The sequence below is a fragment of the Streptococcus sp. 11273D007BT genome (assembly GCF_053547195.1).
Genome location: NZ_JBPWPE010000001.1, coordinates 1 through 230,686 on the forward strand (window position 1 = coordinate 1; position 230,686 = coordinate 230,686).

Consider the following 230,686-nt stretch of genomic DNA (forward strand, 5'->3'; position numbering starts at 1 on the left):
CAATCGGACCAAGAACCAAGAGGGTCACAAGCGCAGTGATTAAGGTTGTTACCATCGGTACCAAGAAAAACTTGACTGCCTTAGGCGATACCTTATCCGCAAAACGCTCCACATAGCTCATAAACCAGACGGCTAAAATTACTGGAATGACCGTAGAAGAGTAAGAAGCTAGAGTCAAAGGTAGTGAGAAGAAACTCAAGCTCTTTCCAGCTTCCTTAGCTGTCGTCACCATCAGGGTAAAGGTCGGATGGAGTAAGATAGCCCCCATCAACATCCCTAACTGAGGGTTAGTTTTAAATTGGCGAGCAGCCGAAGCCCCTAGAAAGATGGGCAGAAAATAAAAACCAGCATCACCGATAAAATTTAAAATCTGATAGTTGACATCATCTGCCGTCACCACACCAAAGACCGTTAACAGGGATAGGACCGCCTTAATCATCCCAGCTGCTGTAATGACAGGTAAGATTGGGGTGAAAATGCCTGAAATCACAGCCAGAAGCGTTTGTAGAGGTCCCTGTTTCACCTCTGTCGAACGCACAGACTGGTCAGAAAGATTGTCAACTAAGGCTGCATAAACATGGGGAACATCATTGCCAATCACCACTTGATACTGCCCACCGCTTTTTGTTAAGCCAAGTACCCCCTCTAATGCTTCTACTGCCGTGTCATTAGCCTTTTTTTCGTCAACTAGACGAAAACGTAACCGTGTCGCACAGTGGGTAAGATCAGAAACATTTTCCTCTCCTCCTACTTGCTTTAAAATCTCCTGTGCTAACCCTTTATAATCCATATCCTACTTTTTTCCTTCCTAGTCAAAAAGCAGAGCAGGTTCAACCTTAACAAGCCGAGCCTGTCCTGCCCCTTTCTTATGATGTCCAGACTTTATCTGTAATAGTCTTGATTAAACGTAATTTTTTCCACTCATCTTCTTCTGTCAAGATATTGCCTTCCTCAGTTGAGGCAAAGCCACACTGTGTTGAGATACCAAGATTTTTTAGAGGAACAAGCTGTGCTGCTTCTTGAATACGTGCCACAATCGCATCAACATCCTCTAGTTGAGGATCTTTTGAGGTGATAACGCCAAGAACCAGCTCAACATTCTCACGACCATTCCAGATATCTACTAGCGGAGCAAAGTCTCCTGAACGCTCATCGTCATACTCAAGGAAGAAAATGTCATAGTTGAGTTGACCAAGATATTTTGAAATGGTATGATAGCCACCTTCAAAAAGATAAGTTGACTTAAAGTTCCCACGACAAACGTGTGTTGCGACTGTAAGATCTTCTGGCAGCCCATCTAACACCTTATTGATCACATAAACGTCATCTTCTGCAATCTTTTCAAAGACACGACGCTCCTCTGGCTGATCTTTGTGGTCTTCTAGTTGTTGAATCAAATAAGCCCAAGTTGTATCATCTAGTTGCACATAACGCGCTCCTAAGTCATAAAAATGCTTGATGGTGTCTTGATAAGCCTGTGCTAGACCATCAAGAAAATCTGTCCAGCTATCATAATAATCAGCATACAAATCACTACGATGATCGCGGTTAATGACCAAGGATGGACTTGGAATGGTTACCTTAGGAGTTACCCCTTCAGGTGTGATTGACTTGAGATACTCAAAGTCACGGTAAAATGGGTGGTTTGGGTTCTCTGCAACCTTACCATTAAGGCGGACATTGGTCGTACGCGTCTTAGCGCCATGGAACTTATAAGAGTCTTCTTGAAGGTAGGCTTCAAAACCAGTCAACTCCCAAAGGAAGTCTAGGTGCCACCATGAACGTCCAAACTCGCCATCAGAAACAACCTCAAGGCCATTTTCAACCTCGTGATGCACCAACTCTTTTACCAATTTATCTTGAACGGCTAGAAGTTCCTCTTTTGAGATATCTCCTTTAGCAAACTGCTCACGTGCCTCTTTTAAAGCTTGTGGGCGAAGATAGCTACCAACATGGTCAAAATGAAATTGCGTTTTTGTCATCTGTCTTACTCCTTATATTGCGAAATCAATTGCCCCTATTGTAACGCGAAAAGATATGGCTGTAAAATATATATTTGCTATGGTTTGTTATAGTTTTAGACTATGAAAACGCTTTGTTTTGATAAAACAAATAGTGTGCTCTGCCTTTTCCTAAAAAAAAGAAAAAATTTGTCAAGTAACTTTACTTTACAAAAAAGATTTGTTATACTGTTAAAGTTGGCAAAAGCCGAAACATACATTTGAAAGGAAATAAAGAAAATGGCAGTACCTGCACGTCACACTTCAAAAGCGAAGAAAAACAAACGTCGTACACACTACAAATTGACTGCTCCATCAGTACAATTTGACGAAACTACTGGAGATTACTCACGTTCACACCGTGTATCACTTAAAGGATACTACAAAGGACGTAAAATTGCTAAAGCTGAAGCTAAATAATTAGAAGGGAGATACCATGCGCGTAAATATTACACTTGAACACAAAGAATCTGGTGAACGCTTGTACCTTACTTCAAAAAACAAACGTAACACTCCAGACCGTCTTCAATTGAAAAAATACTCACCAAAATTGCGTAAGCACGTTGTGTTTACTGAGGTGAAATAGGGATTCACTACACGTCAATAGACGGTAGAAACCTTGATTTTATGCGATTTTTGAAATTGTGAATTTCATTACATTGCAGTACAATTCAATTGAATCTCTACATTTTTCTCTACATTTTTAGATAATAAAATAAAGTAGAACATGCAGATATTAAAAAGAGCACTTCGAATGAGGTGCTCTTTTGTTGTATTTAATTTCTTCGAAGTTGCTGTCATTTGATTGTTCAATACAAGATTACAGCTTCCATCAACTAACAGTTTTCAACTTTGCTCCGAAAATAGAATAAGCTAACATTCCCAATCCAACCAGATAAACTAGATAACCAACTCCAGGTGTTCCGAATTTATAAACATAAAATGGATTCCAAATTAGTATTGAAGCAATTTCAATAATTGCATAGCGTTTTATATTGTTTATATTATCATGTAATAAATTTGATAATAGTAAAAATGCAACAATACATATTATTGATGAAAAAATTGGATGGTCTGCAAAAGCTGGTGTTGGAAGTAAAGATTTGTTCATTATATTGAATGGTAACAATTGTGAAATTACCAACAACACAGTCGCAATCACTAATAGTTTATTTTTAGAATATAGTTCTAGTAGTTTATGGAAATCAAAGTTGTTTGTCTGGACTAACTCTTCTTTTTTAATAAAACGAATGTACAAATAAAGAATAAAGATTATTGAACATAACAAAAGTGCCAATCGAATAAAATGATACCCAAACAGCAGTTTACTTGATTGTGCTAAATCTGTCGGCATTTCAAATAGACCAAACGTAAAAAATGACATTACTGAAGAAGCAAAGTTTCCTATGCCATTTGCAAAAGCAGCACTTTGCTCAGATTCGATAACATCAGTCGAAATGTATGAAAGAATATTAAAAATTAAAATGGTATTTAAAAATCGTAAGGGAATAAAAATCTTTTCATTTCGACTAATCAACGCACAAATTTCTATGAGTGTACAAATTAATAAGAATGGAGCTACTTCTGCTTTTCCGTAGATGTTCAGATTTCCAATTTGGAAAGTAGCATCATACATTACATCAAAAAACGTAGCTATAATGAGAAGTATTTGACTAAGCACGAGCGCTTGTAATATCTTATCTAATTTCGTTCCACTTTCTTTTAAATTACTAAATAGTATTTTCATTTAATCCTCCAAAATTTTCTATTAATGATGCTCCCATTTCAAGAAAATATTATTTATACTTTTTTCTTTTAACAACTAATCCAAGACTTGCTAGCCCTATTCCTACTATTTGAAAAATTGAACTATTTATCTGGCCTGTACTTGGTAACGTTTTTGCACGTTCCACACGTGAATAAACAGGTTTTTCAGCTGAATTTTGCAGAACAGTATTGGTATTTTGTACTTCTCTTACTGCTGTTTTATCAGCCTTTGAAAGTATATTTGTTTGAACTTTTGGCGACTGTGCTTCATATTTATCAGAAACTTTTTCTGTATCAAGTTCCCTCATCAATGCATCAATATCATACGCAGGCAATTCATGATAAGCAGGTTCGCCTTTGTATGTAATCAACTCTTCTTCAGGTGTTTCAGAGGGAGTAGTCGGTTCGAGCGGTGTAACTGGAGCAACTGGTATTTCAGGTTCAACTGGCTTGCTTGGCTCAGCCGGAACACTTGGAACTGTTCCACCATTATTCATATTGTTATTCGCATTGTTTTTAGCTTCCTCCTCAGCACGCTTACGTTCTGCCTCCAAACGAGCCTCTTCCTCAGCTTTAGCTTTGGCATCAGCCTCTTCTTGTGCTTTTTTCTCAGCTTCTAAACGAGCTTTTTCTGCAGCTTCTTTGACTAGGCGCTCTGCCTCTGCTTTTGCCTTAGCCTCGTTAGCTAGGCGTTCCGCTTCTAGGCGGGCTGCCTCTTCTTCTAAACGAGCTTTCTCCGCTTGTTCTTTAGCAAGGCGCTCTGCTTCTGCTTTGGCTTGTGCCTCTTGCTCCGCTTTAATGCGAGCTTCCTCTTCAGCCTTTGCCTTAGCCTCAGCCTCTTCTTGTGCTTTTTTCTCAGCTTCTAAACGAGCTTTTTCAGCAGCTTCCTTCGCAAGACGTTCTGCCTCTGCTTTAGCCTTGGCTTCATTCGCCAATTTTTCTGCTTCAGCTTTGGCTTTAGCATCCTGTTCAGCTTTGATACGAGCTTCTTCTGCCTTACGCTCTGCCTCAATGCGTTCCGCTTCCAAACGATCAGCTTCAGCTTTTGCTGCCAGATAAGCCTGGTAAGCATCGTGCTGAGCTTGAACTGTTTTCAATTCAGCGACAGCTTTTTCGTAGTTAGCTTGTGCAACGGATTTTTCGAGAGTCACAGTTGCCAATTTAGCTTTTGCATTGTCCAAGACATCTTTAGCAGCTGCTTGTTCTGTAAGCAATGGTTCTAACTCAGCTTTCAATTGATTCAGCTTGTTGGCATAACCTTGCACAGTTGCAAGCGTAGTCTTAGCAGCTTTCAATTGGTTTTGAGCAGTAGTTAATGCAGACTGCAAGCCTGTCAAAGTTGCTTTCTCATCTGCCAATGCTTTTTGTGAAGCTGACAATGTGTTTTGTGCATTCGTGAGATTTGTTTCTACATTTGCTCGACTTGTTGCTACATCGTTTTGTGCTAATCGAAGGGTATTTTGAGCTGATGTCAAAACTTCTTCTTTTTTAGCAAGGTCTGATTTAGCGTTCGCAAGCTCTGTTTTAGCAGTAGCAAGTTTTGCTTGGGCAGTTGCCAAATTAGCTTTAGCAGTATCCAATGCTTTTTGCGCGGCTGGTGTTTGGACAGGCACTGCTTTTGCTTTAGCCAGTTTATCCTGTGCTAACTTCAAGGTACCTTGTGCTGCTTGTAGTTTGTTTGTAGCGCTTGTTACAGCTTGCTGGGCAGGAGCTAATTTTGCTTGAGCAGTTGCTAGTTTGTTCTCAGCACTTGTAACAGCTGCTTGAAGAGTCTCTTTAGAGATTGGGTTAGCAATTGGCGTTCCGCCATATTCTGCTTTTGTCCCACGGTCTGTGAATTCAAGCAAATAGCCTGAGTTCTTGGTTCCTGTGTAACCCGACAAACCAAAATATTGATTAGCCTTGTCCGCATCGTAGTATTTAGAATCCAAGTTCAACAGAGAAATAGCATGTCCAAAGTGCTGTGAAGATGTATAATCATATAGCATCATGTCTCGGATAGAAGCTGCAATCTCAATCTTCAAGTCAGTCATTGTATAAGCGGATGAATCGTAGGTGTGAGTAATTGGAGAAAAATCTTCATCCAAAGCTTGCCCTGTTTGATCCTTCACGCGAGTAATGGCAGGAATGTCGTGCCCTCTGGAAGAATCCCAGTCATCCGCCAGATACGCTTTAGCAATCATATCTGCAATATCCATTGACCCAGTTGAGATGAGTGCTTGAGAAGTAATACCCATTTGAGAACGCAAATCATTGATAGTGGTTTGGGCGAATTGAGCTAATTCCAAACGATCCGCGTCTGTCAAAACATTCAAACCACTTCCATCTGTTGATGTGATGACACGCGTGTTTGATTCGATAGCGTTCAATGAGCTTGTCAATTTTCTTAGCGTTTTTGCTGAAGACATCTCCATTAGCAATCTTCTTGATTCTGTTTCAAGAATAGCCCAGATACGATTCATCTCAGTTGTATCTTTAGTGATGTAGCGGGCTTCGTAGAACTTAACTAAGTTTTCTTTATAAGTATCTGACAGTTGCACTGTGAAGATAGAACCGAGTGCCAAGTTCGCCTTATCCAACTCAGTTTGAGCTGTTGAGATGTTGCTTTCAACAGTTGTTAAGTTGGCGTTAGCATTGTCCAATTGAGTTTGAGCATTGTTCACGTTCACTTGTGTAGCATTAACTTCTGATTGAGCAGTGTTGATGTCTGCCTGGCGTTTGGCATCAGCAGCTTGTGCTTCTGCAAATTTGGTTTCAGCGGTGGATACTTCGCCTTCTTTTGTAGTTACTTCTTGAGTGGCTGTCGTCACAGCTGTTTCTTTCTCTGCTACGACCGCTTTAGCAGTGTTGACATCAGCTTGTGCACTTGCTACTGCATCTTGGGCAGTTTTTTCATCCGCTACATCTTGCGCTAGTTGCTTGTCGGCTTGTGCTTTTGCAGTTTCAGCATTAGATACTTGGGTTTCGGCGTTAGCTACAGCTGTTTCGTTGGCAGACACTTGATTTTCAAGATTTGACACATCTGCCTGTGTTTCTTTGATTTCGTTTTGTGTAGTAGTAACAGTTTGAGATGCAGTATCCACTTGTTCCTGTGCTTGTGCGACAGTTGGGTTGCTGACCACTTGCTCCTGGGCAGTGGAAATCTCTGCTTGCTTGTCGTTGACTGCACCTGTTGCAGTAGTGTAAGTTGCTTCAGCTGCTGAAACAGCCTGCTCTGCAGTTGCAACATTTGCTGTTGCTTGATTAAGAGCTTCCTTGCTCGTGTCCACTTGAGCTTGTGCTTGATCAACCTGCCCTTGTGCTACCTCGGTCGAAGTTGTGGTAGTTGCGACAATAGCTGCCCCTGCAACCTCTTCTGCTTTCGCACTCACTGCGCCTACAGTAGTCATCATTCCAATAGACAGGACCCCGACCGCACCATAAGCTTTAAGCTTGCGAATTGAACCGTGTGATTGAAACTTATTTTCTTTTTTCATATTACACTTATTATCTCCCAATTTTTTATTACTATTTTATCATTTATATCAGTCATAAACAACACTTTATAAGCTATTTCAGTTATATATATCAGTTTTTTTATTCTAATAATAGGTAAGATAGTGTTATGACAAACAATCTACAAAAATTCATTGCTAAAAGAATCAAAACACTGCGACTCCAGGCTGGACTCACTCAAACAGAACTTGAAGCCCGAGCTGAATTGGGTTTTAATTACATTAATAAACTTGAAACAAAAGAGAGCAACATCACTATAAACACGCTCCACAAGATCATCGATGCATTGGAAGTTGACGTTCCAACATTTTTTGATATGCAGATAAGCAAAGATGAAAATATGGACGAATTGATTATGATGTTAACCGAACTTCCAAAAGGCAAGCGAGATGATGTTATCTTGGCAGTAAGCCAGCTAATCAAAACGTTGAAATAGACTCATTGATAAATTTTCATAGGCCTAATTCTTGATTTAAGAGATGGGTCTTTTTGTATGCTTCAAAATCTCTCTACTTATTTGATAGGTATTCTTCTATCTTTTTTTCAGCATGTTCCCGTAGTTTGATAAGGTCATGTATAACATCTGAAACATTAACGTCATGTTGAGATGAACGAAGTTTTAATAGCAAAGCAAAAACTGCGCTACAATATCCTCTTATCCTCCCTCGTACAAACGCCACTTTTTCTTTATCTGTACATCCCTCTTCCAGACCAAAATGATAGATCAGTCTTAAATCTTCCTCTGTCTTGTCTAACAAAAATTTTGTTAATTCTTCACTATTCAACAAAACACCGTCCTTTCCTAAGAATTCACAATAATTATTGGACGAAAAAAAACGACCAATTTTCCTGATAGCTACCATCTCCAGTCTTTGCAGTCTATTCTGCAAAGTTAGAGGATTGATGTTTTCAGTCATTGATCGTTTCTGAAATATTCTTCTTTTACGAATAACGAAAGTAAAACAAGTAGCTAATTACAACATAAAAAATATAGTTCGATCAACAACCCGAAAATGGTTGATAATCTTCCATATTGAAATACCAATTATTTTACTACTTCTTTTACCAAGTTTTTTACTAATTTATTGCATTATACCAAAAAATTGCGAAAATGTCTGAAATCAAACAGACCCTGTTAAAATATTTACTTTTAATTTTGGTATATATCTTGTATAATGTATTTACAAATACAGGAGGTATATCCGATGAATGTTTTATTACGCAAAACAGGTAACAGCACTGTTATCACTATCCCAAACGCTATTAAAGAAGCACTTGGTGCTGAAATTGGTGAAGAAATCGAATTCGTCACTTCAGGAAATAATGTCATTATTCGTAAAGCTGAGCCAACATTTGACTTTGACAAAGAGTTAGAAAAAGCTATGAGCCAATACGATGAATTATTGAAAGAGCTGGTAGATAAATGAAATACCTATCCGCTGAAGACATTATCAAAATCAATGTTATGGTTATTGGAAAATATTCCCCAAAGGAGCCCGTTGGGATAGCTGATCCAAACAGCCTGCAGATGATTGTTGAGCAGCCAAAACAAGAGATTTTTGGAAAAGTACTTTATCCCGACATTTATAGTAAGGCTGCCATTATCTGGATAAACCTAATTAAGAAACATCCTTTCAAGAATGCTAACAAGCGAACTGCCGTGCTAGCTTTACATATGTTTCTAGCAACGAATGGATATCAATCCAATCTTTCCTTAAACGATGGACTGGAAAAGACGATTGAAATTGCTACGTTTCAAGGTGACTTCGAGGAATTAAAAGATAGGATTATCCAGTTTTTGAAAGAAGAAAATCGAGTGTATAAAAAATAAAAAAGTGGTTATCACCTATTTGGTCGATAACCACTTTTCTATTTTAATTGATCGCTTAGATATTTAGAAGTCTATAACAGTATCGGGTCCAGTAGAATAATCATCGAATCTATGATTTTGAATAGCTTCCAATAATGAACTATTCTTTACATCATTCATAAACATTTTCCATTTTCCAAGAATAGCCTGCTTAATCAAAATTTTAATCTGAATTTCAATATCTTCTTCAATTATTTCTGAAGTCACTGTAAATATTGCATTTTCTAGCGTAACAAAACATTGTTGATTCTCAAGTCGAATAGTCAACTTATCATTATTTCGTGAGAAAGAAATAAGTGCAAAATCTTCTTCAGGATAATAATAATCACTGACTATATCGATAAAATGGCCCCTTGATAGTAGGATTTTCTTACACTTCATCTCAATACCAACAATAATTGATACTATCTTTTCCATTAGAACATCATCAATCATAGTCCCCCACTCCTTTCCTTTTATTTTGTTCTGTGTTTAGAAAGTATTTTATTCCATAGACACACCTCCAATCTGATTCATAATTATTATGCCACTTTTTATAAATTCAAAAAATCGTGTTGAGTATTCTTGTAAGCGAAAAATGTTTTTCGTTTTTTTATTTTTTTGAAAAAGCGACATAATAATATTGAAAAAATTGATGTAATAGAGATTGGAGGTGGAATGCTGTATCATTTGAAGACGAACACTGGGCTCGGTGAAAAATAGATTTCGAATGAGATGGTCTTCTCTTTCTTTGGGTGTCATTGACCAGGAAAAGAGAGCGAAAAAGGAATGAAGTAAATGGTTATTCTGCGGAATGAAATGACGTACAGAATAACCATTTATTAGAAAATATAGTACAGAAAAAGATGTTTAGTAAAAGTTAATAGTAGTTTTTAGTTTTTAGAAATAACCAGATCAATGACATTTGAAAATACTAAGAAAAGAGACGGTGATTACTGAATCTTACATAAAACGTTAGTCCTAATCGGCAGCCTCAGCGTGTATTTTCAGGAGCATACCCAGCTCAGGCAAAAAGGGTGGGAGGCAGTTTAACAATAATATGCATTTTAGGAAAGAAAGGAGAAAGAAATGCCACGAAATAAAAATTCATTAAAACACGACATTTTCGTCGCAGCAACAAAAAATGTTACAAACAATACATCTCGCACATCATATAAACGTTCTGCTACTCGTTTTTCTAAATGGGCTAAGGTTAATGGAATAAAGAAAATTTCTGATATTACAGAAGAAGTTCTTCAAAAATATCATGATGATCTTCAACAAGATCCAAAGCAATATACCGCAGCAACTATTCATACCTACCTTGCACCAATTGCAAAGGCAGCAGGAATCAATCTAAACCGTATCAAAAAACAAAAGAGAACAAGCGATAAAATTGTACGGGGACGACAACTCGAGTCTAATAAACAAGGGAAAAGACAGGAATTGAACTCTCTCTTCTCTCGGCTTATTGATTTTCAAAAAGTAGTTGGTATTCGTCGTAACGAACTCAAAAACCTAACTGGTTCAGATTTGAAACAAGATGAGTTTGGAAATTGCTATGTCCTTGTAAAGCGAGGTAAGGGCGGCAAGAAGCAGATGCAATATATATTGCCAAAAGACATCGAGCTCGTTCGTCGAACATTCGCAGGAATTGAAGATAACAAGCCTGTATTTACGAAAGAAGAGATGAATAATCAGATTAATTTACATGCATTACGCGCACAACATGCACGCGATAGCTACTTCTTTTACCTTGAGAAAATTCAGGAAAATCCTCAACTGAGACAGGCGCTTTCAAATTTATTGATAAAAAAATGGGAAGAAGGGCATCAAAAATTTAAAAATGAATCAACACGACAGTACGAAAGACAGCGTAGAAATTTCATTTATGACTTACGTGATGAAGCTTATGTTCTTCGTGGGTCAAACAAATCTAAAGCCCTAGCTTCAGGAATGCCAATTGTGTATAATCGTCTAGCCCTCATGGCTGTATCTGTTTTAAACCTCTCACATTGGCGTTTATCTGTTACGGTAACTAATTACATTTTGTAACAATTTTTTTGATTTATCGTTTCTGACATAATGTATTTGTAGAATATTGAAGTAATGGAGGACATAATATGAGGAATCAAAATAATCTACAAAACATAAACCGAAACACTATTTTCGCAAGAGGAAAAATTATTGAAATTAACGATAAAGATAGCACACCATCATTTATCTTATTCATTCGAAATGGTGCAGGTCGTAAACATACATATTTAACACTCAGATATGATCCAAATATTTTATATCCAATTAAAGGTACGAATGTTTACATCGAAGGACATTTGAACAATGTTATTAATTCGAATAAATTTAAGAATCAACATTATTTTGCTGATAATCTAACTGTAGTGCAAACGGAAATATCAAATTATTTCAACCTATCAAAGTCGAATGGATTTGCATTCCCAAAGCATTTTGCAAAGTTTTTTGTTTATGGAACTGTTCTTAACAGATCAGTAAATTACAATTCCATCTGGATTGAAGTTACAGTTAAAGATGAAAATGAGAATGTAGTAAAAATTCAGTATAGCAAGAAGATGCGTGTAAATGATATAAATTTAAGTGTTGGTGACAAAGTATGTATTTATGCTTTACCAATTTCAACTGAAAAAGATATTGAGGGGGAAATAGTTAATTTTGAAACATTGATTGCAGAAGATATTGTAATTGAGAACGAATAAATAAAGAAAGAAAAAAAGAGGATGAGTCAAAAATTTTGAAGCATTCTCTTTTTTGTATTAGTTAAGGAGCTTAATGTTAACTCATTTATTAAATATACATAAGAACCATCAACTACTATCAAATGTAACATTAATAAATTGTATGCGCTAGTACGTATTTTAAATATTCTATTTAAACAAAAAAATAGATAAACCTTATGACAACAGCCTTCTTAGAAATTATTCTCTTCATCAAAAGAGGAGAATAATAGATCTCTAAAGTAATTATCATAGTTTGTAGGATATTGGAATATTATCAAAAATTATTTGGCCAGAACTGTAAATATATAACATAAATAACTGAGAAAATACTAGGATAAACTCCTGTATTTTCTTTTTCGTCAGCATTTATATTTATGGAATATCATACACCAACAATCCATTATATAGTCCTCTTTTGCTTTAATGCAATTATTGAAAACTTCGACACATACGACCATTCGAGAATAACTTTTGAGGAGAAAAAAATAAAATCTTGATTTTTTGAAAAAATTATACGGTTTTGAACTCTCAATGTGGCATAATTTTTGTAACAAAAAAAGGAGTAAAAATGACAAATAATTTATCCAAAAATAATAAAGAAAAAAATATAGAAACGTATGAGATTATAGCAGCAAATTTTAAAGATAACGCAATGACAGTAGGAATCGATAAAATAACATTAATTTTTGAAGCTGAAGTATTCGTTGATAAAAAAATATTAAATGTATATAGAAAAAAATATCCAAAAAACATAATGATTAATAGTACTTATTTTATTCAAGGTAAAGTAAATAATATTACAATCAAAGAATTTGAAATCGGAAAAATCATAATAGCTGGTAATAATATAAATACTAGTGGAACGTGTCAATGTAATTTTGAACTAATCAATGGTTCAATAAATATTAAGACTTCAAATATCGAGGAAATAAAGGAACGATTATTTAATTCTCTAAAAATAATTGAATTAAAAACTGGTATCAGCATAAAACTCTATTCGAATAATGAGGTAATAATAAATTCTATTGAATTAGCTTTTACTTTTTCTTCAAAAAATAGAATAAATTTATTCACACGACTATTATTTCACAGATGCCTATCTTCACATCAACAGCCAGACAAACAAACATATCCAATACTTGATTCGACATTAGATCATCATATTCTAAGTAGCAAAGAAGGATACAATTTGACTTTTGTCACATATGATAAAACTGCTAAGTGCGAAAAAGATGGATATTTGGAAGAAAATGTAGATCATGGTTTCAGATTATATAGATTTGAAATAACATTAAAAAAATCAAATGTCAAAAAATTCCTCGGCACAAACGAACTATTTGAATTAAGTGCTGAGCATATACAATCATACTTAAAAAGTATAATCAAGAACGGGTATGAAAATTTAATCAAATCAATAAAAAAATCCGTTAGAGATACAGATAAATTGATTGAGAAAGTATATTTTGAATCCAATCCAAATGACTACATTGAACAATTTTTTTTAGAACTACTGAGAAAACCATTGGAAAATGTGACAAGTGTACTTCTAGATGAAGAAATAATACTTTATTTAGAACTAAATTACTTGAAAGGAAGAGGTAATCGAAGTCGTACAATAGATAATATACTGACAAAAATTATGCAAAGGTCAAAATACGATGAATATCCTCTTTCAATTATGGCAACGTGGCAAACACTTATACTTCTAAAATTTATGGAACAAATTCTAGATGAGAACAACTCTCAAAAATATATTCCACAAAAAAGTAGTAATGATAATAGTTTTCAAGCAATTTATCTACGACAATATCCAATAGAAAAAAGAAAGGTTTTTTATGATAACTTTCGTAGAAAGAGAACGAAAAAGTCATCAATTGATCAAATTTATAAACAACGTTGGCTCGCTTTGAATACTAAACGAATAGAAAATACGATAGAACCAAAATATAAAGATTGAATAATTCAGATAGTAAAAAATGAAATGTAGTTTATCGTTATGTCTATTAAATGCAAACATCTGAGAGAAGTACAGATTAATAAAAAATCAAGAAAGGATTAAAGTCGATGGAAAATATACAATTAAATAGAATTGAAGAGAACTTACAAATTTTGACGACACTTTTACAGAAACAAACCAGCCGTCAACTTCCATTATTAACACAAAAAGAGCTTTTACATGAATTGCAAATTTCACCAAATACATTAAAGAAATGGGAAAGTAAAGGTTTGAAACGTCTTGAGCCTCCATTTGAAGGTACTAGGACAATTTATTATAAATTTTCAGATATCGTTGATTTTTTGGAAAATTAGTTGAAAAATGCTAGAATAGAAGTATCTAAATTTAGAAGAGGAGAGTCTATTTTAGCCTTTTTCAATACCTGCATGAAAGAGGTGTTATGAAATCTGAAACAATTATTCACAATAACAAAAAAGTATTGAAGCAAACTAAAAAAAACGGAGAAGTCAAGTATGTACTGCGAGGTGTCTACTTAGGTATTGATGAAAAAACAGGAAAGCAAGTCACTACCTCCATTACCGCTAAAACTCTTCGCCAATTGGATAGAAAGTATATTCAAGCTAAACTGGATTTCGAGGAGCGGGGAAGCACCCGAAAAGAAGTTATAAGAATTAATACTTTAGAAGAGCTTGCTGAAGAGTGGTTTAAAAACTATCAAAATTGGGTTACATCTGCTAATACACTAAATCGAGTAAGAGGTTATCTTGACACCTACATCATTCCAAGATTTGGAGAATACACACCGGATAAAATTGAATCCTCTGAAATCCAATCATGGGTTAATGAGCTTGCTGAAAAGGCAAAAAAATCTGTTGAATCTGGGGTAAAAAGAGCAGAGAAAGGAAGTGCAAAAGATTTCGGAGCTGTGACTCATAAGTTGAGCGATATTTTCGACTTCGGAATAACGAGCTATGGACTGTCAAAAAATCCAGTATCCACTGTTAAAATACCTCCAAAGCCAAAAGCCAATAAAAAACGAATTATGGTACTTCATGATGACGATTTATCACATTGGTTAAAATTTTTGTCAGATTTACCAGATACACGAGCTAATCGTAGATTTAAAGTCATTTGTAACACTCTGCTCGCTTCAGCTTGCCGTATCAATGAATTACTAGCATTAGAAATTCATGATTTGGATTTAGAAACAAGCGAAATTATTGTAAATAAGACTCTGATGTGGAAAAGAGCGAATAAGAAGTTAGGAATAAAGGGGGAAATGGTTTGTAAACCAACTCCCAAAACCGATGCAGGAAATAGGAGAATTCCTGTGCCTTCAGATACAATTGCTTCACTCGTCGAATTTCATAACGAGATGAATACTTATTTTGAAAAGCATGGATTGCCTAAGTCCGACCTAATATTCCCAACAATTTATGGTAATTATATGTGTGATAGAAATGAGCGTGCCACACTTAAGAAACGTCTATCCTCACTTGGACTACCTGATTATGGTTTTCATTTATTCCGTCACACTCATGCTTCTTTGATGTTGAATGCAGGAGCAAACTGGAAAGAATTACAAACTAGAATGGGGCATCAGTCTATATCCACTACTATGGATACCTATGCAGAAATCGCTCCAAAACGAAAATTTGAAGCAGTTAATATTTATCTTGATAAAGTTGCTAAATTAACAGCTTAAGTTATCTCTACATTTTTCTCTACACTTTTGAGTACAATTCATAAAAGTCTTGCTATATCAAGGCTTTCGATAGCTAAAATAGATATTATTAGACCCTTACTGAGGTTAAGTAAGGGATTCACTACACGTCAATAGACATCAAAACATTGATTTTAAGCGATTTTTGAATTTTTGAAGTTCATTACATTGCAATATAAATCAATAAGAACTCTACCTTTTTTAGATGAATATATCATTTGGATATTGAAGTTAAGCCCTGTTATCATTTGGATGGCAGGGCTTTTTTATATTTGGTACACTAACTTCTTATCTATATTTTGGTGGAGCTGAAGTTGACATCTATAAAGTTTAATGTTAGAATACATTCAAAAATATATTTGAATGAGGTGTTTTATGATTCAAAATATTGTTACTTCAATAATCCTGTATTCTGGGACAGCCGTAGACTTACTTATTATCCTAATGTTATTTTTTGCCAAAAGAAAAAGCAGAAAAGACATCATTAACATCTATTTAGGACAATTTCTAGGCTCTGTTAGTCTAATATTGCTAAGTTTGCTTTTTGCATTTGTCTTAGATTATATTCCTAGTAAAGAGATTTTAGGTTTGCTCGGTTTGATTCCAATTTTCCTAGGCCTCAAAGTTTTGCTTTTAGGAGATTCTGATGGAGAAGCTATTGCCAAAGAAGGTTTGAGCAAAGATAATAAAAACCTGATTTTTCTAGTCGCTATGATTACTTTTGCAAGTTGTGGTGCTGACAATATTGGTGTCTTTGTCCCATATTTTACTACCTTAAATTTAGCGAATTTGATAGTGGCTTTACTTACCTTTCTAGTCATGATTTATCTCTTGGTTTTTTCTGCCCAAAAATTGGCACAAGTCCCTTCTGTCGGAGAAACTTTGGAAAAATATAGTAGATGGTTTATTGCCGTTGTCTATTTAGGATTGGGGATGTATATCCTGATTGAAAACAACAGCTTTGACATGCTATGGGCTGTGTTAGGCTAGGAGAAAAAATTATGAAAAAAGATAGTATCTGTCAAGTGGATGTTATAAATCAACAAAATGTTACAACCGCAACGAACTACCTTGAAAAGGAAAAAGTCCAAAAATCACTTCGTATTTTATCAAAATTTACCGATAATAAACAGATAAATATCATCTTTTATCTCCTTGCCGTCGAAGAACTCTGTGTCTGCGATATAGCCTGTTTATTAAATCTCAGTATGGCATCTGCCTCCCACCATCTTCGTAAACTAGCCAATCAAAACATCTTGGACACTAGAAGAGAGGGGAAAATTATATATTATTTTATAAAAGATGAGGAAATCAGAGATTTTTTTAATCAACTAGGATAACAACTATTTTTACTACTTTCTACTTTTCCATGATTATAGGGGGATTATATAAGTAATAAACCCCACTGGCTAATTAAAGTCAGTGGGGTTTTTGAGTGTTTTCCGTAGAATATTTAAATTACTTTACTATGGTATTTACTCAATAATAATATCAAAATGTTTTTTATCAACTTCTTTTGGAGCAACGTAACTAATATTTCGTTTGGCGTTGAATATGTCAGATTCTTCCAATGATGTAGAGAGTCCACTCCATGGCTCTAAAGCGATAAAGGGACTCTGATTTGTAGTTGACCAAATCACTAAATATGGAAAATCATCAAATGCAATCGAAAGAGTCTTCTGATGATTTTTAGATTTCAAGGTTACCTTTCGTGATGCTAATTGATCCAATGTGATGGCATCATGCTCAAACAGTTTATAGGACAAGTCCAAGGTCTTTTGATTTTCCAAGAATGGCCGGCGGTCTCGCAGATCAAGTAAGCCAGTTTCTGGAAAACTTCGAGGTACTGTACAAGATTCTACTTTTTCAAATTCTAAATAATAGTCTTCATAACTCTCACCATCCAACAAGGGACAATTAAAACCTGGGTGACCTCCAATAAAGTAAGGTAGCTTTCTATGTCCCTCAAGGTTTTTCACCCGATATTCAGTTCGAATTGTATTGCCAAGTAGTGAGTAGTTAATGGAAAGTTCAAATTCAAAAGGGTAATTTTTTACGGTTTCTTCGTTTGATGAAATAGAAAATTCCAAAGAGTTCTCTGTACTATTTACGTTTTTGAACATCATTTTTCTCACAAGTCCATGCCTTGGAATTGTGCCTGTAAATGTCGGTCTTTCTGCAGGTTCATAGATAGCCCAATCATTTCGTAAACTTCCACAAATCGGAAATAGAACTGGTGCTTGACCGCTCCAATAGGTCGGATCGCCTTGCCAAAGATATTCGATACCATCCTTGTCTTTAATAGAAATAAGTTGCCCACCAAATTCAGAAAATTGTACTGTTAAGTTCTCATTTTTTAATTCGAGCATAAAAACTGCCTCCCTTATATGAAAACAAGGATGCTAACTTGAGCTAAGCATCCTTGTTTTACTTTTTTTATTCAATAATCTGTGTTTCTGCTACTTTCTTATACCAATAAGCACTTTTCTTTGGATAGCGTTCTTGGGTCTCAAAGTCAACATAGAACAATCCATATCGTTTCTCGTATCCATTTGACCAAGAAAATACATCCATCAAGGACCAGATGAAATAACCTTTAACGTTGGCACCATCTGAGATAGCATCTGAAATCACTTCTAAATGCTTTTTCACGTAGTCGATTCGACCATCGTCATAGACTGTACCATCTACAAACTCATCTTTATAGCCTAGGCCGTTTTCAGTGATGTAGATTTTCTTATAGTTTGGATAGTCATTTTTTACACGCATGATTTGATCATAAAGGCCTTGCGGATAGATAATCCAATCCCAGTCCGTTTTTGGAATATCAACTGGAGACTCTCTACGACCGACTCCTTTGATTTGATACTTAGAACTTCCCTTTTCCCCTTTACCATTATGGATAATCTCAGTTTCTCCATCATGAGCTCTCATCCAATCACTCATATAGTAATTGATGCCCAAGAAGTCGTTCAAATCTTTTGCGGCATCTAAGGCAGCGAAGTCTTCATCACGAAGGTCTAATTCTCCACCATTTACTTTCAGAATATGTCGAACGCCTTCAAGCGTTTTTTCAGAATAGTAACCCAAGTATGTAGCATCGAGGATAAATTTATTATGAATAATATCTTCAAGTTCCGCTGCACGAACATCGTCAGGATTGGTTGGATCATAAGGATATTTCGTTGGCAATGCGTGTACAACACCAATTTCTCCACTATAACCAGCATCCTTGTAGAGCTTAACTGCCTTGGCATGTGAAACCATCATATTGTGGTGAGATTGGAATACCTTAGCTAAGTCATACTGAATCCCTGGTGGGAACTTCCCAACTAGATATTGCCCATCACCAATTGGACCGATTTCATTAAAGGTTGTCCAGTAATTAACTTCAGGGAATTCTTTGAAGCAAAATGCTGCGTAATTGATGAAGTGTTCAATGTTATCTCGATTCAGAAAGTCACCATTAGAATGTAGCGTTTCTGGTGTATCAAAATGGTGAAGCGTTACAAATGGTTCTACGTGACGTTTATGGCATTCCGCAAATAATTTATGGTAATACTCTACTCCCTTTGGATTCACTTCTCCAAAGCCTGTTGGGAAAATACGAGACCACGCAATTGAAATACGAATGCCGTTTACCCCAAATTGTTCACTTAGTTCTAAATCAACTGGATAACGATTATAAAAATCAGAAGCTGGTTCCGCAGTGTACCAGTAATTATCTTCTAGATACTTGTCCCACGCAACACGACCTTTTCCATCCGTCTGTGTAGCACCCTCTGCTTGATATGCAGCAGTTGCTCCACCAAATATAAAATCTTTCGGTAATGTTTTAACCATATGCCTACCTTCTTCTATCAAAAATAAATAAAGGGGGAGGAGTTGGAGATTTATTACTCCCTCCCCTTTTGATTAAGAACCTGTATTCACAAGTGAAGTGCTTGCATATAAGAGATAGTTTTTCGCTAATCAAGGCAGTTTTTTGAGGGAATACTGACTGTATTTTGAAAAAAACTAACGATGAGTAGCTGAAAAACTAGCCTTAGATGGAAGTGCTGAACTGTGAATACAGGTTCTAGAACTGTTGTTTGACAAAGTCAAGAGCACCTTGACCATCTCGTGTGAGTTTAATGTATTGAGCCCCTTCAGTTTTGGCAAGTTTAATACCCAATGCATCGGTTTCTTGTTTAATGTCATCGTAGTTTGATGCTACTTGAGGTGCAAGGATGACTAATTGATACTCTGGTAAAATCTCACGGTGCGCCCCATAGCTTCCTGCTGTAGCTGTAACTGGAACACCATATTCTTTTGCAGCTTTAGTTAGAGCGTTGGCAAGCAATCCACTTGTACCGCCCCCTGCACAAAGTACCAAAACATTTGTTTGTTCAGAAATTTCGGTATCGACTGCAGCTTTTTCAAGAATAGCATCCGCTTTGGCAGTATTAAAGTTAGCCGCCACTTTCTCTTTCAAGCTACTTTCAACTTTCCCTGATTGTTCTTCAGCGAGAATCTGCTCATCATAAACTTTCAAGAATGGATAATAGATAAGTACATCGACAACTACCAACAAGATAGCTAGTGCAAAGGCTAGTGGAGCAAAGTTTGTTCCCATTACAATCCCCAATGGTCCTGGAGTTGTCCATGGCAAGTTAACGCTGAAACTGTTCATTTTTAGCGTATCAACAAAGAATTTGAAAATCCATACGTTAGCAATTGGAGCTAAGATGAATGGAACAAAGAATACTGGGTTGAGTACAAGTGGTGCACCGAACAAGATCGGTTCGTTTACACCAAAGAAAGTTGGAACAACTGAAGCACGTCCAATTGCTTTATTTCGTTTAGACTTAGTCAACCACATAAACATGAATGGCACAACCAAGGTAGCACCTGTACCACCCATAGTCGCGATAAACATTTGAGTACCTGAAGTCAGGATTTTGTCCGCATGTTGACCCGCCTGTAGAAGCTGGAAGTTGGTTTCAATATTGGCATAAGTAATGGCTGCAATTGCTGGTTCCACAATAGATGGGCCATGAATCCCTACAAACCAGAACAAAGCATAGGCACCAAAGATAATTGTAATACCAACATAACCATCTGCGGCTGTAAACAGAGGCTCAAATAATTTCAGAATCGCCTCAGCAACGTTTGTTCCAAGGAATTGACGTGTCACAAGATCAATTCCATACAAGACAAAGATAGACAATGCATATGGAATCACATCTTTAAATGCCTGGGATACGTTCGGTGGAACTTCGTCTGGCATACGAATGGTGACATTGTTTTTCACACAGACTTTATAGATATTAACCGTAATGAAGGCTGCCAGAAAGGCTGTCAAAAGTCCCTTAGTTCCCATGTAACCATTGGCAAATCCACCTTCAATACCATCAGAAGCCAGTAATAGGAAACCTGAAATTGAAGCAATCATGGTTGAAATGAAGTTGATTTGATTGGTTTTTGGCAATTGACGGTTAAACGCATCTGTCAAAGATTTTGCGGTCGTTCCTGCAACTAAGACAGCTACAATACCCATTGTATAACCGTAAGGTTTCATGATAGCCGCAACTGCTTCATCAGACCAAGTAAAACCAAAGATATTAGGAACAAAAGCCACCAATAGGAAGATACTTGAGAACAAGATAACCGGCATGGCAGCGATAAAACCATCACGGATAGCCCTTAAATAAGGGTTTCTCGAAATCTTTTCAAAGAAAGGCTTCCCTTTCTCAATGAATTCAATCAATTTATTCATTACTTATCACCTCGTTTGTACAGTTCAATCATATGACTCATCATATCTTTCAATAACAATGTCGTCATGAGATGGTCTTGACCATGCATGAGCGTCACACTAAAGGCTAAATCCTCACCAGCCGCTTCTTTCTGCAACAAACTTGTCTGAGCATGGTGGGCTTCAACAATACAAGCATTGGCAGCTTCAACTAATTCTTCTGCTTTTGCGTAATCACCTTTTTGAGCAGCAGCCAGTGCCTCCATCAAACGAGAACGAGCATCACCAGCGAATGCAACAATCTCAAAACCTAATAAAGTAATTTCTTCTCTGTTCATAATATGAACCTCCTTTTAAAATTGAATTGATTTACAATAACCGTTGAATATGTAATACAATATAGAACCTTTCACTGTCATTTACAGGTTCATCAACCAATGTTGTGATCATCTCAAAAATCTGACTTCCAATCTGGTAAGCTCTTGGATTCTGGAGCTTGATATACTGTTCCAAACTAGCAATCGATTCATTTGACTGATGGGATCTATCTAAGTAATTCAGAAAATAGGACAAATGGATCATAAAACGATCATAAAAATTGCTATTTTCTTTTGTGCGTTTAATCCCATTCTCCGTTAGAATTTGTTCAACATCTGCTATAATTTTTTTGCTGATGTCCTGTTCTTCACTTGTGGGATGAATGGTTTCACCCTTTGCATTAATTAAGTGAAGTGCAATTCTACCAATCTCATCATTCGGAAAATCTTTTAGCAACTTTTCACGAAACATAGCTAAGGCTTCACGCGCCATTTTATATTCCAAGGGATATTCGGCTGAAATATTGGGTAGCTTACTTTCTTGATAAGTATTCTTCAAAACCGCCTGATAGGCACAATAGATATGATCTGTCAGTGTTACATAGAGATATTCTTGTACAGGGTAATGATACGTTGCTACGAGATGATTGATAACCGTGTAGGTTGCTGAAATAAAATCTAAGGGAATGTCCTTTAATAAGGTTAGAAAATTTTCTTTGGCTTCATCATTTTTTAGCGAAAAGATGTTTTCTATCTTATCCTTAACAATTAAATCTCCCTTTTTCTTTTGAAAGGTTATACCCAATCCCATCACGACTGCCTGTTCCCCATGTTCATTTTTCACTAGAGCAGCGTTATTATTTAGTGACTGTATAATCCTAAACATATATTCCTCCTATATTTTTAAGCAAAAAAAGACTACAAACAAACCGAGAATATCCTACTCTCAAATCCATTTGTAGTCTTGCCTAATCGAATTAGTTACAATCCACTCTATTAATTTCTACGGTTATAATATAACACACAATTTTAATTTTGTAAACCCTTTCTTTGTATTTTTTTGATTTTTTTTGTTTATTTTAAACAAATTCAAAAAATCGTAATATCAAAGGATTTTTTACTCACTTCCCCACTCGCTACAAAAGTTACTTGACGTTTATCTTCTAAAATATCACTTTCATCAAGCGACGTTGACAAGCCACTCCACGGCTCAAGAGCAATAAAAGGGCTCTTATTGACGGTTGACCATAAAATCAAATTTGGAAAATCTTCAAAATCCAAACGCAATCCTTTATCGTGTTTATGAGATTTCAACGAAACGCTGCGTGAAGCTAATTTATCCAAAGTAATGGCATCTTTGGCAAACAAAGCATAATCCAAATTTAGAATGTTTTGCTTTTCTAAAAATGGCGTACGCTTATTCACATCAAGAAGCCCTGTTTCTGGAAAAGATTCTGGAACAGTACAAGTTTCCTCTTTTTCAAATTCGAGATAATAATCTTCATAACACTCATCAGCAAGCAATGGGCAATTAAACCCAGGGTGCCCACCAATAAAGTAAGGCATGACCTTTTCTGTCTCGCGATTGGTCACTTGGTAACTTGTTTTAATCGTCTTTCCAATCAAAGTGTAAATGATTTTCAACTCAAAATCATAAGGATAATTTGCTAACATTTCCGCATCAGGGGTGATTGAAAAAGCAAGGCTATTTTCAGATAATGATTCATAAGTAAAAGTCTTCTTACGCACCAAACCATGTCGCGGTATCACACCTGTAAAATGGGGACGGCTACTAGGACGATAAATAGCTTCATCATCACGTAAGCTCCCACAAATCGGAAATAATACTGGTGCTTGTGAACTCCAATACTCTGGATTTCCTTGCCACAAATATTCGACGCCGTCTTTATCTTTTATGGATGACAAAGCGCCACCAAATTCCTTAAACTGAACTGTTAAGAAATCATTTTTTAATTCAATAACCATTATTTTCTCCTAAATAAAATGAGAATGAACAGCCTCATAACTGCCATTCTCATCACGCGTAAAAACAAAATAATAAAAGAAGTTTTAGTGAGTTAGATTAGATGTATTACTATTTGGCTTCTTGATAAGCTTGATTACGTTTTTTCATTTCTCCTTTATACCAGAAGAAGAGCAACGTGTAAACAACTAAAGCAATCGCTGCATAAAGAACGTAAGTCAAATCACCAGTTGAAGCTTTACCAACAAAGAATGCCAAGAATTTTTCAATTGGTCCTTCCATTGTTGTATGAGAAATCATGGTTGAAGTATCTAAACCACTTGGGAAGGCACCCACATTTTTAGCAGTTTCTGTGATAAATGGTGCAATCAATGTTCCTGACCACAAGAATAGCGGTAACTCAATAGCACCAATGACAATCATGCGGATTAATTTACCACGTGTAACAACTAGCAAAGCTGGAGTAACCCCCATCGCAATAATACCTGCGAGTGGCAATAATTTATTTCCTGGTAAAACAATTGCTTCTAACAACATAATTGGAGCTAAAATATTAGCGGCAGCCCATACTTCTGCACGACCTGCAATGAATGGCCAGTCCAAACCAATATTTAATGTGCGTCCTTGTAATTTTGAAGAAGCAAAGTCAGTAATACCTTGAGAAAGTGGTTCAACAGAAGCGATAAACCATGACCCAATCAATGAGAACAATTCCAAGCAGACAGCTGCTGTAAAAGCTAAAGAAGCAATTTCTGTTGGTGTTTGACCTGCTAATAAGCCAACAAAGATTCCTAAATAAATACCAATTGCAAATTTTGAACCCCAGAAACCAATTTTAGCATTTAATTTAGCAGCATCGAAGTCATATTTATCAAGCCAAGGGAAAAGCTTGTCAAAAATTTTATCGAATACCATAATAATTGGATTCATCATGTAGTTCATGTGAGTTGTTGTCATCGGATTTTCATCACCAGCACCCAATAAATCATTAAAAGTAGGTTTCATAAGGTCTGAATTGATAATTTTTAAAATACCGATAAAAATAACCAAAATTGTTGCAATCATGAGGTTTGCTCCACTATAAATAGCAAGCAAGCCAACAATTGATAAATGCCAAATATCGAAAATATCAACATCAAGCGTATTGGTTTTATTCAATACCAACATAATGATATTTACAATGACCATTACCATCAAAAAATATAGGGTATAAGGTGAGCCCCAAGTGATAGTTGCCAACGGTGCCCAACCAACGTCAGTGATATTTAATTCCAAACCAGTTCTGGCAACAAAGTCAGCCATAGCACCCGAAAATGCCGTTGACAAGATATTGATAATTGCGCTAATACCTGTTAAGGCAATTCCTAGTTTAATACCACCTTCTAATGCTTTAGTGAATTTCACTTTAAAGAAGAGGGCAATGACAGTCAAGATGATTGTCATTAACGGAGCGGCGCCAAGGTCAATAATTGGTTGGAAAATCGTATTTGCAAAGTCGATAATTACATTCATTTCATTTCTTCCCTTTCTTTCGAAAGCGCTTTAATTTATTTGTTTAAGCTATTAATAACGTCTTCCATTTTCTTATAAACAGGTTCTGCCATTGCTGGGATACGATAAAGAATAGCACCAGCATCGACAACTGGAATCTTAACATCAAAGCCTAAATCAGTCTTAGAAATTTGTGCAAAGATGTCATAATGCGATAACAATTCTTCATTGATATCTTTAATCATAACAGCATCACACGATACTTGATAACCACGTTTAGTCAATTCTGTTTCTAGAGCATTTTTAATTTGGTGACTTGAGTTAACCCCAGCTCCACACGCTGCTAAAATTTTAATCATGAGAAATTCCTCCTTAAAAATTATTTTCCAAAAATTGATAAATTCTTTCTGGATTTTCAGAATTAAAGAATTTAATTAATGCTTCCTTATCTTGTCTATTAATAAAATCCATTATTGCTGCCAATAAACCAGCTTGCTCTTTTTCTTCATTGTTTAAAATCATGAACAAAAATGAAACCTCTAGTTTTTCATCTGGCAAAATCATATTATGAAATGTTATCGCATGTTCCAGTTTAACTGGAACAATACGAGTAACATTTACAAACTGACTTTCTGTATGCGGAATAGCAATATTGGGAAGACTCGAATCAATTGGACTTAACGGTAAGGCAGTCGGATAATGTTCCTCTCTGTCAATTAAATTATCCAAGTATTCTTCTGTTACAAGACCTTTTTCAAATAATTTATGAGCGATTTCTTTAAAAACACTTTTTTGATCTTGTTGTTCAGATATATATACCGTATCTTCTGCAAATAATTGAGTCATTTTATCACCTTCTTACACTTTCTCACTCCATGAGCCGGCTGTTTTGGTAAGGACTGCGTTGAGTTCTTCGATATTCTTGCGTCCTTGTGTTCTTAGCCATTCACGCGCAGCTTCTTCACCTTGTTCAATATAGACTGGCACAACACCCGCCCAAGTTGCACGACCGCAAAGAACACCGTTAAATTTTGCACCAGCTTCATGCGCAAACACCAGAGTATCTTGGAAGAGTTTAGCTGAAACACCTGCACTAAGATAAATGTATGGCAAGTCCGTTGATGCTTCTTGTTGACGGAAATATTCGGCTGCTTCTTCTTTCGTATAGATGACTTCCCCTGTTCCAAAGCCTTCTACAAAATTCATGTTCACAGGTACTTCTACCTTGAGAACATCTACTCCAAAACGTTCATCCGAAAATACTTTCATGGCTTCATTTACTTTTCTAGGTTTAACTTTAGCAAACTCAACACTAGCATTGTCTTCAATCGTCTCATCATAGCTCAAAATCTCCAAGAAGAATGGCAAACCTTCTGCCTGACATTCTGAACCTAAACGTTCAATATAGGCATGTTTTTGAAGATTAACGTATGGATCACCATCAACGTCATAGTAGAGTAGAAACTTAATGGCATCTGCCCCCTCTTCTTTTAGTCGTTTGACAGACCATTCTACCAGGCAATCTGGCAAACGACTGGTAGAGCTAGTATCATAGCCTGTTTTTTCATAAGCCAAAAGCAAACCACATTGTTCATCACGGGCGCGTGATGCTGGCAAACCAAATTCAGGATCTAACAGAATTGAGGAAGAAAACTGTGTTAGTTCTTCAGAAACTAGCGTTTTTAGCTCTTCCATCTGCTCCACAGTAGGTTCTTCTACCTGATGTTTTGCCATCATTTTTTTCAGGGCTCCACGTTGGTCAAAAGCTAAAGATGAAATAATACCTGCTTCATTGCTTACTTTTTCCATGTATTTTCTTTTATCTGCTGTTACTACCATATTATACCTCTTCGACTTCGATTTGAGAATACAACGATTCTGCATTTTCTAAATTGACGTAACCCGTCTGTTCTTCCTGGGCATTTAGCATGCCTAAAACATTAGCCTTTTTTAGTAATTCTGTATCAGGTAAGGCATGTACCAAACTAGCTGCAATACCTGCAACTGTTGAATCTCCTGATCCTACTGGATTGACGACTTTGATTTTTGGAATTCTGACACGATAGAACTTGTCATTGTGCTTGGCAAAAACCCCCTGTGCCCCTAATGAGACGACTATCCAATCAATTCCTTGGAAAAGTTGACCAGACAAAACTGATTTCAACTCTTGAATATCATCAGTAACTTCTTTACCAATCAGTTGTGATAACTCTTCTGTATTCGGCTTAATAACTGTCGGCTTCTGCTGGCTTTCTAAAACGTTTTTCAGCGCCTCACCAGAACAATCCAAAACAACAGCTACACCGCATTTTTTACAAAGTTCTACAATTTCTACATAATAATTGCTTGCAAGTCCCTTTGGCAAACTTCCTGAAATAGCAACAACCTCTACATTGTTCAAAATAATTTCAAGGTGTTCGATAAAATTCAAGGCTTCATGTTCTTGAATAGTTGGTCCTTGTTCTAAAATCTCTGTCTGTTGGCCATCGTGAAGGATCGCAATGCAATTACGTGTTTCGTTCCCAATTTCCACAAAAGAATTTTTAATATCATTTCGAGTGAGTTGTTTCTTTACATAACTTCCAATCTCACCACCAATGAAACCAGTAGCCACAACATCTTCACCGATTTGTTTCAAAACCCGTGTCACATTGAGCCCCTTACCACCAGCTGTTTTTTGAACTTTTTCTACTCGATTGACAGTATCCAATTGATAGGTATCCAATTGATAGGCAATATCAACCGACGGATTTAAAGTGATCGTCAAAATCATGTGAGCCTCCTAGTCGTGGTATTCTCCACGATCCCACTTTTCAAGAAATTCAGTAAAGAACTCTGGATTAGCCTGCTCTTGATTGAGCGTCTCAACTGCAGCAATCTTTTCAATTAAACGCTTGTTTTCTTCAGTTGGTTTGTATTCTGCTTTAATGAAGGCTTCAATGATGTCGCACATGAGCAACTCACCCGTAATTTTCCCACCAAAACCAATGACGTTGGCATTTAACTCTTCCTTAGCGTAAAGTGCGGAAGTCATATCACGAACCAAAGCTGATCGAATTCCAGGAACCTTGTTTACAGCATTGTTGATTCCAACACCTGTTCCACAGATACAGATGCCCAAATCTGCTTGTCCGCTTGCAACAGCTTCACCAACTTTTTTACCAAAGATTGGGTAATGAGTACGAACATTGTCATAAGTCCCAAAGTCCAATACTTCATATCCTTGATTTTTCAAATAATCTACCACAGCGATTTTTTCATAGGTTACAATGTGGTCACAACCGATTGCAATTTTCATCTCTTATTCTCCTTTGTCTACAACAATTAGCACATTTTATTTAGCATATCGACACGGATTTGGTGACGGCCACCATCATACTCACCTTCAACAAATCCTTTAACGATATTTTTAGCAATTCCTTCTCCTACAATCTCACTACCGATTGTAATAATACGCGAATTGTTGTGTCCTCTTGTCATATAGGCAGAACGTTCGTCTGAAACTTCTGCAGCGATCATGCCTTTGACTTTAGTTGCGGTCATAAATGGACCAACACCATAAGCATCAATCACAATACCAAGATTTCCTTCCTCTTGATTGACTGCTGCAACTACCGCCAAAGTTGTATCAACAAAATCACTTCCATCACTGACATCTTTAAAGTCATATGATTTTTCTTGTAAATAATCTTTAATAACGTCTTTTAGTTTTGAGCCCGCTGGATCAGCACCGATAATGATTGTCATAACCTATCTCCTAACAAAAATAGAAAGTTGTAGCCATATGTGGCAGAAAATCTTTGTTTTGCAAAACTTAGAAAAGCGTTTTCGCTTTTTATGTTTAAATTATACAACCAAACGAACATAAAGTCAACATGTTTTGTTTTATTTTTGTTTATTTTTTTCGTATATAAACAAAAAACCAACATTTTGCTGTTGGTTTTGATAACTTTATGATTTTGTAGAAATAATTTCAATGTGGTTATGTAATAATTGGTAGTTTTCATCATTCGCATTCATATCTGTCACTAGAGCAGTTACATCATTCAAATCACAAAAGGAAGTAAAATCATCTTTTCCAATTTTCGAGGCATCCAGCAGTAGATATTTTTCTAAAGAATGTTTAATGGCAATATTTTGCGTATAGGCTTCGGCTAAGGTAGAGGTCATGACATCAGTTCCCTTAAGTCCGTTACCTGAAAAGAAAATCTTGCTGAATCGCATTTTTTCTAAACTTGTATTGGTAATTTCTCCTACAAAAGATTCTGTCACTTGACGATATTCTCCCCCCAAGAGAAAGACTTGAAAATCCTCAGTCTTCTTTTGTGATAAGATGGTAAAAACAGGCATACAGTTGGTGATGACCGTTAGGCGAGGATTTTTAATGGCCTCAGCCAGAAAGGCCACTGTTGTTCCTGGACCTAAAAATACCGTGTCTCCATCTTCTATCAGTTGGGCAGCCCTTTCTGCTATCTCTTGCTTGGCTTCCTTATTCTGAATGTGTTTCTCAGAATGGGAATATTCCCGATATTGAAAAGCCTTATTACTTCTAGCACCGCCGTGAATTTTTGTTAAGACACCTTGCTCTTCCAATTCAATAAAATCACGTCGAACAGTCATATCAGTAACATTTAGCAATTCAACAATCTCAGAAATTCGAACTGTGCCTTTTTTGTTTACCAAACGTGTAATTTCTTCTAGTCGTTCTCGTTTATTCATGTTTAATCCTTTGTTGTTTTTTTACATTATATCAAAAATCAACAAGAAGATGTTGGAATTTTGAACATTTGTTCAATATTATCAGTACATCTGGCTTAAAAATTGAATTAATGATTTAATAGGCAGGGCTTTTTGATTTTTTATGTTTTTGCAGAGCTTTTATATTCCAAGTTAGGAATAGATATTTCAGAAATTTTATCACTTGATATTGCAATCCTCTCTATAACTTTTCCAATTTATCTATCTTTAAATAAATAAAACCCCTTTGTAATGCTGTAGAAGATAACTAACAAACAAAGAATAATAAGGCTAGGTTGCCAAAAACCTGCTATTTCTGCTAAACTCTGCCCTAAACGTTGCCCTATAAAGCGAACTAACATTAACACAATAGCATTAAAAATGACAGAGACCAATGAAATTATTATTGAGTGCATTATTGCTTCTGCAATACGTATTTTAAAAAGTTGTAATTTTGTTATGCCCAATATTTGTAACTGTCTAATATCTTCAATGTCTTTATTAGAAGATAATATTGTGATAGAAATAAAACTAGTAATAATAAGCACAATTGGTGCAGATAGATAGGCAATGAAGGAGGCTCTTGCTTCGTGGACACTATTTATAGTATCCATAAATGAGTACATATTTCTGGTATAGAGGATGAATCCAGAAATGAGAGTTATCCCTATAGTCATCGAAGTCTGTATACTCTTCAAATAACTAGGATTGTATAGTAGGTTCCAAAAACTTGTATTGATTGCATAATTTTCAGATGGGAGAATCTTCATTAATAATTTTATTAAACAAATCTGGGTGGACGGAGATAGAACTTGAATAATTAATATATGAGTAATCAATAAAAATAAAATCATACCAGATTGTGTCACAATCACTTCTCTATTATTGGTAAAACCTGCTGAAATAATAATACCTATACACAATAACCATAAGAATAGACGAACAGAAACATTAATAAACTTAGTCGCCTTAACTCTCCAATTTCTACCATTTGATTTTGAATTTGATTCTTTTTTTAATAATCGAATAGAATAAAAATAAGCTCCTAATCCAACAATTGTTGGTACTATTAAAATACTCAATAATACAGTCTGAATATTGGATGTAATAACCAAATCAGGTAATTCATCTCTTCCTAATAAATTTTGTAAAAATTTATAGTAACTATCTGTCACAACGAAGGAAAGGATTGTCCCAAAACTGCTAACAATGACTGCCATTATGGAAAACTGACCAGCGATAAGTATAGATAATTGAGATTTACTTGCTCCTAAAATCGTCCATAATTGATAATCCTTTTTAAAGATATCTATTAGCAATCTTATATTATTTGAAATGAGAAAAAATAGAGTAGTCCCTCCAAATATAATCAACATCTGAAAAAGTTGCGAAGCATTAATATTTGAAGTTCTTGATGAGCTAGCAATGCCAAATAAAGATGTCCCAACAATTAGGCTAGATACAAGTAATAATGGAATTGTCCCAAACCATTGTCTCTTTGAATACTGAAACTGATACACAATGAGTTTTAACATATAATCTCACCTCACTCGCCAATAGTTTCAAGTGCCTGATAAAGTTCTTCTGCTGATGGTTTAGTAATTTCTTGCGAAATGTAACCATCTTTTAAAATAAATGCTTTATCTGTTTTAGATGCAAGCTCAATGTCATGTGTAACCATTAAAACACACTTCCCCTCATCAGCCATCTTTCTAAGTGATTCAAAAATCAATTTCCGAGAAATACTGTCTAAAGCACCAGTCGGCTCATCAGCAAAAATAACCTTACTATCTGATAAAATAGCACGAGAAATAGCAATCTTCTGCCGTTCTCCTCCTGATAGTGTTGATACTAATGACGATAGGTCGGCTTTAAAATTCAGGTTATCCAACAATGTTTTTACTTGATTCCTATCGGCAGTCTTCCCTGAAAGTCTTAGAGGTAGTGTAACATTTTCCAATGCTGGTAGAGCAGGAACTAGATTATAATTTTGAAAAATAATAGCAATGTCTTCACGTCTAAATTTAGCAAGTTTGCCATCTTTTAGCCGATATGGATTCACACCATTTATAACAACCTCGCCACCAGATGGCTCTGATAGACTCGCCAAGCAATTGAGTAACGTTGATTTTCCTGAACCACTGATACCTAAAATAGAGATAAATTCACCATAATCAACAGATAAAGAAACTCCTTTTAAAACAGAGACAGTCTTACTTTTATCAAGTAAATAATCTTTTGTTAGGTTTGTTGCACTAACAGCTACATGATTAACCATAATCATCCTCCTAACTTTATAAATATTTTTAAATGTTAATCTACAGTTAATGATATATTATGAGTAGAAAGTCCAAAATAGCTACTAGAACGATATGTCGTATATGGTTCCTAGCCTCATTCTTTTTATACACTTCCATTATATACTAATTAATAAAATTAAACTAAGAAAAATAAACTATCATCTGAGGTTACCTAGAGAATATATTACGCAGCAATCAACACTACATATAATAGTGATAGATAAACAATCTAGAGGTATTCGCTATGAAAAAACTTGTAAAGCATCACTTAGTTTTATTATTAGATATCTGGCACTAGTTTTAGCAAAGCTAATCAGCGTTGGAGGAACCTTATTGACACCCTTAAGACCCTTAAGCAAGTTCTTTACCGTGATGTCCATCCTATATCTTCTTAGTTTCCTACTATTGTTACGAGTCATTATTGAGCAACTATGAGGGGGAAACTTCGCGATATTAAGTTTGGCTTTGAATTACCTAGTCCTTACTAGTTGGCGGGCACAATCCTTTTTCCTCTGTTGCTTTACACTTGTCTTTACTTGGTTGACAGTCGTATTTACATTGCAGACAAGGTAGTTGAACGGATTATTACGGCTGGATTAGTCGCTCCTATCATCGAAGAGTTGCTATTTCGAGGCTTTTATGTCGAGGTATTAACAGAAAATTACTCTAAAAGAGTAGCTATCTGAGGAACCTCTCTCCTATTTGCCTTAGGGCATCTCTCCTATGACTAACTTACAAATCCTCTTAGGAGGAATCCTATTTAGCCTACTACTATTTTTAGCTAATGAGCGCTCTAAAATACTCACTATCTTGTTGCATATGGTTTTGAATATGGTTACGATCTGCATCAAATTTGATAATAAATCTGATTTATTCGGAGGTAGTTTTAGTATTGATGTTTCCTATATCACCATTTAATGTTTGGATTAGCTAGTTTACTGACAGTTATCATCCGTAAGACAAACAGGACAGATGCCATACGCTAAAGTTCGATGATGATCCTATCTATAATATCACCAAATGGGCAAATATCTAGCATCACTTCTCAGAGCTCACTTTATTTTTTATTGGTGTACACCAATAAAAAATCATGCACCACAACGGCTAAAAAAAGGAGAGAAGCTTGTGGCCTAACTTTAAGCTTTCTTTAGGGTTTATTTAACCTTAGTTTTAGGTTTTATCGCTAAACTGGGTTTAAGAAATCAGTGAATGAGGTTAAAAACGCAATGAAATCTAAAAAATTCTTATATTCAGGGCTGACGCTACTCAGCATGGCAACTCTGACAGCATGTTCTCTTGGGACGAGCTCAACGACTACTAGTGGGCAAAATGTTACTGCAACTAGCTCAAGCTCAACGGCAACAACTGTAACATCTGATATTGACTGGGATAGCCTACCAACCAAAAATGTTACGCTATCAAGTGATACACTTAATATCACAGAAACAGGAACTTATGTTCTTTCTGGTGAGACGACAGCAGGTGTAACTGTCAATACTAGTGGTAATGTTCGTATTATCTTGGCTGGAGCGACCATTTCAAGTTCTGACAGCGCTGCAATCAATGTCGAAGCAGCTGAAAATGTTGAAATTGAACTCAAAGATGGAACAGAGAATACTGTTAAAGACGCCAATTCACACAGCAATACCGATATTGAAGGAGCCATTCATTCTGAGGCAAACCTTATCGTATCTGGATCTGGTAGCCTAAAAGTTGAAGCTAACTATCAAGACGGGATTGTTTCAACAGACAATCTTACTATCAATGGTGGGAACATCACCGTAACAGCAGCTGATGATGCGATTCGTGGTAAAGACTCTGTTACCATCAACGGTGGTACCTTGAACTTAACTGCTACAGGAGATGGCATCAAGTCTAACAATGATGAGGATACCTCAAAAGGTAATGTCACCATCACAAATGGTAATATTACGGTCAAAGCTGGTGATGATGGGATAAAAGCAGAATCTAGCTTAGTGATTGACGGTGGAGATATCAAGGTCAGCGAAAGTGCTGAGGCTCTTGAGGGAACTAATATTACCATCAATGGCGGTACGATTGATGTTTATGCAACCGACGATGGCATCAATGCTGCGAGTGACGTGACAGGTGCTGATATCTTCATCAAGGTGACAGGTGGAGATATTAAAGTTGAAGTGGGTGAGGGAGATACTGATGGCTTTGATGCTAATGGTGATATCTACATCTCAGGCGGTACCATAGCAGTCACAGCTCAGTCAGCCTTTGACTTTGATGGTACTGCAGAATTAACAGGTGGTACTGTTATCGTAAATGGTGAACAAATCACAGAAATTACTGCTACAGGACCTGGTGCTGGTGGTCACGGCGGCGCTGCCCCTGGCGGTAACGCACCTGGTGGCTGGTAACAACTAAGAAAAACCAAGGAAGCTTAAAAGCTTCCTCGGTTTTTTGTTTTCAAAAATAAGACTTCATTGACTACTTAGACCCTTTTTCAAGCTTTTCCATAAGCCTACATCATCGGTCTGTAAAATCAATCCAGCATAGGATTTTCCGATTAAAATGATCAACCCAAGAGTTGTTAGGGTTAATACAATCAAGGAAATGATACTCTCTACTGCTGTCGCAAAGCCATTCATCAAACGAATCGGCATAAAGAAAGTAGAAGTAAAAGGAAGATAAGATCCTACCTGTAAGAAAACACTATCCGATGAACCTTGACCTAAAGTCATCGCTCCAAAGAAACAAGCAATGACGATATACATGATGGGTTGGATAGCTTTATTCACATCTTCTTGTCGTACAACTAAAGAACCTGAAAGTGCTGCTAACACCACATAAAGTAAGAGACCAAAGCCGACAAAGAACATCATAGACCAATCTAAATTCTCAAACACTGCCTTAATCAAAGGCTCGATGCTTTGCACCATCTCCTTAGTGCCCTCTGTATGGTCCAATACTTTATAAGTTGCCGCTCCTCCGAAAAGATAAATTCCTAGATGTGTCGTGATAACTAGAAAAATCCCTAAAATCCGACCATAAAAGTAAAGTGGAGCAGGCACACTTGAGAAGATGACCTCCATGATTTTTGTGCCTTTTTCACTGGCAATCTCCTGTGCGGTCAGACCAGCATAAGTCAAAATCATCATGTAAAGCATAAAAACAAGACCAAAGAAGGCAATATACTTTCCTGCTTCTGCTAATTCCTGTCCTTTGACCAACTGTTCCTTATAAACAGGCTGTTGAGTTAGAGTCGTGAGCTGTTCTTGACTAAGCCCTACTTGTTGGACATTAGAAGCTTGTTGTAAACCTTGAAGAATCTGGTCCACTCGGACTTTCATCTCACCTGACAGGGACGTTTTACCATGATAAATCGCTTCTATGATACCATTGTTTATTTCTACTTCTAGATAAGCTGCAATTTTTTCCTGATCAAAAGCAGAGCGCGCCTTTTCTATACTAGAGTACGACAGAGTGATATCTTCTACACTTTTAAAAGCCTTGGTCACTTCGTTGCTAGAGCTGATGAGAGCAACCTTATCTTGATTATCAGTTGACTGGTCTGTGAGATAGCCAACACCTGCTGAAATAAAAATAAAGATAAAGGGTGACACCACCATAAAAAAGAAGGTCCATGATTTTACTTGTCTAAGATAGGTTTCTTTTGCAACTAACAGCAATTGTTTCATTTGACTTCCTCCGATTTCAATTTAAAGATTTCATCAATGGTTGGTGCTTGCTGGTCAAAGGTTGCGAGATATTTTCCTTGACTAATCGTATCAAAAAGTTCCTCACCAGCTCTTTCATCATCTAGTAACAAGCGCCATTTTCCTTGATTGGTTGCTTCAACTGCTAAAACATGAGGCAGATTTTCTAGACGCTCCTTAGGAATATCTGAGGAGACAAACAAACGTGTCCGCCCAAATTGTAGGCGAATATCCTGAATCGCACCATCTAAGACAATCTGTCCGTTGTGAATCATCAAAAGTTGATCACAAAGCTCCTCAACATTAGTCATGACGTGGTCTGAAAAGATGATAGTTGCTCCCTTTTCTTTTTCCTCTAAAATCACGCGCTTAAGCAGGGCTGTATTAACAGGATCAAGGCCAGAAAAGGGTTCATCAAGAATGATTAAACTTGGTTCATGAATCAGTGTCACAATTAACTGGATTTTTTGCTGGTTTCCTTTGGATAAGCTTTTAATTTTATCGGTCACTTTTCCCTTAACCTCAAGTTTTTCCATCCAAATCGGCAACTTTTCTGCAACCTCTTTACTCGTCATGCCTTTTAGGTTAGCCAGATAGCGGACTTGTTCAAAAACCGTCAACTTGGGCATCAGACTACGCTCCTCAGGAAGATAGCCCACTTTCGGATAGTCCTGTGTCCCAAAAGCTTGACCATCTAGCTCAATTGTTCCCTCATATGACACAAAACGCAACAGAGAGTGGAAAAATGTCGTCTTACCAGCACCATTTTTTCCCACCAAACCACAAATGCTTCCTGATGGAATGGCAAAAGAAATGGTTTTTAAAACATCTTTTGAACCATAACTTTTAGATAATTGCGATACTTTAAGCATATTATAACCTCCTTTTTAAATATTATATACTTAAATAACAACGCTTTCAATAGCCTATTCATAAAAACATTTATGACAGGTGCTATACTCTGGTAACAAGACACAAGAAAACACCCCTTTTCAACAGGAGCGTTTTTCTTGTACCTCATTAAAAGAGGCTAGCGCTAAGATTCCCAAAAATTTTTGATGAGATAAGACTTATCATTAGCTATAGATGTAAACCGTGTTTTTCATGCTCTGTTTGATCTTGATCTATCTCAAGTGCCAGTAACTGAATGTGATGAGAAGATAGACAAGTATAAATTTGCTCTTTAACAGCTTGATCAGTAAGGTGACTGGTTTTACAAATGTGCACTACCGCTTGATGATTTAAACCGTCTGAGGTCCAGACATTTAATTGATTAAGGTTTTCAACCCCTTCTAAATCTAAAAGCTCTGCTTCTAAGCTGACGAAGTCTAACTCTTTTGGTGTCGCATTTAAAAATAATTTGCCATTGTCCCAAAATTTGGGCACTGCTTTTGACAAGATAAAAGCTGAGATCACTAAAGATAAGAGAGGATCAAGGAAATACCAGTCTGTAAAACGTAACACAATAGAGACCAGAATAACAGCTAACCAGCCTAAGATGTCTTCTAAAAAGTGCAGGCTTAAAATGGCTTCATTTACTGTTTTTCCCTTATGCACCACCAAACTCGCCAACACATTAATTATGATAGCAATGACACCTAAAATCAACATGCCTTCTTTATTAACCACTTCAGGGTGAAATAACTTGGGAAAATTTTCGACAATTAAGAAAACAGAGCCTAAGATCAAAATACTTGAAGTTATCATTGCTCCTAACAGACTAAAACGCTTGTAGCCTAAACTAAAATTCTGATCAGCCCTTTTATCCGACATTCTCTCTGTTACAAAAGATAAGCCAATCGCTAAAGCATCTCCAAAATCATGGACTGCATCTGCTAAAATGGCACTGGATTTAAATAAAAGACCAAAAATCAACTCAATGATTGAAAATACTAAATTTAAGAGAAAAGCTATAAATACATTTCGTCTAGCCATCTTCCGACTCCTTTTGTATAATAGTAACAACTTTACTCCCTTATTATCCTAAAAAAAGTGAAAGGAAAATAGAGGCAAAACAAATACTCTGTTCATTTCTGAACATATTGCCTCATTTGTACAGCTATGGATCGTCGTGTTAAAAAAACAAAAGAGGCTATCTACACCTCCTTTACTAGCCTACTCAATCAAAAAAGCTATGATGAGCTGACTGTTCAAGAAATTATCAATCTTGCGGATGTCGGACGAAGTACCTTTTATGCCCATTTTGACAGCAAAGAAATGTTGCTTGAGCACCTGTGTCGTGATCTCTTTCACCATACCTTTGAGCAAAAAGAAAATGACCTAGAAGGGCTAATTAGCCATATTCTAAGCCATTTCTATCGCAATCAGGACAAGGTTGCCAGTCTCTTGCTCTCAAGAAATCTCTACTTTATGAATCGCCTCAAACATGAACTGGATAAACACCTCTTTCCCCTCTTTTTAGAAAAAATACAAGGTGAACGAGCGAACTTACCTAAGGAGCTTTTAAAACATCAGATTAGCTCTGCTTTTATTGAAAGTACGATTTGGTGGCTCAAGCAAAGACAGACCATCAGCCCAGAGGAACTTAGTCAATATCTTTTAGCTTGGATTTGCCCTCAGAATTAAAGTAAATTTTTTAACCCTAGTAAAAATGACACATTGACCTCGTGAGTTGACATAGCTAGACGAATATAGCGGGAATCTAAGCCCACAAAATCAGAACCAGCTCTAACTTGAATACTCTCAGCTGCCAATTGCTCTTTTGCATTTTCTAGCCCTGTATTGATCAATAAATAATTGGTCTGACTAGGGAAGACTTGTACGCCTAGGGCTTTTAAAGATTGGATAAGAAAATCACGCTCATGCTCCAACAAAGCATAAGTCTCCTCCATATAAGTTTCATCTTCTAAAGCTAATATGGAGGCTCTTTGTGCCACACTAGAAGTTGCAAACAACTGACCGGATTGACTCAAAGCAGTCAATAGCTCCCGATGACCAGAAATCGCAAAACCTAACCGAAAACCTGCCATCGCATAGGTTTTACTAAAGCCATCAAAAACAATACAATGCTGACTCTGACTAGCTATCGTTTTAAAGGAAATAGCGTTCCAAGATGGTAAAAATTCTATGAAACTTTCGTCAATCACAAGAAGAACATCTTTTTGTTGGCACTTTTCATGGATTTTTTTTAATAATCCCATCTCGATAACCTGACCAGTTGGATTATTGGGATGACCTAACACCATGACATCCAGATCTGATTTAATCGCATCTAAGACTGATTCATCCAAGATAAACTGATCTTCTGCCTTTAGGAAATAGCGTTCTAATTGACATCCTGCTTCTTGTAAAACATTAGCATACTCTTCATAAGTTGGTTCAATGATAAGAGCTGACTTGGGAGCACGCGCCAAGACCAAACGCCAAATCAAATCATCCACTCCACTACCACAAAAAATGAACTGGGGCGAGATGGTGTACTTTTCAGATAGCTTATGACGCAAAAAGAGCGCTTCTGTATCTGGATAATGTTCTCCTTGCTCCAAAATATAGCTACTATGATTTTTAACACGCTTTGGTAATCCTAAAGGATTGGTATTGACTGAAACATTAAGCATCTCTTCCTCCTATTTCCTCATTAAAACCCTATTTTGACTCCTAGCAATGACAAATGATAATAAAAAGAAACTAACAATTGTTCCTTCTCGAACAAAAAGCGGAAGATGAAAACAAACACTTATCGCCACTGAGCCTAAAATACTCAAAAAATCCACTCCATAGCGGTAAAATGAAAAACTAAACCGCGTTTGCCCTTCTAGCAATTGACAAACCTTTTCAATAGGAAATTGCAACACGCCATAAGCAATAACGTGACCAATTCCATAACCTACTAAACTTGTTCCGAGAATAAACATTAAAAAATCAAAGATATAGGAATGGATAGCTAGCTGACTAAGCACAGTGTAGGTGAAAAAATTGATCACATACCCAAAACCAAACAAACTCAGCACCATCAGAAAATAATTTCGCCAGCTCCTTTTTTGATCTAGTAAAAGACAGACTAATAAAAATAATAAATTAATTCCTGTTGTAATGACACCAATCGTTATCCTCGAACTCTCAGATAGAGCAACATTAAAAGAGTTAAAACTACTCACCCCGATACCTGCTTTAATGGTCAGACTGACCCCTAAAGCTGACAGAGTATAATACCACAGAGAAAGCCAGACCAGTTTTAAGGACACCGCTATCAACTCCTTTTTTAGTATGATTATTATTATAAAGATTTTATGATAAAATAAATATGCTAAATCTCACACTTGGGAGAGAAAAAATGAAAAAAATTTCCTATAAAGGACAATACCATTTGCCAAAAGAGCTACCTAAAGTAGTCCTTGACCAATCCTTTTTAACAAGCTACTCACATGGGGAGCAAATCCATCAAGCAAATACACCCTTAGATTATCTCTTTTTTATGATCAAAGGAAAAGGCAAAATCCTTCTGACGCAAGAAAATGGAAAAACCACAATCATCCAATTTATTCACCAAAATGATTGGATTGGAGAGTTAACCATTTTAGGCGCAGAGACCGAAACACGAGAAATTCGCTCCATCGGACACACAATCTGTCTGGCTATTCCTATGTCAGTAGTAACAGCCTATCTTCTTAATGATATTACTTTTATTAGACTGATGGGAGCTTATGCTGGGCATAAACTGGTGAGTCGAACCATGCATTTTTCTAAGAACCAAAACTATATCTTAAAACATCGCTTAGCTAGTTTTATTTTAGAAGTCAGCTCTGACAACCTCTATCAAGAAAATCATATGCAAGTGGCAGAATATCTAGGCGTGAGCTACCGCCACCTTTTACATACCTTTAAAGATTTTCGACAAGAAGGACTCGTCACCAAAGTGGGACACCAGTGCTTTAAGATCAACCTAACAGAGATTGAAAAACTGGCTATCCAAGATCCTAATTAATTTGTGAAAAGGCTTACATTTTTGCGGTTTATTTGTTATACTCTTATGGTAGAGGGAATTGATTCCCAATCAACTAAAAAGAGGATTTTGATGTGGCAAAAGAACAAGACACACTGATTTACAACATTGACAAAAGCATCAAGAAAAAGGCTGATTTGATTAACTGCCATTACTGGGCTTATGCTGTACGTTCGATTATGGCAAGTGTCTATTTAGCTTTGGGACTAGCAATCTCAGCCTATAGCGCTGACAAACTTAATCATATCGTTGAAGGACTCGGCAAGTTTAGCTATGGCTTGATGTTTGGTTGGTGTTTAGTGATGATTTTATACATGAATGCTGAACTTGGGACATCTAATATGATGTATATGACCTCAGCCATTCATAGAAAAGTCATCCCAACCCGAACAGCCCTTAAAATTTTAGCAACCTGTATCTTCTTTAACTTTATTGGTGCAGTTATTGTCTGCTTCTTACTCTCTTACACAACTCCCTATCAAATTGGCCATGTTGCACCTGATAGTTATCTGATTGAAGCCAGTATTGCTAAATTAGCTAAATCACCTCTCACACAATTTGTGGAAGGAATCTTTGCCAATATCGTTGTTAATATCGCTGTTTTTGTGACCATGCGGATGAAAGATGATGCTGGACGTGTCATTTCTCTTATCTTTATTATCTTTATCTTTGCTTTTTTAGGTTTTGAGCACGTTATTGCAAACTTTTCAACCTTCTCGCTAGCCTTTTTCTCAAATGGAGGACCTGTTGAGGGCATGACATTGGGCTCTATCCTATCTAACTTCTTTTTCTCAGGACTTGGTAACTATGTTGGAGGCGGTCTCTTAATCGGCTTACTTTATAGTTGGTTAAGTAATAAATCAGATCTTTACATTGACTAAATCAAAAAAGTCTGTAGAAAGTACTTCTATTTGAAGAATTTTCTACAGGCTTTTTCCTATTCTAAAATATATAAAAATTTTATATATAAAGTCTTGACTTTTTCTCTTAATAGGTATATATTTTATATATAAAATAATTATATATAAAATTTTTACACAAGGAGGTGGGATTATGTATTTTCCAGTCCCCTCACTCTTAACAGAGTTTCTTATCCTCGCCATCGTTGAAAAAAAGGCATCTTATGGCTATGAGATTAGCCAGACCGTTAAGCTCGTAGCTGATATCAAGGAATCAACCCTCTACCCTATCTTAAAAAAATTAGAAAAAAGCGGTTACTTGAGCACCTACTCCGAAGAACATCAAGGACGAAAACGCAAGTACTACACTATCACCAGCTCTGGGCACGCGCAACTGGATTTTTTAAAAACAGAGTGGAGCAACTACAGCCATACTATTACAGATATTATCGAAGGGAGATTAAGACATGAAAAAGACTGAGTATCTAGCTCAACTAGAAAAATACCTAAAAAAATTACCTCACGAAGACTATTTAGAAGCCATGGAATATTTTAATGAATATTTTGATGAAGCTGGACCTGAAGCAGAAGAGGCTGTCATCGCAGAGTTAGGCACTCCAAAAGAAGCCGCTCATGAGCTTATCACCAATCTCCTTGATAAACAATTTGACCAGCAGGTAGAAACACCAAAGCGCAGTCCTAAAGAAATTGTTAGTCTCATTATCTTGGCCATTCTAGCTGCACCAGTTGCTTTTCCTCTTGCCATCTCTATCTTAGCTATTAGTTTTGCTTTTATTGTTGCCATCTTAGCCGTCCTTTTTGCGCTTCTAATAACTGGATTAAGCTTTATCATTACAAGTGGGGTGACTTTTTACGAAACGCTCACTAATCTTTCTGGAGCTAGTTCAAGCCTAGCCTTTGGTATTGGCATTAGCCTTGGTTTACTTGGTGGAGGTATCTTACTCACTCTCATCACCATCACCTTAGGGAAATGGACTGGGCGACTTACTGTCAAAGGACTAAGAGCAGCTTTTAAAGGAGGCAAATAACATGAAATTTAAAAAACTTTGGATTACCGCACTCCTTCTCTGCCTAGCAGGAGCAGTCTTAACCACTATTGGGCTGTCAGGAGGAGCTTTAAAAGAACTTGAGAAAACTTATATCACAACAAAACGACAAGACATCACCTTAGAGAAGTTCAAACAATTAGACATTCAACTAAAAAATCAAGGTCTTTGGATTGTTCCTTCTGACGATGATCAGGTACATCTTGAGTACTATCAAGATACCAAACAAAGCCAGAAACCTATCCAGTACCAGTTAACAAATGGTAAGCTGACCTTAACAGATACCCTCACTGAGTTTTCAGGCATACATGTGGCTAATCTAAAAGATTGGGTTCGTTCACTCTCAAATCCCTATCAAAATCAACCTTACACCATCATGCTCTCCATTCCCAAATCCATGACTCTTGATACTATTAAAGCCCAGTCACAAACTGGTGAGATCTCAATTGATCAAGTCAATGTGAAAAATCTTACTATTACTAGCCAAGATGGTAGTGTCATATTGGGGGCAATCCAGCCAGAAACCACACAAATCAAAACTCAAACAGGTGCCATCTCCCTTTCTAAAACCAAACTAACTCAACCCATTCTAGAAAGTATCGATGGAGAAATATCAGATTATGGTAGCCATTTCACACAGGCTCAATTCAAAACACAAACTGCTGAGATTTACCTAGACCAGTCCCTATTTAAAGGTCAGACGGCTATCGCTAGCACTGATGGTAATATCACCCTTCAATTGCCAGAAAGCCAAGAATCTCAAACACACATTTCAGCTACTAGCACTGATTTCGGGCAAGTTTCTATTCCTAAAAGTTACGCGAATAACACAAATTCAAGTACCACATTAGATTTAAAAACCGACACAGGAGATATTTCCGTTAACCCTAGCTACAGTGAGAACGACGAGTAAAAAGAAACAGGCATGAGCCTGACCTTTAAGTAACTGAGCTTTCCTTTATCCATTCTCTTTTTAACCTTTAACAGTCTCCTATGTGCTGAAATTTTATACAAACTATGAAAAAATGCTAGCGTCAGCTAGCATTTTTTTAAAACAGTAAAAGACTAATAAGCGCCAAAATAGCAGGTCCACCTTGTGTCAGAATAATTTTCTTATTAGCAGTCAAAGCCCCATAGGTTGCGGCTAAAATCACAAAAAGTAAGAAAATCATCACAATTTCTTTAGGTTGAGTAGAGAAATAAATCCCATAAAGTAAAAATAATGCCACTAAGCCATTATAAATCCCTTGATTTTTAAAGAGATTGTTAACAGAGGCACGTGATAACTCCTCTTTGGACATATTAAAAACACGACTTGTGCTATCAGATTGCGTCGCAATCGTTTCTAAATACATGATATAAAAATGCTCAACAGCAACGACAGTTGCTAAAATAATAGTAATCATTGACATTAGTTTTTTTCTCCTTTTAAATACTCTATGTCCTCTAATCCATTGACTAACTTATTAAGTAGTCTAGATAGCTCTACTTTTTCATCATCCGACAGGATGTGCTCCATCTCTTCTTTTATTTGTAGATGGTGTTCAGGCGGGGAAAGACTTAAATCACGCTTAGCTTTATCAGTAGCATAGACAATCATTTCCCTTTGGTTTTTAGGATTCCGTACTTTTTGAACATAGCCTCGCTCCTCTAAAATTTTCATGTGTCGCGTAATGGCTGCACGATCGATCTGTAATAAATCCTCTAACGTTTTTTGGCTACAAGGCTCATGAGCTAATAATTCCTCTAAAAGCTGATAACGCGTTAAACTAATAGCCAGTCTCTCTTCGAATAACTGACTGATCTGTTGTTCACTGACTTTTATTTGATATAAAAGTTTGGGAATAGCCGTCATTTTTTCTCCCTTCTTTTGTTGATTTATCAATTGTTGATAAATCAATTATACTATTTAAAAAGAAAAAAGCAAGACTTTCGTCTTACTTTTATGAATTTTTTTTGCTTTGACGGTTGTAAAGCCCTGCTCCTAATACGATGAACAGTAGCATAAATAAGCCCAATACTAAAAACTCTTGTCCAGCCTGACCTGTCATTGAAATCGTTTGACGTAATCCAGCTACCGAATAACTCATGGGTAAGAAAGGATTAATCATTTGGAAGAATTTATCGGTCAGAGGCAAAGGGTATGTCCCTGCACAAGAAGCTAACTGTAACAACAACAATATAATTGACGCAAAAGCACCAAAACGTTCATGCCAAGTATAAAGAGCTGTGACCATTGCCATAAAAGTACAACTAGCCAAAACAGTTAACAGATAGGTTTGCCACTCATGATTAGCTGTTAGACCAATCAAATGGATAGCAAAGTATAAAATGGTCCCAGCCAAAACAGCTATTACGCCATTGACTGCAAGTTTACGAGAAATCCAATCAAGGCGTCCTTTAGGCTCTTTTCCAGATACTGTTTTTGTAAAAATCATGTTACTTGATAAGGCCGCAACCATTAAAGCTACTGACATCATATATGGCGCCATTCCAACACCATTTGTTTTGACCTGATCTGTATCGGTGTGGTTTAACGTAACAGGACTAGAGAGGCTAGAGGCATTGTCATCATTAGTTGACACCGTTGACAACTTATCACTAGCACTTGTCAATCCACTCGCTAAAGAAGCAGTTCCCGTGTTTAAACTAGATAAACCATTCATCAAGCTTAAACCACCTTGGGCTAACTGAGAAGATCCTGATGAAATTTGACTAGCACCCGGACTTAATTGACCAGCACCATCAACCAATTGTGAAGATTTGCTATTTAATGTCGTTGCCCCTTCCTCAAGTTGACTAGCACCTGTAACTAGCTGACTACTATTACTTGATAATTGACTAGCACCTTGTGAAAGTGTCGAAACAGCAGAAGTATAACGCTCTACACCTACTTGAAGTTGATTGGCACCTTCACTAAGCTGATTTTGGAGAGTCTCTACCCCTCCTGCGACTTGTTGGCTTCCTGGAACCAATTGTCCAGATAAAGCTGACGAAATTTGTGTCAATCCACTTGACAAACTTGTCAAACTACTTGAAGCAGCGGGTAGTACTTGGTTTGCTACTCCTTGCAACTGATTAAGTCCTGCTTGCTGATTAGAGGTGTCAATAGACGACAAGGTAGATTGTAAACTAGAGACTTGACTCAAAATAGACTGTGCTTCACTTGCTAAAGAACTCCCACCTCCTAGAGCAGAGGTTAATTCAGCTTGCTTATCTGGTGAAAGTGATTGATAGGCTGAAGTAGCCTGAACCTTAGCTAGTGCAGAAGACTCCTCTGAGGCAGAACTTGCAATAGCTTGAGCACTTGTGGCAATGGCTGATAAATAACCTGATACATCAGGCAAGTTTGTTGTCTGAGAACCCAATCCCTGAATACTCGTGTTGAGTTGTTCCAATCCTTGGCTAAGTTGACTAATTTGAGCACTTTGACTTTCTGACAAACCAACTTGACTTGACAGACTGGTTAAGCCAGCTGTCAATTGATTAGCACCATCTACCAAGGTTTGAATCTGGCTCGATGCAGCACTTAGCTGATTAACACCGTTAAGCAAATTAGCTGACTGAGCATCTAGCTGACTAGCACCACTAGCTAATTGATCGACACCATTTGTATAACTGGCAATACCTGAGCTAAGACTGGCAGAGCCTGAAGCTAATTGCGAAACACCTGCTGTGTATTGTCCTAAGCCCACTGATAAGCTTTCTGCCCCATCCGAGAAAGTCAAACTCGAACTTGCTAACTGATTTAAATTATCAGATAATGTTTGACTACCATCTGATAGCTGTTTAGAACCATCTTCTAATTGCTGGCTTCCTTTGCTAGCTTTTTCCAACCCATCTGATAATTGAGAAACATTTTTAAAAAGACTACTAGTATAGGTGTAGCTGATATTTTTAGCAACACTGTCTTTTAATTTGCTCATCGCTGTTTCAGCCATCTTACTTGCCACAAAACTGTGTCCTTTTGATGTTTGATAAGAAATGGTCATTTTTTCAGGATGATCAGTTAATAAACTAGCTGCATTTTGAGAGAGATCTTTGGGAAGAGTAACCACCATAAAGTAGGTTCCTTCTTGCAAACCTTTTTCTGCCTTTGATGCGCTGACAAAATGATAGTCCAAAGCCTTATTTTTAGACATATTATCTACCATATCATCACCGATACTCAATTTTTTCCCTTGATAAGTGGCTACCTTATCTTGGTTTACAACTGCAACAGGTAACTGACTCACTTTTCCATAAGGATCCCACATCGAACTTAGAAAAATAATATTATATAAAGCTGGTATCAATGCTAAACCGAGCATCGTCACCCATAACATCGGTTTTTTTAGAATTGCTCTCCATTCTTCTAGCATAATTTCTCCTTTTTGGACATATTGTCTAATTTTTTGATATAATCATATTATACGATTTCATTATGATATTACAATATAAAAACTTCATTTTTAGACATAGTGTATAAAATTGTCTACAAGGAGAAAAGATGACCGAAGACAACAGAAAACAACGCACAAAAAAAGCCTTAGAAAAGGCTATGGCCAATTTACTCAAACAGCAAAGCTTTGATAACATTACCACCACTAAATTAGTGCAAACAGCAAAAATTAGTCGCTCAAGCTTCTACACTCATTATAGAGACAAGTATGAGATGATTGAGCAATACCAACAGACTGTATTTGCTAACATTGAATATATCTTTGATAAGCACGATTTAGATAAAGAAGCTATTATGTTAGAGGTTTTTGATTACTTAAACAGAGAAGAATTATTAGCGGCCCTTCTCTCTCACAATGGAACACGTGAAATCAAAACATTTATACGACACAAATTGCAAATCCTCCTCACCAGAGACCTACGTTATCGTTTCTCAACAGAAGAGCGCTCTGAATTAGAAGAACTATATAGCGGTATCTACTTTAGTCACGCTATATTTGGGGTCTGCCAAAAATGGATTGCTCGAGGAAAAAAAGAATCCCCTCAAGAAATCACCAAACTCTTACTTCAACTCCTTGGTAAATAACAAACTCACTATTTTTAGTATGCCTAAATAAAGGAAATCTAGGCCATTCTAATCGCACACACTCCAGTAAAAAAGCATCCGAAAGATGCTTTTTTTTTTATTATATTATCTGTTCTACTAATCTTGAAATGTTATATTTTCCCACTCTAAGTTTTCATTAACATAATAATTGGAATAATAGGATGACTGATTTTCAGAAACAACATAATATCCTGCTTTTAGTTGAGAATGTTCAATTTTTTTAGCATGATCTTCAAAATAAGAAATATCAGAATCAGTTGAAATCTGCAGGGTGGTAGAACCCATACTAAAATATTTAAAGGGGTCTAAGGTATTAATCCCCAAAACAGGTGCTGTACCATTTTTATTCGCCTCTTGTAGATCTTTTTTTAATTCTTGGTTGAGATCAGAAACATTGGCTGAGAAGGCCTCACCAGACCATTCGTCAATCTCTACTTTAACATTTTCTAAGCCTGAGGCTTCTAACGACTGTTCAAGAGAGCGTCGGTACAAATCCATTTTCTCATTTTTAAATAAGGCAACATCAAAAAACTCACTAAAAAGTTGGCTATCTCGCTCATACGAGTCTGAGTAATGCCCTGTATATAAATCAACAATTTCATTATAAGTATAGGTTGGCTCTTTCTTATTCTTGTCAATTCCAATAACGAAATGGTAGGTCATTTTACTCTGTCCAACCTTTTCTGTATAAGTATAACTCATTCTTTGATTATGTAGATTGGATTGATTCTCCAAGTGACTAATTTCCCCTTTAAAACCTGCCTTTTTATAAATAACAGGAACTCTTTTAGAACTGATTTCATAGGGAACACTTAAGGTACTATCATAAGCATAAAACAAACTAGCAATCGTACCAAGAAAAATCACTGAATATACAACACACACTGTAATAAACAGATACTTCGCTATCTTTTGAATCCTATCTTTTAACAACATAGCATCTTCCTTCACATTTCTTTCATCCTCATATAATTCGTAGGTTTTCACAATCTCAACTTTTACTAGCTTTAACCCAATAGACTTATAAGTTCTTGTAAGACAAAGCAAAAAGCCCACTGTTGTAGGCTTTTTGTAAGATATATCTTAAAATTAAAGCATTTTGTTGTAGAATTCAACGACAAGTGCTTCGTTGATTTCTGGGTGGATTTCATCACGTTCTGGAAGACGAGTAAGAGATCCTTCAAGTTTTTCAGCATCAAATGATACAAATGCTGGACGTCCAAGTGTTGCTTCAACTGCTTCAAGAATTGCTGGTACTTTAGCTGATTTTTCACGAACTGAAATCACTTGACCAACTTCAACACGGTATGATGGAATATCAACACGTTTACCATCTACAAGGATGTGACCGTGGTTAACAAATTGACGAGCTTGACGACGAGTAGTTGCAAGACCAAGACGGTAAACAACGTTGTCCAAACGACGCTCTAAAAGAGTCATAAAGTTGAAACCAAGAGTTCCACCTTTAACTTTTGAAGCTTGTACGAACAAGTTACGGAATTGTTTTTCACCCATACCGTAAGTGAAACGTAATTTTTGCTTCTCAGCTAATTGCAAACCGTATTCTGAAAGTTTTGAACGGTTATTTGGTCCATGTTGACCTGGAACGTAGTTACGACGAGCAAGTTCTTTGCCTGTACCTGTAAGAGACAAACCTAAACGACGGGCTTGTTTCCATGATGGTCCTGTATAACGTGACATAAAAATGTCCTCCTAAAAATAATATAATTTGTAGGAAATAACGTCTTAGAAGATCCTGATTCGTGCAGGAAATCTTCGCCTAAACAGCAAAGGTTACTTTTCTAGCTGACTTCCTGTTGACGAGCTTCATATCTTCCTGCTGTTATTTCACACAAATTACATTCTATCATATACCGAGATATTTGTAAAGTTCTATTGTCTTTAATTTAGAGTAGTTTTTTAAAATTAGACTTATTTTCCTTTATGTTAAGCCCCATCAGTATAACTTTTCCATACTTTAGCTCATGAAAAAACAGCCCACTGGACTGTGACTCGCTTCTTCATCTTTTAGCTCATGAAAAAACAGTCCACTGGACTGTTTTTTTAATCAAAATATCTAATTAGTGTTTTTTCTGTTAAAATATCTGAATATGTATATGACTCTACATAAGTATTATCAATAGCGCCAGGAATAGCAGCTTCATCTCGATACTCTACAATAAATAAAGAAGGATAGACTTCAATTAAGCGACCAACCTTGGTCTTTTCACGCTTACGACCATTTTCTAAGGTCAACTCAACCTCTTGTCCCTCATGTTTTTTTATATCTTCCTTTATTTTCTTCATCTTAGCAACATCTGAAAATGCATCACTCATCTTTTTCTCCTATCTTTCTTCAAATTGTGCAATGCTAGAAAACTTGTTATATTCTTTTTGGAACATTAATTTGACGGTTCCTCTAGCACCAGCACGGTTTTTTTCCAAAATAACTTCAATTGTATTATCTACCACATGATCTGGATCATCTTTATCACTACGATCATAATAATCATCACGATATAAAAAAGCTACGATATCGGCATCTTGTTCAATTGACCCTGATTCTCGAATATCTGATAAAACTGGTCGCTTATCTTGGCGTTGCTCCACTCCACGTGACAATTGGCTCAGCGCAATCACAGGAACACGTAATTCTTTGGCCAAAATTTTAAGTTGTCGGGAGATATCAGAAACTTCTTGTTGACGATTTTCTGGCTTTGTCCCAGTAATCAGCTGTAAATAATCAATGACAATTAAACCTAGACCACCCACTTCTTTTTCTAATTTACGTGCTCTAGCACGAATCTCGGTAATCTTAATCCCTGGAGTATCATCGATATAGATCGGAGCTTCCGCCAAGTTCCCCTGGGCAATGGTCAAACTTTGCCATTCCTCCTCTGTTAACTGCCCTGTTCGTAAGTGATGAGCGTCAACAAGACCTTCAGATGCCAACATACGATCAACCAGACTTTCTTTCCCCATTTCCAAAGAAAATATAGCCACAGGTTGTTTCATTTTAGTCCCAACATTTTGAGCAATATTCAACACAAAAGCAGTCTTACCGACAGCTGGACGTGCCGCTAGAATAATCAACTGATCAGGGTGTAAACCTGTTGTAATCTTATCTAAATCTCTGAATCCTGTCGGTAATCCAGTGACATCAGATGTTTGTTGCGCTCGAATTTCTAAATTTTCATAGTTGATGGCTAACACTTCTGAGATTTTACTAAAGCCACTCTTATTGCTTTTCTCATTGATATCAATCAGAGATTTCTCTGCCCCTGATATAATATCCTCTGAGGGGGTTGTCGCATCGTAAGCTTGGTTGACAGATTCTGTCAACCTGCTAATGATATTGCGCAACATTGCTTTTTCTGCAACAATCTTAGCATAATATTCTGCATTAGCACTTGTAGGCACGCTATTGACAATCTCTAAAAGATAAGTCATGCCTCCAATATTCTGTAAATCATCTTGATCACTTAAAATTGTTCGAATTGTCAAAGCATCAATCGCATCATCACGTTCGCTTAGAGTAATCATAGCTTCAAAGATGATCCTATGTGCATACTTATAAAAATCCTTAGGCTCAATATATTCTCGTACCGTAATTAACTTATCAGGTGATATAAATATAGACCCCAAAACAGACTGCTCTGCCAGTAAATCTTGAGGCGGAATACGGACATCAAGTGTCTGTTCAGACAAGCTTGTCACCTCCTAATCATTTCATAAGTTTACGCTTGGTTGACACGGATATTGATAACCCCTTCAACCTCTTTATGAATTTTCACCGGAACATCAATTAATCCAATAGCACGAATAGGTTGTTCAACCTTAATATGACGCTTATCAAGCTTAATCCCAAATTGCTTAGCTAATTCTTCAGCAATTTTCTTAGCGGTAATAGACCCAAATGTTCTACCATCAGGACCGACTTTTTCTGTAAACTGAACTAAGGTTTCCTCTTTTTCCAACAAGGCTTTGATTTCTTTAGCTTCTGCTAGCAACTCTGCTTCTGCTTTTTCTTGGGACTTTTGTTTACCACGCAATTCTCCAATTGCTTGACTGGTTGCCTCTTTGGCAAGATTTTTCTTAATAAGGAAATTTTGAGCATATCCTGTTGGAACTTCTTTTACTTCTCCTTTTTTTCCTTTACCTTTAACATCTTGTAAAAAAATAACTTTCATTTTTTATGACTCCTTATATTGATAATCTGATTTTATCTTTGTTACTAATATCTCTCGAACTTGCTCAATCGTCTCGCCGTCAATCTGACAGGCAGCTAAATTAAAGTGACCGCCACCACCAAGATCTTCCATAATCCGTTGGACATTGATTTTACTTCGACTTCGAGCTGAAATAGCGACTTGCCCTTTATTATTACGAGTCAGGACAAAGCTAGCCTCTATTCCTGACATCTCTAGCATCGTGTCTGCTGCTTTACTAGCAATGACATTAGTGTAAACTTTATCATCAGGACCACTCGCAACAATAATATTGGGTACGATACGCTCCCCTTGTAAAATTAATTCATTAATTGAACGGTATTCTTCAAAGTCAACAGCCGAGATATTTTGAATTTCCACACTATCACTGCCATTAGCCCTCAGATAACTGGCGACATCAAAGGTGCGACTAGTGACACGTGTCGTAAAGTTCTTCGTGTCAAGCATAATTCCTGCCATCAAAACACTAGCCTGTACCTTACTAAGCTTGTTGGTAGGTGCATTTTGAAATTGGATTAACTCCGTCACTAACTCACTGGCACTACTAGCACCACTTTCTATAAACGTCAATACGGCCTGACTTGGAAAGTCTTTATCGCGTCTATGGTGATCCACCACAATAACTTGCGTGAATTTCCTGTAAAATTCCTCTGAGAGTGTTAATTGAATTTTAGAATGATCAACCATAATGAGTAAAGATTCTTTGGTTACCTTACTCATGGCATCTTCCACTGTTATAAGATGACTTTTGGCATCGGCCATCAAACGTCCTAAGGCTTTCCTAATATCTGAAGTTAATTCGTTTGGATTATAAACAGTGTAAACTTTGTCAATGATATTAGAAGCAAAAAAATCCATCCCCACAGCAGATCCTAAAGCATCCATATCTAAATTTCTATGACCAACAATAAAAACAGAATCCACAGATCTGATACGATCAGAAATTGCAGTCATCATCGCTCGAGTTCGAGTTCGAGAGCGTTTAACCGTTGACACAGTACCACCACCAAAGTAAAGTAACTCTTTGTGCTCTCCAACTTCTTTGACAACAGCTTGATCCCCGCCTCTAACTAGGGCCATATTGAGATTTTCCAAAGCTACTCTGCCAATCGTATCGTGTTGATGATCGCCATAAGAAACCCCTATACTCAGGGTTAAAGGAAGATTTTGCTCTTGAGAAGCATTTCTAAATTGCTCTATTAAGGCAAATTTTCCATTAATTAAATCATCTAAGACACCATAAGACGTGAAAAAATAGAATCGGTCCATATTAACCCGTCTATAAAAAATATCCTTTGATTTAGAAAAGCTTGAAATAAAATTGGCAATGAAACTATTGATTTGAGAGACTTCCGCATCTGATAATTCTTCAGTCAAGTCATCGTAATTATCTATAGAAATAATCCCAATAACTGGTCTTGCAAACCTTAACTGAGTGCTAACCTTAGCATCAACAGTGCTATCAAAAAAATAAAATAAACCAGATGACTCATCTAAATTCGTCAGATAGTAATTTTTTCCAACTCTAATGCGCTGATTACTGGCATGGGCACGTTTACTTTTAATCAAGCGACTAATGCTTTGACTATTAAATTTACCGTCGTCATTAGAAAATATGAGCTGAGCATAGGGATTAAACCACTCCACTGCATAAGTCTCTGGATGGAATTTAATGACGCCCACAGGCATGGTATCTAATAAGTTTTTTAAACTAACCTCTGTCTCATCATTAAGGCGTTCTATTTGCTCTATTTCATTCCACTCATATGTTGTTTTTTGATAGTAAAGCAAATAAATTAATGTTGCTAGGGCTAAAAAAACAACAAAAAGAAGACCTATCTTTGAAGATATTATCAAGCTAAAAATTGCTACGATACCAAACAAAATCATACCAATCATGATCAATTGAATGGTGTCAAAACGAATCTTTTTCATTTATCCTACCTCTTAACTAGCAATTATAACATAAAATTGCCTTAAAATAGATTACAATTGCATGTTAAGTGAGATCCATCAATTCTTCCGACGCGCTTTATTATTCCCTTCTAAATAAACCATCAAGATAGAAATATCTGCTGGATTGACCCCAGAAATTCGACTGGCTTGACCAATGGTCTCAGGATTGATTTTCTTAAACTTCTGACGTGCTTCTGTTGCAATCGAGTCAATTGCATCCCAATCAATATTGCTTGGAATACGCTTTTCTTCCATACGCTTCATCTTTTCAACCTGATCTAAGGCCTTATTGATATAGCCCTCATATTTAATTTCTGTTTCAATCAGTTCAATGAGCTTTGCATCTAGATCCTCAGCTGCAGGGCCAACAAAAGAAACCACATCTTGGTATTTCACTTCTGGACGTCGCATAAATTCTTTAGCTGTCACAGCATCAGCTAAGGGTTTAAAGCCCATTTCTTCCACTTTTTTATTAGTTGCTGCGATAGGTTTTAATTTTATAGATTCTAGGCGATTAAGCTCATTATCAAATTGGTTCTTCTTAATTTCAAAGTGTGTCCAACGCTGATCATCAACCAGACCAACCTGACGACCAATAGGGGTAAGGCGCATATCTGCATTATCATGGCGAAGAATCAAGCGATACTCTGCTCGACTAGTTAAGAGGCGGTAAGGCTCCAGTGTCCCTTTTGTCACCAAATCATCAATCATCACACCAATATAAGCATCACTACGTTTTAAAATTAACTCTGGTTTGCCTTGAACTTTCAGGGCTGCATTAATCCCAGCAATCAAGCCTTGACCTGCTGCTTCTTCATAACCTGATGTGCCATTTGTTTGTCCTGCTGTAAAAAGACCAGACACTAGCTTAGTCTCTAAAGTTGCACGCAACTGATGAGGTAGAATGATATCATATTCTATTGCATATCCGGTACGCATCATTTCAGCTTTTTCCAATCCTTTAATAGAGTGGAGCAACTCCTTTTGTACGTCTTCTGGTAAACTCGTGGAGAGTCCTTGGACATAAATTTCTTCAGTATCCCGTCCTTCTGGCTCTAAAAAGAGTTGGTGTCGTTCCTTATCTGCAAATCGAACAATCTTGTCCTCAATAGATGGACAGTAACGTGGGCCAACCCCTTTTACGATTCCTGAAAACATGGGAGCACGGTGCAAATTATTATTGATAATATCATGACTATTTTGATTAGTGTAAGTCAACCAGCAAGGCACTTGGTCTGTGACATAATCTTCATCTTTTGATAAAAATGAAAAATGATTCGGTGTTTCATCTCCTGGTTGAATTTCTGTAACACTGTAATCAATCGAGCTAGCTTTAATCCTCGGAGGTGTCCCTGTTTTGAAACGCCCAATTTCAAAGCCTAAGTCACGAAGATTATCAGCTAATGTCACAGACGCTAAACTGTTATTAGGACCTGAAGCATATTTCAAGTCTCCTAAAATAATTTCTCCTCGAAGAGCGGTTCCTGTCGTTACAACAACTGCTTTAGCTGAAAAATATTGGTTCGTTGCTGTTCTAATCCCAATAGCTTTACCATCTTCCACTAAAATTTCATCTACCATCGTTTGACGAAGAGTTAGGTTCTCTTGATTTTCAACTGTACGTTTCATACTAAGAGCATAAAGTGCCTTATCAGCTTGGGCACGAAGCGCACGAACTGCTGGACCTTTGCCAGTATTTAACATTTTCATTTGAATGTAAGTTTTATCGATATTTTTGCCCATCTCTCCACCCAAGGCATCGATTTCACGAACAACAATCCCTTTAGCTGATCCTCCAATCGAAGGATTACAAGGCATAAACGCCAACATATCAATATTAATCGTTGCTAATAGAGTCTTACACCCCATTCGACTAGCAGCCAAGCTAGCTTCAACGCCTGCATGTCCTGCACCGATTACAATAACATCATAATCTTCAGTAAATGTATATGTCATATTTTCCTCTTTTCTAATATTTCAGCAAGATATGGAACTAAGTTTTTCTTATTTTTATCGCTAGGGGCTAACCATAGAAAATCTGTATGCTCTTCTGGGTCAAGAAAAATGGTTTTGGGCTGTTCAAGAAGCTTCACTTCATAGACCAGCCTCGTAAATACCGTCTGTTTTTCTTCATCAAACTGACTATCCTCATGGATAATGGTCAGATTTTCTCTGACTATCGAAATACCAGTTTCTTCATAGCATTCTCGAACAGCAGCATCACGAGGCAATTCATTCTCCTCGACACGACCACCCGGAATATCCCAATACTGAGGAAAAACGTTGGGCTTACCACGCTTGATTTGTGAACGCTGAATAATTAGGTGACTATCTGCAACAGTCAGTAAAACATGGGCAATCAGTTTGACAGGCATGGTTCCTCACTTTTTTCTAGTTATCCTTATTGACAAAATGCTGCAACTGTCCCTTCCAGCCAGCTAGCTCCGTCTTGAGAAAAGCAGGATTGAGGTCAAGATTTTTCAAGTCTGTAAAGGCAATCCACTCACACTGACGAATAGAATCTCCTTCTTCCAGATAGGTAACTGGCTCAGACAGTGGGGTAACAAGGTAGAGAAATTCAATCTGATGATAGGATTTCTCCTGCAAACTAAACTGATTTTCAACGATGAAAGCCAGCGGTCCAACCTCCACATCAACTCCAAGTTCTTCTCGCATTTCCCGTTGCACAGCCTCTTTGGTTGTTTCGCCAAGTTGAATAGCACCACCCAAGGTATAGTAGTTCCCCTCAGGTGCCCTTACAAGAAATAGTTTTTCATCTTTTACTAACAATCCCGTCGCACGAACACCAAATAACTGATTGCCTATCACTGTCCGAAAGTCCATCTTCTCTCCTCAATAGCAAAAAATAGCCAAAACTCTCGAAAACTGCAGGACAAAAAAGCCTACAATTCCCATGAGCTTTGACCATCATGATAATTGTTACTCTTATTCTATCAAAAGATTTGTAGAATTTCAAATCTGGTGTTACGTTAACGTTTCAATATATTCTAAGCCCCAAGCCTCAACAGCATCCAGTACCGACCGAAATTTTTCGCCCATTTCAGTCAAGCTATACTCTACACGAGGGGGGACTTCTGCATAGACCGTGCGACTAATAATGCGGTCCTCCTCCAATTGTCTAAGGTGCCTTGTTAACATGGTTTGAGTAATACCTGGAATCAGTCGCTGTAATTCATTGAAGCGTTTCGTTCCTGTACTGAGTTGGTAGATAATCACCAATCCCCACTTACCAGTCAAGACTTTTTGTGTTGTTGCAAAAGGGCAAATGCCATATTCACTAACTTTTTTCAAAAAAATTCTCCTTTATTTATCACAATAGTATCACTTTTGATACCAACAAATGCAAAAGTACCTACTTGCATAATTGACTACTTCCACTATAATTGTACTATATCAAAAAAATTGGAGGACATCAAATGTCAACAAACTTGGAAATTTTTAATGCCTATAACAATGCTCTCATCGCTGGTGATTTTGCAGCTCTTTTTGAAACTATGGCAGATGACATTATCTGGCATCAACCAGGAAATCATTCAACATCTGGTGCTAAAATTGGTAAAGAAGTACTCGGAGCACATCTAGCAACTTTCGCCGAAAAAACAAATGGAACTTTCAAAGTAGTGACAAACTGGGTGTCAGATAATGATACTCTTGTTGCCGCTAACGTAACATTCCTCGGTACTCGAACAGATGGTGAAGAACTAAACATGAATGGCATCGATCTTTTCCGTATGGAAGATGGCAAAATCAAGGAAGTTTGGCTCTTCTCAGCCGACCAAAAAGCTGAAGATGCTTTCTGGGGATAAGATAAAAAGCTTAGCATGAGGGTGCTAAGCTTTTATTTTTGATTAAATATACTGACAAGCCTCTCCATCCTTATAGGCCATGTCGATCATACCTCCGCCCAAGCATTCTTGTCCATCATAGAAAACAACAGCTTGTCCTGGTGTGATCGCCCGTTGCGGCTCTGCAAAGATGACCTCTGCCTTGTCCCCTTTCACCTTGACAGTCACTTGACTATCTGGTTGACGATAACGAAACTTAGCTGTACATTCCAAAGTGAACTCTTCTGGCATCTGACGTGTAAAGTGAACTTGACTTGCTTGTAAAGACGTTGACATAAGAGATTCATGATAGAAACCTTGGCCGACATAGAGAATATTTTGGGATAGGTCTTTTCCGACAACAAACCACGGAGTATTGTCCCCACCGATTTGTCCACCGATACCAAGCCCGCCACGTTGTCCAATGGTGTAATACATCAAGCCTGCATGTTCTCCCATGTCACGACCATCAACCGTCATCATACGACCTTTTTGAGCAGGTAGATACTGACTGAGGAACTCTTTAAAGTTTTTTTCACCAATAAAACAGATTCCTGTTGAATCTTTCTTTTTAGCTGTTGCTAAACCAGCCTTCTCAGCAATCTCACGAACTTCAGATTTTTGCAAATGTCCCAAAGGGAACATAGTTTTCTGCAATTGTTCTTGTGATAATTGGCTAAGGAAATAGGTCTGATCCTTACCATTATCTGCTCCACGTAGCATATGAACGATACCATCTTCATCACGTGACACCTGAGCGTAATGACCAGTCGCAACATAGTCTGCTCCTAAATTCATAGCATAATCCAAGAAAGCCTTGAATTTGATTTCCTTATTACACATGACATCAGGATTTGGCGTGCGCCCCGCCCGATACTCTGCCAGAAAATACTCAAATACACGATCCCAATACTCTTTTTCAAAGTTGACAGAGTAGTAAGGAATACCAATTTGGTCTGCCACAGCTGCCACATCTTTATAATCTTCTGTGGCTGTACAGACCCCAAATTCATCTGTGTCATCCCAGTTTTTCATGAAAACACCAACAACATCATAACCTTGCTCTTTTAAAAGAAGAGCCGTAACAGATGAGTCAACACCTCCACTCATACCAACAACAACACGTGTTTTAGAGTGATCACTCATTATTCTTCTCCCATCAATATAAGATACCTCAGCTTAAAATCAATACCAAAAACATTTAGGATTTTCCGTCTCTAAAATGTTAAGCTTGACCTTTTCGCTCAGGTTCAATGTTAACTTAGCAGTATGATCTAAGTCATCAAAATTCGATTTGAAGGTCGATTTTGAAACGCAAAACTTGCGCCTAAACATTATATCACGATGTATCTGGAATGCAAGCGTTAAACGATGCCATTTTTTATTCTCTTCAATAATTTGTTATAATAAAACTGCGTTAAAAAAGGAGATAAAATGATGAAAGCACTAAAATTTCAATCCGTTTTTGATATTATTGGCCCTATCATGATTGGACCATCATCAAGTCATACAGCAGGAGCAGTGCGCATAGGAAGAGTCGTCGCCTCAATTTTTCACGATATTCCAGAGGAAGTTGAGTTTGAACTCTATCATTCCTTTGCCAAAACTTATAGAGGACACGGGACTGACTTGGCTTTAGTTGCAGGGATTCTAGGAATGGAAACAGATGACCCTAGGATTCCTAAAAGCCTTGAGATTGCTCATCAAAAAGGCATTAAAGTCTATTGGAAACTCAACAAAGAAAGTAATACTCCCCACCCCAATACAGCTAAAATTACGGTCAAAAAGGAAAATAAGAGCATGAGTATTACTGGAGTTTCTATCGGTGGAGGGAATATTCAAGTCACTGAACTTAATGGTTTTTCTGTTTCTTTAAAGATGAATACACCAACCTTGATTATTGTCCATCAAGATATTCCTGGAATGATTGCTAAAGTCACCGACATCCTATCCTCACAACACATCAATATTGCCCAAATGAACGTGACACGTGAAAAAGCTGGCGAGAAAGCCATTATGATTATTGAAGTGGATTCTAGAGATTGTGAAAAAGCGATGTTAGATATCCAAAATATCCCTCATTTACATAATGTCACTTACTTTGATTAGAAAGGATTGCTATGTTTTATTCCATAAAAGAATTGGTCCAACAAGCAGATGATTACCATAATGGTAGTGTTGCTGACTTAATGATTGCCACTGAAATGGAACTCTCTGGTCGCCACAAAGAAGAAATTATTTCTTTAATGTCTAAAAACCTTGATGTCATGCTTGACTCTGTTCAAAAAGGGCTAGATAATCGTCAGTCTATCAGTGGGCTCACTGGAGGAGATGCTCTAAAGATGGATCGTTACATCCAACAAGGACCTACCTTATCCGATACCACAATATTGATGACTGTTCGAAATGCCATGGCCGTTAATGAATTAAATGCCAAAATGGGACTGGTATGCGCAACACCTACAGCAGGTAGTGCTGGTTGCCTACCAGCAGTCCTATCAACGGCTACCCAAAAACTCCAACTTAACCAAAAAGAACAGCTTGATTTTCTATTCTCAGCAGGTGCTTTTGGTCTTGTCATTGCCAACAACGCCTCTATCTCTGGTGCAGAAGGTGGCTGTCAAGCTGAGGTTGGGTCTGCCGCTGCCATGAGTGCTGCTGCCCTTGTCTTAACAGCTGGTGGGTCTGCTTACCAAGCAAGTCAAGCTGTAGCTTTTGTGATAAAAAACCTTTTAGGATTGATTTGTGATCCTGTTGCTGGGCTTGTCGAAGTCCCTTGTGTCAAGCGTAATGCTTTAGGTAGTTCCTTTGCATTTGTCGCTGCTGACATGGCTTTAGCTGGAATTGAATCAAAAATACCAGTTGACGAGGTAATTGATGCGATGTATCATGTTGGCTCTAGCCTCCCTACTGCTTTTCGTGAAACAGCTGAAGGAGGTCTCGCCGCTACACCTACTGGAAAACGTTATGCCAAAGAAATTTTTGGAAAATAATTCCGTTGACTTGATGAAATAGACTAAATCAAACTGCGTTTAACATCCCTATTTTTTATAAACCATCTAATAGAAATACTTTTTATTAAGGTTTAATCTCATGCACAAAAGTTTACACCTTGACAATCACCTTTACACTGTCTTTACAGGAGGAAACAATGAAAACAATACTATTTGACCTTGATGGCACTCTGTTAGACAGTAGTCCAGGCATTCGACACTGTTTTATCAAAACCTTTAAGGAGCTTGGACTGCCTGTACCAAATGATCAAACCATTCAGAGTTTCATAGGACCTCCTCTTGAAACCACTTTTAAAACAATTAATCCAAACCCTGAGTTTATTAAACTTGCCATTCAAACCTATAGACGCTATTATCAAGAAACAGGTGTTTATGAGGCTACTGTCTATGAGGGAATCGTGCAGGCTTTGGAAGAGTTAGTGACGTCTGGCTATCAACTTTTTATCACAACAAGTAAAAATCAAGAAATGGCCACTCTTATGATGAAACATTTTAAACTTGACAAATACTTTACAGCTATCTATGGCTCTACACCAACCGCTTTTATCAAAGCTGATGTTATCAAACGGGTTATAAATGATTATCATCTGACATTGCATGAAACTTGTATTATTGGCGATACCAAATTTGACATTATTGGTGGAAAAACAATAGGCATCAAGACCATTGCCGTAACTTGGGGATTTGGACAATCTAAAGATTTAGCACAAGCAAATGCTGTCATTAAACAACCTTCTGATATCAAAAAAGCCCTTGAAACTATATAAGTTTCAAAGGCTTTTTTACATACCCCAGGCAGATAAACCTTGAGCATTATAAGCATTTAGAGCTGCGTTAACTTGATCTTGCACAGTAGCTGTCGAGCCCCATCCTGGCATAGTCTGAAAGAGACCAGAAGCACCCGACGCATTTGATGCAGTTGCATTACCATTTGATTCACGCGCAATAATATATTCCCAAGTTGATTGTGGAACGCCTGTTGCTGCTGCCATCTGTGCTGCTGCCTGACTGCCAACTGTACCCGCTGTATTTCCATTACTAAGCACATAACCTGTTTGCTGGACTGGAGCTGAGGCTTGACTATAAGCAACTGTCGTTTGTGGAGTAACGGACTGTTCTGCACTATTGGAATAAGCCACCTGCTCTACATAGACTGGAGCAGTATCTGTAGCCTGAGTAACTGATGCGCTCTGCGTTGCTTCTGTAGAGGTCACCAAAGTATTAGTATCATCTGACATTGTGACATCAGCCATATCTACCTCTGATTCCGATACAGATACAGGTACAGATACAGGTACAGAAGTACTCTCTTTCTGAGAACTTGCACTTTCAACCAATAATTTTTTATTTAAACTACTAGTGGAAGTTACTGATAAATTTTTTTCTGACTTAGAAGAAACTTTTTCTTGTCCAAGAACTGTTAAAACTGCCACTAAACAAGTAAGTAATAGACTAGCTATAATAGCTAGTAGTTTCATTCTTTTTACTTTAGCCAAATGTAATTCTTTACGACGCATATTTTTTATCCTACCTTTTTCTTTTCCGTTATCCATCATAGCTTTTAAATGTTACCTGCATTTTGATCTTGTGTTAAAAATGTTACAAAAAAATTTAGTTTTTACAAAAAAACGTTTTCATAATAGATAAAAAAATTCATCAGAAAAAACTGATGAATTTATACTATTAATACCAACCATTAGCTAGCCAGAATGACTTAGCTGCTGACCATGAACCATAACGAGAAGTAACATAATTATCTGCTACTTTTTCTTGATTTTCAGGTGACAAATCACCATTCAAATATGAGATGGTTAATTGGTAACGACCATAATACTGACCATTTTGCGCTGTATAACTGCCACTAGATTCTTTTTGTGCAATCCACTCTTTTGCTTCCGCATCAGCTGCACTCAAACTGCTTGTTGTTACAACTTCCGTTGTACTAGAAGTGGAGCTACTATTAGTTGTTGCTGTGCTAGCAGTAGATGATAACTCCAAAACTTGCCCAACAGATAAGATATTAGCATCAGTCAACTGGTTTAAAGAAACCAAACTATCCACACTCGTTTGATGAGTGGCTGCAATAGAAGATAGTGTATCACCTGATTGCACTGTATAGCTATCTGCATTAACCAAGGCTGGTGCAAAAATTCCAGCTGCTGTTGCCAAAGTAGCTACTCCTAGTTTGATAGAATTTTTCTTTTGATTTAGTACTGATTTGATAGTCATAATAGACTCCTTTATTTTTTCTTGATGTTCTATATGATATCCTTTCTTTATTACTTTAGTTTTGTGCTTTAGTTAAAAATGTTACAACTGTATTGAAGACAGATAAAAAACCGTCTTTAAACAAGACGGTTTTAAGGTGATTTAAGAAAGAACAAAAGAATTCCCAAACCAATCAAAATCATTAAGCTTATACTGTCTTTCCCTTGCCACTTCAGTTGACGAAACTTACTACGACCATCTCCACCTTGATAACCTCGTGCTTCCATTGCTGTTGCTAAAGCATCAGCTCTTTTAAAAGACGAAGCAAATAAAGGGATTAAAATAGGAATAACAGACTTTACCCTCTCTATCAAGTTACCTTCACCAAAATCAACCCCTCTTGCCCGCTGAGCATTCATAATTCTTGTCGTATCATCCATAAGAGTCGGCACAAAGCGTAAACTCAATGACAACATCAAGCCTATTTCATGTACTGGCACTTTAAACCGCTCTAATGGCTTTAAAAGAGATTCTACTGCATCAGCTAAGCTCAATGGCATGGTTGTTAAGGTTAATAAGGTTGAAAAGAAAATAATCAAAACAAACCGCATAAAAATCAAGCCAGCCTGACTTAGACTATAATCTGTAATTCTAAGAAAAGCAAAGGACCAAATAACAGCTCCACCTTGAGTAAATAACATCTGAAAGATAGTCGTAAACAAAATCAAGCCTATCATGGGCTTTAAACCGCCAATAAAGAAGCGAAAAGGAATTTGAGAAAGTAAAACAACAAATAAAGTAAAAACAAGCATAATAACATTTGTGATGATATTATTAGCCCAAAATATTATACCAATAAAAATAAACATGGCTAGAAGTTTAGTCCTAGGGTCTAGACGATGAATAAAAGACTGGCCTGGAATATAACGTCCTAAGATCAATTTATCCATGTCCCACCTCCTTAATAAACTCTTCTAACGTAATTGGTAAACGCTCAAATTGACACCCCTTAAGCGCCAATTTTTGAGCAAATTTAGTGATTTTAGGGACACCAAGTTGTTTTTCTTCTAATAACGTCACATCTTGAAAAACTTGCTGAGGAGAACCTGATAAAATGACACGTCCCTTCTCTAAAACATATACTTCATCAGCATAGTCTGCAACATCATCCATTAAATGTGTTACCAAGACCAAGGTCATCCCTGATTGATGTAACTCTTTAAATAAAGACATCAACTCCAAACGTCCACTTGGATCTAAACCTGCAGTTGGCTCATCCAAAACCAAGACACTAGGTTCCATGGCTAGAATACCTGCAATCGCAACACGTCTCATTTGTCCACCTGATAAATCAAATGGATTTTTATCAAACAAGGATTCTGGAATACCTACCAAGTTCAATTTTTCACGCGCTATCTGCTCTGCTTGTTCTTTTGATACCCCAAAATTTTGTGGACCAAACGCCACATCTTTTAAAACTGTTTCTTCAAAAACTTGACTCTCAGGAAATTGAAAAACAAGACCAACTTCCTTTCTCAATGATTTGATGGCCTTATTTTTAGAAGTCGGTGTAATAGTACGTTCATTGACTATCACAGATCCCTTTGTTGGGATAAGTAGGCCGTTTAGAAGTTGCATAATGGTTGATTTTCCACTTCCAGTATGGCCGATAAAAGCAGTAAAACTCCCATCCTTAATTGCAAGGTTAATATCAAAAAGAGCAGGACCTTCAAATGGGGTACCCTGCTGGTAAGTATAACTCACATTTTGGAGATAAATTCCCATAAACTCTGTTCCAATTCTTCTTCTGTTTGATAAGCCTCTGGTTTAAACCCAGAAAACTGTTGTTCAAGCGCTAAACTCAATTTTACCGTAAAGGGAAGGTCTAACCCTAAATCTAACAACTCTTCGCCTTTTGAAAAAAGCTCCCTAGGCGTGCTAGAAAAAGCTACTTGACCTTTTTTCATCACCAAAACTCGATCGCTAAGAGCCACCTCATCTAAATCATGCGTAATAGAAATAACGGTTACACCTGACGATTGATGAATAGACTTAATAGTCTCAATCAATTCTAAGCGGCCCTTAGGATCTAACATACTGGTTGCTTCGTCTAAGATAATAATATCTGGTTGCATAGCAACAACTCCTGCTATAGCAACACGTTGTTTTTGTCCACCAGATAGGCGTGCTGGTTCTCGTGTTCTAAACTCTGTCATTCCAACCAATTCCAAAGCTTGATTGACACGCTGGCGCATCTCCTCATAAGCCACACCTTGATTTTCCAATCCAAATGCAATGTCATCCTCAACAGTAGCCCCTACAAATTGATTGTCTGGATTTTGAAAAACCATACCAATTCTACGACGTAAATCCCAAACATTATTTTCCGTCAATTCTTGTCCCATGATCTTGATGACCCCTGATTCAGCAGGGAGCAGACCATCAATTAATCGAACCGTTGTGGACTTGCCACTCCCGTTGTGGCCAATAATTGACAACCATTCTCCTTTTTCAACTGAAAATGTTACACCATCTAGTGTATAGTGGTCTTGATGGCTATCATATTTAAATTTTAGGTTTTCAACTTCTATACTTTTCATAAGCGTTATTTAAAGGTGTCTTTGAAAAGGAAACTTGCTCCTTTAAAGTAATCATAACCTGAATAAAGAGTAAAAAATAAAGAAATATAGAGCATAATTTGTCCAAGCAAGTTAAAATGACAAAACAGTAAAATCACCGCCAGCATTTGTGTCGCAGTTTTTATCTTACCTGGCATAGCAGCCGCTAGTACCTCACCACCAGTTTCAACCAACAACAGTCGCAAACCTGTAACAGCCAATTCTCGACAAATGATCAAAGCTGCAACCCATGCTGGAGCCATACCAAGACCAACCAACATGATAAATGCGCTCATCACCAACATCTTATCCGCCAATGGATCTGCAAATTTTCCAAAATTGGTCACGACCTTCCATTTCCGTGCCAAATAACCATCTAAATAGTCTGTTAAAGAGGCCACAGCAAATAAAACAGCTGCTACGACATGCCAAAATAAACTATTAGGTAAAGAACTCACTATCAAAAAAATAGGAATCATAATAATCCTAATAAGAGTCAATAAGTTAGGAATGTTTTCTTTTTTTATCATCTTAATAACTTTCTTTTATTCAATATTTAAGGTAATGTAACTAGCATCAGTTGCTGACAAACTGGATAAATCTACAGCTTGGCCACCAATTTTTACAGAGACACCATCGGCAGATCCTAAACTAATGACAGCATTTGAAACACCGTCTTGAAGCGTTACGGTGTGAGAAGGATACCCCTCCCCTAAAATAATACCAGCTTCATCAATATCTGCATTAGTGACGCTAAACCATGCTTCTGAAGCACCGTCAAGACTGACCTCGATTGTTATAGGTTGGGACATATTTTTCGCTGTCACTGTTAGAGTCTCTCCCCCTCCTTCAACACTCAAAGTAGGAGTCGGGGACTCTGTACTCGAGCTAGTCTGCTGCGAAGAAGTCCCTGAAGTCACAACTTGAGAACTGCTAAACGATGAACTAGATTCAGATGAGTCAATCGACGTCACTTGTTGCAAAATCATATAGAGAACAAATACCAAAATCAACGATGCAATAGTCCCTAAGATAATAAGAGGATAGTACGACAGATTCTGGTCCTTACTTCCTGTCCGACTGCTTCTTTCCTTAAAACGTCGCTCTGTCTGTTTTGTAGCTTCAGCCAAGGTGAGAGCTGTCTCATCGCCTAACATTAAGGATGAACGCTCTGCTTGATATTCTCGCTCAATCTGCATCAAGTAATCAAAATCTAGATTTAATATCTCAGCATAACGACTTAAAGCTTGCTCTTCCTCATCTTTTGGGAGAGCTTCAAAATTATTTAGCTCCATCGCTAATAAATAAGCTTGAGGCACTCTTGTCTTTTTATAAATATCCTCAAGTGTTAAACCTTGTTTAACTCGTGTTTCACGTAAAACATCACCTATACGCTTCACTACCTTTTTCCTCTTTATCTATACGTTTATGTAGAGAATATTATAACAAATTTTTACAAGTTTTTCTGACTTATTATTTAGGAAAAATAACAAAATCTGATGTATCTATATTATCAATAAAGGCTCGACAATAACTCATAAACGTCCGATAATCTAATTCTTCTAGAATATTTGGAACGTCAAAATAATTTTGCTGATGAGATAAATACGTCATAAATTGATTGACTGTATTTTCAGTATAATTTAAGTCTCTTAAAAATTCGCCATATATCTCTTTTCTTACAATATCAAAATGTTCTGGATTAACATCTGGATCCGATGCAAACTGACGTACTGCTTGTCGAATGCGATTAGACATCACAATAGGTTCCTGCGTATCCATCGTCACCACAACAAACTGATAATCTTTTCCAATTTCTACCTCAAAGTCAAAGGAATGATCCACTTTCCCTCCCTCATAAAGAGATTGATAGCGTGTAGAAGTCATACCAAACAACAAGGCAAACAAAATCCTTATTGACAAACGGTAAGTGATCATATAATTAGAATCAATAACTGTACGACATCTAAACCCTACAGCTAATTTTGCTTGAACAATATCCATGTCAAATGACGAAGATGAGACAACAGGATAGTACTCGATTTCTGGGCGTGATGGCGCCTTCTTCTTTCTAATTTTCAGACTCTCCTGTTTTTCGTTGACAGATTTGTAAACTTCCTTGACATCGAAATTTCCTACCACGACTAAACTTAAATTAGAGGGATGATAATACTTGGTATAAAAAGATTCCAAGACCTCCTTATTGATAGCCTTAATGCTATCCACACTTCCTGCAATATCCTCGGATAAAGCTGTGCGGGGATAAAGATTTTTTAAAATCCCTAAATAAAGACGATAATCAACATCATCTTGATACATTTCAATCTCTTGCGTGATAATACCTTGCTCTCTAACAATAGACTCCTCATCAAAATAGGGGATCTGAACAAAATCTTGGAGCAAATCTAAACAAGCTAATAAGTTTTGACTGGTCGAAAAATAATAGCTTGTCCGATCAAAAGTTGTAAAAGCATTAACATCGGCACCAAGATTTGTAAAATCCTGTAAGACATCACGCCCTCCTGGCATTTCAAATAATTTATGCTCTAGAAAGTGAGCAACACCTTCTGGAAAGGGGACTTTTGTTCCTGTCAACTTTGTGTCAAGAGAACCACTAAAACTTGTCAACATCGCATAGGATTCATGGTAGTCTTTTCGTGGTATCAAATATAAAGATAACCCATTTTTTAACTGTTTGTGATAGACAGTTTCCTCTAACTCTGGATAAGTATAAGTTTCTAACCCCCTTGTCATTACTGTCCCTCCAAAATATAAAGAGCTTGTAATTTTAATTGCTGTGCAACTCTCATCATATCTTTCTTACCAACTGTATTTATTTTTTGAAGCCACTCTTCTAACTCTAGAGCCTGCTCACCATAAATTTCCTTATTATATCTAAGTTCCATCAAACTATCTTGATAATCTTCTGTGATACGCGCTTGGTTAACCAACATCTTTTTAGTTTGCTCAATCTCACGCTTTGAAAATTTTCCTAAACGAATAGAGCTTAATTGTTGATTAATCAAGCGTAATGTCCGTTGACGGTTTTCTCTGTCTATTCCTGCATAAATTTTTAAATATTGCGTTGACACATCATATTGACTAGCGATTGTATAAGCTAAGCCTGCTTTTTCTCTAACATTAGTAAATAACTTAGAGTGAGCATATCCTCCTAAAAGACCGTTTACTAATAATAAAGCAAAATAATCATCGGATCCATATGTTACCGGTAGATGATAGGCTAGATTGAGAATGGTTTGATGTGTGTCTCGACGCTCTATTTTTTCTCGTGTGATATTAGTAAACTGATGTTCGACTGAAAATTGAGGCCTACTTTTTCTATCTTCTAGAGGAAAATGATTCACTTTTTGAATTACACGATAATCCTCCACCTCACCCAATACAAAAATATCAATTCTGTCTTGTTGTAACATGCGTTGAAATTCTTGAAAAACAGTATAACTGTCTTCTTTTTTTATCAATTCTGGGTTTCCATATTTAGAATACTTAAAAACAGTATCACCAAAATAAAGTGCCCTTACGGCAAGATCTGAAGCATAATAAGGATCTTCTAAATCAGCCTCTAAACTATTTATCAAGTTTTGTTTTTCAATATCAAATTGCTTAGGTTTGTATTGAGCAACCGATACCAAAGGATGAAATAAGGCTGCTTCAAGAAACGAGAGAACGTTGTCTAATATACTATCTCCTGACATCAAAAAAGATTCCCTGACAAAGCTAATATTAATATCTACCATATGGCTGAGACCTCTAGTAGAGATGGAAGTCGAAAAACTAGCCCCATAAAGTCGAGCTAATTCTTGTCTAAAAGCCTGCTGTGTACTATAAATAGAATTGACAGACTCCAACATTTGAGCAACCAGAGCTCGACGTGCCAAAGTCGCTTCATCTCTTTGCCCTGTAAATCTGACTTTTATATGATTTGTCTTAAATTTATGACTCTTTATAAAGTGTAAATAAACACCTTCTGCTATTTTCATTTTTCTTCCTTTTATCCAGAGTTATTGTCTTTCATTATACCATTTTTATGCTATAATGACTTAGATTTAGAAAGAGGTATCGTTATGCAATATAAATTATTCAATGAATTTATTACTCTACAAGCACTTCTCAAAGAACTTAGCATTATTCCAAGTGGAGGGGCTATAAAGGCTTTCTTATCAGAAAATGATGTTTATTTTAATGGGGCTTTAGAAACACGCCGTGGTAAAAAATTACGCCTAAACGATTGTATTACTATTCCTGAGTTGGAGATTGAAATCCTCCTAATTGAACCTAGTCTTGAAGAAAAAGCTAAACATCAAGAAGAATTGGATGAAAAAGCACGCGTCGCTGCCTTGGTGAAAAAGCTCAATCAAGAAAATAAAAAGAAATCAATTAAGAAAAAAACAACACCATCTCGAAAAAATCCAACCCAAACTCAACAGAAAAAACCTATACGCTTTCCTGGAATATAATTATGTGGATTTCATCAATCACTCTAAACAACTTTCGTAACTATAACCATTGTCAAACAGACTTCTCACCTGACCTAAATATTTTTCTCGGAAAAAATGCCCAAGGAAAAACCAACATACTTGAAGCCATTTACTTTTTATCCTTAACACGTAGCCATCGAACAAGGCAAGATAAAGAGCTTATTCACTTTCAAGAAAAACAACTGACAGTCTCTGGGACCGTAGCCAAGCAATCTGGGGAGATTCCGCTAGAAGTTACCCTAACGCAAAAAGGGCGAGTGACTAAAGTCAACCACTTAAAACAAAGTAAATTGTCTGATTACATCGGAAATATGACGGTTGTTCTTTTTGCTCCTGAAGATCTGCAACTAATAAAAGGTTCGCCTGCCTTAAGAAGAAAATTTATGGATATTGATTTAGGACAAATCAAACCACTATATCTATCAGATTTAGCCCAATATAACCATGTTCTCAAACAAAGAAATAGTTATTTAAAATCAGTTGACAACGTTGACAAGGACTTTCTTGCAGTACTTGATCAACAATTATCCTACTATGGAAGCCGTGTCATGAAACACCGACTAGAGTTTATCACGACTATTCAGCATTATGCTCGAGAACATCAATACTCCTTATCAAGCCAAACTGAGAATCTAAAAATAAATTACCTCCCCTCTTTTACATTCTCAGACACTGATCAGCTAGAAAATTTATTCTTACAAGCTTTGCAGAAACAACATCAACGAGATATTTTCAAAAAAAATACCTCAATCGGACCTCATCGAGATGATATCGATTTTTTTATTAATGACATCAATGCCAGTTTCTGTAGTCAAGGTCAACATCGTAGCCTTATTTTATCACTCAAAATGGCTGAAATTGATATTATAAAAGAAGGAACAGGAGAGTCGCCCATTCTTTTACTTGACGATGTTATGAGTGAGCTTGACAACACTCGTCAATTAAAACTTCTTGAAAACATCCAAAAAAACGTTCAAACCTTTGTCACAACAACAAGTTTAGAACATTTACACCATTTACCAAGTAACTTAAAAATCTTTACAGTAACAAAAGGGAAATTGACAGAAAAAAAAGCTTGAAACCTCAAGCTTTTTTTTATTGTGCTTTGACAACACCCAGTAAGACAGCTCCGACAACAAAGCAAAGGATACCTATAATCGTCCATTTGACTTCTTTTTTTGTTTTTGTCTCACCTAAAAATAAAATACCACCTATGATTGAAATAATCATTCCTAACTGTGAAAAACTAAAAGCAATTGCTAATCCTGCTGTTTTTGCTGCAAGTAACATAAAAATATTCCCAATTCCCCACAGAATTCCTACAAAAGAATTTTTTAAAACAACTGGTGCAAAACTAATTTGAAAACGCATCAACAACATTGCACCAAGGACCATCCCAATTGACATTGGAAAAACAACTGATAAGGCATCAAATTTCATAATATTGTTAAATAAAATAGCATAAGAAAGGTAGCCAATCGTTGAATAAGTCAGAGCCCTGATGCCTTTTGAAAACTCTGTCAACTGACCTTCTGTTTGACTAATTTCCTCATCGCGTTTACTCGAAAAATAAATACCTGATAGTAAAAAAGCTAGCGCAATAAAACCTAAAACAAATTGTATCGGACGGGTCCACTCCCCAAAAATAAAAACGCCAATGAGGCTTCCAAATAATAATTGAGCTCCACTTGATAATGGGTTAGCAACAGACACGCCTATGTATTTCATTGCATGAAATTGTCCATTTTGTCCCAAAGACCACAGCATTCCTCCCAACATCCCAAATAAAAGTAGTGTCCAGTCTATTGTCGGACGGACAACAACAAACACGATACTAGCAAAAATTAAAGCTCCTAGTGTCATCCCAAATGTCTGCTGGTTAGCTGTTCCCCCAATTTTATTACTTGCAAAACCAATACTTCCCCAAGCTAACATCGGTATTAGGGCGTATAAAATCCCCTCCATCTATTTTTCTCCCTTCATTATTAGTAGCTGTAATAGTTTATCTTATTTTAATTTTTTTGGCAAGTCTCATCAAATGACTACTCAAAAATAAAGAGATGAATTGTCCAACTTGCCCATTTAAACAAATCATCTCTTTTTTATCTCTTAATCCAATAAATCTTCTAAAATGACTCCAAATTTTTCAGCATTTGAAAGATCACCTTGAGCCAAAAATCCATTTAAAGCTTTGACCACCCACTTGGCTATTCCCAGTTGATCTGATAACTCCGAATAATTGAGGCTTTCAAGAATTTCAAGCAGTAAAACTTCATCAAGAAGCTCAAAAAAAGTTGACAATAAAGCGCCATCCACCTTATGTTGAGAAAAATAAGTGACTAGAAAAGCTTGGTCATCATCAGCCAATAAAAGGTGTAAGCTGAGTTTAGAGAGGAATAATTTTGCTAGTATTTTTAAAATCCTCTCATCAGCGTCACTTTCAGAAAAACATTCATGTAAAGTAAGAAGCTGCATCAAATCTTTCTTCTCATATGCTGTTTGCAGGTCCAACAAATCCTGATTAACTGACTCCTCATCTTTTCTATCTTCATCTGAGCTCTTACTAGCATCAAACAATAAAATAGTACCTTTCCCCACTGAACGTTGCTCAAAATCAGTCAAACTCAAATCCATAGCTGCTAAAGCAGCAATAAACTTGTCAATAGCTAATTGAGTTTCCCCATTTTCAAAACGCGAAAGTGTAGATTTTGATAAATCAGCACCCTTAGCCACCTGTGTTAACGAATAACCTTTTAGTTCTCTAAGAACTTTAAATTCTTGTCCATAATTTGTCATATCTCTATTTTATCAATTGAGTTCCGAAAACGCAACTTTGTTTACAAAAAAAAACTGTTACAGATCTTTCTCTGTAACAGTTTCTCTCTTAGTGTAAGGAATAGTTTGGAGCTTCGTTGGTAATTTGTACATCATGTGGATGACTTTCAATCAGACCTGCCCCACTCATCTCAACAAACTGAGCATGTTCATGAAGAGCAGAAAGATTAGCAGCACCTGTGTAACCCATACCTGAGCGAATACCTCCAATCAACTGGAAGACAATATCAGATACCGCACCTTTATAAGCAACACGCCCTTCAATACCTTCTGGAACAAGTTTATTGGCTTCATTCACCGCACCTTGGAAATAACGATCGCTTGAGCCTTTTTTCATAGCTGCAATAGAGCCCATTCCACGATAAGACTTGTATTTACGACCTTGGAAAATCTCTGTTTCACCTGGTGCTTCATCTGTACCAGCAAACATTGAACCTAACATAACGGCATTTCCACCAGCTGCCAAAGCTTTAACAATATCTCCTGAATATTTAATCCCACCATCAGCAATGATCGTTTTCCCATATTCACGCGCAACTGCTGCCGCATCATAGATAGCCGTCACTTGAGGAACACCGACACCAGCCACGACACGTGTTGTACAAATTGAGCCAGGACCAATCCCTACTTTAACCACGTCAACACCCGCTTCATAGAGGGCACGAGCACCCTCAGCAGTTGCAATATTCCCAGCAATCAGAGTTTTATCTGGGAAGGTAGCACGAATCTCAGCGATTTTACGGAGAACACCCGCAGAGTGACCGTGTGCTGTATCAATGACAATAGCATCGGCACCTGCATTAAAGAGGGCCTCTGCACGATCAAATGTGTCAGATGTCACGCCTACGGCAGCCGCCACCAAGAGACGACCAAATTCATCTTTAGCCGCATTTGGAAATTCGATAACTTTTTCAATATCTTTGATTGTAATCAAACCTGAAAGACGACCATTATCATCCACTAAAGGTAGTTTTTCAATACGGTGTTGGTGCAAGATTCGCTCTGCTGTCGCAAGATCTGTCCCAACAGGTGCTGTCACTAGATTTTCACTGGTCATATGCTCTGAAATCAAACTATTGTAGTCTGAGATAAAGCGCATGTCACGGTTTGTGATGATACCTACCAATTTACGATTATCCATTGTCTCAACAATGGGAACACCACTAATACGGTAACGCTCCATCAATTCTTCAGCTTCAGATACTTTACTATTCGGCGTTAAGAAGAATGGATCAATAATGACACCATTTTCTGAACGCTTAACTTTACGAACTTCTTCAGCTTGGTCTGCAATGGACATATTTTTATGGATAACTCCAAGCCCACCTGCACGCGCAATGGCAATTGCCATCTTACTGTCTGTAACAGTATCCATAGCTGCTGTAATAATCGGAATATTCAGTGTCAAATTTGGAGCTAGTTTTGTTGACATGTCAACTTCATTTGGAAGAACATGACTTTCAGCCGGAATAAGTAATACATCATCAAAGGTGTAACCTTTTTTCAAAAATTTAGTGTCCCAATTTGACATTAAAAAATCCTCTTTTCTTTAGTTTGGCGTTTAACACCTATTTTTTATTGTTACTATGATAACACTCTAACACGATTTGTCAATCATTATTACTATATCAGCTCAGAAATCATTTTAAAAATAGTTAATCCCCATAGCAGCTTTAACTTCTGAAAGTGTTTGACCAGCAACTTCACGCGCTGCTTCACTTCCTTTTTCAAGCATACGGTAAACCTCGCCCATATCTTTAGCAAATTCTAAACGGCGTTCACGAATAGGGGCTAACTCACGTTCCATAATCTCTAAAAGATAACGCTTGGTTTTCACATCACCTAAACCACCTCTTTGATAGTGCTCCTTCATAGCAGCGATCTCATCTTGGTCTTCTACTCTTCCAAAAACATCTAAGTAATGAAAGACCATATTCCCCTCAATCTTACCTGGATCTTCTACTCTGATATGATCTGGGTCAGTGTACATGCTCATCACTTTTTTTCTTACTGTATCCGCATCGTCAGCAAGATAAATACCATTATTCAAAGATTTAGACATCTTAGCATTTCCATCCAAACCAGGTAAGCGACCTGCGGCTTCATTTTCAGGAAAAATTCCTTCTGGCTCCACTAAGACATCTGTTTGATAAGTATGATTAAAACTACGCACAATCTCACGCGTTTGCTCAATCATAGGTTTTTGGTCTGTCCCTACAGGCACAAAATTTGCTTTAAAAGCTGTAATATCTGCTGCTTGAGAAATGGGATAAACTAAAAATCCTGTGGGAATTGATTCACCAAAACCTTTTTGAGCAATTTCTGTCTTAACCGTTGGGTTGCGCTCTAGACGCGCTAAAGATACCAAATTCATATAATACATCGTTAGCTCTGCCAACTCTGGAATCTGGCTTTGAATAAAAATAGTCACTTTATCTGGATCAAGACCTGCCGCAAGATAATCAAGTGCAACATTACCAATTGACTCAATGACCTTGTCTGGTGTTTTAGCGTAGTCTGTGAGGGCTTGTTGGTCAGCGAGAAAAACAAACATATCGTATTTGTCTTGATTTTGTAGCAAAACACGGTTTTTCAAAGAGCCAACATAGTGGCCAATGTGTAACTTTCCTGTTGGTCGATCACCTGTTAAGATAGTGGGTTTCGTCATTTTTTCTCCTTTTCATTTATAACACAAAAAATCCCCACACAAAAAATTGTGTGAGGGCGTTATTTCTTGATAACACGGTACCACCTCAGTTAGTAGCTCAACTACCATCTCTATTCCTCAAAAAAAGGATTGCACGATAAGGGGTGCCTACCTGAAGATTATGGTTTCTCTTCATCTTTTTTACCAGTCCATTTCAGAACAACCAAACTACTGGCTCACAACAACCGCCAGCTCTCTGAAAGCTGATTAAACCTACTTTTCTGATTAAAATTCATTCTACGCTATTTACAGATTTTTGTCAAATATCTCTCCATTTTATTTCTAACTTGACCGCAATAGCTTCATGCTTCATAATAGTTTTGTTAAAAATGTTTGATAGGAGAAACAATATGCCTAAACTAAAAGATCTAAGTCTTGTCACGATAGGTTGTCTAATAGCCGCTACTGGACTAAATACTATGCTAATGGATAACAATATTGTATCAGGTGGAATCGGTGGGCTCGCCATTAGTATGAATAAACTATTTGGGTGGAATCCTGGTAATTTTGCACTCCTAGCTAATATCCCCTTACTGATCCTTTGTTATATTTTTTTAGGACGCACTACTTTATTAAAAACACTTTATGGTGCTTGGATTTACCCTATTTTCATTAAATTAACAGAAAAGTTACCAACTCTTACGCATCAGCCCCTTCTTGCTGCCTTATTTGGTGGAGTTATATTAGGCGTGGGATTGGGACTGGTTTTTTTAGGAAATTCCTCTACAGGAGGTACAGCTATTCCTACTCAAATCATCCATAAATATAGCCCCTTATCATTAGGAGTGGTGATGACGATTGTTGATGGTTTGGTGGTTGCAACCGGTCTAGTTGCCTTTGATATAGATACTGTTCTGTATTCTATTCTCTCCCTTTTAACAATTAGTTATGTGGTTGATGTTGTTACCTCTGGATTCCAATCTTCTAAAAATGTCATGATTGTCTCTCAACAACACCAGAAAATCAAAAACCATATTACGACCGACCTTGATCGAGGCGTAACGGAAATTCCCATTTTAGGAGGCTATACAGGACAAGAGAGACTCATGCTCATGACAACTATCTCTAGTCTTGAATTTCCAAAACTACAAAAAGAAATTCTTAAACTTGATGAGACTGCTTTTATTATCGTTGTCCCTGCAACACAGGTCATGGGACGCGGATTTAGCCTCACTAAACAACACCAACTCAAGGAAGATGACCTTATCCCTCCTATGTAAAACCCCAATAGCTTGAAAAAGGGGCTTTTTTCCTGTAAAATGAGAGTGACTATATATAAATGAGGTATTCACATTGCTTACAGTATCAGACGTATCGCTACGTTTTAGCGACCGTAAACTTTTTGATGATGTCAACATCAAATTTACAGCAGGAAACACCTATGGCCTTATTGGTGCTAACGGTGCAGGGAAGTCAACTTTTCTTAAAATTTTAGCAGGTGATATTGAACCCACAACTGGTCATGTCTCACTTGGACCTAACGAGCGCTTATCTGTCTTACGTCAAAATCACTTTGACTATGAGGATGAACGTGCTATTGATGTCGTTATTATGGGAAATGATGAGCTTTACAGAGTCATGAAGGAAAAAGACGACATTTACATGAAACCTGATTTCTCTGAAGAAGATGGTGTTCGTGCAGCTGAATTAGAAGGAATTTTTGCTGAACTCGGTGGCTGGGAGGCAGAAAGCGAAGCTGCGCAGCTTTTACAAAATCTAAACATCTCCGAAGATCTCCACTACCAAAATATGAGTGAGTTAACAAACGGAGATAAGGTTAAAGTCCTTTTAGCTAAAGCACTTTTTGGTAAACCTGATGTTCTCTTGCTTGATGAGCCTACTAACGGTCTTGATATTCAGTCTATCAATTGGTTAGAAGATTTCTTAATCGACTTTGAAAATACCGTTATCGTTGTTTCACACGACCGTCATTTCCTCAACAAAGTTTGTACCCATATGGCTGACCTTGATTTTGGAAAAATTAAAATCTTTGTCGGAAACTATGATTTCTGGAAACAATCTAGCGAGCTTGCAGCAAAACTTCAAGCAGACCGAAATGCAAAAGCAGAAGAAAAGATCAAAGAGTTACAAGAATTTGTTGCACGTTTCTCTGCTAATGCTTCTAAATCTAAACAAGCAACTTCTCGTAAAAAAATGTTGGATAAAATTGAATTAGAAGAAATTATTCCTTCTAGCCGTAAATATCCTTTTATTAACTTTAAAGCAGAACGCGAGATGGGAAATGACCTCCTCACTGTTGAAAATCTAAAAGTCACTATCGATGGAGAAGTCATCTTAGATAATATTAGCTTCATCCTACGCCCAGGAGACAAGACTGCCCTTATTGGACAAAACGATATCCAAACCACAGCTCTTATTCGTGCGCTTATGGGGGATATCGAATATGAAGGAACCATCAAATGGGGCGTCACCACTAGCCAATCATACCTACCTAAAGATAATAGTCGAGACTTTGCAAGCGGGGAGTCTATTCTGGACTGGCTGCGTCAATTTGCAAGTAAAGAAGAAGACGACAACACTTTCCTTCGTGGCTTCTTGGGTCGTATGCTCTTTTCTGGTGATGAGGTTAACAAGTCTGTCAACGTCTTGTCAGGAGGAGAAAAAGTGCGCGTGATGTTATCAAAACTCATGCTTCTAAAATCAAATGTACTTGTGCTTGATGATCCGACCAACCACTTAGATTTGGAATCTATTTCAAGTCTTAACGACGGTCTAAAAGCCTTCAAAGAGTCAATTATCTTTGCCAGTCATGACCATGAATTCATTCAAACCCTAGCTAATCATATCATTGTTATTTCAAAAAATGGCGTGATTGACCGTATTGATGAAACCTATGATGAATTCTTAGAAAATGCTGAAGTTCAGGCGAAAGTTCAGGAACTTTGGAAATAAAAAGCGTCCAACGCTTTTTATTTTTACACTGATAACCATAAGGAGACCACATGACTTTTTTTACAAAGTACCGTAATATCATTTTCTATTTAATGAGTTTTCTTTTTCCAAGCCTCATTATGTTTGCAGTCCTCTTATCTTTTGATATCACCTGGGGAAGTGAGACAACTATATTAGCTAGTGATGGTTTTCATCAATATGTCATCTTTGACACTGCTCTTAGAGATATTTTACATGGAAAAGATAGTCTATTTTACAGTTTTACAAGTGGACTAGGATTAAATTTTTATGCTCTCATGAGTTATTATTTGGGGAGCTTCTTTTCTCCCTTGACCTATTTTTTTGATAAATCCTCAATGCCTGACGCTGTTTATCTCTTTACTCTTCTAAAATTTGGGCTCATTGGACTCTCTAGTTACTTTAGTTTACACAAAGTTTACAATAAACTAGAACGATCGTTTACTCTAGTTCTCTCTACGTCCCTTGCTTTAATGAGCTTTTTAACCAGTCAGCTCGAACTGAACAAGTGGTTGGATGTCTTTATTCTGATTCCGCTTATTCTACTAGGATTACATCGTCTGATTAACAAGGAAGGAACCTTACTTTACTACGCTGCTTTGACCATACTGTTTATCCAAAATTACTATTTTGGATTTATGACAGCTCTATTTTTGCTCCTATGCTTCTTTGTGCAGTCCTCTTGGGATTTCAAACATCGTATCAAGAGATTCTTAGATTTCTCTATTGTTTCCATCTTGTCAACCTTGTCAAGTATGGTTATGCTACTTCCTACTTATCTTGATTTAAAAACCCACGGGGAAACCTTTGATACCTTTACAAACTGGCTTTCTGAAGATGCTTGGTGGCTAGATATTTTTGCTAAAAATATGGTTGGTGCTTACGATACCACTCAATTCCATGCTCTACCTATGATAGCGGTCGGTCTTCTTCCACTGACTCTCAGTCTGATTTTCTTTTTCCTTCCATCTATTAAATGGTCTGTCAAATTATCCTATGGAATATTACTGATTATTCTTATTGCCAGCTTTTACTTAGAGCCTCTTGATCTCTTTTGGCAAGGAATGCACGCACCAAATATGTTCCTTCACCGCTATGCTTGGGTTTTCTCTTTTATTTTGATTTACATGTCCGCAGAAACCTTGTCAAGAACAGGTCAATGGACACTGAAACTGATAACCCCTAGTTTTTTATTTTTAGCGATAGGATTTGGACTTACCTTCTTTTATTCAGACCACTATCCATTTCTAACATCTGTCAACTTTATGCTAACAGGTAGCCTCCTATTGGCCTACTTTATCATTTTATTTAGTCTAATTAAAAATTACATTGACAGTCAGTGGTTTAAATTATTTCTCTCTTTCTTCATGATTTTAGAAGTCAGTTTAAATAGTTTCTATTACGTCAAAGGTTTATCAACTGAATGGAACTTTCCCTCTAGAGAAGGCTATACTAAAAACCTCACCGCCATTGACAGTCTTGTCAACTTTGCAAATAAAAACACATCAACCTTCTTTAGGATGGAACGACTTTTACCACAAACAGGAAATGATAGTATGAAATTTGCTTATAATGGCATTTCTCAATTTTCGTCTATTCGTAATCGCGCCTCAAGTAGCCAACTAGATCGCTTAGGTTTTCGATCAGATGGAACTAATTTAAATTTACGCTATCAAAATAACACGCTTATTGCTGACAGTCTCTTTGGTATTAAGTATAATCTATCTCAAGCAAATCCAGATAAATATGGCTTTGAGCAAGTCAAAACAGTCGATGAGATGAGTCTTTATGAAAATCGTTTTTCAACACAGCTTGCCATCTTGACCAACAGCGTATATAAAGATATCGATTTCACTGTTAATACCTTAGATAATCAAACCAATCTCCTTAATAATCTAACGGGACTAAACTACAATTATTTTACACGTCTATCCTATTCACCAATCAGTCAAAATACACAACTTGGACAAAAAGTAACTGTTAAGGAGGTTAATGGAAAAACCCAAATAACCTATCTCCTTACTACACCTCAAAATAGCCAAATATATGTTAGCATGCCTAATATCACTTTTGAAAATGATGATCAAAATAATGTCCAAATCACTATTAATCATAAAACGACTAATATGGTCACTGACAATGCCTACTCATTTTTTAATATTGGCTATAACAAAGAAGCACAAACATTAGCTGTCACCTTCCAATTTTCAGGAAATAAGGAGGTAAGTTTTAATCCTCCAAACTTCTATGCTTTAAATTTAGACTATTATACCGAAGCTATCGAAAAACTATCTACAGCACCTGTTTCAGTACAAGAAAAAGGCAATCAAGTTGTCATCAAGTATGATAGTAATAAAGACACCTCGTTATTTTTAACTCTTCCTTATGACAAAGGGTGGAAGGCCTATCAAAATAATAAGGAGATCCCTATTAGAAAAGCACAAAAAGGATTTATGGCAGTGGATATCACTAAAGGTAAAGGAGAGGTAACATTAATTTTTATTCCAGATGGTTTGGATATCGGACTACTGTGCTCACTAGCTGGACTTAGCCTTTACTTAAGCTATACTTACTTTTATAGACCAATACGAAAAGTTTAACTCCTTTTATTGCGAAAAAAAACTCGGACATCATCTTTAAGTAATGATGTCCGAGTTTGTCTTATAACAGCCTCTTTAGTAGCAAGAATAAGCGGTTATTCTCATGAAAAAAACCTTGATCACAAGGTTTGATGTCTTATCACTCCGGCAGCAGGACTCGAACCTGCGACATCATGATTAACAGTCATGCGCTACTACCAGCTGAGCTATGCCGGAAATTATAGTCCGTACGGGATTCGAACCCGTGTTACCGCCGTGAAAAGGCGGTGTCTTAACCCCTTGACCAACGGACCAGAGATTTAACCTCTAATATAAAATCTATTATACCATAACATTTGCTTTTGTCTAGTCCTATTTGCATTTTCTTGTCACATGCATTTTTTCAATTTATTTTCATAGTTTTTATATTTAGTCATGAGTAATTCCTCAAATTTAGACTAATTATAGCATAAATTTTTGCTAAAAAACTGTATAAAATATGAAAATGTGTTTTCTAAAAACCGTATTTTCTTCATGCGTTTATCGTGGCTTTTTCTTTCTATTTAATTTTTTATTGACAACAACTTACTATTTTTGATAGAATAGAGAGGTTAATAGAGTGGTTCCATAGCTCAGCTGGATAGAGCATTCGCCTTCTAAGCGAACGGTCGCAGGTTCGAATCCTGCTGGAATCAAAAAAACCTCATCAATTTTGATGGGGTTTTTCTGTTGCCAGTAACCAGTTGATTAACACTAATGGTAAAATAACCAAATACAGGGCATACTCTTGCCAATAATCACTAGTCACCTTGGCTAAAAAAACACCAATCATAAAACTAAACAAAATCCAGACAGTATATAATGATTTCTTTAACAATTGATGGTCTTTTTCTGCAAGGGCTTTTGTTAACATCCAGGCAACATTTTTCATATTCCCTGTCATCATAACATTAGCATAAGCCACTCCCCTAATTTTTTTAAAAGTATCAAGCTGAATGGAGGCAAAAAACGCCAAGCCTGCCAGAGTAACATTCGAAGAAACAATAGGACTGATAAAGGCAATCAATATCATCAAAATCAATAGAAAAAAACTCCCTAAAAAATGCCAATGATATCCCTTTTTTTGTGCCCAACGTCTTCCAAAATACACAAAAGATTGTCCTAAAATAAAAAATAAAATAGGTAAGATATAACTAAAACTTTCAGCGTACTTTCCTTCAGCTAAACGAATCATCATATAAATTAAATTCCCCGTTTGCACTCCCGCAAATCTTCCTTCTTGCGTTGCAAAAGTGAAACTATTAATAAAACCGCTAATAAATGTGACTAGGGTCGCAACCCTTATCCCTTCAAACATTCGATGCTTACTAGTCGAATTCATACTATTTCCTTTTGTTTAATATTTGCAACTACTTATGATAAGGGCTACCCTGTTGAATCATAAAGGAACGATAAATTTGTTCAATTAATACTAACTTCATCAATTGATGAGGAAGGGTCATCCGCCCAAAGCTCACTTGCAAATGAGCACAATCCTTCACTCTTTGATCCAATCCTAAACTTCCCCCTATAATAAAAGTTAACGTAGAATACCCTTGAACTGTCGCAGCTAACAACTTTTGACTCAACTCTTTTGAATCGAGCTCTTTTCCTTCAATAGCTAAAACAATAATATAATCTCGTTCTCCAATTTTATCTAAAATACGGGTACCCTCTTTACTTAATATCTGTTGCTTTTCTGCATCGGAAGCTGTATCTGATATTTTTTCATCTGGTAGCTCAATCTGCTCTAGTTTTGTGAAGCGGCTCAAACGTTTGGCATACTCCGCTATTCCCAATTTTAAATATTTTTCTTTTAAACGTCCTACTGTAATAAGTTTTACTTTCATACGATGTATTGTAACATATCCACATTAACTTTAACAGGTTATCCACAAAAAAAATTGGAATCATTTCTCATAAACCTTGATATTTCTTTGTTTTTTTGAGATAATCTTTCTTATCCACAACTTGTGGATAACTTTTTATGAACAATTTAAGTTTCCCTTAAGTTTTAGGGCGTATGCTTACTAAAAAATAGTGGAGGATATCTCATGAAATGGAACCCCTTAAAAAAAGGACAAGGAAAATTTTTACTCAGTTTAGTTGCTGCTGGTGGATGTGGCGCATTCTTAGCGGTAGCTATTTTAAATGGTACACAATCTAGTAGTCTTGCTAATCAAGTCACAACTAGTAAGGTGACCTATAATACTGAAACCTCTACAACCGAAGCTGTAAAAAAGGTACAGAATGCTGTCGTCTCAGTAATTAGCTATCAAACGAATACCAACATGAGTGAACTTGACTCTCTATACAGTCAAATTTTTGGACAGGAAAGCTCCAAATCTAATAGTGATCAACAAGAAGCAGATATTTCAAGCGAGGGATCTGGGGTCATTTATAAAAAATCAGGCAATGAAGCCTATATTGTAACCAATAACCATGTTATTAGCGGAGCTGAAAAAATCGAAATCATGCTGTCTGACGGTAGCAAGGTAGTGGGCCAATTAGTCGGAGCTGACACCTACTCAGATCTAGCAGTTGTCAAAATCAGCTCAGATAAGGTCACTAGTACTGCAGAGTTTGCTGACTCTGATAAACTGAATGTTGGAGAACCAGCTATTGCCATTGGTAGTCCTCTAGGAAGTGAGTATGCCAACTCTGTTACCGAAGGGATTGTTTCTAGTCTAAGCCGTACTGTTACTTCTCAAAATGAAGACGGAGAAACGATTTCAACCAATGCCATTCAAACAGATGCTGCTATCAACCCTGGTAATTCAGGTGGCCCTCTCATCAATATTAAGGGACAAGTCATTGGGATAAACTCTAGTAAAATCTCGGCGAGCGGTTCCCTAACAGATAGTGTTTCTGTAGAAGGGATGGGCTTTGCTATTCCTTCTAACGATGTCGTCTCTATTATTAATCAACTGGAGCAAAATGGTAGTGTAGAGCGTCCAGCTTTAGGAATTACCATGTTAGATCTCAGTCAACTATCAACAACTTATCTTGAAAAATTATCTCTTCCAGGAGAGATTACTACTGGTGTTGTAGTGGTTAATACTCAAGACAATATGCCTGCTAGTGGGAAATTAGAAGCAAATGATGTTATTGTTTCTATTGACGGGGAAGAAGTCACTAGTATAAGTGATCTTCAAAGTATTCTATATAAGCATAATATTGGTGATGGACTAGAGATTACCTACTATAGAGGACAGGAGAAAAAGACAACCAAAATTCAACTGGAAAAATCAACAAAAGATCTACAAACAACCAACAGCAGTAACTAATCATTAGACCGATACATTTTAACAATAGTCTATTGCCTAACAAGCACAGACTATATGGACCTGGAGTGGTTTACCTTATTTAAACAATAGGCTAAACCACTCTATTTTTGCGGATATAAATGACTATAAGGAGAACTTAAACATGGAAGAATTTCAGTCTATTCTGATAACAGATATTCTCCCAAATCCCTATCAACCAAGAAGAGACTTTGATGCTATTGAGCTTGAGGAACTTGCTGACTCAATCAAAGAAAATGGTATTATCCAGCCAATAATTGTTAGAAAATCTGAAATTTATGGATTTGAATTAATTGCTGGAGAACGTCGATTACGAGCTTCTGCATTAGCCGGCTTAACTCACATCCCAGCCGTCGTCAAAAATATTACAGACCAAGAAAGTCAGCGACAGGCTATTGTGGAAAATTTGCAACGATCTAACTTGAATCCGATTGAAGAAGCTAAGGCATATCTGCAACTAAAAAATTCAGGTTTATCACATGACGACATTGCCAAACAGATGGGCAAATCGCGTCCTTATATTTCAAATAGCCTTCGTTTAATGAAGCTCCCCCCAGCTATCCAAAAGGCATTGGAAAATAAAAGCATTAGCCCTGGACATGCACGTCTTCTCATTAAACTTGACCCTAAACAACAGGCTGAGCTATTTGAACAAATCCAAAAACAAGGGTGGAGTGTCAGAGAATTAGAAAAACAGCTAAAAAAACAAAAAAATGCTACTCCCAAAAATCAAAATACTGACCCACATCTCAATCACTGGGAAGAAGAATTAAAAAAAGAACTTGGACTAACCGTACAGATTAAAGCACAAAGCAATCAGAAGGGGAAAATTATATTAGCCTACCATAACTTAGAAGAATTCAACAGAATTATTAACAAGTTAAAATAACTTGTGCGTAAGAAAAAACAAAAGACAGACTTATACACAGGTATTCGTTCAAAAGTTTACTGCAATAGCAAGGTTTTTACGTTATCCACATCTTGTGGATAACTTTTTTAAACACTGTGGATTTTATTGAAATACTTGTGGAAAACTATCTAGCTTTATGATACAATAAGTTATCAACAATTCTTCACAGGAGTTTACTATGACAGAAAATGAACGCATTTTTTGGAATAGGGTTCTTGAATTAGCCGAAAGCAGATTAACACGTGGTGCTTTTGAGTACTATTTAACAGATATTAATCTTCATAGTATTGAAGATCAAATAGCCATTATTGTCATTCCAGATAGTGATAGGAGGCTCTTCCTTGAAAAAAATCTAAGTGACATTATATTAACGGCTGGTTTTGAAGTTTTCGATTTAAAAATCACTGACCACTATGTCCTAAAAAATGAACTTCCAGAAACAAAAAAAGATGAGGTGCCTCCCTCTGCAAATCTTGCTAAACCAGCCGTAGCTGATGTCGAATCTAATCTCAAAAGCCAATACACTTTTGATAATTTTATTCGAGGAAAAGGAAATGAATGGGCTTTAAGTGCCTCCATCGCAGTCGCACAAGATCCAGGTGGAACCTACAATCCACTATTTATCTATGGTGGACCTGGGTTAGGAAAAACCCATCTACTAAATGCTATTGGGAACACGATCTTAGAAAATAATCCCAACACACGCTTAAAATACATCACTGCTGAGGACTTTTTGAATGAATTCACAAGACATATGCGACAAAATGAGGGAAAAGGCTTCCAAGAAAAATTTCGAACATTAGACCTTTTACTCATCGATGATATCCAATTCCTGGCAAGGCGCAATCTCTCAGGAACCCAAGAGGAATTCTTCCATACTTTTGATGCTCTACATAAAGCCAACAAGCAGATTGTTCTAACCAGTGATCGTACACCTGATGAACTAAAAGACTTACAAGATCGTATCATCACGCGCTTTAGTTGGGGGTTAACTATTGATATTACCCCTCCAGATTTTGAAACAAGGGTTGCCATTTTAATTGATAAAGTTAAAGAATACCCTTACGAATTCCCAATTGAGACGATTAAATATTTAGCGACACAATTTCACTCCAATGTCCGAGAATTGGAAGGCGCGCTCAAAGATATTAATTTAGTTGCAAATGTGAAACAGTTGGATCTAATCTCCATTGATACCGTTTCAGAAGCGATTCGAGCTCGAAAAAATGATCGAGCTCAGACCAGCTCCATATCTATCGAAACTATTCAAGAAGAAGTCGGAAAATTTTATAGCGTTACCGTCCGTGAAATCAAAGCAACTAAGCGAAATCAAGATATCGTTTTAGCTAGACAAGTAGCTATGTTTTTAGCTCGAGAACTAACAGATAGTAGCCTTCCCAAGATCGGTAAAGCTTTCGGAGGAAGAGACCATTCTACAGTTCTTCATGCTTATAATAAAATCAAAAACATGATTGAAAAAGATGATGGTCTGCGTTTAGAAATTGAAAATTTGCAAAATAAAATTCTCTGATGTGGACAGTTATTCACACTTATCCACAACCTGTGCACAACTTCTAAGCTAGAAGTGGCCTTTCCTTTTCTTATTTTTCCACAGTTTCCACAAGACCTACTATTACTACTATTATTATACTAATTTATAAAGGATTTCCACATGATTCAATTTTCTATCAATAAAAATCTATTTCTTCAAGCCTTAAATGCGACCAAACGTGCCATTAGTAGCAAAAATGCAATTCCTATCTTATCTACAATCAAAATTGAAGTAAACCCTAATGGGATTACCTTAACAGGATCAAATGGACAAATTTCTATTGAAAACTTTATTTCTACCTCTAATCAAAATGCAGGCCTATTAATCACCTCTGTCGGAAGTATCTTATTAGAGGCAAGTTTTTTCATTAACATTGTTTCAAGTTTGCCAGATGTTAATATTGATTTTAAAGAAATAGAACAACAACAAATTGTTTTAACAAGTGGTAAATCAGAAATTACTCTAAAAGGAAAAGATGTTGAACATTATCCTCGTATTCAAGAAGTTGCTGCTTCCAAACCTTTGGTTTTAGAAACAAAATTATTAAAAAGTTTAATTTCAGAAACGGCTTTTGCTGCTAGTACCCAAGAAAGTCGTCCTATTTTGACAGGGGTTCATCTTGTCTTAAGCCAAAATAAAGAATTTAAAGCAGTTGCAACAGACTCGCATCGTATGAGCCAGCGCAAATTGACTTTAGATAAAATGACAGATGATTTTGATGTTGTCATTCCAAGCAAATCCCTTCGTGAATTTTCTGCTGTTTTTACGGATGATATTGAAAGTGTCGAGGTATTTTTATCAAATAATCAAATGTTGTTTAGAAGTGAAAATATTAGTTTTTACACTCGTCTTCTTGAAGGTAATTATCCAGATACTGATCGTCTTTTGATGAATCAATTTGAAACAGAGGTTATCTTTAAAACTCAAGCTCTTCGTCAAGCGATGGAACGCGCTTACTTAATTTCAAATGCGACTCAAAATGGTACAGTCAAGTTAGAGATTAACTCAGGGCTTGTTAGCGCCCATGTTAACTCACCAGAAGTTGGAAAGGTAAACGAAGAAATTGATACCGAGCATCTTGTTGGAGAAGATCTCTTTATTAGTTTTAATCCAACTTATTTGATCGAAGCTCTCAAGGCTTTAAAGAGTGATACGGTCCGTGTCCAATTTGTTTCACCAGTTCGTCCCTTTACCTTAACGCCAGGAGACGATAGCGAAAACTTTATTCAATTGATTACACCAGTTCGTACAAATTAAGATAAGTTTAAGTCTCGTGCTTTATACTATGAGCATCCTAAAACTTTTCTTTTTCATAAATCTCCTAAATACATACCCAGCTTTCTGCCTGGGTATTTTTTTGATATAATGACAGAAAAGAGATAAGGAGTGGAGTATGTACCAAGTTGGATCCTTTGTTGAAATGAAAAAGCCTCATGCCTGTGTGATCAAATCAACTGGTAAGAAGGCTAATAAATGGGAGGTTATCCGTCTAGGAGCGGATATCAAAATCCGTTGTACCAACTGTGACCATGTGGTGATGATGAGCCGGCATGATTTTGAGAGGAAGATGAAGAAGGTTCTGCCAAGCGAAGTCTAGTTGTAGACGGTCAATAAATCCGCTAGCCCGACAAAATCGTGCTTTTGAATACTTGAACGAAGCGTACAGGCAACCAGTTGAAAATAGAGAAATCTTTCTGTTTAACCTCTGTATGATCATTTAGCTTCTTAGAGTTTGGATTTTACCATGGGGATAAAATAATTTTCTGAGTCCTGTCATTTGTACCTTTGTCAATGATGTGAGACCAAAAATGTTATTTTGAAGTTATCCATTTGTTAAGCTTTACTAGGAGCTAGCTCCTAGTAAAGCTTTTCTGATATCGATAGGAGATTTCCAGCCTAAAGTCTGCATAGGGAGTCGATTGGATCGGTAAAGATAGGTTTTCATCTGCTTGATGAGATCGTCATAGGAATAGAAGGTCAAGTGCTGGTAGAAACGTCGATTGTCATTTCGATGACTGCGCTCCACCTTTCCATTATGCCTTGGTGTTCGAGGACGAATCAGCTTGTGCTCAATACCAAGTTCCTGACAAAGTAAGTCAAGTGGGTGAACGTGTTTGGTCTCTTTGAAATGAGTGAACTCAAAGCCATTATCCGTTTGGAGGATTTTGGGTTTGTACCCAAAGTGTTTGATCGCCATTTTGAGAAATTGAACCGTTGAGTAGGACGACTGCTCTTTGAAAGGGAATATAAAGCGTTCACGACTGGCTTCATCAATGACGGTATATTGGTAGAACTTGTCAGGAAGTTTACCTGTGTAGCAGTGAGTTGGTACGTATTTGACATCCATCTGCCACTTGATACCGAGTTTAGTCGGAGTATCATATGGTTTCGGTACATAAGGTTTTTGCTTTGTTTTAGGGGATTTGAAGAAGTCCAGCTTTCTCAAGATTCGAAAGAGTGAGCAAGGGTGCCTATGATATCCCTTGTTGGTTTTGAGTTTGTAGAAGATTTCGATGAGGGTTGCGTTTGGATTTCTTTTGATGCAGTTTTTAATCCATGTTAGCTCTTGCTGGGTATGAGCCTTTGGATGCGGTGTTAGAGGGCGATGAGAACGGTCTTTCAGCGATTCTTTTGTGCCATCGAATCGCTTATTCCAGCGCATGAGAGAGGCTTTTGAAACTTTGTATCGTCGACAGATGAAGGCGACAGAGGCACCATTTTGGTAGGTTTTAACCGCGTGGTAACGTGTTTCTAGAGTATGTGGTAAATAGCGAAGATTTTGTGATATACTAGTCATGAGAAGATTCCTTTTTGGTGAGTGGTGGTACTCTTATCATATCAGGGAATCTTCTTTTTGACTCCTAGAAGTCTCACATCTATTGTAACGCTACAAAAATAATTTTCTGAGTCCTGTCATTTGGCAGGATTTTTATCTACTTTTCTGCTATAATAGTCATGATTGAATTTTTAATTGGAGAGTAAGAAAATATGGCTTTAACAGCAGGAATCGTAGGTTTACCAAACGTTGGTAAGTCAACCCTATTTAATGCAATTACAAAGGCAGGTGCAGAAGCTGCCAACTACCCTTTTGCGACTATTGATCCAAACGTCGGTATGGTAGAAGTGCCCGATGAGCGTTTGCAGAAATTGACAGAACTCATCACTCCTAAAAAGACAGTGCCAACGACTTTTGAATTTACTGATATTGCTGGTATCGTAAAAGGTGCTTCAAAAGGTGAGGGACTTGGAAACAAATTTTTGGCCAATATCCGCGAGGTTGATGCGATTGTCCATGTAGTTCGTGCTTTTGACGATGAGAATGTCATGCGGGAGCAAGGTCGTGAGGATGCTTTTGTAGATCCTTTGGCAGATATTGATACCATCAATCTTGAGTTGATTTTGGCTGATCTTGATTCTGTCAATAAACGCTATGCGCGTGTAGAAAAAATGGCTCGTACACAAAAAGATAAGGAATCTGTTGAAGAGTTTAATGTTCTTCAAAAAATTAAGCCAGTTCTTGAAGATGGGAAGTCAGCACGAACAATTGACTTCACTCCAGAAGAAGAAAAAGTTGTAAAGGGGCTTTTCCTCTTGACGACTAAACCAGTCCTCTATGTCGCAAACGTCGATGAAGATAAAGTAGCTTCGCCAGATGATATCGACTATGTTCAACAAATTCGTGACTTTGCAGCGACAGAAAATGCAGAAGTGGTGGTCATTTCTGCGCGTGCTGAAGAAGAAATTTCAGAGTTAGATGAGGAAGATAAACAAGAATTTCTAGAAGCAATCGGTTTAGTAGAATCTGGCGTAGATAAATTGACACGTGCAGCCTATCATCTCCTTGGACTCGGTACCTACTTTACAGCAGGAGAAAAAGAAGTCCGTGCTTGGACCTTTAAACGCGGTATCAAAGCACCACAAGCAGCTGGTATTATTCACTCTGATTTTGAGCGTGGCTTTATTCGTGCGGTAACGATGTCTTATGATGATTTAATCAAGTATGGCAGTGAAAAAGCGGTTAAAGAAGCTGGACGACTTCGTGAAGAAGGAAAGGAATACGTTGTTCAGGATGGAGACATCATGGAATTCCGCTTTAATGTGTAAGATGAAAATTGGTTGGAAAGTATTTTCCAGCCTTTTTGGTCTAGAGTTAAAAATAGATACAATATAGAAAGAGGAGAAGAATGGTCAAATTGATTGTTGGTCTGGGAAACCCAGGTGCTAAATATCATGAAACTAAACACAATGTTGGCTTTATGCTGGTAGATCAAGTTGCTAAAACTTTAAACTTGTCTTTTAGCTTAGATAAAATTTTTAAAGCAGAGGTTGCGAGTGGTTTTTTAAACGGTGAGAAGATTTACCTAGTGAAACCAGTTACTTTTATGAATGAAAGTGGTATTGCAGTGAAAGCTTTATCAAGTTATTTTAATATTGCCATTGAAGATATGATTATCATCTATGATGATCTGGATATGGCTGTTGGTAAAATTCGCTTTCGTCAAAAAGGTTCAGCAGGTGGACATAATGGCATCAAGTCTATTATTAAACATCTTGGGACCCAAGAATTTGATCGTATTAAAATTGGTATTGGACGTCCAAAATCAGGGCAATCAGTGGTTAGTCATGTCTTAAGCACTTTTGACCAAGAGGATTATGCTAGTGTTTTGGCGACTTTGGATCGAGTAGAATCGGCCCTTGATTTTTATCTGTCAACAGGTGATTTTGCGGCAACAATGCAGAAGTATAATGGGTAGTTATGAATATTATTGATTTATTTTCCAAGGATAAAAAAATTCAAGCTTGGCAAAAAGGGTTTGTACAAAACGAGCGTCACTTAGTAATGGGCTTATCAGGAAGTAGTCGTGCTCTAGCGATTGCTTCTGCCTTTCAAAAAAATGGTGGTAAGATTGTTGTTGTTTTATCGAGCCAAAATGAAGCAGAGCAACTGTTGGCAAATTTATCTGCTGTCTTGGATGATATCTTTTTGTATGATTTTTTTGCCGATGATATGGCAGCAGCTGAATTTATTTTTTCTTCATTTGATAAAAGTCAGTCCCGTTTACGCGCATTGGATTTTTTACTTGGAGATAAAGATGGAATTTTGGTGACCAGTTTTGTTGGGATGCGAGTATTACTGCCTTCCCCTGAAACTTATTCTACCTACCATTTACAACTACAGGTAGGTGAAGAAAAAGATTTAGAGAAACTGACTAAATTTTTATTGAGAAATGGCTATAGTTCGGTCAAACAAGTTCTTAGTCCAGGAGAGTTTAGCAGACGAGGGGATATTTTAGATATTTATGAACTCTCAAAAGATCAAGCTTATCGGATTGAATTTTTTGGTGATGAGATTGACGGTATTCGGACTTTTGATATTTCCTCTCAAAAGTCTCTTGAAAGTTTAGACAGCATTTCTCTCTCCCCTATTGACCCACAGGTCTTAACGGAGGCCGATTGGCAGCGTGGCTTAGAGTCTTTAAATCAGGCTATTCAGACGGTAAATAGTGAGCAGGAGCTTTATTTAAGGGAGCTTATTTCAACATTAGAGGCTGGTTATCGGCATAAGGATTTAGGACGGTTTTTATCTGTTTTTTATGAAAAAGAATGGACTTTGTTGGATTACTTACCTAAAGGGAGTTGTTTAGTCTTTGATGATTTTCAAAAACTGGTGGATAAACAAGCTAAATTTGATCTTGAACTGGCTAATCTTTTAACGGAAGATTTACAACAAGGAAAAGCAGTCTCTCATCTTTCTTATTTTGCAAATCCTTATCACAATTGGCGTTCCTATCAGCCAGCCACTTTCTTTTCAACTTTCCATAAGGGCTTGGGGAATTTAAAATTTGATGCGGTACACCATCTGACGCAGTATGCCATGCAGGAATTTTTTAACCAAATTCCTTTGTTAGTTGATGAAGCGAAGAGATACCAAAAAAATGGCTCTACAGTTTTATTTCAGGTGGATTCTGAGCAGTCTTTGGAACGGTTGAAAAAGCTGTTTGAAGAGTACGGATTTGAAGTTTTGATCACACAGGCAGATCAACTTCAAGAAGGTCAAATTCAGCTTTTTGTTGGTCATCTGTCAAATGGGTTTCATTTTGCCGACGGGCGTCTTGTCTTGATTACTGAAAAGGAGATTTTTCACCGTAAAGTCAAGCGTAAGATTCGTCGCCAATCTATCAGTAATGCAGAGCGCTTGAAAGATTACAATGAGCTTTCTAAAGGAGATTATGTAGTCCATCAAGTGCATGGTATTGGGCAATTTTTAGGGATTGAGACACTTGAAGTTTCAGGAATTCATCGTGATTATGTAACCATTCAATATCAAAACTCTGATCGCATTTCTCTGCCTGTTGAGCAGATTGAAACTCTTTCTCGCTATGTAGCAAGTGATGGTAAAGTACCTAAGGTTAATAAGCTAAATGATGGACGTTTCCAAAAAACAAAGCAAAAAGTAGCTAAACAGGTTGAGGATATTGCAGATGATCTGCTTAAACTTTATGCTGAGCGTCACCAACAAAAAGGTTTTGCTTTTTCACAAGACGATGAAGAGCAAGAGCGTTTTGATCAGGATTTTGCCTTTGTGGAAACTGATGACCAAATCCGCAGTATAGCAGAAATCAAAAAAGATATGGAAAAAGCTCGCCCAATGGACCGTCTCTTGGTAGGAGATGTTGGGTTTGGTAAGACTGAGGTGGCGATGCGAGCTGCGTTTAAGGCGGTTAATGATGGTAAGCAGGTAGCTGTTTTGGTCCCTACAACAGTTCTTGCTCAACAGCATTATGAAAACTTTAAAAAACGATTTGAAGATTACGCTGTTGAAGTTGATGTCATGAGTCGTTTTAAGACAAAAAAGGAACAAGATGAGACGCTTGAAAAAACTAAAAAAGGGCGTGTAGATATTCTTATTGGGACACATCGTTTATTGTCAAAAGATGTTGTTTTTGCTGATTTGGGTTTAATTATTATTGACGAGGAACAACGCTTTGGTGTTAAACATAAGGAGCGTCTAAAAGAGTTAAAAACGAAGGTTGATGTGTTGACATTGACTGCAACACCTATTCCTCGTACCTTACATATGTCGATGTTAGGGATTCGTGACTTATCTGTTATTGAAACTCCTCCTACCAATCGTTATCCCGTTCAGACTTATGTTCTAGAGACGAATCTTGGGATGGTGAGAGAAGCTGTTTTACGTGAGATGGAGCGTGGGGGGCAAGTCTTTTATGTTTATAATAAGGTGGAGACCATTGAGCAAAAGGTGGCAGAATTAAAGGATCTGCTACCTGAGGCAGAGATTGGCTTTGTTCATGGCCAAATGGGAGAAATTCAGCTAGAAAATACCCTATTGGATTTTATCAATGGTGTGTATGACGTCTTGGTGGCAACAACTATTATTGAGACGGGAGTCGATATTTCCAATGTGAATACTCTCTTTATTGAAGATGCTGATCACATGGGCTTATCGACTTTGTATCAGCTGAGAGGACGTGTTGGACGGAGCAATCGGATTGCTTATGCTTATTTGATGTATCGTCCAGACAAGGTACTAACAGAAGTTTCTGAAAAACGCTTGGAAGCTATTAAAGGGTTTACAGAGCTTGGTAGTGGTTTTAAAATTGCTATGAGGGACTTGTCTATTCGTGGTGCGGGTAATATCTTAGGGAGTGCTCAAAGTGGCTTTATTGATTCCGTTGGTTTTGAAATGTATTCACAATTGCTAGAAGAGGCTATTGCTAAAAAACAAGGGAAATCTCAGGTTCGCCAAAAAGGGAATGCGGAGTTGTTATTACAAATTGATGCTTATATTCCAAGAGAATATGTGGATGATGAACGTCAAAAAATTGAAATTTATAAACGTATTCGCTCCATTGAGACACGCCAAGATTATGAAGAGTTGCAAGATGAGTTAATAGATCGCTTTGGAGAGTATCCAGATCAAGTGGCCTATTTAATTGAAATCGGTCTTGTTAAGGCTTATCTGGATCAAGTTTTTGTTGAGATGGTGGAGAAAAAAGAAGGACAGCTATATGTTCGATTTGAAAAACGTTCGCAGACAATCTTTTTAACTCAAGACTATTTTGAGGCTTTATCAGCGACAGATTTGAAAGCTCGTATTAGTGAACATCAAGGAAAAATTGAGGTAATCTTTGATATCAGACGTCAAAAAGATTATGAGATTTTAGAGGAATTAGTCAAGTTTGGAGAAAAATTTGGAGAAATTAAAGCAAGAAAAACACAGTTCAGTGAAGATAAAGGCTAGTTTATTTATTGTTATAAGCGGTCTCATCTCTAAGGTACTTGCAGCCTTATACCGTATTCCTTATCAAAATTTAGTTGGCGATCGTGGTTTCTATGCTTATCAACAACTTTATCCTATTTTAGCGATTATTTCGACCTTAGGATTAGTTGGGCTTCCGAATTTAGTCTCAAGTTTATACCATAGTCGAAAAAAAATAAGTTTATCTAGTTTCTTTTTCGTAGAAATTCTCTTTTCTGTTCTGGCTAGTCTCCTTTTTTTCGGTATGGGACCTTTTTTGGCTAAGCTGATGGAAGCTCCTTCTCTAGCTTTGGCTCTCCAGTTGATTGGGATAAACTGGCTTTTTCTTCCCTTTATTTCTTTTTACCGTGGCTTAGCTCAAGCACAACAAGATATGAGGTTAACAGCTGTTAGTCAGGTGTTAGAGCAATTTGTTCGAGTTTGTGTGATTATCTTATCAGCTATTTTTTACCTTACTAAAGGGCTTGATATCTATCAAACAGCTACTCTAGCTTCTTTAGGAAATAGTTTAGCTAGCTTGGTGGTACTAGGTTATTTACTTGCGGTAAGTCCGTATAAATTAAGGGATTATTTTGGGCAATGGAATTGGGATTGGTCCTTTTTAGGAACTTTAGGCTTGGAAAGTTTTAATTTCCTTCTTTTTTCAATTTATCTCTTATTATTTCAATTAGTTGATGCTTTTAGTGTGAAAAGTGCATTGGAAAATTCAGGTCTCTCAGCTTTAGATGCTGAGACAGCTAAAGGGATTTATGATCGTGGACAGCCTTTAATTCAGTTTGGATTGGTTTTTGCCACAGCTTTATTCACCTCGCAACTCCCTCATCTGACAAAGACTTATCAAAAAGATAAAAAACAATACGTTAAAGAAAGTCAGTCATTCTATGATGTGATCGTTTACTTGAGTTTGACCCTAACCTGTGGCTTTTTGAGTCTTTTAACTCCAATAAATCAAGTCCTTTTTGAAGATCATTTAGGTGACAAAGCTCTAGCAATCTATACCAGCTTAATATTCTGGACCAGTTTGTTACAATTTTTCCACCAGAAGTATTTCATTGAGGGGAGAAGCCGTCAGGCCATTTGGTATTTAGTGATGGGCTTAGCATTGAAAATAGGACTCACTTATCCTCTCACCTACTTATTAGGACCAGTAGGAGCTTCCTTAGCAACGATTTTACCGTTTATTATTCTTTTAGTTTTATTTTTGAAAAAAGCAGAGCTTAGTCAGGATTGGTGTTATAACTACAAATTTTGGTTAGGCTTAGTCATGATGGTACTTGTGGTAAAAATGTCTAATCAGTTATTACCTAGTGAAAATCGTTTGGGTCTATTATTGAATGTTATGATATCAGGGTTGGGTGGAGCAAGTTTTTTCTTGTATTATTGTAAAGCTTGGCAGGTTTTTGAAGAGGACTTATGGGCTTTTCTACCAATTTCAAAAAAAAAGTGATAAAATATGAAAAAGAATTTGAGGTGACGAGATGAGATTAGATAAATATTTAAAAGTATCGCGTATCATAAAACGTCGTCCTGTCGCTAAAGAAGTAGCAGACAAAGGACGTATCAAGGTGAACGGGGTTTTAGCAAAAAGTTCTACGGATTTAAAAGTCAACGATGAAGTTGAAATCCGTTTTGGCAATAAACTTTTGACTGTACGAGTCTTAGAAATGAAAGATAGCACTAAAAAAGAAGATGCTTTAAAAATGTACGATATCATTAGTGAAACAAGGATTGAAGTAGATGAAGAAGCCTAGTGTTGTTCAGTTAAATAATGACTATATTAACGATGAAAATACCAGACAGCGTTTTGAGGAAGAGGAAACACGACAAAAAAATCGTTTTATGGGGTGGGTTCTGATTTGTGTCATCCTACTTTTCATTCTTCCAATTTTTAATTTGGTTCAAAATTATAGTGCATTGCAAAAAAAAGAAGCTGAAATCACAAAATTGCAGACAGAATTTAAACAGTTGAAAAATGAAAGTGAAGCCAAGCAAGATTTTGCTAAAAAACTTAGTGATGAAGACTATGTTGCTAAATATGCGCGTGCCAAATACTATTTTTCAAAGACAGGAGAAACAATTTATCCCGAACCGGATTTATTACCGAAGTAATATGGAAAATTTACTAGAAAAAGTAACCTTATTTTTATCCTACTCAGACGATAAGTTAGAAGAGTTAAAACAAAAAAATCAAGCTCTACATTTAGAAGAGTCTGATATTGAGCGACAACAATGAGCTTGGTAGCTATTGTTTTATCACTCTACTTTAGTGTATGGCCTTTTGTAGGGGATACCAGTTCAAAAAAGAATACTTTTGCCCTAGAAGACATGATGCCCTTGGTGAAAAGTTTAGAAAATCCATTTTTTTCTTTTAATAAAATTCCTGCTAAACCTATCAGCACTCACTTAATAGTGACTTATAAAGATCAGGACTTGACACAGGAAAAAGGCTATCTCCCTTCAAAAACAGTTTTAGATATAGTGATATTGACCTATAATCAAAATGCGCAACCGATTTTTAAACTGTCAGATGGGAGTTATATCCTAGCCAGTAAACTAAATATTGTAGATGGCTCTTCGTTGATATTAGAGGAAAGCCCAGAAGTTTATTGGGTTAATGCAGATGCAAGTTATTATGAAGCCCCTTATACAACTGGTGTGAAGAAACGATCTGGGATTGATAAAGCTTATCAGAAGGTTTCCATTACTGAAAAAGTCCAAACTCAATATGGTATTTATGCCAAAATAAGCGATAAAGTATGGGTACCAATAACAGATTTAAGTCAAACCGATCATCGGATGGAGGCAGTGCAACTTCTTTTAAATGAAAAGTACAATCAGTCTAATCTTTCGATCTATGTCAAGCAACTTCAGACAGATGAGGTGGCAGAGATAAATGCTGATAAAAAAATGTATTCAGCTAGCATCAGTAAGCTTCCTATCTTATACTATACCCAAAGACAAATTACTAATGGGGAGTTACAGCCCACACAACAATATCAGTATATTGATGCTGTTAATACTTTTTCATCTGCTTATAAACCTGAAGGAAGTACAGTCCTCCCTCATACTGCCAATCATCAAGATTATAGTATTGATGATTTGGAAAAAGCCGTGGCACAAGAGTCTGATAATGTTGCCAGTAATATGCTAGCTTATTATGTAACCCAGCAGTTTGATCCTACTTATAGTAAAGTGATTGCTGCTGTCGCAGGGGAAACTTGGGATATGTCAAAACGAGAAGTATCTGCTAAGATGGCTGGTAAGATGATGGAAGCTCTTTATTATCAAGATGGCAAGATTATGGATTATTTGTCTCATACTGAGTTTGATAACCAGCGTATTGCAAAGGATATTTCAGATCGTGTGGCCCATAAGATTGGAGATGCTTATGATTATAAACACGATGTTGCAGTCGTTTATAGTGATTCTCCTTTTGTCTTATCCATTTTTACGAATGAATCTTCGTATGATGAGATAACACGTATTGCAAATGATATTTATAATATATTAAAATGATAGATAAAAAAGTTTTAAAAGAAGTTCAAGAGAAAAAAGAATTTAACCATCATGATAAGGTTTTAATTGCCTTATCAGGTGGTATAGATTCAATGAATCTCTTGGATTTTTTATATCGTTATAGAGATGATTTAGAGATTTGTTTAGGCTTGGCACATTTCAATCATAAACAACGACCAGAATCAGACAGAGAAGAAAGTGAATTGTCACAGCTAGCAAAAGAGTTAGGTTTACCCTTTTATACAGCTCATTTTGAAGGGAGATTTTCAGAAAGTCAGGCTAGAGATCAGCGGTATCAATTTTTTAAGCAAATTATGGAAACTGAAGGTTATACAGCCTTAGTGACGGCTCATCATCAGGATGATCAAGCAGAAACTGTTTTTATGCGTATTTTACGGGGGAGTCGTCTGAGACATTTAAAAGGTATGAAGCGGGTTCAGCCGTTTGCAAATGGTGAACTTATCAGACCCTTTTTATCTATCTCAAAATCAGAACTAGCTAACTTACCTCATTTTTATGATAGCAGTAATGCCACTTTGGACTATTTAAGAAATCGCATTCGAAATCTTTACCTACCAACACTTGAGAAAGAAAATCCTAAATTGAAACAGCAATTGCTCAATCTTTCCCATGAAGTTAGTTTATTGACTGAAGCACTAGATTCCTTATTAGCTAGTCATACGATAGAGGATATAGAATGGTTCCAAAAACAAACCTACCCTATCCAGTATTATCTTTTTCAAACTTATCTAGAGGCTATTCCAGACTTGCAGTTAACGAAAGCCCAATTTTATGATTTACTAACTATGCTACGAAGTGATAAGAATTATTATCTCCCTATCAAGCAAGATTACTACTTCATCAAAAATTATAGGCACTTCGAAATGAAAAAAATCAGTCCACAGACCGATAGCGTCAAACTTCCAGTTTTGTTAGACTATAAAAATAGTGTTCAGATTGGTTCTTATCTTTATTCTTACGGTACCCCGCTATCGCAAGTGGATAGTGTGATTTTACTGCCTTCTACGACACCAATTTTTATTAGGGAGAGAAAGGCAGGTGACAAAATTTTGCAAGGAGGAGTGTCCAAAAAGGTTAGACGATTGTTTATTGATGATAAGATTGCTTTGGAAGATAGGCAAAGAGCTCTTTTTTTAGAGCAAGATCATGAGCTGATGGCTATCTTGTTACCCGATAAAACTTATTTGAGAAAAGCAAGTAAAGATGATATAATGAAGGGTAAATTGTATATTCAAAAATTAGAAAATTGGTGAACAGTATGCTAGAACAAGATATCAAAAAGGTTCTATATTCAGAAGAGGACATTATTGCAAAGACCAAAGAATTAGGTCAAAAACTAACAGAAGATTATGCTGGAAAAAATCCACTTCTTGTAGGGGTTTTAAAAGGGTCTGTACCTTTTATGGCAGAGTTGATGAAACATATTGATACGCATGTTGAAATTGACTTTATGGTGGTATCTAGTTATCACGGAGGGACAACAAGTAGTGGAGAGGTCAAAATCTTAAAGGATGTTGATACCAATGTTGAAGGACGTGATGTTGTCTTCGTTGAAGATATTATTGACACCGGACGTACATTGAAATATCTTCGTGATATGTTTAAATATCGCCAAGCTAAATCGGTTAAAATTGCTACCTTATTTGACAAGCCAGAAGGTCGTGTTGTAGAAATTGATGCAGATTATGTTTGTTATGACGTTCCAAACGAGTTTATTGTAGGATTCGGTTTGGATTATGCAGAAAACTATCGTAACCTTCCTTATGTCGGTGTACTTAAAGAAGAGGTTTACAAAAAATAAAAGTAAGGAAACGTAGTCATTAATATGAAAAATAATAAAAATAATGGCTTTGTCAAAAATTCGTTCCTCTATATTGTTGTGATTATTTCTGTTATTACAGCATTTCAGTATTATTTTAGAGGAAGTAGTGTACAAAGTCAGAGAATCAGTTATTCAACTCTGGTCAAAGAGTTGAAAGCAGGTGATATCAAATCGCTAACCTATCAACCTAATGGAAGTATTATAGAAGTTAGTGGGGAGTATAAAGAAGCTAAAACAGTCTCCAGCTCCAGTGATATCAAACTTTTTAGTACAAGCGATACTAAAGTGAAAAACTTTACGACGGTTGTTTTACCAAGCGATTCTTCCATCAAAAAGATTGAAGACTTAGCTGAGAGTAGTAGTGCTAAGGTAACTGTTAAACAAGAAAGTTCTAATCGAGCTTGGATTTCCTTTTTAGCTAGTTTTGTTCCTATGATTGTTGTCATGTTCTTCCTTATCATGATGATGAATCAAGGGGGTGGCGGTGCACGTGGTGCTATGAGCTTTGGACGAAATAAAGCTCGCGCAGCCAATAAGGGAGATGTTAAGGTACGTTTCTCTGATGTAGCAGGTGCCGAGGAAGAAAAACAAGAACTGGTAGAGGTTGTTGACTTCTTACGAGATCCTAAAAGATATAAAGCTCTAGGTGCACGTATTCCAGCAGGTGTCCTTTTAGAAGGCCCTCCAGGAACAGGTAAAACTTTACTTGCTAAAGCAGTTGCAGGTGAAGCAGGTGTTCCTTTCTTTAGTATCTCTGGTTCAGACTTCGTTGAGATGTTTGTAGGGGTTGGAGCTAGTCGCGTGCGTTCACTTTTTGAAGATGCCAAAAAAGCAGAGCGTGCTATTATCTTTATCGATGAGATTGATGCCGTTGGTCGTCGTCGTGGTGCCGGTATGGGAGGCGGAAACGATGAGCGCGAACAAACTCTAAACCAACTCCTTATCGAGATGGACGGTTTTGAAGGTAATGAAAGTATCATTGTTATTGCTGCGACAAACCGCTCAGATGTTTTAGATCCAGCCCTTCTTCGTCCGGGACGTTTTGACCGTAAAGTCTTAGTTGGTCGTCCAGATGTTAAGGGACGTGAAGCTATTTTACGCGTTCATGCTAAGAATAAACCGTTAGCTGATGATGTGAATCTAAAAGTTGTGGCACAACAAACACCAGGTTTTGTTGGAGCTGATCTTGAGAATGTCTTAAACGAAGCGGCATTAGTTGCAGCGCGTCGTAATAAAAAAGTTATTGATGCCAGTGATATTGATGAGGCAGAAGATCGTGTAATTGCAGGCCCTTCTAAGAAAGATAAGACAATTTCGGAACGAGAACGTCAAATTGTTGCCTATCATGAAGCAGGACATACCATTGTTGGACTTGTACTGTCTAATGCCCGTGAAGTTCATAAAGTGACGATTGTACCACGTGGTCGTGCAGGTGGCTACATGATTGCACTTCCTAAGGAAGATCAAAATCTTCTTTCAAAAGACGATATGAAAGAGCAATTGGCAGGCCTTATGGGAGGACGAGTTGCTGAGGAGATTATCTTTAATGTTCAGACAACAGGTGCTTCAAATGACTTTGAGCAAGCGACGCAGATGGCGCGTGCCATGGTGACAGAGTATGGTATGAGTGAGAAACTGGGACCAGTTCAATATGAAGGTAATCATTCAGTCTTTACTGGACAAGTTTCACCAGAAAAATCTTATTCTGCTCAGACTGCACTCCTTATTGATGAGGAAGTTCGTGATCTTTTAAACGAAGCACGTAATAAAGCAGCAGATATCATTAATAATAATCGTGAGACTCATAAATTAATTGCAGAAGCCCTTCTTGAGCATGAGACACTAGATGCAGCTCAAATCAAATCTATCTATGAGACAGGAAAAATGCCAGAACAAACAGAAGATGATGCAGAAGAAGCACATGCTTTATCTTATGATGAAATTAAAGAAAAGATGACAGAAAACAATTCTGAAAATGATTAGCATTTAAACCATTTGGCACATTAGGCAAACCGTAGTCATTGCGGTTTGCCTCTTTTTATTTTTATTCAATATAATTTACAAGATTATGTAGCTGTGATAGAATAGATTGTTACCATAATGTAGGAGATAAGAAAATTGAATATTTTTAGAAAAAAAAATCCAAGTCGTGATAAGACAGAGATGATACGCCATCTTCGTGTTTACGACTTGATTTTTCTTGGTTTAGGCTCAATGGTAGGAACAGGGATTTTCACCATAACAGGTATTGGTGCAGCAACTTATGCTGGGCCAGCATTAACTGTTTCTATTATTATTTCTGCGATTGCTGTTGGAATTTCTGCTTTGTTTTATGCAGAATTTGCTTCACGTATACCGGCAAATGGAGGAGCATATAGTTATATTTATGCAACTTTAGGTGAATTTCCGGCTTGGCTTGCTGGATGGCTGATTATCATGGAATTTTTGACAGCTGTATCTGGAGTTGCAGCTGGGTGGGGAGGTTACTTTAAAGGACTTCTTGCTAATTATAATATTGTTTTGCCCACAGCTTTAAATGGGACTTTTAATCCAAGTAAAGGACAGTATATTGACTTGCTTCCGGTTTTAGTCATTATTTTGGTCACTGGACTCGTCCTTTTGAACTCAAAGAGTGTCTTACGCTTTAATAGTGCATTGGTTATTCTGAAATTCTCTGCCCTTGCAGTATTTATTATAAGTGGTATATTTTTTATTAAACCAGACAATTGGTCTGATTTTGCTCCTTTTGGTTTCGGTCAAATTTATGGAGGAAAAACAGGTATTATGGCTGGGGCTTCACTGATGTTTTTTGCTTTTTTAGGTTTTGAATCAATTTCAATGGCAGTTGATGAAGTGAAGGAACCACAAAAAAATGTCCCAAGAGGTATTGTTTTATCCTTGTCAATTGTTACGGTCTTATATATCTTAGTGACTCTTATCCTAACAGGGATTGTCCATTATACTAAACTCAATGTTGCAGACGCTGTTGCTTTTGCTTTACGTAACGCTGGCTTAGATTGGGCAGCTAATTATGTTTCTATGGTTGCTATTCTTACTCTAGTTACAGTATGTATTTCAATGACTTATGCATTGACTAGAACAGTTTACTCTATTAGTAGAGATGGCTTACTTCCAAAAAGTCTAAGTCAGGTTACTCGTCACAGTAAAGTTCCTAAAAATGCGACATTGCTTGTTGGAGTTGCGACATTAATTTGTGCAGGCGTCTTTCCATTAGCTAGTATTGCAGAATTTTTAAATATTTGTACTTTAGCCTATCTTATTATGTTAGCCATAGCTATTATAAAGTTGAGAAAAGATCAAGGGGAGCCTCTAGCAGGACAATTCAGAACACCTTTTGTTCCAGTTCTACCGATCCTATCAATTATAATTTGTATTTCATTAATGAGTCAGTATCAAACTCTAACATGGATTGCTTTTATTGTTACAGTACTTATTAGTATAGTAATCTACTTTGTTTACGGATATAGGAATTCCGCAATAAAAAATACCTAGATATAATTCAACTATACTTTTTGCTAGATAAAAAAACAACACAAGAGAAGACCCGACGGTCTTCTCTTTTTTGATGTTTAAATCAAGGCATTTCTATCATTTAGTTTCTCTATATATCAAATGCAAAATAGAATTGCTTGTTTATTCATTTTTCTAAATTCTCAAATTTCAAGTTGAAATTAGCCACCCAAAAGAAATTCACTTGGCGACTTGTAGCCCAAGCATTTTTTAGGGTAGTTGTTTATCCAATTTTCTATAAAAGCAACTTCTTCGGAGTCGTTTTCTTGGTTCCTTTAGGTAACCATCTCCGAATTAATCGATTATGATTCTCATTCGTCCCTCTCTCCCATGAAGAGTAGGGTGTGCATAGTAGATATGTTCCTCAGGAAACGCTTCGGATAAACAACTAAACTCTGGATCATTATCTGCAGTTATTGACAGAATATGATACTCAGCTAATAGTAACCTAAGTGCCAAATTGACAGATTCAGCAGTTTTATTTGGAATTAATCGTATGATTTGGTATCTATTGCGTCGGTCGGTTAAGACTAAAAGGCAATGATTTTCACCTTAGTCAGTGGCACTGTATCGATTTCATAATGACCGTTTTCCAATCGAAGATTGATGACCTCTTGTCGCTCTTCGATTGATTTACCAGCTGGCTTAAAGTTCGGACTAGCTTGCTTCTTGACACCTTTCCCTTTTCTAGGATAAAGCATGTCCGATTTCTTCAATCCTAAATACCCATTATGAAACCACTAGTAGATAGTTGAAATACCCTACTTTCACTTGCTTCTTCTTCCCTATCATTTCAGGAGAAAACTTTTGTTTATGATAGTGTAACATCTTCTTTCTGATTTCCTTTGTTAGAATTAACTTTTTCACCGATCGTTTTCGATTGGATTAGTAAACAGTTTGTGCGTAATCAGCAGAATAGTCCTTTTCGCATCTGTTGTAAAGTTGTACCTCTTTTGACTTCATTATTAATTGTTTGAGGTGCTTTTCCTAACAAGCCTGCAATTTCACGATTGGACATTTTTTCAAGCTTACACCGCTCAATCAAGCGACGGTTATTGTCCCTTTGTCAATGATGTGCGACCAAAAAGGTGATTTTTAAGTTATCCATTTGTTAAGCTTTACTAGGAACTAGTTTTTAGTAAAGCTTTTCTGATATCGATAGGAGATTTCCAGCCTAAAGTTTACATAGGAAGTCGATTAGAAGGGTATAGATAGGTTTTCATCTGCTTGATCAGATCGTTATAGGAATAGAAGGTCAAGTGCTGGTAGAAACGTCGATTGTCATTTCGATGACTGCGTTCAACCTTGCCATTATGTCTGGGTGTTCGGGGACGAATCAGCTTGTGCTCAATACCAAGTTCCTGACAGAGTAAGTCTAGTGGGTGAACTTGTTTGGTTTCTTTGAAATGAGTGAACTCAAAGCCATTATCCGTTTGGAGGATTTTGGGTTTGTACCCAAAGTGTTTAATCGCCATTTTGAGAAATTGAACCGTTGAGTAGGACGACTGCTCTTTGAAAGGGAATATAAAGTGTTCACGACTGGCTTCATCAATGACGGTGTACTGGTAGAACTTGTTAGGAAGTTTACCTGTGTAGCAGTGAGTCGGTACGTATTTGACATCCATCTGCCACTTGATTCCTAGTTCAGTCGGCGTGTCATATGGTTTCGGTACATAAGGTTTTTTCTTTGTTTTAGGGGATTTGAAGAAGTCCAGTTTTCTCAAGATTCGAAAGAGTGAGCAAGGGTGTCTATCATATCCCTTGTTGGTTTTGAGCTTGTAGAAGATTTCGATGAGTGTTGCGTTTGGATTTCTTTTGATGCAGTTTTTAATCCATGTCAGCTCTTGCTGGGTATGAGCCTTTGGATGTGGTGTTAGAGGGCGATGAGAACGGTCTTTTAGCGATTCTTTTGTGCCATCGAATCGCTTATTCCAGCGCATGAGAGAGGCTTTTGAAACTTTGTATCGTCGACAGATGAAGGCGACAGAGGCACCATTTTGGTAGGTTTTAACCGCGTGGTAACGTGTTTCTAGAGTATGTGGTAAATAGCGAAGATTTTGTGATATACTAGTCATGAGAAGATTCCTTTTTGGTGAGTGGTGGTACTCTTATCATATCAGGGAATCTTCTTTTTGACTCCTAGAAGTCTCACATCTATTGTAACGCTACAAATAGAGATATAAAAAAATCAAAAAAAGTGTTGACAACATATCAAGTATCATGCTATACTAATATAGTTGTCGCGAGAGAGCGGCAAAGACCTTTGAAAACTGAACAAGACGAACCAAACGTGCAGGGTTACGAAAGTAACCTGTCAATAACAATAAGTCAGCGATGACAAGAAGAGCGAAGCTCGAACTTTTTTAATGAGAGTTTGATCCTGGCTCAGGACGAACGCTGGCGGCGTGCCTAATACATGCAAGTAGAACGCTGAAGTCTGGTGCTTGCACCGGATGGATGAGTTGCGAACGGGTGAGTAACGCGTAGGTAACCTACCTCATAGCGGGGGATAACTATTGGAAACGATAGCTAATACCGCATAAGAGTCTTTGACACATGTTAGAGACTTAAAAGGGGCAATTGCTTCACTATGAGATGGACCTGCGTTGTATTAGCTAGTTGGTGAGGTAACGGCTCACCAAGGCGACGATACATAGCCGACCTGAGAGGGTGATCGGCCACACTGGGACTGAGACACGGCCCAGACTCCTACGGGAGGCAGCAGTAGGGAATCTTCGGCAATGGGGGCAACCCTGACCGAGCAACGCCGCGTGAGTGAAGAAGGTTTTCGGATCGTAAAGCTCTGTTGTAAGAGAAGAACGTGTGTGAGAGTGGAAAGTTCACACAGTGACGGTATCTTACCAGAAAGGGACGGCTAACTACGTGCCAGCAGCCGCGGTAATACGTAGGTCCCGAGCGTTGTCCGGATTTATTGGGCGTAAAGCGAGCGCAGGCGGTTTGATAAGTCTGAAGTTAAAGGCTGTGGCTCAACCATAGTACGCTTTGGAAACTGTCAAACTTGAGTGCAGAAGGGGAGAGTGGAATTCCATGTGTAGCGGTGAAATGCGTAGATATATGGAGGAACACCGGTGGCGAAAGCGGCTCTCTGGTCTGTAACTGACGCTGAGGCTCGAAAGCGTGGGTAGCGAACAGGATTAGATACCCTGGTAGTCCACGCCGTAAACGATGAGTGCTAGGTGTTAGGCCCTTTCCGGGGCTTAGTGCCGCAGCTAACGCATTAAGCACTCCGCCTGGGGAGTACGACCGCAAGGTTGAAACTCAAAGGAATTGACGGGGGCCCGCACAAGCGGTGGAGCATGTGGTTTAATTCGAAGCAACGCGAAGAACCTTACCAGGTCTTGACATCCCGATGCCCGCTCTAGAGATAGAGTTTTACTTCGGTACATCGGTGACAGGTGGTGCATGGTTGTCGTCAGCTCGTGTCGTGAGATGTTGGGTTAAGTCCCGCAACGAGCGCAACCCCTATTGTTAGTTGCCATCATTCAGTTGGGCACTCTAGCGAGACTGCCGGTAATAAACCGGAGGAAGGTGGGGATGACGTCAAATCATCATGCCCCTTATGACCTGGGCTACACACGTGCTACAATGGCTGGTACAACGAGTCGCAAGTCGGTGACGACAAGCTAATCTCTTAAAGCCAGTCTCAGTTCGGATTGTAGGCTGCAACTCGCCTACATGAAGTCGGAATCGCTAGTAATCGCGGATCAGCACGCCGCGGTGAATACGTTCCCGGGCCTTGTACACACCGCCCGTCACACCACGAGAGTTTGTAACACCCGAAGTCGGTGAGGTAACCTTTTAGGAGCCAGCCGCCTAAGGTGGGATAGATGATTGGGGTGAAGTCGTAACAAGGTAGCCGTATCGGAAGGTGCGGCTGGATCACCTCCTTTCTAAGGAAAATAACGGAATGCCGTTTGTCGTCTTGTTTAGTTTTGAGAGGTCTTGTGGGGCCTTAGCTCAGCTGGGAGAGCGCCTGCTTTGCACGCAGGAGGTCAGCGGTTCGATCCCGCTAGGCTCCATTGAATCTACGGATTCAAGTTTGATCATTGAAAATTGAATATCTATCAAATTCCATATAGAAATATATGAAATAGTAACAAGAAAATAAACCGAAAACGCTGTGAATATTTAATGAGTTTTCTAGTTTTAAAAAACTAGGTTAATAAGGTTAAGTTAATAAGGGCGCACGGTGGATGCCTTGGCACTAGGAGCCGATGAAGGACGTGACTAACGACGAAATGCTTTGGGGAGCTGTAAGTAAGCTTTGATCCAGAGATGTCCGAATGGGGGAACCCACTAGCTAATGGCTAGTATCCCTACCTGTTAAGGGTAGAGGAGGGAAGACGCAGTGAACTGAAACATCTAAGTAGCTGCAGGAAGAGAAAGCAAAAGCGATTGCCTGAGTAGCGGCGAGCGAAACGGCAGGAGGGCAAACCAGAGAGTTTACTCTCTGGGGTTGTAGGACTGCAATATGGACTTAAAGATTATAGAAGAACTACCTGGGAAGGTAGGCCAAAGAGAGTAATAGCCTCGTATTTGAAATAGTCTTTATACCTAGCAGTATCCTGAGTACGGCGAGACACGTGGAATCTCGTCGGAATCTGGGAGGACCATCTCCCAACCCTAAATACTCCCTAGTGACCGATAGTGAACCAGTACCGTGAGGGAAAGGTGAAAAGCACCCCGGGAGGGGAGTGAAATAGAACCTGAAACCGTGTGCCTACAACAAGTTCGAGCCCGTTAATGGGTGAGAGCGTGCCTTTTGTAGAATGAACCGGCGAGTTACGTTTACGTGCGAGGTTAAGTTGAAGAGACGGAGCCGTAGGGAAACCGAGTCTGAATAGGGCGAATGAGTACGTGGACGTAGACCCGAAACCATGTGACCTACCCATGAGCAGGTTGAAGGTGCGGTAAGACGCACTGGAGGACCGAACCAGGGCACGTTGAAAAGTGCTTGGATGACTTGTGGGTAGCGGAGAAATTCCAAACGAACTTGGAGATAGCTGGTTCTCTCCGAAATAGCTTTAGGGCTAGCGTCGACATTAAGAATCATGGAGGTAGAGCACTGTTTGGGTGAGGGGTCCATCCCGGATTACCAATCTCAGATAAACTCCGAATGCCATTGATTTATGGTCGGCAGTCAGACTGCGAGTGCTAAGATCCGTAGTCGAAAGGGAAACAGCCCAGACCACCAGCTAAGGTCCCAAAATATATGTTAAGTGGAAAAGGATGTGGGGTTGCACAGACAACTAGGATGTTAGCTTAGAAGCAGCTATTCATTCAAAGAGTGCGTAATAGCTCACTAGTCGAGTGACCCTGCGCCGAAAATGTACCGGGGCTAAAACATATTACCGAAGCTGTGGATACCTTTATAGGTATGGTAGGAGAGCGTTCTATGGGTGATGAAGGTGTACCGTGAGGAGCGCTGGAACGCATAGAAGTGAGAATGCCGGTATGAGTAGCGAAAGATGGGTGAGAATCCCATCCACCGTAAGACTAAGGTTTCCAGGGGAAGGCTCGTCCGCCCTGGGTTAGTCGGGACCTAAGGAGAGACCGAACGGTGTATCCGATGGCCAACAGGTTGATATTCCTGTACTAGAGTATGAAGTGATGGAGGGACGCAGTAGGCTAACTAAAGCGTGCGATTGGAAGTGCACGTCTAAGCAGTGAGGTGTGGTATGAGTCAAATGCTTATACCTATAACATTGAGCTGTGATGGGGAGCGAAGTTTAGTAGCGAAGTTAGTGACGTCACACTGCCGAGAAAAGCTTCTAGCGTTGTATCATACTCTACCCGTACCGCAAACCGACACAGGTAGTCGAGGCGAGTAGCCTCAGGTGAGCGAGAGAACTCTCGTTAAGGAACTCGGCAAAATGACCCCGTAACTTCGGGAGAAGGGGTGCTGACTTAAGGTCAGCCGCAGTGAATAGGCCCAAGCAACTGTTTATCAAAAACACAGCTCTCTGCTAAATCGTAAGATGATGTATAGGGGGTGACGCCTGCCCGGTGCTGGAAGGTTAAGAGGAGTGCTTAGCGCAAGCGAAGGTATGAATTGAAGCCCCAGTAAACGGCGGCCGTAACTATAACGGTCCTAAGGTAGCGAAATTCCTTGTCGGGTAAGTTCCGACCCGCACGAAAGGCGTAATGATTTGGGCACTGTCTCAACGAGAGACTCGGTGAAATTTTAGTACCTGTGAAGATGCAGGTTACCCGCGACAGGACGGAAAGACCCCATGGAGCTTTACTGCAGTTTGATATTGAGTATCTGTACCACATGTACAGGATAGGTAGGAGCCTATGAAGTTGGGACGCCAGTTTCAACAGAGGCGTTGTTGGGATACTACCCTTGTGTTATGGCTACTCTAACCCGATTGGCTAATCGTCAATGGAGACAGTGTCTGACGGGCAGTTTGACTGGGGCGGTCGCCTCCTAAAAGGTAACGGAGGCGCCCAAAGGTTCCCTCAGACTGGTTGGAAATCAGTCGTAGAGTGTAAAGGTATAAGGGAGCTTGACTGCGAGAGCTACAACTCGAGCAGGGACGAAAGTCGGGCTTAGTGATCCGGTGGTTCCGTATGGAAGGGCCATCGCTCAACGGATAAAAGCTACCCTGGGGATAACAGGCTTATCTCCCCCAAGAGTTCACATCGACGGGGAGGTTTGGCACCTCGATGTCGGCTCGTCGCATCCTGGGGCTGTAGTCGGTCCCAAGGGTTGGGCTGTTCGCCCATTAAAGCGGCACGCGAGCTGGGTTCAGAACGTCGTGAGACAGTTCGGTCCCTATCCGTCGCGGGCGTAGGAAATTTGAGAGGATCTGCTCCTAGTACGAGAGGACCAGAGTGGACTTACCGCTGGTGTACCAGTTGTCTTGCCAAAGGCATCGCTGGGTAGCTATGTAGGGAAGGGATAAACGCTGAAAGCATCTAAGTGTGAAGCCCACCTCAAGATGAGATTTCCCATGATTTTATATCAGTAAGAGCCCTGAGAGATGATCAGGTAGATAGGTTAGAAGTGGAAGCATGGTGACATGTGTAGCGGACTAATACTAATAGCTCGAGGACTTATCCAAACTAAGTAATGAGAACGTAAAGAAAAGCGTATGATTTTAGAAAATCAACGCGGAAGTCGTTGAGACTTCAAGGCGATTTGTCTAAATCACTAGCTTTTTAGTTCGAATACAATTGATAAAATTCAACGAAGTCAGTATTGACAGCGTGCGGTTTTCTTGATAGAGTATAGATATTCAATTTTGAGTGGTCAAACCATTCGATAGTTAAGTGACGATAGCCTAGGAGATACACCTGTTCCCATGCCGAACACAGCAGTTAAGCCCTAGTACGCCTGATGTAGTTGGGGGTTGCCCCCTGTGAGATAAGGAAGTCGCTTAGCAAAGGGGAGTTTAGCTCAGCTGGGAGAGCATCTGCCTTACAAGCAGAGGGTCAGCGGTTCGATCCCGTTAACTCCCATTAGTTGTAGAAATACAATAGGTCCCGTAGTGTAGCGGTTATCACGTCGCCCTGTCACGGCGAAGATCGCGGGTTCGATTCCCGTCGGGACCGTTCAATGAAAGTTGAAGGTATGACTCGTTAGCTCAGTTGGTAGAGCAATTGACTTTTAATCAATGGGTCACTGGTTCGAGCCCAGTACGGGTCATATGCGGGTTTGGCGGAATTGGCAGACGCACCAGATTTAGGATCTGGCGCTTAACGGCGTGGGGGTTCAAGTCCCTTAACCCGCATTAGAGAAGTTAGCCGGCTTAGCTCAGTTGGTAGAGCATCTGATTTGTAATCAGAGGGTCGCGTGTTCAAGTCATGTAGCCGGCATTTATAAATTGGGCGCGTAGCTCAGGTGGTTAGAGCGCACGCCTGATAAGCGTGAGGTCGGTGGTTCGAGTCCACTCGTGCCCATTATATGATATGGTCCGTTGGTCAAGGGGTTAAGACACCGCCTTTTCACGGCGGTAACACGGGTTCGAATCCCGTACGGACTATAAAAGTAAAGAGAAGGCCTGCTGGTCTTCTCTTTTGTGTTTAAATCTGCTCATTGTTAGCTGTGGTGGATATTCGAAGTTTAGGGTTCTTAATTATCAATTAGGAAGTAGCTCTTCGCCTAGCTATGACTTGAACTAAAAAAAGTTAAAGTCCTTTTCGATTTGTTTTTCAAATGGCTAAGTCCTAAAACCCATTTATTAATGTCTAAGCGTCCTATTTTTATAATAAGGAGTCCTGTTTCCTTTTTATGACCTATTATATAGCTAGACTTCATTTCAACATGACATAAATGTCATGTTGAAATGATAAAAAATTTTATATGATAATTTAGTAAGTTTTAGAGCTTACAAAATGATCATAAGGAGTGTAGTACAATGCAAGAAGAAAATCAGAAAGATTTTGAAGCTATCTACAAAAAAGTTGCGGCTATAGTGAATAAAGTACGTCAGAATTACTATATTAAACTGTGGGACTATGACGACTGGCACCAAGAAGGGAGAATCATATTATATCGGTTACTGAGAGACTTTCCAGAGTTTAGAGAGGATGATCCCAAACTATTTACCTATTTCAAAACAAAATTTATCAACCACGCTAATGATGTTGTTAGAGCGCAAGAAAGCCAGAAGCGTCGTTTTAGTAAAATGGCCTATGAAGAAATTGGAGAAATGGGCGATAGTATTTGTCAAGATAGACTATTTTTAGATGAATTAGTCGCTTTTGAAGATGCCTTATCTCGTTTTGAGTCTACCTTAAATCATAAGGAAAAAGTGCAATATAGACAATTTTTAAGAGGGGAAAGATTTAGAGGGCAAAAAGTTATGAGATTACGGTTACAGAGTTACCTATCTGATTTCAAAAATTAGGTTTTAGTCCGTTGAAGTAAGTTAATAAGCAGTAGTATAATATAGGTGAGATTGAGTGTTGAACACTTTTTTGAAAAAAATAAAAAAAAACACAAAAAAGTGTTGACACTTAATAGATAAGCTGATATACTATAATAGTTGTCGCGAGAGAGCGGCAAAGACCTTTGAAAACTGAACAAGACGAACCAAACGTGCAGGGTTACGAAAGTAACCTGTCAATAACAATAAGTCAGCGATGACAAGAAGAGCGAAGCTCGAACTTTTTTAATGAGAGTTTGATCCTGGCTCAGGACGAACGCTGGCGGCGTGCCTAATACATGCAAGTAGAACGCTGAAGTCTGGTGCTTGCACCGGATGGATGAGTTGCGAACGGGTGAGTAACGCGTAGGTAACCTACCTCATAGCGGGGGATAACTATTGGAAACGATAGCTAATACCGCATAACAGTCTTTAACTCATGTTAGAGGCTTGAAAGGGGCAATTGCTTCACTATGAGATGGACCTGCGTTGTATTAGCTAGTTGGTGAGGTAACGGCTCACCAAGGCGACGATACATAGCCGACCTGAGAGGGTGATCGGCCACACTGGGACTGAGACACGGCCCAGACTCCTACGGGAGGCAGCAGTAGGGAATCTTCGGCAATGGGGGCAACCCTGACCGAGCAACGCCGCGTGAGTGAAGAAGGTTTTCGGATCGTAAAGCTCTGTTGTAAGAGAAGAACGTGTGTGAGAGTGGAAAGTTCACACAGTGACGGTATCTTACCAGAAAGGGACGGCTAACTACGTGCCAGCAGCCGCGGTAATACGTAGGTCCCGAGCGTTGTCCGGATTTATTGGGCGTAAAGCGAGCGCAGGCGGTTTGATAAGTCTGAAGTTAAAGGCTGTGGCTCAACCATAGTACGCTTTGGAAACTGTCAAACTTGAGTGCAGAAGGGGAGAGTGGAATTCCATGTGTAGCGGTGAAATGCGTAGATATATGGAGGAACACCGGTGGCGAAAGCGGCTCTCTGGTCTGTAACTGACGCTGAGGCTCGAAAGCGTGGGTAGCGAACAGGATTAGATACCCTGGTAGTCCACGCCGTAAACGATGAGTGCTAGGTGTTAGGCCCTTTCCGGGGCTTAGTGCCGCAGCTAACGCATTAAGCACTCCGCCTGGGGAGTACGACCGCAAGGTTGAAACTCAAAGGAATTGACGGGGGCCCGCACAAGCGGTGGAGCATGTGGTTTAATTCGAAGCAACGCGAAGAACCTTACCAGGTCTTGACATCCCGATGCCCGCTCTAGAGATAGAGTTTTACTTCGGTACATCGGTGACAGGTGGTGCATGGTTGTCGTCAGCTCGTGTCGTGAGATGTTGGGTTAAGTCCCGCAACGAGCGCAACCCCTATTGTTAGTTGCCATCATTCAGTTGGGCACTCTAGCGAGACTGCCGGTAATAAACCGGAGGAAGGTGGGGATGACGTCAAATCATCATGCCCCTTATGACCTGGGCTACACACGTGCTACAATGGCTGGTACAACGAGTCGCAAGTCGGTGACGACAAGCTAATCTCTTAAAGCCAGTCTCAGTTCGGATTGTAGGCTGCAACTCGCCTACATGAAGTCGGAATCGCTAGTAATCGCGGATCAGCACGCCGCGGTGAATACGTTCCCGGGCCTTGTACACACCGCCCGTCACACCACGAGAGTTTGTAACACCCGAAGTCGGTGAGGTAACCTTTTAGGAGCCAGCCGCCTAAGGTGGGATAGATGATTGGGGTGAAGTCGTAACAAGGTAGCCGTATCGGAAGGTGCGGCTGGATCACCTCCTTTCTAAGGAAAATAACGGAATGCCGTTTGTCGTCTTGTTTAGTTTTGAGAGGTCTTGTGGGGCCTTAGCTCAGCTGGGAGAGCGCCTGCTTTGCACGCAGGAGGTCAGCGGTTCGATCCCGCTAGGCTCCATTGAATCTACGGATTCAAGTTTGATCATTGAAAATTGAATATCTATCAAATTCCATATAGAAATATATGAAATAGTAACAAGAAAATAAACCGAAAACGCTGTGAATATTTAATGAGTTTTCTAGTTTTAAAAAACTAGGTTAATAAGGTTAAGTTAATAAGGGCGCACGGTGGATGCCTTGGCACTAGGAGCCGATGAAGGACGTGACTAACGACGAAATGCTTTGGGGAGCTGTAAGTAAGCTTTGATCCAGAGATGTCCGAATGGGGGAACCCACTAGCTAATGGCTAGTATCCCTACCTGTTAAGGGTAGAGGAGGGAAGACGCAGTGAACTGAAACATCTAAGTAGCTGCAGGAAGAGAAAGCAAAAGCGATTGCCTGAGTAGCGGCGAGCGAAACGGCAGGAGGGCAAACCAGAGAGTTTACTCTCTGGGGTTGTAGGACTGCAATATGGACTTAAAGAGTATAGAAGAACTACCTGGGAAGGTAGGCCAAAGAGAGTAATAGCCTCGTATTTGAAATAGTCTTTATACCTAGCAGTATCCTGAGTACGGCGAGACACGTGGAATCTCGTCGGAATCTGGGAGGACCATCTCCCAACCCTAAATACTCCCTAGTGACCGATAGTGAACCAGTACCGTGAGGGAAAGGTGAAAAGCACCCCGGGAGGGGAGTGAAATAGAACCTGAAACCGTGTGCCTACAACAAGTTCGAGCCCGTTAATGGGTGAGAGCGTGCCTTTTGTAGAATGAACCGGCGAGTTACGTTTACGTGCGAGGTTAAGTTGAAGAGACGGAGCCGTAGGGAAACCGAGTCTGAATAGGGCGAATGAGTACGTGGACGTAGACCCGAAACCATGTGACCTACCCATGAGCAGGTTGAAGGTGCGGTAAGACGCACTGGAGGACCGAACCAGGGCACGTTGAAAAGTGCTTGGATGACTTGTGGGTAGCGGAGAAATTCCAAACGAACTTGGAGATAGCTGGTTCTCTCCGAAATAGCTTTAGGGCTAGCGTCGACATTAAGAATCATGGAGGTAGAGCACTGTTTGGGTGAGGGGTCCATCCCGGATTACCAATCTCAGATAAACTCCGAATGCCATTGATTTATGGTCGGCAGTCAGACTGCGAGTGCTAAGATCCGTAGTCGAAAGGGAAACAGCCCAGACCACCAGCTAAGGTCCCAAAATATATGTTAAGTGGAAAAGGATGTGGGGTTGCACAGACAACTAGGATGTTAGCTTAGAAGCAGCTATTCATTCAAAGAGTGCGTAATAGCTCACTAGTCGAGTGACCCTGCGCCGAAAATGTACCGGGGCTAAAACATATTACCGAAGCTGTGGATACCTTTATAGGTATGGTAGGAGAGCGTTCTATGGGTGATGAAGGTGTACCGTGAGGAGCGCTGGAACGCATAGAAGTGAGAATGCCGGTATGAGTAGCGAAAGATGGGTGAGAATCCCATCCACCGTAAGACTAAGGTTTCCAGGGGAAGGCTCGTCCGCCCTGGGTTAGTCGGGACCTAAGGAGAGACCGAACGGTGTATCCGATGGCCAACAGGTTGATATTCCTGTACTAGAGTATGAAGTGATGGAGGGACGCAGTAGGCTAACTAAAGCGTGCGATTGGAAGTGCACGTCTAAGCAGTGAGGTGTGGTATGAGTCAAATGCTTATACCTATAACATTGAGCTGTGATGGGGAGCGAAGTTTAGTAGCGAAGTTAGTGACGTCACACTGCCGAGAAAAGCTTCTAGCGTTGTATCATACTCTACCCGTACCGCAAACCGACACAGGTAGTCGAGGCGAGTAGCCTCAGGTGAGCGAGAGAACTCTCGTTAAGGAACTCGGCAAAATGACCCCGTAACTTCGGGAGAAGGGGTGCTGACTTAAGGTCAGCCGCAGTGAATAGGCCCAAGCAACTGTTTATCAAAAACACAGCTCTCTGCTAAATCGTAAGATGATGTATAGGGGGTGACGCCTGCCCGGTGCTGGAAGGTTAAGAGGAGTGCTTAGCGCAAGCGAAGGTATGAATTGAAGCCCCAGTAAACGGCGGCCGTAACTATAACGGTCCTAAGGTAGCGAAATTCCTTGTCGGGTAAGTTCCGACCCGCACGAAAGGCGTAATGATTTGGGCACTGTCTCAACGAGAGACTCGGTGAAATTTTAGTACCTGTGAAGATGCAGGTTACCCGCGACAGGACGGAAAGACCCCATGGAGCTTTACTGCAGTTTGATATTGAGTATCTGTACCACATGTACAGGATAGGTAGGAGCCTATGAAGTTGGGACGCCAGTTTCAACAGAGGCGTTGTTGGGATACTACCCTTGTGTTATGGCTACTCTAACCCGATTGGCTAATCGTCAATGGAGACAGTGTCTGACGGGCAGTTTGACTGGGGCGGTCGCCTCCTAAAAGGTAACGGAGGCGCCCAAAGGTTCCCTCAGACTGGTTGGAAATCAGTCGTAGAGTGTAAAGGTATAAGGGAGCTTGACTGCGAGAGCTACAACTCGAGCAGGGACGAAAGTCGGGCTTAGTGATCCGGTGGTTCCGTATGGAAGGGCCATCGCTCAACGGATAAAAGCTACCCTGGGGATAACAGGCTTATCTCCCCCAAGAGTTCACATCGACGGGGAGGTTTGGCACCTCGATGTCGGCTCGTCGCATCCTGGGGCTGTAGTCGGTCCCAAGGGTTGGGCTGTTCGCCCATTAAAGCGGCACGCGAGCTGGGTTCAGAACGTCGTGAGACAGTTCGGTCCCTATCCGTCGCGGGCGTAGGAAATTTGAGAGGATCTGCTCCTAGTACGAGAGGACCAGAGTGGACTTACCGCTGGTGTACCAGTTGTCTTGCCAAAGGCATCGCTGGGTAGCTATGTAGGGAAGGGATAAACGCTGAAAGCATCTAAGTGTGAAGCCCACCTCAAGATGAGATTTCCCATGATTTTATATCAGTAAGAGCCCTGAGAGATGATCAGGTAGATAGGTTAGAAGTGGAAGCATGGTGACATGTGTAGCGGACTAATACTAATAGCTCGAGGACTTATCCAAACTAAGTAATGAGAACGTAAAGAAAAGCGTATGATTTTAGAAAATCAACGCGGAAGTCGTTGAGACTTCAAGGCGATTTGTCTAAATCACTAGCTTTTTAGTTCGAATACAATTGATAAAATTCAACGAAGTCAGTATTGACAGCGTGCGGTTTTCTTGATAGAGTATAGATATTCAATTTTGAGTGGTCAAACCATTCGATAGTTAAGTGACGATAGCCTAGGAGATACACCTGTTCCCATGCCGAACACAGCAGTTAAGCCCTAGTACGCCTGATGTAGTTGGGGGTTGCCCCCTGTGAGATAAGGAAGTCGCTTAGCAAAGGGGAGTTTAGCTCAGCTGGGAGAGCATCTGCCTTACAAGCAGAGGGTCAGCGGTTCGATCCCGTTAACTCCCATCAGTTGTAGAAATACAATAGGTCCCGTAGTGTAGCGGTTATCACGTCGCCCTGTCACGGCGAAGATCGCGGGTTCGATTCCCGTCGGGACCGTTCAATGAAAGTTGAAGGTATGACTCGTTAGCTCAGTTGGTAGAGCAATTGACTTTTAATCAATGGGTCACTGGTTCGAGCCCAGTACGGGTCATATGCGGGTTTGGCGGAATTGGCAGACGCACCAGATTTAGGATCTGGCGCTTAACGGCGTGGGGGTTCAAGTCCCTTAACCCGCATTAGAGAAGTTAGCCGGCTTAGCTCAGTTGGTAGAGCATCTGATTTGTAATCAGAGGGTCGCGTGTTCAAGTCATGTAGCCGGCATTTATATGCGAACGTAGTTCAGTGGTAGAACACCACCTTGCCAAGGTGGGGGTCGCGGGTTCGAATCCCGTCGTTCGCTTGAGCTAGTAGTAGCCGGGGTGGCGGAACTGGCAGACGCACAGGACTTAAAATCCTGCGAAGGGTAACCTTCGTACCGGTTCGATTCCGGTCCTCGGCATAATTGAATAGCACCCTTAGCTCAACTGGATAGAGTACCTGACTACGAATCAGGCGGTTAGAGGTTCGACTCCTCTAGGGTGCATTACTTCGGGAAGTAGCTCAGCTTGGTAGAGTACTTGGTTTGGGACCAAGGTGTCGCAGGTTCGAATCCTGTCTTCCCGATGAGAAAAATGGCGGTGTAGCTCAGCTGGCTAGAGCGTCCGGTTCATACCCGGGAGGTCGGGGGTTCGATCCCCTTCGCCGCTATTATTATGGATGGTTTTGGACCTTTAGCTCAACTGGTTAGAGCACTCGGCTCATAACCGAGCGGTCGTAGGTTCGAGTCCTACAAGGTCCATATTTTATTTGGAGGATTACCCAAGTCCGGCTGAAGGGAACGGTCTTGAAAACCGTCAGGCGTGTAAAAGCGTGCGTGGGTTCGAATCCCACATCCTCCTTTTTGTTTTAATATCGCGGGATGGAGCAGCTAGGTAGCTCGTCGGGCTCATAACCCGAAGGTCGTAGGTTCAAATCCTGCTCCCGCAATAACCTATTGTGGATATGGCTCGGTAGCTCAGTTGGTAGAGCAATGGATTGAAGCTCCATGTGTCGGCGGTTCGATTCCGTCTCGCGCCATTATAATTTAATATGCGGGTGTAGTTTAGTGGTAAAACTACAGTCTTCCAAACTGTTGTCGCGAGTTCGATTCTCGTCACCCGCTTTAAATGTTTTATTCCAAGCAGTGCTTGGGCGCGTAGCTCAGGTGGTTAGAGCGCACGCCTGATAAGCGTGAGGTCGGTGGTTCGAGTCCACTCGTGCCCATTTGGGGAATTACTCAAGAGGCTGAAGAGGACGGTTTGCTAAATCGTTAGGTCGGGAAACTGGCGCGAGGGTTCGAATCCCTCATTCTCCGTAAGTTTAAAAACGAGTTTATCGCAAGATAATCTCGTTTTGTTTTATATTTACACGGATATTTAGGTAAATAGGTAAAAATGAAAAAATATATTACATCACGTTTAGTTATTGCAATGGTTTCTATTGCTTTAGTTTTTTTTTCTATTAGTTTTTTATTTGTAAGAAAAAATTCAGAAGTGACTCGAGTTTTGAGTCCTCTTAATAATATAGTATCTGGAGTAGATCAAGTGGTGGGCACTCCTTTTCGTATGCTTGGCGTTTTCGTTAATAATATTTCAGATCTTTTTAAGACTTATGAGGAAAATCAGCAATTAAAGCGGGCGCTTTTAGATTTAAAAAATCAAGAATTACTTGTTGAAGAACTAAAGAATGAAAATGAGGAATTGAAATCAAATCTTAAATTTGGTGATGTATCTAGTGACAAAGTAATATTATCGACTTATGTAACTGGAAGGAGTTCAGAATCATGGTTGTCTAAAATTACGATTGCTGTTGGAGAAAACGATGGTGTAAAAGAGGGAATGCTAGCGTTGTCTGATGGTGGTTTAGTTGGTCAGGTGACTTCTGTTACAAAAAATAGTTCAACCGTTTCGCTTTTTTCAGATGTGAAGGGGATTCAAAAACTTCCTGTTAAAATGAGTGCAGGTACTGAAGAGATATATGCTATTTTAGAGGGATTTGACAAGGAAAAAAATAGTTTTGTTCTGAGTCAGAGTAATTCTGATGCGACAGTGAATAACGGAAGTAAGGTTGTGACAAGTGGATTAGATGGGCAAACTTTGGCTAATATCTTGGTCGGAGAAGTTGAGACGGTTGAAAATTCTGATGATAGTCTATCTAAAAAGATTTATGTTAAACCAGCAGCTGATTTTAATAAAATTAGTGTTGTAACCATTGTGGGTGATTAAGATGAAAAAACAGCAACATTTTTTATGGCAATATCCTTTAGTTTTGTTCTTTTCATTTTTTATTGATTCTCAGTTTACGGTTGTCTTAAGTGATTTACTTCCTTTTAATCTTCATCCAGAGTTTCATTTGTTTTGGATTATTGTTTTATTGATGTCATTTCGGTTGGAATTTCGGTCTCATTTTTTGATCTTGATTATTTTCGGATTATTTTATGATCTTCATCGTTTACAGTATATTGGGGTAGGATTATTTTTTTATCCATTGCTATTGTTGTTCTTATCTTATTTTAAAACTATTATACGTGGTAATAGATTATATCAAGCTTTAAGTTTTTTTATATTAATCTTTTTATTAGAAATATTGACATTTACTGGGGGAAAAGCTTTAAATTTAACAAGTGATTCATATGTCTATTTTATTACTTATACATTAGCCCCAACACTTGTACTGAACTTGATCATTTTTATAATAAGCCAGCATATCATAAAAGAATAGCTCGTTTTGTAAAAGAAAGAGATAACAAATTGTAATAAATGCGTAACATATGTTATGCGTTTTTTTGATAGAATATAAGATGTCTTATCGTAAAGGAGTGTATGAATTATTATGAAAAAAAGAATTTTATCTGCAGTTTTAGTCAGTGGGGTAACCCTAGGCTCTGCTGTGGCGAATGGAGTGAGTGCTGAAGATTATGATACGCAGATTTCAGCGCAAGATAATAAAATTTCAGATTTATCTACTCAAGAATTAGATGCTCAAGCTCAGGTTGCTTCTATTCAAGATCAAGTTAGTACATTACAAGCTCAACAGGATCAACTAGTTGCACAAACAGCTGATTTAGAGGCTGAGACAGAAGCGCTGGGTACAGAGATTGCAAAGTTATCTAATAAAATTGTTGCACGAAGCAAATCTTTAAAAAAACAAGCTCGTACAGTTCAGAAAACAAGTTCAGCAACATCTTATATCAATACATTGGTAAATTCAAAATCAGTCTCTGATGCTATTAGTCGAATTACAGCTATTAAAGAAGTTGTTGAGGCTAATAAGAAAATGATTGCTCAACAAGAAGCAGACAAGGCTGCTTTGGAAGCTAAGCAGGCTGAAAACCAAACAGCTATTAACACTATTTGGGAAAATCAAGCAGCAGTTGAAGAAAATAAATTAACTCTTGCAACTCAACAAGCAGAATTAGAAGTAGCTCAATTGAATTTGGCAGCTGAAAAAGCTAACGCTGAGGATGAAAGAGCGAAGTTATTAGAACAAAAATCTGCTGCAGAGGAAGCAGCTAAGCAAGCAGCTGCAGCAGAGGCTGCTGCACAAGCACAGGCAGCAGAGGAAGCAAGATTACAAGAAGAGTCTGTTGTTAAAGCACAAGAAGCAGCTGCACTTGCTCAACAACAAGCCGCATCGGAGGCAACAAGCGAGGTTGCTGTATCAGAAGCAGCAGTAAGTGAAGCAACAAGTGAGGTTGCAGTTTCAGAAGTAGCAGTAAGTGAAGCAACAAGCGAGGTTGCTGTATCAGAAGCAGCAGTAAGTGAAGCAACAAGTGAGGTTGCTGTATCAGAAGTAGCAGTAAGTGAAGCAACAAGTGAGGTTGCTGTATCAGAAGTAGCAGTAAGTGAAGCAACAAGTGAGGTTGCGACATCAGAAACTACAGTCGTTGAAACAGTAACAAGCGAATCTGCAGCAGCAGTAACAACACCTACTACAACTTCTAGTGTTAATACTTATCCTATCGGTCAATGTACGTGGGGAGTTAAAGAATTAGTATCATGGGCTGGTAATAACTGGGGAAATGGTGCGCAATGGGCTGCATCAGCGGCAGCAGCAGGTTTTTCTACTGGTTCAACACCTGTAGTTGGTGCGATTGCATCATGGAATGATGGTGGATATGGACACGTTGCTTATGTTACCGCTGTAGAAAGTGCCAATCGTATTCAAGTAATGGAATCAAATTATAATGGAAACCAGTATATTTCAAACTTCCGTGGTTGGTTTGATCCTACAGCAACATCATCAGGAGTTGTAACGTATATTTATCCAAATTAAAAAGCTTATCAACTATAATATGTTGATGATAAGTTAATGTTTAGAGGAGGCTAACAGAGTCTTCTCTTTTTTATTTTAGAATAGTGGCTCATTGTCACCTATAATGGATGACTTATAACTAAGTACGAGAGAGAATCAGATTGTTTTTCCTTTTTTATTGAAAAATGACGTGAAAAAAGATAAAATGATATAGGATAAAACTGATGACTATAACTTTGGAGGGAATCATGTCATACAATAATTTAAAGCTGTTTGCTTTATCATCGAATCAGGAGTTGGCTGAGAAGGTAGCTTCCACGATGGGAATTGAACTTGGAAAATCAACAGTTCGTCAATTTTCAGATGGTGAAATTCAAGTGAATATTGAAGAGTCTATTCGTGGACATCATGTTTATATTCTTCAATCAACAAGTTCACCTGTTAATGATAATTTGATGGAAATTTTGATTATGGTAGATGCATTGAAGCGTGCCAGTGCTGAAACCATTAATGTGGTGATGCCTTATTATGGGTATGCTAGACAAGATCGTAAAGCACGTTCACGAGAACCAATCACCTCTAAATTGGTAGCAGATATGCTTGAAGTTGCTGGCGTCGATCGTCTATTAACAGTTGATTTGCACGCAGCTCAAATTCAAGGTTTCTTTGACATTCCTGTCGATCATTTGATGGGGGCACCACTGATTGCCGATTATTTTGTGCGTCGCGGCATGACTGGTGAGGATTATGTGGTTGTTAGTCCTGACCATGGTGGTGTGACACGTGCACGCAAGTTGGCAGAGTTTTTGAAAACTCCAATTGCTATCATTGATAAACGCCGTAGTGTAGAAAAAATGAACACGAGTGAGGTGATGAATATCATTGGTAAGGTCGAAGGGAAAACTTGTATCTTAATCGATGATATGATTGATACAGCTGGAACAATTGCTCATGCTGCTGATGCGCTTGCTGAAGCTGGAGCTGTTTCGGTTTATGCAAGTTGTACGCATCCAGTATTATCAGGACCAGCACTTGATAATATTCAAAATTCAGCTATTGAAAAATTAGTTGTGTTAGACACGATTTACCTTCCAGAAGAACGTTTGATTGATAAGATTGAACAAATTTCCATTGCTGAGTTGATTTCAGAGGCTATTATTCGTATTCACGAAAAACGTCCTCTTTCACCACTATTTGAGCTTGGAAAAGCAAAATAAGACACTAGTTGACAAGTCTAGAAGTTTTCTAGGCTTGTTTTTGATTTATAGTGTAAAGTGTCAGAATTTTTTGTATAATAGTAGTACTATTTTTTTAAGAGGTAAGAGTATGAATTTACAGAATCGTTTTAATAAAAATTTGAATAAAATAGAAGTGTCCATGATTCGTCAATTTGATCAATCTATTTCAGATATTCCTGGGATTTTAAAATTAACCTTGGGTGAACCTGATTTTACAACACCAGATCACGTGAAAGAAGCTGCTAAGCGAGCCATTGATGCCAATAAAAGTTATTATACAGGGATGGCGGGTCTTCCTGAGTTGCGTCAAGCAGCGTCAGCTTTTGTAAAAGAAAAATACAATCTTGATTATAATCCTGATAATGAAATTTTGGTGACAATCGGAGCAACTGAGGCACTTTCAGCGACTTTGACAGCCATTTTAGAGCCAGGAGACAAAGTGTTACTTCCTGCTCCTGCTTATCCAGGCTATGAACCCATTGTGAACTTGGTTGGTGCTGAAATTATTGAGATTGATACCACTGCTAATGATTTTGTCTTGACTCCTGAGATGCTGGAAGAGGCTATTTTAGCTCAAGGAGATAAGCTAAAAGCTGTTTTACTTAATTATCCAGCTAATCCAACGGGTGTGACCTATTCTCGTAAGGAATTGGAAGCTCTTGCTGAAGTGCTTAAGAAGTATGATATTTTTGTTATCTCAGATGAGGTCTATTCGGAATTGACTTATACTGGTGAACCACATGTATCGATTGGGGAATTATTACCTGACCAAACGGTTGTTATTAATGGTTTATCTAAATCTCATGCTATGACAGGGTGGCGTATTGGACTTATTTTTGCGCCAGCCTATATCACAGCACAATTGATTAAGAGTCACCAATATCTTGTAACGGCAGCTACTACAAATGCTCAATATGCAGCGATTGCAGCTTTAACAGATGGAAAAAATGACACTGAGGCGATGAAAGTAGAATACGTCAAACGTCGTGATTACATCATTGAAAAGATGGAAGAGATGAATTTTAAAATTATTCGTCCAAGCGGAGCTTTTTATATCTTTGCTAAGATTCCTGTTAAAGAAGGACAAGATTCTTTTGCTTTCTTGCAAAAATTTGCACGTGAAAAAGCCGTGGCTTTTATTCCTGGTGTTGCTTTTGGGCAATATGGAGAGGGTTATCTTCGTATTTCTTATGCTGCAAGTATGGATTCTATTAAAGAAGCGATGACACGCTTAAAAGAGTTTATGGCTGAGTATGCAGACTAAGGAGTCTAAAGGAATTATTCTTTATAATCGGGCTTATAAGGAATCTGATAGGCTGGTTAAGATTTTTACAGAAGAAGCGGGAAAACGGATGTTTTTCGTGAAACAAGCTCCTCAATCCAAACTCCAGTCTGTGATTCAACCTTTAACAGTTGCGGATTTTATCATGACGATTAGCGACACAGGATTGAGCTATATTATGGATTATAAGAGTGTCAGAGCTTATCCTAAGATTAGTGGAGATTTATTTAGTTTATCCTATGCCACTTATCTTTTGGCTTTGACTGATGCAGCTATCAGTGATAAGGTATTGGATCCTCATTTATTTGCTTTTTTAGTTAAAACGCTTGATTTGATGGAAGAGGGGCTAGATTATGAGGTTTTAACGCTGATTTTTGAGTTGCAATTGCTAGATCGCTTTGGGGTCAAACTTAATTTTCATGAGTGTGCGATTTGTCACCGAGTAGGTCTGCCTTTTGATTTTTCTCATCGTATAGCGGGCTTACTTTGTCCAGATCATTATCAAGAAGACCCTAATCGTAGCCATCTTGATCCAAATGTTCCCTATCTTTTAGATCGATTTCAAGCTGTGCGTTTTGAGGATTTAAAAACCATTTCATTGAAAGCAGACATGAAGAAAAAATTGCGTGTGTTTATGGATGCTATTTATGATGATTTTGTGGGGATTAGGCTCAAAAGCAAGCAGTTTATTGATGATTTGGAAAAGTGGGGGCAGATTATGAAGCCAGAAGAATAAATATAGTCTTCTAGTCTATCTTTTACATGCATCTTGACTAATTTTAGTGATGTCTATACTTCATTGCTTCGTACTAAAGGTAAATTAATAAAACGATAGAAACAGCCTTCTCAGTGGAGAGGGCTGTTTTGTAGATAGTCTGTTAATTCTGCTCTAGCTTGGTCTGGTGTCAGGACAGCTAGAAAGGACAGATGGCTTCGGAAGCAGACTTGGTAGTCAGGCGCTTCATCAATCAAGATGAGCTGTCCAGTGTCATCTCGCTGGCGAATGGCTTTGGCTATCTTCATTCCATCCCAGAATATGTTTTGAGGGGTATTTATGATAAAATAGTAGTTAATTTGATGGGCGACGGGAAAATCTTCCTTGTGTTTGACTTGGAAGGGTCGCCCAAGTTGGTTTAAAATCCTTTCTATCGTGTTTGGATAGAAGAATGGTTTTAGGATATAGATCATGTAGGCTTCTTTCCTTTCTTTGATATATCTTAGTATAGGAGATTTTAGAGAAAATGGGGTGGAGCTGTCATGAACAGTCTTTATTTTGTCATGAATGGGGGGATGAGATGTTACGGATTTTTATCTTGGAAGATGATTTTATGCAACAAGCTAGGTTGGAGCAGGCGATTGAGGAAGCTGTAAAAACGAGTGACGTTGCCTACAAGACCTTGGAAGTGTTTGGTAAACCTCAGCAGTTACTTGAGGCTATAACAGAGACTGGAAACCATCAACTCTTTTTCCTAGATATTGAGATTAGAGGTGAGGAGAAGAAAGGGATGGAGATTGCACGGGAGATAAGGGCGCGTGATCCGCATGCTGTGATTGTTTTTGTGACGACGCATTCGGAATTTATGCCTTTGACCTATAAATACCGTGTGTCGGCTCTTGATTTTATTGATAAGGGGTTGGATGAGCCTGCCTTTAAGGAAGCGGTGGCAGATGTTCTCCAACATGCTTATAGTCATATTAGTCAGACGGTGAGCGATGATGCTTTTGTTTTCAAGAGTGAGTTTTCTCAGATTCAAGTTCCTTTTTCAGATATTTTGTATTTTGAAACCTCTTCAACGCCTCATAAGGTCGTCTTGACAACCAAGTCAGGTCATACAGAGTTTTATGGCAAGGTGTCAGATATTGCTAAAACGGATGAACGATTGTACCAGAGTCACCGGGCTTATGTAGTTAATCCTGCTAATATTCTTCGTGTGGATGCTGTGGAGCGGATGGTTTATTTTGAACAGGAGGAATCTTGCTTGGTCTCTCGAATGAAACTGAAAGGTTTGCTAGAGAGGGTTGGGAAATGATGGCTATTGGTTTAGTATTTCTAGTGTCCTTCATCGACTGGTTTATCAAGCTTGGAGTTTTTAATCAGTTGAGTCAGCTGAGCTTGAAATGGTGGCGATTGTTTGTTTTCTCAGGTCTATTCTCGGGATTATTCCTCCTTTTTCCAGACAGTGTTCCTTACCTTGAACCCTTTTATTTCTTGGTCTATCTTTTGATATTTCAACGGTCTTGGACTTGGTCTCAATCATTGTTCTACGGTTTGGCACCTTTTGTCTTGGTTGATTTATTTCAGCGAACCTTTGGGATTTACCAGCTTAAGTGGACAACCTTTCAACTATGGCAGACACGTCTGGAATGGCTTGATATTCTCTTTGTGGTAGTGGTCCTTTTGCTCTTTATTCCTTTTTATCGGACCTTTATCCGTTTGCTGGGAATGGATTTTCAGCACATGAAGAAGGTTTTTGCTTATCCAAAGTTTAAAAAGAGTCTCAAGAACCTTATTTATTCCATGCTCTTCTATGTTGTGATAATCCATACGCTCCTCATTTTGGGGCAGTCGGTAGGTGAAATGGACTTTTCAGTGTCGATTGGTATTGGAGGTAGCCTAGTTGATTTAGATTTTATTAAGATTTACTTTGCTTATTTTATCGGTAGTCTCTTTTTCCTCAACACCAAGTTAAAAGAGCAGTTAAGTGAGGAATTGCAGGAAGCCAAGGATGCTCAATTATCTTCTTTAGAAGACTACAGTCAACATGTGGAAAGCCTGTATAAGGACATTAGAAGTTTTCGACATGATTATACCAATATCTTGGTCAGTCTGAATGAAGCTATCAAGCAGGAAGATGTCAGTGAAATCAGGGCTATCTATCAAACGGTTTTAGTAGGGACAGACCAGAAATTTTATCAAGATGCCTATGATATTGGAAATCTAGCTCATCTGGATAATACTGCGATGAAAAGTATTTTATCTGCTAAGCTGATGGAAGCTCAAAGTCGGGGGATTCAGCTGACCGTTGAGATAGAAGAAGCCAGCACCGCTCCAGTAGGAATCGAATTGCTGGATATGGTGACCATCTTATCAATCTTTTTAGACAATGCCATAGAGGCAGCCAGTTTGTCAGCTGAGAAGAGTCTGCTTGTGGCCTATTTTGAAGACCAAGGTGAAAAAATTCTTATCATCGAAAATAGCACAGCAGAAGAACGGATTCAGACAAAATCTATCTTTTCTTATGGGAAATCCAGCAAGGGAGCGGGACGAGGCATTGGTTTGGCCAATGTACAGAAAATCCTGTCACACTATCCGTCTTGTAGACTGGTGACGACTAGTCAGGCTTTTCGATTCCGTCAAGAACTACATGTGCCACATACGGTTAAAACATAATATTTACCGTTCATGACAAATAAACGACCATTCATTAGAGTGGTCATTTTTTATTGCTCTTTTGGGTTATACTCTTCTTGTAAAACAAATCAAGTCCTAAGGAGTTAAATTATGAATCTGTTTCCTTCAGTATTTCGATCCGTTTTTAAAAGACGTGATGTGAATATTCTTTTAGCCTTTGCCTTTTTGCCCTTGCTAGTACCTAGCTTGGCTGGTATAGGAGCTCAAATCAACACAGATGTGGCAAGTAGTTGGCTTTCCTTTATCGTGTCGGCTTTGGAGTTGCAATTCCAATTGGTCTTACCTGCCTTAATCATGGGCTTTATCGTATCATCGGTCTTTCGTGATGAGATTGGTTCTGGAATCCTGTTTCTTTACAAGGATATCAAGAAATCCAGCATTCTTCACGCCAAGTTACTCAGTCTCTTTGCTGTCTATGTGATTTATTTCTTAGGGACAGTCCTTATCGCTAGTCTGACCTATGTCGTTACCATTGCTCCCCGATATGGTTTTCACTGGCTTCCTGCTCATCAAGCTGCTTATAGTTTGCTCTATATCTTGACGATGATTGGTTTAAATCTGATTTTACTTAGTCTGGTAGCGGCAGTATCTATCAAGCGAACAACCATAATGGCTGTCTTGACTGGGGTACTTTTTAACCTTTTTGCTCAAATCGCTCCACTTTTAAATGGTTTTCGCTATACTTTCCCACAGACCTATGCGACCAAACTGGCTGGACAGTTTCCATTTGGACTTGCTCTTGCCATTAGTCTAGGTTTGATCCTGTTATATTTTGGATTGGCTTATCGTTCGGCACGTAAGAATTTTGAAAAAATTGAATATTAAAAGATACCTAAGAAAGAGAGAATAACAATGCTTACAATCAAGAACCTATCAAAACAATTTGCTGGAAATGACTTTTACTCATTAAAAGATGTGAGTTTGGAGATTAAAAAGGGTGAAATCGTCGGCCTTATCGGTAAAAACGGTGCTGGGAAATCGACCTTGATGAAATTGATGGCTAAATCCCTCAAGCCGACAACAGGAACCATTACCTATAATGGTGTGGATATTCATACAGCAGATAACTTGCTCAAAGATTTTGGGATTATGATTGACCCTGTTTTCTATCCAGAGATGTCGGTTATCGACAATTTGAAGTTTTACCTGACTTTGCATGGTCGGACAGAGATGTTTCCAAATATTGAAAAGACTCTCAAGCTCTTAGACTTGTGGGAGGCTCGCAATCGTAAGCCAAAAGGGTTCTCATTTGGTATGAAACAGCGGACGGCCTTGGCTATCGCGATGGTAGCAGAGCCAGACTTCCTTATCTTGGATGAGCCTTTTGTGGGCTTGGACCCTGTCGGTATCCAACAGTTGATCGATATTCTCAAATCTTGGTCACAGGAGCGCAATATCTCTATGCTGATTTCCAGTCACCAGCTTGGCGAGTTGGAAGCTCTCTGTGAGCGCTATGTCTATATCGAAAAAGGTCAGTTGGCAGATGAGTTTGCTGGGCAGTCAGCTCCAAGCGTCTTGGTAGAGGTCAATAGCAGAGCAGATAAGGAAGCTCTCTCAGCTTATCTGACAGAGGCAATCACTCTGGATGGGGATATCCTAGAGATTTCCACTCAGGCAAGCAGTGGAGAACTCAATGCTGTCCTTGCCTACCTAGCTAGTCAGAACTTGATCAGCAAGCTTCATGTAAAAGAAAACCACTTGAAAGAAATTTTTAGTCGAGGTGAATAGTATGTTAGCAATTTTTAAACCTGTTTTTGCCAGTGTTTGGAAGAGGAAGGAAACCAAGATTTTCCTTGCCTTTGCCCTCCTCTTTCCGACTCTCTTTATGGCTTCAACCTTTTTACCAAAAGGTTCCAACTTCATGGTGCCTGGTGCAAGTGACGGCTATCTTTATTCATTTGTCGCTTTGACTGGTAGTTTATTTAAGTCTTCAAATGACTTTACTCTACCTATCCTTGCCCTTTTCTATCTAACCTATACAGTCTTCAAGGGTGAGGCGGATAGTCATACTATGTTTCTCTATAAGGACATCAAGCGTCAGGACATCTTTTGGGCCAAGGTCTTGAGTCTGGTGACGATTGTCCTTATTTATACAGGAATCTTCCTATTGGTGATGGTGCCTTATTACTACACACGTATTGGTCATCTGGACTATGCGACCTTGACTTTCTGGGATCATCTGGCGGATGAAAATGCAGGGTTTGCTCAAAGTATCCTTGGCGGCATGCTAGATATGTTGGTCTGTGTCTTACTGGCTGCTTGTGTTTCCTTGTACTCAGGGGTCGGAGCGACTATGGCAGTTGCCCTTGGTTACTCACTTGGGTCAAGTATTTTAGCAGTATTTGGTTTAGCTAGTTTCTTTCCAACTGGTAACATTAATGCCTTGTATGAAGGAGCAAGCCTGTTTTCAACATTAGGAACATCTGTTTTGGTTACTTTGGTTTATTCGACGGTATTAGCCTATCTGACCTTGAAGTATTTCAAGAAGATGGAATTTTAAGATACTATCCCTTTTCTTGCTAGAGAAGGGGATTTTTGTTTTGCTCTGCTATTTTCAATATCGTCATTTAGTTTTTCTTTTATTACTTCGTTAACTCGCCTTGCCTAACTCCAGTTATGCCTGCGGCTCGTTGCCTAGTACTAAAAGTAAACTAAAAGACTATAATAGGAAAAAAGTTAAAATCGTGCTATAATATCTCTAAGACTAAAGTGAAGGAACTAGATAGATGAAACGTATTGCAGTAGATGCTATGGGTGGGGACCATGCCCCTCAGGCAGTGGTAGAAGGTGTCAATCAAGCCTTGGCTGCCTTTCCAGACATTGAAATTCAATTTTATGGTGATGAGGCTAAAATCAAGCAGTATTTGACAGCGACAGAGCGTGTCAGCATCGTCCATACGAAGGAGAAAATCAATTCAGATGATGAGCCTGTCAAGGCTATTCGTCGTAAGAAAGAGGCTTCTATGGTACTAGCGACCAAGGCTGTCAAGGATGGTCAGGCAGATGCAGTCTTGTCAGCTGGAAATACAGGTGCTCTTTTGGCGGCAGGCGTCTTTGTCGTCGGTCGCATCAAGAACATCGACCGTCCAGGTCTTATGTCTACTTTGCCAACTATGGATGGTCAGGGATTTGACATGATGGACTTGGGGGCAAATGCTGAAAATACAGCTCATCACCTCTATCAGTATGGTATTCTTGGCTCATTTTACGCGGAGCACGTGCGTGGTGTCAAACAACCTCGTGTGGGACTTTTGAACAACGGTACGGAAGATACCAAGGGCACGCCAGTTCACCAAGAAGCCTATAAACTCTTGGCGGAAGACAAGTCGATTAACTTTATCGGGAATGTGGAGGCGCGTGAGTTGCTTAACAGCGTGGCAGATGTGGTCGTGACGGATGGTTTCACGGGAAACGCTGTGCTGAAAACAGTTGAAGGGACTGCAAAATCCATCATTGGTCAGTTGACTGGCTCAATCAAGAATGGTGGTTTGCGTGCTAAATTGGGTGGTCTTTTGGTTAAGCCGACTCTTAAAAAAGCCTTGGGGGCGATGGACTATAAGAAAGCTGGCGGTGCTGTCTTGCTTGGCGTGAAGGCACCTGTCATTAAAGCACACGGATCAAGTGATGCGACAGCTATCTACTATACCATTAAGCAAATCAAAAAAATGTTGGATACAGATGTGGTAGCAAAATCCGTAGCTGCTTTTACAGAAGAATAGTAAAAATGTTCGTATATAGCGAACATTTCAGAATGAAGACAAAGTCGTTAGAATTTTAATTCTAACGGCTTTTTCATGCGTAAAGTAATATAATAGAGATAGGAATCCAGTTAATAAGTAGAGGGAGAATCGCTATGTTACACAAAGAAAACCCAGACTACAATCGCGGTCAATTTGGTTTCTACAGTTTAGATGACCTTGTTCCTCAAAATCATCTCCTTCGTCAAATAGAGGAAGCTATTGACTTTTCCTTTATCTATGACTTAGTCGCAGATAGCTATAGCGATGAAACAGGGCGTCCTAGTCTTGACCCTATTCTGCTCATTAAAATTCCAATCCTTCAGTGTCTCTTCGGCATTCGTTCCATGCGTCAAACCATTAAGGAAATCGAAGTCAACACTGCCTACCGTTGGTTTCTTGGTCTTCGACTGGATGATAAGGTGCCTCATTTCACTACCTACGGAAAGAACTATGTCCGTCGTTTTCAAGATAGACAAGTTATTGAAGGCATTTTCACCCATATCTTAGGTCTCTGCGTCAATGCAGGCTTCATAGATCCAACAGAAATTTTCATTGACGGCACCCATATCAAGGCTGTGGCGAATAATCGTAAATTCATCAACCGCGAAGTCGAAAAGCAAGCCAAGTTTATGAGTGAGCAACTAGAAATTGAAATCAATAGAGACAGAGTGAAGCACGCAAAAAAGCCGCTAGGGCCTGCAAAAGAGGAGGAGCCCATCACTAAGAAAATTTCTACAACCGACCCAGAAAGTGGTTGGTTTCATAAAGGGGACCATAAGGAAGTATTCGCTTATACAGCTCAGGTTGCTTGTGACAAGCATGGTTGGGTTCTGGCTTATAGCGTTGAGGCTGGCAATGTCCATGACAGTCAGGCCTTTCCTGTACTCTTCGCTAAACTCCAACCCTTTCAGCCTAGCTTTCTCATTGCCGATTCTGGTTATAAGACCCCTAGTATTGCTCGCTTCCTGCTAGAACAAGAGATTACTCCTGTTTTCCCTTACACACGACCAAAGGGGAAGAAGGGGAAACTACGCTCGAAGGATTTTGTTTATGATGAATACTATGACTGTTATATCTGTCCTGAGAATCAGGTCTTAACCTATCGCACTACAACCAGGGAAGGTTATCGGGAATATAAGAGTGATTCAGCTATCTGTGCTACTTGTCCACTTCTATCAATTTGTACAGAAAGCAAGAATAAGCAGAAAGTGGTAACTCGACACATTTGGAAAGAGGCTTTAGAAACCTGTGAAGAGATTCGGCACAAGAAAGGCATGAAGGAGCTCTACCAGAAGCGGAAAGAAACCATTGAACGTCTCTTTGGGACGGCCAAAGAGTACCACAATCTTCGTTATACAAGAGAGAAAGGCAAGTCCAAAATGGAAGATAAAGTTGGACTGACTTTGGCGTGTTTAAATCTAAAGAAATTGGTAAGAATGAGGGCAGGGAAGCCTTTTTATTTTGCACAAATAACTACTATGATGGAAAAAAGACGGACTATCAGACCAATAAACAGAAAAAGACAAACATCAATCGAGATGTTTGTCTTCAGTCTGAAATGTTCGTATATAGCGAACGTTTTTATTTTGTTTGTTTTAAATTGTTAGGTATTTGATTGAAAAAGAGCATTCTTTATGTTAGAATGAGGGTGATAAAAACGAAAGGCGAACAAAAATATGTCGAGAGAGTTGATTTATTCGGGGAAAGCAAAGGATATTTTCGCAACAGAAGATGAAAATATTATTTTGGCTCAGTATAAAGATCAAGCCACAATGCTTAATGGTGCTAGAAAAGAGACGGTGGATGGTAAAGGGAAACTGAATAACCAAATTTCATCATTGATTTTTGAACACTTAAATGCAGCAGGAATTGCGACGCATTTCATAAAGCAAGTGTCCGAAACAGAGCAACTAAATCAAAAAGTAGAGATTATTCCACTAGAAGTAGTATTACGCAACTATACAGCGGGTTCCTTTTCAAAACGTTTTGGTGTAGATGAAGGCATCAAACTTGAGCAACCGATTTTGGAATTTTATTACAAAAATGATGATTTGGATGATCCTTTTATCAATGATGAGCATGTTGCCTTTTTAGAAATTGCAAGTGCTGATGAGCTAGCTTTCTTGAAAGAGGAAACACGTAAAATCAATGCTGTCTTGACAGACTTGTTTGCTCAAATTGGTTTGACTTTGATTGATTATAAATTGGAGTTTGGACGCACGGCAGATGGCAAAATTATTTTAGCAGATGAAGTATCTCCAGATACGAGCCGCCTTTGGGATGCAGAGGGTAATCATATGGATAAAGATGTCTTTCGTCGTAATATTGGCTCCATCACAGATGTCTATACTGTCGTTTTAGAAAAGTTACAAGAGTTGAAATAAGGAAGGATTTGGGAGTTCCAGATGGATAAACGTATTTTCGTTGAGAAAAAGGATAATTTTCAGATTAAAGCAGAATCTTTACTGGCAGAATTAATTCATAACCTGCAGTTAACGAGTTTGAAACATCTGCGTTTGGTACAGGTTTATGATGTTTTTGGTTTAGAAGAAGAGCTTTTTGGGCAGGCTGAACAACACCTTTTTTCTGAGCCTGTGACAGATAATATCTTAGCAGACGATGCTGTGGCAGAGCTTTTTCATCAAGTGTATTTTGCGATTGAGGCTTTACCTGGTCAGTTTGATCAACGTGCAGCGAGTAGCCAAGAGGCGCTTTTCTTACTAGGAGCTAAAGATGTTACAGTCAAAACAGCTCAACTATATGTGGTTAATGCTGATATTTCATCCTCTGAGCTTGAGTCGATTAAAAAGTATCTGTTAAACCCTGTCGATTCACGCTTTAAGGATATGGAGAAAGCCTTGGTTTTGGAAGGCTACTCAGCCTCATCAACAACTATTCCTAACTTAGAGATTTTTGAAACTTATACAGCAGAAGATTTTAAGGCTTATAAGGCTCAAGAAGGTCTGGCTATGGAAGTGGACGATTTACTCTTTATCCAAGATTACTTTAAATCTATTGGGCGTGTGCCAACTGAGACAGAGTTGAAAGTTTTGGACACTTACTGGTCTGACCATTGCCGTCATACGACCTTTGAAACGGAATTAAAGAAAATTGACTTCTCAGCGTCAGCTTTTGAAAAACAATTGCAAGCGACATATGATAAGTACATAGCAATGCGTCAGGAGTTAGGACGTACTGAAAAGCCACAAACCTTAATGGACATGGCTACTATCTTTGGGCGCTATGAGCGTGCTAATGGGCGTTTAGATGATATGGAAGTATCTGATGAGATCAATGCTTGTTCTGTTGAAATTGAAGTTGATGTTGATGGTGTTAAAGAGCCATGGTTGTTGATGTTTAAAAATGAAACCCACAACCATCCGACAGAAATTGAACCTTTCGGAGGCGCTGCTACTTGTATCGGTGGTGCGATTCGTGATCCTTTGTCAGGTCGTTCCTATGTTTACCAAGCTATGCGTATTTCTGGAGCGGGTGATATTACAGAGACGATTGCAGAGACACGTCAAGGGAAACTTCCTCAGCAGGTGATTTCTAAAACTGCAGCACATGGTTATTCATCTTATGGAAACCAGATTGGCCTTGCGACAACTTATGTTCGTGAATATTTCCATCCAGGTTTTGTTGCCAAACGTATGGAGCTTGGAGCTGTAGTGGGGGCGGCACCAAAAGATAATGTGCGTCGTCTTAAACCTGAAGCAGGTGATGTTGTTATCTTACTTGGAGGTAAAACAGGGCGAGATGGTATCGGTGGTGCTACAGGTTCATCTAAGGTTCAAACGGTACAATCGGTAGAAACTGCTGGGGCAGAAGTCCAAAAAGGAAATGCTATTGAAGAGCGTAAAATTCAACGCCTTTTCCGTAATCCAGCTGTTACCCAATTAATCAAAAAATCTAACGATTTTGGAGCAGGCGGTGTCTGTGTGGCTATTGGTGAGTTAGCTGATGGTCTTGAAATTGACCTTAATCAAGTGCCACTTAAATATGCGGGACTTAATGGAACAGAGATTGCGATTTCTGAATCACAAGAGCGTATGGCAGTGGTCGTTGCTCCTAAGGATGTTGAACGATTTATCGCTGAGTCTGAAAAAGAAAATATCCAAGCAGTTGTTGTCGCAAAAGTGACTGAAAAGGCGAATCTTGTGATGACTTGGAATGGTCAAAAAATTGTTGATATTGAACGTTCTTTCCTTGACACTAATGGTGTTCGTGTAGAGGTGGATGCGCGTGTTGTTGATAGTGAACTCTCTCAACCTTATCAGGTGACTACCTCTAAAGAAACTCTAGAACAAGATGCTGTTAAGGTATTGTCAGATCTTAATCATGCTAGTCAAAAAGGCTTGCAGACGATGTTTGATAGCTCTGTTGGACGTTCGACTGTCAATCACCCTCTTGGTGGACGTTTTCAAATTACCCCAACGGAGAGTTCGGTTCAAAAATTACCAGTACAAACTGGGGTGACTAATACAGTTTCTGTTATGGCACAGGGTTATAATCCTTATATTGCCTCTTGGTCTCCTTATCATGGTGCAGCCTATGCTGTTATTGAAGCGACAGCACGTTTAGTTGCTACTGGTGCGCAATGGTCTAAGGCACGTTTTTCTTACCAAGAGTATTTTGAACGCATGGATAAAGAAGCTGAGCGTTTTGGAAAACCTGTTGCGGCTCTTTTGGGATCTATTGAAGCTCAAATTCAACTGGGACTGCCATCTATTGGTGGTAAGGACTCCATGTCTGGAACTTTTGAGGAGTTAACGGTTCCTCCGACCTTGGTGGCATTCGGTGTGACAACAGGTCAGGCAGACCGTGTGCTTTCTCCAGAATTTAAAGCAGTTGGAGATTATATTTACTATATCAGAGGCGTGGAGTTAGCAGTAGATATTGATTTTGAGCGGATTAAGTCTAACTTTATCAGCTTTTCAACCTTGCAAGAGGAGTATAGTATCACCGCAGCTTCAGCTATTAAATATGGTGGTCTTCTAGAAAGTCTTGCAGTGATGAGCTTTGGTAACCGCATTGGTGCAGAAGTGACCGTATCAGATCTAGAGCATGTCTTACAAGGGCAATTAGGTGGTTTTGTCTTTACGAGCCCAGACGACATTGATGGTGTCGATAAGATTGGATTCACAACGCTGGATCACGATATTAGTTTGAATGGACAAGTTTTATCTGGTTCGAACTTAGCATCAGCTTTTGAGGGTACTCTGGAGTCAGTTTATCCTACAGTTTTTGAACAAGACAAAGAACTCAAAGAGGTTCCTAAAGTCGTTTCAGATGCTGTTATTAAAGCTAATAGTTCTGTAGCAGAACCTGTGGTATATATCCCAGTCTTTCCAGGAACAAACTCTGAATATGATTCGGCTAAAGCTTTTGAACAAGAGGGCGCTAAGGTTAATCTTGTTCCATTTAGAACACTTAACCAAGAGGTGATTACTCAATCTATCGAAGAAATGGTTGCTAATATCGAAAAGGCCAACATCCTATTCTTTGCAGGTGGATTCTCTGCAGCAGATGAGCCTGACGGTTCGGCTAAGTTTATCGTTAATATCTTGTTAAACGAGAAAGTTCGCGCTGCTATTGACAGCTTTATTGCAAAAGGTGGGCTGATTATTGGTATCTGTAATGGTTTCCAAGCTCTTGTCAAGTCAGGCTTACTTCCATACGGGAACTTTGAAGATGCTACTGAAACATCACCAACCCTCTTTTATAACGATGCTAACCAGCACGTGGCAAAAATGGTTGAAACACGAATTGCCAACACTAACTCACCGTGGCTTGCTGGTGTGGAAGTCGGTGATATCCATGCTATTCCAGTTTCTCATGGGGAAGGTAAGTTTGTGGTAACGGATCAAGAGTTCGAACAGCTACGAGAGAATGGTCAAATCTTTAGCCAGTACGTTGACTTTGCAGGGCAACCAAGTATGGATTCTAAGTACAATCCAAACGGCTCAAGTCATGCGATTGAGGGAATCACGAGCAAGAACGGTCAAATCATTGGTAAGATGGGACATTCAGAACGTTACGAAGATGGTCTTTTCCAAAATATCCCAGGAAATAAAGATCAGCATTTGTTCCGTAGCGCTGTTGCTTACTTTACAGGAAAATAAGCTAGTGGGCTAGGCAAAAAAATGCCTGCTCTAGCTAGATGACAGAAAAGGCTGGGGATGATATCCTAGCTGTAGGTTTACGCATTTTTGCTAGTGCAAGAAATGCAAAGGAAAAAGAATGATGACATATGAAGTAAAATCGCTTAATGAAGAATGTGGAGTTTTTGGGATTTGGGGACATCCACAAGCGGCTCAGGTCACGTATTTTGGCCTTCATAGTTTACAACACCGTGGTCAAGAAGGAGCTGGCATCTTGTCTAATGACAAGGGTCAACTTCATCGCCACCGTGGCACTGGTTTAGTATCAGAAGTCTTTAAAAATACTGCTGATTTAGAGAAGCTAACAGGACAAGCTGCAATTGGGCATGTTCGTTATGCTACTGCTGGAGCAGCTTCTATCGATAACATCCAGCCTTTCTTGTTTAATTTTACAGATATGCAGATTGGTTTGGCTCATAACGGAAACTTGACCAATACCTTGACATTAAAAGCGGAGTTGGAACGAAGTGGTGCTATTTTTTCAAGTTCATCAGATACAGAAATTTTGATGCACTTGATTAGACGTAGCCATAATCCAGATTTTATGGGTAAAATCAAGGAAGCATTAAATACTGTAAAAGGGGGCTTTGCTTATCTTCTGATGTTAGAGGATAAGTTAGTTGCTGCTTTAGATCCAAATGGTTTTCGTCCCCTTTCAATTGGGAAAATGAAAAATGGTGCCTGGGTTGTTGCAAGTGAAACATGTGCCTTTGAAGTTGTTGGTGCAGAGTGGGTGCGTGATGTTGAGCCTGGTGAGATTGTTGTTATTGATGATAGCGGGATTTACTATGACACCTATACCACAGATACACAATTGGCTATCTGTTCAATGGAGTATGTTTACTTTGCTCGTCCTGACTCAGTCATTCATGGGGTAAATGTCCATACTGCTCGTAAAAATATGGGGCGTCGTTTAGCTCAAGAATTTCAACATGAAGCCGATATTGTTGTGGGGGTTCCCAATTCCTCACTTTCAGCTGCTATGGGGTTTGCAGAAGAGTCAGGTTTACCAAATGAGATGGGCTTGATTAAAAATCAATACACTCAGCGGACTTTTATTCAACCAACACAAGAGTTGCGTGAGCAAGGTGTTCGTATGAAGTTATCAGCGGTCTCTAGTGTGGTGAAGGATAAGCGCGTGGTTATGATAGATGACTCGATTGTTCGTGGAACCACTTCCCGACGCATTGTTCAGTTACTTCGTGATGCTGGGGCTAAGGAAGTCCATGTTGCCATTGGTAGCCCTGAGTTAAAATACCCTTGTTTTTATGGGATTGATATCCAAACGCGTCGAGAGTTAATTTCTGCTAATCATACGGTTGATGAAGTCTGTGAGATTATTGGTGCAGATAGTTTAACCTACCTTTCTTTAGAAGGCTTAGTGGACTCAATTGGTCTGGAAACTGATGCACCAAATGGTGGGCTTTGCGTTGCTTACTTTGATGGGAATTATCCTACCCCTCTTTATGATTATGAAGAAGAGTACCTTCGAAGTTTAGAGGAAAAGACAAGCTTTTATATTGAAAATGTGAAGAAATAGTAGTGATAAAAATTCTTTCAAGGCTGAAGCGTTTCGTCTTCGCTGAAATCGTCTTGGTGTTGATTGGTCTTGGTAGTGGTATCTGGAATTGGTTTCAACATGGCTTTTCAAAAGCTTGGTTACCAATGTTGGTAGCTGTTATTTTAGGTGTTTCTGCCTGGCAACATCATGGACTTCGAATTGAGTTAGAAAAGCAGATCAAGTTAGAAGACAGCTCTGCTATTTCCAAAGAAAGGAAAGAAAATGACAGAAAATAAAAATGCTTACGCCCCACGTCTTACCACTGACTAAAGGCTAAAGCATTTGTCAGTGGACGCTTTGTCCTATGGGACCAAAGCTAAAGACCTGACTAGTTTTTTCAGTCGAAATGATGGTTTGACTGAAAAAACGTCGCAATCTCCAAAATGGTTTTTTGACAAAAAAAGAGAAGGAAAAATATTATGACAAAAAATGCTTATGCTCAATCTGGTGTTGATGTTGAAGCGGGTTATGAAGTTGTTGAACGTATTAAAAAGCATGTAGCTCGTACAGAGCGTGCAGGGGTTATGGGAGCTTTAGGTGGCTTTGGTGGTATGTTTGACCTTAGCCAAACAGGTGTTAAAGAGCCTGTTCTTATCTCAGGAACGGACGGTGTTGGGACTAAACTTATGCTTGCCATCAAGTATGATAAGCACGACACTATTGGTCAGGACTGTGTGGCCATGTGTGTCAACGATATCATTGCAGCAGGTGCTGAACCCCTTTACTTCCTTGACTATGTTGCTACTGGGAAAAATATCCCTGAAAAACTAGAGCAAGTTGTAGCTGGTGTTGCCGAAGGCTGTGTCCAAGCCGGTGCTGCTTTGATCGGTGGTGAAACTGCTGAAATGCCTGGTATGTACGGTGAAGACGATTATGACTTGGCTGGATTTGCTGTCGGTGTGGCTGAAAAATCACAAATCATTGACGGTTCAAAAGTTGCTGAAGGCGATGTTCTTCTTGGTCTTGCTTCAAGCGGCATTCACTCAAATGGTTATTCACTGGTTCGTCGTGTCTTTGCTGATTATACGGGTGACGAGGTCCTGCCAGATCTTGAAGGTAAACCGTTGAAAGACGTTCTTCTTGAACCGACACGCATCTATGTGAAAGCGGTGCTGCCACTTATAAAGGAAGAGTTAGTTAACGGTATTGCCCACATCACTGGAGGTGGTTTCATTGAAAATGTCCCACGTATGTTTGCGGATGATTTAGCGGCTGAAATTGAAGAAGATAACGTTCCTGTTCTTCCAATTTTCAAAGCTCTTGAAACATACGGTAGCATCAAACACGAAGAAATGTTTGAAATCTTCAATATGGGTATCGGTTTGATGTTGGCAGTTAGCCCTGACAAGGTTGAGCGCGTGAAAGCCTTGCTTGACGAGCCTGTTTATGAACTTGGTCGCATCGTGAAAAAATCTGATGCAAGTGTGGTGATTAAGTAATGAAAAAAATCGCAGTTTTTGCTTCTGGCAATGGCTCAAACTTTCAGGTAATTGCAGAGCAATTTCCCGTTGACGTTGTCTTTTCAGATCACCGAGATGCTTATGTCTTAGAGCGTGCAGAAAAGCTTGGTGTGACAGCGCATACGTTTGAACTCAAGGAGTTTGATAACAAAGTCGCCTACGAAGAGGCAATCGTTGCGTTACTTGAACAATATGGCATTGACTTGGTTTGCTTGGCTGGTTATATGAAGATTGTTGGTCCGACTTTGCTAGCGGCTTATGAAGGTCGTATCATCAATATCCACCCTGCCTACCTTCCTGAATTTCCAGGAGCTCACGGTATTGAAGATGCTTGGGAAGCAGGAGTTGACCAGTCTGGTGTGACTATCCACTGGGTTGACAGCGGTGTGGACACGGGCAAAATCATCAAACAAGTACGTGTGCCGCGCCTACCAGATGATACCATTGAAAGTTTCGAGGCTCGCATTCACGAAGCAGAATACCAGCTCTATCCAGAAGTTATCCAATCTCTTATCTAACTAAAAAGGTAGGCGGCCTCAGAGAGGAGTTTATATGCCAGTTAATGACTATGGTCAAACTATTGGAGACTTGGTTGAGGATTTTTCAGGTGGAAGTGTTCCAAAGATTACAGAACTGCTAGGTAAGACTGTTAAAGTTGAAAAATTGAGTGACAAACATATAGCTTCGCTTTATGAAGTTTATGGACCGACTTCCCCGAAAGAAAATTGGACCTATTTACCAATTGATCGTTTTGAATCTTTTACCGATTACCAAGAGTTTATTAGAGAGAAAATTGATTCTCAAGATCCTTATTATTTAGCTATTGTTGATCTGAAAACGCATCAAGCTTTGGGAACATTTGCCTTAATGCGTAATGATCAAGTGAATGGTGTGATTGAGATGGGTTGGGTAATCTATTCTAACCAACTTCAACGAACACGTATGGCTACTGAAGCGCAATTTTTAGTGATGGCATATGTTTTTGAAACGATGGGGTATCGTCGTTATGAATGGAAATGTGATCATTTAAATAAACCATCTCATCAGGCTGCACGACGTTTAGGCTTTACTTATGAAGGAACTTTTAGACAAGCACTCATTAATAAAGGACGAAATCGTGATACCGATTGGTTTTCACTGTTAGATAGTGAGTGGAGAGTAAATAAATTAAGACTAGAAAAATGGTTATCTGATGATAATTTTACAGCAGATGGTCGACAGATTGTTTCGTTACAAGATATTCACGTATGAAAGGAAAAATAAATGACTAAACGCGCACTGATTAGCGTATCAGATAAGGCGGGCATTGTTGACTTTGCCCAAGAATTGACAAAACTTGGTTGGGAGATTATCTCAACTGGAGGGACAAAGGTTGCCCTTGATAATGCTGGGGTTAAAACCATTGCGATTGATGATGTAACAGGTTTTCCTGAAATGATGGATGGTCGTGTTAAGACGCTTCATCCGAAAATCCATGGTGGGCTGTTGGCACGTCGTGACACAGAAAGTCACTTGCAGGCGGCTCAAGATCATGAAATTGGCTTGATTGACTTAGTGGTGGTTAACCTCTATCCTTTTAAGGAAACCATCCTCAAACCAGATGTGACTTATGCCGATGCGGTTGAAAATATTGATATCGGTGGACCTTCAATGCTTCGCTCCGCAGCCAAAAACCATGCTAGTGTGACCGTTGTTGTTGATCCAGCAGACTATGCTGTAGTGCTTGATGAATTGTCAGCAGATGGAGAAACAACTTATGAAACGCGTCAACGCCTAGCAGCAAAAGTCTTCCGTCATACAGCAGCTTACGATGCCTTGATTGCAGAGTACTTTACGGCACAAGTTGGTGAAACCAAGCCTGAAAAATTGACGATCACTTACGATCTCAAACAACCAATGCGCTACGGTGAAAACCCGCAGCAAGATGCCGACTTCTACCAATCAGCGATTCCGACGGACTATTCGATTGCATCAGCTAAACAGCGCAACGGTAAGGAACTCTCTTTCAATAACATCCGTGATGCGGATGCGGCGATTCGTATTATCCGTGATTTTAAAGACCGTCCAACGGTTGTGGCACTCAAGCACATGAACCCATGTGGCATCGGTCAAGCCGATGACATCGAGACAGCTTGGGATTATGCTTATGAAGCTGATCCAGTATCCATTTTCGGAGGCATAGTTGTGCTGAACAGAGAAGTAGATGCTGCGACGGCTGAAAAGATGCACCCGATTTTCTTAGAAATCATCATTGCACCGAGCTATACAGAAGAAGCGCTAGCTATTTTAACCAATAAGAAGAAAAATCTCCGTCTTCTTGAGTTGGCTTTTGATGCGCAAGATGAGAGTGAGATTGAAAAAGAGTACACGGGTGTTGTCGGAGGTCTTTTGGTACAAAACCAAGATGTCATTGCAGAGGATCCATCTGATTGGCAAGTGGTGACAGACCGTCAACCAACAGAACAAGAACAAGCTGCACTTGAGTTTGCTTGGAAAGCTTGTAAATATGTCAAATCAAATGGTATTATTGTCACAAATGACAAGATGACACTTGGTGTTGGCCCTGGTCAAACCAATCGTGTTGCCTCTGTTCGTATCGCTATTGAGCAGGCTAAGGAGCGTCTTGAGGGAGCTGTCCTTGCTTCAGATGCTTTCTTCCCATTTGCAGATAATATCGAAGAAATTGCAGCCGCAGGCATTAAAGCCATCATCCAACCGGGTGGTTCTGTGCGTGACCAAGACTCTATCGATGCTGCTAACAAACATGGCTTGACCATGATCTTTACAGGCGTAAGACATTTCCGTCATTAAACCTGATATTTAAAAAATAGAATCATGAGAGGCTGGAATTTTCCAGCTTCTTTTTGTTTGGATTACTATTAATTAGTAGTTTATGACAAGTGTATCAAAATGTTACATCTATGATACAGTTTCTTTAAGAAGCCTTAAATAGACATTTTTTACTCAAAATTTATGTTAAGATATTTTCTATCGAGAGAACGAAAGGGAAGAAAAATGTTTATTAATAAAAAAATTGTCCTTGCTTCAACACTGACGTTATCACTATTTGCAGCTAGTCATGCTAAAGCTGATGAGCAAGATGGCATCTGGACAGCGCGTACTGTAGAAGAAGTTAAAGCAAATCTGATTGAAGAAAATAATAGTGTGACCTACACGATTCAATACGGGGATACTCTGAGTAGCATTGCTGAGGCGATGGAGATTGATTTAGCGGTTCTCGCACAAATTAATCAGATTGCCAATGTGGATCTCATTTTTCCAAATACTGTCTTAAAAACGGTTTATGATCAAAATCATCAAGCCACTTCTGTTGAAATTTCAGTTCCAACAGAAAATCCACTGCAAAATGAAGTGGTTGCCACTGCTGATTTAGCTAGTCAACAAGTAGTGATGCAAGATCAAGTTGTTGATTTAAAACCAATATCAGAAGCAGTTTCAGAGCAAGCAGTCGCTTCATCTGCACCAGCGACCACAGCACTTGCAAATTCTGAGCAGGTTTCTTCCGAAGAATCAGCTTCTGTTAACTCTGATAGCAGTACAGTTGCTAGCTTGACAGCTGATATTGTCAATCAAACTCCAGCTAGCGAATATGTCGCCAGCTCAGAGATTGCTCCTGCTTCTATTACGGCTAGTTCTGAGGCAGTAACTTCAGAAGAAGTAGCTTCTGTTACCTCAGACAGTAGTACGGTTGCTAGCTTGACAGCCGATATTGTCAATCAAACTCCTGTTAGTGAATATGTCGCTAGCTCAGAGGTTGCTCCCGCTTCTCCTACGGCTAGTTCTGAGGCAGTAACTTCCGAAGAAGCAACTTCTGTTAATTCAGACAGTAGTACGGTTGCTAGCTTGACAGCTGATATTGTCAATCAAACTCCTGCTAGTGAATATGTCGCTAGCTCAGAGGTTGTGCATTCAGAAGCTCAACCAGTATCAGAAGTTACAACTGTTACAAGTGAGGCGGCAACGCCTAGTCAAACTAATGTTGCGGTCAATAGTACTGGTCTTCAACCTGTGGCAGCTAGCTTCCAACAAGCTGTGGCTAATCAATTTGGAATCAGTGATATCGGGGGCTACCGTGCAGGAGATCCTCAAGATCACGGACAAGGTCTTGCTGTTGATGTCATGGTACCAGTAGGGTCAGATTTAGGCGATCAAGTAGCTCAATACGCTATTGATAATATGGCTTCTGCCAATATTTCTTATATTATTTGGGAGCAACAATTTTATGCCCCAGTGAACAATATCTATGGTCCAGCTAACACTTGGAATCTCATGCCAGATCGTGGCAGTGTGACAGAAAATCACTATGATCACGTTCACATTTCTTTTAATGGGTAATCTATTATTTTTAGAAAATCAGCCAGCGTAAGCCTTGGTTGATTTTTTGTTATGAACCGAACTCTTTTATCAATTCTCCTTATAACTACCAGATTTTATTGGAAATAGACGATTGTTTTTGGTATAATCGGTATATAAAATTCGTGAAATGAGGTTTCATCTGTGAAGTTACTTGTTGTGGGGTCTGGCGGTCGTGAGCATGCGATCGCAAAGAAATTATTAGAATCTGACAGTGTCGAGCAGGTTTTTGTCGCTCCTGGAAATGATGGTATGGCCTTGGATGGTCTGGATTTGGTTGATATCGGAATTTCCGAACATTCTAAATTGATTGCCTTTGCCAAAGAAAATGACATTTCTTGGACCTTTATTGGTCCAGATGATGCCTTAGCAGCAGGTATTGTCGATGATTTTGAACAGGTAGGACTAAAAGCCTTTGGTCCTAAAAAATTAGCCGCAGAGCTGGAATGGTCAAAAGACTTTGCCAAGGAAATCATGGTCAAGTACGACGTTCCAACTGCAGCCTATGGCACATTTTCAGATTTCGAAGAAGCTAAAGCCTATATCGAAAAGCAAGGCGCACCAATTGTGGTGAAGGCAGATGGCTTAGCGCTAGGAAAAGGTGTAGTGGTTGCAGAAACTGTTGAGCAAGCAGTCGATGCGGCGCGTGATATGCTTTTAGACAATAAGTTCGGTGACTCAGGTGCGCGTGTGGTCATTGAGGAGTTCTTGGCAGGTGAGGAGTTCTCTCTCTTTGCCTTTGTCAACGGTGATAAGTTCTACATTATGCCGACTGCCCAAGATCACAAACGTGCCTTTGACGGGGATAAGGGACCAAACACAGGTGGTATGGGGGCTTATGCGCCAGTTCCTCATCTTCCTCAAAGTGTGGTGGACACGGCAGTTGACACCATCATCAAGCCTGTTCTTAATGGGATGATAGCAGAAGGTCGTCCATATCTTGGGATTCTCTATGCAGGCTTGATTTTGACGGAGCAAGGGCCTAAGGTTATCGAGTTTAACGCTCGCTTTGGGGATCCTGAAACCCAAATTATCTTGCCTCGTTTGACATCAGACTTTGCCCAAAATATCACTGATATTTTAGAAGGTAGAGAGCCACAGATTACTTGGCTAGACGGCGGCGTGACGCTGGGGGTAGTTGTGGCATCAAATGGCTACCCTCTGGATTATGAAAAAGGTGTGACCTTGCCGTCTAAGACCGAGGGTGATATCATCACTTACTATGCAGGGGCTCGTTTTGCGGAAAATAGCAGAGCACTGCTATCAAACGGCGGTCGGGTTTATATGCTAGTCACCACAGCAGACACCGTCCAAGAAGCCCAGGAAAAAATTTACCTTGAGCTGAAAAATCAGGATACGACAGGACTCTTTTATCGGACAGATATTGGAAGTAAGGCCGTAAAATAAGGGATACAGAAAAGGAAAGACAAGTATGAACATTCCAATTTCCATCATCATGGGGTCTAGTTCCGACTGGAAAACCATGAAAAAAGCAGCAGATGTGCTGGACAAATTTGGCGTAGCCTATGAAAAGAAAGTGGTCTCTGCCCACCGCACACCAGACCTCATGTTCCGTCATGCCGAAGAGGCGCGTGGTCGTGGCATCAAGGTCATCATCGCAGGAGCGGGTGGTGCAGCACATTTGCCAGGTATGGTAGCAGCCAAGACCACCCTGCCTGTCATCGGTGTTCCTGTCCAGTCCCGTGCCCTTAGCGGAGTGGATTCGCTCTACTCTATCGTGCAGATGCCGGGTGGTGTGCCTGTTGCGACCATGGCGATCGGCGAAGCAGGTGCCACCAACGCAGCCCTGACAGCTCTTCGCATTCTCTCCATTGAAGATCAAACCATTGCGGCTCAGCTGGCAGGTTTTGCCAAGGAACAGGAAAAAATTGCGGAGGCGATGACAGATGACCTCATCTAAAACAATCGGAATTATCGGTGGCGGTCAGCTGGGTCAGATGATGGCTATTTCCGCCATTTACATGGGCCATAAGGTGATCACACTGGATCCCGCGGCGGATTGCCCAGCCTCCAAGGTCAGCGAGGTCATCGTCGCTCCCTATCACGATGTGGCGGCCCTCAAACAGTTGGCGGATCGGTGCGATGTCCTGACCTACGAGTTTGAAAATGTCGATGCCGACGGACTGGACGCGGTCATCAAGGACGGCCAGCTCCCCCAGGGGACAGACCTCCTCCGCATTTCCCAGAACCGTATTTTTGAGAAGGATTTTTTGGCAAAAAAAGCTGGCGTGCAAGTCGCCCCCTACAAAGTCGTCACTTCTAGCCTAGACCTAGAAGGACTGGACCTCAGCAAAAACTATGTCTTAAAGACAGCGACTGGGGGCTATGACGGACATGGGCAGAAGGTTATTCGAGAAGAGGCGGACTTGGTAGAGGCTAGTCAGTTAGCTAACTCTGCTGAGTGTGTTTTGGAAGAGTTTGTGAATTTCGACCTGGAAATCTCCGTCCTTGTGTCTGGCAATGGCTCTGACTACACCGTCTTTCCTGTACAGGAAAATATCCACCGAAATAATATTCTTTACAAAACTATCGTGCCTGCCCGTATTTCAGATGAACTTGCTGAAAAAGCCAAAACTATGGCTCTGCAAATTGCTGACAAGCTCCATTTAGCAGGCACCCTCTGCGTTGAAATGTTTGTGGCAGGGCAGGATATTCTGGTTAACGAAATCGCCCCTCGCCCACATAATTCGGGACACTATTCGATTGAAGCCTGTGATTTTTCACAGTTTGATACCCATATCCGAGGCATTCTAGGACAGCCTCTACCTCCTATCCGCCTGCTTTCTCCAGCCGTTATGATCAACGTCCTAGGACAAGACATGGAAGCAGCTCAAACCTTTCTTCAAGAAAACCCTACCGCCCACCCCCACTTTTATGGTAAACTAGAAGCGAAGCACAATCGCAAAATGGGACATGTGACGGTGTTGACAGAGGATACTGAGGTAGAGATGTAGGGAGCGGAAAGTTATAAAGGGGGGATTTCTGTGATTAAAATTATTGTTCATGCCTTTGTTGAAAGTCATAAAACTGGCGTGGTTGAAGTTGTTTTTGCTTCTAAAAATGAGCAGTCTATTTCTGAAAAGATGGCAGAGTTACAGATACAGTATCCCAATGATTATCTTGCTATTTATGACTTGCCATTAGATAGGGATCTTTCCAAAATGGGACATTATCCATCTGTTGCAATAGGTAAAGAGGAGTTTGAGTGAGGATATAATATTTTTAGGGATCTATGCCATATTTATGCCAATCTAGTGGTTAAATGAACTAGGAGTAAATTTATGGTAAAACATAATATGAAAGTAACTTTTTTTCATCCCATTGATAAGGTATGGGAAATTGTAATAGACTTATCGAATTAAACTTGAAGAAGTCATTTTGGGCAATTTGAAAAGTAGAGATGATAGCCAATTTATTGAATACTACCAGAACGGTATTCAGACAAATTTTAAGGTGACCAAAGTCGATTTGTACAAGCTCTGGGAACTTAAGTTTGAAAATAAAAATCTCCAAGGCACTTGGCTAGGACAGTTTGATTATCATGATGGGCAAACTGTCCTAGATTTTACAGAAAATGTCACTGTTAAAAATGTTATCTTGACACCATTTGTCTGGCTTTATCTAAGAAAGCAACAAAAGCAGTATTTCCGAGATTTATAAAAAGAACTGCAAGTAAAATAGAATAGAGAACCGAAAAGAAAGAGCATCGTATTCTCTGAACTGAATACAGGCTACGGACTTCCTTAAGCAATAAAATTATAAAATAAATGGAAAGGAGAGAGGGCAGATTCGAGTATTTGAACTCGGGCTAGAAGCGTCGGAAAAAAGATAAACTGTCTTGTGCGCTAGCACACAGCGTCAGTTTCCTATTTTTCTCTCGTTTTCTTAGCGCCCTCTGTATCATACATATGATCGAACGTTATTCCCGTCCTGAGATGGCGGCTATTTGGAGTGAAGAGAACAAGTACAAGGCTTGGTTGGAGGTGGAAATCCTCGCAGATGAGGCTTGGGCTGAGTTGGGTGAGATTCCCAAGGAAGATGTGGCCTTGATTCGTGAGAAGGCAACTTTTGACATCGACCGCATTTTAGAGATTGAAGAGGAAACTCGTCACGATGTGGTGGCTTTCACGCGTGCGGTTTCGGAAAGTCTTGGCGAGGAACGCAAGTGGGTCCACTACGGTCTGACTTCGACCGATGTGGTGGATACGGCTTACGGCTACCTCTACAAGCAGGCCAACGACATTATCCGTCGCGACCTTGAAAACTTTACCAATATCATCGCTGACAAGGCGCGTGAGCACAAGTACACCATCATGATGGGGCGGACCCACGGTGTTCATGCGGAGCCAACGACCTTCGGTCTGAAACTGGCGACTTGGTATAGCGAAATGAAACGCAACATGGAGCGTTTTGATGTGGCGGCCAAGGGAGTTGAAGCTGGTAAAATCTCAGGTGCGGTTGGAAACTTTGCTAACATTCCTCCATTTGTGGAAGAGTATGTTTGTGGTAAATTGGGTATTCGTCCGCAGGAAATTTCGACTCAGGTCCTTCCTCGTGACCTTCATGCAGAATATTTCTCAGCCCTAGCCTTGATTGCAACGTCTATCGAGCGTATGGCGACAGAGATCCGTGGGTTACAGAAATCTGAACAACGTGAAGTTGAAGAGTTCTTTGCTAAAGGGCAAAAGGGCAGCTCTGCTATGCCCCATAAACGCAACCCTATCGGCTCTGAAAATATGACCGGTCTGGCTCGCGTGGTGCGTGGTCACTTGGTGACGGCTTTTGAAAATGTGGCGCTTTGGCACGAACGCGATATTTCCCACTCGTCAGCGGAGCGTATCATTACACCTGACACGACTATTCTTATCAACTATATGCTTAATCGTTTTGGCAATATCGTCAAGAACTTGACGGTCTTCCCTGAAAATATGAAACGCAATATGGAGTCAACTTTTGGTTTGATTTACAGCCAGCGTGTGATGCTCAGCTTGATTGAAAAAGGCATGACCCGTGAGGAAGCCTACGACTTGGTGCAACCCAAAACGGCGCAATCATGGGACAATCAAGTGGACTTTAAACCTCTACTTGAAGCAGATGAGCGTGTGACAGCTAAACTCAGCCAGGAAGAAATCGATGAACTCTTCAACCCAGACTACTATGCTAAACGTGTAGATGAAGTCTTTGAACGTATCGGATTAGGTGAGTAATAACAATTTATCAATAATTTGAGAGCTTAAGGAAAGTTTAAGGTTGAAGGCTTATACTACTTTTATCCTAAAACTTCTACTGAACACTTGTTCAGTAGTATCAGCTAGATTTAGCTGATATTCTTTTCATAAATCTCCTGAAAGGGTCCTGTCTGACAGGGCTCTTTCTTTTTGCTCAACTTTTCATCGTTAGAGAATTTATGGTAAAATAGGTCTATGACAAGAATTTTAGATAACGATATGATGGGGGACGAGGAGTATGCAGAGCGTACCCTCCGTCCTCAATATTTAAAAGAATATATTGGGCAGGATAAGGTCAAAAACCAGCTGAAGATTTTTATTGAAGCGGCTAAGTTGCGTGATGAAGCGATGGATCATGTCCTTCTTTTTGGACCACCAGGACTTGGTAAAACCACGATGGCTTTTGTGATTGCCAATGAACTCGGAGTGAATCTGAAACAGACAACAGGTCCAAGTATCGAAAAAGCAGGGGACTTGGTGGCTATTTTAAATGATCTAGAGGCAGGAGATGTCCTTTTTATTGATGAGATTCACCGTATGCCAATGGCAGTAGAAGAGGTGCTCTATAGCGCTATGGAGGACTTCTATATTGATATTATGATTGGAGCAGGAGAAGCCAGCCGTAGTGTGCATCTAGAGTTACCCCCTTTTACGCTAATTGGGGCAACGACGCGGGCAGGGATGCTGTCTAATCCTTTGCGTGCTCGTTTTGGAATTACAGGGCATATGGAATATTATGAGCTGAATGATTTGACAGAGATTGTTGAGCGAACAGCTGATATTTTTGAAATGGATATTGTGCATCAAGCAGCAAAATCACTCGCCATGCGAAGTCGTGGGACACCCCGTATTGCCAATCGTCTGCTCAAGCGTGTTCGAGACTATGCTCAGATTATGGGAGATGGTCATATTGATGAAAAGATGACAGATGATGCCCTCACCATGCTTGATGTTGATAGAGAAGGGCTTGATTATGTAGATCAAAAGATTCTAAGAACCATGATTGAGCTTTATGGTGGAGGGCCAGTTGGTCTTGGAACTCTCTCTGTCAATATTGCTGAGGAGAGAGAGACGGTTGAGGATATGTATGAGCCTTATCTGATTCAAAAAGGATTTTTGATGCGGACACGAACAGGTCGAGTGGCAACAGAGAAAGCTTACGATCATTTGGGATATGACTATTCTTTGGCGAAAAAATCATAGATTAAGGTGGAGTGACCCTTTATTTTAAGGGGATTTTCTCACTCCCTTTTTTATTTTCCTTAATTTAGGTATAATAGTAACAATAGAGTAAAGGAGATATCCTATGAAAGTCTGTTTTGTCTGTTTGGGTAATATCTGTCGCAGTCCAATGGCGGAGTTTGTGATGAAAGATATTGCAAAAGGTACAGATTGGCAAGTTGAAAGTCGAGCAACATCTAGTTGGGAACATGGAAATCCTATTCATAGAGGAACTCAGGCAATTTTAAATAACTATCATATTGCTTATGATCACACAAAAGGCTCACAAGAGATTAGTCTGGATGATTTGAAGACATTTGATTTAATTTTAGGGATGGATGAGCAAAACGTTGCAGATCTGTTAAGCTTATCAGCGGGTGAGTTTGATCATAAGATTCACCTTTTTGGTGAGGTTGGTGTACCTGATCCCTATTATACAGGTGATTTTGAAGAAACCTATGCCCTAGTCACAAAAGGGTGTCAGGCTTGGTTTGAAAAAGCAAATGGAGATTAGAGGATAAGTATGAAGAAGGAAAAACGAGCTAGGTTGAAACTAACTCCAGAAATATTACGGCAGAGGCTGGAGTTTTTAACTTTAATTGTCATTTTTGCGTGTTCCTTGTCGGTTTTGGTTTTGAATTTTCAAACAAAAACAAGCTTGGTCTTAGATGAGGGGAATATCAAATATACAGGATATGTTGTCAACCATCGCATGAATGGTCAAGGAAAACTGACTTATAAAAATGGAGATGTTTACGAAGGGAACTTTGTAAATGGCACCTTCAGTGGCCAAGGGAAGTTTATCGCTAAGGCTGGGTGGACTTATGAGGGGCATTTTAAGAATGGTCAGGCCGATGGTCAAGGAACATTGATAACAGAGACCAAGGCTGTCTATAAGGGAACATTTAAACAGGGGATTTATCAAAAATGAGAATAAAATGGTTTTCTTTTGTACGTATTACAGGGCTACTGCTGGTCTTGTTATACCATTTTTTTAAAAAGCAGTTCCCAGGTGGCTTTATTGGAGTAGATATCTTTTTTACTTTTTCTGGCTATCTGATCACAGCTTTATTATTGGATGAATATAGTAGAAATCACAAAATTGATATCATTGGTTTTTTTAGAAGGCGATTTTATCGAATTGTTCCTCCCATGGTGCTCATGGTCCTGATTACCTTGCCTTTTACGCTTCTTATCAAGACTGATTTTAGAGCAGGTATTGGTAACCAAATTGCAGCAACATTTGGTTTCATGACCAATGTTTATGAGATTATGACAGGTGGGAACTACGAGGCGCAATTTGTCCCGCATCTCTTTGTTCACACATGGAGTTTGGCCATTGAGGTTCATTTTTACATCGTTTGGGGACTCTTGCTTTGGTTTTTAGGAAAGAGAGTGAAAAATAGCAAGCAATACCGAGGTGTTGTATTTATGGTATCTAGTAGCTTGTTTTTAGCAGGATTTTTAGCGATGTTTATCTCGTCGTTTTTTGTCCATAATTTTTCAAGCATTTATTTTTCTACTTGGACACACAGTTTCCCATTCTTTCTTGGTAGTGTTTTTGCAACGATGACAGGGATACAAAATACGACCAAGCGTTTCAAAAAGAATGTTCGCTTATGGAAAACCTCAAGAGTTATCACTTATGTTTTGGGAAGTTTTGCGCTGTTATTCTTGCTAAGCTTGATTCTGGATTTTGACCATCTTTTTACTTATCTATTTGGTTTTGTTCTCTCAAGTTTGTTTGCCTCTGTCATGATTTATTCCTGCCGCGTCTTGAGTGATCAAACGAGCATTAAAGAACCAGCTTTTGTCACTTACTTAGCCGATACAAGTTATGGTGTTTATCTCTTTCATTGGCCGTTTTACGTGATTTTTTCACAAATGCTCTCTAACACGCAAGCCGTTATGGTTACGGTGCTGTTGTCCTATCTTTTTGCGACGCTTTCTTTTTATGTTTTAGAGCCATTGATTGCAGGCAAGTCTTCTCATTTGTTCCGATGGGACTTTGATCTCAGACCTTACAGCAAATGGATTTACACTAGCTTTGCAGCTCTCGGTGTTTTGATGCTCTTTTTAACGACTGTTTCTCCAAAAATGGGAGAATTTGAGACCAATCTCTTAGTGAGCTCACTTAACCAATCAAATGATCAAATGCGCCAGACGCGTAATTTAGCGGATAAGGAAAATATTGGTAAAACAGGTAGTCAAGTCTTGATTATTGGAGACTCTGTTGCCCTCAGCTCAAGCGGTGCTCTTAGCCAATACCTTCCAAATGCTCAGCAAGACTCTGCGGTGAGTCGTAATTTCGATTTGGCATTTGATATCTTTGAAAATCATATCAAAAATGAGACCCTTCCAGAAACAGTGGTAATCGCCGTTGGGGTTAATTCGGTTTATGATTATAAAGATGATACCCAGCAGTTCATCGATGCTTTACCTAAAGGGCACCACTTAGTCTTTGTGACCCCTTATAATGGTAAGGAAAATCAGGCGGCTGTTAAAGAAGCGCGTGATTATGAGTTGACATTAACCAAGAAGTACAACTATATCACGATAGCAGATTGGTATAAAGTAGCAGTTGATCATCCTGAAATTTGGCCTGGCACAGATGGCGTGCATTATAAAGATAACGGCTCAGATGATTCAGAAGGTGGCAAGCTTTATGCGCAAACCCTACAAGCTGCCTTGAAAAAAGCAGCAAAAGCTCCAGCAAAAGGTGAAAAATAACATCTCTTCTAGAGCTTTGAGCTAAAATGTTTTAAAATAAACGATTGAGACTAGGTACATCAACCTAGTCTCATTTTTTACCGTTAAAAATAGGAAAATTACAAAAATTTACATGAAAGGGTTTACAAATCTAATCCAGTAAGCTATAATAGAAAACGTAACAAATGTGAAAGATTTAACAAACTTGTTGAATCACTTTGGAGGAAAATATGGCTGATAAAACTGTAAGTAAAGAAGAAAAAGCACTTGAAGCACAAGCGCATGTCGATACTCTAGTGAAAAAAGGTCTTGTTGCCCTAGAGGAGATGCGAAAACTTAATCAAGAACAAGTAGATTATATCGTTGCAAAAGCCTCAGTGGCAGCCCTAGATGCTCATGGTGTTTTGGCTATGCATGCTTATGAGGAAACAGGTCGTGGTGTTTTCGAGGACAAGGCAACCAAAAACCTCTTTGCCTGCGAGCATGTGGTGAATAATATGCGCCATACTAAAACAGTTGGTGTCATCGAAGAAGATGATGTAACAGGATTAACATTGATTGCAGAGCCTGTAGGGGTTATCTGTGGGATTACACCAACTACTAACCCAACCTCAACGGCAATCTTTAAATCATTGATTTCTCTCAAAACACGTAACCCTATTGTCTTTGCCTTCCATCCATCAGCTCAAGAGTCATCAGCACATGCTGCTCGTATTGTGCGTGATGCGGCCATTGCTGCAGGAGCTCCTGAAAACTGTATCCAGTGGATTGAAAAACCTTCAATGGAAGCGACCGCGGCTTTGATGAACCATGATGGAATTGCTACGATTCTTGCTACAGGTGGTAATGCCATGGTACGCGCAGCTTACTCATGTGGTAAGCCAGCTCTTGGTGTGGGTGCAGGTAACGTTCCAGCCTATGTTGAAAAGTCTGCTAATGTTCGTCAAGCAGCTCATGATATTGTCATGTCTAAATCATTTGATAATGGAATGGTCTGTGCCTCAGAGCAAGCTGTAATTGTTGATAAAGAAATCTATGATGACTTTGTCAAAGAGTTTAAATCCTATCACACTTACTTTGTTAATAAAAAAGAAAAAGCTCTCCTAGAAGAATTTTGCTTTGGAGCTAAAGCCAATGGTAAAAATTGTGCAGAAGCTAAATTGAATCCAAACATCGTCGGAAAACCAGCGACTTGGATTGCAGAACAAGCAGGCTTCTCCGTTCCTGAAGGTACAAACATCCTAGCAGCAGAGTGTAAAGAAGTTGGTATCAATGAACCTTTGACACGCGAGAAATTATCACCAGTAATTGCTGTCTTGAAATCAGATTCTCGTGAAGATGGCCTTGAAAAAGCGCGTCTCATGGTTGAGTTTGATGGTTTAGGTCACTCTGCAGCTATCCATACAGAAGATGCAGCTTTAGCCAAAGAATTTGGAACTTTGGTTCGTGCCATTCGTGTGATTTGGAATTCACCATCTACCTTCGGTGGTATTGGTGATGTTTACAACTCATTCTTACCATCATTAACACTTGGTTGTGGTTCTTATGGCCGTAACTCTATCGGTGATAACGTGAGTGCGGTTAATCTCTTGAACATCAAAAAAGTAGGAAGACGTAGAAACAATATGCAGTGGTTTAAAGTTCCTTCAAAAACATACTTCGAACGTGATTCTATTCAATACCTCCAAAAATGTCGTGATGTTGAACGTGTCATGATTGTAACTGACCATGCCATGGTTGAGTTTGGTTTCTTGGATCGTATTTTGGAGCAACTTCACCTTCGTCGCAATAATGTAGTTTATCAAATCTTTGCAGATGTTGAGCCAGATCCAGACATCACAACGGTCTATAAAGGAACCGAGATGATGCGTACCTTTAAACCAGATACCATTATCGCACTAGGTGGTGGTTCACCAATGGATGCGGCTAAGGTTATGTGGCTCTTCTATGAGCAACCAGAAGTGGACTTCCATGACCTTGTTCAAAAATTCATGGATATCCGAAAACGCGCCTTCAAGTTCCCGGAACTTGGTAAGAAATCTAAGTTTATTGCTATTCCAACCACATCTGGTACGGGATCAGAAGTGACACCATTTGCTGTTATCTCTGATAAAGCAAATAATCGCAAATATCCAATTGCAGATTATTCATTGACACCAACCATTGCCATTGTGGATCCTGCCTTGGTTATGACCGTGCCAGCTCATGTCACAGCTGACACTGGTATGGATGTTTTGACCCACGCCACAGAAGCTTATGTGTCAACAGTAGCCAACGACTTTACAGATGGTCTTGCTCTTCAAGCCATTAAGCTTGTTTTTGAAAACCTAGAAAGTTCTGTTAAAAATGCAGATTTTGCATCACGCGAAAAAATGCATAACGCTTCAACGATTGCAGGTATGGCCTTTGCTAATGCCTTCCTAGGAATTTCACACTCAATGGCGCACAAAATCGGAGGACGTTTCCATACTGTTCACGGTCGTACTAACGCTATCTTATTACCATATGTTATCCGCTACAACGGAACACGTCCATCTAAGACAGCAACATGGCCTAAATACAACTACTACAAAGCAGATGAAAAATACCAAGATATTGCTCGTATGCTAGGTTTGCCATGTTCAACACCAGAAGAAGCTGTAGCAGCTTACGCACAAGCTGTCTATGACCTTGGTGAGCGTATTGGTATTGAGATGAATCTGAAAGCACAAGGTATTGATGAGAAAGAGTTGAAAGAACACTCTCGTGAATTAGCGCTTCTTGCTTACGAAGATCAGTGTACTCCAGCTAACCCACGTCTAGCTATGGTGGATCATATGCAAGAAATCATCGAAGATGCTTTCTATGGCTACAAAGAACGCCCAGGACGTCTAAAATAAGTTTATCAGCCAATGAGATTGAAACACACGATGTTTCAATCTCATTTTTTGATTTAGGGGCTTGTCAAGGATGGAGAAATTAGGTAAAATGGATAATTGAAATTAGGACTTTTAAGGTAGGACAGGGAGCCTACTAAGGGACTTCGAACAATAAACTACAAAACAGGAGCAGAAAATACTGAAATCTGTATTTATTTTGTGGTGTAACTTTATCGAAAATCAATCTACCCAAGTCTCATTTCATTATGGAGACTTATTTTTTTGTCAAAAATAAGTCCAATAGAAAAAACACCCTCCTATTTAGGGGCCATCCAAATAGGAGGAAAAAGGAGATAAAATGGCAGAGAAACGTTTATTATTTGATATTCATGAAAAGCCAGATACTGCAAAAGGCTTGTTACTGAGTGTACAGCACGTTTTTGCAATGTTTGGAGCGACAATCCTAGTTCCGATTTTATTAGGGATGTCTGTTTCGACAGCTTTACTGGCTTCAGGGATAGGGACATTGATCTATATGGTATCTACCAAGTTTAGTGTCCCAGTTTATCTAGGCTCTTCATTTGCCTACATTTCAGCGATGGCTTTTGCCAAGGAGCAGATGGGAGGAGATATCAGCGCAGGACAAACTGGTGTCATGATGGTCGGCTTACTCTATGTGGTCGTAGCCTTAGTGGTTTCAAAAATCGGAACAGCTTGGATTGACCGTCTTTTACCTCCAATTGTAATTGGGCCGATGATTATGGTAATCGGTTTAGGACTTGCCAATACAGCGGTAACATCAGCTGGTTTTGTAGAAGATGGGAACTGGAAAAATATGTTAGTTGCTGCCGTGAGCTTCATGATTGCGGTAACCATTCAAACACGTGGCCGTGGCTTTATGCGTGTCATCCCATTTTTGATTGCAATTGTAGGGGGTTATCTGGTAGCTGTTTGCTTGGGGATGGTAGATTTTACACCAGTTAAAGAAGCAGCATGGTTTGCTCTACCAGATATTAGCTTACCGTTTGCGACAGGGATTAAGAGTTTTAAAGAATACAACCTTTACTTTGGACCAGAAGCTTTTGCTATTTTACCAATTGCTATCGTGACAATTGCAGAACATATCGGAGATCACATGGTTTTAGGTGAAATTTGTGGTCGTAACTTCTTGAAAAAGCCAGGTTTAAATCGCACTTTGATTGGCGATGGGGTTGCAACAGCTGTATCTGCCTTTATCGGTGGTCCAGCCAATACTACTTACGGTGAAAATACAGGTGTTGTTGGTTTGACACGTATCGCTAGTGTTTCAGTGATCCGTAATGCCGCCTTTATTGCTATTGGGTTGAGTTTCTTTTCTAAGTTTACAGCTTTGATTTCAACCATTCCAAGTGCTGTTTTAGGAGGGATGTCTATTCTCCTTTATGGTGTTATTGCAAGTAATGGGTTGAAAGTTTTGATTAAGGCACGTGTTAACTTTATGGAGTCACGTAACTTGGTGATTGCCAGTGCCATGCTTGTTTTAGGTCTCGGCGGAGGTGTTTTAAAACTCGGTTCTGATCTTGTGATCTCAGGAACAGCCTTGGCTGCCTTGGTTGGTGTTCTCTTAAACCTTGTTTTGCCAGCGGCGTCCAATGATGAAATTGAAGAATAACCCTTTAAAAAGCTAGGATTTTACACCTAGCTTTTTTGAATAGGCTGAGAAAACTTTAGGATATTGCACCAAATCTGTATCAATTTTCTGACAATTATGGTATGATAAAAAGAAGACTATCTATAAATAATGAGGAACAATCATGACATTAGTATATCAATCAACCCGTGATGAAAATAATAAGGTAACTGCTAGTCAAGCTATTCTACAAGGTTTGGCAACAGATGGTGGACTCTTTACGCCGATCACAACCCCTCAAGTAGAGCTTAACTTTAACCAACTTAAAGACGCTTCTTATCAAGAAGTGGCAAAACTAGTCCTTTCAGCTTTCCTAGATGATTTTACAGCAGAAGAGTTGGACTACTGTATCACCAACGCTTATGATGATAAGTTTGATACGCCAGTCATTGCTCCTTTAGTCAAGTTGGGGAATCAGTACAACCTGGAGCTCTTTCATGGCTCAACCATTGCCTTTAAAGACATGGCTTTGTCTATCCTCCCTTATCTTTTGACAACATCTGCTAAAAAGCAGGGCGTGGACAATAAAATCGTCATCTTAACTGCGACATCAGGTGATACAGGTAAGGCTGCGATGGCAGGCTTTGCTGATGTTCCAAGAACTGAGATTATTGTCTTTTATCCAAAAGATGGTGTCTCAAAAATCCAAGAGTTGCAAATGACCACTCAAACTGGGGACAACACTCATGTTATTGCCATTGATGGAAACTTTGATGATGCACAGACCAATGTTAAGCACATGTTTAATGACGAAGCGCTTCGTGCCAAATTGCTAGATAAAGGTGCCCAGTTCTCATCAGCCAACTCGATGAACGTTGGTCGTCTTGTGCCACAAGTTGTGTATTATGTTTATGCTTATGCGCAGTTGTTAAAAACAGGTGCGATTGAAAACGGCGAACAGATTAACATTACCGTTCCAACAGGTAACTTTGGTAATATCTTAGCGGCTTATTATGCGCGTGAGATTGGTGTCCCAATTGGCAAGTTGATTTGTGCGTCAAACGAAAACAATGTTCTAACGGACTTCTTTAACACAGGAACTTATGATAAAAAACGTGACTTCAAGGTAACCACAAGCCCATCAATGGATATTCTTGTTTCGTCTAACCTTGAGCGTCTGATTTTCCATCTTCTTGGAAATGATGCTGCAAAAACAAAAGCCTTGATGACAGATTTGGTAGAAAAAGGTGAATACCGTCTAGACGATGTCGATACGGCTATTCTTGACTTGTTTGCTGCCGGATTTGCGACAGAAGCAGAAACAGAAGCAGAGATTAACCGTGTCTTCAAAGAAGCCAATTACATTGAAGATCCTCATACAGCGGTAGCGTCAGCAGTTTATCAAGCTTATGCAGAAAAAACAGGTGATCAAAGCAAGGTAGTGATTGCCTCAACAGCTAGCCCATACAAGTTTCCGAGAGTGGCTGTATCAGCTGTAACAGGAAAAGATAGTGGCGATGATTTCAAAGCTGTAGAAGAGTTACATGCCTTATCAGGTGTTGCTATTCCTAAGGCCGTGGATGGTCTTCAAACAGCACCGGTACGCCATACCACTGTTGTAGCCGCAGCAGACATGCAAGTAGCCGTTGAAACTTATCTAGGAGTTAAATAGAGTGGGGATTCCCGCTCTATTTTTGTCATACCATGTTATATAGAAAAGAATTGATGAAAATAGCTTTACCAGCTATTGTAGAAAATCTCCTTCAGATGCTGATGGGGGTCGTTGACAACTATCTAGTGGCGCAATTAGGCGTTTTAGCCATTTCGGGTGTAGCAGTAGCCACTAACATCTTGGCAGTTTACCAAGCTCTCTTTATTGCTTTAGCAGCTGCTATCTCTAGCCGCCTAGCCAGCCAACAGTTGACAAGAGTTAGTATCAGACAAGCCTTCTCTCTCACCTTTTGGCTTAGTACCTGCCTTGGTTTGATCTCCATGCTCTTTTCCTCACAACTGCTTGGTCTATTGGGAGCAGAAAAAAATCTGTCAGACTTAGGTGGACTTTATCTAGCTATTGTTGGAGGAGGCTCTTTTAGCCTTGCTTATCTTACTAGCTTAGGTGCTATTTTAAGGGTAAAAGGAAAGGTGCAACTTCCAGCCTATGTCAGTCTGCTGACTAATTTGTTAAATGCTATCTTATCAGCTCTATCCGTCTTTATCTTTGATTTTGGGGTAGTAGGTGTGGCTATCTCGACAGTTTTGTCTCGTCTGATAGGTTGTGGCATCCTGTTTTTCTTTGCCAAGCTAGATTTAGCTGTCCTTATTCCTGAGTTAAGAGTATCTCGAGACTTTTTGGCGCAAGCTTTGCCCATAGCAGGTGAGCGTCTGATGATGCGTTTAGGGGATGTGGTTATCGTGGCTATCGTGGTGATGCTAGGGACAAAGGTGGTAGCTGGAAATGCTATCGGTGAGACCCTCACCCAGTTTAATTACATGCCAGGTCTGGGTTTAGCAACAGCAACAGTCATCCTTGTGGCTAAGGCAAAAAAAGAGGAGGATTGGAGCAAACTAAAAACATTGATTAAAGAGGCTTATCTTTTATCTAGTCTATTGATGGCAACGATTAGTGGTCTAGTTTGGCTATGTGGCACTCCCTTATCGGCAGCCTTTAGCCAAGATAGTGCGGTCCAAAGTTATTCTTCTGTCGTTCTCCTCTTTTCATTTTTAGGGACTTTGGCGACCTCTGGGACTTTGATCTATACGGCTGTCTTTCAAGGCTTGGGAAAAGCAAAGCTACCATTTTATGCGACTAGTGTCGGCATGTGGGGGATACGTATCGGCTTAGGCTATCTCTTAGCTCTCCCTCTTGGACTAGGCTTAGCAGGCGTTTGGTTGGCTACTATAGCCGATAATATTTGGCGCTTCGCCTTTCTCTATCTAAAATCTAAGACATTAAAAAATTTAACATAAAAAGGCAGGTTTCAAACCTGCTTTTTAATCCTTTTGTCACAAAACCCCTTGACAAAAGGATTAGGGGGGGTAAAATTAGAAGACTAAAATAAGTAAAAGAAAAGGATAAGGGAATGGATTTTAATAAGAAGCAAATTTTTTCAATTCGTAAAACAGCTCTAGGTGTGGGGAGTATTTTGCTGGGTATGGCTATCCTAGCACCAACAGTAGCGGCTGACGAGGTCACAACAGATGTAGAAGTGACAGAAAGTAGTGTGGTTACTACTGCTGATAAAGAAACTACTGTTAGTCAACCGACTGTAGAGGAGGCGGCAGATACTCCTGTGATAACGGCTGTTGAAACAACAACTATTTCAGCAAAGACCGAATACGCTGCTGATGATAGTTTAGAGTACGGTAAGACGAAAGTTGTCACACCAGCAGTAGATGGTGTCACTGAGACTATAACAAACTATAAAGAAGTTGAAAAGCCAGTAGAAATGGTAGATCAATCTGCAAAAGATGTAATGGCTTCGACAGAGTACAAGTACGGTGCGACAGATTTCTATCATATTGATGATACCAAAGAAAAGCCAAGTGATAAAATTGTCATTGACCGTATCTTCTCAGATGTTAAACCTATGACCGAAGAAGAGGTTAAAAACAACCAGTCTATTCGTGATATTGTGACAGGTGTAGAGTACTTAGATACACAAGCGCAAAATAACCAAGTAGCTGAGTCACACGCTTTGTTGAAATTAACTAGCCTTGATGGTAGTAAGCCTGATATTTATCTCTCTTCTGAAAGTTTAGACCCCGACAATAAGACGCTCCAAGCTCTTTTGAAAGAGTATAGCTTTGAAGGGACAACAAGATATAGTCAAGGGACTTGGACGGGCGATATGACCGATGCTCTCAAGAATGCTTTGTATTATGAATTGTTAAAGACATCGACTGCTAATCTGGCTAACTTGGCAGGTTTCCGCTATATTGATGATTTGGTAGTAAATGATAATAAAGAATCTACGGCAGTTAAAGGATATTTTACCAGCCAGCTACCTATTACTGAACAATTGTATGCAGATGCCAAAGCTGATTATGCTCGCTATCAGTTGCTTATGACCCTAATTAATGTTCCTGAAAAAGAGGGATTAGGTGTTTATTTCGATTACGAAAAAGGAGAGATGGTCTCAGCTTGGAGATACAATCCTATTTTAAATGATGTTAATTCTGCATTTGACACGATTACCCATCGTTATAATACTGAAAAAGGTTTCAAGCAATTACCGATTGTTTATAAAAATAGCACTTTATCCGATGAGGAACGAGCTGCTCTAGAGGCTGAGATTGAAAAATTACCAGATACAGTAAAAGCTAATCTTTTAAAATTGATTATAACCTCAGAAGAAATTTCCTCTCAAGACTATCGAGGCATAACTACTTTGGCGAGTGACGCCATCACTCTTCGTCAACGCTCAGAGAGAGAATTTAATGTGCAAACAGATCAAGGGAAAAAAGTTATTAAAGTTCCAGCTACACAATCTTTTGATTTGTTTGATAACTTATTACATGAGTTGATGCATGCAGTTGATATTAGAAGTGGGAACACCGTCTATGATTATTACGCTTATCAACCTAATATGTCTTTTGTGAACAATCAATCATTGGGACGTTTATCACATTCTGATGAGTTTCTAAAGGTATTTGAGGAATATTTCCTTAACAAAGAAGATGTATGGGAATATATCAGATGGATGCCGAGCGAGGCGTGGGCGGATTCTCTAGGAGAATATATCAACCATAAAATCTATGGTGTCCCTTATACACGCTACAAAAAAATTGATGGTGTGGTTTATGAATATAAACCTAGCCTTGCTGGTTTGAATGCTGAGTATGATGCTATGAAAGTAACCGTCTATGATGTGGGGTATAGTCCCGTTGAGGCATCTGAGTTTTATTGGGAAGCTATTTACAAAAAACTTTTTGAACCAGAGGTCATCAGAGAAACAGTTGTAGATGGAGTCACAACCAAAACCATTCCAGCTCAAGATGGAAAAGTGTTAGTGGGAACAAAACCTCAAGTTACAGTTGAAGTGATTCCTTACAAGGTCGTTGAGGAATCAGATGGCAGTCAACCTATCGGTTATCGTATGGTGAAGCAACTTGGTCAAAATGGACAGTTAGAAACAAAAGTAACGTACACCGTGGATAGTCAGACAGGACAAGTGACATCACAGACAAGTCAAAGTGTTATAAAAGACGCTATTGATGAGATTATCCTAGTGGGAACAAAAGTGGTGACAGATGAAGTTTCTGTTGTGGTTACCGAGGAAATCGTACCTTATAGCACTCATGAAGAATTAGATGCAGCCCTACCTGTTGGCTATCGAGCAGTTAAACAAGAGGGAGTTAACGGTAAAGTTCAAGTTATCACAACCTATACTAAAGATTCAAAAACTGGACAGGTAACTTCAAGCGTGGAGAGAATCGTTCTATCAGATACCGTTGATGAGATTGTCCTTGTGGGGGTAAAAGTTATTGATGAGATTCCAGTAACTCCCCCTCATTCAACAGAAGATAAAGTAACCCCACAACCAGAGACACCAGTTACTAACGATGAGTCTAAAGAAAGTGTGGAGAAAGAGTCCCCTTCTCAGCCCCATGTGAAGTCAAGCGCCAAACCATCATCTGACATTAAGGTGAAAACAGAGACAAATAAAGCTTTCTCAAAAACAACTAATCTTGTAGAAAACACTTCAGTTGAGACAAAAGCGCCAGCGACCTATTCACGTTTAGCCAAATCACAAACTCTTCCAGCTACCGGTGAGAAAGAAACTGGCTTACTCAGTCTTTTAGGCTTAACAGCGCTAGCAACAGGTCTAGGTCTGACAGCACGTCGTCGCCATCGTGGATAAAATGATAAAAAAAGAATAAAAACTCTTGCACTCGCAGGAGTTTTTTGATATGATATTATGGTGCTGTAAAAACAACAGCTTTAGCTATGATACAAGAGGTTGCGACACACTCGGTTGCATTGCCACGCAACAGGTGTTGGTTTTCTTGAGGAGCTAGCCTATTATCTTAAATAGACGAAAAAGGAGAAAAAGATGGCAAACAAAAAAATCCGTATCCGCTTGAAAGCGTACGAGCACCGTACACTTGACACTGCGGCTGAAAAAATCGTAGAAACTGCAACTCGTACAGGAGCAACAGTAGCTGGTCCAGTTCCACTTCCAACAGAACGTAGCCTCTACACTATCATCCGTGCGACTCACAAGTACAAAGATTCTCGTGAGCAGTTCGAAATGCGTACACACAAACGTTTGATCGACATCATCAACCCAACTCAAAAAACAGTTGACGCTTTGATGAAATTGGATCTTCCAAGTGGTGTTAACGTAGAAATCAAACTTTAATTGATTTTGAGCATAAAAAACGCTCGTAAAAAACTTTTTGAATATAAAATCTAGAAAAGGAATATTTTCTCATGACAAAAGGAATCTTAGGGAAAAAAGTGGGAATGACTCAAATCTTCACTGAAGCTGGTGAATTCATCCCTGTAACAGTCATCGAAGCAACTCCAAACGTAGTACTTCAAGTTAAGACTGTTGAAACTGATGGTTACCAAGCTGTTCAAGTTGGTTTTGATGACAAACGCGAAGTATTGAGTAACAAACCTGCCAAAGGCCATGTAGCTAAAGCTAACACTGCTCCTAAGCGCTTCATTCGTGAATTCAAAAACATTGAAGGCTTGGAAGTTGGTGCAGAAATCACTGTTGACACTTTCGCAGCTGGCGATGTTGTTGACGTAACTGGAACTTCTAAAGGTAAAGGTTTCCAAGGTGTTATCAAACGCCACGGACAATCACGCGGACCTATGGCTCACGGTTCACGCTACCATCGTCGTCCAGGTTCTATGGGACCTGTTGCGCCTAACCGCGTTTTCAAAAACAAACGCTTGGCAGGACGTATGGGTGGTAACCGTGTGACAATCCAAAACCTTGAGATTGTTCAAGTTATCCCAGAGAAAAACGTTATCCTTATCAAAGGTAATGTACCAGGTGCTAAGAAATCTCTTATCACTATCAAATCAGCAATTAAAGCTGCTAAATAATTAAGGAAAGGGGAAAACAGTTAAAATGGCAAACGTAAAACTATTTGACCAAACTGGTAAAGAAGTTAGTGAAGTTGTTCTTAACGACGCAATCTTCGGTATCGAACCAAACGAATCAGTAGTATTTGATGTTATCATTAGCCAACGTGCTAGCCTTCGTCAAGGTACTCACGCGGTTAAAAACCGTTCAGCAGTATCAGGTGGCGGACGTAAACCATGGCGTCAAAAAGGAACTGGACGTGCGCGTCAAGGTTCTATCCGTTCACCACAATGGCGTGGTGGTGGTGTTGTCTTTGGACCAACTCCACGTTCATACGGTTACAAACTTCCACAAAAAGTTCGTCGCCTTGCTTTGAAATCAGTTTATTCAGCTAAAGTTGCTGAAGATAAATTTGTAGCTGTAGAAAGCTTGTCATTCGCAGCTCCAAAAACTGCTGAATTCGCAAACGTTCTTTCAGCTCTTAGCATCGACTCAAAAGTACTTGTAATCATTGAAGAAGGAAACAAATTTGCTGAACTATCAGCACGTAACCTTCCAAACGTTAAAGTTGCAACTGCAACAACTGCAAGTGTTCTTGATATCGTAAACGCAGACAAACTTCTTGTAACGAAAGAAGCAATCTCTACAATCGAGGAGGTTCTTGCATAATGAACTTGTACGACGTAATTAAAAAACCAGTTATTACGGAAAAATCAATGTATGCCCTTGAAGAAGGAAAATACACATTTGAAGTTGACACTCGTGCACACAAACTCTTGATCAAACAAGCTGTTGAAGCAGCATTTGACGGTGTTAAAGTTGCTAGTGTTAAAACTGTTAACGTAAAACCAAAAGCAAAACGCGTTGGTCGTTATGCTGGTTTCACAAGCAAAACTAAAAAAGCTATCATTACGCTTACAGCTGATTCAAAAGCAATCGAGTTGTTCGCAGCTGAAGCTGAATAATCTAAGGAGGAAATAACGTGGGTATTAAAGTTTATAAACCAACGACAAATGGCCGTCGTAACATGACTTCTTTGGATTTTGCTGAAATCACAACAAGCACTCCTGAGAAATCTTTGCTTGTTTCACTTAAAAGCAAAGCTGGTCGTAACAACAACGGTCGCATCACAGTTCGTCACCAAGGTGGCGGTCACAAACGTCATTACCGTTTGATCGACTTCAAACGTAACAAAGACGGTATCGAAGCAGTTGTTAAAACTATCGAGTACGATCCAAACCGTTCAGCTAACATCGCTCTTGTACACTACACTGACGGTGTTAAAGCTTACATTATCGCTCCTAAAGGTCTTGAAGTTGGTCAACGTATCATCTCAGGTCCAGAAGCAGATATCAAAGTTGGTAATGCTCTTCCACTTGCTAACATCCCAGTTGGTACAGTTATCCATAACATCGAGTTGAAGCCTGGTAAAGGTGCTGAACTTGTTCGTGCTGCTGGTACTTCAGCTCAAGTACTTGGTGCTGAAGGGAAATACGTTCTTGTTCGTCTTCAATCAGGTGAAGTTCGTATGATCCTTGCTAGCTGCCGTGCAACTATCGGTGTTGTAGGTAACGGTGAACACTCACTTGTTAACTATGGTAAAGCAGGACGTAGCCGTTGGAGAGGTATCCGCCCAACAGTTCGTGGTTCTGTAATGAACCCTAACGATCACCCACACGGTGGTGGTGAAGGTAAAGCACCAGTTGGTCGTAAAGCGCCATCTACTCCATGGGGTAAACCTGCGCTTGGACTTAAAACTCGTAACAAAAAAGCTAAATCAGACAAACTTATTGTTCGTCGTCGTAACGAAAAATAAGATAAAAAGATCAAACATCCGCCAGCTCGGTAGTGCTGCTTAGGCAGCACAAGCCGCTGTGGTACAGTATTTAAAGGAGAAAACTTAAAAATGGGACGCAGTCTTAAAAAAGGACCTTTCGTCGATGAGCATTTGATGAAAAAAATCGAAGCTCAAGCAAATGACGAAAAGAAAAAAGTAATTAAAACTTGGTCACGTCGTTCAACGATTTTCCCAAGTTTCATCGGTTATACAATCGCAGTTTATGATGGACGTAAACACGTTCCTGTGTACGTTCAAGAAGACATGGTAGGTCACAAACTTGGTGAATTTGCACCAACTCGTACTTACAAAGGTCACGCTGCTGACGATAAGAAGACACGTCGTTAATAGGAGGAGGACACAATGGCAGAAATTACTTCAGCTAAAGCAATGGCTCGTACAGTCCGTGTTTCACCTCGTAAAACACGTCTTGTACTTGACCTTATCCGCGGTAAAAACGTTGCAGACGCAATCGCAATCTTGAAATTCACTCCAAACAAAGCTGCTCGTGTGATTGAAAAAACACTTAACTCAGCAATTGCAAATGCTGAAAACAACTTTGGTTTGGAAAAAGCTAACTTGGTAGTATCTGAAACTTTCGCAAATGAAGGACCAACTATGAAACGTTTCCGTCCACGTGCCAAAGGTTCAGCTTCACCAATCAACAAACGCACAACACACATCACAGTTGTTGTGTCAGAAAAATAAGGAGGTAAAATCGTGGGTCAAAAAGTACATCCAATTGGTATGCGTGTCGGAATCATCCGTGACTGGGATGCGAAATGGTATGCTGAAAAAGAATACGCGGATTACCTTCATGAAGATCTTGCAATCCGCAAATTCATCCAAAAAGAATTGGCAGACGCTTCAGTTTCAACTATCGAAATTGAACGTGCAGTAAATAAAGTTATCGTATCACTTCACACTGCTAAACCAGGTATGGTTATCGGTAAAGGTGGTGCAAACGTTGATGCACTTCGTGCTAAACTCAACAAATTGACTGGAAAACAAGTACACATCAATATCGTTGAAATCAAATCTCCAGATCTTGATGCTCACCTTGTTGGTGAAGGAATTGCTCGTCAACTTGAGCAACGTGTTGCTTTCCGTCGTGCTCAAAAACAAGCTATCCAACGTGCTATGCGTGCTGGAGCTAAAGGAATCAAAACTCAAGTATCTGGTCGTTTGAACGGTGCTGACATCGCTCGTGCAGAAGGATATTCTGAAGGTACAGTTCCACTTCACACACTTCGTGCTGATATCGATTACGCTTGGGAAGAAGCTGATACAACTTATGGTAAACTAGGTGTTAAAGTTTGGATTTACCGTGGTGAAGTTCTACCAGCTCGTAAAAACGCTAAGGGAGGTAAATAACAAATGTTAGTACCTAAACGTGTTAAACACCGTCGTGAATTCCGTGGAAAAATGCGCGGTGAAGCTAAAGGTGGAAAACAAGTAGACTTCGGTGAATACGGTCTTCAAGCTACAACTAGCTCATGGATCACTAACCGCCAAATTGAAGCTGCCCGTATCGCTATGACGCGTTACATGAAACGTGGTGGTAAAGTTTGGATTAAAATCTTCCCACACAAATCATACACTGCTAAAGCTATCGGTGTACGTATGGGATCTGGTAAAGGGGCACCTGAAGGTTGGGTAGCACCAGTTAAACGTGGTAAAGTAATGTTTGAAGTTGCAGGCGTTTCAGAAGAAATCGCTCGTGAAGCTTTCCGCCTTGCTGGCCACAAACTTCCAGTAAAAGTTAAATTCGTAAAACGCGACGCAGAGTAAGGAGAAGACATGAAACTTGAAGAAATCAAAAAGTTTGTTGCTGAGCTTCGTGGCTTGTCTCAAGAAGAGCTTGCTAAAAAAGAAAACGAACTCAAAAAAGAATTGTTTGATCTTCGTTTCCAAGCTGCAGCAGGTCAACTTGATCAAACTGCTCGTTTGAACGAAGTTAAAAAACAAATTGCACGCGTTAAAACTGTGCAATCTGAAATGAAATAATAGATTGGGAAAGGAGAAATTCTAATAATGGAACGTAATCAACGTAAAACCCTTGTTGGACGTGTTGTATCTGACAAAATGGACAAAACAATCACTGTTGTAGTTGAAACTAAACGTAACCACCCAGTCTATGGTAAGCGTATTAACTACTCTAAAAAATACAAAGCTCATGATGAGAAAAACATCGCTAAAGAAGGCGATATCGTTCGTATCATGGAAACTCGCCCACTTTCAGCTACAAAACGTTTCCGTCTTGTAGAAGTGGTTGAAGAAGCTGTCATTATCTAATAAACCTGAAAGGAGAAAATTGGAATGATTCAACAAGAATCTCGTTTGAAAGTTGCTGATAACAGTGGCGCACGCGAAATCTTGACTATCAAAGTTCTTGGTGGTTCAGGTCGTAAATTCGCTAACATCGGTGACGTTATCGTTGCATCTGTAAAACAAGCTACTCCTGGTGGTGCTGTTAAAAAAGGTGACGTTGTGAAAGCCGTTATCGTCCGCACTAAATCAGGTGCTCGTCGCCCAGATGGTTCATACATCAAATTTGACGAGAATGCAGCTGTTATTATCCGTGAAGATAAAACTCCTCGCGGAACTCGTATCTTCGGACCTGTTGCACGTGAATTGCGTGAAGGTGGTTACATGAAGATCGTTTCACTTGCACCAGAAGTGCTTTAATTTATAACAAACTAGTCCCCTAGGTTATCCTAGGGTGCCCTTTAGGGCGTAAGAAATTTTAAGGAGATAAACTCAATGTTTGTAAAAAAAGGCGATAAAGTTCGCGTAATCGCTGGTAAAGACAAAGGTAAAGAAGCCGTTGTCGTAACAGCTCTTCCAAAAGTAAACAAAGTTATTGTTGAAGGTGTTAACATCATCAAAAAACATCAGAAACCAAATAACGAAAACCCTCAAGGTGCTATCGTGGAAAAAGAAGCACCAATCCATGCATCAAACGTTCAAGTTCTTGACAAAAACGGTGTTGCAGGACGTGTGGGTTATAAGTTTGTAGATGGCAAAAAAGTTCGCTACAACAAAAAATCAGGCGAAGTGCTTGATTAATCACGAAGGAAAGGAGAAGTATAATGGCAAATCGCTTAAAAGAAAAATATCTTAATGAAGTAGTTCCTGCTTTGACAGAACAATTTAACTATTCATCAGTTATGGCTGTCCCTAAAGTTGAGAAAATCGTTCTTAACATGGGTGTTGGTGATGCAGTATCAAATGCTAAAAACCTTGAAAAAGCTGCTGCTGAGTTGGCACTTATCTCAGGTCAAAAGCCACTTATCACTAAAGCTAAAAAATCAATCGCCGGCTTCCGTCTTCGTGAAGGTGTTGCGATCGGTGCTAAAGTTACTCTTCGTGGTGAGCGTATGTACGAATTTTTAGATAAATTGGTATCAGTTTCACTTCCACGTGTTCGTGACTTCCACGGGGTTCCAACAAAATCTTTTGATGGACGCGGTAACTACACACTTGGTGTTAAAGAACAATTGATCTTCCCTGAAATCAACTTTGATGATGTTGATAAAGTACGCGGTATGGATATCGTTATCGTTACAACTGCGAACACTGACGAAGAAGGTCGCGAATTGCTTAAAGGCCTTGGTATGCCTTTTGCAAAATAAAATAGGAGGTAAATTTAATGGCTAAAAAATCTATGATTGCTAAGAACAAACGCCCAGCGAAGTTCTCTACGCAAGCTTACACTCGTTGCGAAAAATGTGGCCGTCCACATTCAGTTTACCGCAAATTTAAACTTTGCCGTGTTTGCTTCCGTGAATTAGCATACAAAGGTCAAATCCCAGGTGTAACTAAAGCATCTTGGTAAAAATAAGATGTGAGAGCGTTAAGCAACCTTAGCAAAAATAAGAAAATCTATCTTCTTTGCTAAGGTTGTAGCTCGAACTCGATTTTATAAATAAACCCGATACAAAGCATGCTTATCGAGTTCTCGTTAGCTTTTAGCACCCTTTGTATCATGAATTAACTAGCAAGTGCATCTTGCAAACTACTAGTAAGAGGAGAAACTATAAAATGGTTATGACTGACCCAATTGCAGACTTTTTGACACGTATTCGTAACGCTAACCAAGCAAAACACGAAGTGCTTGAAGTACCTGCATCAAACATTAAAAAAGGCATCGCTGAAATCCTTAAACGCGAAGGGTTTGTAAAAAACGTTGAAGTTATTGAAGATGACAAACAAGGCATCATCCGTGTTTTCCTTAAATATGGTCAAAACGGTGAGCGTGTTATCACAAACTTGAAACGTGTTTCAAAACCAGGTCTTCGTGTTTATACAAAACGTGAAGATATGCCAAAAGTTCTTAACGGACTTGGAATCGCAATCGTTTCAACATCAGAAGGTCTTTTGACAGATAAAGAAGCACGTCAAAAGAACGTTGGTGGAGAAGTATTGGCTTACGTATGGTAATCTCTTAAGAGACTGCTATTACATCTGACTTATAATTGACAGAGCGAAAGTTCTATCTATTTATGAGTTCCCGTGAAAACTCGTCACAAAATTGTGGCCTGACAATTTAACAGGAGAATATAACTACTATGTCACGTATTGGTAATAAAATTATCAACTTGCCTGCTGGTGTTGAAATTACAAACAATGACAACGTTGTTACTGTAAAAGGACCTAAAGGCGAACTCACTCGTGAGTTTAATAAAAATATTGAAATCAAAGTTGAAGGGACTGAAGTAACACTTCACCGTCCAAATGACTCAAAAGAAATGAAAACAATCCACGGAACATCACGTGCTAACTTGAATAACATGGTTGTTGGTGTTTCTGAAGGTTTCAAAAAAGAACTTGAGATGCGCGGGGTCGGATACCGTGCTCAACTCCAAGGTACAAAACTTGTACTTTCAGTTGGTAAATCTCACCAAGATGAAGTAGAAGCTCCAGAAGGTATCACTTTCACAGTAGCTAACCCTACTTCAATCGTTGTTGAGGGAATCAACAAAGAAGTTGTTGGTCAAACAGCAGCTTATATCCGTAGCCTTCGTTCACCAGAACCATACAAAGGTAAAGGTATTCGTTACGTTGGTGAATTTGTTCGCCGTAAAGAAGGTAAAACAGGTAAATAATAGTTGTATGGTGGAAGATTGGGTACTCCCCATCTTCACTCACTCAACTAAAATTTACAACTTGTCATTGAGACAATTGATTAAATTTTAAGAGGTGAAAATTGTGATTTCGAAACCAGATAAAAATAAAATCCGCCAAAAACGCCACCGTCGCGTTCGCGGTAAACTCTCTGGAACTGCTGATCGCCCACGTTTGAACATTTTCCGTTCTAATACAGGCATCTACGCTCAAGTGATTGATGACGTAGCGGGTGTAACGCTCGCAAGTGCTTCAACTCTTGACAAAGAAGTTTCAAAAGGAACGAAAACAGAACAAGCCGTTGTTGTTGGTAAACTTGTTGCTGAACGCGCAGTAGCTAAAGGTATTTCTGAAGTGGTGTTTGACCGCGGTGGATATCTCTATCACGGACGTGTTAAAGCTTTGGCTGACTCAGCTCGTGAAAACGGATTGAAATTCTAATAGGGAGGACACTGAAAAATGGCATTTAAAGATAATGCAGTTGAAATTGAAGAACGCGTTGTTGCCATCAACCGTGTTACTAAAGTTGTTAAAGGTGGACGTCGTCTTCGTTTTGCAGCTTTAGTGGTTGTTGGAGATCGTAACGGTCGCGTTGGTTTCGGTACTGGTAAAGCTCAAGAAGTACCTGAAGCTATTCGTAAAGCAGTTGAAGCTGCTAAGAAGAACATGATTGAAGTTCCTATGGTTGGTACAACAATTCCTCATGAAGTTCGTTCAGAATTTGGTGGGGCAAAAGTATTGTTGAAACCTGCTGTGGAAGGGGCTGGAGTTGCAGCTGGTGGTGCTGTTCGTGCGGTCATCGAATTGGCTGGTGTACATGACATTACTTCAAAATCACTTGGTTCAAACACTCCAATCAATATTGTTCGTGCAACTGTTGAAGGTTTGAAACAACTTAAACGTGCAGAAGAAGTTGCTGCTTTACGTGGCATCTCAGTTTCTGACTTAGCATAAGAAAGGAGATTAACATGGCTCAAATTAAAATTACTTTGACTAAGTCTCCAATCGGACGCAAACCAGAACAACGTAAAACAGTTGTTGCTCTTGGACTTGGTAAATTAAACAGTTCAGTTGTAAAAGAAGCTAACCCAGCTATTCTTGGTATGGTTAATGCTATTTCACACTTGGTAACTGTTGAAGACGTTAAATAAGAACTTTTAAGTCGCAAAGAAACTCTTTGCGACTTAAAAGTAATTTTGAGTATAGGCGAGTTTTTGAGTTCGAGTCCTTACCCGGCTCAAAGGCGCTAGCATTTTACAAATAAGGAGAAAATAGAATAATGAAACTTCATGAATTAAAACCTGCAGAAGGTTCACGTAAAGTTCGCAACCGCGTTGGTCGTGGTACATCATCAGGTAACGGTAAGACTTCAGGTCGCGGTCAAAAAGGTCAAAAAGCTCGTTCAGGTGGCGGAGTTCGTCCAGGTTTTGAAGGTGGTCAAACACCATTGTTCCGTCGCCTTCCAAAACGCGGATTTACTAACATCAATGCTAAAGAGTATGCACTTGTAAACCTTGATCAATTAAATGTTTTTGAAGATGGTGCAGAAGTAACTCCAACAGTACTTATTGAAGCTGGAATTGTTAAAGCTGAAAAATCAGGTGTAAAAATCTTGGGTAACGGTGAATTGACTAAGAAATTAACTGTTAAAGCAGCTAAATTCTCTAAATCAGCAGAAGCAGCAATTACTGCAAAAGGTGGTTCTGTAGAAACTATCTAATGAGGAGTAACTCATTATGTTCTTTAAATTACTAAAAGATGCATTAAAGATAAAAAATGTGAGATCTAAGATTCTATTTACTATTTTTATCATTTTTGTATTTCGATTAGGTACACATATTACAGTACCTGGTATCAACGCTAAAAGCTTGGAACAATTGAGTGATCTACCTTTCTTGAATATGTTGAACTTAGTTAGTGGAAATGCCATGAGCAACTTTTCTGTTTTTTCAATGGGAGTGAGTCCATATATTACGGCTTCTATCATTGTGCAGTTATTGCAAATGGACATTTTACCTAAGTTTGTTGAGTGGAGTAAACAAGGTGAAGTTGGGAGACGAAAATTAAACCAAGCGACGAGATATATTTCTCTAGTATTAGCAATGATTCAATCTATTACTATTACAGCAGGGTTTAATGCCTTATCTAGTACATCACTTGTTTCAACTCCTAATATAAGAACTTATCTGTTGATTGGTTCGATATTAACAACAGGAAGTGTTATTGTCACTTGGTTGGGAGAACAGATTACAGATAAAGGGTTTGGAAATGGTGTATCAATGATTATCTTCTCAGGGATAATCTCATCAATTCCAAGTATGATTTCACAAATATATCAAGATAAATTTGTGAATATTCGCCCAAGTGAATTAAATAACTCCTATATTTTTGTCGGGATTTTAATTCTCTCTATTCTGCTGATCATTTTCTTTACAACATTTGTTCAACAAGCAGAATATAAAATTCCAATTCAATATACTAAATTAGTTCAAGGAGCTCCAACGAGTTCGTACTTACCTCTTAAAGTAAACCCTGCAGGGGTTATTCCAGTTATTTTTGCCAGTTCTATAACAACTGCTCCTATTTCAATTTTGCAGTTTTTTAGAAATGGAAATAAAGATATTCCGTGGTTAGATAGTTTGCAAAACTTTTTCTCATATCAAACGATTAGTGGAATGCTTGTTTATGCAGCTTTGATTGTGTTATTCTCGTTCTTTTATACATTTGTACAGGTTAATCCTGAAAAGACTGCAGAGAACTTACAAAAAAATGGCTCTTATATTCACAGTGTTCGTCCAGGACAAGAAACAGAAAAATTCTTATCCTCTTTATTGAAAAAATTAGCAACTATCGGGTCACTTTTCCTGGCCTTTATTGCCCTAGTTCCAATTATTGCTCAATATATGTTTGATTTGCCTTCGATTCTTGGATTGGGAGGAACAAGTTTATTAATCTTGATTTCAACAGGTATTGAGGGTATGAAACAATTGGAAGGGTATCTTCTTAAGAGAAAGTATGTTGGATTTATGAATGTAACAGAATAGAATATAGGTTGACCTTGTCAACCTTCTATTTTGTTTTTAAATAAATTTATCGATAGCTGATAAATTTATTTAAAAACAAAATAAGGAGAGACAACATGAATCTTTTAATCATGGGTTTACCAGGAGCAGGTAAAGGAACTCAAGCAGCAAAAATCGTTGAAGAATTTGGTGTGATTCACATTTCAACTGGGGATATGTTCCGTGCAGCAATGGCGAATCAAACTGAAATGGGAATTTTAGCTAAAGGTTTTATCGATAAAGGGGATCTAGTTCCTGATGAAGTAACAAATGGTATTGTTAGAGAGCGCTTAGAGCAAGCTGACATCAAAGAAAAAGGCTTCCTTTTAGATGGCTATCCACGTACTATTGAGCAAGCACATGCCTTAGATGAAACTCTAGCTAAGTTAGGTATTAATTTACAAGGTGTTATTAATATTGATATTGACTCAAGTAAATTAGTGGAGCGCTTAAGCGGACGAATCATTCATCGTGAGACAGGAGAAACTTTCCATAAAGTATTTAATCCACCAGCAGAAGGTTACAATGAAGCTGATTTTTATCAACGTGAAGACGATAAACCAGAATCTGTAAAACGTCGTTTAGAGGTTAATATTGCTCAAGGGCAACCCATTATTGAACATTATCGTACTAAAGGTTTAGTGCATGATATCGAGGGAGACCAAGAAATTACTGCTGTTTTCTCAGACATTGAAAAAGCTTTATCTGGTTTAAAATAATAGCGAGTTCCTGCTTGCATAAAGACAAGACTCATGATATACTAGTTTAGTCTGACTTATAATTGTTACCTCTGTCACCAGAGGAAATCAAATCGAAATTTAGGGGGTACTTTTGCGTGGCAAAAGAAGATGTGATTGAAATTGAAGGTAAGGTTGTGGAAACCATGCCTAATGCCATGTTTACTGTTGAATTAGAAAATGGGCATCAGATTCTAGCAACCGTATCAGGAAAAATCCGCAAAAATTACATTCGTATTTTGGTAGGTGACCGCGTTACAGTTGAGTTGAGTCCGTATGATTTGACACGTGGACGCATCACATACCGCTTTAAATAATCGAAATAATTGGAGGGATTAAAACATGAAGGTAAGACCATCGGTTAAACCAATTTGCGAATACTGCAAAGTTATTCGTCGTAACGGTCGTGTTATGGTTATTTGTCCAACAAATCCAAAACACAAACAACGTCAAGGATAAGAGAGTAGAAAGGAGAAAAAATGGCACGTATTGCTGGAGTTGATATTCCAAATGATAAACGCGTAGTAATTTCATTGACTTATGTGTACGGTATCGGACTTGCAACATCTAAAAAAATCTTAGCAGCTGCAGGCGTTTCAGAAGATATCCGTGTTAAAGATTTAACATCTGATCAAGAAGATGCTATCCGTCGTGAAGTAGATGCAATCAAAGTTGAAGGTGATCTTCGTCGTGAGGTTAACTTAAACATTAAACGTTTGATGGAAATCGGTTCATATCGTGGAATCCGTCATCGTCGTGGACTTCCTGTCCGTGGACAAAATACTAAAAACAATGCTCGCACTCGTAAAGGTAAAGCTGTTGCGATTGCAGGTAAGAAAAAATAATTAAAATAAGGAGGTAAAAAAATTGGCTAAACCAACACGTAAACGTCGTGTGAAAAAGAATATCGAATCTGGTATTGCTCATATTCACGCAACTTTTAATAACACTATTGTTATGATTACTGATGTGCATGGTAACGCTCTTGCTTGGTCATCTGCAGGTGCTCTTGGTTTTAAAGGTTCTAAAAAATCTACACCATTTGCAGCACAAATGGCATCAGAGGCTGCTGCTAAATCTGCACAAGAACATGGTCTTAAAACAGTTGAAGTAACTGTAAAAGGTCCTGGTTCAGGTCGTGAGTCAGCTATTCGTGCTCTTGCTGCTGCTGGTCTTGAAGTAACGGCAATCCGTGATGTGACTCCTGTACCACATAATGGTGCTCGTCCTCCAAAACGTCGTCGTGTATAATCAGTAATAATAGATTACACAACTTTTCGTTTAAGAGGGAGTATATAAATGATTGAGTTTGAAAAACCAATAATAACAAAAATTGATGAAAATAAAGATTATGGCAAGTTTGTAATCGAACCTCTTGAGCGTGGGTACGGTACGACTTTAGGTAATTCACTTCGTCGTGTACTATTGTCCTCCCTTCCAGGTGCGGCTGTAACATCAATTAAAATTGATGGAGTACTCCACGAATTTGATACTGTACCAGGTGTCCGCGAAGATGTGATGCAAATTATCCTTAATGTGAAAGGGCTTGCTGTAAAATCTTACGTCGAAGACGAAAAGATTATTGAACTGGATGTTCAAGGACCGACAGCAGTAACTGCTGGAGATATCTTGACAGATAGTGATATCGAAATTGTTAACCCTGATCATTATCTTTTTACAATTGCTGAAGGCCACAGTGTCCAAATGCAATTGACAGTAAATAAAAATCGCGGTTATATTCCTGCCGAAGAAAATAAAAAAGATGATGCACCAGTAGGGACATTGGCAGTAGATTCAATCTATACGCCAGTTAAGAAAGTTAATTATCAAGTTGAACCTGCTCGTGTAGGTAGCAATGATGGTTTTGATAAATTAACAATTGAAATCATGACAAATGGAACAATCATTCCTGAGGATGCGCTAGGTTTATCAGCACGCGTCTTGATTGAGCACTTAAATCTATTTACTGATTTAACAGAAGTTGCCATGGTAACGGATGTTATGAAAGAAACAGAAAAAGTGTCAGATGATAAAGTGTTGGATCGCACTATTGAGGAACTTGATTTGTCTGTGCGCTCATATAACTGTTTAAAACGAGCAGGTATCAATACAGTACTTGATTTAACAGAGAAAACAGAGCCTGAAATGATGAAAGTAAGAAACCTTGGCCGTAAGAGTCTAGAAGAAGTTAAAGTAAAACTATCAGACCTTGGTTTAGGGCTTAAAAACGATAAATAATATAGGAGGACAAAATGGCTTACCGTAAACTAGGACGCACTAGCTCACAACGTAAAGCAATGCTTCGTGATTTGACTACTGATCTTTTGATCAATGAATCAATCGTAACAACTGAAGCTCGTGCAAAAGAAATCCGCAAAACAGTTGAAAAAATGATTACTCTTGGTAAACGTGGTGATCTTCATGCACGTCGTCAAGCAGCAGCATTTGTTCGTAACGAAATTGCATCTGAGAACTACGATGAAGCAACAGATAAGTACACATCGACTACTGCGCTTCAAAAACTTTTCTCAGAAATCGCACCTCGTTATGCAGAACGTAACGGTGGATACACTCGTATCCTAAAAACTGAACCACGTCGTGGTGATGCAGCCCCAATGGCAATCATCGAGTTGGTTTAATTCATCAATTTTGTTGAGTGTTATGATGATGGGGGTTAAACCCTTAGTCTAGCTCTGGTCTACCGCTGAGATATTCTCAGCGGTAACACTCATCATATTGTTAATAGTAACGCTTGTTTACGAAATGGTTTAAGTTTTGAATCTTTTCGTAAGCAGGCGTTTTTAATTTCTTATGAAATTTGCTATAATGACTTATGGAAAAAAAATATGCAGTAGAATTTTTAAAGGAACGTTACCTAAGCTCTCTGAAGGAAGATCCCACTTTATTTATTGGTGTTGAATTAGAATTTCCCATTGTAAGTAAGAAACGACAAGCTACTAATATTGAGGTTTGCAAGTCTTTATTTGTTCATTTGATCAGTAATTTAGGTTTCGAGATAGAAAAATATGATGATGATAAGTTTCCTATTCAATTATTTTCAAAAGTAAATGAGGATAGGATATTATTTGAAGTATCCTATACAACAATTGAAATAGCTTTTGGAAAAGTTGAACATATTCAAGAAGTTGATATGAGGTTTCAACGATATTTATCCGTCATTCAGTCATACCTTGATCGTTATAATCATGAGATTGTAGGAATAGGTGTAAATCCTAATTGGGATAAAAATGACAACAGTCCTGTAAAAACTGATCGTTACAAAATGCTAATGTCTTATCTTGCCTTATCAGAAAAAGAGGAATACAAACAATGTCATCACTATCCTCAATATGGTGCTTTTATTTGTGGGAATCAAGTACAATTAGATGTATCAAGAAGTAACTATATCAAAGTCATCAATTTATTTAATGCGATAGAACCCGTCAAAGCTTATTTGTTTGCGAATTCTCGCTTTACTGACTCAAGTTGGAGTACCTCTATTTCACGAGATGTATTTTGGGAAAAATCAATGCATGGCTTGTTTGAAGAAAATGTTGGGGTAAATTCAAGGGAATTTCAATCTGAGGAAGATTTTTTTGATTATTTATCAAATAGTGCCCTTTTTACTGTCCAAAGGGAAGGAGAAATTTATTATTTTCCTCCAATAAAGGTAAAGGACTACATGTCATGTGCTTCAATAACAGCGTATAACTTACAAGGGGAAACACAGGTTATTTTTCCTATGATAAATGATTTAGAGCATCATAGAAGTTACCAGTATCAGGATTTGACGACAAGAGGAACGATAGAGTTTAGGAGTGTTTGCGCACAAAAATTCTCAGAGACATTTTCTGTGGCAGCATTTCATTTAGGTTTATTGACTAATTTAGATGCATTTGAAAATATTATCAAATCTAACAGATTTTATGATGTGTCAGGCCGTGATTATAAATTTTTACGTAAAAAGTTTTCTGGTATAAATATTTCAGATGAGGATGAACAATTAGTGAATGATTTTGCCAGAATTTTGTTAGATTGTGCTTATGAAGGTTTAAGTCGTCGTAAATGGAAAGAAGAAAACTATCTTACTCCACTGTACGAAAAATTAAGTTGATTCAAATATGAAATAGATATCGATTTTTATCTCCGTTTCTAAAATAGAGTTTCTTTGCTAGCTATGGCAGGTAGAACATCAAAAAAGAGGGGGGCTCAAGGGAGGCCACTGAAAAAGTTACCCTAATCTATTTTAATTAAACATAAAACGAGGAATCTCTCTGCAATTATAGTAGATTCCTCGTTTCTTTTTGATTATTTTTGGTTGATGATGGTCATTAGTCTTTTCATATTAACCGCAAATATGGTTGTGGCTGTTGTAATTCCATGTTGAAAAGACCGGATGCCCTAGCGACATCAAAGCCATATTTTTGTTTGAGTTCCACATTCTTTGCTTCGATTTTGTAATACTGTCTTGCCATTTCCTGAAATCTCTTCTGGAAAAGATGGTTGTCACTCTTTATGGATATGGAATAGGTTTTAGACTTAGCACCATCTTTGTAACACCCTTTTTTAGAAGGGCGAATCTTGCCTATCTCAATATCAAACTCATGAGTAACAACTTGATCTTTCTTTCCTCTCTTTGCTTTGCGAACAGCTATGTACCCTTCTGGACAGACAAATAGCCCTGCGTCTTTATTAAATTCAAACGCATCCTCTTCTTTAATGTATCCTTTTGAAACAGAAGGGTTAAGTCTTAAGATTGAATGAACATTCTCTTTTCCTGAATAAGCGGCATCATCAATAATAGTGTCTATTTCAACACCGTTTTTCTTTGTTTTCTCATACAAATCAGGAAGGTATTTTCCGTCACTTTACTCACCTGAAGTCACTACGCAGGCAGTGATAATACGCTCATCCGTCATAACGATATGGCTTTTATAACCATAGAAGGAACTATTCACTGTCTTATGCCCAGCTCTAGCTTCTTCTTTAACAGAGGCTTCCGAGTGTTTAACAACAACATCATCGACAGCTTCTTTGAGGTAATTATACTTTTGTAAGACTGTAGGTAGAGCCAAGATGTCTTCGTGTTTTTCTACCACAGCAATGAGCTCATTGGTATAAAGTCAATTCTGCTTCAAGGGTATCTTCCTGAGGTTTATTTAGAAAATTCGTTTTGATGTCTTCAGAATACTGTTAGATAGTTCTTTATAAAGCTTTTGAGCGTTCTCTAAGGACTTCTTGAGGTTTCTTATGGTTGTAATGAGATTTAGTGTGAATGGCATCCGTAATGAGAATCTTACTTTTAATTAAATTGTGTTCAATGACAATTTGAACAGATTTATAAATCAATAAATCGAGTGGTTTCTCATCTTCAAGCTGAAGCTTTCTAAATTTGGTCAGAGAAGAAGGTTCAATGATAGAGTCCTCATGAGCTAGGGTAAGAAAAAATTTAAAAGCCATATCTGAAAAAAGAGCGCTAAACCACATCCATATCAGATAATTTGTAAATGTCTTTCAATGAGATATACTTGAACAGCATAATAGGTGAATAGACTTTTCGTCCAAAATCAAGACGATAATTCTTTTCCAATTCATCATAAATAAAAACCTAGAGCTCAGCTAGCTGACGTAAAAAATGAGTTTTAGGAACCACGATATCTATAAACTAGAATATGGACTGACTTCAAAATTAACTGATTATCAAGCATCATCTCACCTCAACTCTAGTAGGCTTGTTCGGTAACTCAAAGGTGGTATACTAAAGCTATGGAAACAACATACGAAAAAGCCTTAAAATTCAACTCAGAGAATTTCAAATTGTTGATAGGTGTTAAAAAGCGACGTTTCAACTGATGCTTGATTGTCTCACTGACGCTTATCAAGAGCAACACCGAAAAGGAGGACGCCCACGCGGTCTAAGTCTAAGTATGGAAGAGCAGCTCATCAGGACCTTGCGCTACTTAGCTATTCCCCCACTCAACGCTTGTTGGCATTTGATTTTGGTGTAGGTGTGGCAATTGTCAATGAGACCATTACATGGGTAGAGGACACCCTTTGTTTTTCAGGTCTCTTTGATTTAGACCACTTGGAAGCACCTAGCGCCACTGTTGCCATTGATGTCACTGAAAGTCCTATTCAATGCCCTAAAAAAAAACAAAGCAAGAATTATTCTGGTAAAAAGAAAAGACATACCATAAAAACTCAAATCATGCTTGATTTGACTAGCCATCGTGCTTGTCAATTGGCTTTTTCAAATGGCCATACGCATGATTTTACCCTTTTTAAGGAAAGCATTGGCTATAGTTTGCTCCAAAGTACCCTTATTTTCGTAGATTTAGGGTATTTAGGCCTCTTGAAATTTCACGAAAATACCTTTATTCCTACTAAGTGTTCTAAACATCACCTCTTAACCCAAGAGGATAGACGGTTGAATCGAGAGATAGCTAAAATCCGTATTGAAGTTGAACACTTTAATGCCAAATTTAAAACCTTTCAAATCATGGCACAGCCCTATCGTAATCGTAGAAAACGGTTTGAATTAAGAGCTGAGTTGATTTGTGGCATCATTAACCATGAGATGATGTAGTTAGCGAACAAGTCTAGTATAATAAAAAAGCCATCAAATTGATGATTTTTTCAGTGGCCTTGCTCAAGGTCTTCTCTTTTTTTGATGTTTAAATCAAGGCATTTCTGTCATTTAGTTTCTCTATATATCAAATGCAAAATAGAATTGCTTGTTTATTCATTTTTCTAAATTCCTAAATTTCAAGTTGAAATTAGCCACCCAAAAGAAATTCACTCGGCGACTTGTAGCCCAAGCATTTTTTAGGGTAGTTGTTTATCTAATTTTCTATAAAAGCAACTTCTTCGGAGTCGTTTTCTTGGTTCCTTTAGGTAACCATCTCCGATTTATGATAAAAGCGAGCGATTACTTATCTAATAATCGAGGCGATTGGATGATATTCTCAGGGTCAATTTTAGTAATCCCCAAAAGTGTTGCCAATTCTTCACCGTAGGTAAATGTAAAGAGTTAGTTCATAAGCTGATTTTTCGATGAAAGAAGCTCGTTTGACGCTGTTGACATGTGAACAAACCAGGTTGATGTCCTCGTGTCAAGTTGTCAAAAGAACTTCCTATAGGAAGAATATCTCTGATAAGTGTGTGATTCTTCTCAATTCTTCCTTTCTGGTCAGAACGATTGGGGGTTACAGAAGAATAGCTTAGATTCTTCGCGAACATCCCTTTCGATGTTGTTCACTCTAGTGAACTCACCACCATTATCGGTCAGAATAACAGAGAATAGTTCGCAGAAGTCCATCTCATTAGCTGTTTTATGATCAAGTAATCGAGCGAAGATAAAGTGACAGAAGGAGAGGTTGAAGGTGAGAAGTAGCTTTCCGCCGATCCGACCAGTAAGGGGGTCCATTTCCAGCCAATAGTTGGTTCCTTTCTCTGTGAGAAAGCGTTGAAAGTCCTCGTAAGAACGTCCATCTCTGGCAGTTTTAGGAATGGGTGGGAGGTTTCTTGTTCTCCGTTTTCTGAATTTCGCGACACGAGGGAAATCGATAGGTTTTGTGGAAAGATATCCTTTTTCGAGGTATCGGTAGATAGAAGCTCTGGATGCCGAAAGTTCGTTTGAGGTGTTGTCCCTTTTGGATGGCTGAAGAGACGATCTCGTCCGTACGATAGAATTCTTCTTTGTTTAGGGCAACACCCGTTCTTGAATCTGAGAGCTTAGCTTCATAATCAAGCTGAGCTCTTTTGGCATAGTAGAACTGTATCTGGTATCCGCAGTTGCTTCTCTTTTTCGGACAGACATTACAAACGTAGGGAGACTTTTTGAGTAGAGGGCAGGTCTCACAATTGGCTGTACTAGAGTTCTCTTTTATCACCTTATTTCTCCGAACTTCTTTTGAGATTGTAGAAGGGTCTTTTCCAAGCTTAGCAGCGATAGCTGAGTAGGGCTTTAGATACTCAATTTCTATTTGAATATCGTTGCGATCAGAGAGAGCTAAGTGTTTGTTTTTCATTGTCAGTTACCAACTTGTCCCATAGTAAGTTCTATCTTATTTCCTTGTCTCAATCTAATTTCCAGTTTTGGTGTTAGACTAGAACTTACTTTGGGAATTTACTAATTTACTGAGATATAAAAAAATCAAAAAAAGTGTTGACAATCCATCAAGTGTCATGCTATACTAATATAGTTGTCGCGAGAGAGCGGCAAAGACCTTTGAAAACTGAACAAGACGAACCAAACGTGCAGGGTTACGAAAGTAACCTGTCAATAACAATAAGTCAGCGATGACAAGAAGAGCGAAGCTCGAACTTTTTTAATGAGAGTTTGATCCTGGCTCAGGACGAACGCTGGCGGCGTGCCTAATACATGCAAGTAGAACGCTGAAATCTGGTGCTTGCACCGGATGGATGAGTTGCGAACGGGTGAGTAACGCGTAGGTAACCTACCTCATAGCGGGGGATAACTATTGGAAACGATAGCTAATACCGCATAACAGTCTTTAACTCATGTTAGAGGCTTGAAAGGGGCAATTGCTTCACTATGAGATGGACCTGCGTTGTATTAGCTAGTTGGTGAGGTAACGGCTCACCAAGGCGACGATACATAGCCGACCTGAGAGGGTGATCGGCCACACTGGGACTGAGACACGGCCCAGACTCCTACGGGAGGCAGCAGTAGGGAATCTTCGGCAATGGGGGCAACCCTGACCGAGCAACGCCGCGTGAGTGAAGAAGGTTTTCGGATCGTAAAGCTCTGTTGTAAGAGAAGAACGTGTGTGAGAGTGGAAAGTTCACACAGTGACGGTATCTTACCAGAAAGGGACGGCTAACTACGTGCCAGCAGCCGCGGTAATACGTAGGTCCCGAGCGTTGTCCGGATTTATTGGGCGTAAAGCGAGCGCAGGCGGTTTGATAAGTCTGAAGTTAAAGGCTGTGGCTCAACCATAGTACGCTTTGGAAACTGTCAAACTTGAGTGCAGAAGGGGAGAGTGGAATTCCATGTGTAGCGGTGAAATGCGTAGATATATGGAGGAACACCGGTGGCGAAAGCGGCTCTCTGGTCTGTAACTGACGCTGAGGCTCGAAAGCGTGGGTAGCGAACAGGATTAGATACCCTGGTAGTCCACGCCGTAAACGATGAGTGCTAGGTGTTAGGCCCTTTCCGGGGCTTAGTGCCGCAGCTAACGCATTAAGCACTCCGCCTGGGGAGTACGACCGCAAGGTTGAAACTCAAAGGAATTGACGGGGGCCCGCACAAGCGGTGGAGCATGTGGTTTAATTCGAAGCAACGCGAAGAACCTTACCAGGTCTTGACATCCCGATGCCCGCTCTAGAGATAGAGTTTTACTTCGGTACATCGGTGACAGGTGGTGCATGGTTGTCGTCAGCTCGTGTCGTGAGATGTTGGGTTAAGTCCCGCAACGAGCGCAACCCCTATTGTTAGTTGCCATCATTCAGTTGGGCACTCTAGCGAGACTGCCGGTAATAAACCGGAGGAAGGTGGGGATGACGTCAAATCATCATGCCCCTTATGACCTGGGCTACACACGTGCTACAATGGCTGGTACAACGAGTCGCAAGTCGGTGACGACAAGCTAATCTCTTAAAGCCAGTCTCAGTTCGGATTGTAGGCTGCAACTCGCCTACATGAAGTCGGAATCGCTAGTAATCGCGGATCAGCACGCCGCGGTGAATACGTTCCCGGGCCTTGTACACACCGCCCGTCACACCACGAGAGTTTGTAACACCCGAAGTCGGTGAGGTAACCTTTTAGGAGCCAGCCGCCTAAGGTGGGATAGATGATTGGGGTGAAGTCGTAACAAGGTAGCCGTATCGGAAGGTGCGGCTGGATCACCTCCTTTCTAAGGAAAATAACGGAATGCCGTTTGTCGTCTTGTTTAGTTTTGAGAGGTCTTGTGGGGCCTTAGCTCAGCTGGGAGAGCGCCTGCTTTGCACGCAGGAGGTCAGCGGTTCGATCCCGCTAGGCTCCATTGAATCTACGGATTCAAGTTTGATCATTGAAAATTGAATATCTATCAAATTCCATATAGAAATATATGAAATAGTAACAAGAAAATAAACCGAAAACGCTGTGAATATTTAATGAGTTTTCTAGTTTTAAAAAACTAGGTTAATAAGGTTAAGTTAATAAGGGCGCACGGTGGATGCCTTGGCACTAGGAGCCGATGAAGGACGTGACTAACGACGAAATGCTTTGGGGAGCTGTAAGTAAGCTTTGATCCAGAGATGTCCGAATGGGGGAACCCACTAGCTAATGGCTAGTATCCCTACCTGTTAAGGGTAGAGGAGGGAAGACGCAGTGAACTGAAACATCTAAGTAGCTGCAGGAAGAGAAAGCAAAAGCGATTGCCTGAGTAGCGGCGAGCGAAACGGCAGGAGGGCAAACCAGAGAGTTTACTCTCTGGGGTTGTAGGACTGCAATATGGACTTAAAGATTATAGAAGAACTACCTGGGAAGGTAGGCCAAAGAGAGTAATAGCCTCGTATTTGAAATAGTCTTTATACCTAGCAGTATCCTGAGTACGGCGAGACACGTGGAATCTCGTCGGAATCTGGGAGGACCATCTCCCAACCCTAAATACTCCCTAGTGACCGATAGTGAACCAGTACCGTGAGGGAAAGGTGAAAAGCACCCCGGGAGGGGAGTGAAATAGAACCTGAAACCGTGTGCCTACAACAAGTTCGAGCCCGTTAATGGGTGAGAGCGTGCCTTTTGTAGAATGAACCGGCGAGTTACGTTTACGTGCGAGGTTAAGTTGAAGAGACGGAGCCGTAGGGAAACCGAGTCTGAATAGGGCGAATGAGTACGTGGACGTAGACCCGAAACCATGTGACCTACCCATGAGCAGGTTGAAGGTGCGGTAAGACGCACTGGAGGACCGAACCAGGGCACGTTGAAAAGTGCTTGGATGACTTGTGGGTAGCGGAGAAATTCCAAACGAACTTGGAGATAGCTGGTTCTCTCCGAAATAGCTTTAGGGCTAGCGTCGACATTAAGAATCATGGAGGTAGAGCACTGTTTGGGTGAGGGGTCCATCCCGGATTACCAATCTCAGATAAACTCCGAATGCCATTGATTTATGGTCGGCAGTCAGACTGCGAGTGCTAAGATCCGTAGTCGAAAGGGAAACAGCCCAGACCACCAGCTAAGGTCCCAAAATATATGTTAAGTGGAAAAGGATGTGGGGTTGCACAGACAACTAGGATGTTAGCTTAGAAGCAGCTATTCATTCAAAGAGTGCGTAATAGCTCACTAGTCGAGTGACCCTGCGCCGAAAATGTACCGGGGCTAAAACATATTACCGAAGCTGTGGATACCTTTATAGGTATGGTAGGAGAGCGTTCTATGGGTGATGAAGGTGTACCGTGAGGAGCGCTGGAACGCATAGAAGTGAGAATGCCGGTATGAGTAGCGAAAGATGGGTGAGAATCCCATCCACCGTAAGACTAAGGTTTCCAGGGGAAGGCTCGTCCGCCCTGGGTTAGTCGGGACCTAAGGAGAGACCGAACGGTGTATCCGATGGCCAACAGGTTGATATTCCTGTACTAGAGTATGAAGTGATGGAGGGACGCAGTAGGCTAACTAAAGCGTGCGATTGGAAGTGCACGTCTAAGCAGTGAGGTGTGGTATGAGTCAAATGCTTATACCTATAACATTGAGCTGTGATGGGGAGCGAAGTTTAGTAGCGAAGTTAGTGACGTCACACTGCCGAGAAAAGCTTCTAGCGTTGTATCATACTCTACCCGTACCGCAAACCGACACAGGTAGTCGAGGCGAGTAGCCTCAGGTGAGCGAGAGAACTCTCGTTAAGGAACTCGGCAAAATGACCCCGTAACTTCGGGAGAAGGGGTGCTGACTTAAGGTCAGCCGCAGTGAATAGGCCCAAGCAACTGTTTATCAAAAACACAGCTCTCTGCTAAATCGTAAGATGATGTATAGGGGGTGACGCCTGCCCGGTGCTGGAAGGTTAAGAGGAGTGCTTAGCGCAAGCGAAGGTATGAATTGAAGCCCCAGTAAACGGCGGCCGTAACTATAACGGTCCTAAGGTAGCGAAATTCCTTGTCGGGTAAGTTCCGACCCGCACGAAAGGCGTAATGATTTGGGCACTGTCTCAACGAGAGACTCGGTGAAATTTTAGTACCTGTGAAGATGCAGGTTACCCGCGACAGGACGGAAAGACCCCATGGAGCTTTACTGCAGTTTGATATTGAGTATCTGTACCACATGTACAGGATAGGTAGGAGCCTATGAAGTTGGGACGCCAGTTTCAACAGAGGCGTTGTTGGGATACTACCCTTGTGTTATGGCTACTCTAACCCGATTGGCTAATCGTCAATGGAGACAGTGTCTGACGGGCAGTTTGACTGGGGCGGTCGCCTCCTAAAAGGTAACGGAGGCGCCCAAAGGTTCCCTCAGACTGGTTGGAAATCAGTCGTAGAGTGTAAAGGTATAAGGGAGCTTGACTGCGAGAGCTACAACTCGAGCAGGGACGAAAGTCGGGCTTAGTGATCCGGTGGTTCCGTATGGAAGGGCCATCGCTCAACGGATAAAAGCTACCCTGGGGATAACAGGCTTATCTCCCCCAAGAGTTCACATCGACGGGGAGGTTTGGCACCTCGATGTCGGCTCGTCGCATCCTGGGGCTGTAGTCGGTCCCAAGGGTTGGGCTGTTCGCCCATTAAAGCGGCACGCGAGCTGGGTTCAGAACGTCGTGAGACAGTTCGGTCCCTATCCGTCGCGGGCGTAGGAAATTTGAGAGGATCTGCTCCTAGTACGAGAGGACCAGAGTGGACTTACCGCTGGTGTACCAGTTGTCTTGCCAAAGGCATCGCTGGGTAGCTATGTAGGGAAGGGATAAACGCTGAAAGCATCTAAGTGTGAAGCCCACCTCAAGATGAGATTTCCCATGATTTTATATCAGTAAGAGCCCTGAGAGATGATCAGGTAGATAGGTTAGAAGTGGAAGCATGGTGACATGTGTAGCGGACTAATACTAATAGCTCGAGGACTTATCCAAACTAAGTAATGAGAACGTAAAGAAAAGCGTATGATTTTAGAAAATCAACGCGGAAGTCGTTGAGACTTCAAGGCGATTTGTCTAAATCACTAGCTTTTTAGTTCGAATACAATTGATAAAATTCAACGAAGTCAGTATTGACAGCGTGCGGTTTTCTTGATAGAGTATAGATATTCAATTTTGAGTGGTCAAACCATTCGATAGTTAAGTGACGATAGCCTAGGAGATACACCTGTTCCCATGCCGAACACAGCAGTTAAGCCCTAGTACGCCTGATGTAGTTGGGGGTTGCCCCCTGTGAGATAAGGAAGTCGCTTAGCAAAGGGGAGTTTAGCTCAGCTGGGAGAGCATCTGCCTTACAAGCAGAGGGTCAGCGGTTCGATCCCGTTAACTCCCATTAGTTGTAGAAATACAATAGGTCCCGTAGTGTAGCGGTTATCACGTCGCCCTGTCACGGCGAAGATCGCGGGTTCGATTCCCGTCGGGACCGTTCAATGAAAGTTGAAGGTATGACTCGTTAGCTCAGTTGGTAGAGCAATTGACTTTTAATCAATGGGTCACTGGTTCGAGCCCAGTACGGGTCATATGCGGGTTTGGCGGAATTGGCAGACGCACCAGATTTAGGATCTGGCGCTTAACGGCGTGGGGGTTCAAGTCCCTTAACCCGCATTAGAGAAGTTAGCCGGCTTAGCTCAGTTGGTAGAGCATCTGATTTGTAATCAGAGGGTCGCGTGTTCAAGTCATGTAGCCGGCATTTATAAATTGGGCGCGTAGCTCAGGTGGTTAGAGCGCACGCCTGATAAGCGTGAGGTCGGTGGTTCGAGTCCACTCGTGCCCATTATATGATATGGTCCGTTGGTCAAGGGGTTAAGACACCGCCTTTTCACGGCGGTAACACGGGTTCGAATCCCGTACGGACTATAAAAGTAAAGAGAAGGCCTGCTGGTCTTCTCTTTTGTGTTTAAATCTGCTCATTGTTAGCTGTGGTGGATATTCGAAGTTTAGGGTTCTTAATTATCAATTAGGAAGTAGCTCTTCGCCTAGCTATGACTTGAACTAAAAAAAGTTAAAGTCCTTTTCGATTTGTTTTTCAAATGGCTAAGTCCTAAAACCCATTTATTAATGTCTAAGCGTCCTATTTTTATAATAAGGAGTCCTGTTTCCTTTTTATGACCTATTATATAGCTAGACTTCATTTCAACATGACATAAATGTCATGTTGAAATGATAAAAAATTTTATATGATAATTTAGTAAGTTTTAGAGCTTACAAAATGATCATAAGGAGTGTAGTACAATGCAAGAAGAAAATCAGAAAGATTTTGAAGCTATCTACAAAAAAGTTGCGGCTATAGTGAATAAAGTACGTCAGAATTACTATATTAAACTGTGGGACTATGACGACTGGCACCAAGAAGGGAGAATCATATTATATCGGTTACTGAGAGACTTTCCAGAGTTTAGAGAGGATGATCCCAAACTATTTACCTATTTCAAAACAAAATTTATCAACCACGCTAATGATGTTGTTAGAGCGCAAGAAAGCCAGAAGCGTCGTTTTAGTAAAATGGCCTATGAAGAAATTGGAGAAATGGGCGATAGTATTTGTCAAGATAGACTATTTTTAGATGAATTAGTCGCTTTTGAAGATGCCTTATCTCGTTTTGAGTCTACCTTAAATCATAAGGAAAAAGTGCAATATAGACAATTTTTAAGAGGGGAAAGATTTAGAGGGCAAAAAGTTATGAGATTACGGTTACAGAGTTACCTATCTGATTTCAAAAATTAGGTTTTAGTCCGTTGAAGTAAGTTAATAAGCAGTAGTATAATATAGGTGAGATTGAGTGTTGAACACTTTTTTGAAAAAAATAAAAAAAAACACAAAAAAGTGTTGACACTTAATAGATAAGCTGATATACTATAATAGTTGTCGCGAGAGAGCGACAAAGACCTTTGAAAACTGAACAAGACGAACCAAACGTGCAGGGTTACGAAAGTAACCTGTCAATAACAATAAGTCAGCGATGACAAGAAGAGCGAAGCTCGAACTTTTTTAATGAGAGTTTGATCCTGGCTCAGGACGAACGCTGGCGGCGTGCCTAATACATGCAAGTAGAACGCTGAAGTCTGGTGCTTGCACCGGATGGATGAGTTGCGAACGGGTGAGTAACGCGTAGGTAACCTACCTCATAGCGGGGGATAACTATTGGAAACGATAGCTAATACCGCATAAGAGTCTTTGACACATGTTAGAGGCTTGAAAGGGGCAATTGCTTCACTATGAGATGGACCTGCGTTGTATTAGCTAGTTGGTGAGGTAACGGCTCACCAAGGCGACGATACATAGCCGACCTGAGAGGGTGATCGGCCACACTGGGACTGAGACACGGCCCAGACTCCTACGGGAGGCAGCAGTAGGGAATCTTCGGCAATGGGGGCAACCCTGACCGAGCAACGCCGCGTGAGTGAAGAAGGTTTTCGGATCGTAAAGCTCTGTTGTAAGAGAAGAACGTGTGTGAGAGTGGAAAGTTCACACAGTGACGGTATCTTACCAGAAAGGGACGGCTAACTACGTGCCAGCAGCCGCGGTAATACGTAGGTCCCGAGCGTTGTCCGGATTTATTGGGCGTAAAGCGAGCGCAGGCGGTTTGATAAGTCTGAAGTTAAAGGCTGTGGCTCAACCATAGTACGCTTTGGAAACTGTCAAACTTGAGTGCAGAAGGGGAGAGTGGAATTCCATGTGTAGCGGTGAAATGCGTAGATATATGGAGGAACACCGGTGGCGAAAGCGGCTCTCTGGTCTGTAACTGACGCTGAGGCTCGAAAGCGTGGGTAGCGAACAGGATTAGATACCCTGGTAGTCCACGCCGTAAACGATGAGTGCTAGGTGTTAGGCCCTTTCCGGGGCTTAGTGCCGCAGCTAACGCATTAAGCACTCCGCCTGGGGAGTACGACCGCAAGGTTGAAACTCAAAGGAATTGACGGGGGCCCGCACAAGCGGTGGAGCATGTGGTTTAATTCGAAGCAACGCGAAGAACCTTACCAGGTCTTGACATCCCGATGCCCGCTCTAGAGATAGAGTTTTACTTCGGTACATCGGTGACAGGTGGTGCATGGTTGTCGTCAGCTCGTGTCGTGAGATGTTGGGTTAAGTCCCGCAACGAGCGCAACCCCTATTGTTAGTTGCCATCATTCAGTTGGGCACTCTAGCGAGACTGCCGGTAATAAACCGGAGGAAGGTGGGGATGACGTCAAATCATCATGCCCCTTATGACCTGGGCTACACACGTGCTACAATGGCTGGTACAACGAGTCGCAAGTCGGTGACGACAAGCTAATCTCTTAAAGCCAGTCTCAGTTCGGATTGTAGGCTGCAACTCGCCTACATGAAGTCGGAATCGCTAGTAATCGCGGATCAGCACGCCGCGGTGAATACGTTCCCGGGCCTTGTACACACCGCCCGTCACACCACGAGAGTTTGTAACACCCGAAGTCGGTGAGGTAACCTTTTAGGAGCCAGCCGCCTAAGGTGGGATAGATGATTGGGGTGAAGTCGTAACAAGGTAGCCGTATCGGAAGGTGCGGCTGGATCACCTCCTTTCTAAGGAAAATAACGGAATGCCGTTTGTCGTCTTGTTTAGTTTTGAGAGGTCTTGTGGGGCCTTAGCTCAGCTGGGAGAGCGCCTGCTTTGCACGCAGGAGGTCAGCGGTTCGATCCCGCTAGGCTCCATTGAATCTACGGATTCAAGTTTGATCATTGAAAATTGAATATCTATCAAATTCCATATAGAAATATATGAAATAGTAACAAGAAAATAAACCGAAAACGCTGTGAATATTTAATGAGTTTTCTAGTTTTAAAAAACTAGGTTAATAAGGTTAAGTTAATAAGGGCGCACGGTGGATGCCTTGGCACTAGGAGCCGATGAAGGACGTGACTAACGACGAAATGCTTTGGGGAGCTGTAAGTAAGCTTTGATCCAGAGATGTCCGAATGGGGGAACCCACTAGCTAATGGCTAGTATCCCTACCTGTTAAGGGTAGAGGAGGGAAGACGCAGTGAACTGAAACATCTAAGTAGCTGCAGGAAGAGAAAGCAAAAGCGATTGCCTGAGTAGCGGCGAGCGAAACGGCAGGAGGGCAAACCAGAGAGTTTACTCTCTGGGGTTGTAGGACTGCAATATGGACTTAAAGATTATAGAAGAACTACCTGGGAAGGTAGGCCAAAGAGAGTAATAGCCTCGTATTTGAAATAGTCTTTATACCTAGCAGTATCCTGAGTACGGCGAGACACGTGGAATCTCGTCGGAATCTGGGAGGACCATCTCCCAACCCTAAATACTCCCTAGTGACCGATAGTGAACCAGTACCGTGAGGGAAAGGTGAAAAGCACCCCGGGAGGGGAGTGAAATAGAACCTGAAACCGTGTGCCTACAACAAGTTCGAGCCCGTTAATGGGTGAGAGCGTGCCTTTTGTAGAATGAACCGGCGAGTTACGTTTACGTGCGAGGTTAAGTTGAAGAGACGGAGCCGTAGGGAAACCGAGTCTGAATAGGGCGAATGAGTACGTGGACGTAGACCCGAAACCATGTGACCTACCCATGAGCAGGTTGAAGGTGCGGTAAGACGCACTGGAGGACCGAACCAGGGCACGTTGAAAAGTGCTTGGATGACTTGTGGGTAGCGGAGAAATTCCAAACGAACTTGGAGATAGCTGGTTCTCTCCGAAATAGCTTTAGGGCTAGCGTCGACATTAAGAATCATGGAGGTAGAGCACTGTTTGGGTGAGGGGTCCATCCCGGATTACCAATCTCAGATAAACTCCGAATGCCATTGATTTATGGTCGGCAGTCAGACTGCGAGTGCTAAGATCCGTAGTCGAAAGGGAAACAGCCCAGACCACCAGCTAAGGTCCCAAAATATATGTTAAGTGGAAAAGGATGTGGGGTTGCACAGACAACTAGGATGTTAGCTTAGAAGCAGCTATTCATTCAAAGAGTGCGTAATAGCTCACTAGTCGAGTGACCCTGCGCCGAAAATGTACCGGGGCTAAAACATATTACCGAAGCTGTGGATACCTTTATAGGTATGGTAGGAGAGCGTTCTATGGGTGATGAAGGTGTACCGTGAGGAGCGCTGGAACGCATAGAAGTGAGAATGCCGGTATGAGTAGCGAAAGATGGGTGAGAATCCCATCCACCGTAAGACTAAGGTTTCCAGGGGAAGGCTCGTCCGCCCTGGGTTAGTCGGGACCTAAGGAGAGACCGAACGGTGTATCCGATGGCCAACAGGTTGATATTCCTGTACTAGAGTATGAAGTGATGGAGGGACGCAGTAGGCTAACTAAAGCGTGCGATTGGAAGTGCACGTCTAAGCAGTGAGGTGTGGTATGAGTCAAATGCTTATACCTATAACATTGAGCTGTGATGGGGAGCGAAGTTTAGTAGCGAAGTTAGTGACGTCACACTGCCGAGAAAAGCTTCTAGCGTTGTATCATACTCTACCCGTACCGCAAACCGACACAGGTAGTCGAGGCGAGTAGCCTCAGGTGAGCGAGAGAACTCTCGTTAAGGAACTCGGCAAAATGACCCCGTAACTTCGGGAGAAGGGGTGCTGACTTAAGGTCAGCCGCAGTGAATAGGCCCAAGCAACTGTTTATCAAAAACACAGCTCTCTGCTAAATCGTAAGATGATGTATAGGGGGTGACGCCTGCCCGGTGCTGGAAGGTTAAGAGGAGTGCTTAGCGCAAGCGAAGGTATGAATTGAAGCCCCAGTAAACGGCGGCCGTAACTATAACGGTCCTAAGGTAGCGAAATTCCTTGTCGGGTAAGTTCCGACCCGCACGAAAGGCGTAATGATTTGGGCACTGTCTCAACGAGAGACTCGGTGAAATTTTAGTACCTGTGAAGATGCAGGTTACCCGCGACAGGACGGAAAGACCCCATGGAGCTTTACTGCAGTTTGATATTGAGTATCTGTACCACATGTACAGGATAGGTAGGAGCCTATGAAGTTGGGACGCCAGTTTCAACAGAGGCGTTGTTGGGATACTACCCTTGTGTTATGGCTACTCTAACCCGATTGGCTAATCGTCAATGGAGACAGTGTCTGACGGGCAGTTTGACTGGGGCGGTCGCCTCCTAAAAGGTAACGGAGGCGCCCAAAGGTTCCCTCAGACTGGTTGGAAATCAGTCGTAGAGTGTAAAGGTATAAGGGAGCTTGACTGCGAGAGCTACAACTCGAGCAGGGACGAAAGTCGGGCTTAGTGATCCGGTGGTTCCGTATGGAAGGGCCATCGCTCAACGGATAAAAGCTACCCTGGGGATAACAGGCTTATCTCCCCCAAGAGTTCACATCGACGGGGAGGTTTGGCACCTCGATGTCGGCTCGTCGCATCCTGGGGCTGTAGTCGGTCCCAAGGGTTGGGCTGTTCGCCCATTAAAGCGGCACGCGAGCTGGGTTCAGAACGTCGTGAGACAGTTCGGTCCCTATCCGTCGCGGGCGTAGGAAATTTGAGAGGATCTGCTCCTAGTACGAGAGGACCAGAGTGGACTTACCGCTGGTGTACCAGTTGTCTTGCCAAAGGCATCGCTGGGTAGCTATGTAGGGAAGGGATAAACGCTGAAAGCATCTAAGTGTGAAGCCCACCTCAAGATGAGATTTCCCATGATTTTATATCAGTAAGAGCCCTGAGAGATGATCAGGTAGATAGGTTAGAAGTGGAAGCATGGTGACATGTGTAGCGGACTAATACTAATAGCTCGAGGACTTATCCAAACTAAGTAATGAGAACGTAAAGAAAAGCGTATGATTTTAGAAAATCAACGCGGAAGTCGTTGAGACTTCAAGGCGATTTGTCTAAATCACTAGCTTTTTAGTTCGAATACAATTGATAAAATTCAACGAAGTCAGTATTGACAGCGTGCGGTTTTCTTGATAGAGTATAGATATTCAATTTTGAGTGGTCAAACCATTCGATAGTTAAGTGACGATAGCCTAGGAGATACACCTGTTCCCATGCCGAACACAGCAGTTAAGCCCTAGTACGCCTGATGTAGTTGGGGGTTGCCCCCTGTGAGATAAGGAAGTCGCTTAGCAAAGGGGAGTTTAGCTCAGCTGGGAGAGCATCTGCCTTACAAGCAGAGGGTCAGCGGTTCGATCCCGTTAACTCCCATAATATGCGGGTGTAGTTTAGTGGTAAAACTACAGTCTTCCAAACTGTTGTCGCGAGTTCGATTCTCGTCACCCGCTTGAACACTTTGTTCTATCCAAGCATATTGCTTGGGCGCGTAGCTCAGGTGGTTAGAGCGCACGCCTGATAAGCGTGAGGTCGGTGGTTCGAGTCCACTCGTGCCCATTATATGATATGGTCCGTTGGTCAAGGGGTTAAGACACCGCCTTTTCACGGCGGTAACACGGGTTCGAATCCCGTACGGACTATAAAATTTGGAGGATTACCCAAGTCCGGCTGAAGGGAACGGTCTTGAAAACCGTCAGGCGTGTAAAAGCGTGCGTGGGTTCGAATCCCACATCCTCCTTTATTTCTACATCGCGGGATGGAGCAGCTAGGTAGCTCGTCGGGCTCATAACCCGAAGGTCGTAGGTTCAAATCCTGCTCCCGCAATATCCTATTGTGGACATGGCTCGGTAGCTCAGTTGGTAGAGCAATGGATTGAAGCTCCATGTGTCGGCGGTTCGATTCCGTCTCGCGCCATTATAATTTAATATTTGGAAAGATAGCGAAGAGGCTAAACGCGGCGGACTGTAAATCCGCTCCTTCGGGTTCGGGGGTTCGAATCCCTCTCTTTCCATATACGGGCATAGTTTAAAGGTAGAACTAAGGTCTCCAAAACCTTCAGTGTGGGTTCAATTCCTACTGTCCGTGTAATAACTATGGCGGGTGTGGTGAAGTGGTTAACACATCAGATTGTGGCTCTGACATTCGGGGGTTCGATTCCCCTCACTCGCCTTTATTGGGGTATAGCCAAGCGGTAAGGCAAGGGACTTTGACTCCCTCATGCGTTGGTTCGAATCCAGCTACCCCAGTTACTTATGCCGGCGTGGCGGAATTGGCAGACGCGCTGGACTCAAAATCCAGTGTCCGCAAGGACGTGCCGGTTCGACCCCGGCCGCCGGTATAGTTGATTTGACAAGGTTCGTGAGCCTTGTCTTTTCTTTTTTTTTCAAAATTTGAGACTAAAGTTACTAAAAATTTCTAGTTTATTTTTTGGTTGGTAATTTTAGGCATCAAAAAAGAGAAGAAATTTCATCTTTCTTCTCTTTAAAATAAACTAACTAATACTAATTTTTAATTCTTGGTTAAGAGCTACAGCTAGTTTACTCATAGTTTCAATGCTGGTATTATGACCTCTTTCAATTCGAGCGATAGTTGATTGAGGAACATGCGATAACTCTGAAAGTTGACGTTGAGTTAAGCCTGCTTTTGAGCGAGCATTGGCAACAGCAAGTGCACTCTGTAGAATAGCTTTTTCAGCTTGGTAACCCTCTTTAAAAGAATTATCTTTAAGTTGTTCATTTAAGAAATCATCAAATTTAATAGTTTTCATTCTTTTGTTCCCCTTCAAATTCTTTTTTGATGAGCTGTGCCTTTTTAATTTCAGTAATTGGCGTTTTTTGAGTTTTTTTGGTAAATCCATGTGTAATAATATATCTATTATCTACAGCGTGAAAATAAAGGGCACGTTGGATATTAGATGATACCTTGGAACGGATTTCAAAAATATCACTATTTAATTTCTTTATCCACTCCATACGTTGAGCTGTTAATAGCCCATGTTCTTGTATCATGCTAATAGTTGCCAGTAGTTTTTCTCTATCTTTCTGTGGTAAGGATTTATAAAACTCTACAAATTCATTATGACCATTCGGTCTTGTATAGAATTCAAATATCGGCTTCTTCATTGTACCTCCATGATAGCATATATTGTTCAAAAACACAAATGATTTTTCCCAACGATTTAAAACAAACTATCAAGTTTATCTGCCAATGCAACTTGTTTACTTGGATATAAATGTGAGTAAGTGTCAATTGTAGTTGTTATAGACGCATGTCCGAGACGTTCTTTGACAACAAGGTAATCTTCGCCTTGGTTGATTAAAAGTGAAGCATGGGAATGTCTTAAATCATGTATTCTTATTTTTTTAAGCTTAGGATTACGTTTTAATACACTATGATAATACTTTTCAATACTATCTTTAGTAATTGGAATAGGACTATCTTGAAATAGTTGTAAATCTGTGCAATTATCATTTGAAAATTGCTTCAGCAACTCATATTGTTTTTGCTGCCATACTTCTAGTTCGTTCATTAATTTAGCGTTAATGACAATCTGCCTAATACTAGCTTTTGTTTTAGGGGTACTGATATAACTAACTCCTTTTTTGAAGTAGACTGACTTTGAAACAGCTATTGTATTTCTGGAAAAATCAATATCATTCCAATTAAGAGCCAAAACCTCTCCTAGTCGCATGCCAGTGAAGTATAAAACTTTAAATAATAGTTGATAGTGATATTCTTCTGGAGTAAATAATTCTAAAAAGTCTTTAAATTCTGAAATAGTCCAATAGTTTAGCTTTGGCTTATTAATAGGCAGTTTTTTGATAAGTATTACGGGGTTAGAAGGATAGAATCCCTTGCGAACACCGACATCCATAATCTTCTTTAGTAAAATCATGATTTTATTAATAGTGTTTGAACTCAAAGGCTTTTTTGTATTTTTAGAAATTGTTACAGTGAGATGTTCTCTAAAATCATAGAAATCATCATATTGTAGCTTACTGACATCAGCGACTTTTTCAAAGTAATGCTTAATATGACGATTATAATTATTTTCTTGTGTGTTAATGTAACTTTGTTTTCTATGATTAATAATGTCTTCTTCTCTAAGAAAGGCATATAACATATCCATGGTTATTTTTGCCCCAAAGTAGCGTTCTTTAAGTTCGACACTTCGTAAATATTGTTCTGCTTCAAGAGCCTCTTTCTTTGTTTTAAAACCTTTACGAATAATTCGTCTTTGCTTTAAAGTGACAGGATTAAAACCATTACTAACATCAACCAACCATCCGTTATTTCCATTCTTTTTAACGACCATAGCTCTACTGCTTTCTAAAATTTGATATTAAGAAGCTCTTCTACGATAGTCGCAGGAATAGTACCAATTCGTTTATTGTTATAAATGGGAAAGCCTCGTTCAATCAAGACAAGTTTTCCTTTACGGATAATTTGTCGAGAAGTTCCTTCGGAAAAACCAAGGGCAACAAGGTCATCTTTTGTAACAGTTGTAATCATAATAGTTGTTCTTCTTATAAATTATGTTATAATAAGGACAAGCTAAGGGGAGTTGTCGCTCCCTTTTGTCCTAAGAGCTAAAAGCGTTTCCTTTTATTGGTCTAGAGGGGCGCTTTTTGTTTCGGGTAATATTCTGGGAAAGATATAGTATTCTAACACATGATTGATAAATGCTTCTTTATCATCAGTTGAATAAACTTTTTCTTCTCCAAAAAGTAGTGATGATTCTCCTAAATAGTCATGAGCTTCTCTCAATTCTTGAATTTGTGATAGATTGAAGAATCTGTCCTTTTCCGATTTCTCATTCTTCTTAGAAATTTCAAGGACATTGTTAAACCGTCTAATATACTGATTCAAATCTTCATGCTGAATTTTACCAAAGAAACTTTTAAGTGATTTATAATTGGTGATGATAATTATCCGACCAATGACTAACTTATTTTTATAGCGAGCAGATAGATGTGATTTGTTTAAGGGGTCTATATTAAAAGATAAATAATTATTGAAAACTTTATAAAGTGATGGTATTTTATTACAATAACATATACTATAAACCGAAAAAATTCTCAAACAAAAAAACTAAAAAAGAGCTTGGGGCTAGGACTAGTTTTGTCCCAAACTCTTTTTAGTTTACATAATTACTTATAGATTTTGATTCTATTCTTTGGCGAATTGCTTGTAGATTTTTACCAATATCACCATTAAGCTGTATTAATTGCTTTGAAAGTTCATCAGGATATGTAAACGTTTCTTGATTTAATGTAATAAACGTTGCTTGGGGATTAGTATAGGTCATTTGCAAAAAAGGATATTTAATGATACCTGGTGTATTCATGCCTACACCAAGTTCTAAATAAATGATTGCTTTTTTGCTATTTTCTTCCAAAAATTCGCTATACCTTTTTTGAGCTTTATGCCATCCTTCATCTTCAACAAAACGATTATCTATCCTTAGATTATTCGTCATAGGAGCACCACACCTAGGACAAGTTGGTATAAGATTAGAAGAGATTTTCATTTCCATTTCAGATTCAACCATCTGATAAATCAACTCTTTGTTGTCATAGTTGGTATAATGACAAGGAACCGAACATTGCATTAAACCATAATCCCCTTGTGTATAAAAAAACCTTTTTTTATCAAATCCCGCTTTTTGTACTTGATGATCGACATTCGTTGATAAAATAAAATAATCCTTATGTTTAACAATGTCTAATAAATCGATATAGGGTTGACCAACTGGTGCTTCATAGCGATTAATAAAAATATGACGACTCCACCATGCCCAATATTCTTCCTTTGTAGCAAAAGGATAAAAGCCACCAGAATACATGTCTTCGATACCATACTTTTCTTTAAAATCAGAAAAATAGTGTTCAAAACGTTCACCATAATAAGTTAGACCTGCAGAGGCTGATAATCCTGCGCCAATACCAATGAGAACAGCATCTGCTTTTTCTAATTTTTTTACGATGTCATTAATTTGCTCCGAGTAATCTTTTGTAGATTTTTTCATCTTCTTCTTTAAAAACATTGAATACCACCTTCATCTTGCTATCTGTCTCTTTTAAATATTCTTGAACAGTTGCTACTGCCAGTTCTGCTGCTCTCTCATGTGGAAAATGAAATTCTCCTGTTGAAATACAGCAAAATGCTAAACTGTTTAAACCATTAGCATCTGCTAATTCTAAACAAGAGCGATAACTACTCATTAAATCTTTTTCATGATGAGATCGTAATCCACCATCAACAATAGGCCCAACTGTATGTAAAACAGATTGACTCGGCAAATTATAAGCAGGGGTTATCTTCGCCTCACCCGTCTTTTCTAAGTGTCCTTGCTCTTTCATCTGCCGATAACATTCCTGCCGTAATTGAACACCTGCAAAAGTATGAATAGCATTATCAATACACTTGTGATTCGGATAAAAACAACCCAAAAGTTGGCTATTAGCAGCATTAACAATGCCATCTACTTTTAAGGTCGTAATATCACCTCTCCATAGGTATAATTGACCAGAACTCGGAGTCAAATCAGTCAATTTTGTGACTGTTTTTTGTGTTAACTCTTCTTGAAGGTAGGCATTTTGAATATCTAAAAACTCAGCTGACACAGTTTCTGGTGGGCGAACGTTAACCAAAGCTCGTAAAAGTACTTTTTGCTGTTCAACTTCATCAGGGATTACTATACCTGCATATTCTGCTTTTTCTGATAAGAGTATCTTTATTAAATACAATCGCCTTTGTTCTTGGTTCATTATTCCCTCCTTAATTAATTGTTAAAGCGAGACTGAGAAAATCTCAATCTCGCTTTTTATTATCAAAGTACTCTGCTTTTATTGATTATTTACGAACGATACTGATACGTTCTTGGATGTGGTTCCCTTTTTCGATTTCGTCTGCAAAAGCAAGAGCGTAATCAGCATAACTAAGGATACTTTCACCCCGTTCATTTAATGTGAATTGATCACCTGCAAGAATATATTGACCTGTACGCTCACCTTCGGCTTGGAAGTCTGCAGCTGGGCTGACAAATGTCCATTTGACATCATTGCGTTTGCGAAGAACATCAAGTGCATCCGTTTGTGCTTTAGCAAGTGCATAGTATTCTTTCGGAAAATCTGGAGTATCTACCAATTGAACGGTTAGCTCTGGATCAACATATAAGCTACCTGCACCACCGACAACTACAAAACGAGCATCTGAATTAGCCATGATATCTGATAAGTGATTAATCACTTCAACATGCAGATGAAGAGTTTCAGGAGCCCAAGTACCAAATGCGCTAACGACAACTTCAAAATCAGCTACATCTTCCTTTGTGATGGCAAATAAGTCTTTTTGAATATATGTTTGCGCTTTTGAAGCGTTTGTTTCTTCACGACTAAAACCTGTAACATCGTATCCACGACCTACAAGCTCTTCGATGATTAAACGAGCAACACGACCATTTGAACTAATTACTGCAACTTTTGACATTATTTTTTCCTCCAAAAATTTATTTATTAGATGTAATCATAATTGTTACAACCTATGTTCACAGTATAGCAAGTTTTAGATGTAATGTCAATAGTTACACCGAAAAAGTTGTAACTTTTTTTGTTACATCGAAAATATGATATAATTAGTATAAGAAAATTAAAGAAGGAAGAAAAGATGCCATATTCTACACGATTAGCTACTTCAGTTCATATCCTACTAGCTATATATCATTTTGAAAATAAAGAGAAGGTAACTTCTACTTTTCTTGCTAACAGTATTCAAACTAATCCCGTAATTGTCCGAAACTTATTAGGAAAATTACAAAAATCTGGGCTTGTAAAAGTTGAAGCTGGAATAGGTGGAGCTCATTTAACAAAACAACCAGAAGACCTTACTCTCTGGGATATTTTTTTAGCTGTTGAAGATCCTCATAAAACCATTTTTAAACCACATGATGATACCAATCCAAATTGTGAAGTTGGGCGTGTTGTTCACTCTGTTCTTGATCCCCGTCTAAATGAGATTCACACCCAATTTCTACAATCATTAAAGGCAATTAATTTAGCCTCTCTTATTACGGATATGGATAATAAAATCGCACAAAACTAGTCCAAAACTCTTTTTAATAAGGAGTATACTTTCTAGCATTTTATAGTTACTAAAAAGTATCTAAAATTTGGAAGTGATACTAAGTTTAAAAACATATTATAGAAAAAAGCTTATAAAATCAATATTTCTGATATTTAAAACTAATAATGTTAGACTCAAAATCCAGTGTCCTTAAGGACGTGCCGGTTCGACCCCGGCCGCCGGTATAGTTTAAATAAAAGAAACGCTGTAAAAAACAGCGTTTCTTTTGTTTACTGTTAATACTACTAGTTCTAATTTGCTCGTTAGTTATTTTGCCTCATTATCAACTGTACGAGATAATAAGTTGATGTTTGCTTGGGGCTACTATAAAGAATGATAATTTGTTATAATGGAAAATATTACTTGATGGAGGACAAATATGAGATGCAGGTTATTGAGAAGGCACCAGCAAAAATAAATCTCGGTTTGGATATTGTTGGTAAGCGACAAGATGGGCTTCACGAACTATCAATGATTATGATGAGTGTTGATCTGAATGATTATGTTATGGTTTCTAGCTTGAGTGAAGATGAGATTGTGATTGAAACTAATTCTACTCGAATTCCTTCGGATTCTAAAAATGATGTTTATAAGGCCTGTCAATTACTTAAGGAGAAGTATAATATTACATCGGGTGTTAAAATAGTGTTAGAGAAAAAAATACCGGTTTGTGCTGGTATGGGAGGAGGTTCTAGTAATGCTGCGGCAACTTTACGCGCTTTAAATGAATTGTGGAACTTAAATTTGTCGTTGGAAGAGTTAGCTGAAATTGGTGGAAAAATTGGAACAGATGTTCCTTATTGCATATATGGTGGGTGCGCATTAGTCTCAGGTTGGGGTAATGAGGTATCACTTTTAGAATGTGTTCCTAAATTTTGGGTAGTATTAGTCAAGCCAAATTTTGGTATTTCAACACGAACAGTTTTTTCTAATCTAAGTATGGATTCTCTAAGCCATGTTGATATTGAAAATTTAAGAGTTTCTATTTTAGAAAAAGATTATGATGCCATGGTGAATTACATGGGGAATTCCCTTGAATCTATTAGTATTGCTAAGAAACCCTTTATTAATCGTATTAAGGAGAAAATGGTAGAAGCTGGGGCAGATGTGGCTTTGATGACAGGAAGTGGTCCGACAGTTTTTGCTGTTTGTCGTAGTGAGAAGCAAGCTAATCGTGTAGTAAATAGTATGAGAGGCTTTTGTAAAGAAGTGTATAAAGTCAGAACACTTTAAAAGAAGTTTAAGTCTTATAGTTAGAAATAGAGAAGTCGATTATAGGTAATACTACTGAGTCGTGAGAACCTATCTCACGGCAATTGTCTGAGGCAGCTGTGATTTTCAGAATTTACTTGTTAATTGGTAGGGACTAAAATTCCCAAATTGTCAAATTAAGCTAGACTTTTTCACGTAACTCAGAAAAACTTGGTATGGTGTTTGATAATTCAAAGACTTTATAGGAATCTTATTCCTCTTATCAGCTATAGCTGATAAAACTTGCCGCGAAATATAGGTAAAATCCTTCTGGTTAGGCAATCCGTTTAGTCTTAGTAAACCATTGGAGTGTTCATTGAGACCTCGTTGACCGGGACAACCTGGATCGGCAAAGAAAATATTAACGTCATGTGCATTCGAAATAGACTTCCAATTGGAAAACTCTTTCCCACAATCAAAAGTAATCGACTTAAAGAGATGACTGGGAACTTGAGACAGCCATTGATTGATGGCTTCCTCAATATCACTTGCTTTTCGTCCCTTAGTTTTCAGTGTAATGATGGCTTTTGAGAGGCGTTCTACTAAGGTAATGACCGCACTTTTGTGTTTCTCGCCAACAATGGTATCTCCTTCTAGGTGTCCGAACTCTGAATGAAAATCAGGATAGAGTTCAGCTCTTTCCCGTAAATCTCTGCGAAAGGCTTGTTTTCCACTTTTTTTGCTATAACCATTTGGTTTTCGTTTTCCTTTTCAAGGGAGGTCTTCCTTCTTGAAAATACCAGGGTCTGCTAGCCGATAGAGAGTTCTCCTAGAACAAGAAATCCTATCTGGATAAGTTCCTTTAATGACATCAAGGCTCCAGCTTCGATCTAAATAAGTTTGAATAACGTCTTTTTCTGCTTGCGACAGACTTATTTTCCTCCGACCGCAGCGTTTCTTATTGGCTTTATAGTGTTCATAATAGTCGTAGGCAGAATGTCCGTCTTTGAGAAAGTTGATAACATGATAGACGGCCTGCTTTGATCTTCCAAGAGCTATCATGATATCTGTAACTTTTATACCTTCTTTGTAGTAAGCCTCTATCATGACGAGTTCATTTGTGGTTCATGAGTGTAGGTCATTTATGTTAGTTCCTTTCAGACAAATGTGGTAGTTTATCTGAACCTAACATAGATGGCTTTTTTCTGTCTAGCTTAATTTTACAAATTGGGATTTGAAAAAAGAGGTAGAGTTTTAAATAAGAATACTTAGTTTTGAGAACTTGTGTGACTTAGGGATTGATTGTCAGAACTACTATTACTAATAAGTAGTTGATCTTTCAAAATTACTTTTGCCTATTTTTACACTCAGAGAGCAAGAAATAGACGAAACATCATTGCTACCTTACTATTTTTATGTTATGATGTAGGAGTATTAAATTAACTGGTTAAGGAAATAGGCTGTGGAAAAATTATCAATTAAATTGGATCAGACGCTGAATTATATTTTGTTAAAGGCTGAAAATCAACATGAGCTGTTGATTGGAGATTGTCGTAGTGACGTTAAGGTGACCAATACTCAGGAGCATATTTTAATGCTATTATCTGAAAAGCAGTTGACTAACTCGGAGCTGGCGAAACATTTACATATTTCTCAGGCAGCTGTGACTAAGGCAGTAAAATCTTTAGTGCGTATGGGGCTTTTAGAGACTCAGAAGGATACTAAGGATGCTCGAGTGACATATTTTGTGTTGACGGATGAAGCGAGACCTATTGCAGAAGAGCATCGTCATCATCACGAGGAGACTTTGGGAGCATATGGGGAATTGTTAAAAAGATATTCAAATAGTGAAAAGAGTATTATTTATCGATTTTTAGATGATTTAAGTAAGGAGTTAGGGGAATCATGAGATATATAACTGTAACAGATTTGTCATTTCAATATGATGCTGATCCTGTATTAGAGCATATTAATTATCATTTGGATAGTGGGGAGTTTGTTACTTTAACAGGAGAAAATGGTGCGGCAAAATCTACCTTGATTAAAGCGACTTTGGGAATCTTAAAACCTAAGGTAGGTTTGGTTGAAATTGCAAAGCACAATACTAGTGGAAAAAAATTGCGCATTGCTTATTTGCCACAACAAATTGCTAGCTTTAATGCCGGCTTCCCTTCGACAGTTTATGAATTTGTTAAATCTGGACGCTACCCTAGACAGGGCTGGTTTCGACGGTTGACGCAACATGATGAAGAGCATATCAAAGTTAGTTTAGAATCAGTTGGAATGTGGGAAAATCGTCATAAGCGAATTGGTGCTCTTAGTGGTGGTCAAAAACAACGTGTCGTGATTGCACGTATGTTTGCCAGTGATCCCGATATTTTTGTGCTAGATGAACCAACAACGGGAATGGATGCTGGTACGGCAAAAACATTTTATCAATTGATGTCACATAGTGTGAAAAATCATGGAAAATCTGTTTTGATGATCACACATGATCCCGATGAAGTGAGTGATTACACTAATCGTAATATCCACCTCGTACGAAATCAAGATCTACCATGGCGTTGTTTTAATGTCCACGATAGAGATGAAAGAGGTGAGGAAGCATGATGGATATTTTAGCTTATGATTTTATGCAGCGAGCTTTGCTGGCTGTGGCTGCTATGAGCATTTTTGCGCCTATATTAGGAATTTTTTTGATTTTGCGTCGCCAGAGCTTGATGAGTGATACCTTAAGCCATGTTTCTTTATCAGGTGTGGCTGTTGGTGTGGTTTTAGGAGTTTCTCCCACTTGGACGACTATTATAGTTGTTGTTATTGCAGCAATTGTGCTGGAGTATCTGAGAACAGTTTATAAGCATTACATGGAAATTTCAACAGCTATTTTGATGTCGATGGGACTGGCATTATCTCTTATTATTATGAGTAAGGCAGATAATTCTAGCAGTTTAAGTTTGGATCAATATTTGTTTGGCTCTGTTATTACGATTAGTCAAGAACAAGTAATAGCTTTATTTCTTATTGCAGCTACTATTGTTCTACTGACATTTTTATTTATTCGTCCCATGTATATTTTAACTTTTGATGAAGACACTGCTTTTGTTGATGGATTACCAGTTCGGGCGATGTCAATTGCCTTTAATATTGTGACTGGTGTTGCAATCGCCTTAATGATACCAGCAGCGGGAGCATTACTTGTTTCTACTATCATGGTTTTACCAGCTAGTATTGCTATGAGATTGGGTCGGAGTTTTAAGGCTGTTATTTTTATTGGGATGTTGATTAGTGTGATTGCCATGATTGGAGGAATCTTCTTGTCTTACTGGGCTGAGACTCCTGCTAGCGCCACGATTACTATGATTTTGATTATTTTATTTGTTTTTGTGAGTCTAGTTAATCGACTACTAAAAATCTAACGTAAGTTTGGTAATATAAAATGGTGAGAGGTCGGATCTTCATCCTATCTCTTTCTTTATGCAACAGAGTATAATAAAAACGAGAGCTATTTGGCTCTCGTTTTATTGGTAAAGGGATTTAAATTTTTCTCGTCGTTCTTGGCGTTTCTTTTCAAAGAAAGCAGCTCCTAAGAAGGAGACTATTGGCCTTAAGATATAGAAATAAAAGGCAACTGTTGGGTTAAAGTAGGCAAATATAATAACTGTAAGGTTGAAAATAGCAACTGTTAGTAGTTGACGTAAATGAGCGACAGAGGCAAATTTGCGCGTGTAAGTCGTTCCAGAAAACTTTTCTTGTATGACAAAATAATTTAAGATTGACTGGCAAAGATTGACTGCAATCGTGACAATACCATATCCAACAACTGCACTTGTTGTAATACCTTCCATCATCCATCTTGTAAAGAGGGGAATGAGAGCAAGTGTTGCCATAAAATTGAATTGAACAATTAAGATTTTGCTAGTTGCATGTTCAATCTGGCCGAGAATCTTGTGGTTATCATACCAAAAATCCGCTACGATGAAAAAGGATACAAAGAAGATAAGGATACCTGTTAAAAATGATGTAAATCAATGGTATCGCTTGGTAGCGGAATTTCTAATAACATCATGGTGATAATCACTCCGATAACAGCATCAGAGAAGACCTCTATATGTTCTTTCAAGCGTTTGGCACGACGTATTTTATCATCGTGATAGACTTGTTCTAGAGCCTTTTGCCGTTCCTTGGCAGATAGCTTCTCTAACTCGGGATGAAGGAGGCTGGCCTCTTGTGCCATTTGTTCAAAGTAGTCATTCCAATCCTTTTGTTTTTCTGTCTTTTCTTTCACCTTCTGCATGTCGTTCTCCTAGTAGGTCAAGACAGAATATTTTTTCTTCCCACGGCGGATAACTGTTAATTCGTTGTCAATCTTGTCACTGTCAGAAAGGCTGTAATCTAGATCTTGTACACGTTCTCCATTGATGTAGATGGCACCGTTTTGGACATCTTCTCGAGCTTGGCGCTTAGATGGACTAATACCAGCAGTCACTAAGATGTCGACGATATTAAGGTTATCGTCAGCTTGTACGGCGTAGTTTGGTACATTGCTAAGACCTTGTTTAAGTTCCTTAGCAGAGAGGTTTTTGATATTTCCTGCAAATAGTTGCTCTGTGATGTTGAGAGCTTGCTTGTAAGCTTCCTCACCGTGTACAAGTGTTACAACTTCTTTAGCCAAGATTTTTTGGGCTAAACGTTCATGACGGGCAGCGTTAAATTGTTCCTCAATCTCTGCAATCTCATCAAGGGATAAGAAAGTAAAGATTTTCAAGAAACGGACAGCATCATCGTCCATGACATTGAGCCAGAACTGGTACATTTGGTAAGGAGATGTTTTATCGGCATCTAACCAAACGGCGTTACCTTCTGATTTACCAAATTTCTTTCCAGTTGAGTCTGTGATGAGTGGAACAGTCATGACATGTCCTATTTTATCTGCTTTACGGCGAAGCAATTCAGTACCTGCTGTCATGTTGCCCCATTGGTCAGAACCACCGATTTGGAGGGTAACATTATGGGTACGATTGAGTTCGTAAAAATCATAGCCTTGCATGATTTGGTAGGCGAATTCGGTGTAAGAAATCCCTGTTTCGATACGTTTTTTGACAGAGTCTTTACTCATCATGTAGTTAACGGTAAAGTATTTTCCGACATCACGTAAGAAGTCGATAAAGCTAATAGTTCCAAACCAGTCGTAGTTGTTAACCATTTCGGCTTTATTGTCACCATTTTCAAAATTGAGGAAACGAGAGAGTTGACCTTGGATTTTAGTAACCCATCCCTCTACCGTTTCTTTGGTTTGAAGGCTGCGCTCTGCGTCTTTGAAAGAGGGATCACCGATCAGACCAGTAGCTCCACCAACTAGAGCGTAAGGTTTGTGCCCTGCTAATTGCAAGTGACGGCAGACGAGGATTGGTACCAAATGCCCCAAATGCAGGCTGTCGGCAGTTGGGTCGTAGCCAGAATAATAGGATACTTGCCCTTCTGTTAATGCTTTTACTAGGGCTTCTTCATCAGTCGTTTGAAAGACCAAGCCACGTGCTTTGAGTTCTTCGAAAATATTCATGAGCTTTCTCCATTTCTATAATGTTTCTAGACCATTATAGCAGAAAAAACTTGGTGAGTGCAAGGTTTTCGCAATTTTGCTATAATGTAAAATGAGGTGTTTTTATGTCTAAATTAAAAAAATCATCCGCTCCTAAAGAATCAAAGGACAGGTTTACTTTGTCAGATATTGGAGCTATTATTTTACGGACAATGAAGTTGATGTCTAACTTCGTTCATGTGTTATTACTTTTATTATTTATGTTAGGGCTGGGGATGGCTTTTGGCTATCTTGGTAGCCAAATTGAAAATGTCAAGATTCCAAGTAAGACGTCTTTGGTATCACAGGTTGATGCCTTGACCCGTATTTCAAAAATGAATTACTCTGATGGGAGTTTGATTGCGAATATTGATACCGATTTATTACGTACTCCAGTTGAAAGCTCTGCTATTTCAGAAAATGTCAAAAAAGCTGTTATTGCAACTGAGGATGAAAATTTTGAAAGCCATAATGGTGTAGTGCCTAAGGCAGTGTTTAGAGCAACTTTAACCTCTGTTCTTGGCTTGGGTGAAACCAGTGGTGGATCAACTTTGACGCAACAATTAATCAAACAACAGGTGTTAGGAGATGATCCTACTTTCAGTCGTAAATCGAAAGAAATTATCTATGCTTTAGCCCTGGAACGCTATACGGATAAGGATAATATTTTAACCGATTACCTTAATGTCTCTCCTTTTGGGCGTAATTATCAAGGGCGTAATATTGCTGGGATCGAAGAAGCTGCTCAAGGGATTTTCGGAAAATCTGCTGCAGATTTAACGCTTCCACAAGCCGCATTTTTAGCCGGATTGCCACAAAGTCCAATCGTCTATTCTCCTTATAATGCTGATGGTAGTTTTAAAAGTGATGAGGAAATGGCTTTAGGAATCAAACGCTCACAAAATGTTTTATACAGTATGTATCGTGCAGGAGTATTGTCTCAATCAGACTATGAAAGTTACAAAGCATATGATATAAAACAGGACTTTAGACAACCAGAAGCTGCAGAGGCTGTTAGCCATGATTATCTTTACCATGAGGTCTTCTCTGAAGCACAGACAATCATGTATGACTATCTGATCAAGGAAGATAATGTTTCAGAAGCTGATTTGAAAAATGAAGATGTTCAAAGTTCATATGTGGAAAAAGCAGCCCAAGCCCTACGTTTAGGAGGCTATACCGTTTCTACAACCATTAATAAAGGGATTTACGAAGCTATGCAGACAGCAGCAGCTCAATATGGTAGTCTTTTGGATGATGGGACCGGTACTGTTGAAATGGGAAATGTTCTTATGGATAATAGCACAGGAGCTATTCTAGGTTTTGTTGGCGGTCGTGATTATAGCACTAACCAAAATAACCATGCATTTGATACGGAACGCTCACCAGGTTCAAGTATTAAGCCAATTTTGGCATATGCACCAGCTATTGATCAAGGCTTAATGGGATCAGCAAGTATTTTGTCGAATTATCCGACAACCTTCTCTAGCGGGGAATCTATTATGCACGACGATAGTAAGGGGACAGCTGCCATGACACTTCAAGATGCTTTAAATACGTCTTGGAATATCCCTACTTTTTGGACGTATAAATTGCTTCAATCCAGTGGTGTCAATGTTCAAGGCTACATGGAAAAAATGGGCTATGACATCCCAGATTATAGTATTGAAAGTCTCCCAATGGGTGGGGGAGCTGATATGACTGTTGCTCAACAAACTAATGGCTACCAAACTCTGGCGAATAAAGGGGAATATCACGAGAAACATATGGTAGATAAAATTACGGCAGCTGATGGGACAGTTATTTATGAGTACGATACAACTCCAACCCAAGTTTATTCAGCAGCGGCAGCGACTATCATGGTTGACCTAATGCGTGGTGTGATTACCTCTGGGACAACGACTCCTTTCTTAGATAATCTAAAATCGATTAATCCAACTTTAGCAGGTGCTGATTGGGTTGGTAAAACGGGGACAAGTAATACCTATGTTGACTCATGGTTAATGTTATCAACTCCAACGGTGACTCTAGGATCATGGACAGGACATGATGACAATACGCCAATGTCCTCAACCTCTTATAGCAATCAAGCGCGCTATGTCTCTAATTTGGTTAATAGTATTTACCAAGCAGATAGTAACATTTTTGGAATTGGACAGAAGTTCCAGCTAGATGATAGCGTGATTAAATCAACGGTTCTCAAGTCAACAGGACAAAAACCAGGAACTGTCTCAGTCAATGGACGGAGCGTAACCGTTAATGGAGAAACAACCACTAGTTATTGGGCAAAAAATGGCGCACCTGTTACCACTTATGACTTTATGATTGGTGGGACAGATGCTGATCGTCAAAGCGCGTGGGCTAGTATTGTTGGCTCATCTAACTCAAGTAGCACAAGGTCATCTCGTACCTCAAGTTCCTCTACAAATAACAACTAGAAATCTTGTCAAAATGATCAAAATAGGGTATAATACTATGGAGTATTTGTCGTCTGCTTTGATTGAAATATTGTCCAATCAGGGCTTACAGCAGTTAAATCAAACTTTCATAAAGGAGATTTAGCTGCTCTTTTTGTGCCTATTTTTAGGAAAATGATGTTTTGTAACATAAAAATAAAGATTCTAAAAATTCACAATTAGGACAAAGAATTGGAAAATAGTGGTTTACTGATTCAGTAAATTTTTGAGAGAAAAAGGAGCTAAAAACTTGGCAGGACATGAAGTTCAATACGGGAAACACCGTACACGTCGTAGCTTTTCAAGAATCAAAGAAGTTCTTGATTTACCAAACTTGATTGAAATTCAAACCGATTCATTCCAAGATTTCCTTGATCAAGGTTTGAAAGAGGTATTTGAAGATGTGCTTCCAGTGTCAAACTTTACAGACACTATGGAGCTTGAATTTGTTGGTTATGAGCTAAAAGAGCCTAAATATACTCTAGAAGAAGCGCGTGCTCATGATGCAAACTATTCAGCCCCAATTTTTGTCACTTTCCGCTTAGTGAACAAGGAAACGGGAGAGATTAAGACGCAGGAAGTGTTCTTTGGAGATTTCCCATTGATGACAGAGATGGGAACATTTATTATCAATGGTGCTGAGCGTATTATTGTATCGCAGTTGGTTCGCTCACCAGGTGTTTATTTCCATGATAAAGTGGATAAAAATGGGAAGGTCGGTTACGGCTCAACTGTTATCCCAAACCGTGGAGCTTGGTTGGAATTAGAAACTGACTCAAAAGATATTGCTTATACGCGTATTGATCGCACTCGTAAAATTCCATTTACAACACTTGTGCGAGCACTTGGTTTTTCAGGTGACGACGAAATTATTGATATCTTTGGTGATGGCGACTTGGTTCGTAACACGATTGAAAAAGATACGCATAAAAATCCAAATGATTCTCGCACAGATGAAGCACTTAAAGAAATTTATGAACGTCTTCGTCCAGGAGAGCCTAAAACTGCCGATAGTTCACGTAGTTTGTTGATAGCTCGATTCTTTGATGCACGTCGTTATGATTTGGCAGCAGTTGGACGCTATAAAATCAATAAAAAGCTTAGTGTCAAGACCCGTCTTTTAAACCAAACGATTGCAGAGAATTTGGTGGATCCTGAAACAGGAGAGATTCTTGTTGAGGCAGGAACTGTGATGACACGCAAAGTCATTGATTCTATTGCAGAGCATTTGGATGGAGATTTGAATAAATTAGTTTATACTCCAAATGATTATGCTGTTTTAACAGAGCCGGTTATCCTTCAAAAATTTAAAGTGGTGGCACCAAATGATCCAGATCGCGTCATCACCATTATCGGTAATGGTAATCCAGATGATAAAGTTCGTATCGTAACTCCTGCTGATATCTTAGCTGAAATCAACTACTTCTTGAACTTAGCAGAAGGTCTTGGAAAAGTGGATGATATCGACCATCTAGGAAATCGTCGCATTCGTGCCGTTGGTGAGCTCCTTGCTAACCAATTCCGTATTGGTCTTGCACGTATGGAACGTAACGTTCGTGAGCGTATGTCTGTGCAAGATAATGATGTTTTGACGCCACAGCAAATCATTAACATCCGTCCAGTTACAGCAGCTATTAAAGAGTTCTTTGGTTCATCACAGTTGTCACAGTTCATGGACCAACATAACCCACTTTCTGAGTTGTCTCACAAACGTCGTTTATCAGCCTTAGGACCTGGAGGTTTGACACGTGATCGTGCGGGATATGAAGTTCGAGACGTTCACTATACTCACTATGGTCGTATGTGTCCCATTGAGACACCTGAGGGACCAAACATTGGTTTGATTAACAACTTGTCGTCTTATGGTCATTTAAACAAATACGGCTTTATCCAAACACCGTATCGTAAGGTTGACCCAGAAACGCGTGCCGTAACAAATGAGATTGTATGGTTGACAGCCGATGAAGAAGATGAATACACTGTTGCACAGGCTAATTCAAAACTAAATGAAGATGGTACTTTTGCAGAGGAAATCGTTATGGGACGTCATCAAGGTAATAACCAAGAATTCCCATCAAGTGTTGTAGATTATATGGATGTTTCACCTAAACAGGTAGTTGCGGTTGCGACAGCATGTATTCCTTTCCTTGAAAACGATGACTCTAACCGTGCCCTCATGGGTGCCAACATGCAACGTCAGGCGGTTCCATTGATCAACCCACAAGCACCGTATGTTGGTACAGGTATGGAATATCAAGCTGCACATGATTCAGGAGCAGCTGTGATTGCGCAACATGCTGGTAAAGTTATCTATTCTGATGCTGATCGTGTTGAAGTTCGTCGTGAGGATGGCTCACTTGATGTTTACAAAGTGACAAAATTCCGTCGTTCTAACTCTGGTACTGCCTATAACCAACGTACCTTGGTTAAAGAGGGAGATATTGTTGAAAAAGGTGACTTTATCGCAGATGGTCCTTCCATGGAAAAAGGTGAGATGGCTCTTGGTCAAAACCCAATTGTCGCTTACATGACTTGGGAAGGTTATAACTTTGAGGATGCTGTTATCATGAGTGAACGATTGGTGAAAGAAGATGTTTACACATCTGTTCACCTGGAGGAGTTTGAAAGTGAAACACGTGATACTAAGTTAGGACCTGAAGAAATTACGCGTGAAATTCCAAACGTTGGTGAAGAAGCCCTTAAAGATCTCGATGAAATGGGAATTATTCGTATTGGTGCAGAGGTTAAAGAGGGCGATATTCTTGTTGGTAAAGTAACGCCTAAAGGTGAAAAGGACCTCTCAGCCGAAGAGCGCTTATTACATGCCATCTTTGGAGATAAGTCACGTGAAGTACGTGATACATCACTTCGTGTTCCACACGGTGGTGATGGTGTTGTTCGTGATGTTAAAATCTTTACACGTGCTAATGGTGATGAACTACAATCTGGTGTCAATATGCTGGTGCGTGTTTACATCGCTCAAAAACGTAAAATCAAAGTTGGAGATAAGATGGCCGGTCGTCACGGTAACAAGGGTGTCGTGTCACGTATTGTACCTGTTGAGGATATGCCGTATCTTCCAGACGGAACACCAGTGGATATCATGCTGAACCCTCTTGGGGTACCATCACGTATGAACATCGGTCAGGTTATGGAACTTCACTTAGGTATGGCTGCACGTAACTTGGGCATTCATGTTGCTACACCAGTCTTTGATGGAGCTTCATCAGAGGATCTTTGGGACACTGTTCGTGAAGCAGGTATGGATTCAGATGCTAAGACAGTCCTTTATGATGGTCGTACAGGTGAGCCTTTTGATAACCGTGTGTCTGTTGGGGTCATGTACATGATCAAGCTCCACCACATGGTTGATGATAAACTCCATGCCCGTTCAGTCGGACCATACTCACTTGTCACACAACAGCCACTCGGAGGTAAAGCTCAGTTTGGTGGACAGCGTTTCGGTGAGATGGAGGTTTGGGCTCTTGAGGCTTATGGTGCATCAAATGTTCTTCAAGAAATCTTGACTTACAAGTCAGATGATGTGACTGGTCGTTTGAAAGCCTATGAAGCCATTACAAAAGGTAAGCCAATTCCAAAACCTGGTGTACCAGAATCATTCCGCGTTCTTGTTAAAGAATTGCAATCACTCGGTCTTGATATGCGTGTCCTTGATGAAGATGATAATGAAGTAGAACTTCGTGATCTTGATGAAGGAGAAGATGATGACGTGATGCACGTTGATGATCTTGAAAAAGCACGTGAAAAGCAAGCGCGTGAAGCTGCTGAATTTGCAAGCGAAGAAGAGAAAAGAGACTAACGCTAACTAAAGATAGAAGAGAGGAAAAACTCTCTTCTGTCTGATTTAGTTATGAAGAAATAGTTTAGAGGGTAACCTCTTGATTCGATTTAGAAAGGTAATAAATAGTGGTTGACGTAAATCGTTTTAAAAGTATGCAAATCACATTAGCCTCACCAAATAAAGTCCGTTCATGGTCTTATGGTGAAGTTAAAAAACCTGAAACTATCAACTACCGTACATTGAAACCAGAACGTGAAGGACTTTTTGATGAAGTTATTTTTGGTCCAACAAAAGACTGGGAATGTTCGTGTGGAAAATACAAGCGTATTCGTTACAAAGGTATTGTCTGTGACCGCTGTGGTGTAGAGGTAACACGAGCTAAGGTTCGTCGTGAACGTATGGGGCATATTGAGTTAAAAGCTCCAGTTTCACATATCTGGTACTTTAAAGGAATTCCATCACGTATGGGATTAACACTTGATATGAGTCCACGTGCGCTTGAAGAGGTTATCTATTTTGCAGCCTATGTGGTGATTGATCCAATGGATACCCCACTGGAGGCAAAATCTCTCTTGACAGAAAGAGAATACCGTGAAAAGTTACAAGAGTACGGTCAAGGATCTTTTATCGCTAAGATGGGAGCTGAGGCTATTCAAGATCTTCTTAAGCGTGTTGACCTTGAGTCAGAAATTGCGACGTTAAAAGAAGAACTTAAAACAGCTTCTGGCCAAAAACGTATTAAAGCAGTCCGTCGTTTAGACGTTTTAGATGCTTTCTATAAATCTGGTAATAAACCGGAGTGGATGATTTTAAATATTTTGCCAGTCATTCCACCTGATCTTCGTCCGATGGTACAATTGGATGGTGGTCGTTTTGCAGCATCAGATTTAAACGACCTTTATCGTCGTGTGATTAACCGTAATAACCGTTTGGCTCGTCTTTTAGAGCTTAATGCTCCAGGTATCATCGTACAAAATGAGAAGCGTATGCTTCAAGAAGCGGTAGATGCTTTGATTGATAATGGTCGCCGTGGTCGTCCTATTACAGGACCAGGTAGCCGTCCGCTTAAATCACTCAGTCACATGCTTAAAGGTAAGCAAGGACGTTTCCGTCAAAACTTGCTTGGTAAGCGTGTTGACTTCTCAGGACGTTCCGTTATCGCTGTTGGTCCAACTCTGAAAATGTATCAGTGTGGTGTGCCACGTGAAATGGCCATTGAGCTCTTTAAGCCGTTTGTAATGCGTGAAATTGTAGCTAAAAATATTGCGCAAAACGTTAAAGCAGCAAAACGTTTGATTGAACGTGGGGATGATCGCATTTGGGATATCTTGGAAGAAGTGATCAAAGAGCACCCTGTTCTGTTGAACCGCGCACCAACTCTTCACCGTTTGGGTATTCAAGCTTTTGAACCAGTCCTTATCGATGGTAAAGCCCTTCGCTTGCACCCACTTGTCTGTGAAGCCTACAACGCGGACTTTGACGGTGACCAAATGGCGATTCACGTTCCATTGTCAGAAGAAGCTCAAGCTGAAGCACGTCTTTTGATGCTTGCGGCTGAACATATCTTGAACCCTAAAGATGGTAAACCTGTTGTTACTCCATCTCAGGATATGGTATTGGGGAACTATTACTTGACCATGGAAGATGCTGGTCGTGAGGGTGAAGGAATGGTCTTCAAGGATGCAGATGAAGCGGTGATGGCTTATCGTAATGGTTATGTTCATTTGCATTCACGTGTGGGAATTGCTGTTGATAGTATGCCAAATAAACCTTGGAAAGATAACCAACGTCATAAAATTATGATCACAACAGTTGGTAAAATTCTTTTCAATGCGGTTATTCCAGATGATCTTCCATATCTTCAAGAACCAAATAATGCTAACTTGACAGAAGGAACACCAGATAAATACTTCCTTGAGCCAGGTTCAGACATTAAAGCTGCTATTGCAGACTTAGAGTTAAATGTTCCATTCAAGAAGAAAAATCTTGGAAATATTATTGCAGAGACCTTTAAACGTCTTCGTACAACTGAGACTTCTGCCTTCCTTGATCGTCTAAAAGACCTTGGATATTATCACTCAACCTTAGCAGGTCTTACAGTGGGTATTGCAGATATCCCAGTGATTGATAATAAACAAGAAATCATTGATGCTGCTCACCACAAAGTTGAAGAAATCAATAAAGCATTCCGTCGTGGTTTGATGACGGATGATGACCGTTATGTAGCAGTCACAACAACTTGGCGTGAAGCAAAAGAAGCTCTTGAAAAACGCTTGATTGAAACACAAGATCCTAAGAACCCAATCGTTATGATGATGGACTCTGGAGCGCGTGGTAACATCTCAAACTTCTCACAGCTTGCCGGTATGCGTGGTCTGATGGCAGCTCCTAACGGACGCATCATGGAACTTCCGATCCTGTCAAACTTCCGTGAAGGACTTTCGGTATTGGAAATGTTCTTCTCAACTCACGGTGCTCGTAAAGGTATGACCGATACAGCCCTTAAGACTGCCGATTCAGGATACCTTACTCGTCGTTTGGTTGATGTGGCTCAAGATGTTATTATCCGTGAGGATGATTGTGGCACTGATCGTGGTTTGACCATTACAGCCATTACAGATGGTAAAGAGGTCACAGAAACACTTGAAGAGCGCTTGACAGGTCGTTATACTAAGAAATCTGTTAAACATCCTGAAACAGGCGAATTACTTATCGGTCCAAATAAACTGATCACTGAAGATAAGGCTGTTGAGATTGTCAAGGCTGGTGTAGAAGAAGTGACAATCCGTTCTGTCTTTACATGTAATACACGTCATGGTGTTTGCCGTCACTGTTATGGTATTAACTTGGCAACAGGAGATGCGGTTGAGGTCGGAGAAGCAGTTGGAACGATCGCCGCTCAATCTATCGGTGAGCCAGGTACACAGCTTACCATGCGTACCTTCCACACGGGAGGGGTTGCCTCAAATACAGATATAACTCAAGGTCTTCCTCGTATCCAAGAGATCTTTGAAGCTCGTAATCCTAAAGGGGAAGCGGTTATCACTGAAGTTAAAGGTGAAGTTGTTAAAATTGAAGAAGATGCCGCAACGCGTACGAAGAAAGTTTATGTCGAGGGACAAACTGGTAAAGGTGAATATGTGGTACCATTCACAGCGCGTATGAAAGTCGAAGTTGGGGACCAAATTGCACGTGGTGCTGCTCTGACAGAAGGTTCTATTCAACCAAAACGTTTGCTTGAGGTGCGTGATGCCCTTTCAGTAGAAACTTATCTTCTTGCTGAGGTACAAAAAGTTTACCGTAGCCAAGGGGTAGAAATCGGAGACAAACACGTTGAGGTTATGGTACGTCAGATGCTTCGTAAGGTTCGTGTCATGGATCCAGGGGATACAGATCTTCTACCAGGTACTTTGATGGACATCTCAGACTTTACAGATGCTAACAAAGATACTGTTATTTCAGGTGGTATTCCTGCAACAAGTCGTCCAGTGCTTATGGGAATTACTAAAGCTTCACTTGAGACAAATTCATTCTTGTCGGCAGCTTCATTCCAAGAAACAACACGTGTTCTGACAGATGCGGCTATCCGTGGTAAGAAAGATCATTTACTTGGTCTTAAAGAAAATGTTATTATCGGTAAAATCATTCCAGCTGGTACTGGTATGGCACGTTACCGTAATATTGAACCACAAGCTGTCAATGAGATTGAAACACTTGAAGAAGAATCTGTGACAGTGACAGAATAATAAACAGAGAGATTGGTTGATCCAATCTCTTTTTTATGTCTTAATCGTTTTAGCTTTTGGTTTTAGTTGAGCAAAATCTTTCAAAATTATCCTTCTTTTTTATATAATAGAAGCCAAAGTAAGGAAGGTATGAGCAGATGTATCATGTAGTAGAGATGAAGGGGGATTTTGAACCCTGGTGGTTTTTAGAAGATTGGCAAGAAGATATTGTAAAAGTCCAGGAATTTGATGATTACTATGAGGCATTAAAATGGTATAAGGTAGCTTGGCGTCGTCTGTATGCGGAATTTCCTCATTTTAATAGCCGTAGTGATCTCATGTCAGCTTTTTGGGATGAAACAGAGCAAAGATGGTGTGAGGAATGTGATGAATACCTCCAACAGTACCACTCTATTTTATTATTATCCGATTGGGAAAAAATTCCAGACTCTTGGTGCAGACCTGGCTATAAAAAGAAAAATTGCCAAATTAAGCATCAAACCTGTCAAATAAAGAAAGAAAAAACCGTTAATTAGCGGTTTTTTTATTTTGTCTTTCCGAATAAATTAGTAGGAGGAGATATGATACAGAATTTTGGAAAAGAGTTAATTTCATTTGCTGTAGCAAAACAGGCCCAAGATCTATATTTATTACCTTGTGGGGCCAACTATAATATTTTTATCCGATCAGGAGAAAAGAAGGAGTATTTGCAATATGATGATCATCTTGATTTGTCTCATCTTATTAGTCACTTTAAATTTATGGCAGGAATGAATGTTGGTGAGCAACGTCGCCCACAACTAGGTTCTTGTGATTATGTTTATGAGCAAGGAAAATCAGTTGCCTTGCGTCTATCCAGCGTTGGGGATTATAAAGGACAAGAAAGTTTAGTGATTAGATTACTTCATGATGGTCAGTCTGATTTAAAATTTTGGGACGATAGTGATAAAAAAGTCGGGGAAGCTGTCAGTGGGAGAGGGTTGTATCTTTTTTCGGGTCCTGTAGGTAGTGGAAAAACCAGCTTGATGTACCAATTAGCTAAGGAAAAATTTTCTAACCAGCAGATTATTACAATTGAGGACCCAGTTGAAATCAAACAGAAAGAGATGTTACAACTACAGCTTAATGAAAGTATTGGAATGACTTATGATAGTTTGATTAAGTTGTCTCTTAGGCATCGTCCTGATTTATTGATTATTGGTGAAATTAGAGATTATGAAACAGCCCGTGCGGTTGTTAGAGCTAGCTTAACAGGGACTACGATTTTTTCAACCGTTCATGCTAAGAGTATCAAAGGAGTGTATGCAAGGCTACTAGAGCTGGGCGTTTCAGAATCAGAGTTAAAAAATAGTTTACAGGCTATTTTTTATCAACGTTTAATTAAAGGAGGAGGGTTAGTTGATGTGGCAAAAGAAAATTTCCAACAGCACTCAGCAAGAGTTTGGAATCAAAGCCTTGAAAAACTTTTTGACCAAGGAGAGATCACTCTTTCAGAAAAAATCACAGAAAGCATTAAAGATTGAGCAACAAAAAAAGATTATTCAGCTTTTTAGTAATCTTTATTCTAGTGGTTTTCATTTATCAGAAGTTGTAACGTTTTTAGAGCATAGTCGTTTGTTAGCACCAGTTTATATTAAGAGGATGCAGTCTTCTTTAGTAGCTGGTAAGAATTTGTCACAAATTATGGCGGAGCTCTCTTTTTCTGAAGCGGTTGTGACACAATTATCCTTATCTGAAATTCATGGAAATGTTTCACTTAGTTTGGAGAAAATTGAGAGCCATCTAGAGCAGATAATATCTGTTAGAAAAAAATTGTTTGAGGTAGCAAGTTATCCTTTTATCTTATTGATCTTTCTTGTTGTGATTATGCTTGGATTACGTCAGTATCTTTTACCACAATTGGAAGGGGATAATCTTGCAGTAAAGGTCCTTAATCAACTCCCACAAATTTTTTTGATGACTGTGATGTGTCTTTTTTTCACAGTTATCCTAGCGAGATGGTACTTTAAGCGAAAGAGCCGTCTGGCATCTGTGACATTTTGGTCGAAGGTTCCAGTGATTAGATCTTATGTTAGGCTTTATTTGACCGCTTACTATGCTAGAGAGTGGGGAAATTTACTGGGGCAGGGACTGGAGATTCCTCAAATTATTAAGATTATGACAGATCAGCCAAAGTCTTTGTTTAAAGAGGTAGGAGAGGATTTAGAAAAAGCTTTTTTGTCAGGTCATTCCTTTCATGAGCAAATTTTAAGTTACTCCTTTTTTCTGCCTGAATTGAGTTTGATGATTGAATATGGACAAATCAAAGCCAAGCTGGGCAGTGAATTAGAGATTTATGCTCAGGAAAAATGGGAAACATTTTTTCAAAAAATTAATGCCAGTATGCAAATTATTCAGCCCATAGTTTTTATTTTTGTAGCACTAATGATTGTGATGATTTATGCAGCAATGTTACTGCCTATGTATCAAAATATGGAGGTTCAATTTTAAATGAAAAATTTACAAAACGTTTTAAAGAAGTTTAATATGAAACAAAAGAAGCTTCAAGCGTTTACACTTATAGAGATGTTGGTGGTTCTTCTAATTATCAGTGTCTTACTACTTCTTTTTGTCCCTAATCTGACCAAACAAAAAGAAAAGGTCGAAAAGACAGGAAATGCAGCGGTGGTTAAAGTTGTTGAAAGCCAAGCAGAGCTATATGCCTTAAACGGAGAAACGGCTACCCTCTCTAAATTGACGTCAGAAGGGTATATTACTGAAAAACAAGCAGAAAGTTATCGTCACTATGCTGAAGAGCAAAAAATTCCGAATTAAAGGCTTTACCCTTCTTGAAAGTCTTTTGGTTTTATCCGTCACTAGTTTTGTGGTCCTTAGTTTTAGTGCAACTTTTAAAGGAGTGCTATCTCAAGTAGAGGAGGATTTGTTTTTTATTTCTTTTGAACATCTTTATAGAGATAGTCAATCTTTATCAGCTTTACGTTCAGAGCCCGTTCAGCTAGTGTTATCGGATGGTGTTATTTCAAATGGTCAAACCAGTCTTGCTCTTCCTAAGGGAGTAACAGTTGAAAATGGTCTCAACTTAAGGTTTGATCACAGGGGCGGAAATTCCTCTATGAAAAAAATTAGCTTTCAAACACGTCAAAAAACAATACGCTATCAATTGTATATGGGGAGTGGAAAATATAAAAAAACAGAGAATTAAGGCTTACATCCTTCTTGAGAGTATGGTGGCGATGAGTATTTTTGTGGCTATTGCTAGTTTAACTTTAACTCAAATTCGTAATAGTCGAAGCCATTATCAAGAGCAGTTACAAGAGGCAGAGATGCTCAACCAAGCTAAGATGGCTATCCAGACGGGAGAAAAAGGAGAAGTGGAGGTACGTTTGAGTACAACTCAGATTATGGTATATGAAAATGGTAAAGAAATGTGGCACGTGGTCAAATATTAGACTAAGAGGGTTTACTTTAATAGAGTGTTTACTGGCTTTACTCGTTATATCAGGCAGTGTCTTACTTTTTCAAAGTATGAGCCAAGTTTTAAGTCACGAAGTAGCAGTCTTATCACAAAGTCCGAGAGAAGAGTGGCTCTTGTTTTCTGAACAGTTGCGGTATGAGCTGGAGGGTGCTCAGCTTATCAAAGTGGAAGGAAATAAACTTTATGTTAAAAAAGCTGGAAAGGATATTGCTTTTGGTCAATCACGGTCAGATGATTTTAGAAAGACAGCTTCAGATGGAAGAGGCTATCAACCTATGTTGTACGGTCTAAGTTCAAGCCATATCCAACAGTCTGGTCAGCTTGTAACGATTTCTGTGGTCTTTCATCATCAAATGGAGAGGACTTTTACTTATGTTTTTGAAAAAACGTCTTAAAGCAGGTGTCTTATTATACGCTCTTATAATGGTGAGTTTGTTTGCTCTTTTCTTGCAGTTCTATAGTAGTCGTCTAGAGGCTAATCAAAAAAAATTAACAGAGATGCGACAGTCACAGACTGCATATTTTATTGCTTATTTAGCGAGAGAAAATGTGACCAAGCAGATCCCATCTGGTCAACTGCAGTGTGATAAGGGAAGCTGTGCTTATCAAGTTAAGGACAAGAAAATCCATGTGCGTGTTATTTTAAAAACAGGTCAGACTTATAGTTATGTTCTTCCTATGAATAGCGAAAAATAGGGATTTTTGATATGATAGAGGTATGAATTTTGAAAAGATTGAACAGGCTTATAGCCTTATTTTAGAAAATATCCAGTTGATTGAAAACCAGATTAAAACCAATCTTTATGATGCTTTGATTGAACAAAATAGTTTTTATCTTGGTAGTGAGTGTTCGGATGAGAAGGTAAAAGAAAATAATGCCATTTTGCATCAATTGGCCTTAGATAAAGAGGAGTGGCGTCGAACGTTTCAGTTTATTTTTATCAAGGCTGCTCAGACAGAAAAATTACAAGCTAATCATCAGTTTACCCCAGATGCGATTGGGTTTATTCTCCTCTTTTTACTAGAAGAACTGACCACAAAAGATAGTCTAGATATTCTTGAAATTGGAAGTGGGACGGGTAATCTTGGACAAACTCTTCTCAACAATAGTCGAAAAGATTTGGATTATTTAGGGATTGAGGTCGATGATCTTTTGATTGATTTATCTGCTAGTATTGCTGAAGTTATGGGATCTTCTGCTCAATTTTTGCAAGAAGATGCCGTTCGTCCTCAGATTTTGAAAGAAAGTGATGTCATTATTGGAGATCTTCCTGTCGGATATTATCCAAATGATGACATTGCGAAACGCTATCAAGTTGCTAGTAGCGATGAGCATACTTATGCTCATCACCTTTTGATGGAGCAATCATTGAAGTATCTCAAAAAAGGAGGTTATGCTCTCTTATTGGCACCGGTTGATTTGTTGACCAGTCCACAAAGTGATTATCTAAAATCTTGGTTGAAAGATTATGCGAGTGTTGTAGCGGTTATTACACTGCCAGAAAATACTTTTGGGCATGTCAAAAATATGAAATCAATTTTCATTCTTCAGAAAAAAGCAGAGCATGTCCCAGAAACCTTTGTTTATCCCTTGAGTGATTTACAAGATCGTGATGTTCTGTTAGCCTTTACGGAAAATTTCAAAAAATGGAGAGCAGATAATAAGATTTAAGAGGAAAATTCTGATATAATATATAAGAAAACGATTTCAAAAGAGGTATATTATGTCAAAAACAATTGCAATTAACGCAGGAAGCTCTAGTTTAAAGTGGCAACTTTACCAAATGCCAGAAGAACGCGTGTTAGCAAAGGGGTTAATTGAGCGTATTGGGCTTAAAGATTCAGTGTCAACAGTCAAGTTTGATGATAGATCTGAGTCGCAAACATTAGATATTGAAGATCATACGCAAGCTGTAAAGATTTTACTTGAAGATTTAAGCCGTTTTGGTATCATAGCTGATTTTTCAGAGATCACAGGTGTTGGGCATCGTGTCGTTGCCGGTGGAGAGTATTTTAAAGAGTCAGCACTTGTAACAGATGAAGTTTTAGCACAAGTTGAAGAACTGGCTTTATTAGCTCCTCTTCATAATCCAGCAAATGCTGCTGGGATTCGTGCTTTTAGAGAAATCTTGCCAGATATTACTAGCGTCGTTGTTTTTGACACTGCTTTTCATACTAGTATGCCAGAGGTTGCTTATCGTTATCCTCTTCCTAAAAAATACTATGAAGACTTTAAAATCCGTAAATATGGGGCGCATGGGACAAGCCATCAGTATGTTGCAGGTGAAGCGGCTAAGGTTTTAGGAAAACCACTTGAAGAGTTAAAGCTCATTACAGCACATATTGGAAATGGTGTTTCAATTACAGCTGTTGACGGTGGTCGGTCTGTGGATACCTCAATGGGCTTTACTCCCCTTGCAGGTCCTATGATGGGGACACGCACAGGTGATATTGACCCTGCTATTATCCCTTATCTCATGGATCGTGACGAGACTTTTAAAGATGCAACAGCTATTAGTAATCTCCTCAATCGCCAATCTGGTTTATTGGGTATATCTGGTCAATCTAGTGATATGCGTGATATTTTGGCTGGAGTAGAGTCAGGTGATCATGATTCAACATTAGCTTACGAGATGTTTATTGACCGTTTACGGAAGTATATTGGACAATATATCGCCGTTATGAATGGTGTTGATGCGCTTATCTTTACAGCAGGGATTGGAGAGAATGCGAGCGATGTTCGTGCCAGTGTGGTTGAAGGATTGACTTGGCTAGGTTTTGATATTGACCCAGACAAAAATATTTTTGGGGCTGAGGGCATCATTTCTCCAGAAGATTCGCGTGTGAAAGTCCTTGTGATTCCAACAGATGAAGAATTGGTTATTGCGCGTGATGTTGAAAAGTTGAAAAAGGTATAAAATAAAAAAAGCTGGGTTTCTCTCAATGGTTAGATTTTAGATCTACTGTTGAGATAGGCTCATCTTTTATTTTTTACTTATTTTGTTGAATCCGCTTTCCAAAAGAGATATACTTTAAAGAGAAGAAAGGATGGCAAGGGAGATAGGAGGATAGGATGAAGAATGAAATCAAATTGATTGTGAGTGACATCGACGGGACGATTTTAGATAGTCACCATCGGTTAGATCCTAAATTGCAAAAAGTCGTTAAGCTTTTAAAAGAACAGAATATTCCTTTAGTTTTAGCCTCAGCGCGTTCCCCTAAAGGCATCATTCCTCTCGTCAAAGACTTAGATATGCTAGAATTTCCTTTGGTGGCTTATAATGGTGCCCTAATTGGCTATCTAGAAGATGAGGTATTTCAGGTATTAAGTGAGCAGACGATTAGTGGACATGAGTTACGCTGTATTTTAGACTTATTAAAGAAATATTTTCCGACTATTTCGGTAAATTTGTATTCAGGAATGGATTGGTTGGTTGCTACTGCGGATCAGTGGGTAAAAAGTGAGGCTGCTATTACAGGGGAGACTCCTTATGTCTGTCAGTTAGAAGAATTTGTCAAAAAATCCCCTTCTGTTCATAAGTTGTTATTGATAGGTGATGAAGCAGAGATTGGGTCCTGTTTTGCGTTTTTACAAGAGCAGTCGTTTTTAGAAACTAGTTTTTATTTATCTAAGAGTAACTATCTAGAAGTGACGCATAAAGAGGTGTCTAAAGAGCAAGCTTTGCATTTTTTGACAGATTATTATGGTCTTTTTTTGGAGCAAGTTATGGCAGTGGGGGATAACTTTAACGATCTTCCTATGCTAAAGGCAGCTGGGCTTGGCATTGCTATGGGAAATGCTCCTGAAGAAGTAATCAGTCAAGTCGATACCAAAACCTTATCTAATGATTATCATGGTGTCTCAACAGCGATAGAAAAGTATGTTTTATTAAAAATAGAGAATTGACTTGGACCAGCTTGAATAATCCTTAATCTTCTGATAGACTGGTAATATTAAAATGGATTAAGGAGAAAGTATGAATAAGGTATTGTCATGGCTTCTGCGTTTTTTTGCAGTGATTGGATTATGGATTGTACTGACCCTTCCTCAAGTTCCTCTAACTGCTATCATCTATGGTAAAAAAGGATTTACCGAAGGACAGAGTTTTATCGTGATAGGTGCATTTTTGTTGGCTATTTTATTTTATATCTGGTTGGCTAGAAAACAAAAGGTGCTAGATACTGATAAAAAACTTGATCTTAGAACCTTAGTGTTATCAGTTGGGGTAGGTTATGGTAGCATTATTCTAACTAATATTATTGGAACGCTGATTATGACTGTTGAAGGGGCTAATAATACAGCGAATCAATCAGCGATCGAAGAGATGGCTAAGTCTGTTCCTCTTGGAGTCTTGTTTGTGATGATTGTCCTTGGGGCGCCTATTATGGAAGAGCTTTTGTTTAGAGGGTTTGTTCCTAAATTTTTATTTAAAAATAAAGTTTTAGGTTTAGCTATAGGGAGTCTTCTTTTTGCTCTTAGTCATGGTCCGACTAATATTGGAAGTTTTGTACTATACGCTGGGATGTCTGCGGTTCTGGCTGTAGTCGTTTATAAGACTGATAATATTCTTTACAGTGTTTCATTACATGCTTTTAATAATTTTATTGGTTTTTTAGCCATAGCTTTCCTACAAAAATAATAAAAAGTTCTTGGAGTAAATTCCAAGAACTTTTTTGTTTTACATATTTTTTGATTTTTCGATAGTGGCATCAATGGCAGATACAACACTAGCTGTGAAGCCTGTTTTTTCAAGATCTAAGATACCTGCAACTGTTGTGCCCCCAGGGCTTGAAACCTTATCAATAAAGGTATGAGGGCTATCATCATGAGTCAATAAATTTTGGCTGGTAGCAAGAGTAGTTTGAGTGACAATAGCAAGGGCTAGGTCTTTGCTAAATCCGTATTTCACACCTGCTTTTGCCAAGGCTTCGATAAAAAGAGCGATATAAGCTGGGCTGGATCCAGCTAAAGCAGTGAAGGTGTCAAAATCTTTTTCAGGAATATCAAAGGTCTCTCCAAATGAGTCGGTAATGGTTTTTGCAATCTCAAATAGCTCGTCAGAAACGTAGGCATTGCGACAAATGGCTGTGGTACTTTTAAGAATTTGAGCATTGAGGTTTGGCATGATGCGGATAATTGGGAGATCTTGTTGCGTGAGATGAGCTAAGGTTTCTAGAGAGGTTCCAGCTGCCATAGACAAGATAGGTTTCGTAATTTGGACTTGCCCTAATGCTGTCACTAGGACTTGGGGCTTGATGCCTAACACTATTAGGTCAGCCTCAGCAATCAACTCAGCATGGCTCTTAGCATAACCTACTCCAAGTGCTTGTGCACGTTCTTTACTAAAATCTAAGTTGACCTCAGACAAGATAATTTCAAATCCTTTGTCTGCAGCCTTAAGTCCCGTAATAATGGCAGAAGCCATTTTTCCAGCTCCGATAAATCCGATTTTCATAAGGTCTCCTTAATAATGTTTTAATAAATCCACAGTGGAACGATCTAATTTTTTGACAATAGCTTGTAAGAAAGCTTGGGCTTCTAAGAAATCATCCATGGCATAGAGGGTTTGGTGTGAGTGAATGTAGCGAGCGCAAACACCAATAGTTGTTGATGGAACACCGCTATTCTTAAGATGGGCAGCCCCTGCATCTGTGCCTCCTTTTCCACAATAAAATTGATATTTAATCCCAGCTTCTTCAGCAGTATCTAATAGGAAGTCCCGCATCTCTTTTAGCATCACATGACCTGGATCGTAAAAACGAATCAAGGTACCCTCCCCAATTTTTCCTTGATCGCCATAGACATCTCCAGCTGGTGAACAATCTACGGCAAAAAATAATTCGGGATCAAATTTTGTCGTTGACACATGTGCACCACGTAATCCCACTTCTTCTTGGACATTAGCTCCTGCAATCAGGGTATTTGGAAGGTTTTGTCCTTTTAGGTGCTCTAATAATTCAGTTACCATTAAGACACCATAGCGGTTGTCCCAAGCTTTA

General features: G+C 39.3%; 205 protein-coding genes, 50 tRNA genes, 12 rRNA genes, 11 pseudogenes and 1 other annotated feature (1 of these 279 cut by a window edge). Of the genes and pseudogenes, 197 read left to right on the top strand and 81 right to left on the bottom strand.

Translation table 11 applies throughout. The annotated features are described in order from the left end of the window. Positions 1–790 (bottom strand): PTS transporter subunit EIIC (locus ACEE75_RS00005; RefSeq protein ID WP_449173552.1); only part of this gene is annotated, 790 nt, incomplete at its 3' end. A gap of 76 nt (positions 791–866) precedes the next feature. Continuing rightward, positions 867–1,982: a vitamin B12 independent methionine synthase gene (locus ACEE75_RS00010; protein ID WP_447575404.1), complete on the bottom strand. Its 1,116-nt coding sequence runs from the start codon at positions 1,980–1,982 to the stop codon at positions 867–869. A 258-nt stretch (positions 1,983–2,240) separates the two neighbouring features. Between ACEE75_RS00010 and rpmF the strand changes: the two genes are divergently transcribed. Together rpmF and rpmG are read left to right on the top strand one after the other, a co-directional pair. Then, the gene (rpmF, locus tag ACEE75_RS00015) at positions 2,241–2,420 is read left to right on the top strand and encodes a 50S ribosomal protein L32 (protein ID WP_018164771.1); all 180 of its coding nucleotides are present in this window, start codon (positions 2,241–2,243) and stop codon (positions 2,418–2,420) included. A gap of 16 nt (positions 2,421–2,436) precedes the next feature. Next, positions 2,437–2,586 carry a 50S ribosomal protein L33 gene (rpmG, locus tag ACEE75_RS00020; protein ID WP_001265622.1) on the top strand — a complete coding sequence of 50 codons (150 nt, stop codon included), beginning with the start codon at positions 2,437–2,439 and terminating at the stop codon, positions 2,584–2,586. A 246-nt stretch (positions 2,587–2,832) separates the two neighbouring features. Here the strand turns inward: rpmG and ACEE75_RS00025 are convergent, their stop codons facing one another. After that, positions 2,833–3,747 (bottom strand): hypothetical protein, encoded by a 915-nt coding sequence (locus ACEE75_RS00025; RefSeq protein WP_024377373.1) that lies wholly within the window; start codon positions 3,745–3,747, stop codon positions 2,833–2,835. A gap of 49 nt (positions 3,748–3,796) precedes the next feature. Further along, the gene (locus tag ACEE75_RS00030; protein ID WP_449164806.1) at positions 3,797–7,243 is read right to left on the bottom strand and encodes an SEC10/PgrA surface exclusion domain-containing protein; all 3,447 of its coding nucleotides are present in this window, start codon (positions 7,241–7,243) and stop codon (positions 3,797–3,799) included. A 128-nt stretch (positions 7,244–7,371) separates the two neighbouring features. Between ACEE75_RS00030 and ACEE75_RS00035 the strand changes: the two genes are divergently transcribed. Then, positions 7,372–7,698: a helix-turn-helix domain-containing protein gene (locus ACEE75_RS00035; protein WP_024377375.1), complete on the top strand. Its 327-nt coding sequence runs from the start codon at positions 7,372–7,374 to the stop codon at positions 7,696–7,698. A 73-nt stretch (positions 7,699–7,771) separates the two neighbouring features. Here the strand turns inward: ACEE75_RS00035 and ACEE75_RS00040 are convergent, their stop codons facing one another. Beyond that, positions 7,772–8,179 carry a hypothetical protein gene (locus tag ACEE75_RS00040; RefSeq protein ID WP_027972652.1) on the bottom strand — a complete coding sequence of 136 codons (408 nt, stop codon included), beginning with the start codon at positions 8,177–8,179 and terminating at the stop codon, positions 7,772–7,774. A gap of 288 nt (positions 8,180–8,467) precedes the next feature. On the opposite strand from ACEE75_RS00040, the gene ACEE75_RS00045 reads away from it, so the two are divergent. Together ACEE75_RS00045 and ACEE75_RS00050 are read left to right on the top strand one after the other, a co-directional pair. After that, on the top strand, positions 8,468–8,689 hold the full coding sequence (locus tag ACEE75_RS00045; RefSeq protein WP_024377377.1) for an AbrB/MazE/SpoVT family DNA-binding domain-containing protein: 222 nt from the start codon (positions 8,468–8,470) through the stop codon (positions 8,687–8,689). Then, positions 8,686–9,093 (top strand): type II toxin-antitoxin system death-on-curing family toxin, encoded by a 408-nt coding sequence (locus tag ACEE75_RS00050; RefSeq protein WP_024377378.1) that lies wholly within the window; start codon positions 8,686–8,688, stop codon positions 9,091–9,093. Before ACEE75_RS00045 ends, ACEE75_RS00050 begins: the two co-directional genes overlap by 4 nt. A gap of 63 nt (positions 9,094–9,156) precedes the next feature. On the opposite strand, the gene ACEE75_RS00055 is transcribed toward ACEE75_RS00050, so the two are convergent. Then, positions 9,157–9,567, bottom strand: coding sequence for a hypothetical protein (locus ACEE75_RS00055; RefSeq protein ID WP_449164807.1), 411 nt, complete (start codon positions 9,565–9,567; stop codon positions 9,157–9,159). 633 nt (positions 9,568–10,200) lie between these two features. On the opposite strand from ACEE75_RS00055, the gene ACEE75_RS00060 reads away from it, so the two are divergent. The 5 genes from ACEE75_RS00060 to ACEE75_RS00080 all read left to right on the top strand — a co-directional run bounded on the left by ACEE75_RS00060 (position 10,201) and on the right by ACEE75_RS00080 (position 15,526). Next, positions 10,201–11,166, top strand: coding sequence for a hypothetical protein (locus tag ACEE75_RS00060; protein WP_449164808.1), 966 nt, complete (start codon positions 10,201–10,203; stop codon positions 11,164–11,166). A gap of 68 nt (positions 11,167–11,234) precedes the next feature. Further along, positions 11,235–11,843 carry a hypothetical protein gene (locus ACEE75_RS00065; RefSeq protein ID WP_024377381.1) on the top strand — a complete coding sequence of 203 codons (609 nt, stop codon included), beginning with the start codon at positions 11,235–11,237 and terminating at the stop codon, positions 11,841–11,843. Positions 11,844–12,432: 589 nt separating this feature from the next. Then, positions 12,433–13,821, top strand: coding sequence for a hypothetical protein (locus tag ACEE75_RS00070; RefSeq protein WP_024377382.1), 1,389 nt, complete (start codon positions 12,433–12,435; stop codon positions 13,819–13,821). A gap of 107 nt (positions 13,822–13,928) precedes the next feature. Beyond that, positions 13,929–14,174: a hypothetical protein gene (locus ACEE75_RS00075; protein ID WP_024377383.1), complete on the top strand. Its 246-nt coding sequence runs from the start codon at positions 13,929–13,931 to the stop codon at positions 14,172–14,174. Positions 14,175–14,260: 86 nt separating this feature from the next. Then, positions 14,261–15,526, top strand: a complete 1,266-nt coding sequence (locus ACEE75_RS00080; protein WP_024378138.1) for a tyrosine-type recombinase/integrase — start codon at positions 14,261–14,263, stop codon at positions 15,524–15,526. Between the two features lie 152 nt (positions 15,527–15,678). On the opposite strand, the pseudogene ACEE75_RS00085 reads toward ACEE75_RS00080, so the two are convergent. Further along, positions 15,679–15,891, bottom strand: a pseudogene (locus ACEE75_RS00085) (FanG protein). A gap of 28 nt (positions 15,892–15,919) precedes the next feature. On the opposite strand from ACEE75_RS00085, the gene ACEE75_RS00090 reads away from it, so the two are divergent. Continuing rightward, positions 15,920–16,534 (top strand): CadD family cadmium resistance transporter, encoded by a 615-nt coding sequence (locus ACEE75_RS00090; RefSeq protein WP_024411951.1) that lies wholly within the window; start codon positions 15,920–15,922, stop codon positions 16,532–16,534. An 11-nt stretch (positions 16,535–16,545) separates the two neighbouring features. Continuing rightward, positions 16,546–16,884, top strand: coding sequence for a Cd(II)/Zn(II)-sensing metalloregulatory transcriptional regulator CadX (gene cadX, locus ACEE75_RS00095; RefSeq protein WP_000711078.1), 339 nt, complete (start codon positions 16,546–16,548; stop codon positions 16,882–16,884). Between the two features lie 135 nt (positions 16,885–17,019). Here cadX and ACEE75_RS00100 read toward each other — a convergent pair whose 3' ends face one another. The 16 genes from ACEE75_RS00100 to ACEE75_RS00175 form a co-directional block, all read right to left on the bottom strand. Continuing rightward, a complete protein-coding gene (locus ACEE75_RS00100) occupies positions 17,020–17,913 on the bottom strand; it encodes an aldose 1-epimerase family protein (protein WP_449164891.1) in 894 nt (297 codons plus the stop codon). Positions 17,914–17,980: 67 nt separating this feature from the next. Next, positions 17,981–19,387: a 6-phospho-beta-galactosidase gene (gene lacG, locus ACEE75_RS00105; protein WP_449164890.1), complete on the bottom strand. Its 1,407-nt coding sequence runs from the start codon at positions 19,385–19,387 to the stop codon at positions 17,981–17,983. A 235-nt stretch (positions 19,388–19,622) separates the two neighbouring features. Next, positions 19,623–21,302, bottom strand: a complete 1,680-nt coding sequence (locus tag ACEE75_RS00110) for a lactose-specific PTS transporter subunit EIIC (RefSeq protein ID WP_449164889.1) — start codon at positions 21,300–21,302, stop codon at positions 19,623–19,625. Then, the gene (locus ACEE75_RS00115; RefSeq protein ID WP_003048451.1) at positions 21,302–21,619 is read right to left on the bottom strand and encodes a PTS lactose/cellobiose transporter subunit IIA; all 318 of its coding nucleotides are present in this window, start codon (positions 21,617–21,619) and stop codon (positions 21,302–21,304) included. Before ACEE75_RS00115 ends, ACEE75_RS00110 begins: the two co-directional genes overlap by 1 nt. A 31-nt stretch (positions 21,620–21,650) precedes the next feature. Continuing rightward, positions 21,651–22,484: a PRD domain-containing protein gene (locus ACEE75_RS00120; RefSeq protein WP_099870534.1), complete on the bottom strand. Its 834-nt coding sequence runs from the start codon at positions 22,482–22,484 to the stop codon at positions 21,651–21,653. 203 nt (positions 22,485–22,687) lie between these two features. Beyond that, positions 22,688–23,584 carry an aldose 1-epimerase family protein gene (locus tag ACEE75_RS00125; protein WP_012961360.1) on the bottom strand — a complete coding sequence of 299 codons (897 nt, stop codon included), beginning with the start codon at positions 23,582–23,584 and terminating at the stop codon, positions 22,688–22,690. Between the two features lie 109 nt (positions 23,585–23,693). Continuing rightward, complete coding sequence (locus ACEE75_RS00130) at positions 23,694–25,094, bottom strand: PTS galactitol transporter subunit IIC (RefSeq protein WP_105111088.1); 1,401 nt, start codon at positions 25,092–25,094, stop codon at positions 23,694–23,696. Between the two features lie 35 nt (positions 25,095–25,129). Beyond that, a complete protein-coding gene (locus tag ACEE75_RS00135; protein WP_009853318.1) occupies positions 25,130–25,432 on the bottom strand; it encodes a PTS sugar transporter subunit IIB in 303 nt (100 codons plus the stop codon). Positions 25,433–25,445: 13 nt separating this feature from the next. Continuing rightward, the gene (locus ACEE75_RS00140) at positions 25,446–25,919 is read right to left on the bottom strand and encodes a PTS sugar transporter subunit IIA (RefSeq protein ID WP_009853317.1); all 474 of its coding nucleotides are present in this window, start codon (positions 25,917–25,919) and stop codon (positions 25,446–25,448) included. A gap of 12 nt (positions 25,920–25,931) precedes the next feature. Then, the gene (lacD, locus tag ACEE75_RS00145) at positions 25,932–26,912 is read right to left on the bottom strand and encodes a tagatose-bisphosphate aldolase (RefSeq protein WP_449164888.1); all 981 of its coding nucleotides are present in this window, start codon (positions 26,910–26,912) and stop codon (positions 25,932–25,934) included. A 1-nt stretch (position 26,913) separates the two neighbouring features. Further along, entirely contained in the window at positions 26,914–27,846 is a 933-nt protein-coding gene (locus ACEE75_RS00150; protein WP_449164887.1) for a tagatose-6-phosphate kinase, read from the bottom strand. Between the two features lie 9 nt (positions 27,847–27,855). Continuing rightward, entirely contained in the window at positions 27,856–28,371 is a 516-nt protein-coding gene (gene lacB / locus ACEE75_RS00155; protein ID WP_029172311.1) for a galactose-6-phosphate isomerase subunit LacB, read from the bottom strand. Positions 28,372–28,397: 26 nt separating this feature from the next. Beyond that, positions 28,398–28,820 carry a galactose-6-phosphate isomerase subunit LacA gene (gene lacA, locus ACEE75_RS00160; protein ID WP_024384734.1) on the bottom strand — a complete coding sequence of 141 codons (423 nt, stop codon included), beginning with the start codon at positions 28,818–28,820 and terminating at the stop codon, positions 28,398–28,400. Between the two features lie 204 nt (positions 28,821–29,024). Beyond that, positions 29,025–29,792, bottom strand: a complete 768-nt coding sequence (locus ACEE75_RS00165) for a DeoR/GlpR family DNA-binding transcription regulator (RefSeq protein ID WP_449164886.1) — start codon at positions 29,790–29,792, stop codon at positions 29,025–29,027. Positions 29,793–30,028: 236 nt separating this feature from the next. Continuing rightward, on the bottom strand, positions 30,029–31,345 hold the full coding sequence (locus ACEE75_RS00170; protein ID WP_427894223.1) for a beta-carotene 15,15'-monooxygenase: 1,317 nt from the start codon (positions 31,343–31,345) through the stop codon (positions 30,029–30,031). 11 nt (positions 31,346–31,356) lie between these two features. Further along, positions 31,357–32,088, bottom strand: coding sequence for an ABC transporter ATP-binding protein (locus tag ACEE75_RS00175; RefSeq protein WP_447575507.1), 732 nt, complete (start codon positions 32,086–32,088; stop codon positions 31,357–31,359). Positions 32,089–32,646: 558 nt separating this feature from the next. Between ACEE75_RS00175 and ACEE75_RS00180 the strand changes: the two genes are divergently transcribed. Then, positions 32,647–32,796, top strand: coding sequence for a CPBP family intramembrane glutamic endopeptidase (locus ACEE75_RS00180; RefSeq protein ID WP_427894219.1), 150 nt, complete (start codon positions 32,647–32,649; stop codon positions 32,794–32,796). Positions 32,797–33,336: 540 nt separating this feature from the next. Beyond that, the gene (locus tag ACEE75_RS00185; RefSeq protein WP_447575506.1) at positions 33,337–34,497 is read left to right on the top strand and encodes a carbohydrate-binding domain-containing protein; all 1,161 of its coding nucleotides are present in this window, start codon (positions 33,337–33,339) and stop codon (positions 34,495–34,497) included. 63 nt (positions 34,498–34,560) lie between these two features. On the opposite strand, the gene ACEE75_RS00190 is transcribed toward ACEE75_RS00185, so the two are convergent. The 3 genes from ACEE75_RS00190 to ACEE75_RS00200 form a co-directional block, all read right to left on the bottom strand. After that, the gene (locus tag ACEE75_RS00190; RefSeq protein WP_447575505.1) at positions 34,561–35,778 is read right to left on the bottom strand and encodes an ABC transporter permease; all 1,218 of its coding nucleotides are present in this window, start codon (positions 35,776–35,778) and stop codon (positions 34,561–34,563) included. Beyond that, positions 35,775–36,668, bottom strand: coding sequence for an ABC transporter ATP-binding protein (locus ACEE75_RS00195; RefSeq protein ID WP_354367193.1), 894 nt, complete (start codon positions 36,666–36,668; stop codon positions 35,775–35,777). The genes ACEE75_RS00190 and ACEE75_RS00195 overlap by 4 nt, the downstream gene beginning before the upstream one ends. Positions 36,669–36,876: 208 nt before the next feature. Then, entirely contained in the window at positions 36,877–37,731 is an 855-nt protein-coding gene (locus tag ACEE75_RS00200) for a cation diffusion facilitator family transporter (protein ID WP_354367191.1), read from the bottom strand. Positions 37,732–37,857: 126 nt separating this feature from the next. On the opposite strand from ACEE75_RS00200, the gene ACEE75_RS00205 reads away from it, so the two are divergent. Further along, positions 37,858–38,382 carry a TetR/AcrR family transcriptional regulator gene (locus tag ACEE75_RS00205; protein WP_447575504.1) on the top strand — a complete coding sequence of 175 codons (525 nt, stop codon included), beginning with the start codon at positions 37,858–37,860 and terminating at the stop codon, positions 38,380–38,382. On the opposite strand, the gene ACEE75_RS00210 is transcribed toward ACEE75_RS00205, so the two are convergent. Together ACEE75_RS00210 and ACEE75_RS00215 are read right to left on the bottom strand one after the other, a co-directional pair. Continuing rightward, complete coding sequence (locus tag ACEE75_RS00210; RefSeq protein WP_447575503.1) at positions 38,379–39,374, bottom strand: pyridoxal phosphate-dependent aminotransferase; 996 nt, start codon at positions 39,372–39,374, stop codon at positions 38,379–38,381. The genes ACEE75_RS00205 and ACEE75_RS00210 overlap by 4 nt on opposite strands. A 9-nt stretch (positions 39,375–39,383) precedes the next feature. After that, a complete protein-coding gene (locus ACEE75_RS00215; RefSeq protein ID WP_427894208.1) occupies positions 39,384–40,001 on the bottom strand; it encodes a hypothetical protein in 618 nt (205 codons plus the stop codon). 89 nt (positions 40,002–40,090) lie between these two features. Between ACEE75_RS00215 and ACEE75_RS00220 the strand changes: the two genes are divergently transcribed. The 5 genes from ACEE75_RS00220 to ACEE75_RS00240 all read left to right on the top strand — a co-directional run bounded on the left by ACEE75_RS00220 (position 40,091) and on the right by ACEE75_RS00240 (position 43,638). Continuing rightward, the gene (locus ACEE75_RS00220; RefSeq protein WP_447575502.1) at positions 40,091–40,741 is read left to right on the top strand and encodes a cyclic nucleotide-binding domain-containing protein; all 651 of its coding nucleotides are present in this window, start codon (positions 40,091–40,093) and stop codon (positions 40,739–40,741) included. Between the two features lie 92 nt (positions 40,742–40,833). Next, on the top strand, positions 40,834–41,640 hold the full coding sequence (locus ACEE75_RS00225) for a formate/nitrite transporter family protein (protein ID WP_354367181.1): 807 nt from the start codon (positions 40,834–40,836) through the stop codon (positions 41,638–41,640). Positions 41,641–41,812: 172 nt separating this feature from the next. Next, entirely contained in the window at positions 41,813–42,139 is a 327-nt protein-coding gene (locus tag ACEE75_RS00230; protein ID WP_354367179.1) for a PadR family transcriptional regulator, read from the top strand. Beyond that, entirely contained in the window at positions 42,126–42,707 is a 582-nt protein-coding gene (locus ACEE75_RS00235) for a DUF1700 domain-containing protein (protein ID WP_447575501.1), read from the top strand. Before ACEE75_RS00230 ends, ACEE75_RS00235 begins: the two co-directional genes overlap by 14 nt. A gap of 1 nt (position 42,708) precedes the next feature. After that, a complete protein-coding gene (locus ACEE75_RS00240; protein WP_447575500.1) occupies positions 42,709–43,638 on the top strand; it encodes a DUF4097 family beta strand repeat-containing protein in 930 nt (309 codons plus the stop codon). Between the two features lie 136 nt (positions 43,639–43,774). Here ACEE75_RS00240 and ACEE75_RS00245 read toward each other — a convergent pair whose 3' ends face one another. The 3 genes from ACEE75_RS00245 to ACEE75_RS00255 form a co-directional block, all read right to left on the bottom strand. Beyond that, positions 43,775–44,137: a DUF1304 domain-containing protein gene (locus tag ACEE75_RS00245; RefSeq protein ID WP_447575499.1), complete on the bottom strand. Its 363-nt coding sequence runs from the start codon at positions 44,135–44,137 to the stop codon at positions 43,775–43,777. Further along, positions 44,137–44,580: a MarR family winged helix-turn-helix transcriptional regulator gene (locus ACEE75_RS00250; protein ID WP_354367171.1), complete on the bottom strand. Its 444-nt coding sequence runs from the start codon at positions 44,578–44,580 to the stop codon at positions 44,137–44,139. Before ACEE75_RS00250 ends, ACEE75_RS00245 begins: the two co-directional genes overlap by 1 nt. An 88-nt stretch (positions 44,581–44,668) precedes the next feature. Then, positions 44,669–47,086 (bottom strand): YhgE/Pip family protein, encoded by a 2,418-nt coding sequence (locus tag ACEE75_RS00255; RefSeq protein ID WP_447575498.1) that lies wholly within the window; start codon positions 47,084–47,086, stop codon positions 44,669–44,671. A gap of 128 nt (positions 47,087–47,214) precedes the next feature. On the opposite strand from ACEE75_RS00255, the gene ACEE75_RS00260 reads away from it, so the two are divergent. Further along, positions 47,215–47,751 (top strand): TetR/AcrR family transcriptional regulator, encoded by a 537-nt coding sequence (locus tag ACEE75_RS00260; protein ID WP_447575497.1) that lies wholly within the window; start codon positions 47,215–47,217, stop codon positions 47,749–47,751. A 117-nt stretch (positions 47,752–47,868) separates the two neighbouring features. On the opposite strand, the gene ACEE75_RS00265 is transcribed toward ACEE75_RS00260, so the two are convergent. The 10 genes from ACEE75_RS00265 to ACEE75_RS00310 form a co-directional block, all read right to left on the bottom strand. Further along, positions 47,869–48,759: a hypothetical protein gene (locus ACEE75_RS00265; RefSeq protein WP_447575496.1), complete on the bottom strand. Its 891-nt coding sequence runs from the start codon at positions 48,757–48,759 to the stop codon at positions 47,869–47,871. A 102-nt stretch (positions 48,760–48,861) separates the two neighbouring features. Continuing rightward, positions 48,862–49,473: a 30S ribosomal protein S4 gene (gene rpsD, locus ACEE75_RS00270; RefSeq protein WP_354367163.1), complete on the bottom strand. Its 612-nt coding sequence runs from the start codon at positions 49,471–49,473 to the stop codon at positions 48,862–48,864. A 363-nt stretch (positions 49,474–49,836) separates the two neighbouring features. Next, complete coding sequence (locus ACEE75_RS00275; protein WP_354367161.1) at positions 49,837–50,109, bottom strand: Veg family protein; 273 nt, start codon at positions 50,107–50,109, stop codon at positions 49,837–49,839. 9 nt (positions 50,110–50,118) lie between these two features. Further along, positions 50,119–51,480: a replicative DNA helicase gene (dnaB, locus tag ACEE75_RS00280; RefSeq protein ID WP_447575495.1), complete on the bottom strand. Its 1,362-nt coding sequence runs from the start codon at positions 51,478–51,480 to the stop codon at positions 50,119–50,121. A gap of 29 nt (positions 51,481–51,509) precedes the next feature. Then, entirely contained in the window at positions 51,510–51,962 is a 453-nt protein-coding gene (rplI, locus tag ACEE75_RS00285; RefSeq protein WP_354367157.1) for a 50S ribosomal protein L9, read from the bottom strand. 3 nt (positions 51,963–51,965) lie between these two features. Beyond that, entirely contained in the window at positions 51,966–53,936 is a 1,971-nt protein-coding gene (locus ACEE75_RS00290; protein WP_447575494.1) for a DHH family phosphoesterase, read from the bottom strand. Positions 53,937–54,014: 78 nt separating this feature from the next. After that, positions 54,015–55,913 carry a tRNA uridine-5-carboxymethylaminomethyl(34) synthesis enzyme MnmG gene (gene mnmG, locus ACEE75_RS00295; protein ID WP_447575493.1) on the bottom strand — a complete coding sequence of 633 codons (1,899 nt, stop codon included), beginning with the start codon at positions 55,911–55,913 and terminating at the stop codon, positions 54,015–54,017. Beyond that, the gene (locus tag ACEE75_RS00300; protein ID WP_447575492.1) at positions 55,910–56,332 is read right to left on the bottom strand and encodes an NUDIX hydrolase; all 423 of its coding nucleotides are present in this window, start codon (positions 56,330–56,332) and stop codon (positions 55,910–55,912) included. The genes mnmG and ACEE75_RS00300 overlap by 4 nt, the downstream gene beginning before the upstream one ends. Positions 56,333–56,348: 16 nt before the next feature. Next, complete coding sequence (locus tag ACEE75_RS00305) at positions 56,349–56,801, bottom strand: NUDIX hydrolase (RefSeq protein ID WP_447575491.1); 453 nt, start codon at positions 56,799–56,801, stop codon at positions 56,349–56,351. A gap of 141 nt (positions 56,802–56,942) precedes the next feature. Beyond that, positions 56,943–57,269 (bottom strand): winged helix-turn-helix transcriptional regulator, encoded by a 327-nt coding sequence (locus ACEE75_RS00310; RefSeq protein ID WP_002938209.1) that lies wholly within the window; start codon positions 57,267–57,269, stop codon positions 56,943–56,945. Between the two features lie 125 nt (positions 57,270–57,394). Here ACEE75_RS00310 and ACEE75_RS00315 point away from each other — a divergent pair, with 125 nt between their 5' ends. Then, on the top strand, positions 57,395–57,784 hold the full coding sequence (locus tag ACEE75_RS00315) for a nuclear transport factor 2 family protein (RefSeq protein WP_002941856.1): 390 nt from the start codon (positions 57,395–57,397) through the stop codon (positions 57,782–57,784). Positions 57,785–57,826: 42 nt separating this feature from the next. On the opposite strand, the gene mnmA is transcribed toward ACEE75_RS00315, so the two are convergent. Beyond that, complete coding sequence (mnmA, locus tag ACEE75_RS00320; protein ID WP_449164885.1) at positions 57,827–58,948, bottom strand: tRNA 2-thiouridine(34) synthase MnmA; 1,122 nt, start codon at positions 58,946–58,948, stop codon at positions 57,827–57,829. Between the two features lie 291 nt (positions 58,949–59,239). Here mnmA and sdaAB point away from each other — a divergent pair, with 291 nt between their 5' ends. The 3 genes from sdaAB to ACEE75_RS00335 all read left to right on the top strand — a co-directional run bounded on the left by sdaAB (position 59,240) and on the right by ACEE75_RS00335 (position 61,583). After that, positions 59,240–59,911, top strand: coding sequence for an L-serine ammonia-lyase, iron-sulfur-dependent subunit beta (gene sdaAB, locus ACEE75_RS00325; RefSeq protein ID WP_276761433.1), 672 nt, complete (start codon positions 59,240–59,242; stop codon positions 59,909–59,911). 11 nt (positions 59,912–59,922) lie between these two features. Next, complete coding sequence (gene sdaAA, locus ACEE75_RS00330) at positions 59,923–60,795, top strand: L-serine ammonia-lyase, iron-sulfur-dependent, subunit alpha (RefSeq protein WP_276761334.1); 873 nt, start codon at positions 59,923–59,925, stop codon at positions 60,793–60,795. Positions 60,796–60,953: 158 nt separating this feature from the next. Next, positions 60,954–61,583, top strand: a complete 630-nt coding sequence (locus tag ACEE75_RS00335) for an HAD-IA family hydrolase (protein WP_276761337.1) — start codon at positions 60,954–60,956, stop codon at positions 61,581–61,583. A 15-nt stretch (positions 61,584–61,598) separates the two neighbouring features. Here ACEE75_RS00335 and ACEE75_RS00340 read toward each other — a convergent pair. The 9 genes and pseudogenes from ACEE75_RS00340 to yfmF all read right to left on the bottom strand — a co-directional run. Continuing rightward, positions 61,599–61,871: pseudogene (locus ACEE75_RS00340) on the bottom strand (transglycosylase SLT domain-containing protein); the annotation flags it as partial. 628 nt (positions 61,872–62,499) lie between these two features. Beyond that, a complete protein-coding gene (gene apf / locus ACEE75_RS00345) occupies positions 62,500–63,045 on the bottom strand; it encodes an aggregation-promoting factor (protein ID WP_276761340.1) in 546 nt (181 codons plus the stop codon). 131 nt (positions 63,046–63,176) lie between these two features. After that, positions 63,177–63,974 carry an energy-coupling factor transporter transmembrane component T family protein gene (locus tag ACEE75_RS00350; protein ID WP_276761342.1) on the bottom strand — a complete coding sequence of 266 codons (798 nt, stop codon included), beginning with the start codon at positions 63,972–63,974 and terminating at the stop codon, positions 63,177–63,179. Further along, the gene (locus tag ACEE75_RS00355) at positions 63,967–64,809 is read right to left on the bottom strand and encodes an energy-coupling factor transporter ATPase (RefSeq protein WP_276761344.1); all 843 of its coding nucleotides are present in this window, start codon (positions 64,807–64,809) and stop codon (positions 63,967–63,969) included. The genes ACEE75_RS00350 and ACEE75_RS00355 overlap by 8 nt, the downstream gene beginning before the upstream one ends. Then, the gene (locus tag ACEE75_RS00360; protein ID WP_276761346.1) at positions 64,785–65,624 is read right to left on the bottom strand and encodes an energy-coupling factor ABC transporter ATP-binding protein; all 840 of its coding nucleotides are present in this window, start codon (positions 65,622–65,624) and stop codon (positions 64,785–64,787) included. The genes ACEE75_RS00355 and ACEE75_RS00360 overlap by 25 nt, the downstream gene beginning before the upstream one ends. Positions 65,625–65,629: 5 nt before the next feature. Beyond that, positions 65,630–66,172, bottom strand: coding sequence for a CDP-diacylglycerol--glycerol-3-phosphate 3-phosphatidyltransferase (gene pgsA / locus ACEE75_RS00365; RefSeq protein ID WP_276761349.1), 543 nt, complete (start codon positions 66,170–66,172; stop codon positions 65,630–65,632). A 15-nt stretch (positions 66,173–66,187) separates the two neighbouring features. Then, entirely contained in the window at positions 66,188–67,042 is an 855-nt protein-coding gene (locus ACEE75_RS00370) for a helix-turn-helix domain-containing protein (RefSeq protein WP_276761351.1), read from the bottom strand. A gap of 73 nt (positions 67,043–67,115) precedes the next feature. Beyond that, positions 67,116–68,396 carry an EF-P 5-aminopentanol modification-associated protein YfmH gene (yfmH, locus tag ACEE75_RS00375; protein WP_276761353.1) on the bottom strand — a complete coding sequence of 427 codons (1,281 nt, stop codon included), beginning with the start codon at positions 68,394–68,396 and terminating at the stop codon, positions 67,116–67,118. Beyond that, complete coding sequence (gene yfmF, locus ACEE75_RS00380; protein WP_276761356.1) at positions 68,396–69,643, bottom strand: EF-P 5-aminopentanol modification-associated protein YfmF; 1,248 nt, start codon at positions 69,641–69,643, stop codon at positions 68,396–68,398. Before yfmF ends, yfmH begins: the two co-directional genes overlap by 1 nt. 84 nt (positions 69,644–69,727) lie before the next feature. On the opposite strand from yfmF, the gene yaaA reads away from it, so the two are divergent. Together yaaA and recF are read left to right on the top strand one after the other, a co-directional pair. Then, a complete protein-coding gene (gene yaaA, locus ACEE75_RS00385) occupies positions 69,728–70,120 on the top strand; it encodes a S4 domain-containing protein YaaA (protein WP_276761359.1) in 393 nt (130 codons plus the stop codon). Positions 70,121–70,122: 2 nt separating this feature from the next. Continuing rightward, complete coding sequence (gene recF / locus ACEE75_RS00390; protein ID WP_276761362.1) at positions 70,123–71,220, top strand: DNA replication/repair protein RecF; 1,098 nt, start codon at positions 70,123–70,125, stop codon at positions 71,218–71,220. Positions 71,221–71,236: 16 nt separating this feature from the next. Here the strand turns inward: recF and ACEE75_RS00395 are convergent, their stop codons facing one another. The 4 genes from ACEE75_RS00395 to trpS all read right to left on the bottom strand — a co-directional run bounded on the left by ACEE75_RS00395 (position 71,237) and on the right by trpS (position 75,644). Beyond that, positions 71,237–72,106 (bottom strand): GRP family sugar transporter, encoded by an 870-nt coding sequence (locus tag ACEE75_RS00395; protein WP_276761365.1) that lies wholly within the window; start codon positions 72,104–72,106, stop codon positions 71,237–71,239. A 144-nt stretch (positions 72,107–72,250) separates the two neighbouring features. Next, entirely contained in the window at positions 72,251–72,937 is a 687-nt protein-coding gene (locus ACEE75_RS00400) for a helix-turn-helix domain-containing protein (protein WP_276761368.1), read from the bottom strand. 88 nt (positions 72,938–73,025) lie between these two features. Then, positions 73,026–74,507: an IMP dehydrogenase gene (guaB, locus tag ACEE75_RS00405; protein ID WP_276761371.1), complete on the bottom strand. Its 1,482-nt coding sequence runs from the start codon at positions 74,505–74,507 to the stop codon at positions 73,026–73,028. A 114-nt stretch (positions 74,508–74,621) separates the two neighbouring features. Beyond that, complete coding sequence (trpS, locus tag ACEE75_RS00410; protein ID WP_276761373.1) at positions 74,622–75,644, bottom strand: tryptophan--tRNA ligase; 1,023 nt, start codon at positions 75,642–75,644, stop codon at positions 74,622–74,624. 49 nt (positions 75,645–75,693) lie between these two features. Continuing rightward, positions 75,694–75,919, bottom strand: a binding site (T-box leader). A 114-nt stretch (positions 75,920–76,033) separates the two neighbouring features. On the opposite strand from trpS, the gene ACEE75_RS00415 reads away from it, so the two are divergent. From ACEE75_RS00415 to ACEE75_RS00425, 3 genes are all read left to right on the top strand, one after another. Continuing rightward, a complete protein-coding gene (locus tag ACEE75_RS00415) occupies positions 76,034–76,903 on the top strand; it encodes a YitT family protein (protein WP_276761376.1) in 870 nt (289 codons plus the stop codon). Positions 76,904–76,976: 73 nt separating this feature from the next. Beyond that, the gene (locus ACEE75_RS00420; protein ID WP_276761379.1) at positions 76,977–78,596 is read left to right on the top strand and encodes an ATP-binding cassette domain-containing protein; all 1,620 of its coding nucleotides are present in this window, start codon (positions 76,977–76,979) and stop codon (positions 78,594–78,596) included. A gap of 50 nt (positions 78,597–78,646) precedes the next feature. Further along, positions 78,647–81,214 (top strand): YfhO family protein, encoded by a 2,568-nt coding sequence (locus ACEE75_RS00425; RefSeq protein WP_276761382.1) that lies wholly within the window; start codon positions 78,647–78,649, stop codon positions 81,212–81,214. Between the two features lie 142 nt (positions 81,215–81,356). Here the strand turns inward: ACEE75_RS00425 and ACEE75_RS00430 are convergent. Then, positions 81,357–81,430 (bottom strand) — tRNA-Asn (locus tag ACEE75_RS00430). Positions 81,431–81,435: 5 nt separating this feature from the next. Continuing rightward, positions 81,436–81,507: transfer RNA gene (locus ACEE75_RS00435), tRNA-Glu, on the bottom strand. Between the two features lie 307 nt (positions 81,508–81,814). On the opposite strand from ACEE75_RS00435, the gene ACEE75_RS00440 reads away from it, so the two are divergent. Next, positions 81,815–81,888, top strand: a tRNA-Arg gene (locus tag ACEE75_RS00440). Positions 81,889–81,899: 11 nt separating this feature from the next. Here ACEE75_RS00440 and ACEE75_RS00445 read toward each other — a convergent pair. Continuing rightward, positions 81,900–82,550 carry a YoaK family protein gene (locus tag ACEE75_RS00445; protein ID WP_449173553.1) on the bottom strand — a complete coding sequence of 217 codons (651 nt, stop codon included), beginning with the start codon at positions 82,548–82,550 and terminating at the stop codon, positions 81,900–81,902. Positions 82,551–82,602: 52 nt separating this feature from the next. After that, positions 82,603–83,082 carry a 23S rRNA (pseudouridine(1915)-N(3))-methyltransferase RlmH gene (gene rlmH / locus ACEE75_RS00450; RefSeq protein WP_276761386.1) on the bottom strand — a complete coding sequence of 160 codons (480 nt, stop codon included), beginning with the start codon at positions 83,080–83,082 and terminating at the stop codon, positions 82,603–82,605. Positions 83,083–83,286: 204 nt separating this feature from the next. Here rlmH and ACEE75_RS00455 point away from each other — a divergent pair, with 204 nt between their 5' ends. The 5 genes from ACEE75_RS00455 to ACEE75_RS00475 all read left to right on the top strand — a co-directional run bounded on the left by ACEE75_RS00455 (position 83,287) and on the right by ACEE75_RS00475 (position 88,596). After that, complete coding sequence (locus ACEE75_RS00455; protein WP_276761388.1) at positions 83,287–84,519, top strand: S1C family serine protease; 1,233 nt, start codon at positions 83,287–83,289, stop codon at positions 84,517–84,519. Between the two features lie 142 nt (positions 84,520–84,661). Further along, positions 84,662–85,426 carry a ParB/RepB/Spo0J family partition protein gene (locus ACEE75_RS00460; protein WP_276761391.1) on the top strand — a complete coding sequence of 255 codons (765 nt, stop codon included), beginning with the start codon at positions 84,662–84,664 and terminating at the stop codon, positions 85,424–85,426. 199 nt (positions 85,427–85,625) lie between these two features. Continuing rightward, positions 85,626–86,978 carry a chromosomal replication initiator protein DnaA gene (gene dnaA / locus ACEE75_RS00465; protein ID WP_276761393.1) on the top strand — a complete coding sequence of 451 codons (1,353 nt, stop codon included), beginning with the start codon at positions 85,626–85,628 and terminating at the stop codon, positions 86,976–86,978. Positions 86,979–87,119: 141 nt separating this feature from the next. Then, positions 87,120–88,256, top strand: a complete 1,137-nt coding sequence (gene dnaN, locus ACEE75_RS00470) for a DNA polymerase III subunit beta (RefSeq protein ID WP_276761396.1) — start codon at positions 87,120–87,122, stop codon at positions 88,254–88,256. A 136-nt stretch (positions 88,257–88,392) separates the two neighbouring features. Beyond that, positions 88,393–88,596 carry a DUF951 domain-containing protein gene (locus tag ACEE75_RS00475; RefSeq protein ID WP_276761399.1) on the top strand — a complete coding sequence of 68 codons (204 nt, stop codon included), beginning with the start codon at positions 88,393–88,395 and terminating at the stop codon, positions 88,594–88,596. Between the two features lie 246 nt (positions 88,597–88,842). Here ACEE75_RS00475 and ACEE75_RS00480 read toward each other — a convergent pair whose 3' ends face one another. Then, the gene (locus ACEE75_RS00480; protein WP_449173554.1) at positions 88,843–89,796 is read right to left on the bottom strand and encodes a DDE-type integrase/transposase/recombinase; all 954 of its coding nucleotides are present in this window, start codon (positions 89,794–89,796) and stop codon (positions 88,843–88,845) included. Between the two features lie 191 nt (positions 89,797–89,987). Between ACEE75_RS00480 and ychF the strand changes: the two genes are divergently transcribed. The 12 genes from ychF (at position 89,988) to ACEE75_RS00540 (ending at position 104,152) form a co-directional block, all read left to right on the top strand. Continuing rightward, on the top strand, positions 89,988–91,103 hold the full coding sequence (gene ychF / locus ACEE75_RS00485) for a redox-regulated ATPase YchF (RefSeq protein WP_447575393.1): 1,116 nt from the start codon (positions 89,988–89,990) through the stop codon (positions 91,101–91,103). Between the two features lie 80 nt (positions 91,104–91,183). Continuing rightward, complete coding sequence (gene pth, locus ACEE75_RS00490) at positions 91,184–91,753, top strand: aminoacyl-tRNA hydrolase (protein WP_447575394.1); 570 nt, start codon at positions 91,184–91,186, stop codon at positions 91,751–91,753. A 2-nt stretch (positions 91,754–91,755) separates the two neighbouring features. Further along, positions 91,756–95,262 (top strand): transcription-repair coupling factor, encoded by a 3,507-nt coding sequence (gene mfd / locus ACEE75_RS00495; RefSeq protein ID WP_447575395.1) that lies wholly within the window; start codon positions 91,756–91,758, stop codon positions 95,260–95,262. After that, the gene (locus ACEE75_RS00500; protein WP_447575396.1) at positions 95,213–96,727 is read left to right on the top strand and encodes an oligosaccharide flippase family protein; all 1,515 of its coding nucleotides are present in this window, start codon (positions 95,213–95,215) and stop codon (positions 96,725–96,727) included. The genes mfd and ACEE75_RS00500 overlap by 50 nt, the downstream gene beginning before the upstream one ends. 31 nt (positions 96,728–96,758) lie before the next feature. Then, entirely contained in the window at positions 96,759–97,031 is a 273-nt protein-coding gene (locus tag ACEE75_RS00505) for an RNA-binding S4 domain-containing protein (RefSeq protein ID WP_354367091.1), read from the top strand. Further along, positions 97,018–97,389, top strand: a complete 372-nt coding sequence (locus tag ACEE75_RS00510; RefSeq protein WP_447575397.1) for an FtsB family cell division protein — start codon at positions 97,018–97,020, stop codon at positions 97,387–97,389. Before ACEE75_RS00505 ends, ACEE75_RS00510 begins: the two co-directional genes overlap by 14 nt. A gap of 1 nt (position 97,390) precedes the next feature. Further along, positions 97,391–97,513, top strand: coding sequence for an SP_0009 family protein (locus ACEE75_RS00515; protein WP_354367088.1), 123 nt, complete (start codon positions 97,391–97,393; stop codon positions 97,511–97,513). After that, positions 97,510–98,796, top strand: a complete 1,287-nt coding sequence (locus tag ACEE75_RS00520; protein WP_447575398.1) for a serine hydrolase — start codon at positions 97,510–97,512, stop codon at positions 98,794–98,796. The genes ACEE75_RS00515 and ACEE75_RS00520 overlap by 4 nt, the downstream gene beginning before the upstream one ends. Next, positions 98,793–100,070 carry a tRNA lysidine(34) synthetase TilS gene (gene tilS / locus ACEE75_RS00525; RefSeq protein ID WP_447575399.1) on the top strand — a complete coding sequence of 426 codons (1,278 nt, stop codon included), beginning with the start codon at positions 98,793–98,795 and terminating at the stop codon, positions 100,068–100,070. Before ACEE75_RS00520 ends, tilS begins: the two co-directional genes overlap by 4 nt. A gap of 5 nt (positions 100,071–100,075) precedes the next feature. Then, positions 100,076–100,618, top strand: coding sequence for a hypoxanthine phosphoribosyltransferase (gene hpt / locus ACEE75_RS00530; RefSeq protein ID WP_447575400.1), 543 nt, complete (start codon positions 100,076–100,078; stop codon positions 100,616–100,618). 24 nt (positions 100,619–100,642) lie between these two features. Beyond that, positions 100,643–102,622: an ATP-dependent zinc metalloprotease FtsH gene (gene ftsH / locus ACEE75_RS00535; RefSeq protein ID WP_447575401.1), complete on the top strand. Its 1,980-nt coding sequence runs from the start codon at positions 100,643–100,645 to the stop codon at positions 102,620–102,622. Positions 102,623–102,757: 135 nt separating this feature from the next. After that, complete coding sequence (locus ACEE75_RS00540) at positions 102,758–104,152, top strand: amino acid permease (protein WP_447575402.1); 1,395 nt, start codon at positions 102,758–102,760, stop codon at positions 104,150–104,152. Positions 104,153–104,331: 179 nt separating this feature from the next. Here the strand turns inward: ACEE75_RS00540 and ACEE75_RS00545 are convergent. Both ACEE75_RS00545 and ACEE75_RS00550 read right to left on the bottom strand, forming a co-directional pair. Continuing rightward, positions 104,332–105,215 (bottom strand): annotated as a pseudogene (locus ACEE75_RS00545) (IS30 family transposase). A 136-nt stretch (positions 105,216–105,351) separates the two neighbouring features. Continuing rightward, positions 105,352–106,245: a DDE-type integrase/transposase/recombinase gene (locus tag ACEE75_RS00550; RefSeq protein WP_447575403.1), complete on the bottom strand. Its 894-nt coding sequence runs from the start codon at positions 106,243–106,245 to the stop codon at positions 105,352–105,354. Positions 106,246–106,532: 287 nt separating this feature from the next. Between ACEE75_RS00550 and ACEE75_RS00555 the strand changes: the two genes are divergently transcribed. From ACEE75_RS00555 to recO, 39 genes are all read left to right on the top strand, one after another. Continuing rightward, positions 106,533–108,081: ribosomal RNA gene (locus ACEE75_RS00555) — 16S ribosomal RNA — on the top strand. A gap of 56 nt (positions 108,082–108,137) precedes the next feature. Then, positions 108,138–108,210, top strand: a tRNA-Ala gene (locus ACEE75_RS00560). A 147-nt stretch (positions 108,211–108,357) separates the two neighbouring features. Further along, a 23S ribosomal RNA gene (locus ACEE75_RS00565) occupies positions 108,358–111,258 on the top strand. Positions 111,259–111,462: 204 nt separating this feature from the next. Continuing rightward, positions 111,463–111,578 (top strand): 5S ribosomal RNA (gene rrf, locus ACEE75_RS00570). A gap of 4 nt (positions 111,579–111,582) precedes the next feature. Next, positions 111,583–111,655: transfer RNA gene (locus ACEE75_RS00575), tRNA-Val, on the top strand. A 20-nt stretch (positions 111,656–111,675) separates the two neighbouring features. Beyond that, positions 111,676–111,748: transfer RNA gene (locus ACEE75_RS00580), tRNA-Asp, on the top strand. A 21-nt stretch (positions 111,749–111,769) separates the two neighbouring features. Then, positions 111,770–111,842, top strand: a tRNA-Lys gene (locus ACEE75_RS00585). Positions 111,843–111,845: 3 nt separating this feature from the next. Next, positions 111,846–111,927, top strand: a tRNA-Leu gene (locus ACEE75_RS00590). Between the two features lie 12 nt (positions 111,928–111,939). Beyond that, positions 111,940–112,012, top strand: a tRNA-Thr gene (locus tag ACEE75_RS00595). Positions 112,013–112,022: 10 nt separating this feature from the next. Beyond that, positions 112,023–112,096: transfer RNA gene (locus ACEE75_RS00600), tRNA-Ile, on the top strand. Positions 112,097–112,107: 11 nt separating this feature from the next. Further along, a tRNA-Glu gene (locus tag ACEE75_RS00605) sits at positions 112,108–112,179 on the top strand. Between the two features lie 375 nt (positions 112,180–112,554). Further along, complete coding sequence (locus ACEE75_RS00610; RefSeq protein WP_447574669.1) at positions 112,555–113,046, top strand: sigma-70 family RNA polymerase sigma factor; 492 nt, start codon at positions 112,555–112,557, stop codon at positions 113,044–113,046. A gap of 263 nt (positions 113,047–113,309) precedes the next feature. Further along, positions 113,310–114,858 (top strand): 16S ribosomal RNA (locus ACEE75_RS00615). A 56-nt stretch (positions 114,859–114,914) separates the two neighbouring features. Further along, a tRNA-Ala gene (locus tag ACEE75_RS00620) sits at positions 114,915–114,987 on the top strand. 147 nt (positions 114,988–115,134) lie between these two features. Continuing rightward, a 23S ribosomal RNA gene (locus ACEE75_RS00625) occupies positions 115,135–118,035 on the top strand. Positions 118,036–118,239: 204 nt separating this feature from the next. Then, positions 118,240–118,355: ribosomal RNA gene (gene rrf / locus ACEE75_RS00630) — 5S ribosomal RNA — on the top strand. The 16S, 23S and 5S rRNA genes sit together here with 26 tRNA genes alongside, the layout of an rRNA operon. Positions 118,356–118,359: 4 nt before the next feature. Next, positions 118,360–118,432, top strand: a tRNA-Val gene (locus tag ACEE75_RS00635). A gap of 20 nt (positions 118,433–118,452) precedes the next feature. Next, positions 118,453–118,525 (top strand) — tRNA-Asp (locus ACEE75_RS00640). A 21-nt stretch (positions 118,526–118,546) separates the two neighbouring features. After that, positions 118,547–118,619, top strand: a tRNA-Lys gene (locus ACEE75_RS00645). A gap of 3 nt (positions 118,620–118,622) precedes the next feature. Beyond that, positions 118,623–118,704 (top strand) — tRNA-Leu (locus ACEE75_RS00650). A 12-nt stretch (positions 118,705–118,716) separates the two neighbouring features. Further along, a tRNA-Thr gene (locus ACEE75_RS00655) sits at positions 118,717–118,789 on the top strand. 7 nt (positions 118,790–118,796) lie between these two features. Continuing rightward, positions 118,797–118,868: transfer RNA gene (locus ACEE75_RS00660), tRNA-Gly, on the top strand. A 13-nt stretch (positions 118,869–118,881) separates the two neighbouring features. Further along, positions 118,882–118,967: transfer RNA gene (locus ACEE75_RS00665), tRNA-Leu, on the top strand. Positions 118,968–118,977: 10 nt separating this feature from the next. Continuing rightward, a tRNA-Arg gene (locus ACEE75_RS00670) sits at positions 118,978–119,051 on the top strand. Positions 119,052–119,057: 6 nt separating this feature from the next. After that, positions 119,058–119,131, top strand: a tRNA-Pro gene (locus ACEE75_RS00675). A gap of 10 nt (positions 119,132–119,141) precedes the next feature. Next, positions 119,142–119,215 (top strand) — tRNA-Met (locus tag ACEE75_RS00680). Positions 119,216–119,232: 17 nt separating this feature from the next. Then, a tRNA-Ile gene (locus ACEE75_RS00685) sits at positions 119,233–119,306 on the top strand. Positions 119,307–119,316: 10 nt separating this feature from the next. After that, a tRNA-Ser gene (locus tag ACEE75_RS00690) sits at positions 119,317–119,406 on the top strand. A 14-nt stretch (positions 119,407–119,420) separates the two neighbouring features. Then, positions 119,421–119,494: transfer RNA gene (locus tag ACEE75_RS00695), tRNA-Met, on the top strand. A gap of 17 nt (positions 119,495–119,511) precedes the next feature. Then, positions 119,512–119,584, top strand: a tRNA-Phe gene (locus ACEE75_RS00700). 14 nt (positions 119,585–119,598) lie between these two features. Next, positions 119,599–119,669 (top strand) — tRNA-Gly (locus ACEE75_RS00705). Between the two features lie 27 nt (positions 119,670–119,696). Further along, positions 119,697–119,770: transfer RNA gene (locus tag ACEE75_RS00710), tRNA-Ile, on the top strand. A gap of 3 nt (positions 119,771–119,773) precedes the next feature. Further along, positions 119,774–119,861 (top strand) — tRNA-Ser (locus ACEE75_RS00715). Positions 119,862–119,940: 79 nt separating this feature from the next. Next, complete coding sequence (mreC, locus tag ACEE75_RS00720; protein ID WP_447574722.1) at positions 119,941–120,771, top strand: rod shape-determining protein MreC; 831 nt, start codon at positions 119,941–119,943, stop codon at positions 120,769–120,771. 1 nt (position 120,772) lies between these two features. After that, entirely contained in the window at positions 120,773–121,267 is a 495-nt protein-coding gene (mreD, locus tag ACEE75_RS00725) for a rod shape-determining protein MreD (protein ID WP_447574720.1), read from the top strand. 111 nt (positions 121,268–121,378) lie between these two features. Then, the gene (locus ACEE75_RS00730) at positions 121,379–122,821 is read left to right on the top strand and encodes a PcsB-like coiled-coil domain-containing protein (protein WP_447574718.1); all 1,443 of its coding nucleotides are present in this window, start codon (positions 121,379–121,381) and stop codon (positions 122,819–122,821) included. 227 nt (positions 122,822–123,048) lie between these two features. Continuing rightward, positions 123,049–124,017 (top strand): ribose-phosphate diphosphokinase, encoded by a 969-nt coding sequence (locus tag ACEE75_RS00735; protein WP_354369909.1) that lies wholly within the window; start codon positions 123,049–123,051, stop codon positions 124,015–124,017. A 109-nt stretch (positions 124,018–124,126) separates the two neighbouring features. Next, positions 124,127–125,302, top strand: a complete 1,176-nt coding sequence (locus ACEE75_RS00740) for a pyridoxal phosphate-dependent aminotransferase (RefSeq protein ID WP_447574714.1) — start codon at positions 124,127–124,129, stop codon at positions 125,300–125,302. Then, positions 125,292–126,056 carry a DNA repair protein RecO gene (gene recO, locus ACEE75_RS00745; protein ID WP_447574712.1) on the top strand — a complete coding sequence of 255 codons (765 nt, stop codon included), beginning with the start codon at positions 125,292–125,294 and terminating at the stop codon, positions 126,054–126,056. The genes ACEE75_RS00740 and recO overlap by 11 nt, the downstream gene beginning before the upstream one ends. 110 nt (positions 126,057–126,166) lie before the next feature. Here the strand turns inward: recO and ACEE75_RS00750 are convergent, their stop codons facing one another. After that, positions 126,167–126,343, bottom strand: a complete 177-nt coding sequence (locus tag ACEE75_RS00750) for a hypothetical protein (RefSeq protein ID WP_447574710.1) — start codon at positions 126,341–126,343, stop codon at positions 126,167–126,169. A 272-nt stretch (positions 126,344–126,615) separates the two neighbouring features. Here ACEE75_RS00750 and ACEE75_RS00755 point away from each other — a divergent pair, with 272 nt between their 5' ends. The 61 genes and pseudogenes from ACEE75_RS00755 to ACEE75_RS01055 all read left to right on the top strand — a co-directional run bounded on the left by ACEE75_RS00755 (position 126,616) and on the right by ACEE75_RS01055 (position 181,594). Beyond that, entirely contained in the window at positions 126,616–127,350 is a 735-nt protein-coding gene (locus tag ACEE75_RS00755; RefSeq protein WP_449164905.1) for a LytTR family transcriptional regulator DNA-binding domain-containing protein, read from the top strand. Then, on the top strand, positions 127,347–128,711 hold the full coding sequence (locus tag ACEE75_RS00760; RefSeq protein ID WP_449164892.1) for a sensor histidine kinase: 1,365 nt from the start codon (positions 127,347–127,349) through the stop codon (positions 128,709–128,711). Before ACEE75_RS00755 ends, ACEE75_RS00760 begins: the two co-directional genes overlap by 4 nt. Positions 128,712–128,822: 111 nt before the next feature. Then, the gene (locus ACEE75_RS00765; RefSeq protein WP_449164893.1) at positions 128,823–129,557 is read left to right on the top strand and encodes a hypothetical protein; all 735 of its coding nucleotides are present in this window, start codon (positions 128,823–128,825) and stop codon (positions 129,555–129,557) included. 27 nt (positions 129,558–129,584) lie between these two features. Further along, entirely contained in the window at positions 129,585–130,460 is an 876-nt protein-coding gene (locus ACEE75_RS00770) for an ABC transporter ATP-binding protein (protein WP_449164894.1), read from the top strand. Position 130,461: 1 nt separating this feature from the next. After that, positions 130,462–131,232, top strand: a complete 771-nt coding sequence (locus ACEE75_RS00775; RefSeq protein ID WP_449164895.1) for a hypothetical protein — start codon at positions 130,462–130,464, stop codon at positions 131,230–131,232. Between the two features lie 226 nt (positions 131,233–131,458). Next, positions 131,459–132,451 carry a phosphate acyltransferase PlsX gene (gene plsX, locus ACEE75_RS00780; RefSeq protein WP_449164896.1) on the top strand — a complete coding sequence of 331 codons (993 nt, stop codon included), beginning with the start codon at positions 131,459–131,461 and terminating at the stop codon, positions 132,449–132,451. Positions 132,452–132,585: 134 nt separating this feature from the next. Beyond that, positions 132,586–134,087, top strand: a pseudogene (locus ACEE75_RS00785) (IS1182 family transposase). A gap of 61 nt (positions 134,088–134,148) precedes the next feature. Further along, the gene (gene purC, locus ACEE75_RS00790; protein ID WP_447574209.1) at positions 134,149–134,856 is read left to right on the top strand and encodes a phosphoribosylaminoimidazolesuccinocarboxamide synthase; all 708 of its coding nucleotides are present in this window, start codon (positions 134,149–134,151) and stop codon (positions 134,854–134,856) included. A 21-nt stretch (positions 134,857–134,877) separates the two neighbouring features. Further along, positions 134,878–138,597: a phosphoribosylformylglycinamidine synthase gene (locus tag ACEE75_RS00795; RefSeq protein ID WP_447574210.1), complete on the top strand. Its 3,720-nt coding sequence runs from the start codon at positions 134,878–134,880 to the stop codon at positions 138,595–138,597. A gap of 121 nt (positions 138,598–138,718) precedes the next feature. Next, positions 138,719–140,176, top strand: a complete 1,458-nt coding sequence (gene purF / locus ACEE75_RS00800) for an amidophosphoribosyltransferase (protein ID WP_447574211.1) — start codon at positions 138,719–138,721, stop codon at positions 140,174–140,176. Between the two features lie 2 nt (positions 140,177–140,178). Continuing rightward, positions 140,179–140,433, top strand: a complete 255-nt coding sequence (locus tag ACEE75_RS00805; protein ID WP_354368577.1) for a hypothetical protein — start codon at positions 140,179–140,181, stop codon at positions 140,431–140,433. 183 nt (positions 140,434–140,616) lie between these two features. After that, on the top strand, positions 140,617–141,636 hold the full coding sequence (purM, locus tag ACEE75_RS00810) for a phosphoribosylformylglycinamidine cyclo-ligase (RefSeq protein ID WP_449164897.1): 1,020 nt from the start codon (positions 140,617–140,619) through the stop codon (positions 141,634–141,636). Next, entirely contained in the window at positions 141,636–142,175 is a 540-nt protein-coding gene (gene purN, locus ACEE75_RS00815) for a phosphoribosylglycinamide formyltransferase (protein WP_447574217.1), read from the top strand. The genes purM and purN overlap by 1 nt, the downstream gene beginning before the upstream one ends. 34 nt (positions 142,176–142,209) lie before the next feature. Then, a complete protein-coding gene (locus ACEE75_RS00820; RefSeq protein ID WP_447574218.1) occupies positions 142,210–142,908 on the top strand; it encodes a GNAT family N-acetyltransferase in 699 nt (232 codons plus the stop codon). Positions 142,909–142,920: 12 nt separating this feature from the next. Then, entirely contained in the window at positions 142,921–144,468 is a 1,548-nt protein-coding gene (gene purH, locus ACEE75_RS00825) for a bifunctional phosphoribosylaminoimidazolecarboxamide formyltransferase/IMP cyclohydrolase (protein WP_449164898.1), read from the top strand. Between the two features lie 204 nt (positions 144,469–144,672). Then, positions 144,673–146,013, top strand: a complete 1,341-nt coding sequence (locus ACEE75_RS00830) for a LysM peptidoglycan-binding domain-containing protein (RefSeq protein WP_449164899.1) — start codon at positions 144,673–144,675, stop codon at positions 146,011–146,013. 162 nt (positions 146,014–146,175) lie between these two features. Further along, positions 146,176–147,438 carry a phosphoribosylamine--glycine ligase gene (gene purD / locus ACEE75_RS00835; RefSeq protein WP_449164900.1) on the top strand — a complete coding sequence of 421 codons (1,263 nt, stop codon included), beginning with the start codon at positions 146,176–146,178 and terminating at the stop codon, positions 147,436–147,438. A 25-nt stretch (positions 147,439–147,463) separates the two neighbouring features. Continuing rightward, positions 147,464–147,952, top strand: a complete 489-nt coding sequence (gene purE / locus ACEE75_RS00840) for a 5-(carboxyamino)imidazole ribonucleotide mutase (RefSeq protein WP_449164901.1) — start codon at positions 147,464–147,466, stop codon at positions 147,950–147,952. After that, entirely contained in the window at positions 147,939–149,006 is a 1,068-nt protein-coding gene (gene purK, locus ACEE75_RS00845) for a 5-(carboxyamino)imidazole ribonucleotide synthase (protein ID WP_449164902.1), read from the top strand. The genes purE and purK overlap by 14 nt, the downstream gene beginning before the upstream one ends. A gap of 30 nt (positions 149,007–149,036) precedes the next feature. Next, the gene (locus ACEE75_RS00850; protein ID WP_449164903.1) at positions 149,037–149,261 is read left to right on the top strand and encodes a phosphoribosylaminoimidazole carboxylase; all 225 of its coding nucleotides are present in this window, start codon (positions 149,037–149,039) and stop codon (positions 149,259–149,261) included. A gap of 72 nt (positions 149,262–149,333) precedes the next feature. Next, positions 149,334–149,712 (top strand): annotated as a pseudogene (locus tag ACEE75_RS00855) (SRPBCC family protein). A 248-nt stretch (positions 149,713–149,960) separates the two neighbouring features. Next, positions 149,961–151,259 carry an adenylosuccinate lyase gene (gene purB / locus ACEE75_RS00860; RefSeq protein WP_449164904.1) on the top strand — a complete coding sequence of 433 codons (1,299 nt, stop codon included), beginning with the start codon at positions 149,961–149,963 and terminating at the stop codon, positions 151,257–151,259. A gap of 216 nt (positions 151,260–151,475) precedes the next feature. Then, complete coding sequence (gene ruvB, locus ACEE75_RS00865; RefSeq protein WP_447575572.1) at positions 151,476–152,483, top strand: Holliday junction branch migration DNA helicase RuvB; 1,008 nt, start codon at positions 151,476–151,478, stop codon at positions 152,481–152,483. 103 nt (positions 152,484–152,586) lie between these two features. Next, positions 152,587–153,015 (top strand): low molecular weight protein-tyrosine-phosphatase, encoded by a 429-nt coding sequence (locus ACEE75_RS00870; RefSeq protein WP_427895117.1) that lies wholly within the window; start codon positions 152,587–152,589, stop codon positions 153,013–153,015. A 9-nt stretch (positions 153,016–153,024) separates the two neighbouring features. Next, positions 153,025–153,432, top strand: coding sequence for a hypothetical protein (locus tag ACEE75_RS00875; RefSeq protein ID WP_427895115.1), 408 nt, complete (start codon positions 153,025–153,027; stop codon positions 153,430–153,432). Beyond that, on the top strand, positions 153,429–155,231 hold the full coding sequence (locus ACEE75_RS00880; protein WP_447575571.1) for an acyltransferase family protein: 1,803 nt from the start codon (positions 153,429–153,431) through the stop codon (positions 155,229–155,231). The genes ACEE75_RS00875 and ACEE75_RS00880 overlap by 4 nt, the downstream gene beginning before the upstream one ends. 209 nt (positions 155,232–155,440) lie before the next feature. Beyond that, on the top strand, positions 155,441–158,089 hold the full coding sequence (gene adhE, locus ACEE75_RS00885; RefSeq protein ID WP_447575570.1) for a bifunctional acetaldehyde-CoA/alcohol dehydrogenase: 2,649 nt from the start codon (positions 155,441–155,443) through the stop codon (positions 158,087–158,089). Positions 158,090–158,426: 337 nt separating this feature from the next. Then, a complete protein-coding gene (locus ACEE75_RS00890; RefSeq protein WP_447575569.1) occupies positions 158,427–159,719 on the top strand; it encodes a uracil-xanthine permease family protein in 1,293 nt (430 codons plus the stop codon). A gap of 142 nt (positions 159,720–159,861) precedes the next feature. After that, complete coding sequence (gene thrC, locus ACEE75_RS00895; RefSeq protein ID WP_447575568.1) at positions 159,862–161,349, top strand: threonine synthase; 1,488 nt, start codon at positions 159,862–159,864, stop codon at positions 161,347–161,349. A gap of 32 nt (positions 161,350–161,381) precedes the next feature. Then, positions 161,382–162,644: an MATE family efflux transporter gene (locus ACEE75_RS00900; protein WP_447575567.1), complete on the top strand. Its 1,263-nt coding sequence runs from the start codon at positions 161,382–161,384 to the stop codon at positions 162,642–162,644. Positions 162,645–162,757: 113 nt separating this feature from the next. Beyond that, positions 162,758–165,538, top strand: coding sequence for a G5 domain-containing protein (locus ACEE75_RS00905; protein WP_447575566.1), 2,781 nt, complete (start codon positions 162,758–162,760; stop codon positions 165,536–165,538). Positions 165,539–165,730: 192 nt separating this feature from the next. After that, entirely contained in the window at positions 165,731–166,039 is a 309-nt protein-coding gene (rpsJ, locus tag ACEE75_RS00910) for a 30S ribosomal protein S10 (protein ID WP_002885653.1), read from the top strand. Between the two features lie 71 nt (positions 166,040–166,110). Further along, a complete protein-coding gene (rplC, locus tag ACEE75_RS00915; RefSeq protein WP_354368616.1) occupies positions 166,111–166,737 on the top strand; it encodes a 50S ribosomal protein L3 in 627 nt (208 codons plus the stop codon). A gap of 25 nt (positions 166,738–166,762) precedes the next feature. Then, a complete protein-coding gene (gene rplD, locus ACEE75_RS00920) occupies positions 166,763–167,386 on the top strand; it encodes a 50S ribosomal protein L4 (RefSeq protein ID WP_354368618.1) in 624 nt (207 codons plus the stop codon). Next, entirely contained in the window at positions 167,386–167,682 is a 297-nt protein-coding gene (locus ACEE75_RS00925) for a 50S ribosomal protein L23 (RefSeq protein ID WP_354368620.1), read from the top strand. The genes rplD and ACEE75_RS00925 overlap by 1 nt, the downstream gene beginning before the upstream one ends. A gap of 17 nt (positions 167,683–167,699) precedes the next feature. Then, positions 167,700–168,533: a 50S ribosomal protein L2 gene (gene rplB / locus ACEE75_RS00930; protein ID WP_354368622.1), complete on the top strand. Its 834-nt coding sequence runs from the start codon at positions 167,700–167,702 to the stop codon at positions 168,531–168,533. A 90-nt stretch (positions 168,534–168,623) separates the two neighbouring features. Next, entirely contained in the window at positions 168,624–168,902 is a 279-nt protein-coding gene (gene rpsS / locus ACEE75_RS00935; RefSeq protein WP_354368624.1) for a 30S ribosomal protein S19, read from the top strand. Positions 168,903–168,917: 15 nt separating this feature from the next. After that, positions 168,918–169,262 carry a 50S ribosomal protein L22 gene (rplV, locus tag ACEE75_RS00940; RefSeq protein WP_354368626.1) on the top strand — a complete coding sequence of 115 codons (345 nt, stop codon included), beginning with the start codon at positions 168,918–168,920 and terminating at the stop codon, positions 169,260–169,262. A 12-nt stretch (positions 169,263–169,274) separates the two neighbouring features. Then, a complete protein-coding gene (gene rpsC / locus ACEE75_RS00945; RefSeq protein ID WP_354368628.1) occupies positions 169,275–169,928 on the top strand; it encodes a 30S ribosomal protein S3 in 654 nt (217 codons plus the stop codon). A gap of 3 nt (positions 169,929–169,931) precedes the next feature. Beyond that, complete coding sequence (rplP, locus tag ACEE75_RS00950) at positions 169,932–170,345, top strand: 50S ribosomal protein L16 (protein ID WP_027974085.1); 414 nt, start codon at positions 169,932–169,934, stop codon at positions 170,343–170,345. 9 nt (positions 170,346–170,354) lie between these two features. After that, on the top strand, positions 170,355–170,561 hold the full coding sequence (gene rpmC, locus ACEE75_RS00955) for a 50S ribosomal protein L29 (protein WP_003046054.1): 207 nt from the start codon (positions 170,355–170,357) through the stop codon (positions 170,559–170,561). Positions 170,562–170,588: 27 nt separating this feature from the next. Further along, on the top strand, positions 170,589–170,849 hold the full coding sequence (gene rpsQ / locus ACEE75_RS00960) for a 30S ribosomal protein S17 (RefSeq protein ID WP_427896334.1): 261 nt from the start codon (positions 170,589–170,591) through the stop codon (positions 170,847–170,849). A gap of 24 nt (positions 170,850–170,873) precedes the next feature. Further along, a complete protein-coding gene (gene rplN / locus ACEE75_RS00965) occupies positions 170,874–171,242 on the top strand; it encodes a 50S ribosomal protein L14 (protein WP_354368633.1) in 369 nt (122 codons plus the stop codon). Between the two features lie 75 nt (positions 171,243–171,317). Further along, a complete protein-coding gene (gene rplX / locus ACEE75_RS00970) occupies positions 171,318–171,623 on the top strand; it encodes a 50S ribosomal protein L24 (RefSeq protein WP_354368635.1) in 306 nt (101 codons plus the stop codon). Between the two features lie 23 nt (positions 171,624–171,646). After that, positions 171,647–172,189, top strand: a complete 543-nt coding sequence (gene rplE, locus ACEE75_RS00975; RefSeq protein ID WP_354368637.1) for a 50S ribosomal protein L5 — start codon at positions 171,647–171,649, stop codon at positions 172,187–172,189. Between the two features lie 17 nt (positions 172,190–172,206). Beyond that, complete coding sequence (locus ACEE75_RS00980) at positions 172,207–172,392, top strand: type Z 30S ribosomal protein S14 (RefSeq protein ID WP_001085697.1); 186 nt, start codon at positions 172,207–172,209, stop codon at positions 172,390–172,392. Between the two features lie 206 nt (positions 172,393–172,598). Beyond that, on the top strand, positions 172,599–172,997 hold the full coding sequence (rpsH, locus tag ACEE75_RS00985; protein WP_354368639.1) for a 30S ribosomal protein S8: 399 nt from the start codon (positions 172,599–172,601) through the stop codon (positions 172,995–172,997). Between the two features lie 128 nt (positions 172,998–173,125). Then, a complete protein-coding gene (gene rplF, locus ACEE75_RS00990) occupies positions 173,126–173,662 on the top strand; it encodes a 50S ribosomal protein L6 (RefSeq protein ID WP_354368641.1) in 537 nt (178 codons plus the stop codon). A 103-nt stretch (positions 173,663–173,765) separates the two neighbouring features. Continuing rightward, on the top strand, positions 173,766–174,122 hold the full coding sequence (gene rplR / locus ACEE75_RS00995) for a 50S ribosomal protein L18 (RefSeq protein ID WP_302189095.1): 357 nt from the start codon (positions 173,766–173,768) through the stop codon (positions 174,120–174,122). A gap of 18 nt (positions 174,123–174,140) precedes the next feature. Beyond that, positions 174,141–174,635, top strand: coding sequence for a 30S ribosomal protein S5 (gene rpsE, locus ACEE75_RS01000; protein WP_354368644.1), 495 nt, complete (start codon positions 174,141–174,143; stop codon positions 174,633–174,635). A 14-nt stretch (positions 174,636–174,649) separates the two neighbouring features. After that, positions 174,650–174,832: a 50S ribosomal protein L30 gene (gene rpmD / locus ACEE75_RS01005; protein ID WP_354368646.1), complete on the top strand. Its 183-nt coding sequence runs from the start codon at positions 174,650–174,652 to the stop codon at positions 174,830–174,832. A 128-nt stretch (positions 174,833–174,960) separates the two neighbouring features. Continuing rightward, positions 174,961–175,401, top strand: coding sequence for a 50S ribosomal protein L15 (gene rplO / locus ACEE75_RS01010; protein ID WP_447575088.1), 441 nt, complete (start codon positions 174,961–174,963; stop codon positions 175,399–175,401). A 16-nt stretch (positions 175,402–175,417) separates the two neighbouring features. Continuing rightward, the gene (gene secY / locus ACEE75_RS01015) at positions 175,418–176,725 is read left to right on the top strand and encodes a preprotein translocase subunit SecY (protein ID WP_354368650.1); all 1,308 of its coding nucleotides are present in this window, start codon (positions 175,418–175,420) and stop codon (positions 176,723–176,725) included. A gap of 95 nt (positions 176,726–176,820) precedes the next feature. After that, positions 176,821–177,462 (top strand): adenylate kinase, encoded by a 642-nt coding sequence (locus ACEE75_RS01020; protein ID WP_447575087.1) that lies wholly within the window; start codon positions 176,821–176,823, stop codon positions 177,460–177,462. Positions 177,463–177,578: 116 nt separating this feature from the next. Next, the gene (gene infA, locus ACEE75_RS01025; RefSeq protein WP_146567765.1) at positions 177,579–177,797 is read left to right on the top strand and encodes a translation initiation factor IF-1; all 219 of its coding nucleotides are present in this window, start codon (positions 177,579–177,581) and stop codon (positions 177,795–177,797) included. A 25-nt stretch (positions 177,798–177,822) separates the two neighbouring features. Then, positions 177,823–177,939, top strand: a complete 117-nt coding sequence (gene rpmJ, locus ACEE75_RS01030) for a 50S ribosomal protein L36 (RefSeq protein WP_000868345.1) — start codon at positions 177,823–177,825, stop codon at positions 177,937–177,939. Positions 177,940–177,959: 20 nt separating this feature from the next. Beyond that, on the top strand, positions 177,960–178,325 hold the full coding sequence (gene rpsM, locus ACEE75_RS01035; protein WP_115271221.1) for a 30S ribosomal protein S13: 366 nt from the start codon (positions 177,960–177,962) through the stop codon (positions 178,323–178,325). Between the two features lie 22 nt (positions 178,326–178,347). Next, positions 178,348–178,731: a 30S ribosomal protein S11 gene (gene rpsK, locus ACEE75_RS01040; RefSeq protein WP_354368657.1), complete on the top strand. Its 384-nt coding sequence runs from the start codon at positions 178,348–178,350 to the stop codon at positions 178,729–178,731. A gap of 48 nt (positions 178,732–178,779) precedes the next feature. After that, positions 178,780–179,718: a DNA-directed RNA polymerase subunit alpha gene (locus tag ACEE75_RS01045; protein WP_427896322.1), complete on the top strand. Its 939-nt coding sequence runs from the start codon at positions 178,780–178,782 to the stop codon at positions 179,716–179,718. Between the two features lie 14 nt (positions 179,719–179,732). Beyond that, a complete protein-coding gene (rplQ, locus tag ACEE75_RS01050; RefSeq protein WP_000331493.1) occupies positions 179,733–180,119 on the top strand; it encodes a 50S ribosomal protein L17 in 387 nt (128 codons plus the stop codon). Positions 180,120–180,313: 194 nt separating this feature from the next. Further along, positions 180,314–181,594, top strand: coding sequence for a glutamate-cysteine ligase family protein (locus ACEE75_RS01055; protein WP_447575078.1), 1,281 nt, complete (start codon positions 180,314–180,316; stop codon positions 181,592–181,594). A gap of 194 nt (positions 181,595–181,788) precedes the next feature. Here the strand turns inward: ACEE75_RS01055 and ACEE75_RS01060 are convergent. Further along, positions 181,789–183,188 (bottom strand): annotated as a pseudogene (locus ACEE75_RS01060) (transposase). Positions 183,189–183,246: 58 nt separating this feature from the next. Here ACEE75_RS01060 and ACEE75_RS01065 point away from each other — a divergent pair. Continuing rightward, a pseudogene (locus ACEE75_RS01065) lies at positions 183,247–184,066 on the top strand (IS5 family transposase). 190 nt (positions 184,067–184,256) lie between these two features. Here the strand turns inward: ACEE75_RS01065 and ACEE75_RS01070 are convergent. Both ACEE75_RS01070 and ACEE75_RS01075 read right to left on the bottom strand, forming a co-directional pair. Beyond that, positions 184,257–184,387: pseudogene (locus ACEE75_RS01070) on the bottom strand (IS30 family transposase); the annotation flags it as partial. Positions 184,388–184,408: 21 nt separating this feature from the next. Beyond that, positions 184,409–185,510 (bottom strand): annotated as a pseudogene (locus tag ACEE75_RS01075) (transposase). Between the two features lie 299 nt (positions 185,511–185,809). Between ACEE75_RS01075 and ACEE75_RS01080 the strand changes: the two are divergent. The 28 genes from ACEE75_RS01080 (at position 185,810) to ACEE75_RS01215 (ending at position 198,673) form a co-directional block, all read left to right on the top strand. Further along, positions 185,810–187,358, top strand: a 16S ribosomal RNA gene (locus ACEE75_RS01080). A 56-nt stretch (positions 187,359–187,414) separates the two neighbouring features. Further along, positions 187,415–187,487: transfer RNA gene (locus tag ACEE75_RS01085), tRNA-Ala, on the top strand. A gap of 147 nt (positions 187,488–187,634) precedes the next feature. Next, positions 187,635–190,535: ribosomal RNA gene (locus ACEE75_RS01090) — 23S ribosomal RNA — on the top strand. A gap of 204 nt (positions 190,536–190,739) precedes the next feature. Beyond that, positions 190,740–190,855 (top strand): 5S ribosomal RNA (rrf, locus tag ACEE75_RS01095). 4 nt (positions 190,856–190,859) lie between these two features. Further along, positions 190,860–190,932 (top strand) — tRNA-Val (locus tag ACEE75_RS01100). Positions 190,933–190,952: 20 nt separating this feature from the next. Further along, positions 190,953–191,025: transfer RNA gene (locus ACEE75_RS01105), tRNA-Asp, on the top strand. 21 nt (positions 191,026–191,046) lie between these two features. Then, positions 191,047–191,119 (top strand) — tRNA-Lys (locus tag ACEE75_RS01110). A gap of 3 nt (positions 191,120–191,122) precedes the next feature. Then, a tRNA-Leu gene (locus tag ACEE75_RS01115) sits at positions 191,123–191,204 on the top strand. A 12-nt stretch (positions 191,205–191,216) separates the two neighbouring features. Further along, a tRNA-Thr gene (locus ACEE75_RS01120) sits at positions 191,217–191,289 on the top strand. A gap of 10 nt (positions 191,290–191,299) precedes the next feature. Continuing rightward, positions 191,300–191,373: transfer RNA gene (locus tag ACEE75_RS01125), tRNA-Ile, on the top strand. An 11-nt stretch (positions 191,374–191,384) separates the two neighbouring features. Beyond that, a tRNA-Glu gene (locus tag ACEE75_RS01130) sits at positions 191,385–191,456 on the top strand. 375 nt (positions 191,457–191,831) lie between these two features. Next, positions 191,832–192,323 carry a sigma-70 family RNA polymerase sigma factor gene (locus tag ACEE75_RS01135; protein ID WP_447574669.1) on the top strand — a complete coding sequence of 164 codons (492 nt, stop codon included), beginning with the start codon at positions 191,832–191,834 and terminating at the stop codon, positions 192,321–192,323. A 263-nt stretch (positions 192,324–192,586) separates the two neighbouring features. Beyond that, positions 192,587–194,135: ribosomal RNA gene (locus ACEE75_RS01140) — 16S ribosomal RNA — on the top strand. A gap of 56 nt (positions 194,136–194,191) precedes the next feature. Further along, positions 194,192–194,264, top strand: a tRNA-Ala gene (locus tag ACEE75_RS01145). A gap of 147 nt (positions 194,265–194,411) precedes the next feature. Further along, a 23S ribosomal RNA gene (locus ACEE75_RS01150) occupies positions 194,412–197,312 on the top strand. A 204-nt stretch (positions 197,313–197,516) separates the two neighbouring features. Next, positions 197,517–197,632: ribosomal RNA gene (gene rrf, locus ACEE75_RS01155) — 5S ribosomal RNA — on the top strand. Positions 197,633–197,636: 4 nt separating this feature from the next. Beyond that, a tRNA-Val gene (locus ACEE75_RS01160) sits at positions 197,637–197,709 on the top strand. A gap of 6 nt (positions 197,710–197,715) precedes the next feature. Continuing rightward, positions 197,716–197,786, top strand: a tRNA-Gly gene (locus tag ACEE75_RS01165). A gap of 32 nt (positions 197,787–197,818) precedes the next feature. Further along, positions 197,819–197,892, top strand: a tRNA-Ile gene (locus ACEE75_RS01170). Positions 197,893–197,903: 11 nt separating this feature from the next. After that, positions 197,904–197,975 (top strand) — tRNA-Glu (locus tag ACEE75_RS01175). 8 nt (positions 197,976–197,983) lie between these two features. Then, positions 197,984–198,073, top strand: a tRNA-Ser gene (locus ACEE75_RS01180). Between the two features lie 12 nt (positions 198,074–198,085). After that, positions 198,086–198,159 (top strand) — tRNA-Met (locus tag ACEE75_RS01185). A 17-nt stretch (positions 198,160–198,176) separates the two neighbouring features. Next, positions 198,177–198,249 (top strand) — tRNA-Phe (locus tag ACEE75_RS01190). A 16-nt stretch (positions 198,250–198,265) separates the two neighbouring features. Next, positions 198,266–198,346: transfer RNA gene (locus tag ACEE75_RS01195), tRNA-Tyr, on the top strand. A 3-nt stretch (positions 198,347–198,349) separates the two neighbouring features. Next, positions 198,350–198,420: transfer RNA gene (locus tag ACEE75_RS01200), tRNA-Trp, on the top strand. 11 nt (positions 198,421–198,431) lie between these two features. Next, positions 198,432–198,504 (top strand) — tRNA-His (locus ACEE75_RS01205). A 5-nt stretch (positions 198,505–198,509) separates the two neighbouring features. Further along, positions 198,510–198,581, top strand: a tRNA-Gln gene (locus ACEE75_RS01210). 8 nt (positions 198,582–198,589) lie between these two features. Then, positions 198,590–198,673 (top strand) — tRNA-Leu (locus ACEE75_RS01215). A 153-nt stretch (positions 198,674–198,826) separates the two neighbouring features. On the opposite strand, the gene ACEE75_RS01220 is transcribed toward ACEE75_RS01215, so the two are convergent. From ACEE75_RS01220 to ACEE75_RS01255, 8 genes are all read right to left on the bottom strand, one after another. Next, positions 198,827–199,102 (bottom strand): helix-turn-helix domain-containing protein, encoded by a 276-nt coding sequence (locus ACEE75_RS01220; RefSeq protein WP_449164825.1) that lies wholly within the window; start codon positions 199,100–199,102, stop codon positions 198,827–198,829. After that, positions 199,089–199,457 carry a type II toxin-antitoxin system RelE/ParE family toxin gene (locus ACEE75_RS01225; protein WP_018030888.1) on the bottom strand — a complete coding sequence of 123 codons (369 nt, stop codon included), beginning with the start codon at positions 199,455–199,457 and terminating at the stop codon, positions 199,089–199,091. Before ACEE75_RS01225 ends, ACEE75_RS01220 begins: the two co-directional genes overlap by 14 nt. A 56-nt stretch (positions 199,458–199,513) precedes the next feature. Beyond that, complete coding sequence (locus ACEE75_RS01230; protein WP_018030887.1) at positions 199,514–200,650, bottom strand: tyrosine-type recombinase/integrase; 1,137 nt, start codon at positions 200,648–200,650, stop codon at positions 199,514–199,516. Between the two features lie 14 nt (positions 200,651–200,664). Continuing rightward, positions 200,665–200,847: a DUF3173 family protein gene (locus ACEE75_RS01235; RefSeq protein WP_013642633.1), complete on the bottom strand. Its 183-nt coding sequence runs from the start codon at positions 200,845–200,847 to the stop codon at positions 200,665–200,667. 93 nt (positions 200,848–200,940) lie between these two features. Next, entirely contained in the window at positions 200,941–201,204 is a 264-nt protein-coding gene (locus tag ACEE75_RS01240; protein WP_449173555.1) for a hypothetical protein, read from the bottom strand. Between the two features lie 268 nt (positions 201,205–201,472). Then, positions 201,473–202,381, bottom strand: a complete 909-nt coding sequence (locus ACEE75_RS01245) for an SIR2 family NAD-dependent protein deacylase (RefSeq protein WP_447575278.1) — start codon at positions 202,379–202,381, stop codon at positions 201,473–201,475. Beyond that, positions 202,326–203,105, bottom strand: a complete 780-nt coding sequence (locus ACEE75_RS01250; protein ID WP_024398850.1) for a protein-ADP-ribose hydrolase — start codon at positions 203,103–203,105, stop codon at positions 202,326–202,328. The genes ACEE75_RS01245 and ACEE75_RS01250 overlap by 56 nt, the downstream gene beginning before the upstream one ends. Positions 203,106–203,190: 85 nt before the next feature. Further along, positions 203,191–203,826: an NAD(P)-dependent oxidoreductase gene (locus ACEE75_RS01255; RefSeq protein WP_024398851.1), complete on the bottom strand. Its 636-nt coding sequence runs from the start codon at positions 203,824–203,826 to the stop codon at positions 203,191–203,193. Positions 203,827–204,003: 177 nt separating this feature from the next. Between ACEE75_RS01255 and ACEE75_RS01260 the strand changes: the two genes are divergently transcribed. Beyond that, positions 204,004–204,438: an Rrf2 family transcriptional regulator gene (locus ACEE75_RS01260; protein WP_447575277.1), complete on the top strand. Its 435-nt coding sequence runs from the start codon at positions 204,004–204,006 to the stop codon at positions 204,436–204,438. Between the two features lie 405 nt (positions 204,439–204,843). Continuing rightward, positions 204,844–205,692 carry a 4-(cytidine 5'-diphospho)-2-C-methyl-D-erythritol kinase gene (ispE, locus tag ACEE75_RS01265; RefSeq protein WP_447575280.1) on the top strand — a complete coding sequence of 283 codons (849 nt, stop codon included), beginning with the start codon at positions 204,844–204,846 and terminating at the stop codon, positions 205,690–205,692. A gap of 150 nt (positions 205,693–205,842) precedes the next feature. Here the strand turns inward: ispE and ACEE75_RS01270 are convergent. After that, positions 205,843–206,792, bottom strand: a pseudogene (locus ACEE75_RS01270) (IS30 family transposase). Between the two features lie 320 nt (positions 206,793–207,112). On the opposite strand from ACEE75_RS01270, the gene ACEE75_RS01275 reads away from it, so the two are divergent. The 3 genes from ACEE75_RS01275 to ACEE75_RS01285 are packed head-to-tail and all read left to right on the top strand — an operon-like array spanning position 207,113 to position 209,066. Then, positions 207,113–207,559 (top strand): zinc-dependent MarR family transcriptional regulator, encoded by a 447-nt coding sequence (locus ACEE75_RS01275; RefSeq protein WP_354369188.1) that lies wholly within the window; start codon positions 207,113–207,115, stop codon positions 207,557–207,559. Then, the gene (locus ACEE75_RS01280; protein ID WP_354369186.1) at positions 207,556–208,260 is read left to right on the top strand and encodes a metal ABC transporter ATP-binding protein; all 705 of its coding nucleotides are present in this window, start codon (positions 207,556–207,558) and stop codon (positions 208,258–208,260) included. The genes ACEE75_RS01275 and ACEE75_RS01280 overlap by 4 nt, the downstream gene beginning before the upstream one ends. After that, positions 208,257–209,066, top strand: coding sequence for a metal ABC transporter permease (locus tag ACEE75_RS01285; RefSeq protein ID WP_447575276.1), 810 nt, complete (start codon positions 208,257–208,259; stop codon positions 209,064–209,066). The genes ACEE75_RS01280 and ACEE75_RS01285 overlap by 4 nt, the downstream gene beginning before the upstream one ends. Positions 209,067–209,168: 102 nt before the next feature. On the opposite strand, the gene ACEE75_RS01290 is transcribed toward ACEE75_RS01285, so the two are convergent. The 4 genes and pseudogenes from ACEE75_RS01290 to tyrS all read right to left on the bottom strand — a co-directional run bounded on the left by ACEE75_RS01290 (position 209,169) and on the right by tyrS (position 211,210). Then, positions 209,169–209,537: a hypothetical protein gene (locus ACEE75_RS01290; protein WP_449164823.1), complete on the bottom strand. Its 369-nt coding sequence runs from the start codon at positions 209,535–209,537 to the stop codon at positions 209,169–209,171. 36 nt (positions 209,538–209,573) lie between these two features. Continuing rightward, a pseudogene (locus ACEE75_RS01295) lies at positions 209,574–209,654 on the bottom strand (TMEM175 family protein); the annotation flags it as partial. A 5-nt stretch (positions 209,655–209,659) separates the two neighbouring features. Beyond that, the gene (locus ACEE75_RS01300; RefSeq protein WP_449164822.1) at positions 209,660–209,944 is read right to left on the bottom strand and encodes a hypothetical protein; all 285 of its coding nucleotides are present in this window, start codon (positions 209,942–209,944) and stop codon (positions 209,660–209,662) included. A gap of 9 nt (positions 209,945–209,953) precedes the next feature. Further along, positions 209,954–211,210, bottom strand: coding sequence for a tyrosine--tRNA ligase (gene tyrS / locus ACEE75_RS01305; RefSeq protein ID WP_449164821.1), 1,257 nt, complete (start codon positions 211,208–211,210; stop codon positions 209,954–209,956). Positions 211,211–211,314: 104 nt separating this feature from the next. On the opposite strand from tyrS, the gene pbp1b reads away from it, so the two are divergent. The 15 genes from pbp1b to ACEE75_RS01380 all read left to right on the top strand — a co-directional run bounded on the left by pbp1b (position 211,315) and on the right by ACEE75_RS01380 (position 229,326). Next, a complete protein-coding gene (gene pbp1b / locus ACEE75_RS01310; RefSeq protein ID WP_447574188.1) occupies positions 211,315–213,666 on the top strand; it encodes a penicillin-binding protein PBP1B in 2,352 nt (783 codons plus the stop codon). Between the two features lie 268 nt (positions 213,667–213,934). Beyond that, a complete protein-coding gene (gene rpoB, locus ACEE75_RS01315; protein WP_427895850.1) occupies positions 213,935–217,504 on the top strand; it encodes a DNA-directed RNA polymerase subunit beta in 3,570 nt (1,189 codons plus the stop codon). 107 nt (positions 217,505–217,611) lie between these two features. Beyond that, a complete protein-coding gene (gene rpoC / locus ACEE75_RS01320; RefSeq protein ID WP_354369174.1) occupies positions 217,612–221,232 on the top strand; it encodes a DNA-directed RNA polymerase subunit beta' in 3,621 nt (1,206 codons plus the stop codon). Positions 221,233–221,369: 137 nt separating this feature from the next. Beyond that, positions 221,370–221,747 (top strand): DUF1033 family protein, encoded by a 378-nt coding sequence (locus ACEE75_RS01325; protein WP_354369172.1) that lies wholly within the window; start codon positions 221,370–221,372, stop codon positions 221,745–221,747. A gap of 45 nt (positions 221,748–221,792) precedes the next feature. Continuing rightward, positions 221,793–222,734, top strand: a complete 942-nt coding sequence (gene comGA, locus ACEE75_RS01330) for a competence type IV pilus ATPase ComGA (RefSeq protein WP_354369170.1) — start codon at positions 221,793–221,795, stop codon at positions 222,732–222,734. Continuing rightward, positions 222,667–223,701: a competence type IV pilus assembly protein ComGB gene (gene comGB, locus ACEE75_RS01335; protein ID WP_447574834.1), complete on the top strand. Its 1,035-nt coding sequence runs from the start codon at positions 222,667–222,669 to the stop codon at positions 223,699–223,701. Before comGA ends, comGB begins: the two co-directional genes overlap by 68 nt. Further along, positions 223,702–224,025, top strand: a complete 324-nt coding sequence (gene comGC / locus ACEE75_RS01340; RefSeq protein WP_447574829.1) for a competence type IV pilus major pilin ComGC — start codon at positions 223,702–223,704, stop codon at positions 224,023–224,025. Beyond that, on the top strand, positions 223,997–224,413 hold the full coding sequence (gene comGD / locus ACEE75_RS01345) for a competence type IV pilus minor pilin ComGD (RefSeq protein WP_447574827.1): 417 nt from the start codon (positions 223,997–223,999) through the stop codon (positions 224,411–224,413). Before comGC ends, comGD begins: the two co-directional genes overlap by 29 nt. Next, complete coding sequence (gene comGE / locus ACEE75_RS01350) at positions 224,385–224,660, top strand: competence type IV pilus minor pilin ComGE (protein WP_449164820.1); 276 nt, start codon at positions 224,385–224,387, stop codon at positions 224,658–224,660. Before comGD ends, comGE begins: the two co-directional genes overlap by 29 nt. Continuing rightward, the gene (gene comGF, locus ACEE75_RS01355; RefSeq protein WP_447574823.1) at positions 224,620–225,081 is read left to right on the top strand and encodes a competence type IV pilus minor pilin ComGF; all 462 of its coding nucleotides are present in this window, start codon (positions 224,620–224,622) and stop codon (positions 225,079–225,081) included. The genes comGE and comGF overlap by 41 nt, the downstream gene beginning before the upstream one ends. Continuing rightward, a complete protein-coding gene (gene comGG / locus ACEE75_RS01360) occupies positions 225,059–225,382 on the top strand; it encodes a competence type IV pilus minor pilin ComGG (RefSeq protein ID WP_427894983.1) in 324 nt (107 codons plus the stop codon). Before comGF ends, comGG begins: the two co-directional genes overlap by 23 nt. Positions 225,383–225,404: 22 nt before the next feature. Continuing rightward, positions 225,405–226,358, top strand: coding sequence for a class I SAM-dependent methyltransferase (locus ACEE75_RS01365; RefSeq protein WP_447574821.1), 954 nt, complete (start codon positions 225,405–225,407; stop codon positions 226,356–226,358). 52 nt (positions 226,359–226,410) lie between these two features. Further along, positions 226,411–227,604, top strand: coding sequence for an acetate kinase (locus ACEE75_RS01370; protein ID WP_447574819.1), 1,194 nt, complete (start codon positions 226,411–226,413; stop codon positions 227,602–227,604). 155 nt (positions 227,605–227,759) lie between these two features. Then, the gene (locus ACEE75_RS01375) at positions 227,760–228,593 is read left to right on the top strand and encodes an HAD family hydrolase (RefSeq protein ID WP_447574818.1); all 834 of its coding nucleotides are present in this window, start codon (positions 227,760–227,762) and stop codon (positions 228,591–228,593) included. 70 nt (positions 228,594–228,663) lie between these two features. Beyond that, complete coding sequence (locus ACEE75_RS01380) at positions 228,664–229,326, top strand: CPBP family intramembrane glutamic endopeptidase (RefSeq protein WP_447574816.1); 663 nt, start codon at positions 228,664–228,666, stop codon at positions 229,324–229,326. Positions 229,327–229,365: 39 nt separating this feature from the next. Here the strand turns inward: ACEE75_RS01380 and proC are convergent, their stop codons facing one another. Both proC and pepA read right to left on the bottom strand, forming a co-directional pair. Then, a complete protein-coding gene (proC, locus tag ACEE75_RS01385; protein ID WP_427894993.1) occupies positions 229,366–230,142 on the bottom strand; it encodes a pyrroline-5-carboxylate reductase in 777 nt (258 codons plus the stop codon). A 9-nt stretch (positions 230,143–230,151) separates the two neighbouring features. After that, positions 230,152–230,686, bottom strand: partial view of a glutamyl aminopeptidase gene (gene pepA, locus ACEE75_RS01390; protein WP_447574832.1) — the 3' portion only. Its footprint extends 527 nt past the window's final position; 535 of the gene's 1,062 nt are visible here — the last part of the coding sequence; the start codon falls outside the window, past its right edge; it ends in the stop codon at positions 230,152–230,154.

Coding starts and splice junctions, on each gene's coding strand:
- ACEE75_RS00505 (WP_354367091.1), top strand. CDS start 96,759: ATGAGATTAGATAAATATTTAAAAGTATCGCGTATCATAAAACGTCGT.
- ACEE75_RS00735 (WP_354369909.1), top strand. CDS start 123,049: ATGTCATACAATAATTTAAAGCTGTTTGCTTTATCATCGAATCAGGAG.
- ruvB (WP_447575572.1), top strand. CDS start 151,476: ATGACAAGAATTTTAGATAACGATATGATGGGGGACGAGGAGTATGCA.
- ACEE75_RS00290 (WP_447575494.1), bottom strand. CDS start 53,936: ATGAAAAAGATTCGTTTTGACACCATTCAATTGATCATGATTGGTATG.
- guaB (WP_276761371.1), bottom strand. CDS start 74,507: ATGTCAAATTGGGACACTAAATTTTTGAAAAAAGGTTACACCTTTGAT.
- sdaAB (WP_276761433.1), top strand. CDS start 59,240: ATGAAAGCACTAAAATTTCAATCCGTTTTTGATATTATTGGCCCTATC.
- ACEE75_RS00125 (WP_012961360.1), bottom strand. CDS start 23,584: ATGGTTATTGAATTAAAAAATGATTTCTTAACAGTTCAGTTTAAGGAA.
- ACEE75_RS01135 (WP_447574669.1), top strand. CDS start 191,832: ATGCAAGAAGAAAATCAGAAAGATTTTGAAGCTATCTACAAAAAAGTT.
- proC (WP_427894993.1), bottom strand. CDS start 230,142: ATGAAAATCGGATTTATCGGAGCTGGAAAAATGGCTTCTGCCATTATT.
- purB (WP_449164904.1), top strand. CDS start 149,961: ATGATCGAACGTTATTCCCGTCCTGAGATGGCGGCTATTTGGAGTGAA.
- ACEE75_RS00175 (WP_447575507.1), bottom strand. CDS start 32,088: ATGGTTAATCATGTAGCTGTTAGTGCAACAAACCTAACAAAAGATTAT.
- purN (WP_447574217.1), top strand. CDS start 141,636: ATGAAAAAAATCGCAGTTTTTGCTTCTGGCAATGGCTCAAACTTTCAG.
- lacG (WP_449164890.1), bottom strand. CDS start 19,387: ATGGTTAAAACATTACCGAAAGATTTTATATTTGGTGGAGCAACTGCT.
- mnmG (WP_447575493.1), bottom strand. CDS start 55,913: ATGACATATACATTTACTGAAGATTATGATGTTATTGTAATCGGTGCA.
- ACEE75_RS00080 (WP_024378138.1), top strand. CDS start 14,261: ATGAAATCTGAAACAATTATTCACAATAACAAAAAAGTATTGAAGCAA.
- ACEE75_RS00135 (WP_009853318.1), bottom strand. CDS start 25,432: ATGATTAAAATTTTAGCAGCGTGTGGAGCTGGGGTTAACTCAAGTCAC.
- secY (WP_354368650.1), top strand. CDS start 175,418: ATGTTCTTTAAATTACTAAAAGATGCATTAAAGATAAAAAATGTGAGA.
- ACEE75_RS00480 (WP_449173554.1), bottom strand. CDS start 89,796: ATGACTAGTATATCACAAAATCTTCGCTATTTACCACATACTCTAGAA.
- hpt (WP_447575400.1), top strand. CDS start 100,076: ATGCTAGAACAAGATATCAAAAAGGTTCTATATTCAGAAGAGGACATT.
- ACEE75_RS00220 (WP_447575502.1), top strand. CDS start 40,091: ATGAAAAAAATTTCCTATAAAGGACAATACCATTTGCCAAAAGAGCTA.
- lacB (WP_029172311.1), bottom strand. CDS start 28,371: ATGAAAATTGCAATCGGTTGTGACCACATTGTAACCTATGAAAAAATC.
- ACEE75_RS01020 (WP_447575087.1), top strand. CDS start 176,821: ATGAATCTTTTAATCATGGGTTTACCAGGAGCAGGTAAAGGAACTCAA.
- ACEE75_RS00275 (WP_354367161.1), bottom strand. CDS start 50,109: ATGAGTGATGCATTTTCAGATGTTGCTAAGATGAAGAAAATAAAGGAA.
- ACEE75_RS00355 (WP_276761344.1), bottom strand. CDS start 64,809: ATGGGAATTTATCTCCAAAATGTGAGTTATACTTACCAGCAGGGTACC.
- purE (WP_449164901.1), top strand. CDS start 147,464: ATGAACATTCCAATTTCCATCATCATGGGGTCTAGTTCCGACTGGAAA.
- recF (WP_276761362.1), top strand. CDS start 70,123: ATGTGGATTTCATCAATCACTCTAAACAACTTTCGTAACTATAACCAT.
- ACEE75_RS00100 (WP_449164891.1), bottom strand. CDS start 17,913: ATGCTCGAATTAAAAAATGAGAACTTAACAGTACAATTTTCTGAATTT.
- rpsE (WP_354368644.1), top strand. CDS start 174,141: ATGGCATTTAAAGATAATGCAGTTGAAATTGAAGAACGCGTTGTTGCC.
- ACEE75_RS00045 (WP_024377377.1), top strand. CDS start 8,468: ATGAATGTTTTATTACGCAAAACAGGTAACAGCACTGTTATCACTATC.
- tilS (WP_447575399.1), top strand. CDS start 98,793: ATGATAGATAAAAAAGTTTTAAAAGAAGTTCAAGAGAAAAAAGAATTT.
- ftsH (WP_447575401.1), top strand. CDS start 100,643: ATGAAAAATAATAAAAATAATGGCTTTGTCAAAAATTCGTTCCTCTAT.
- ACEE75_RS00050 (WP_024377378.1), top strand. CDS start 8,686: ATGAAATACCTATCCGCTGAAGACATTATCAAAATCAATGTTATGGTT.
- rpsH (WP_354368639.1), top strand. CDS start 172,599: ATGGTTATGACTGACCCAATTGCAGACTTTTTGACACGTATTCGTAAC.
- ACEE75_RS00315 (WP_002941856.1), top strand. CDS start 57,395: ATGTCAACAAACTTGGAAATTTTTAATGCCTATAACAATGCTCTCATC.
- rplF (WP_354368641.1), top strand. CDS start 173,126: ATGTCACGTATTGGTAATAAAATTATCAACTTGCCTGCTGGTGTTGAA.
- rpmG (WP_001265622.1), top strand. CDS start 2,437: ATGCGCGTAAATATTACACTTGAACACAAAGAATCTGGTGAACGCTTG.
- mreC (WP_447574722.1), top strand. CDS start 119,941: ATGAAAAAATATATTACATCACGTTTAGTTATTGCAATGGTTTCTATT.
- ACEE75_RS00300 (WP_447575492.1), bottom strand. CDS start 56,332: ATGCCTGTCAAACTGATTGCCCATGTTTTACTGACTGTTGCAGATAGT.
- rplX (WP_354368635.1), top strand. CDS start 171,318: ATGTTTGTAAAAAAAGGCGATAAAGTTCGCGTAATCGCTGGTAAAGAC.
- rplC (WP_354368616.1), top strand. CDS start 166,111: ATGACAAAAGGAATCTTAGGGAAAAAAGTGGGAATGACTCAAATCTTC.
- ACEE75_RS00900 (WP_447575567.1), top strand. CDS start 161,382: ATGTTATATAGAAAAGAATTGATGAAAATAGCTTTACCAGCTATTGTA.
- ACEE75_RS00830 (WP_449164899.1), top strand. CDS start 144,673: ATGTTTATTAATAAAAAAATTGTCCTTGCTTCAACACTGACGTTATCA.
- ACEE75_RS01375 (WP_447574818.1), top strand. CDS start 227,760: ATGAAGAATGAAATCAAATTGATTGTGAGTGACATCGACGGGACGATT.
- ACEE75_RS00760 (WP_449164892.1), top strand. CDS start 127,347: ATGATGGCTATTGGTTTAGTATTTCTAGTGTCCTTCATCGACTGGTTT.
- ACEE75_RS00870 (WP_427895117.1), top strand. CDS start 152,587: ATGAAAGTCTGTTTTGTCTGTTTGGGTAATATCTGTCGCAGTCCAATG.
- ACEE75_RS01365 (WP_447574821.1), top strand. CDS start 225,405: ATGAATTTTGAAAAGATTGAACAGGCTTATAGCCTTATTTTAGAAAAT.
- mnmA (WP_449164885.1), bottom strand. CDS start 58,948: ATGAGTGATCACTCTAAAACACGTGTTGTTGTTGGTATGAGTGGAGGT.
- purM (WP_449164897.1), top strand. CDS start 140,617: ATGACAAAAAATGCTTATGCTCAATCTGGTGTTGATGTTGAAGCGGGT.
- rplP (WP_027974085.1), top strand. CDS start 169,932: ATGTTAGTACCTAAACGTGTTAAACACCGTCGTGAATTCCGTGGAAAA.
- ACEE75_RS00035 (WP_024377375.1), top strand. CDS start 7,372: ATGACAAACAATCTACAAAAATTCATTGCTAAAAGAATCAAAACACTG.
- ACEE75_RS00775 (WP_449164895.1), top strand. CDS start 130,462: ATGTTAGCAATTTTTAAACCTGTTTTTGCCAGTGTTTGGAAGAGGAAG.
- ACEE75_RS01260 (WP_447575277.1), top strand. CDS start 204,004: ATGCCATATTCTACACGATTAGCTACTTCAGTTCATATCCTACTAGCT.
- ACEE75_RS00090 (WP_024411951.1), top strand. CDS start 15,920: ATGATTCAAAATATTGTTACTTCAATAATCCTGTATTCTGGGACAGCC.
- ACEE75_RS00170 (WP_427894223.1), bottom strand. CDS start 31,345: ATGTTAAAACTCATTGTGTATCAGTTTCAGTATTCAAAGAGACAATGG.
- ACEE75_RS00070 (WP_024377382.1), top strand. CDS start 12,433: ATGACAAATAATTTATCCAAAAATAATAAAGAAAAAAATATAGAAACG.
- sdaAA (WP_276761334.1), top strand. CDS start 59,923: ATGTTTTATTCCATAAAAGAATTGGTCCAACAAGCAGATGATTACCAT.
- ACEE75_RS00730 (WP_447574718.1), top strand. CDS start 121,379: ATGAAAAAAAGAATTTTATCTGCAGTTTTAGTCAGTGGGGTAACCCTA.
- rpsJ (WP_002885653.1), top strand. CDS start 165,731: ATGGCAAACAAAAAAATCCGTATCCGCTTGAAAGCGTACGAGCACCGT.
- ACEE75_RS00925 (WP_354368620.1), top strand. CDS start 167,386: ATGAACTTGTACGACGTAATTAAAAAACCAGTTATTACGGAAAAATCA.
- ACEE75_RS00200 (WP_354367191.1), bottom strand. CDS start 37,731: ATGGCTAGACGAAATGTATTTATAGCTTTTCTCTTAAATTTAGTATTT.
- comGC (WP_447574829.1), top strand. CDS start 223,702: ATGAAAAATTTACAAAACGTTTTAAAGAAGTTTAATATGAAACAAAAG.
- ACEE75_RS00110 (WP_449164889.1), bottom strand. CDS start 21,302: ATGAATAAATTGATTGAATTCATTGAGAAAGGGAAGCCTTTCTTTGAA.
- ACEE75_RS00770 (WP_449164894.1), top strand. CDS start 129,585: ATGCTTACAATCAAGAACCTATCAAAACAATTTGCTGGAAATGACTTT.
- yfmF (WP_276761356.1), bottom strand. CDS start 69,643: ATGAAAATAGCAGAAGGTGTTTATTTACACTTTATAAAGAGTCATAAA.
- ACEE75_RS00905 (WP_447575566.1), top strand. CDS start 162,758: ATGGATTTTAATAAGAAGCAAATTTTTTCAATTCGTAAAACAGCTCTA.
- rplN (WP_354368633.1), top strand. CDS start 170,874: ATGATTCAACAAGAATCTCGTTTGAAAGTTGCTGATAACAGTGGCGCA.
- rpsS (WP_354368624.1), top strand. CDS start 168,624: ATGGGACGCAGTCTTAAAAAAGGACCTTTCGTCGATGAGCATTTGATG.
- ACEE75_RS00040 (WP_027972652.1), bottom strand. CDS start 8,179: ATGACTGAAAACATCAATCCTCTAACTTTGCAGAATAGACTGCAAAGA.
- rplO (WP_447575088.1), top strand. CDS start 174,961: ATGAAACTTCATGAATTAAAACCTGCAGAAGGTTCACGTAAAGTTCGC.
- ACEE75_RS00025 (WP_024377373.1), bottom strand. CDS start 3,747: ATGAAAATACTATTTAGTAATTTAAAAGAAAGTGGAACGAAATTAGAT.
- comGG (WP_427894983.1), top strand. CDS start 225,059: ATGTTTTTGAAAAAACGTCTTAAAGCAGGTGTCTTATTATACGCTCTT.
- ACEE75_RS00425 (WP_276761382.1), top strand. CDS start 78,647: ATGACTTTTTTTACAAAGTACCGTAATATCATTTTCTATTTAATGAGT.
- recO (WP_447574712.1), top strand. CDS start 125,292: ATGCAGACTAAGGAGTCTAAAGGAATTATTCTTTATAATCGGGCTTAT.
- rplQ (WP_000331493.1), top strand. CDS start 179,733: ATGGCTTACCGTAAACTAGGACGCACTAGCTCACAACGTAAAGCAATG.
- trpS (WP_276761373.1), bottom strand. CDS start 75,644: ATGACGAAACCCACTATCTTAACAGGTGATCGACCAACAGGAAAGTTA.
- ACEE75_RS00060 (WP_449164808.1), top strand. CDS start 10,201: ATGCCACGAAATAAAAATTCATTAAAACACGACATTTTCGTCGCAGCA.
- ACEE75_RS00360 (WP_276761346.1), bottom strand. CDS start 65,624: ATGAAAAGTATAGAAGTTGAAAACCTAAAATTTAAATATGATAGCCAT.
- comGF (WP_447574823.1), top strand. CDS start 224,620: ATGAAAATGGTAAAGAAATGTGGCACGTGGTCAAATATTAGACTAAGA.
- lacD (WP_449164888.1), bottom strand. CDS start 26,912: ATGGTAGTAACAGCAGATAAAAGAAAATACATGGAAAAAGTAAGCAAT.
- rplI (WP_354367157.1), bottom strand. CDS start 51,962: ATGAAAGTTATTTTTTTACAAGATGTTAAAGGTAAAGGAAAAAAAGGA.
- rlmH (WP_276761386.1), bottom strand. CDS start 83,082: ATGAAAGTAAAACTTATTACAGTAGGACGTTTAAAAGAAAAATATTTA.
- ACEE75_RS01225 (WP_018030888.1), bottom strand. CDS start 199,457: ATGAAGAAGCCGATATTTGAATTCTATACAAGACCGAATGGTCATAAT.
- ACEE75_RS00010 (WP_447575404.1), bottom strand. CDS start 1,982: ATGACAAAAACGCAATTTCATTTTGACCATGTTGGTAGCTATCTTCGC.
- ACEE75_RS00750 (WP_447574710.1), bottom strand. CDS start 126,343: ATGAAGATAGCCAAAGCCATTCGCCAGCGAGATGACACTGGACAGCTC.
- rpmJ (WP_000868345.1), top strand. CDS start 177,823: ATGAAGGTAAGACCATCGGTTAAACCAATTTGCGAATACTGCAAAGTT.
- ACEE75_RS00185 (WP_447575506.1), top strand. CDS start 33,337: ATGAAATCTAAAAAATTCTTATATTCAGGGCTGACGCTACTCAGCATG.
- apf (WP_276761340.1), bottom strand. CDS start 63,045: ATGACTATCAAATCAGTACTAAATCAAAAGAAAAATTCTATCAAACTA.
- ACEE75_RS00210 (WP_447575503.1), bottom strand. CDS start 39,374: ATGCTTAATGTTTCAGTCAATACCAATCCTTTAGGATTACCAAAGCGT.
- ACEE75_RS00235 (WP_447575501.1), top strand. CDS start 42,126: ATGAAAAAGACTGAGTATCTAGCTCAACTAGAAAAATACCTAAAAAAA.
- ACEE75_RS00610 (WP_447574669.1), top strand. CDS start 112,555: ATGCAAGAAGAAAATCAGAAAGATTTTGAAGCTATCTACAAAAAAGTT.
- purF (WP_447574211.1), top strand. CDS start 138,719: ATGACATATGAAGTAAAATCGCTTAATGAAGAATGTGGAGTTTTTGGG.
- ACEE75_RS01290 (WP_449164823.1), bottom strand. CDS start 209,537: ATGGCAACACTTGCTCTCATTCCCCTCTTTACAAGATGGATGATGGAA.
- purK (WP_449164902.1), top strand. CDS start 147,939: ATGACCTCATCTAAAACAATCGGAATTATCGGTGGCGGTCAGCTGGGT.
- ACEE75_RS01285 (WP_447575276.1), top strand. CDS start 208,257: ATGATGGATATTTTAGCTTATGATTTTATGCAGCGAGCTTTGCTGGCT.
- ACEE75_RS00250 (WP_354367171.1), bottom strand. CDS start 44,580: ATGACGGCTATTCCCAAACTTTTATATCAAATAAAAGTCAGTGAACAA.
- ACEE75_RS00395 (WP_276761365.1), bottom strand. CDS start 72,106: ATGGAGGGGATTTTATACGCCCTAATACCGATGTTAGCTTGGGGAAGT.
- ACEE75_RS00880 (WP_447575571.1), top strand. CDS start 153,429: ATGAGAATAAAATGGTTTTCTTTTGTACGTATTACAGGGCTACTGCTG.
- ACEE75_RS00205 (WP_447575504.1), top strand. CDS start 37,858: ATGGATCGTCGTGTTAAAAAAACAAAAGAGGCTATCTACACCTCCTTT.
- ACEE75_RS01245 (WP_447575278.1), bottom strand. CDS start 202,381: ATGTTTTTAAAGAAGAAGATGAAAAAATCTACAAAAGATTACTCGGAG.
- ACEE75_RS01370 (WP_447574819.1), top strand. CDS start 226,411: ATGTCAAAAACAATTGCAATTAACGCAGGAAGCTCTAGTTTAAAGTGG.
- ACEE75_RS01235 (WP_013642633.1), bottom strand. CDS start 200,847: ATGATTACAACTGTTACAAAAGATGACCTTGTTGCCCTTGGTTTTTCC.
- ACEE75_RS00890 (WP_447575569.1), top strand. CDS start 158,427: ATGGCAGAGAAACGTTTATTATTTGATATTCATGAAAAGCCAGATACT.
- rpsD (WP_354367163.1), bottom strand. CDS start 49,473: ATGTCACGTTATACAGGACCATCATGGAAACAAGCCCGTCGTTTAGGT.
- ACEE75_RS01045 (WP_427896322.1), top strand. CDS start 178,780: ATGATTGAGTTTGAAAAACCAATAATAACAAAAATTGATGAAAATAAA.
- tyrS (WP_449164821.1), bottom strand. CDS start 211,210: ATGAATATTTTCGAAGAACTCAAAGCACGTGGCTTGGTCTTTCAAACG.
- ACEE75_RS00130 (WP_105111088.1), bottom strand. CDS start 25,094: ATGAATGTAATTATCGACTTTGCAAATACGATTTTCCAACCAATTATT.
- ACEE75_RS00350 (WP_276761342.1), bottom strand. CDS start 63,974: ATGGATAAATTGATCTTAGGACGTTATATTCCAGGCCAGTCTTTTATT.
- ACEE75_RS00510 (WP_447575397.1), top strand. CDS start 97,018: ATGAAGAAGCCTAGTGTTGTTCAGTTAAATAATGACTATATTAACGAT.
- ACEE75_RS00065 (WP_024377381.1), top strand. CDS start 11,235: ATGAGGAATCAAAATAATCTACAAAACATAAACCGAAACACTATTTTC.
- ACEE75_RS00255 (WP_447575498.1), bottom strand. CDS start 47,086: ATGCTAGAAGAATGGAGAGCAATTCTAAAAAAACCGATGTTATGGGTG.
- ACEE75_RS00550 (WP_447575403.1), bottom strand. CDS start 106,245: ATGACTAGTATATCACAAAATCTTCGCTATTTACCACATACTCTAGAA.
- ACEE75_RS00055 (WP_449164807.1), bottom strand. CDS start 9,567: ATGATTGATGATGTTCTAATGGAAAAGATAGTATCAATTATTGTTGGT.
- dnaN (WP_276761396.1), top strand. CDS start 87,120: ATGATTCAATTTTCTATCAATAAAAATCTATTTCTTCAAGCCTTAAAT.
- rplV (WP_354368626.1), top strand. CDS start 168,918: ATGGCAGAAATTACTTCAGCTAAAGCAATGGCTCGTACAGTCCGTGTT.
- ACEE75_RS00475 (WP_276761399.1), top strand. CDS start 88,393: ATGTACCAAGTTGGATCCTTTGTTGAAATGAAAAAGCCTCATGCCTGT.
- ACEE75_RS00820 (WP_447574218.1), top strand. CDS start 142,210: ATGCCAGTTAATGACTATGGTCAAACTATTGGAGACTTGGTTGAGGAT.
- ACEE75_RS00030 (WP_449164806.1), bottom strand. CDS start 7,243: ATGAAAAAAGAAAATAAGTTTCAATCACACGGTTCAATTCGCAAGCTT.
- rpmC (WP_003046054.1), top strand. CDS start 170,355: ATGAAACTTGAAGAAATCAAAAAGTTTGTTGCTGAGCTTCGTGGCTTG.
- ACEE75_RS00875 (WP_427895115.1), top strand. CDS start 153,025: ATGAAGAAGGAAAAACGAGCTAGGTTGAAACTAACTCCAGAAATATTA.
- purC (WP_447574209.1), top strand. CDS start 134,149: ATGTCGAGAGAGTTGATTTATTCGGGGAAAGCAAAGGATATTTTCGCA.
- ACEE75_RS00415 (WP_276761376.1), top strand. CDS start 76,034: ATGCCTAAACTAAAAGATCTAAGTCTTGTCACGATAGGTTGTCTAATA.
- rplD (WP_354368618.1), top strand. CDS start 166,763: ATGGCAAACGTAAAACTATTTGACCAAACTGGTAAAGAAGTTAGTGAA.
- ACEE75_RS00520 (WP_447575398.1), top strand. CDS start 97,510: ATGAGCTTGGTAGCTATTGTTTTATCACTCTACTTTAGTGTATGGCCT.
- thrC (WP_447575568.1), top strand. CDS start 159,862: ATGACATTAGTATATCAATCAACCCGTGATGAAAATAATAAGGTAACT.
- ACEE75_RS00240 (WP_447575500.1), top strand. CDS start 42,709: ATGAAATTTAAAAAACTTTGGATTACCGCACTCCTTCTCTGCCTAGCA.
- pbp1b (WP_447574188.1), top strand. CDS start 211,315: ATGTCTAAATTAAAAAAATCATCCGCTCCTAAAGAATCAAAGGACAGG.
- ACEE75_RS01055 (WP_447575078.1), top strand. CDS start 180,314: ATGGAAAAAAAATATGCAGTAGAATTTTTAAAGGAACGTTACCTAAGC.
- ACEE75_RS00230 (WP_354367179.1), top strand. CDS start 41,813: ATGTATTTTCCAGTCCCCTCACTCTTAACAGAGTTTCTTATCCTCGCC.
- yaaA (WP_276761359.1), top strand. CDS start 69,728: ATGCAATATAAATTATTCAATGAATTTATTACTCTACAAGCACTTCTC.
- rpmF (WP_018164771.1), top strand. CDS start 2,241: ATGGCAGTACCTGCACGTCACACTTCAAAAGCGAAGAAAAACAAACGT.
- ACEE75_RS00740 (WP_447574714.1), top strand. CDS start 124,127: ATGAATTTACAGAATCGTTTTAATAAAAATTTGAATAAAATAGAAGTG.
- rpmD (WP_354368646.1), top strand. CDS start 174,650: ATGGCTCAAATTAAAATTACTTTGACTAAGTCTCCAATCGGACGCAAA.
- ACEE75_RS00755 (WP_449164905.1), top strand. CDS start 126,616: ATGTTACGGATTTTTATCTTGGAAGATGATTTTATGCAACAAGCTAGG.
- mfd (WP_447575395.1), top strand. CDS start 91,756: ATGAATATTATTGATTTATTTTCCAAGGATAAAAAAATTCAAGCTTGG.
- ACEE75_RS00150 (WP_449164887.1), bottom strand. CDS start 27,846: ATGATTTTGACGATCACTTTAAATCCGTCGGTTGATATTGCCTATCAA.
- comGA (WP_354369170.1), top strand. CDS start 221,793: ATGATACAGAATTTTGGAAAAGAGTTAATTTCATTTGCTGTAGCAAAA.
- purH (WP_449164898.1), top strand. CDS start 142,921: ATGACTAAACGCGCACTGATTAGCGTATCAGATAAGGCGGGCATTGTT.
- ACEE75_RS00075 (WP_024377383.1), top strand. CDS start 13,929: ATGGAAAATATACAATTAAATAGAATTGAAGAGAACTTACAAATTTTG.
- ACEE75_RS01380 (WP_447574816.1), top strand. CDS start 228,664: ATGAATAAGGTATTGTCATGGCTTCTGCGTTTTTTTGCAGTGATTGGA.
- ACEE75_RS01220 (WP_449164825.1), bottom strand. CDS start 199,102: ATGAAAACTATTAAATTTGATGATTTCTTAAATGAACAACTTAAAGAT.
- ACEE75_RS00195 (WP_354367193.1), bottom strand. CDS start 36,668: ATGCTTAAAGTATCGCAATTATCTAAAAGTTATGGTTCAAAAGATGTT.
- ACEE75_RS00455 (WP_276761388.1), top strand. CDS start 83,287: ATGAAATGGAACCCCTTAAAAAAAGGACAAGGAAAATTTTTACTCAGT.
- ACEE75_RS01255 (WP_024398851.1), bottom strand. CDS start 203,826: ATGTCAAAAGTTGCAGTAATTAGTTCAAATGGTCGTGTTGCTCGTTTA.
- ACEE75_RS00245 (WP_447575499.1), bottom strand. CDS start 44,137: ATGTCAATGATTACTATTATTTTAGCAACTGTCGTTGCTGTTGAGCAT.
- comGD (WP_447574827.1), top strand. CDS start 223,997: ATGCTGAAGAGCAAAAAATTCCGAATTAAAGGCTTTACCCTTCTTGAA.
- ACEE75_RS01230 (WP_018030887.1), bottom strand. CDS start 200,650: ATGGTCGTTAAAAAGAATGGAAATAACGGATGGTTGGTTGATGTTAGT.
- ACEE75_RS00115 (WP_003048451.1), bottom strand. CDS start 21,619: ATGAACAGAGAAGAAATTACTTTATTAGGTTTTGAGATTGTTGCATTC.
- ACEE75_RS01325 (WP_354369172.1), top strand. CDS start 221,370: ATGTATCATGTAGTAGAGATGAAGGGGGATTTTGAACCCTGGTGGTTT.
- rpsQ (WP_427896334.1), top strand. CDS start 170,589: ATGGAACGTAATCAACGTAAAACCCTTGTTGGACGTGTTGTATCTGAC.
- ACEE75_RS00120 (WP_099870534.1), bottom strand. CDS start 22,484: ATGTTTAGGATTATACAGTCACTAAATAATAACGCTGCTCTAGTGAAA.
- ACEE75_RS00140 (WP_009853317.1), bottom strand. CDS start 25,919: ATGACTCAATTATTTGCAGAAGATACGGTATATATATCTGAACAACAA.
- ACEE75_RS00305 (WP_447575491.1), bottom strand. CDS start 56,801: ATGGACTTTCGGACAGTGATAGGCAATCAGTTATTTGGTGTTCGTGCG.
- rpsM (WP_115271221.1), top strand. CDS start 177,960: ATGGCACGTATTGCTGGAGTTGATATTCCAAATGATAAACGCGTAGTA.
- cadX (WP_000711078.1), top strand. CDS start 16,546: ATGAAAAAAGATAGTATCTGTCAAGTGGATGTTATAAATCAACAAAAT.
- ACEE75_RS01250 (WP_024398850.1), bottom strand. CDS start 203,105: ATGAACCAAGAACAAAGGCGATTGTATTTAATAAAGATACTCTTATCA.
- mreD (WP_447574720.1), top strand. CDS start 120,773: ATGAAAAAACAGCAACATTTTTTATGGCAATATCCTTTAGTTTTGTTC.
- ispE (WP_447575280.1), top strand. CDS start 204,844: ATGCAGGTTATTGAGAAGGCACCAGCAAAAATAAATCTCGGTTTGGAT.
- pgsA (WP_276761349.1), bottom strand. CDS start 66,172: ATGATAAAAAAAGAAAACATTCCTAACTTATTGACTCTTATTAGGATT.
- ACEE75_RS00190 (WP_447575505.1), bottom strand. CDS start 35,778: ATGAAACAATTGCTGTTAGTTGCAAAAGAAACCTATCTTAGACAAGTA.
- ACEE75_RS00795 (WP_447574210.1), top strand. CDS start 134,878: ATGGATAAACGTATTTTCGTTGAGAAAAAGGATAATTTTCAGATTAAA.
- ACEE75_RS00260 (WP_447575497.1), top strand. CDS start 47,215: ATGACCGAAGACAACAGAAAACAACGCACAAAAAAAGCCTTAGAAAAG.
- ACEE75_RS00765 (WP_449164893.1), top strand. CDS start 128,823: ATGAATCTGTTTCCTTCAGTATTTCGATCCGTTTTTAAAAGACGTGAT.
- plsX (WP_449164896.1), top strand. CDS start 131,459: ATGAAACGTATTGCAGTAGATGCTATGGGTGGGGACCATGCCCCTCAG.
- lacA (WP_024384734.1), bottom strand. CDS start 28,820: ATGACAATCATTATCGGTGCTGATCCAGCGGGCTCAAAACTAAAAGAC.
- ACEE75_RS00335 (WP_276761337.1), top strand. CDS start 60,954: ATGAAAACAATACTATTTGACCTTGATGGCACTCTGTTAGACAGTAGT.
- ACEE75_RS01280 (WP_354369186.1), top strand. CDS start 207,556: ATGAGATATATAACTGTAACAGATTTGTCATTTCAATATGATGCTGAT.
- ACEE75_RS00515 (WP_354367088.1), top strand. CDS start 97,391: ATGGAAAATTTACTAGAAAAAGTAACCTTATTTTTATCCTACTCAGAC.
- ACEE75_RS00400 (WP_276761368.1), bottom strand. CDS start 72,937: ATGACAAATTATGGACAAGAATTTAAAGTTCTTAGAGAACTAAAAGGT.
- adhE (WP_447575570.1), top strand. CDS start 155,441: ATGGCTGATAAAACTGTAAGTAAAGAAGAAAAAGCACTTGAAGCACAA.
- rplE (WP_354368637.1), top strand. CDS start 171,647: ATGGCAAATCGCTTAAAAGAAAAATATCTTAATGAAGTAGTTCCTGCT.
- ACEE75_RS00445 (WP_449173553.1), bottom strand. CDS start 82,550: ATGTTTGAAGGGATAAGGGTTGCGACCCTAGTCACATTTATTAGCGGT.
- yfmH (WP_276761353.1), bottom strand. CDS start 68,396: ATGACAAGGGGGTTAGAAACTTATACTTATCCAGAGTTAGAGGAAACT.
- ychF (WP_447575393.1), top strand. CDS start 89,988: ATGGCTTTAACAGCAGGAATCGTAGGTTTACCAAACGTTGGTAAGTCA.
- ACEE75_RS00165 (WP_449164886.1), bottom strand. CDS start 29,792: ATGAATAAACGAGAACGACTAGAAGAAATTACACGTTTGGTAAACAAA.
- dnaA (WP_276761393.1), top strand. CDS start 85,626: ATGACAGAAAATGAACGCATTTTTTGGAATAGGGTTCTTGAATTAGCC.
- pth (WP_447575394.1), top strand. CDS start 91,184: ATGGTCAAATTGATTGTTGGTCTGGGAAACCCAGGTGCTAAATATCAT.
- ACEE75_RS01300 (WP_449164822.1), bottom strand. CDS start 209,944: ATGCAGAAGGTGAAAGAAAAGACAGAAAAACAAAAGGATTGGAATGAC.
- ACEE75_RS00460 (WP_276761391.1), top strand. CDS start 84,662: ATGGAAGAATTTCAGTCTATTCTGATAACAGATATTCTCCCAAATCCC.
- ACEE75_RS00980 (WP_001085697.1), top strand. CDS start 172,207: ATGGCTAAAAAATCTATGATTGCTAAGAACAAACGCCCAGCGAAGTTC.